The 164,784-nt window shown below is 61.6% G+C and carries 163 protein-coding genes and 1 pseudogene; 68 read left to right on the top strand and 96 right to left on the bottom strand.

Annotated elements, in window-relative coordinates:
• Positions 1–48 precede the first annotated feature (48 nt).
• Positions 49–651 (top strand): DDE-type integrase/transposase/recombinase, encoded by a 603-nt coding sequence (locus HMPREF2875_RS13105; protein WP_070523112.1) that lies wholly within the window; start codon positions 49–51, stop codon positions 649–651.
• A gap of 133 nt (positions 652–784) precedes the next feature.
• Here HMPREF2875_RS13105 and HMPREF2875_RS13100 read toward each other — a convergent pair whose 3' ends face one another.
• Positions 785–1,960, bottom strand: coding sequence for an acyl-CoA dehydrogenase family protein (locus HMPREF2875_RS13100; RefSeq protein ID WP_070673658.1), 1,176 nt, complete (start codon positions 1,958–1,960; stop codon positions 785–787).
• Between the two features lie 121 nt (positions 1,961–2,081).
• Here HMPREF2875_RS13100 and HMPREF2875_RS13095 point away from each other — a divergent pair, with 121 nt between their 5' ends.
• Positions 2,082–2,639 (top strand): TetR/AcrR family transcriptional regulator, encoded by a 558-nt coding sequence (locus HMPREF2875_RS13095; protein WP_039674030.1) that lies wholly within the window; start codon positions 2,082–2,084, stop codon positions 2,637–2,639.
• Here HMPREF2875_RS13095 and HMPREF2875_RS13090 read toward each other — a convergent pair.
• Together HMPREF2875_RS13090 and HMPREF2875_RS13085 are read right to left on the bottom strand one after the other, a co-directional pair.
• Positions 2,636–3,685: a hypothetical protein gene (locus tag HMPREF2875_RS13090; RefSeq protein WP_070673657.1), complete on the bottom strand. Its 1,050-nt coding sequence runs from the start codon at positions 3,683–3,685 to the stop codon at positions 2,636–2,638. The two genes, HMPREF2875_RS13095 and HMPREF2875_RS13090, sit on opposite strands and share 4 nt — an antisense overlap.
• The gene (locus HMPREF2875_RS13085; protein ID WP_070673656.1) at positions 3,678–4,172 is read right to left on the bottom strand and encodes an RNA polymerase sigma factor; all 495 of its coding nucleotides are present in this window, start codon (positions 4,170–4,172) and stop codon (positions 3,678–3,680) included. Before HMPREF2875_RS13085 ends, HMPREF2875_RS13090 begins: the two co-directional genes overlap by 8 nt.
• Before the next feature lie 95 nt (positions 4,173–4,267).
• Between HMPREF2875_RS13085 and HMPREF2875_RS13080 the strand changes: the two genes are divergently transcribed.
• On the top strand, positions 4,268–5,308 hold the full coding sequence (locus HMPREF2875_RS13080; RefSeq protein WP_070673655.1) for a ribonuclease HI: 1,041 nt from the start codon (positions 4,268–4,270) through the stop codon (positions 5,306–5,308).
• Between the two features lie 38 nt (positions 5,309–5,346).
• Positions 5,347–5,802, top strand: coding sequence for a hypothetical protein (locus tag HMPREF2875_RS13075; RefSeq protein WP_070673654.1), 456 nt, complete (start codon positions 5,347–5,349; stop codon positions 5,800–5,802).
• A 175-nt stretch (positions 5,803–5,977) separates the two neighbouring features.
• Here the strand turns inward: HMPREF2875_RS13075 and HMPREF2875_RS13070 are convergent, their stop codons facing one another.
• Complete coding sequence (locus HMPREF2875_RS13070) at positions 5,978–6,460, bottom strand: YdcF family protein (protein WP_070673674.1); 483 nt, start codon at positions 6,458–6,460, stop codon at positions 5,978–5,980.
• Positions 6,461–6,491: 31 nt separating this feature from the next.
• Between HMPREF2875_RS13070 and HMPREF2875_RS13065 the strand changes: the two genes are divergently transcribed.
• Entirely contained in the window at positions 6,492–7,385 is an 894-nt protein-coding gene (locus tag HMPREF2875_RS13065) for a ribokinase (RefSeq protein WP_070673653.1), read from the top strand.
• Here the strand turns inward: HMPREF2875_RS13065 and purE are convergent, their stop codons facing one another.
• Both purE and HMPREF2875_RS13055 read right to left on the bottom strand, forming a co-directional pair.
• The gene (purE, locus tag HMPREF2875_RS13060) at positions 7,386–7,886 is read right to left on the bottom strand and encodes a 5-(carboxyamino)imidazole ribonucleotide mutase (protein WP_070673652.1); all 501 of its coding nucleotides are present in this window, start codon (positions 7,884–7,886) and stop codon (positions 7,386–7,388) included. It lies immediately after the preceding gene.
• Between the two features lie 12 nt (positions 7,887–7,898).
• Positions 7,899–9,176: a 5-(carboxyamino)imidazole ribonucleotide synthase gene (locus tag HMPREF2875_RS13055; RefSeq protein ID WP_070673651.1), complete on the bottom strand. Its 1,278-nt coding sequence runs from the start codon at positions 9,174–9,176 to the stop codon at positions 7,899–7,901.
• Between HMPREF2875_RS13055 and budA the strand changes: the two genes are divergently transcribed.
• The gene (gene budA / locus HMPREF2875_RS13050) at positions 9,162–9,881 is read left to right on the top strand and encodes an acetolactate decarboxylase (RefSeq protein ID WP_070673650.1); all 720 of its coding nucleotides are present in this window, start codon (positions 9,162–9,164) and stop codon (positions 9,879–9,881) included. The two genes, HMPREF2875_RS13055 and budA, sit on opposite strands and share 15 nt — an antisense overlap.
• Here the strand turns inward: budA and HMPREF2875_RS13045 are convergent.
• Both HMPREF2875_RS13045 and HMPREF2875_RS13040 read right to left on the bottom strand, forming a co-directional pair.
• Complete coding sequence (locus HMPREF2875_RS13045; protein ID WP_070673649.1) at positions 9,878–10,321, bottom strand: hypothetical protein; 444 nt, start codon at positions 10,319–10,321, stop codon at positions 9,878–9,880. The genes budA and HMPREF2875_RS13045 overlap by 4 nt on opposite strands.
• 258 nt (positions 10,322–10,579) lie before the next feature.
• Positions 10,580–11,455, bottom strand: coding sequence for a biotin--[acetyl-CoA-carboxylase] ligase (locus HMPREF2875_RS13040; protein WP_070673648.1), 876 nt, complete (start codon positions 11,453–11,455; stop codon positions 10,580–10,582).
• A gap of 75 nt (positions 11,456–11,530) precedes the next feature.
• Between HMPREF2875_RS13040 and HMPREF2875_RS13035 the strand changes: the two genes are divergently transcribed.
• The 12 genes from HMPREF2875_RS13035 (at position 11,531) to HMPREF2875_RS12980 (ending at position 22,573) form a co-directional block, all read left to right on the top strand.
• Positions 11,531–12,520, top strand: a complete 990-nt coding sequence (locus HMPREF2875_RS13035; protein WP_070673647.1) for an ABC transporter ATP-binding protein — start codon at positions 11,531–11,533, stop codon at positions 12,518–12,520.
• 132 nt (positions 12,521–12,652) lie between these two features.
• Positions 12,653–13,939: an ABC transporter substrate-binding protein gene (locus tag HMPREF2875_RS13030; protein ID WP_070673646.1), complete on the top strand. Its 1,287-nt coding sequence runs from the start codon at positions 12,653–12,655 to the stop codon at positions 13,937–13,939.
• 212 nt (positions 13,940–14,151) lie between these two features.
• Positions 14,152–15,144 (top strand): carbohydrate ABC transporter permease, encoded by a 993-nt coding sequence (locus HMPREF2875_RS13025; protein WP_039673999.1) that lies wholly within the window; start codon positions 14,152–14,154, stop codon positions 15,142–15,144.
• Positions 15,141–15,962: a carbohydrate ABC transporter permease gene (locus HMPREF2875_RS13020; protein WP_039673997.1), complete on the top strand. Its 822-nt coding sequence runs from the start codon at positions 15,141–15,143 to the stop codon at positions 15,960–15,962. The genes HMPREF2875_RS13025 and HMPREF2875_RS13020 overlap by 4 nt, the downstream gene beginning before the upstream one ends.
• A complete protein-coding gene (locus HMPREF2875_RS13015; RefSeq protein WP_070673645.1) occupies positions 15,962–16,147 on the top strand; it encodes a hypothetical protein in 186 nt (61 codons plus the stop codon). Before HMPREF2875_RS13020 ends, HMPREF2875_RS13015 begins: the two co-directional genes overlap by 1 nt.
• The gene (treS, locus tag HMPREF2875_RS13010; RefSeq protein WP_070673644.1) at positions 16,144–17,646 is read left to right on the top strand and encodes a maltose alpha-D-glucosyltransferase; all 1,503 of its coding nucleotides are present in this window, start codon (positions 16,144–16,146) and stop codon (positions 17,644–17,646) included. The genes HMPREF2875_RS13015 and treS overlap by 4 nt, the downstream gene beginning before the upstream one ends.
• 161 nt (positions 17,647–17,807) lie before the next feature.
• Positions 17,808–18,059 (top strand): hypothetical protein, encoded by a 252-nt coding sequence (locus HMPREF2875_RS13005; protein WP_070673643.1) that lies wholly within the window; start codon positions 17,808–17,810, stop codon positions 18,057–18,059.
• A 229-nt stretch (positions 18,060–18,288) separates the two neighbouring features.
• A complete protein-coding gene (locus HMPREF2875_RS13000; protein WP_070673673.1) occupies positions 18,289–19,902 on the top strand; it encodes an acyl-CoA carboxylase subunit beta in 1,614 nt (537 codons plus the stop codon).
• 48 nt (positions 19,903–19,950) lie between these two features.
• Positions 19,951–21,282, top strand: coding sequence for a carboxyl transferase domain-containing protein (locus tag HMPREF2875_RS12995; protein WP_070673642.1), 1,332 nt, complete (start codon positions 19,951–19,953; stop codon positions 21,280–21,282).
• An 8-nt stretch (positions 21,283–21,290) separates the two neighbouring features.
• Complete coding sequence (locus tag HMPREF2875_RS12990; protein WP_039673984.1) at positions 21,291–21,485, top strand: acyl-CoA carboxylase subunit epsilon; 195 nt, start codon at positions 21,291–21,293, stop codon at positions 21,483–21,485.
• A 4-nt stretch (positions 21,486–21,489) separates the two neighbouring features.
• Positions 21,490–22,080, top strand: coding sequence for a Maf family protein (locus HMPREF2875_RS12985; RefSeq protein WP_070673641.1), 591 nt, complete (start codon positions 21,490–21,492; stop codon positions 22,078–22,080).
• 76 nt (positions 22,081–22,156) lie between these two features.
• Positions 22,157–22,573, top strand: coding sequence for a DUF3151 domain-containing protein (locus HMPREF2875_RS12980; RefSeq protein WP_070673640.1), 417 nt, complete (start codon positions 22,157–22,159; stop codon positions 22,571–22,573).
• Positions 22,574–22,875: 302 nt separating this feature from the next.
• Here HMPREF2875_RS12980 and HMPREF2875_RS12975 read toward each other — a convergent pair whose 3' ends face one another.
• Positions 22,876–24,309, bottom strand: a complete 1,434-nt coding sequence (locus HMPREF2875_RS12975; RefSeq protein WP_070673639.1) for a DUF4282 domain-containing protein — start codon at positions 24,307–24,309, stop codon at positions 22,876–22,878.
• A 193-nt stretch (positions 24,310–24,502) separates the two neighbouring features.
• Positions 24,503–25,561, bottom strand: a complete 1,059-nt coding sequence (locus HMPREF2875_RS12970) for a Cj0069 family protein (protein WP_070673638.1) — start codon at positions 25,559–25,561, stop codon at positions 24,503–24,505.
• A 281-nt stretch (positions 25,562–25,842) separates the two neighbouring features.
• Here HMPREF2875_RS12970 and HMPREF2875_RS12965 point away from each other — a divergent pair, with 281 nt between their 5' ends.
• The 4 genes from HMPREF2875_RS12965 to HMPREF2875_RS12950 all read left to right on the top strand — a co-directional run bounded on the left by HMPREF2875_RS12965 (position 25,843) and on the right by HMPREF2875_RS12950 (position 30,741).
• On the top strand, positions 25,843–26,703 hold the full coding sequence (locus HMPREF2875_RS12965; protein ID WP_070673637.1) for a sulfurtransferase: 861 nt from the start codon (positions 25,843–25,845) through the stop codon (positions 26,701–26,703).
• Positions 26,704–26,844: 141 nt separating this feature from the next.
• Positions 26,845–28,617 (top strand): ATP-binding protein, encoded by a 1,773-nt coding sequence (locus HMPREF2875_RS12960; protein WP_070673636.1) that lies wholly within the window; start codon positions 26,845–26,847, stop codon positions 28,615–28,617.
• A gap of 262 nt (positions 28,618–28,879) precedes the next feature.
• A complete protein-coding gene (locus HMPREF2875_RS12955) occupies positions 28,880–29,437 on the top strand; it encodes a GNAT family N-acetyltransferase (RefSeq protein WP_070673635.1) in 558 nt (185 codons plus the stop codon).
• An 80-nt stretch (positions 29,438–29,517) separates the two neighbouring features.
• Positions 29,518–30,741, top strand: a complete 1,224-nt coding sequence (locus HMPREF2875_RS12950) for an ATP-binding protein (RefSeq protein ID WP_070673634.1) — start codon at positions 29,518–29,520, stop codon at positions 30,739–30,741.
• Positions 30,742–30,803: 62 nt separating this feature from the next.
• On the opposite strand, the gene HMPREF2875_RS12945 is transcribed toward HMPREF2875_RS12950, so the two are convergent.
• The 4 genes from HMPREF2875_RS12945 to prpD form a co-directional block, all read right to left on the bottom strand.
• Positions 30,804–34,235 carry a pyruvate carboxylase gene (locus HMPREF2875_RS12945; RefSeq protein ID WP_070673633.1) on the bottom strand — a complete coding sequence of 1,144 codons (3,432 nt, stop codon included), beginning with the start codon at positions 34,233–34,235 and terminating at the stop codon, positions 30,804–30,806.
• Between the two features lie 178 nt (positions 34,236–34,413).
• Positions 34,414–35,562, bottom strand: a complete 1,149-nt coding sequence (locus HMPREF2875_RS12940; protein WP_070673632.1) for a bifunctional 2-methylcitrate synthase/citrate synthase — start codon at positions 35,560–35,562, stop codon at positions 34,414–34,416.
• A 28-nt stretch (positions 35,563–35,590) separates the two neighbouring features.
• On the bottom strand, positions 35,591–36,523 hold the full coding sequence (gene prpB, locus HMPREF2875_RS12935) for a methylisocitrate lyase (RefSeq protein WP_070673631.1): 933 nt from the start codon (positions 36,521–36,523) through the stop codon (positions 35,591–35,593).
• Positions 36,524–38,035: a 2-methylcitrate dehydratase PrpD gene (gene prpD, locus HMPREF2875_RS12930; RefSeq protein WP_070673630.1), complete on the bottom strand. Its 1,512-nt coding sequence runs from the start codon at positions 38,033–38,035 to the stop codon at positions 36,524–36,526. It lies immediately after the preceding gene.
• 169 nt (positions 38,036–38,204) lie between these two features.
• Here prpD and HMPREF2875_RS12925 point away from each other — a divergent pair, with 169 nt between their 5' ends.
• Both HMPREF2875_RS12925 and HMPREF2875_RS12920 read left to right on the top strand, forming a co-directional pair.
• Positions 38,205–39,512, top strand: a complete 1,308-nt coding sequence (locus HMPREF2875_RS12925; RefSeq protein WP_070673629.1) for a short-chain fatty acyl-CoA regulator family protein — start codon at positions 38,205–38,207, stop codon at positions 39,510–39,512.
• 119 nt (positions 39,513–39,631) lie between these two features.
• A complete protein-coding gene (locus HMPREF2875_RS12920) occupies positions 39,632–40,426 on the top strand; it encodes an Ltp family lipoprotein (protein WP_070673628.1) in 795 nt (264 codons plus the stop codon).
• An 18-nt stretch (positions 40,427–40,444) separates the two neighbouring features.
• Here HMPREF2875_RS12920 and HMPREF2875_RS12915 read toward each other — a convergent pair whose 3' ends face one another.
• From HMPREF2875_RS12915 to upp, 3 genes are all read right to left on the bottom strand, one after another.
• Positions 40,445–41,869: an NAD(P)H-quinone dehydrogenase gene (locus HMPREF2875_RS12915; RefSeq protein WP_070673627.1), complete on the bottom strand. Its 1,425-nt coding sequence runs from the start codon at positions 41,867–41,869 to the stop codon at positions 40,445–40,447.
• A 57-nt stretch (positions 41,870–41,926) separates the two neighbouring features.
• Complete coding sequence (locus HMPREF2875_RS12910; protein ID WP_070673626.1) at positions 41,927–43,108, bottom strand: M20 family metallopeptidase; 1,182 nt, start codon at positions 43,106–43,108, stop codon at positions 41,927–41,929.
• 119 nt (positions 43,109–43,227) lie between these two features.
• Positions 43,228–43,863, bottom strand: a complete 636-nt coding sequence (gene upp / locus HMPREF2875_RS12905) for a uracil phosphoribosyltransferase (RefSeq protein ID WP_070673625.1) — start codon at positions 43,861–43,863, stop codon at positions 43,228–43,230.
• A gap of 61 nt (positions 43,864–43,924) precedes the next feature.
• Here upp and HMPREF2875_RS12900 point away from each other — a divergent pair, with 61 nt between their 5' ends.
• From HMPREF2875_RS12900 to HMPREF2875_RS12890, 3 genes are read left to right on the top strand one after another with little or no spacing between them, the layout of a single operon-like run.
• Positions 43,925–44,209, top strand: coding sequence for a hypothetical protein (locus HMPREF2875_RS12900; RefSeq protein WP_070673624.1), 285 nt, complete (start codon positions 43,925–43,927; stop codon positions 44,207–44,209).
• Positions 44,209–45,078 carry a C40 family peptidase gene (locus tag HMPREF2875_RS12895; RefSeq protein ID WP_070673623.1) on the top strand — a complete coding sequence of 290 codons (870 nt, stop codon included), beginning with the start codon at positions 44,209–44,211 and terminating at the stop codon, positions 45,076–45,078. The genes HMPREF2875_RS12900 and HMPREF2875_RS12895 overlap by 1 nt, the downstream gene beginning before the upstream one ends.
• An 11-nt stretch (positions 45,079–45,089) precedes the next feature.
• The gene (locus tag HMPREF2875_RS12890; RefSeq protein WP_070673622.1) at positions 45,090–46,328 is read left to right on the top strand and encodes a hypothetical protein; all 1,239 of its coding nucleotides are present in this window, start codon (positions 45,090–45,092) and stop codon (positions 46,326–46,328) included.
• 22 nt (positions 46,329–46,350) lie between these two features.
• On the opposite strand, the gene HMPREF2875_RS12885 is transcribed toward HMPREF2875_RS12890, so the two are convergent.
• Positions 46,351–47,211, bottom strand: coding sequence for an amidohydrolase family protein (locus HMPREF2875_RS12885; RefSeq protein WP_210388202.1), 861 nt, complete (start codon positions 47,209–47,211; stop codon positions 46,351–46,353).
• A gap of 39 nt (positions 47,212–47,250) precedes the next feature.
• Here HMPREF2875_RS12885 and HMPREF2875_RS12880 point away from each other — a divergent pair, with 39 nt between their 5' ends.
• Entirely contained in the window at positions 47,251–48,477 is a 1,227-nt protein-coding gene (locus HMPREF2875_RS12880; RefSeq protein WP_070673620.1) for a D-alanyl-D-alanine carboxypeptidase family protein, read from the top strand.
• On the opposite strand, the gene HMPREF2875_RS12875 is transcribed toward HMPREF2875_RS12880, so the two are convergent.
• From HMPREF2875_RS12875 to HMPREF2875_RS12850, 6 genes are all read right to left on the bottom strand, one after another.
• The gene (locus tag HMPREF2875_RS12875) at positions 48,452–49,261 is read right to left on the bottom strand and encodes an RDD family protein (protein WP_070673619.1); all 810 of its coding nucleotides are present in this window, start codon (positions 49,259–49,261) and stop codon (positions 48,452–48,454) included. The genes HMPREF2875_RS12880 and HMPREF2875_RS12875 overlap by 26 nt on opposite strands.
• 4 nt (positions 49,262–49,265) lie before the next feature.
• Positions 49,266–50,348 carry a YhjD/YihY/BrkB family envelope integrity protein gene (locus HMPREF2875_RS12870; RefSeq protein WP_070673618.1) on the bottom strand — a complete coding sequence of 361 codons (1,083 nt, stop codon included), beginning with the start codon at positions 50,346–50,348 and terminating at the stop codon, positions 49,266–49,268.
• 52 nt (positions 50,349–50,400) lie between these two features.
• Complete coding sequence (gene trpS, locus HMPREF2875_RS12865; protein ID WP_070673617.1) at positions 50,401–51,435, bottom strand: tryptophan--tRNA ligase; 1,035 nt, start codon at positions 51,433–51,435, stop codon at positions 50,401–50,403.
• Positions 51,436–51,482: 47 nt separating this feature from the next.
• Entirely contained in the window at positions 51,483–51,674 is a 192-nt protein-coding gene (locus tag HMPREF2875_RS12860) for a hypothetical protein (protein ID WP_070673616.1), read from the bottom strand.
• A gap of 64 nt (positions 51,675–51,738) precedes the next feature.
• Positions 51,739–52,638 carry an exodeoxyribonuclease III gene (locus tag HMPREF2875_RS12855; protein ID WP_070673615.1) on the bottom strand — a complete coding sequence of 300 codons (900 nt, stop codon included), beginning with the start codon at positions 52,636–52,638 and terminating at the stop codon, positions 51,739–51,741.
• Positions 52,639–52,648: 10 nt separating this feature from the next.
• On the bottom strand, positions 52,649–53,890 hold the full coding sequence (locus HMPREF2875_RS12850) for an MFS transporter (RefSeq protein WP_070673672.1): 1,242 nt from the start codon (positions 53,888–53,890) through the stop codon (positions 52,649–52,651).
• Positions 53,891–54,072: 182 nt separating this feature from the next.
• Between HMPREF2875_RS12850 and HMPREF2875_RS12845 the strand changes: the two genes are divergently transcribed.
• The 4 genes from HMPREF2875_RS12845 to HMPREF2875_RS12830 all read left to right on the top strand — a co-directional run bounded on the left by HMPREF2875_RS12845 (position 54,073) and on the right by HMPREF2875_RS12830 (position 61,158).
• Complete coding sequence (locus HMPREF2875_RS12845) at positions 54,073–56,256, top strand: NADP-dependent isocitrate dehydrogenase (protein ID WP_070673614.1); 2,184 nt, start codon at positions 54,073–54,075, stop codon at positions 56,254–56,256.
• A 365-nt stretch (positions 56,257–56,621) separates the two neighbouring features.
• Complete coding sequence (locus HMPREF2875_RS12840) at positions 56,622–57,989, top strand: PepSY-associated TM helix domain-containing protein (RefSeq protein ID WP_070673613.1); 1,368 nt, start codon at positions 56,622–56,624, stop codon at positions 57,987–57,989.
• 29 nt (positions 57,990–58,018) lie between these two features.
• On the top strand, positions 58,019–60,046 hold the full coding sequence (locus tag HMPREF2875_RS12835; protein WP_070673612.1) for a M3 family metallopeptidase: 2,028 nt from the start codon (positions 58,019–58,021) through the stop codon (positions 60,044–60,046).
• A gap of 83 nt (positions 60,047–60,129) precedes the next feature.
• Entirely contained in the window at positions 60,130–61,158 is a 1,029-nt protein-coding gene (locus HMPREF2875_RS12830) for an HNH endonuclease signature motif containing protein (RefSeq protein WP_083311943.1), read from the top strand.
• Positions 61,159–61,330: 172 nt separating this feature from the next.
• Here HMPREF2875_RS12830 and ppc read toward each other — a convergent pair whose 3' ends face one another.
• From ppc to pdxS, 3 genes are all read right to left on the bottom strand, one after another.
• Complete coding sequence (gene ppc, locus HMPREF2875_RS12825; RefSeq protein ID WP_070673610.1) at positions 61,331–64,075, bottom strand: phosphoenolpyruvate carboxylase; 2,745 nt, start codon at positions 64,073–64,075, stop codon at positions 61,331–61,333.
• Between the two features lie 99 nt (positions 64,076–64,174).
• Positions 64,175–64,852 carry a pyridoxal 5'-phosphate synthase glutaminase subunit PdxT gene (gene pdxT / locus HMPREF2875_RS12820; protein WP_070673608.1) on the bottom strand — a complete coding sequence of 226 codons (678 nt, stop codon included), beginning with the start codon at positions 64,850–64,852 and terminating at the stop codon, positions 64,175–64,177.
• Positions 64,846–65,748: a pyridoxal 5'-phosphate synthase lyase subunit PdxS gene (gene pdxS / locus HMPREF2875_RS12815; protein WP_070673606.1), complete on the bottom strand. Its 903-nt coding sequence runs from the start codon at positions 65,746–65,748 to the stop codon at positions 64,846–64,848. Before pdxS ends, pdxT begins: the two co-directional genes overlap by 7 nt.
• An 81-nt stretch (positions 65,749–65,829) precedes the next feature.
• Here pdxS and HMPREF2875_RS12810 point away from each other — a divergent pair, with 81 nt between their 5' ends.
• Positions 65,830–67,131 carry a MocR-like pyridoxine biosynthesis transcription factor PdxR gene (locus HMPREF2875_RS12810; RefSeq protein ID WP_070673604.1) on the top strand — a complete coding sequence of 434 codons (1,302 nt, stop codon included), beginning with the start codon at positions 65,830–65,832 and terminating at the stop codon, positions 67,129–67,131.
• A gap of 3 nt (positions 67,132–67,134) precedes the next feature.
• Here the strand turns inward: HMPREF2875_RS12810 and HMPREF2875_RS12805 are convergent, their stop codons facing one another.
• From HMPREF2875_RS12805 to HMPREF2875_RS12795, 3 genes are read right to left on the bottom strand one after another with little or no spacing between them, the layout of a single operon-like run.
• Complete coding sequence (locus tag HMPREF2875_RS12805; protein ID WP_070673602.1) at positions 67,135–67,767, bottom strand: anti-sigma factor; 633 nt, start codon at positions 67,765–67,767, stop codon at positions 67,135–67,137.
• Entirely contained in the window at positions 67,767–68,372 is a 606-nt protein-coding gene (locus HMPREF2875_RS12800) for a sigma-70 family RNA polymerase sigma factor (RefSeq protein ID WP_070673600.1), read from the bottom strand. The genes HMPREF2875_RS12805 and HMPREF2875_RS12800 overlap by 1 nt, the downstream gene beginning before the upstream one ends.
• A 7-nt stretch (positions 68,373–68,379) precedes the next feature.
• Positions 68,380–68,565, bottom strand: a complete 186-nt coding sequence (locus HMPREF2875_RS12795; RefSeq protein WP_070673598.1) for a hypothetical protein — start codon at positions 68,563–68,565, stop codon at positions 68,380–68,382.
• Between the two features lie 178 nt (positions 68,566–68,743).
• Here HMPREF2875_RS12795 and HMPREF2875_RS12790 point away from each other — a divergent pair, with 178 nt between their 5' ends.
• Both HMPREF2875_RS12790 and HMPREF2875_RS12785 read left to right on the top strand, forming a co-directional pair.
• Positions 68,744–70,327 carry a redoxin domain-containing protein gene (locus tag HMPREF2875_RS12790; protein ID WP_070673597.1) on the top strand — a complete coding sequence of 528 codons (1,584 nt, stop codon included), beginning with the start codon at positions 68,744–68,746 and terminating at the stop codon, positions 70,325–70,327.
• A 10-nt stretch (positions 70,328–70,337) separates the two neighbouring features.
• Positions 70,338–70,940 (top strand): MBL fold metallo-hydrolase, encoded by a 603-nt coding sequence (locus tag HMPREF2875_RS12785; RefSeq protein ID WP_070673670.1) that lies wholly within the window; start codon positions 70,338–70,340, stop codon positions 70,938–70,940.
• 6 nt (positions 70,941–70,946) lie between these two features.
• Here HMPREF2875_RS12785 and HMPREF2875_RS13605 read toward each other — a convergent pair whose 3' ends face one another.
• The 3 genes from HMPREF2875_RS13605 to HMPREF2875_RS13600 all read right to left on the bottom strand — a co-directional run bounded on the left by HMPREF2875_RS13605 (position 70,947) and on the right by HMPREF2875_RS13600 (position 73,335).
• On the bottom strand, positions 70,947–71,201 hold the full coding sequence (locus tag HMPREF2875_RS13605; protein ID WP_141754639.1) for a hypothetical protein: 255 nt from the start codon (positions 71,199–71,201) through the stop codon (positions 70,947–70,949).
• Positions 71,202–71,606: 405 nt separating this feature from the next.
• Positions 71,607–72,239, bottom strand: coding sequence for a response regulator transcription factor (locus HMPREF2875_RS12775; protein WP_168165584.1), 633 nt, complete (start codon positions 72,237–72,239; stop codon positions 71,607–71,609).
• On the bottom strand, positions 72,229–73,335 hold the full coding sequence (locus HMPREF2875_RS13600; protein WP_141754638.1) for an ATP-binding protein: 1,107 nt from the start codon (positions 73,333–73,335) through the stop codon (positions 72,229–72,231). Before HMPREF2875_RS13600 ends, HMPREF2875_RS12775 begins: the two co-directional genes overlap by 11 nt.
• 209 nt (positions 73,336–73,544) lie before the next feature.
• On the opposite strand from HMPREF2875_RS13600, the gene HMPREF2875_RS12770 reads away from it, so the two are divergent.
• On the top strand, positions 73,545–74,864 hold the full coding sequence (locus HMPREF2875_RS12770) for an O-acetylhomoserine/O-acetylserine sulfhydrylase (RefSeq protein WP_070673590.1): 1,320 nt from the start codon (positions 73,545–73,547) through the stop codon (positions 74,862–74,864).
• Positions 74,812–76,011, top strand: coding sequence for a homoserine O-acetyltransferase MetX (locus HMPREF2875_RS12765; RefSeq protein ID WP_246817120.1), 1,200 nt, complete (start codon positions 74,812–74,814; stop codon positions 76,009–76,011). Before HMPREF2875_RS12770 ends, HMPREF2875_RS12765 begins: the two co-directional genes overlap by 53 nt.
• A 34-nt stretch (positions 76,012–76,045) precedes the next feature.
• Here HMPREF2875_RS12765 and HMPREF2875_RS12760 read toward each other — a convergent pair whose 3' ends face one another.
• Positions 76,046–76,405 carry a DUF3017 domain-containing protein gene (locus HMPREF2875_RS12760; RefSeq protein ID WP_070673588.1) on the bottom strand — a complete coding sequence of 120 codons (360 nt, stop codon included), beginning with the start codon at positions 76,403–76,405 and terminating at the stop codon, positions 76,046–76,048.
• Between the two features lie 19 nt (positions 76,406–76,424).
• Entirely contained in the window at positions 76,425–77,279 is an 855-nt protein-coding gene (locus tag HMPREF2875_RS12755) for a bifunctional methylenetetrahydrofolate dehydrogenase/methenyltetrahydrofolate cyclohydrolase (RefSeq protein ID WP_070673668.1), read from the bottom strand.
• A gap of 24 nt (positions 77,280–77,303) precedes the next feature.
• Between HMPREF2875_RS12755 and HMPREF2875_RS12750 the strand changes: the two genes are divergently transcribed.
• From HMPREF2875_RS12750 to HMPREF2875_RS12730, 5 genes are all read left to right on the top strand, one after another.
• Complete coding sequence (locus HMPREF2875_RS12750; protein WP_070673586.1) at positions 77,304–77,774, top strand: tRNA (cytidine(34)-2'-O)-methyltransferase; 471 nt, start codon at positions 77,304–77,306, stop codon at positions 77,772–77,774.
• A gap of 45 nt (positions 77,775–77,819) precedes the next feature.
• Positions 77,820–79,682, top strand: a complete 1,863-nt coding sequence (locus tag HMPREF2875_RS12745; RefSeq protein WP_070673584.1) for a pyruvate kinase — start codon at positions 77,820–77,822, stop codon at positions 79,680–79,682.
• 121 nt (positions 79,683–79,803) lie between these two features.
• On the top strand, positions 79,804–80,049 hold the full coding sequence (locus tag HMPREF2875_RS12740; protein WP_039673887.1) for a FeoA family protein: 246 nt from the start codon (positions 79,804–79,806) through the stop codon (positions 80,047–80,049).
• A 2-nt stretch (positions 80,050–80,051) separates the two neighbouring features.
• The gene (gene feoB / locus HMPREF2875_RS12735; protein WP_070673582.1) at positions 80,052–81,983 is read left to right on the top strand and encodes a ferrous iron transport protein B; all 1,932 of its coding nucleotides are present in this window, start codon (positions 80,052–80,054) and stop codon (positions 81,981–81,983) included.
• Positions 81,983–82,252 carry a FeoC-like transcriptional regulator gene (locus HMPREF2875_RS12730; RefSeq protein WP_070673580.1) on the top strand — a complete coding sequence of 90 codons (270 nt, stop codon included), beginning with the start codon at positions 81,983–81,985 and terminating at the stop codon, positions 82,250–82,252. The genes feoB and HMPREF2875_RS12730 overlap by 1 nt, the downstream gene beginning before the upstream one ends.
• Here the strand turns inward: HMPREF2875_RS12730 and HMPREF2875_RS12725 are convergent.
• Together HMPREF2875_RS12725 and HMPREF2875_RS12720 are read right to left on the bottom strand one after the other, a co-directional pair.
• On the bottom strand, positions 82,224–83,639 hold the full coding sequence (locus HMPREF2875_RS12725; protein WP_070673579.1) for a PH domain-containing protein: 1,416 nt from the start codon (positions 83,637–83,639) through the stop codon (positions 82,224–82,226). The two genes, HMPREF2875_RS12730 and HMPREF2875_RS12725, sit on opposite strands and share 29 nt — an antisense overlap.
• Positions 83,636–84,085: a PH domain-containing protein gene (locus tag HMPREF2875_RS12720; RefSeq protein ID WP_070673577.1), complete on the bottom strand. Its 450-nt coding sequence runs from the start codon at positions 84,083–84,085 to the stop codon at positions 83,636–83,638. The genes HMPREF2875_RS12725 and HMPREF2875_RS12720 overlap by 4 nt, the downstream gene beginning before the upstream one ends.
• A gap of 58 nt (positions 84,086–84,143) precedes the next feature.
• On the opposite strand from HMPREF2875_RS12720, the gene HMPREF2875_RS12715 reads away from it, so the two are divergent.
• Both HMPREF2875_RS12715 and HMPREF2875_RS12710 read left to right on the top strand, forming a co-directional pair.
• Positions 84,144–84,404, top strand: a complete 261-nt coding sequence (locus HMPREF2875_RS12715) for a helix-turn-helix transcriptional regulator (protein WP_070673576.1) — start codon at positions 84,144–84,146, stop codon at positions 84,402–84,404.
• Between the two features lie 7 nt (positions 84,405–84,411).
• Positions 84,412–84,882, top strand: coding sequence for a hypothetical protein (locus HMPREF2875_RS12710; RefSeq protein WP_070673574.1), 471 nt, complete (start codon positions 84,412–84,414; stop codon positions 84,880–84,882).
• Between the two features lie 5 nt (positions 84,883–84,887).
• On the opposite strand, the gene HMPREF2875_RS12705 is transcribed toward HMPREF2875_RS12710, so the two are convergent.
• Complete coding sequence (locus HMPREF2875_RS12705) at positions 84,888–88,025, bottom strand: error-prone DNA polymerase (protein ID WP_070673572.1); 3,138 nt, start codon at positions 88,023–88,025, stop codon at positions 84,888–84,890.
• A gap of 166 nt (positions 88,026–88,191) precedes the next feature.
• Here HMPREF2875_RS12705 and HMPREF2875_RS12700 point away from each other — a divergent pair, with 166 nt between their 5' ends.
• From HMPREF2875_RS12700 to HMPREF2875_RS12690, 3 genes are all read left to right on the top strand, one after another.
• Positions 88,192–89,088, top strand: a complete 897-nt coding sequence (locus tag HMPREF2875_RS12700) for a MetQ/NlpA family ABC transporter substrate-binding protein (protein ID WP_070673570.1) — start codon at positions 88,192–88,194, stop codon at positions 89,086–89,088.
• A gap of 110 nt (positions 89,089–89,198) precedes the next feature.
• Positions 89,199–90,242 (top strand): methionine ABC transporter ATP-binding protein, encoded by a 1,044-nt coding sequence (locus HMPREF2875_RS12695; RefSeq protein WP_070673568.1) that lies wholly within the window; start codon positions 89,199–89,201, stop codon positions 90,240–90,242.
• Positions 90,239–90,919, top strand: a complete 681-nt coding sequence (locus tag HMPREF2875_RS12690) for a methionine ABC transporter permease (RefSeq protein WP_070673566.1) — start codon at positions 90,239–90,241, stop codon at positions 90,917–90,919. Before HMPREF2875_RS12695 ends, HMPREF2875_RS12690 begins: the two co-directional genes overlap by 4 nt.
• Positions 90,920–90,937: 18 nt before the next feature.
• Here HMPREF2875_RS12690 and HMPREF2875_RS12685 read toward each other — a convergent pair whose 3' ends face one another.
• Positions 90,938–91,822, bottom strand: coding sequence for a sucrase ferredoxin (locus tag HMPREF2875_RS12685; protein ID WP_070673564.1), 885 nt, complete (start codon positions 91,820–91,822; stop codon positions 90,938–90,940).
• Between the two features lie 98 nt (positions 91,823–91,920).
• Here HMPREF2875_RS12685 and HMPREF2875_RS12680 point away from each other — a divergent pair, with 98 nt between their 5' ends.
• Positions 91,921–92,547, top strand: coding sequence for an AMIN-like domain-containing (lipo)protein (locus HMPREF2875_RS12680; RefSeq protein ID WP_070673562.1), 627 nt, complete (start codon positions 91,921–91,923; stop codon positions 92,545–92,547).
• Here HMPREF2875_RS12680 and HMPREF2875_RS12675 read toward each other — a convergent pair.
• Positions 92,544–94,076: a DNA polymerase Y family protein gene (locus HMPREF2875_RS12675; RefSeq protein WP_070673560.1), complete on the bottom strand. Its 1,533-nt coding sequence runs from the start codon at positions 94,074–94,076 to the stop codon at positions 92,544–92,546. The genes HMPREF2875_RS12680 and HMPREF2875_RS12675 overlap by 4 nt on opposite strands.
• Entirely contained in the window at positions 94,073–94,753 is a 681-nt protein-coding gene (locus HMPREF2875_RS12670) for a hypothetical protein (protein ID WP_070673558.1), read from the bottom strand. Before HMPREF2875_RS12670 ends, HMPREF2875_RS12675 begins: the two co-directional genes overlap by 4 nt.
• 59 nt (positions 94,754–94,812) lie before the next feature.
• Here HMPREF2875_RS12670 and HMPREF2875_RS12665 point away from each other — a divergent pair, with 59 nt between their 5' ends.
• A complete protein-coding gene (locus HMPREF2875_RS12665; RefSeq protein ID WP_070673556.1) occupies positions 94,813–95,214 on the top strand; it encodes a hypothetical protein in 402 nt (133 codons plus the stop codon).
• Between the two features lie 6 nt (positions 95,215–95,220).
• On the opposite strand, the gene HMPREF2875_RS12660 is transcribed toward HMPREF2875_RS12665, so the two are convergent.
• Positions 95,221–95,874: a response regulator gene (locus HMPREF2875_RS12660; RefSeq protein ID WP_070673554.1), complete on the bottom strand. Its 654-nt coding sequence runs from the start codon at positions 95,872–95,874 to the stop codon at positions 95,221–95,223.
• 2 nt (positions 95,875–95,876) lie between these two features.
• Positions 95,877–97,022, bottom strand: coding sequence for an ATP-binding protein (locus HMPREF2875_RS12655; protein WP_070673552.1), 1,146 nt, complete (start codon positions 97,020–97,022; stop codon positions 95,877–95,879).
• Between the two features lie 113 nt (positions 97,023–97,135).
• On the opposite strand from HMPREF2875_RS12655, the gene HMPREF2875_RS12650 reads away from it, so the two are divergent.
• The 4 genes from HMPREF2875_RS12650 (at position 97,136) to HMPREF2875_RS12635 (ending at position 101,314) form a co-directional block, all read left to right on the top strand.
• Entirely contained in the window at positions 97,136–98,188 is a 1,053-nt protein-coding gene (locus HMPREF2875_RS12650) for a PspC domain-containing protein (RefSeq protein ID WP_070673550.1), read from the top strand.
• 10 nt (positions 98,189–98,198) lie between these two features.
• On the top strand, positions 98,199–99,284 hold the full coding sequence (locus tag HMPREF2875_RS12645) for a threonine aldolase family protein (protein WP_070673548.1): 1,086 nt from the start codon (positions 98,199–98,201) through the stop codon (positions 99,282–99,284).
• A 33-nt stretch (positions 99,285–99,317) separates the two neighbouring features.
• A complete protein-coding gene (locus HMPREF2875_RS12640) occupies positions 99,318–100,397 on the top strand; it encodes an HNH endonuclease signature motif containing protein (RefSeq protein WP_070673546.1) in 1,080 nt (359 codons plus the stop codon).
• Positions 100,398–100,624: 227 nt separating this feature from the next.
• On the top strand, positions 100,625–101,314 hold the full coding sequence (locus tag HMPREF2875_RS12635; RefSeq protein WP_070673545.1) for a hypothetical protein: 690 nt from the start codon (positions 100,625–100,627) through the stop codon (positions 101,312–101,314).
• A gap of 103 nt (positions 101,315–101,417) precedes the next feature.
• Here the strand turns inward: HMPREF2875_RS12635 and guaA are convergent, their stop codons facing one another.
• Complete coding sequence (gene guaA / locus HMPREF2875_RS12630; RefSeq protein WP_210388201.1) at positions 101,418–102,980, bottom strand: glutamine-hydrolyzing GMP synthase; 1,563 nt, start codon at positions 102,978–102,980, stop codon at positions 101,418–101,420.
• A 66-nt stretch (positions 102,981–103,046) separates the two neighbouring features.
• Between guaA and HMPREF2875_RS12625 the strand changes: the two genes are divergently transcribed.
• Complete coding sequence (locus HMPREF2875_RS12625) at positions 103,047–103,955, top strand: EamA family transporter (RefSeq protein ID WP_070673541.1); 909 nt, start codon at positions 103,047–103,049, stop codon at positions 103,953–103,955.
• Here the strand turns inward: HMPREF2875_RS12625 and HMPREF2875_RS12620 are convergent.
• Complete coding sequence (locus HMPREF2875_RS12620) at positions 103,952–105,091, bottom strand: GuaB3 family IMP dehydrogenase-related protein (RefSeq protein WP_070673540.1); 1,140 nt, start codon at positions 105,089–105,091, stop codon at positions 103,952–103,954. The two genes, HMPREF2875_RS12625 and HMPREF2875_RS12620, sit on opposite strands and share 4 nt — an antisense overlap.
• A gap of 9 nt (positions 105,092–105,100) precedes the next feature.
• A complete protein-coding gene (guaB, locus tag HMPREF2875_RS12615; RefSeq protein WP_070673538.1) occupies positions 105,101–106,615 on the bottom strand; it encodes an IMP dehydrogenase in 1,515 nt (504 codons plus the stop codon).
• 136 nt (positions 106,616–106,751) lie between these two features.
• Here guaB and HMPREF2875_RS12610 point away from each other — a divergent pair, with 136 nt between their 5' ends.
• Complete coding sequence (locus HMPREF2875_RS12610) at positions 106,752–107,126, top strand: DUF5319 domain-containing protein (RefSeq protein WP_039673837.1); 375 nt, start codon at positions 106,752–106,754, stop codon at positions 107,124–107,126.
• A 94-nt stretch (positions 107,127–107,220) separates the two neighbouring features.
• Here HMPREF2875_RS12610 and HMPREF2875_RS12605 read toward each other — a convergent pair whose 3' ends face one another.
• Both HMPREF2875_RS12605 and HMPREF2875_RS12600 read right to left on the bottom strand, forming a co-directional pair.
• Positions 107,221–108,063 (bottom strand): hypothetical protein, encoded by an 843-nt coding sequence (locus HMPREF2875_RS12605; protein WP_070673536.1) that lies wholly within the window; start codon positions 108,061–108,063, stop codon positions 107,221–107,223.
• Positions 108,064–108,124: 61 nt separating this feature from the next.
• A complete protein-coding gene (locus tag HMPREF2875_RS12600) occupies positions 108,125–108,739 on the bottom strand; it encodes a sigma-70 family RNA polymerase sigma factor (RefSeq protein WP_070673534.1) in 615 nt (204 codons plus the stop codon).
• A 350-nt stretch (positions 108,740–109,089) separates the two neighbouring features.
• On the opposite strand from HMPREF2875_RS12600, the gene HMPREF2875_RS12595 reads away from it, so the two are divergent.
• Positions 109,090–109,389, top strand: a complete 300-nt coding sequence (locus HMPREF2875_RS12595; protein WP_039674337.1) for a WhiB family transcriptional regulator — start codon at positions 109,090–109,092, stop codon at positions 109,387–109,389.
• A 164-nt stretch (positions 109,390–109,553) separates the two neighbouring features.
• Here the strand turns inward: HMPREF2875_RS12595 and HMPREF2875_RS12590 are convergent, their stop codons facing one another.
• The 12 genes from HMPREF2875_RS12590 to glmS all read right to left on the bottom strand — a co-directional run bounded on the left by HMPREF2875_RS12590 (position 109,554) and on the right by glmS (position 122,691).
• Positions 109,554–111,869, bottom strand: a complete 2,316-nt coding sequence (locus HMPREF2875_RS12590) for an excinuclease ABC subunit UvrA (RefSeq protein WP_070673532.1) — start codon at positions 111,867–111,869, stop codon at positions 109,554–109,556.
• A gap of 89 nt (positions 111,870–111,958) precedes the next feature.
• The gene (gene groL, locus HMPREF2875_RS12585; protein WP_070673530.1) at positions 111,959–113,575 is read right to left on the bottom strand and encodes a chaperonin GroEL; all 1,617 of its coding nucleotides are present in this window, start codon (positions 113,573–113,575) and stop codon (positions 111,959–111,961) included.
• 12 nt (positions 113,576–113,587) lie between these two features.
• Entirely contained in the window at positions 113,588–113,887 is a 300-nt protein-coding gene (gene groES, locus HMPREF2875_RS12580) for a co-chaperone GroES (RefSeq protein WP_167595557.1), read from the bottom strand.
• 326 nt (positions 113,888–114,213) lie between these two features.
• Positions 114,214–114,642: a hypothetical protein gene (locus HMPREF2875_RS12575; RefSeq protein ID WP_070673529.1), complete on the bottom strand. Its 429-nt coding sequence runs from the start codon at positions 114,640–114,642 to the stop codon at positions 114,214–114,216.
• Between the two features lie 75 nt (positions 114,643–114,717).
• The gene (gene tsaD, locus HMPREF2875_RS12570) at positions 114,718–115,770 is read right to left on the bottom strand and encodes a tRNA (adenosine(37)-N6)-threonylcarbamoyltransferase complex transferase subunit TsaD (protein WP_070673528.1); all 1,053 of its coding nucleotides are present in this window, start codon (positions 115,768–115,770) and stop codon (positions 114,718–114,720) included.
• Positions 115,767–116,318, bottom strand: coding sequence for a GNAT family N-acetyltransferase (locus HMPREF2875_RS12565; RefSeq protein WP_070673527.1), 552 nt, complete (start codon positions 116,316–116,318; stop codon positions 115,767–115,769). Before HMPREF2875_RS12565 ends, tsaD begins: the two co-directional genes overlap by 4 nt.
• Complete coding sequence (tsaB, locus tag HMPREF2875_RS12560; RefSeq protein WP_070673526.1) at positions 116,315–116,989, bottom strand: tRNA (adenosine(37)-N6)-threonylcarbamoyltransferase complex dimerization subunit type 1 TsaB; 675 nt, start codon at positions 116,987–116,989, stop codon at positions 116,315–116,317. The genes HMPREF2875_RS12565 and tsaB overlap by 4 nt, the downstream gene beginning before the upstream one ends.
• The gene (locus HMPREF2875_RS12555; protein ID WP_070673525.1) at positions 116,989–117,510 is read right to left on the bottom strand and encodes a hypothetical protein; all 522 of its coding nucleotides are present in this window, start codon (positions 117,508–117,510) and stop codon (positions 116,989–116,991) included. Before HMPREF2875_RS12555 ends, tsaB begins: the two co-directional genes overlap by 1 nt.
• A gap of 96 nt (positions 117,511–117,606) precedes the next feature.
• Positions 117,607–119,199: an aspartate:alanine exchanger family transporter gene (locus HMPREF2875_RS12550; RefSeq protein WP_070673524.1), complete on the bottom strand. Its 1,593-nt coding sequence runs from the start codon at positions 119,197–119,199 to the stop codon at positions 117,607–117,609.
• Position 119,200: 1 nt separating this feature from the next.
• On the bottom strand, positions 119,201–119,665 hold the full coding sequence (gene tsaE / locus HMPREF2875_RS12545) for a tRNA (adenosine(37)-N6)-threonylcarbamoyltransferase complex ATPase subunit type 1 TsaE (protein WP_070673523.1): 465 nt from the start codon (positions 119,663–119,665) through the stop codon (positions 119,201–119,203).
• Positions 119,655–120,752: an alanine racemase gene (gene alr, locus HMPREF2875_RS12540; RefSeq protein ID WP_070673522.1), complete on the bottom strand. Its 1,098-nt coding sequence runs from the start codon at positions 120,750–120,752 to the stop codon at positions 119,655–119,657. The genes tsaE and alr overlap by 11 nt, the downstream gene beginning before the upstream one ends.
• Positions 120,753–120,819: 67 nt before the next feature.
• Positions 120,820–122,691: a glutamine--fructose-6-phosphate transaminase (isomerizing) gene (gene glmS / locus HMPREF2875_RS12535; protein ID WP_070673521.1), complete on the bottom strand. Its 1,872-nt coding sequence runs from the start codon at positions 122,689–122,691 to the stop codon at positions 120,820–120,822.
• 152 nt (positions 122,692–122,843) lie between these two features.
• Between glmS and HMPREF2875_RS12530 the strand changes: the two genes are divergently transcribed.
• Positions 122,844–123,674, top strand: a complete 831-nt coding sequence (locus tag HMPREF2875_RS12530; protein WP_070673520.1) for a dienelactone hydrolase family protein — start codon at positions 122,844–122,846, stop codon at positions 123,672–123,674.
• Positions 123,675–123,738: 64 nt separating this feature from the next.
• On the opposite strand, the gene HMPREF2875_RS12525 is transcribed toward HMPREF2875_RS12530, so the two are convergent.
• From HMPREF2875_RS12525 to glmM, 4 genes are all read right to left on the bottom strand, one after another.
• Positions 123,739–123,957: a hypothetical protein gene (locus HMPREF2875_RS12525; protein WP_070673519.1), complete on the bottom strand. Its 219-nt coding sequence runs from the start codon at positions 123,955–123,957 to the stop codon at positions 123,739–123,741.
• 355 nt (positions 123,958–124,312) lie between these two features.
• A complete protein-coding gene (locus tag HMPREF2875_RS12520; RefSeq protein ID WP_246817121.1) occupies positions 124,313–125,986 on the bottom strand; it encodes a zinc metalloprotease in 1,674 nt (557 codons plus the stop codon).
• Between the two features lie 8 nt (positions 125,987–125,994).
• Entirely contained in the window at positions 125,995–126,306 is a 312-nt protein-coding gene (locus HMPREF2875_RS12515; RefSeq protein WP_070673666.1) for a hypothetical protein, read from the bottom strand.
• Positions 126,307–126,448: 142 nt separating this feature from the next.
• Complete coding sequence (gene glmM / locus HMPREF2875_RS12510; protein ID WP_070673517.1) at positions 126,449–127,792, bottom strand: phosphoglucosamine mutase; 1,344 nt, start codon at positions 127,790–127,792, stop codon at positions 126,449–126,451.
• A 142-nt stretch (positions 127,793–127,934) separates the two neighbouring features.
• Between glmM and HMPREF2875_RS12505 the strand changes: the two genes are divergently transcribed.
• From HMPREF2875_RS12505 to HMPREF2875_RS12495, 3 genes are read left to right on the top strand one after another with little or no spacing between them, the layout of a single operon-like run.
• Entirely contained in the window at positions 127,935–128,483 is a 549-nt protein-coding gene (locus HMPREF2875_RS12505) for a hypothetical protein (protein WP_070673516.1), read from the top strand.
• Complete coding sequence (locus HMPREF2875_RS12500) at positions 128,480–129,034, top strand: hypothetical protein (protein ID WP_141754636.1); 555 nt, start codon at positions 128,480–128,482, stop codon at positions 129,032–129,034. The genes HMPREF2875_RS12505 and HMPREF2875_RS12500 overlap by 4 nt, the downstream gene beginning before the upstream one ends.
• Positions 129,031–129,711, top strand: a complete 681-nt coding sequence (locus HMPREF2875_RS12495) for a hypothetical protein (protein WP_070673514.1) — start codon at positions 129,031–129,033, stop codon at positions 129,709–129,711. Before HMPREF2875_RS12500 ends, HMPREF2875_RS12495 begins: the two co-directional genes overlap by 4 nt.
• Here HMPREF2875_RS12495 and HMPREF2875_RS12490 read toward each other — a convergent pair.
• The 8 genes from HMPREF2875_RS12490 to eccCa form a co-directional block, all read right to left on the bottom strand.
• The gene (locus tag HMPREF2875_RS12490; protein ID WP_141754635.1) at positions 129,708–130,376 is read right to left on the bottom strand and encodes a hypothetical protein; all 669 of its coding nucleotides are present in this window, start codon (positions 130,374–130,376) and stop codon (positions 129,708–129,710) included. The genes HMPREF2875_RS12495 and HMPREF2875_RS12490 overlap by 4 nt on opposite strands.
• Before the next feature lie 9 nt (positions 130,377–130,385).
• Positions 130,386–131,798, bottom strand: a complete 1,413-nt coding sequence (locus HMPREF2875_RS12485) for a hypothetical protein (RefSeq protein WP_141754634.1) — start codon at positions 131,796–131,798, stop codon at positions 130,386–130,388.
• A gap of 228 nt (positions 131,799–132,026) precedes the next feature.
• Positions 132,027–132,563: a 30S ribosomal protein S9 gene (gene rpsI, locus HMPREF2875_RS12480; protein WP_070673511.1), complete on the bottom strand. Its 537-nt coding sequence runs from the start codon at positions 132,561–132,563 to the stop codon at positions 132,027–132,029.
• Positions 132,563–133,006 carry a 50S ribosomal protein L13 gene (gene rplM / locus HMPREF2875_RS12475; RefSeq protein ID WP_070673665.1) on the bottom strand — a complete coding sequence of 148 codons (444 nt, stop codon included), beginning with the start codon at positions 133,004–133,006 and terminating at the stop codon, positions 132,563–132,565. Before rplM ends, rpsI begins: the two co-directional genes overlap by 1 nt.
• 426 nt (positions 133,007–133,432) lie before the next feature.
• Positions 133,433–133,720, bottom strand: coding sequence for a WXG100 family type VII secretion target (locus HMPREF2875_RS12470; RefSeq protein WP_039673789.1), 288 nt, complete (start codon positions 133,718–133,720; stop codon positions 133,433–133,435).
• Between the two features lie 54 nt (positions 133,721–133,774).
• A complete protein-coding gene (locus HMPREF2875_RS12465; RefSeq protein ID WP_039673786.1) occupies positions 133,775–134,092 on the bottom strand; it encodes a WXG100 family type VII secretion target in 318 nt (105 codons plus the stop codon).
• A 181-nt stretch (positions 134,093–134,273) separates the two neighbouring features.
• A complete protein-coding gene (locus HMPREF2875_RS12460; RefSeq protein ID WP_070673510.1) occupies positions 134,274–135,374 on the bottom strand; it encodes a type VII secretion-associated protein in 1,101 nt (366 codons plus the stop codon).
• Positions 135,364–139,083: a type VII secretion protein EccCa gene (gene eccCa, locus HMPREF2875_RS12455; protein ID WP_210388200.1), complete on the bottom strand. Its 3,720-nt coding sequence runs from the start codon at positions 139,081–139,083 to the stop codon at positions 135,364–135,366. Before eccCa ends, HMPREF2875_RS12460 begins: the two co-directional genes overlap by 11 nt.
• Positions 139,084–139,212: 129 nt before the next feature.
• Between eccCa and eccD the strand changes: the two genes are divergently transcribed.
• Together eccD and HMPREF2875_RS13380 are read left to right on the top strand one after the other, a co-directional pair.
• On the top strand, positions 139,213–140,520 hold the full coding sequence (gene eccD, locus HMPREF2875_RS12450) for a type VII secretion integral membrane protein EccD (protein WP_070673664.1): 1,308 nt from the start codon (positions 139,213–139,215) through the stop codon (positions 140,518–140,520).
• Positions 140,517–141,485, top strand: a pseudogene (locus HMPREF2875_RS13380) (S8 family serine peptidase); the annotation flags it as partial. The gene eccD and the pseudogene HMPREF2875_RS13380, both read left to right, overlap by 4 nt.
• Positions 141,486–141,642: 157 nt before the next feature.
• Here the strand turns inward: HMPREF2875_RS13380 and eccB are convergent.
• The 13 genes from eccB to secY form a co-directional block, all read right to left on the bottom strand.
• The gene (gene eccB / locus HMPREF2875_RS12440; RefSeq protein WP_070673507.1) at positions 141,643–142,929 is read right to left on the bottom strand and encodes a type VII secretion protein EccB; all 1,287 of its coding nucleotides are present in this window, start codon (positions 142,927–142,929) and stop codon (positions 141,643–141,645) included.
• Between the two features lie 55 nt (positions 142,930–142,984).
• The gene (truA, locus tag HMPREF2875_RS12435; RefSeq protein ID WP_039673774.1) at positions 142,985–143,842 is read right to left on the bottom strand and encodes a tRNA pseudouridine(38-40) synthase TruA; all 858 of its coding nucleotides are present in this window, start codon (positions 143,840–143,842) and stop codon (positions 142,985–142,987) included.
• 15 nt (positions 143,843–143,857) lie between these two features.
• The gene (locus tag HMPREF2875_RS12430; protein ID WP_039674330.1) at positions 143,858–144,691 is read right to left on the bottom strand and encodes a trimeric intracellular cation channel family protein; all 834 of its coding nucleotides are present in this window, start codon (positions 144,689–144,691) and stop codon (positions 143,858–143,860) included.
• Between the two features lie 101 nt (positions 144,692–144,792).
• The gene (rplQ, locus tag HMPREF2875_RS12425; RefSeq protein WP_070673506.1) at positions 144,793–145,314 is read right to left on the bottom strand and encodes a 50S ribosomal protein L17; all 522 of its coding nucleotides are present in this window, start codon (positions 145,312–145,314) and stop codon (positions 144,793–144,795) included.
• A 77-nt stretch (positions 145,315–145,391) separates the two neighbouring features.
• Positions 145,392–146,402: a DNA-directed RNA polymerase subunit alpha gene (locus HMPREF2875_RS12420; RefSeq protein ID WP_039673770.1), complete on the bottom strand. Its 1,011-nt coding sequence runs from the start codon at positions 146,400–146,402 to the stop codon at positions 145,392–145,394.
• Positions 146,403–146,471: 69 nt separating this feature from the next.
• Positions 146,472–147,077: a 30S ribosomal protein S4 gene (gene rpsD, locus HMPREF2875_RS12415; RefSeq protein WP_039673768.1), complete on the bottom strand. Its 606-nt coding sequence runs from the start codon at positions 147,075–147,077 to the stop codon at positions 146,472–146,474.
• Between the two features lie 21 nt (positions 147,078–147,098).
• The gene (gene rpsK, locus HMPREF2875_RS12410; RefSeq protein WP_039673766.1) at positions 147,099–147,503 is read right to left on the bottom strand and encodes a 30S ribosomal protein S11; all 405 of its coding nucleotides are present in this window, start codon (positions 147,501–147,503) and stop codon (positions 147,099–147,101) included.
• A gap of 3 nt (positions 147,504–147,506) precedes the next feature.
• Positions 147,507–147,875, bottom strand: a complete 369-nt coding sequence (rpsM, locus tag HMPREF2875_RS12405) for a 30S ribosomal protein S13 (RefSeq protein WP_039673764.1) — start codon at positions 147,873–147,875, stop codon at positions 147,507–147,509.
• Positions 147,876–148,061: 186 nt separating this feature from the next.
• Entirely contained in the window at positions 148,062–148,280 is a 219-nt protein-coding gene (gene infA / locus HMPREF2875_RS12400) for a translation initiation factor IF-1 (protein ID WP_003854422.1), read from the bottom strand.
• Positions 148,281–148,581: 301 nt separating this feature from the next.
• A complete protein-coding gene (locus HMPREF2875_RS12395) occupies positions 148,582–149,373 on the bottom strand; it encodes a L,D-transpeptidase (protein WP_070673505.1) in 792 nt (263 codons plus the stop codon).
• Between the two features lie 37 nt (positions 149,374–149,410).
• Complete coding sequence (gene map / locus HMPREF2875_RS12390) at positions 149,411–150,208, bottom strand: type I methionyl aminopeptidase (RefSeq protein WP_070673504.1); 798 nt, start codon at positions 150,206–150,208, stop codon at positions 149,411–149,413.
• Between the two features lie 11 nt (positions 150,209–150,219).
• On the bottom strand, positions 150,220–150,765 hold the full coding sequence (locus HMPREF2875_RS12385) for an adenylate kinase (protein WP_070673503.1): 546 nt from the start codon (positions 150,763–150,765) through the stop codon (positions 150,220–150,222).
• A complete protein-coding gene (gene secY / locus HMPREF2875_RS12380) occupies positions 150,765–152,090 on the bottom strand; it encodes a preprotein translocase subunit SecY (RefSeq protein ID WP_070673502.1) in 1,326 nt (441 codons plus the stop codon). Before secY ends, HMPREF2875_RS12385 begins: the two co-directional genes overlap by 1 nt.
• A 368-nt stretch (positions 152,091–152,458) precedes the next feature.
• Between secY and HMPREF2875_RS12375 the strand changes: the two genes are divergently transcribed.
• Both HMPREF2875_RS12375 and HMPREF2875_RS12370 read left to right on the top strand, forming a co-directional pair.
• On the top strand, positions 152,459–153,766 hold the full coding sequence (locus tag HMPREF2875_RS12375) for a class I SAM-dependent methyltransferase (RefSeq protein ID WP_070673501.1): 1,308 nt from the start codon (positions 152,459–152,461) through the stop codon (positions 153,764–153,766).
• A 13-nt stretch (positions 153,767–153,779) separates the two neighbouring features.
• Complete coding sequence (locus HMPREF2875_RS12370; protein WP_141754647.1) at positions 153,780–155,267, top strand: FAD-binding oxidoreductase; 1,488 nt, start codon at positions 153,780–153,782, stop codon at positions 155,265–155,267.
• Between the two features lie 80 nt (positions 155,268–155,347).
• Here HMPREF2875_RS12370 and HMPREF2875_RS12365 read toward each other — a convergent pair whose 3' ends face one another.
• The 7 genes from HMPREF2875_RS12365 to rpsH form a co-directional block, all read right to left on the bottom strand.
• The gene (locus HMPREF2875_RS12365) at positions 155,348–155,725 is read right to left on the bottom strand and encodes a hypothetical protein (protein ID WP_070673500.1); all 378 of its coding nucleotides are present in this window, start codon (positions 155,723–155,725) and stop codon (positions 155,348–155,350) included.
• Positions 155,726–156,263: 538 nt separating this feature from the next.
• A complete protein-coding gene (gene rplO / locus HMPREF2875_RS12360; RefSeq protein ID WP_039673748.1) occupies positions 156,264–156,710 on the bottom strand; it encodes a 50S ribosomal protein L15 in 447 nt (148 codons plus the stop codon).
• A 3-nt stretch (positions 156,711–156,713) separates the two neighbouring features.
• Positions 156,714–156,899 carry a 50S ribosomal protein L30 gene (gene rpmD, locus HMPREF2875_RS12355; RefSeq protein WP_039673747.1) on the bottom strand — a complete coding sequence of 62 codons (186 nt, stop codon included), beginning with the start codon at positions 156,897–156,899 and terminating at the stop codon, positions 156,714–156,716.
• A gap of 3 nt (positions 156,900–156,902) precedes the next feature.
• Positions 156,903–157,529, bottom strand: coding sequence for a 30S ribosomal protein S5 (gene rpsE, locus HMPREF2875_RS12350; protein ID WP_083311939.1), 627 nt, complete (start codon positions 157,527–157,529; stop codon positions 156,903–156,905).
• 40 nt (positions 157,530–157,569) lie between these two features.
• Positions 157,570–157,971, bottom strand: a complete 402-nt coding sequence (rplR, locus tag HMPREF2875_RS12345; protein WP_070673499.1) for a 50S ribosomal protein L18 — start codon at positions 157,969–157,971, stop codon at positions 157,570–157,572.
• 3 nt (positions 157,972–157,974) lie between these two features.
• Positions 157,975–158,511, bottom strand: coding sequence for a 50S ribosomal protein L6 (gene rplF, locus HMPREF2875_RS12340; RefSeq protein ID WP_049157327.1), 537 nt, complete (start codon positions 158,509–158,511; stop codon positions 157,975–157,977).
• Positions 158,512–158,525: 14 nt separating this feature from the next.
• Positions 158,526–158,909: a 30S ribosomal protein S8 gene (rpsH, locus tag HMPREF2875_RS12335; protein WP_070673498.1), complete on the bottom strand. Its 384-nt coding sequence runs from the start codon at positions 158,907–158,909 to the stop codon at positions 158,526–158,528.
• 308 nt (positions 158,910–159,217) lie between these two features.
• Between rpsH and HMPREF2875_RS12330 the strand changes: the two genes are divergently transcribed.
• Both HMPREF2875_RS12330 and fdhD read left to right on the top strand, forming a co-directional pair.
• The gene (locus tag HMPREF2875_RS12330) at positions 159,218–159,466 is read left to right on the top strand and encodes a DUF6457 domain-containing protein (protein ID WP_070673497.1); all 249 of its coding nucleotides are present in this window, start codon (positions 159,218–159,220) and stop codon (positions 159,464–159,466) included.
• Complete coding sequence (fdhD, locus tag HMPREF2875_RS12325; RefSeq protein WP_070673496.1) at positions 159,463–160,314, top strand: formate dehydrogenase accessory sulfurtransferase FdhD; 852 nt, start codon at positions 159,463–159,465, stop codon at positions 160,312–160,314. Before HMPREF2875_RS12330 ends, fdhD begins: the two co-directional genes overlap by 4 nt.
• Here the strand turns inward: fdhD and HMPREF2875_RS12320 are convergent.
• The 4 genes from HMPREF2875_RS12320 to rplN all read right to left on the bottom strand — a co-directional run bounded on the left by HMPREF2875_RS12320 (position 160,283) and on the right by rplN (position 162,465).
• Positions 160,283–161,068, bottom strand: coding sequence for a formate/nitrite transporter family protein (locus HMPREF2875_RS12320; protein ID WP_070673495.1), 786 nt, complete (start codon positions 161,066–161,068; stop codon positions 160,283–160,285). The genes fdhD and HMPREF2875_RS12320 overlap by 32 nt on opposite strands.
• A 156-nt stretch (positions 161,069–161,224) precedes the next feature.
• On the bottom strand, positions 161,225–161,776 hold the full coding sequence (gene rplE / locus HMPREF2875_RS12315) for a 50S ribosomal protein L5 (RefSeq protein WP_070673494.1): 552 nt from the start codon (positions 161,774–161,776) through the stop codon (positions 161,225–161,227).
• 1 nt (position 161,777) lies between these two features.
• Positions 161,778–162,092 (bottom strand): 50S ribosomal protein L24, encoded by a 315-nt coding sequence (gene rplX, locus HMPREF2875_RS12310; RefSeq protein WP_039673728.1) that lies wholly within the window; start codon positions 162,090–162,092, stop codon positions 161,778–161,780.
• A 4-nt stretch (positions 162,093–162,096) separates the two neighbouring features.
• Entirely contained in the window at positions 162,097–162,465 is a 369-nt protein-coding gene (gene rplN / locus HMPREF2875_RS12305) for a 50S ribosomal protein L14 (RefSeq protein ID WP_070673493.1), read from the bottom strand.
• A gap of 375 nt (positions 162,466–162,840) precedes the next feature.
• On the opposite strand from rplN, the gene HMPREF2875_RS12300 reads away from it, so the two are divergent.
• Positions 162,841–163,725, top strand: a complete 885-nt coding sequence (locus HMPREF2875_RS12300; RefSeq protein WP_070673661.1) for a carbohydrate kinase family protein — start codon at positions 162,841–162,843, stop codon at positions 163,723–163,725.
• Entirely contained in the window at positions 163,722–164,105 is a 384-nt protein-coding gene (locus tag HMPREF2875_RS12295) for a hypothetical protein (RefSeq protein ID WP_070673492.1), read from the top strand. The genes HMPREF2875_RS12300 and HMPREF2875_RS12295 overlap by 4 nt, the downstream gene beginning before the upstream one ends.
• The last annotated feature ends 679 nt before the right edge of the window (positions 164,106–164,784 follow it).

Here is a 164,784-nt window from a genome sequence, read left to right as displayed (position 1 = left end):
TCTCGGCTCTCCGCCCAACTTTGCAACAGCACCTATCATATATAGTACATGCCAGCTAAAGGCTTTCATCTTTACACAGCGTTGGATTTGTACTCGCGCAAGGTTGTGGGATGGACTGTCCAACACCGACAGGAAAAGACCATCGCTACACGCCTGATTGAACAAGTCATTGCTGACCAGGAGCTCAACGGTCACAGCGTTGAAGTCGTACACACCGACAACGGCAAAGTCATGACCTCACACATGATGAAGGACATGCTGGATGAACACGGCGTGCAGCTGTCATTAATTCGGCCGAATGTTTCGAATGACAACCCATTTGAAGAGTCATCACATCGCACAATCAAGCATCACCGCTATGCGTTAGAAACCTATGATGATATCCAGCATGCGCAGAAAGTCATCGGCAGGATTATCGACGAATACAATAACCGTGACCGCCACAGCGGGCTGAATGGATACACACCTAGTGAAGTGTATTCAGGCACGTGGCGTGACATCCTTGAACATCGCCGAGCAAAGGAAACCGTCTACTACGCGACGCACCCGCACCGCAGACCCAGACCCCGGAAATCCGTCTACAAGCCACCACCTAAAACGGTAGAAATCAACAACGGCAAACCCCTAGCGCCCGAGACATCGAGCGCGTAAAGTAACAATCACGTCAAACAGGGGGATGTTCACAACTCAAAGGCAGGCGCCGATCGAGGGCAAAGGGACCAAAGTAAGAGGACCAAACTAGAAGGACCACCAAGCGAGCCTTTCCACATCCCCGGCCGGCTGGTTACTTATAGGCCGAGAAGCCCGTAATCTTCTTGCCCATGATGAGGGACTGCACAGTGTCGGTGCCCTCGTAGGTGTGCATGGCCTCAATGTCCGCGAAGTGGCGAGCGATATCGTTTTCCAGCAGGATGCCGACTCCACCGAGCATGTCGCGGGCGTCAGCGGCGATGCGCCGCGCGGCACGCGTGTTGTGGAGTTTGGCCGCCGAGGCTTGCTCCGGGGCCAAGGTGCCAGCTTCCTCGCGCTGGGAGACCTCGCGGCAGGTGAGCATCATTTGGCTGAGATCCAAGACCATGTTGGCAAGGCGCTGCTGGATGATTTGGGCTTTGGCCAGTTCACGGCCGAATTGAACGCGTTCGAGCACATAGGAGCGGGCAATCTCGTAGCAAGCCACCGCAGAGCCGAGCGCCATCCAGGACACACCAATGCGTGTCGCGGTGAGCACGCGGGAAACGTCCTTGAAGCTGCGGCAGCCCGGAAGTTGGTTGGCGGCGGGGATGCGGCAATCGGTCAACGTGATGTGCGCCTGGTGGATAGCCCGCAGGGAGAGCTTGCCCTCAATCACGGTGGCGGAATAGCCGGGGGTTTCCTGCGGGACGATGAAACCGCTGACGTTACCGTCTTCCATACGGGCATAGATGATGGTGATGCCGCCGGAAGCACCATTGCCAATCCACTTCTTTTCGCCGTTAAGAACCCATTCGTCGCCATCGCGAACCGCGGTAGTTTCCAAAGCGATGGAGTCCGAGCCGTGGTCCGGTTCGGTCAACCCAAAAGCACCGAGCAGAGAACACGAGGCCATCTGCGGCAAGTACGAAGCCTTCTGTTCCGCCGAACCCAGCATCGCAATCGAGCGCATGGCCAATCCTGCCTGAACTGCGATGACCGTACCCATCGAAGCATCCGCACGCGTGATTTCCATGAGCGCCAAACCAGCACCGAGCGTGGACATCTGCTCGTGGCCTTCCACAGCCAGCCCGTCCGTCATCACATCCAAGGAACCCAAACGCTCCACCAAGTCCAGCGGGTACTCGGAAGCTTGCCAATGCTTGTTGATCACCGGGTCGGAGTATTCGCGAAACTGAGCGGCACGTTTCCAGCCAGCAGCATCGGCCTCAGAGAGGCCGTCGAAGACGCCGAGGAAGTCAGTGGTGCGCTCGAAGAGGTTGTGGGACATGGTTGCTTCTCCAGGTAATACGAATGACGATTAGCCATAATTGTGACGTGAATCTCGGCACCTGTCAAGCAGTTGCCCTGTACACTAACCACCATTAGCTAGAACAGGAGGACGCCCCACCGTGGCCAACCAGAAACGTCGCGACCAAATCGCCGCCGCCGCGCTCGACCTCTTCGACCAGCGCGGCTACCACGCCACGGGCATGGAGGACATCGCCAAGGCCGTCGGCATGCGCGCCTCCAGCCTCTACAATCACTTCTCCTCCAAGCAAGAACTCCTCGCCGAGGTCACCATTACCGCCATGGAGGACCTCCTCCGCGCTAACGCTGCCGGACTCGCGGGCTTGAAAGACCCACGCGAGAAGCTCGTCGCCACCATGAAAGCCCACGTCATCTACCACGCCACTCATGCCCGGCGGGTCCGCGTGGTCAACAACGAGCTCACCAACCTCGAAGAACCCCACAAGTCAGTCGTCCTGCAGCTACGCCGCGACTATGTCGCGCGCTGGATGGCCATCGTCAACGAAGGCGACTTCCGCGCCGAAAACTTGAAAATCGCCTGCTGGTCGCTCATCGACATGGGAATCGGTGTGGCCCAATGGTTTAGCCCCGACGGTGAATTCACCGCCGAGGCTTTAGGGGATATGTACGGCCAGTTCGCCTTGCGCCAACTTACTTAGGGAGCGCAGCCAATCGGCTGTTCCTCCTCACGGCCATCGGGGTACTGCACACGGACGCGGGAGTACACCTCAGCGTGGTAGCCACACGCCTCGCGCTTATCGACGACCACCTTGACCCTCTCCTCATTGAACTTACCCTCCGCACAGTTGGGGTCACAGTCATTCTCGATGGCCACGCCGTCCGCCTCCGCGGAATCGGCTCCCCAGTTTTTCCATTCCAGCTGGTTGACCAGGTAATTATTGTCAGCGCACGCCAGCGAAATGCGGTCCGGGCCCTCCAAGCCTGTGACGGAGACGCAGTCAAGAATGGCCGTGGCATCCACGGTGGTTTCCACGTCTGGGCCTACCAGCCCCACCACGCGCACCAGCTGGCCGCTGGCAGGGAGGACGGAGAAGGAGACCTTATCAGCATCGCGAATCACGGTGACTAGCTCGTCGTCGCCTTCGCCTTCGACGCTGCCCACATCGTTGCCGTCGGTATCCGCCAGAATGTCATAGGTGATCTTTTGCTGTTCACTGCTCAGTCCAGGCTGGAGCAGCAATTCCAGTGCGCCGAGAGCGCGGTTGGGGAAGGTATCCGCAAGCTTCTCCAGCTGCGCACGGTCGGTCGCGATGACGAGGTCCTCTGGATTCACCGAAGGCTGCGGGTCAAAGCCCGGGACCTCTCCCTGCGAGGAGACCTCCACGGCTCCACTCGCATCCACCGCATATTCGGTAATCGCGGTGGCATCGCCGAGGGTATCGACGCGCTTCATGTACTCCTTGGCGGTCACGCCTTTATCCACGGCATCAGGCTGCGCACCGGCAGCTTCGCCGGCCTGGGTCAAGATTTCCGAAGCCGAGGCCACCGGCTCCGAGTTATTAAGCAGTGGAAACGCACCGCCGACCAACGCGAGGACCGCCACACCGGCCGCAGCATAGGTCCACGTCGGGCGCCCCTTGGTAATGCGGGCGAGGGTGGCTTCGGAGTGCTTGAGGGAATCGTCGGAAAGCGCGGCGTCTGGAACGGGGTTTGCCTGACGTAGCTGGTCGAGAGAGTTAGGCATCGGTTTCTCCTGTGAGTTCGGATAGATGAGTACGGGCGCGGTGCAGACGCACGCGGACGTTGTTGCGGGAAATGCCCAGGACCTCGGCGATTTCCGGGTGGTCGAGCCCCTCCCAGGCATGGAGGGTCAGTATTTCCTGGTCGGCAGAGGGAAGACGCAGGAAAGCTTCGCTGATATCGAGGCTCAAGTCGACGGCATCGTAGCCGGCATAGGATTCCAGCTCATGATCGTCGAGGTTCTCCGTTTCCTTACGGGTGCGGTAGAACTCGCGCATGACATTGCGGGCGATGCCATACAACCAGGGCAGTGGCGTGCCACGCATCGAGTCGAAGCCGGCCCAGGCGCGCTCGAAGACGTCAGCAGCCAGCTCTTCGGCATGGCTTGGTGGGACACGGCGGCGCAGATATGCCAACACCGCCGGGTAATGCTCGCGGAAGAGACGGGAAAACTCCCGCTTCCGCGAACCAGGCAAAGTTAAGACAGACACTAAAAATCTCCAGATTACTGATGGGCTCACTAGGTATGTGGCAACTGATAGCCCAGCGTTACACAGAACTTCTCTAATGGTTTACTAGAAGGGCTATGGAACCACTCGAGCTCTCTGCCCTCACGGGAAATCAGTCGCGGACGTACGGCACCCGCAAGATCACCAAAGACATGGTCTCGGCCCCGGTGCACGTGGCGATCGCCCTGTGGGATGAGCGCTGGGATTCCGCGGAAGGCGGGACTATTGACGGCTGGGTCATCGCCGTCAACACCAAGAACACCCGCTTCGTACGCAAGGGCCACATCCGCGCAGGCGATATCGTCGAGGTGGCCGTCCGCGAGTTTGTGAAGGCCACGAAGAACGTGAAGGGCCGCAAGTGGATCGTCACGGGCCGCCGCCAAACCGCCCTGCGTGCAGCTCTGGAGGAGCGCGGCTATACCGTGACGGGAAGCTTTGCGGAGGAGAATAGGGCATCACGAAGCGCGAGCTCCGTGCGGCGCAAAGAGGCCGGTATAACCGCGCGCCGCGCCAAAAAAGAAGGCGAGGCTCCTCGCAAGAAACAGGCCGTGAAGGTAGAAACCCCCAAAGCGCACTGGTGGCCGAACTTCTCCACGGCCTCATCCTGGTCGAAGGGCACCACGGTACGCATCGCGACCGATGCCTCCTCGGATACCGTATTCAAAGGCTCGATGTGCTTCGTGGCAGGAAATGGCGACTACCGCCTGCGCACCCGCGAGACCTCCGCGAGTACCGATGAGTTGGAGCTCGAATCTCTTACCTTGGCGCTGAAATACCTGCTCAAGGTTGGCGCCACGAAAGCGATCATTGAGTCCGATTCCGTCGCCGCATTGGACGCGGTGCAGCAGATCCGGACGAAAGGTTCGAAGGCCGTGCGCTCGCGGGGTATATGGCGCGGTCTGTCGTCGGGGTCGCGTTCGCGCTTCCAGCAGGCCTGGAACGACATTGACGGCATCTGCGATGTCACGATTCGCCGCGTCATGGGCCATGCGGGGGACCCGCTCAACCGAGCTGCCGACCAGATTGCATACATGGGTCTGCGCGCCATTGCGCATCCGCGCAAGCAATCGCAGCCTACGCTCATGGAAGGAATCAGCAAGGCGCTGTCCAAGCTCTGATTCGGGGCTGCGACTACCTGTGGCCTAGGGTTATTCATATGACCAATCCCTTTGACTCAAACCCCTTCGAGGAGTCGGCCGAACCTTTCCGTGGCCGCGGGGCTAATCCTTTCGCGGAGCCCACACGGCAGAACTATGCCGAGCCTTCTGCGACCCCTTCTGTAGATCCTTTCGCCGAGCCTCAGCGTTCCAATGCCCCGGCCCCATTGCCGAGCTATGCCCCGGTTCATTCTCCCGAGCACGAACAGCAGTCAGCGGGCAGCAGGATTCACCGCTTCTCCATCTTCAAGGGCGTGCTGAGTCTGTTCTCGTTCTTGATAGGCTTTGCCGCCCTGACCAGTGGCGACGTACTATTCGGTGTCGGCTTTGGCCTGCCCGGAACGTGGTACTTCATCAAGGCGCTGGAACAGAAGACCAACCCAACTACCCCACAAAAGCGCCACTGGTTTGTCATCTGGTTCATTGCGATTCTGCTGGTAATCATCGGCACCTAGCCTTTTGCCCCCCAGCTCTGTCTGTGCCTCAGCTTTTTGAGCTTCTGCACAGATGGTCCCTGTAGTCCGGTCCCTTTACGCTGTAAAGGGACCACTTGGGGTCAGTTTAAAGGCCACACATGGTCCCTTTGCAGGCTAAAGAAACCAGAGTTGAGGGACCATCTACACGGAGCGGCTATCTGCGCAGAGCCGAATTAGCCCTCCAAGCAACCACCCGCCGCCACACGATGCGCAGCAGCGAATGGGGTGTGGCCACGACCTCGCGAAGATAATTCCAGGCGCGATCCTTTGTCGGGGTACGAACGCCATGCACGTGAACCCGAATCCCCAGATGCCATGCCCACATCCGCGTGCGCAGAACGTGAAAATCATTCGTCACGACGCGAAAATAGGTGTAGCCAGGACACAAGGCATGGGCACGCTCAAGGTTTTCATTCGTGCTGGTCGCTACCGGCTCTACGACGATTCGCCCCGAGTTCACTCCCCGCTCAATGAGGTAGCGCGCCATGGCGTCCGCTTCCCCGAAGCCGGAGACGATGACCGGTTCCTCCGGCATCACGCGGGCAGCCACCACCGCGCGGTCAAGGCGGCTGCGCAGCAGCGATCCCGGCTGGCCATCCACCACGCGCGCGCCCAACACTAGAACCGGAAACTGCATGCCATTTAGCTTAACGTGCATACTGGTCTGCATGAGCATGTGCGTAGTCGGGTCCATCAACGCTGACCTCGTGGTCCACACCGCACGGCATCCGAAGCCGGGCGAAACATTGTTGGGCCACGGCGGTGAGATTACTGCGGGTGGCAAAGGAGCTAACCAGGCGGTGGCGGCCGCACTGCTGGGCGCGCCGGTCACCTTTGTGGGCGCGGTGGGCAGCGACGCTTATGCGGCGCCCGCCATGCGCTACCTTGAGGCCAGCGGCGTGAACCTTGAACATGTTGCCCGCACCGACGAGGTCACGGGCCTCGCCGTCATCACTGTGGATGGGCAGGGCGAAAACACCATCATCGTGGTGCCGGGAGCCAATGCGCTTGTCGACGCCCCCTTCGTCACCGCCCACTCCTCCCCCATCACCGAATCGGAGCTGGTTCTCCTCCAGGGAGAAATTCCCGCTGATGGCTTTGCCAAGGCCGTCGAGCTCGCGACGAGCCGGGTGGTGATCAACTTGGCGCCCGTTGTGAAGGTGGACAGGGATGCACTGCTGAAGGCAGATCCGCTGCTGGCCAATGAACACGAGGCCGGTCTCATCTTGGAACAGCTGGGGTTGAGCGGTGAAGGCGCGCCAGCACAGTTGGCGCAGCGTTTAAGGGAGGCTGGCTTTGCCTCGGTGGTTCTCACGCTGGGCGCGAAGGGGGCGCTCGTCGCCGAGGGGACTTCCCTCGTGGCAGTCCCCTCCCCGCAGGTCACTGCGGTGGATACCACGGGCGCGGGCGATGCCTTCGCCGGCGCGCTGTGCGCGCGACTTCTGAAGGGCGATTCGCTGGTGGAGGCGGCGCGCTATGCTGCCCGGGTCGGGGCTTTCGCCGTGACCGGCGCGGGCGCGCAGGCCTCCTACCCCGACCGGGACACCGAGCTACCTAGCTAACTACTCCCCCAGAAGCTGGGAACGCAGGTTCGCGTCCTTCTTCTCCACCTCAGCGGCCATGTTTTCCTGGTACTCAGCCATCTTCTCCACCAACGCGGGATCACCGGCGGAAAGGATACGCACGGCAAGCAGGCCGGCGTTTTTCGCGCCGCCGATGGACACCGTAGCTACCGGCACTCCGCCCGGCATCTGCACGATGGAGAGTAGAGAATCAAGACCATCGAGATCCTTGAGTGCGCGCGGAATACCGATGACCGGAAGCGGCGTAGCCGCGGCCACCATTCCCGGCAGGTGTGCGGCACCACCAGCGCAGGCGATGATGGCCTTCAGCCCGCGTTCATGCGCGGACTTGGCATAGGCCAGCATCTTCTCCGGGGTGCGGTGAGCGCTGACCACACCGACCTCGAACGGCACACCGAATTCGGCGAGCACCTCGGCGGCCGGCTTGACGGTAGGCCAATCCGAATCAGACCCCATGATCAGGCCAACAAGCGGTTCCATGACATCTCTCCTTTAAGCGTTGGAATCCTCCGCCCACTGAGCGTGGACGAGGTAATGGGCAGCATCGGCGGCAATGCGGCGCGTGTCAGCGACATCCTCGCCGATGACATTAACGTGACCAATCTTGCGGCCGGTCTGGTGGTCCTTGCCGTAGAGGTGGACCTTGGCCTCTGGGTAGCGCTCCATGACTTCGCGGACGCGGTCGGGCATCGGCATGGCTGGATCCTTTTCTGCGCCGAGGACGTTGGCCATGACTGTCACCGGAGCCAGCGGCTCAGTGGAGCCCAGCGGCAGGTCCAGCACGGCCCGTAGGTGCTGCTCAAACTGCGAGGTCACGCAACCATCCTGGGTCCAGTGTCCGGTGTTGTGCGGGCGCATGGCCAGCTCGTTGACGGCAATATCCTCATGGATGTGCGGCCCCGGAGCGCCGGAGGCAGAAGCGATGATGGAACCGGCGTCTTGCTCGGCAGCGAAGGCAAAGAGCTCGACGGCCAACACACCGGTCACGCCGAGTTCAGTAGCTACCTTGATACCCACCTGCATGGCGTGCTCAGCAAGCTCAGGAGAGAGGTCCGGAGCGGGCGCGAAGGCCTCGGCGCAGATGCCATCGCGCTGCACGGACTCGGTGACCGGCCAGGCTTTGACCTCACCGGAGGGGCGGCGAGCCACAAGAACGGACAGCTCGCGAGTCAGATCAACTTTCTCTTCCGCCATGAGCGGAGTATCCGCGACGAGAAGCTCCTCTACTAGCGGTTCTAGCTCCTCCGCAGAGGGGAACCATACGCCGTGGCCGTCGTAACCGCCGCGGCGGGCTTTGAGGCACACGTGCCCGTCGACAAGCGCGGCGAACTCTCGCGCATCCTCCACCGACTCGATAGCGGCAAAGCGCGGCACCGGGGCGCCCAATTCAGAAAGCTTCTGACGCATGAGCAGCTTGTCCTGCGCGTAGAGGAGTGCGGAAGGCTGGGGCTGGACGTTGTAGGAGGCGTCGATAAGCGCGCGCACATGCTCCGTCGGTACATGCTCGTGTTCAAAGGTCACCGCGTCTGCGCCCTCTGCGGCCTTAACCAGAACGTCATAGTCGTGGTAATCACCAAGAACGACGTCGGGAATGACCTGCGCGGCGGACTTGCCCGGCTCGGATGCCAGGAGGCGCAGATGGATGTCGAGCTCAGCCGCGGCCGGCTGCATCATGCGCGCAAGCTGGCCATCTCCAAAAACAGTAACGGTTGGTTTGTGTTGTTCACTCACTCCTTCAATACTAGCCTTGGGGCCATGATTGTCCGGCATACCATCTTCCAAAACTCGCTCATGACCGCCCTGTTGGACGGTATTTACGACGGCGAAATGACCATTGGTGAGCTTTTGGGTAAGGGCAATTTCGGCATCGGCACCTTCGATGCGCTGGACGGGGAGATGATCATCCTCGACGGCATCTGCTACCAGCTGCGCGGTGATGGCACCGCAACCGTCGCCGACCTTGACCAGGGCACCCCTTTCGCCGTCGCCACCAATTTCGTACCCCGCATTAAGGTGGCCGCGCCCAAGGGTCTCAAGCGCGAGGAGCTGTCCTCCTTCATTGATGATCTGGAGCCCTCGGCCAATTACATGTATGCGGTTCGCATCACCGGCCGTTTCAGCTCCGTGGTGACCCGCACGGTGGTCAAGCAATCCAAGCCCTATCCGCCTCTGACCCAGGCGGTCGGCGGCGATAAGGAGCTCCGTTTTAGCGACGTCGATGGCATCATCGGCGGCTTCCGTACCCCGGTCTTTGAGAAGGGCATTTCGGTACCAGGCTGCCACGTTCACTTCATTGACGCTGAGCGTACGTCCGGCGGCCATGTGCTGGACTACACCGTGGATGAAGCCACGATTGAGCTGTGCCCGGGAACCGATTTGGAGCTGCGCCTGCCGCTGACCCACGAGTTCCGCTCAGCGAACCTGGCACCGGAAGATCTCGATTCCCAGCTACACACGACTGAGATTAAGAACTAGCCCCAGACCGGCTGTTCGTTGAGGATATCCTCAACGCGCTTGGCCTTGGGGATGGCCGGAAAGTACATCGGCCGCTCATAGCCATGCAGCGCGAGTGAAATGCCGCCGCGGCGTCGGCGAGCCCCGCGAATATCGCTTAGCGGAATCGAGTCGACGCGCTTGCCCTCGCGGGCGATGACGCGCAGGTTGGTCACGATGAAGCGCTTGCGGCGCGCTTTGATGAGAGGAACGATAAAGCGCCACACCGCCAGCAGCGCCCACAGGGCAACAAGGCCATTGCGAAGTGCCAAGTCAATGCCGTTGTAATCGCACCAGCCGATGGCAATCCAGCACACGCCGGTGACCACGACGAGCTCGAGAAACGGGAAGAGCAGCGTGCGAAACGGCGCTGTCATATCCGCGCGGGCCACTTCGCCGCGTCCCATCTCCATGAGGTTCATGGGGCACATGATACCCACCTGCTCACGCAACCCGACTAAGCGGCACTCAGTTCATGGTGGTGCAGAGAGCGCCTTCTAAACGGCATCTTCTAGACGGCATCAGTCAACGGGCATCTTTGCCTCTAAAAACGCCTTGCGGGGTCTCCATATGGCGTTTTCAGGGATGAAAACGCCCTTTGAGATATGCCTTTTAGCGGATGCCTGATAGAGAGGGGCGCGTGCTTAACGACGCTCCCCCTCCCGACAAAAGCTCAAAAGCTACTGTGCAGCGGGCCGCAGGTGGATGACATCGCCGGCGGAATAGTATTCGCCACCAACATTGATGCGGCCATCATCAGCCACGCCTTCAACAGTGCCGGTAACATCACCGGTCGGGGCTTCGAGGCGCACTTCTTGGCCAATCGAAGAGCAGACCTTGCGGTAATCTGCCATGAGCTGCGGATCCTGTTGTTCCCACTGGTTGATGCGGCAGCGCAGGTTCTTCAGCACGGTGATGGCGAGTTCGGTGCGGTCAGTATCCCGCCCCTCAAGCGCCAAAGAGGTCGCGGCCTCAATAGGCAGCTCTTCGCGAGTCAAGGTGACGTTGATGCCCATCCCCACGACGACGCGCGCGGACGGCGGGTTCGCCGCTTGGGTCTTCGGCGCTACCTCGGTCTTGTTGATTTCCGCCTTATTCACTTCCGCCTTGGAGACCTCAGCCTTAGCCACCTCTGCCTTAGAGACCTCCGTCTTCGGCGCGGACTTGAAAGCCTCGCCCACTGGGCCGGCCTCGGCGAGGATGCCGCACAGCTTCTTGCCGTCAATGTGGACATCATTGGGCCACTTGAGTACCGCTCCTTCGACGGAATCGGTCACAGCCAGGCCCGCGGCCAGCGGCAGGGTTCCTAAATGATCCAGCGAATCCGGGAGGATAAGCACGGAGAAAATAAGCTGCGAGCCGGCCGGGCTGACCCAGTGACGGCCCAAACGGCCCTTGCCGGCGAGTTGCTCATTGGCTAGCAGGACAGTGCCATCAGCCACCTTGTCTGCCTGCATGAGGTCGGTATTGGTCGAGCCAGTGGACTCGGTGTACTCAATGACGGCGAAGTCATCCGCCACGGCTTCACGGATACGGTCCAGATCAAGAGCAGTCATGGTGACCGATCCTACTCGCTGCTGTCGAGCACCTCACTGCAGCTGAGTGTCAGTAACGAGTGTTAGGGTTACTGCATGGCAAAGGTCACATTTGAGAACGTCGGCATCACCTATCCCCGTGCCGAGAACCCCACGGTCAAGGACCTCAATCTCGAGATTGCAGATGGCGAGTTCCTAGTCCTCGTCGGCCCCTCCGGTTGCGGTAAGTCCACCACCCTGCGCGCACTGGCTGGTTTGGAGCCGATCTCCAGCGGTCGCATTCTTATCGACGACACAGACGTCACCGGCCTCGAGCCGGGCGAGCGCGACATCGCGATGGTCTTCCAGAACTACGCGCTCTACCCACACCTCACTGTAGCAGAGAACATGGGCTTCGCCCTCAAGTTGGCCAAGCGCCCGAAGGCAGAAATCAAGGCCAAGGTGGAAGAAGCCGCCAAGACCTTGGGGCTGACCGACTATCTCAAGCGCAAGCCCAAAGACCTTTCCGGCGGTCAGCGCCAGCGCGTGGCCATGGGCCGTGCCATCGTGCGCGAGCCGAAGGCATTCCTCATGGATGAGCCGCTGTCCAACCTCGACGCCAAGCTGCGCGTGCAGACCCGCGCGGAGCTGGCAAGCCTCCAGCAGCGCCTAGGCACCACCACCATCTACGTCACCCATGACCAGGTGGAAGCTATGACGATGGGAGATCGCGTTGCCGTACTCAAGGATGGCGTGCTCCAGCAGGTAGCCCCTCCACGCGAGCTGTACGACGCACCGGCGAACGAGTTCGTCGCGGGTTTCATCGGTTCCCCGGCCATGAATATCTTCGACTACAACGGCGGCCGCATCGGCGTGCGCCCGGAGAAGATGTTCATCAACAAGGGCCCGCTGGGCTTCCAGGGTGTCGTGGACTTCGTGGAAGAGCTCGGCGCCGAGTCCTTCGTGTATGTCACCGTGGGCGAACAGCGCTTCGTAGCCCGGGCGCAGGGCGAGGCGCCCCAGCGCGGCGACGACGTCGTGCTGACCTTCAATCCCCGCGAGGCGCACCGCTTCGATCCGGAGACCGGTGAGCGCATTAACGACTAACGAGCGCACCCACGGCTAATAGGGGGTAGTTTCACCCCCGTTTCTAGTGAGATTAACGCCAAAACCACATGCACTGTGGACCTGATCCCTTATTTTGAAGTCACCAGAAGTTTTCCGAAAGGTGAATATTCCATGAAGAAGCCGTTTCTTCCCAGCTCCCTGTGTACGGTTCGTCGCGGTGTCATTGCCACCACAGCTGCACTCGCGCTGACCTTGGCCGGATGCTCGTCCAGCGATGATTCCTCCTCCGACGCTGGATCGGACGCCTCCACCAAGGACACTGACGGTCGCGGCCCCATCACCTTTGCCATGGGTAAGAACGATACCGACAAGATCACCCCCATCATCGAAGCGTGGAACGCCGAGCACCCGGACGAGAAGGTCGAGCTCAAGGAGCTCGCTGGCGAGGCCGACGCTCAGCGTGAGACCCTGGTGCAGTCCCTGCAGGCAGGCAACTCTGACTACGATGTCATGGCGCTCGACGTCGTCTGGACCGCTGACTTCGCTGCTAACCAGTGGCTGGCGCCGCTGACCGGTGACCTCGAGGTGGACACCTCCGACCTGCTGGAGCCCACCGTAGAGTCCGCCACCTACAACGGCACCCTCTACGCGCTGCCGCAGAACACCAACGGCCAGCTGCTCTTCCGCAACACCGACCTCGTCGATAAGGCTCCGGAAAAGTTCGAGGACATCGCTTCCGCATGTGAGGCCATTAAGGACGACACCTCCTGCCTGACCACGCAGCTCAAGCAGTACGAAGGCCTGACTGTGAACACCGCGGGCTTCATTGAGGGCTGGGGCGGCTCCGTCTTGGATGACCAGGGCAATGTCACCGTTGACTCGGACGAGGCCAAGGAGGGCCTGCAGGCGCTTGTCGACGCCTACGAGGACGGCACCATCTCCAAGGACTCCACCGCCGCAACGGAGGAGGAGACGAACCTCGCCTTCACCGAGGGCAAGACCGCCTTCGCCATTAACTGGCCGTACATGTACACCAACGCTGAGGACAAGGGCATCAAGTTCGAGGTTCAGCCGCTGGTGGGCAAGGACGGCGTCGGTGTGTCGACCTTGGGTGGCTACAACAACGGCATCAACATCAACTCGGAAAACAAGGCCACTGCCTTGGACTTCATCAAGTTCATCATCAACGAAGAGAACCAGAAGTCCTTCGCTGAGGCGTCCTTCCCGCCGGTCTTGGCTTCCATCTACGACGATGAGTCCCTAGTTGAGGAGTTCCCGTACCTCCCGGCTCTGAAGGAGTCCCTGGAGAACGCCGCACCGCGTCCGGTTTCCCCGTTCTACACCGCCATCTCCAAGGCCGTGCAGGATAACGCCTACGCAGCGCTGACCGCTGGCAAGTCCGTCGATGACGCTACGAAGGACATGAAGGCGGCCATCGAGGCAGCGTCGCAGGGTTAATCCTCCCCGCGAGTATGGGGCGCGAGTAAGTCCACTGAGACTTGCCCGCGCCCCCTTCGTTGATCTTGGCCAACCCGAGCTACAAAGCAGCGGGTACTGCGTGCATAACACCGATGTCCGGAGCACCCGCTATGATTTTCACAACTGTCCCCTAATATCCTGACAACTTTCACCCCCCTACAACTTTCACACTGTAGAAAGGCAGGCACCGCATGGCTGGTAGAACGCGTACTGCGGATTCGCGCAAGCAGTATCTGCAGGCAGCCGGCCTCATCGCGCCCGCGCTCATTGCGCTGGCCGTGGTGATTGGCTATCCCATCGTGCGAGCTGTCATGTTGTCCTTCCAAGGCAATAAGCGGCTCAACCCCACCACGGGTGTATTCGAGGAAGGCTCTTTTGCGGGCCTAGAGAACTACCTTTACTGGATTACCAACAGGTGCATGTCCGCTACGGGCCAGGCCGCCACGTGTCCCGATGGCGTTATTGCGACGGACTTTTGGCCGGCGGTGAAGATTACGCTTTTCTTCACCGTCGTGACCGTGGCTCTGGAAACCATCCTCGGCATGTTCATGGCGCTGGTCATGAACGGCGAGTATCGCGGCCGTGGCCTCGTTCGTGCTGCGGTGCTCATTCCGTGGGCTATTCCGACGGCGGTTACGGCAAAGCTGTGGCAGTTTATGTTCGCTCCGGATGGCATTATCAATTCGCTCATCGGTGAGCGCATCGCGTGGACCACGGACCCGTTTTATGCGCGCCTTGCGGTCATCATCGCAGACGTGTGGAAGACCGCACCATTTATGGCCCTGCTTATCTTGGCCGGTCTGCAGATGATTCCACGCGATGTGTACGACGCCGCCCGCGTCGACGGTGCCTCCCGTATCCAAACCTTCTTCACCATCACCCTGCCACTCGTGAAGCCGGCGCTCATGGTGGCTATTCTCTTCCGCACGCTCGATGCACTGCGCATGTACGACCTGCCGGTCATCATGATCTCGGCGTCCTCCAACTCGCCCACCGCCACGATTTCCCAGCTGGTGGTGGAAGATATGCGCCAAGGAAACTTCAACTCCGCCTCCGCATTGTCCACGCTGATCTTCCTGCTCATCTTTACCGTGGCCTTCATCCTCGTGCGCTTTTTGGGCGCGGACGTCGGCGGTGTGGCACGTGATAAACGCACTAAGAAGGACAAGGAGCCTGCAGCATGAAAAAGTTCGGCCACTACCTCGGCATCCTCTTCATCATGTTCTGGGGCCTAGCCCCCTTCTACTGGATGGTTGTCACAGCGCTTCGCGATAAAGCCCATACCTTTGACACCACCCCGTGGCCTACGCACGTGACTTTGGACAACTTCCGCGACGCTCTGGCCACGGATAAGGGCAACGACTTCCTCAATGCGTTGGGCAACTCCCTGATCATCTCCTTGGCCACGACCGCAGTGGCCGTACTCATCGGCGTGTTTACCGCTTATGCGCTGGCCCGCTATGACTTCCCTGGCAAGGGAATCGTCACGGGCATCATCCTGGCGGCCTCGATGTTCCCCGCCATCGCGCTCGTTACCCCGCTTTTCCAGCTCTTTGGCAACCTTGAGTGGATTGGCACCTACCGCGCGATGATCATTCCGAACATCTCCTTTGCGCTGCCGCTCACCGTCTACACCTTGCTGAGTTTCTTCCGCCAGCTGCCGTGGGAGTTGGAGGAAGCGGCGAGAGTCGATGGGGCGTCGCGAAGCCAGGCCTTCCGCCTCGTGCTCCTCCCCTTGGCCGCACCGGCACTGTTTACCACCGCCATCATCGCGTTCATCACGACGTGGAATGAGTTCATGTTGGCCAAGCAGCTGTCCACCACCGGTACCGAGCCGGTGACCGTGGCCATCGCGCGCTTCTCCGGCCCCTCGGCCTTCGAGTACCCCTACGCCGCCACGATGGCAGCCGGCGCGCTGGTGACGATTCCGCTCATCATCATGGTTCTCATTTTCCAGCACCGTATCGTTGCCGGCCTCACCGCCGGAGGTGTCAAGGCCTAATGCGGCGCGCACTGCTGTGGGATACTGCGCTAGGCTTCGTCGGTTTCTTCGCCGCCCTAGCGTTCCTGCAGGCGGTTCTTAATCTTTTTCAGCCCTCCCCCGCCCTCTGGCCAGGGCTCCTTGCCGGCGCGCTCATGCTGGCGGAGTACCTGCTCTGGCGGGCTAAACGGAAGGATCTTCAATGAGCTGGCACGATAATGCTATTTTCTACCAGGCCCTCGTGGGGTCCTTTAAAGACACTCGTGGGGAGGGCGTCGGCACGTTGCGCGGCGTCATTGAGAAGCTCGATTACCTCAAATGGCTAGGCGTCGATTGTCTCTGGCTCTCGCCGTTCTATGCCTCCCCATTGCGCGATGATGGCTATGACATCGCCGATTACTACGCCATCCACCCGGATTACGGCACGATGGAGGATTTCGACGAGCTCGTGGATGAGCTGCATGCGCGCGGCATGCGCCTCATGACGGACCTGGCTTTCAACCACACGTCCACCGACCACCCGTGGTTCCAGGCTTCCCGTACCGATCCGGAAGGCCCCTATGGCGACTACTACGTGTGGGGCGATGATCCGCTGCGCTACCCGGAGATCCGCATCATCTTTACCGATACGGAAACCTCGAACTGGGCATGGGACCCGGAGCGCAAGCAGTATTATTTCCACCGCTTTTATTCGCACCAGCCAGACCTGAACTACGACAACCCAAAGGTGCACGAGGAAATCTTTAAGATCCTCTCCTTCTGGCTGGACAAAGGCGTGGATGCTTTCCGGCTCGATGCGATTGCATATCTCTATGAACGCGATGGCCTCGGCGGCGAGTCCCTCCCGGAGACCGTGGACTTCGTGGAGAAGATCCGTACTTTCCTGGAAGAGAACTACCCAGAGGCTGTTATCCTCGCCGAGGCGAATCAGCCCCCAGAAGACACCATGGAGTTCTACGGCACGGGCAATCGCTTCCATATGGTGTTCAACTTCCCGGTCATGCCGCGGTTGTATCAGGCGCTCGCGCTGGGCGATGCCACGCCGGTCTACGACATCATGGCCGAGCTGCCCGAGCTTCCCCAGGGCTGCCAGTGGGGAACCTTCCTGCGCAACCATGATGAGCTGACGCTGGAGATGGTCGATGAGGACCAGCGCGCCCTCATGTACGAGCACTACCTGCCCGATGATCAGATGCGTGCCCACGTGGGCATCGCGCGACGCTTGGCACCCCTGTTGGGCAATGATTACCGCAGGATTGAGCTCTTCTACTCCCTGCTCATGACGCTGCCCGGTGCGCCTTTCCTGTATTACGGCGATGAGATTGGCATGAACGATGCCCCGGAGCTTCCGGACCGTGACGCCGTGCGTACTCCAATGCAGTGGGAACCTGGCGACGGCGCTGGTTTTACGTCCTCCTCCCGTCCACGCCGTCCGATTGTGGGCGGAGTAGGCGTGTCCGTGGCGGAACAGCTTGAGGATGAGGGCTCACTTCTCCACCGCCTGCGCGGACTCATCCAGCAGCGCAAGGCGCACCCAGAGTTGGGCACCGCACCTTTCGAGGCCGTGGAGACTGGTCACAAGGGCGTGCTGGGGTTCCAACGCGGGGGCTTGCTCTGCCTGCATAACTTCACCGACGAAGCAGTGGACCTGGGCCCCGTAGAGCTGGGCCCCTATGGCTATGCCTGGCTTCCGGTCGAGGTCTAAAACGAGAACTGTGCCCTACCTCACCCCGCACGTCAGGTTACCCAAAAGTTAACTCAGGGTGAACAAAATGCGGACTTTTCCCCTCTATAGCTATATAGTTGGTTCAACCCAATGATGTGGACAGTCACATCATCACTACAAGAGAATAGAGAGGTGGGAAAATGAATACCCTGAATGGATTCCTTTCCGCCATTACCAGTTCAGTCAAAAACGCCACCGGAATCAACCTTGACACTGTGCAGCCAGCACCCCTGGTGACGCACATCGCCGAGGACCTGCTCAAGCACGACCTCATCCCAGCCACCCGCACCGACATCGAAGAGTCTTATGCCGTCCTCACAGGCAACTTCCCCACGGAAGGCGACCTTGCCGAGGTGGAACTCTTCCTCCACAGCTTCGGCTGGCTTGCCTAGATCCCTACACCCAACCCCGCCCAGCCATAGGCGGGGTTTTCTTATGCGACCACCCTACGCAGCGTGCATTTCGCGCCCACTAGACTGTGAAGGCATGTCCCCAACACGCCAATCACGAGGATTTCCTCATATTTTTCACCATGGCTTACCTGCACAAACGTGAATTGTGAGGGAAATCACCCGCGTGCCGATATACATTCCTATCCAAAACCTCTCTACACTGCCGAACATGACTATTTCCTCACATTTGTCAGAGCTGGACTCCCTCAGCGCCGACACCACCGCAGGCAAGATTGCTGAATTGAAGAGGCGTCGTGAAGCAGCGGCCCAACCCATGGGCGAGAAAGCCCATGAGAAGGTCCATGCACAGGGCCGCCTCACCGCCCGCGAACGATTGGACTACCTCCTCGATGAAGGTTCCTTCGTGGAGACAGACATGCTCGCTGTGCACCGCACCACGGATTTCGCCATGGGTAAGAAGCGCCCGCTTACCGATGGCATTGTTACCGGCTGGGGGACCATCGACGGCCGCGAGGTCTGCATCTTCTCCCAAGACGGAACCGTCTTCGGCGGCGCGCTCGGCGAGGTCTATGGCGAGAAGATGATCAAGATCATGGAGCTGTCCATCACCACCGGCCGCCCGCTTATCGGCCTCTACGAGGGCGCCGGCGCTCGCATCCAGGATGGTGCCGTCTCTCTGGACTGGATTGCCAAGACCTTCTACCAAAACGTCATGGCCTCCGGCGTCGTCCCGCAGATCTCCGTCATCATGGGCGCTTGCGCCGGCGGCAATGCCTACTCCCCTGCCCTCACGGACTTCGTGGTCATGGTGGACAAGAAGTCCAAGATGTTCGTCACCGGCCCCGATGTCATCAAGACCGTCACTGGCGAGGAAGTCAGTCAGGAAGAACTCGGCGGCGCGGGCGTCCACATGCACAAGTCCGGCACCTCGCACTACACCGCGGCCAGCGATGAAGAAGCCTTGGACTGGGTCCACGATCTACTGACCTACCTGCCTTCCAATAACCGGCAGCTGACCCCGGCAGAACCCTACGAAGAGCTGGGCGAAGAAACCGTCGATGACCTCGTGCTGGATAGCATCATCCCGGATTCCCCCAACCAGCCTTACAACGTCAAGGAGGTCATCGAGGCTCTCACCGATGACGGCGATTTCCTGGAGATCCAGGCCGATCGCGCAGATAACGTGGTCACCGCCTTCGGCCGCATCGAGGGCCGCACTGTTGGTTTCGTTGCCAACCAGCCCCAGGTCTTCGCCGGCTGCCTCGACATCGATTCTTCCGAGAAGGCCGCGCGTTTCGTGCGTACCTGCGATGCCTTCAACATCCCCATCATCATGCTCGTCGACGTCCCCGGCTTCCTCCCCGGCGCCGACCAGGAACACGATGGCATCCTGCGCCGCGGCGCCAAGCTGCTCTACGCCTACGCCGAGGCCACCGTTCCCAAGATCACCGTCACCCTGCGCAAGGCCTACGGCGGCGCCTACTGCGTGATGGGTTCCAAGGGCCTTGGCGCTGACGTGAACCTGGCTTGGCCCACCGCCCAGATTGCGGTCATGGGGGCCGCTGGCGCCGTCGGCTTCATTTACCGCAAGGAAATCAAGGCGGCCCACGAGAAGGGCCTCGACGTCGCTGAGCTCACCAAGTCTTTCGAGCGCGAATACGAAGACCACATGCTCAATCCGTATAAGGCAGCGGAGCGTGGGCTTATCGACGCCGTCATTCTCCCCTCCGAAACCCGCAGTACCATCGCCAAGAATCTGCGCTTCTTCGCCGATAAGAATGTCCCGCGCCCATCCCGCAAGCATGGCAACATTCCGCTGTAAACAGCACGCCTTAAAGCGCACGGCTGCGCTGTATTACACTAGTGTTTCATGACTGACTTGAAGACGACCGCTGGCAAGATCGAGGACTTGGGCGCCAAGCTCACCGAGTCCCGCGCGCCGCAGGGAGAGGTTCCCGCTGCCCGCAGCGCCATCGAAGCGCTCTTTGACGCCGGCTCCTTCGTGGAGACTGACGCGCTGGCACGCCACCGCTCCACCGACTTCGGCCGCGAGCACAACCGCCCCTACACCGACGGTGTCATCACTGGTTTCGGCACCGTTGATGGGCGCAAGGTCTGCGCTTATGCTCAGGACGCCTCGCTTTTCGACGGCACCATGGGCGAGGTCTACGGCGAAAAGGTCACCAAACTCTACGACCTGGCCATTAAGACCGGCGTACCGATCGTCGCACTGGTCGCCGGTGATAAGCCGCGTGCCCAGGAAGGCATTATTTCTTCCGCCATGCAGGCGCGCATCCTCGCCCGCGCCACCACCGCGTCCGGCCTCATCCCGCAGGTCACCGCGGTCTACGCGGACTCGAAGGATGCCTCGCTTATCGCTGCACTCTCCGATGTCGTCATTGCTCCCGACGGTGATCTGCAGGCGGAGGGCGAGCATGAGGTGGACGTCGCCAAGCGCGTGCTCTCCTACCTGCCCTCCAACAACCGTGCTGCTGCTCCCCGCGCCGAGGCCACCATCGTCTCCGGTTCGGTCGAGGCCAACATCAGCGATGCTGACCGCGAGCTCGATAGCCTCGTGGCTGACGATGGCACCGTGGACCTTGCCGACGTGGTCACCGCTACTTGCGAGGATGTCTTCGAACTCACCCCTCAGGTGAGCGGCGTCTTCACCGGTTTCGGTCGCATTGAGGGCCGCACGGTGGGCATCATTGCCAACCGCGACACCCTCGATGCCGCAGCCGCCGCCAAGGCAGCACGTTTTATCCGCCTGTGTGATGCCTTTAATACTCCCCTCATCGAATTCGTCGATTCCCCGGCGCTCGAGGTGGAGAAGGCCGCCCTGGCCAAGCTCGTGCATGCCTACTCCGCCGCCAGCGTGGGCAAGATTAGCGTCATCGTGCGCCGCGCCCACGGCACCGGCTACATCGCATTCGGTTCCAAGGACCTTGGCGCCGACCTGTCCTATGCGTGGCCAACAGCAGAGATTTCCGTAGCCGACGGCCCCGCGCTGGCCGCTGAGCTGGAGCTGAGTGAAGACGACGCCGCCGACTACCTGACTCCCTACCAGGCAGCTGAGCGCGGCCTCGTCGATTCCGTTATTACCCCAGCAGTCACCCGCGGTTCCCTCATTGAGGGCCTGCGCCTGCTGGACCGCAAGATTGTCCCGACTTTGCCGAAGAAGCACGGCAATATCGTTTTGTAGAGGTATCCATGTCTGATTCCCTGTTTACCGTCCTGCGCGGCAACCCTACTGACGCCGAGGTCGCGGCACTGTCCACGGTGCTCACCCAGCTCGATTCTGAGGCGCGCGCCAAGGCCGCCGATACCCGCTCCGAGCGCAACCTGTGGGGCCAGCCGGGCGACGTGTTCAACCCGTCAGCCTTCCGCAACGTCCGCTACTACTAAACACATGCGCCTCGTCCTCGCCTCCCAGTCGCCGTCCCGCCTGTCCATCCTGCGCAGCGCCGGTGTGGAGCCCGTCATCGCCCCGGCCGACGTGGACGAGCGGGCCATCGAGGAGCGCCTTGCGGGTGCTGATCCCGTAGAGATCGTCTGCGCCCTCGCCACGGCCAAGGCGGAGGCCATCGCTCCCGACTATCCCGAGGACGTCGTGGTGGGCGGGGATTCCATGCTGCTTCTCGACGGCTCCCTCCAAGGCAAACCCCACACCCCCGAGGCCACCGTAGAGCGCTGGCACGCGCAGGCCGGGCGTACCGCGGAGCTCATCACCGGGCACTGCGTGCTGCGCGGCGACGAGCGCTTCGTCGAGGCCTCGCGCACGACGGTCCACTTTGCCCAGGCCACGGACACCGATATTGAGACCTATGCCCGCACCGGCGAGCCACTCGAATGCGCCGGCGCCTTTACCCTTGAAGCCCTCGGCGGCTGGTTCATCGACCGCATTGAGGGCGATCCCTCCTCCGTCATCGGCCTTTCGCTGCCAGTGCTGCGGCGCGCGCTGTATTCCTTCGGGCTTAACGTTTCTGACTTCTGGGTTTAGCCCCGGTTTCAGTCGAATCCTTCTAGTTTCGCCCCCCTGTGGTGGTCCTGGCGCCACAGGGCTACAGTGGGGCGGCATGGAAATGAAAGACATGCTCGCACCAAAACCCATCAAGCTGCCTGCCGATCCGGGTGCTGACAGCACTTCCGATCTCACCGCGGGAATTGTCGCCCACCCAAACTCTCCACTGCTGTGGGCACTGCTGGCGGAGCAGGAACTAGACAAGCACAAGGGCGCTGAGCCCACCGCTTTCATCACCGCCTACGCCTATGCGCGTACCGGCTACCACCGCAGCCTCGACCGCCTGCGCGGCAATGGTTGGAAGGGCTGGGGACCAGTCCCCTTCTCCCACGAGCCCAACCAAGGCGTGCTGCGTGCCATCGCTGCTCTTGGCCACGCCGCGAAGGCTATCGGCGAAGATGCAGAGTATGACCGCATCCGCCAGATGCTCTCCGATGCCGACCCCGAGTGCGTCGCAACCTTGCTGGACTAATTACCTTTCCCACCCAGCGGCGCTTTCACTCCCTCAGCACCGTTTCCCCCGCCCTACACATGGTTCTACTCAAACGGCTCGACTCAGAAAGTTTACTTGGGGGCAAGTAAACCTTCTAGAAGACCGCAGATGGTTTATTTGCCCCCAAGCTAACCATCTCACCTAAACCTTCTGACTGAAACCTTTTATGGCGACTGCGGTTCACCCTCGGCACGCACACTGTTAGCAAAAAATCCCCGCGGCCCTCACACATTCGAGGTCGCGGGGATTGCTGTTATCGGAGTCAGTACCGTGCGAAGGATTTACTCCTTGTCATCGTTTTCTGCCTTGGCTACAAGCTCACTGGTGTTCTGCGCGGTACGGATGTTGGCCGCGAAGAACTCCAAGACCAAGCGGATTTGAATGATGTAAAGGAGGAAGGCGATACCACCGACGATGACGGCTCCCAACAGCGCAGCGAAACCACTTCCAAAGCCGTTAGAGAATGAAATGAGAGCGCCGATTAGAGCGATTGCCCATAGGAAGGCACCAAAAGCCACGGCGAGAATGTAAATGACAGAAGCGAACTTCAGGGTGATGAAGTCCTTGAAGGAGAAATCAAACAGCGCGCTGAAGAAGCCAGAGCCCTTGCTAGAGGAACCGGCGGACTGATTGTTCTGCTGCGGTGCCGGGGCGGCGAATGGCGAGTTCTGGTCGCCGAAGCCCTGGTTCTGTGACTGCTCACCGAATCCATTGTTCTGTACGGCAAAGCCCTGGTTCTGGTCCTGCTGGCCAAAGCCAGAGTTCTGGTCACCAAAGCCTTGGTTCTGCGGCTGCTCACCGAATCCGTTGTTCTGCGCGTCACCAAAGCCGTTGTTCTGTGCGGCAAAGCCCTGCTGCTGGGAAAAGCCGCCGAAACCTGCGTTCTGGTTGGCTTGCTCGCCCTGTGCGGACTCAAACGACTGGGCTGCCTGGAAATCCTGAGAGGCTTGAGCACCGAAGCTCTCCGTCTGCTGCTGGCCGCCGAAGCCATAGCCCTGACCGGAGGCCGAAGAGCTGCCGAAGCTTGCGTTCTGAGCGCCAAAGCTCTGGTTGGACGAGCCATAGTCAGCGGAACGTGCAGAGTAGTCAGCGTTCGAGGAGTTGGCGGCACCTTCGGCATTGCTGGAGGAAGACTCCGCACCGAAGCCCTGGGAAGAGTCGTAGGAAGCGCCCTGAGCCGAACCATAAGACTCGGAAGCTGGTACAGCAGAACCGGAATCACCAAAAGACGCTCCTGCGTCGGAAGAAGCCGAGTCACGTGCTGCAGTCTCTGAGGCGAACGCAGAATCAGACGAGGCGGACACCGAAGAGGAGGAAGACGCAGAGAACGAGGAGTCAGAATCCGCAGATGCAGCGGAATCAGCAGGCTCATTGGTCTGTGCAGGCTCAGACGGAGTCTGGGAGTAATCGCCGTACCCAGCCTGTCCGCCCCAACCAAAGCCAGAGTTGGAGTTGGACTGAGCACCCGGGTAGCCCCAACCAGCAGCAGCATTGTCATTGCCGTAGCCACTGCCAAAGCCTTCACCGAAACCCTGCTGGGAATTGTCGGTGGCGGAACCGTTCTCTGCTGCGGCGGAGCCCTCAGCGGAATGCTCCGGCGCCGGATTGTTCGGGTTGAAATCAGAGCCAAAGCCGCTGCCGAAGCCGCCGCCAAAACCCTGGTTAGAAGGATCGTTGTTGTCGCCGTTTTCGCCGAACTGGTTGGGGTTAGTCATCGCTCGGTTGTCCTTTCACAGAGAAAATCGCAGAGCAGTACACAAACGTGTAATTTTTACTTCTCCGAAGGTACCTGAGATCCGGCTCACTGGCAGCGCTCATTGGGGAACGCGCCCCACAACGCTGAAAACCACTCTTGGCCCTAAAACAGGAAAATCCCCCGCCGAAGGCGAGGGATTCATGGATGAACGCTTAGGCGTGCTTGGCCTCAACGCGCTTGATGGCTTCAGCGGCCACCTTCTCCTGGATGCCCATGTCGAGCTCCGAGGTAAAGCCCACGCAGGAGCAGTTGATTTCACCAAGGACGTAGGTGTCCTCGCCGTTCTCGCCGTCTGCCAGCATGAAGTCCGCGGTCCAAATCAGCGGGATGTTGTCGCCACCGAGCTTCTCAGCGATGACTGGGCGGACCTCAGCGAACATGTCGACGAGCTCCTGCCACTCCTCCGGCTTCTGGTAGGTGTACTTAGCACCGGAGAACAGGGTGGCGGAGAAAGCGTCGCCGCCCTCAGCCGGCTTCTTGTGCACCACGAAGACTGGGTCCGGGCCAACGAGGAGGATGCGGATCTCGCCTTCAACGATGCGTGGCATGAAGCGCATATCCACGAGCATGCCGTTGTCACCGATGATGTACTGGTCGCAGAAGTCCATAAATTCGCCGAGTTCGCGCTCCTCGGTGTGGTTGTCCACAGCCTCGGTGCACTTGATCTTGGTGTCGAGCGGCAGTGCGGTGCCCGGCTCGACGGACTCAACCAGCTTCTCGTCGGCCAAGCGCACACGCCAAATGCCGGAGCCAGTGGAACCACGGTTCTGCTTGAGCACGCGCTCGCCGTAGGACAGGGAGGTCGGGAAGGTGTTGTGGAAGGACTCGACGTCGTAGTAGGCAGCGGTGTCGGACGGCACGAGATCGGTGTCGTTGAGCTTGACCAAGGCATCCTTGGCGCCGTAAGCCATCATCTCGTACGGGGTGGACATGCCCACCAGGCCGGCCTCAGACAGCTTGGTGAGCAGGTCGAAGTAACCCTTCTCACCGCCCGGAATGCTGCCCGGGTTGACGCGGGAAATGTAGGCATCGAAATTCTCAGAGACGTACTCGAAGAGCTGCTCAGACCACTCGGGGCGGTAGAAAACTACCTCTGCGTGCCAGCCAGCATCCTTGATGCTGTCGACGATGGGCATGGTGTCCTTGCGGTGGCCGTTGATCTGTTTGTCGGATCCGCCCTCGACCTCGAAGACGACGATTGCCTTATGCACAGCGATTCCCTTTCGTTGGGTATTTATGTGGGGGTCACCTCTTAAAATAACCCAGGTTTGCGTCGCGCGCTGAACAAGCATTTTTCACCAAAAGGCGTGCTCATCCGCCCCGCAAAGCCCCTGACCAGCACTCTTGTTATAACCAGTGCCTGTGCCGTGGAAAATACCACTAGATAAATGTATCCAACACCACAAAAGTTTCTCTTGAGTGACCACTTATGTGCGAAGCGCGCTAAGGTTGAGTCGACCGTCCCCCTCGCAACGAGAAAGGTAGGTGGACCGTGGCCGAGTTCGACCCGAATCCCCCTTTCCAGGAGTACGCGCACCCCGAGCGTCTCGTTTCCGCCCCGTGGCTATCCGCGCGTCTGGGCGTCAATGGCCTACGCGTCGTCGAAGTCGATGAGGATTCTCTCCTCTACGACATTGGCCACATCCCAACCGCCATCCGTATTAATTTCCAGACGGAACTGCTCGATAGCACCACGCGAGACATCATCGATGAAGAAGCTTTCGCCGAGCTTCTTCGCTCCAAGGGCATCGAGCGCGACGACACCGTCGTCCTGTACGGCGATAAGTCCAACTGGTGGGCCGCCTTCGCCCTGTGGGTCTTCGAACTATACGGCCACCCGGACGTCCGGCTACTGGACGGCGGACGTGACGCCTGGATGTCTGAAGAACGCGATACCTCTTTCATGGTGCCCGAGCCCACCACCTCCTCCTACCCCGAGGTCACCCGCGACGATTCCGCACGCGTCTTCGTTGACGAACTGCGCTCCTCAGAAGCCACGTTGGTAGATACCCGCAGCCCAGAGGAATTCTGCGGCGAAGCCACCCGCGAATCCGGCAATGGCGCATCACCCTACGGCACCACGATGACCTACGGCCACATCCCTGGTGCAGCAAACCTCGAATGGGACCGTGCGGTCTACCCCAACGGTTGCTTCCGCGCGCTCAGCGAGCTCAAGGTCAACTACGGCGAGCTCGAGCCAGCGACCGAGACCATCCTCTACTCCCACGTTGGCGCCCAGGCGGCCCACACGTGGTTTGTCCTTAAATACCTGCTTGGCTTCGACAACCCGCGCGTCTACGACGGTTCCTGGGCCGAGTGGGGCAACATGGTGCGTATGCCGGTTGAGCGCTAACAACACGCCGAAATGAACCCGCATCTTTACCGGTGCGGGTTTATTTTTTGACACGAAACCAAGATGTGACGGTATCCTCATGTTTTGGTGTGCAAGAATAGTACGCAGTCCTATCAGAAATCATGGAGGAGGGTTCCTGCCGTGGCAGTTGAAACCAAGAACATCACCAAGGTCCTCGTGGCCAACCGCGGTGAGATTGCGGTCCGCATTATCCGTGCGGCCCGCGACGCGGGCATTGCATCCGTAGCCGTCTACGCAGAGCCTGACGCCGATGCCCCATTCGTCACGCTTGCCGACGAAGCCTTTGCCCTCGGCGGCCAGAACTCCGCAGAGTCGTACCTCGACTTCACCAAGCTTCTCGACGCCGCCTCCAAGTCCGGCGCCGACGCCATCCACCCCGGCTATGGCTTCCTCTCTGAGAACGCCGACTTTGCCCAAGCGGTCATCGATGCCGGCCTGATCTGGATTGGCCCGTCGCCGAAATCCATTGCGGAGTTGGGTGACAAGGTCACCGCCCGCCACATCGCCGAGCGTGCCGATGCCCCTATGGCCCCGGGCACCAAGGATCCCGTTGCCAGCGCGGAGGAGGTCGAGGCCTTCGCTGATGAGCACGGCCTCCCCGTTGCCATCAAGGCCGCTTTCGGCGGCGGTGGCCGCGGCATGAAGGTGGCCCACACCCGCGAGGAGATCAAGGACCTCTACGAGTCCGCCACACGTGAAGCCGTCACCGCTTTCGGCCGCGGCGAGTGCTTTGTGGAGCGCTACCTGGATAAGGCCCGCCACGTTGAGGCACAGGTCTTGGCTGACCAGCACGGCAACGTCGTTGTTATGGGAACCCGCGACTGCTCCCTACAGCGCCGCTTCCAGAAGCTCGTCGAAGAAGCCCCTGCCCCCTTCCTCACCGATGAGCAACGCGCCTCCATCCACGAGTCAGCAAAGCGCATCTGCCGCGAGGCCGGCTACTACGGCGCGGGCACCGTGGAGTACCTCGTCGGTTCTGACGGTCTCATCTCCTTCCTTGAGGTCAATACGCGCCTCCAGGTAGAGCATCCCGTTACCGAGGAAACCACCGGCTTCGATCTGGTTCGCGAGCAGTTCCGCATCGCCGAAGGCCGCGAGCTTTCCGTTTCCGAGGACCCGGCACCGCACGGCCACGCCATCGAATTCCGCATTAACGGCGAAGACGCCGCCGCGGGCTTCATGCCGGCCCCCGGAACCATCGTCTCCTACTCCGAGCCTTCTGGCCCCGGTGTTCGTATGGACTCCGGTGTGCGTGAAGGTTCCGTCATTGGCGGCCAGTTCGATTCCATGCTGGCCAAGCTCATAGTCTGGGGCCCGGACCGCGCCACCGCCATTGAGCGTGCCCGCCGCGCCCTAGCCGAGTACCGTATCGAGGGCCTGCCCACGGTTATCCCCTTCCACCAGGCAATCCTTACCGATCCTGCCTTCACCGCCGAGGACGGCAACTTCACGGTCTACACCAAGTGGATCGAGGAAGAGTGGGTCAACGAGCTGCCTGAGTACACCGACACCGCCGACGTTCCCGAAGACGACGAACAGGATGCCTCCCAGAAGTTCGTCGTCGAGGTCGGCGGCCGCCGCATCGAGGTGGCACTGCCGGGTAACCTGCTCTTGGGTGGGGGCAACAAGCGCAAGAAGTCGAAGAAGCGTCGCGGGAAGGGCGCGGCGGCAAACGTGTCCGGCGACGCCGTAACCGCACCGATGCAAGGCAGCGTCATCAAGGTCGCCGTCGAAGAGGGCCAGGAAGTCGAGGAGGGTGAGGTCGTCGTGGTGCTCGAGGCCATGAAGATGGAGAACCCTGTCAAGGCCCACAAGTCCGGCACCGTGACTGAACTCAAGGTATCCACCGGCACGCAGATCAACAAGGGCGAGCCGATTCTGGAGATCAAGTAATTTGCCGATGTTTCCTTGCGGCCAGGGAGCACTGCAATAACCTTGCTTCAGTCGGCAACGTTACGTACTCTTTGTACGTGATACCCCGGTGGAGCGCTGCTCCGGGTTACTGACCCGCTGAGTACTACTTACCGGGGTGCTGATTTTTTCACTCCGGGGGGGATGCAGAAATGGCGCGTAAGGATAGCCAGTGGAATGTGCCACCACCACTCGAACCGCTCAGTGAGTTCCTAAATTCCGAGATCAAGTAGCCTCGGAAGGCATGAGCGTTAACGATTCCGAGTTCGGCGTACGGTTGGCCAAGGAGCACGACCGTACCTACCTCTCCCGTCTCCTCTTCCTCGCCGATGTCCTCGGTGACGAGGACGCCCATATCGGGGATTTCCACACACCTGACGTGGGAATGTACGTCGATGAATGGTCTCCCCATGTCGACGGCGGCGTCATCGCAGTCTCCAGCCACCGCGTGCCCGTAGGCGGTGCGTGGCTGCGCTATTACACCACCGAGGCTAAGGGTGCTGCCTACACAGGCAATCCCGACGCCGATCCTTTTGATGAATCCCAGTGGGCCACCGACCTGGATCCGGAGGAAATCCCCGAGCTCTTTCTTGCCGTGGAGTCCCGTTACAGGGGCCTAGGCGCTGGGCGACGCCTCCTGCGCAACACCTGCGACCTCGCCGAGGCGCAGGAGGCTCCTGCTGTATCGCTGTGGATTGAGCCGGAGAACACCAGCGCTCGCAAGCTGTATGAATCCGAAGGTTTCGTCGACATCGACGTCCCCGGCCGCTCGGATGCCCACGTGATGCTCAAGCGCTTCTAGTACCGCAAGCCGACAAAAGGTGTCGACTATACTCGACACTTCCTCGGCTTCTTCTAAAAGTGTCGACTATACTCGACACTATGGCTGACCTCATTCCTCGCCCAAACTATCTTGCAAAATTGCACGCGATCGAGGATCGCGACCTTGTCCGTATAGTCACGGGCGTACGTCGCTGCGGAAAGTCCGCACTGCTTTCCTTATATCGACAGGATCTCCTCAACTCGGGAGTGCCTGCTGAGGACATTCTCGTCATCAATTTTGAGGACGCGCGTAATGATCGGCTCCGTGAGCCGCATGCCTTTCACACTTTCGTCGAAGAAGCCCTAGACAAAGGGCTTCGCTATCTCCATGTCGACGAAGTACAAGAGCTCGAAGACTGGGCACGAATCATTAACTCGCTAAGACTCAATGATGAGCTCGAAATCACTCTCACTGGTTCGAATGCCTCAATGTTTGCTGGCGAATCCCTTACATATCTTGCCGGCCGCTACATAGAGCTTCGAATGCTCCCCTTGTCATTGAGCGAGTTCGCTGCCTTCGTCCATCGTGAAAAGTCACCGCCAACGATTCCGACTGCCGAAGACTTTTCGGCGTGGATGCGAATCGGTGGGTTCCCTGCAAGTGTGCTGGCAAACGATGTCGGAGTTGCCTCAGATTTCAATCGCGCACTTTTCGATTCAATTTTTACCCGAGACATCGCTCTTCGTGGCCAAATCCGTGATACATCAACGTTCCTACGGCTTGCTCAATTCATCTTCGATAATTCTGGTTCAGAACTATCCACCCGCCGAATCCGGGGAGTCCTTAAGGCAGATGGATACGCTAGCTCCTCTGAAACCATCGACCGCTACCTCGAGTTGATGGAGGACGCCCACCTGCTATACCGCTGTCGTAGCCGTGATACGAAGGGAAAACAATGGCTGCGAAGCAACGGTAAGTACTACTTCGTGGATCCAGGATTACGTAATGCCGTACTTGGTTCCCGTGATTTCAACCTAGGCCACGACCTTGAGAATATGGTGTTTCTCGAGCTTCTTCGCAGAGACTATGAGGTGTCCACGGGCTCAGTCCCAGACGGGGAAATAGATTTCATCGCAACTCGTGGGGATGACACCTTTTACGTGCAGGTGGCTTACGCCACCTCAGAACCATCTACTCTGGAACGCGAATTAGCCCCTTTCGCGCATACTCCTGCTGGCTCACGCTGCATACTCATCACACTAGACCGATTTCCACCGCCGACAGGCCACGTCCAGTGGGTCGATGGCCTTGCGTTCCTAGCCGGACAAGACCTCGCCCCTTAAATACAGAAAGTAAACCCTCCTGCTTAGATAAAACATCTAAGCAGGAGGGTTTGGCGGCTGTTCTAGCTGATAACGGCGATGAGGTCGCCGCCCTCAACCTTGGTGGCGGCGCCAATGGCGACGCGCTCGATGGTGCCATCCTTGGTGGCGGAGATGGAGGCTTCCATCTTCATGGCCTCGATGACGGCGATTTGGTCGCCGGCCTTGACCTCGTCGCCCGGCTTGGCGGTCGGGTTGACCACGCCAGCGAACGGTGCGGCCACGTGGCCATCGTTGGACGGGTCAGCCTTCTCCACGGTGGCAACGGTGGACTCGACGTTGTTGTCGCGTACCTTGAGCGGGCGGATCTGGCCGTTGACGTTGAGCACCACGTTGCGGATGCCCTTCTCGTCTGGCTCGCCCATCGCGTCAAGACGCAAGGTGATGGGCTTAAGATCCGCGCGGTCGGTGGAGCCCTCCGGGAAGTAGTGAACGATGTAGTCTTTTCCTTCTTCCAGACCGTAGAAGAAGACAGTATCCGTCAGCGCCTCGGTATTGCCAAAGGTGCGGCGGAACTCGTTGAACTCCTCGAACTGCTTCGGGAAAAGAAGGCGGTTAAGGGAAGCGCGGCGCTCGGTGGAATCATCCGAGGCTAGATGAGCCTTCTCTTCTTCCGGAACTGGCTTCACGGTGACGTCGCCAGGCGCGCGGCCCTCGAGGACCTTGTCGCGCAGCGGCGGCCAGCCACCCGGAGGCGTACCAAGCTCACCGCGCAGGAAGGCGATGACGGAATCCGGGATGTCGTACTTGGTGGGGTTGGCCTCAAAGTCAGCCGGATCCACACCGGCACCCACGAGGTGCAGGGCGAGATCACCGACCACTTTGGAAGACGGGGTCACCTTGGTCGGGCGGCCGAGCATCTCGTTCACCGCTGCGTAGGTGTCCTCGATGATCTCGAAGCGGTCCTCCAAGCCCAGCGCGGTAGCCTGCGCACGCAGGTTGGACAGCTGGCCGCCCGGAATCTCGTGGCGGTAGACGCGGCCGGTCGGTCCCGGAATACCCTTCTCGAACGGGTGGTAGAGCTGGCGCACGGCCTCCCAGTAGGGCTCCAAGTCGGAGACTGCCTTGAGGGAGATGCCAGTATCACGCGAGGAGTTGGAGAACGCCGCGATGATGGCGGACAGCGAAGGCTGGGAGGTGGTGCCCGCCAGCGGTGCGGAAGCACCGTCGACGATGTCGGCACCAGAAAGCGCTGCCGCGTAATAGGTAGCCAACTGGCCACCGGCAGTGTCGTGCGTGTGCACGTGAACCGGCAGGTCGAACTCCTTGCGCAGAGCCATAACCAGCTTGGATGCAGACTCCGGGCGCAGCAGGCCCGCCATGTCCTTGATGGCCAGGACGTGGGCGCCGGTGTTCACGATCTCCTCGGCCAGCTTGAGGTAGTAGTCCAGCGTGTAGAGCTTCTCATCCGGGGAGCACATGTCGCCGGAGTAGGCCATGGCAACCTCAGCCACGGTGGTGTTGGTCTCCAGGACGGCGTCGATTGCCGGGCGCATCTGGGTGACGTCGTTCAGCGCGTCGAAGATGCGGAAGACGTCCACGCCGGACTTGGCGGCCTCCTGCACGAAACCGGTGCACACATCGTTGGAGTACGGCGAGTAACCCACGGTGTTACGGCCGCGCAGCAGCATCTGGATGTTCTGGTTCGGCATAGCCTCACGCAGCAGGTCCAAGCGGACCCACGGGTCCTCCTTGAGGAAGCGCATGGCAACGTCGTAGGTGGCACCGCCCCATGCCTCCACGGAGTACAGCTCCGGGGTCATGCGGGCGACGGCCTCTGCGGCCGTGACCAACGCGGTGCCGCGCACGCGGGTAGCCAGCAGGGACTGGTGGGCGTCACGGAAGGTGGTATCGGTGACGGCCAAGGCGTCCTGCTTGCGGATTTTTTCTGCCCACTTCTTCGGGCCGAGCTCCAGCAGATCATCGCGGGAACCGCGCGGCAGCTCAGAGTTAAAGTCCAGATCCGGCAGCTTATCGAAGGGACGCAGGGTGGTCGGGCGCTCGCCGTTCGGCTTGTTAACGGTCACATCCGCGATGTAGTCGATGATGCGACCAGACTCGTCCACGGCCGGCGGGGCCTTGAGCAGATCCGGGTGCTCCGGAATGAAGCTGGTGTCCACGCGGGTGTTGACGAAGTCCGGCTCGCGCAGCAGTGCGCGCAGGAAGCCGATGTTGGTGGCCACGCCGGCCACGGTGAACTCGTTGAGCGCACGCTGGGCGCGGGATACCGCCTGCTCGAAGGTGGCACCACGGCAGGTCATCTTCACCAGCAGGGAGTCGAAGTTCGGGGAAATCTCCGCGCCGACGGCCGTTGCACCGTCGAGACGCACGCCCGCACCACCCGGCGAACGGTATTGGGTCAGCGTACCGGTATCCGGACGGAAACCGTTGGAAGGATCCTCAGTAGTGATACGGCACTGCAGGGCCGCGCCGTTGATGTGGATGTCTTCCTGCTTGAGACCCAGCTCGTCTAGGGAAAAGCCCGCGGCAATCTGCATCTGGGACTTCACGATGTCCACGCCCGTGACCTCTTCAGTTACGGTGTGCTCCACCTGCACGCGCGGGTTCATCTCGATGAAGACGTGATTGCCCTTTTCATCGACGAGGAACTCAACGGTACCGGCGCCTTCGTAGTTGATGTGCTCACAGAACTTCACGGCGTCCGCACAGATGCGGTCACGCAGCTCCGGGTCCAGCGTCGGGGCCGGGGCAATCTCCACGACCTTCTGGTGGCGACGCTGCACGGAGCAGTCACGCTCATACAGGTGCATGACGTTGCCCTGGGAGTCAGCCAGAATCTGCACCTCAATGTGCTGCGGGCGAATCACCGCGGTCTCGAGGTAGACGTTGCCATCACCGAAAGCGGCCTCCGCCTCGCGGGAAGCCTCCGCACACTTGGTCTTCAGCTCCGCCTCGTTCTCAATGAAGCGCATACCGCGGCCGCCACCGCCAGCAACTGCCTTTACGAAGACGGGGAACTCGAAGTCCTTGGAGTATTCCGCCAGCTTGTCGACGTCCGTCGAGGGCTTCGAGTCCTTCAGAGTCGGCAGACCCGCCTCCTCGGCCGCAGCCACAGCGGCAGCCTTGTCACCGGTCAGGTCCAGGGTCTCAGCGGTGGGGCCGATGAACTTAATGCCGTTGTCACGGCATGCGCGCGCCAGATCCGCACGCTCAGAGAGGAAGCCATAGCCTGGGTAAATGGCATCCGCACCGGACTTCTTAGCGGCGCGAATCACCTCATTGATGTCCAGGTAAGCCTTGACCGGCTGGCCTTCGGTACCAATGCGCACTGCCTCGTTAGCGAACGCGCGGTGGAAGGAGTTGCGGTCTTCCTTGGGGTAAATGGCGACCGTCTTGGCACCAACCTCGAAGGCCGCACGGAAAGCACGCACGGCAATTTCGCCGCGGTTTGCCACCAAGACCTTGGAGAAGGATTTGTGGGCGGTATCAGACACTGGGAGTAATCCTTTCAGATAAGCACGATACAGATCTCAGAGTAGTGCCCTTCGGGTTCACGTGAGGCGGAATTCGACATATAGGTCAACAGAAATCCGCAACCTGTACATAAACTGGGAAAATAGAAGCGAAAAGACCAGCGCACTGCATGAGCACGCTGGTCTAATTCTTCCTTCGCTAGATTTCCTTCGGCGGCACGGAGCGCTGCTCCTCGCCGTTGTAGGCAGACAGCGGGCGGATGAGGGAGTTGTTCTCGTTCTGCTCCACGATGTGTGCGGTCCAGCCGGTGATGCGGGCCATCACGAAGATCGGGGTGAAGAACTCGATGTCGAAGCCCAGGATGTGGTACGCAGGGCCAGCCGGGAAGTCCAGGTTCGGCTGGATCTTGATGGAGGTGTTCTCGTACATGGTCTTGGCCATGATTTCGTACATCTCCACCCACTGCTCCTGGCCGTGGTCCTTGGCCAGCTCGCGGAAGGCTGCCTCCATGGTCGGAACACGGGAGTCACCGTTCTTGTACACGCGGTGACCGAAGCCCATGACAAGCTCCTTGTTCTTGAGCTTGTTGAGCGTCCACTCCTCTACCTTGGCAGGGTCACCAATCTCGAGGAAGTTCTTCATCACGGCTTCGTTGGCACCTCCATGCAGCGGGCCCTTCAGAGCGCCGATGGCGGCGGTAACGGCGGAGTAGGTGTCCGACATCGTCGAGGTCACCACGCGGCCGGCGAAGGTGGAGGCGTTGAAGGAGTGCTCAGCGTAGAGGATGAGGGACTTATCGAAGGCCTCAATATCGGAGCGCGACAGTGCCGGGGAACCTTCCTCCTCACCAAAGACCATCCACAGGAAGTTTTCCGCAAAGCCCTTCTTGCGGGAAGGCTCGATGTAGCCCTCACCGCGACGGCGGCGGATATCGAGTGCGACGATGGTCGGCAGCTTCGCCATGAGCTCCAGCGCGGTGCGGCGGATGTGCTCAGAGTCCTTGGTGTACTCCTCCGGGTCCTGGGAACCAATGAAGGAGACTGCGGTGCGCAGAACGTCCATCGGGTGGCAGGACTTCGGCATGGAGGTGATGAGGTCGATGAGGTGGCGGTCCAGGTGGCGCAGTGCCTTCTCACGAGCGGAGAAACGCACGAGCTCACCTTGGTTCGGCAGCTCGCCGTTCCACAGCAGGTACGCCACTTCCTCGAACGAGCAGTAGCGGGCGAGCTCCTGGACCGGGTAGCCGCGGTAGGTCAGGGAGTTGGTCTCCGGGACAACCTTGGAAATGGCGGTCTCATCAACGACAACGCCGTACAGGCCCTTGCGGATCTCTGGGGTCTCAGACATGGTATTTCTCCTTTGCAGTTATGGGGTATTAATCAAAAGTGGGCTTGTAGGTGTCCTTCGAGTACGTGAACACGCTCTGGTCAAAGGCGTTGTACTCGTCGTAGCGCACCAGCTCATAAAGGCGGGAGCGGTGCTGCATACGATCGAGCCACTCCTCGGATTGCAGTCCGGTTTCCTGCATGTCGCGCAGGAACTCTTCGGTAGCGCCCATGGCCACGCGCAAGGTGGACACCGGCCAGATGACGGCGTTGTAGCCCAAGCCTTCGATGCGCTTAGCCGACAGCAGCTCGGTCTTGCCAAACTCCGTCATGTTGGCCAGCAGTGGGGTATCCACGGCGGCGCGGAACTTCTCAAAGTCCTCAGGCGAGTACAGGGCCTCGGTGAAGATGAGGTCCGCACCAGCGCCGGCGTAGGCCTTGGCGCGTTCGATAGCGTCATCAATGCCGTGGATACCGGCGGCATCCGTGCGGGCACAGATGATGAAGTTCTCATCGCGGCGCTCGTTGACGGCGGCGGTAATGCGACGAACCATGAGATCCGTCGGCACCACTTCCTTGCCATCGAGGTGGCCGCAGCGCTTCGGATTGACCTGGTCTTCTAGGTGGCAGCCGGCCAGGCCAGCGTCCTCCAGCGCGGCAACCGTGCGGGCGGCGGACATGGGTTCGCCGAAGCCAGTGTCGGCGTCGACAAGCACCGGCAAGTCCGTGGCACGAGCGATGTGCCCGGCGCGCTGCGCCACCTCGGTGAGAGTGGTCAGGCCGATATCCGGCAGGCCCAAGTCATTGGCCAACACCGCGCCGGAGACGTACACGCCGCCGAAGCCACCAAGGTCCTGGATAAGGCGCGCGGTGAGCGGGTTAAACGCTCCCGGCAGGGTGGTGATTCCCGGCGCGTTCAGCGCCTCGCGGAAATTCTTGCGCTTTTCTGCGTTGCTGATGGTGGAACCAAACAGACCAGCCATTTAGAACAGTCCCTTCGGGGTTTCTGGTGCGGTGGCGAGTGCTTCGTCGGTGAGGCGAACGTTGAGCTCGTTGAGGTCGGTGAGATTCTCCAGGTCCTGTACCGCGGCAAGGAAGCGCTCCTGCTCTTCCTCCGAGACCTTGCCGGCGGCGAGCTTCTTGAACTTGTTGATGTACTCCTCGCGGCCGAAGGGGCGGGCGCCGAGCGGGTGGGCGTCGGCCACTGCACGCTCATCCTCAATCACGGTGCCGTCCTTGAAGGTGATGACAGCCTTGCCGCCGAATGCCTTCTCCTCCAAGTCGTTGGAGTGGTAGCGGCGGGTCCACTCCGGGTCCTCGACGGTGGAAATCTTGTGCCACAAATCGATGGTGTCCTGGCGGTGCTTGCGCTCGTCCGAGTAGGAGGTCTCGTAATCCCACTCGCCATCCTGCAGGGCCACGGCGAAGATGTACATGATGGAGTGGTCCAGGGTCTCGCGGGAGGCGTTCGGATCCATCTTCTGCGGGTCATTGGCGCCGGTGCCGATGACGTAGTGCGTGTGGTGCGAAGTGTGGAGGACGATGGACTCGATGTCCTCGGTCTTCAGGCCCTTCTCAGCCAGGGTCTTCTTGAGGGCAAAGGCCATGTCGATAGGCGCCTGTGCCTGGTACTCCGCGGAGTGCTCCTTGGTGTAGGTGTCCAGGATGGCGCGCTTTTCTTCACCTTCAGCCGGCAGTGGGACGGTGTAGGTGCGCTCCGGGGAGTGGAGCATCCAGGCGATGAAGCCGTCTTCGCCTTCCCAAATCGGGGCCGGGGCACCTTCGCCGCGCATGGAGCGGTCTACTGCCTCGATGGCCATCTTGCCCGCGAAGGCTGGGGCGTAGGCCTTCCAGGAGGAAATCAGGCCCTTGCGGGACTGGCGGGTGGCGGTGGTGGTGTGCAGTGCCTGGCCGATGGCCTGGTAGATGGTGTCGACGTCGAGGTTCAGCATGGTGCCGATACCCGCGGCGACGGACGGACCAAGGTGTGCCACGTGGTCAATCTTCCACTCGTGCAGGCAGATACCCTTGACCAGGTTGACCTGGATTTCGTAGCCGGTGGCCAAGCCGCGGATGAGGTCCTTGCCGGCCAGGCCCTTGTGCTGAGCCACGGCGAGAATCGGCGGGATGTTATCGCCCGGGTGGGAGTAATCCGCAGCAAGGAAGGTGTCGTGGTAGTCCAGCTCGCGCACGGCAGTGCCGTTGGCCAGCGCTGCCCACTCGGCGGAGTAGGTACCGTCAACACCGAAGATGGTGGCGCCGCTTTCCGACGTCTCATGGGCCTGCGCAATCACTCGCGCCGAGGTCACAGGACGGCGCGTAGCAGAGGCTACAGCAACAGAGGCGTTGTCGATGATGCGGTTGATGATCATCTCGGTGGTCTCAGCCGGGACCTCGACCGGATCAGTGGCGACCTTGGCAATCTTGTGTGCGAGGTGCTCCTCGATGGGGAAATCCTCAGCGGACTTGTGGGTCCGTACTTCGTGGTTAATCAACGTGTTCTCCTCCTAGGCAATAACTGCGACTGCGATAGCCCTCACACTATTTATCCGAACGTGCGGCCCGCCACATGTGTAAACTGTGGAAATCTGTTGCAAGTCTTTGCGTTATTCGCGAACATTGTGGACATCCCAGTTCATGTAGCATTTTTGGAGGATTCGAGCGATGACGAAGCACTACGCGGGGGCGAGAATCCACGCGCTACGCAAGGAACGCGGGCTCACTCAAGCGGCCATGGCCAAGCAACTTGGCCTGTCCACGAGCTATCTCAATCAACTGGAAAACGATCAGCGCCCTCTCACCGTCACTGTTCTCATGCAGCTCACGCAGCGCTTCGACATTGACTCCACCTATTTCGCCGGCGACCGCGACTTGCGCGCCCTCGCCGAACTACGTCAGCTCTTCCCCGAAGCACCCGAGGCAACGCTTACCGACCTCAGCGGACGTTTCCCCGAACTGCTGCCCCGGCTTGTCGACGCCGCCGCGCACACCCCCGCGGAAACCGGCCCCTTCGAGGCAGTCCGTGACTTCTTCTACGACGCCCACAACTACGTTCATAGTCTCGACGTCGCCGCCGAGGAACTATCGGAACTCCTCGGCGACCGCGTCCTGCGCCGTGGCCGCCTCGCCTCCCTTCTGCAGGAGGAGTTCGGTGTCAGCACACGATTCTCCTCCCCGTCCCCACGCCGCCGCACATTCCGTAACCGCGAGCTACACCTGCGGGCGGGTCTTTCCGAAGCCCAGCTTGTCTTTGAAATGGCGCTCCAATACTGCTTGTTGGCCTACCCCGAGCATTGCGCCGAACTCGTTGCCGAGCTCCCCGGTGAGGAAGCCCAAGCCATCGGCACACTCGGCCTTGCCCAATACTTCGCCGCCGCCGTGACCATGCCCTATACCCAGTTCCTCGCCACCGCGGAAGAGACGCGCTACGACATTGATGTCATCGCCAACGCCTTCGGCACCGGTTTCGAGACCACCGCGCAGCGCTTATCGACGCTACAGCGCCCCGGCCACCGCGGTGTCCCCTTCTCCTTCATCCGCACCGACCGCGCGGGCAACATCTCCAAGCGCCAATCCTCCACCGCCTTCCACTTTGCCCGCAGCGGTGGATCCTGCCCCCTGTGGGTTGTGCACCGCGCTTTCGAAACCCCTAACCGCATCACACGCCAAGTGGCCTCCATGCCAGACGACCACACCTACCTCTGGATCGCGCGCTTCGTTCAAGGCCAAGCACAAGCGTGGGGTACCCCGCGCAAAGAATTCGTTGTGGGCCTCGGCTGCGATATCTCTCAAGCCGATCGCGTCGTCTATGCCGACGCCCTGAACCACTCCCCGTCCGAGGCCACTCCCATCGGCCCCGGCTGCGCCGCATGCCCACGCCCTGCCTGCCCGCAGCGCGCTTTCCCGCAGGCAGGCAGACCTGTCAGCCTCGACCTCAACGTCTCTCCCGATTCTGCCTACGCCACCTCCTAGTACGCCTTTTCGCCTAGGCTTTCGAATTTCCTGCGGCCATGTCCAGAGGGCTTGCCAAGATAGGACTCGTTCGGCACCGCACCGAGCCTCTGTCTCTCTAACGCAGGAGGTTTTCTCTCATGTCCAACCCTTATGCAGCTCCGCAGTTCCCTTCGGAACCAACTCCAGAGCAGCCAGCACCGACGCAGCCAGCGCCGAAGAAAAAGAAGAAGGGCGGCTGCCTCAAATGGGGTGCGGGTGCACTCGCAGTATTCGTACTTGGCAGCGCCGCTCTCAACGCAGGTTCTGATGGCGATTCCTCAAACACCGCCGCACCGGAACCACGCTCCAGCATCACGGCTACCGAATCGCTGGACGCTGAACTCAGCACCCCGACGGTTGATATCACTAACGCCGCAGCTGAACTGGACTCAACTTCGGGCAATGATGCCGGCGCTGGCAACAATGACGAAGCCGTGCCACAGGATTACACGAATGCGCTACGCGCAGCGAAGCGCTATCTGGATTTTTCAGCCTTTTCCGAAGCTAAGTTGTATAACCAGCTCACGAGCGACTACGGCTCGCAATTCTCCCCCGAGGCGGCACAGTACTCGATCGATCAGCTCGACGTGGACTGGAATGCTGAAGCTCTCGAGTCCGCAGAAAACTATCTCGACTTCGCCGCCTTTTCTAAAGCCAAGCTATATGACCAGCTCACCTCTGAGTATGGCGACAGCTTTACTCCAGAGCAGGCTCAGTACGCCGTTGACACAGTAAACGGTGACTGGATGGCCGAGGCCGTTGAAGCAGCGAACAGCTACCAAGAGATGATGCCGATGTCGGGCCCAGCACTGCTCGAGCAACTCACCAGCGAGTACGGCGAGAAGTTCACTATGGAAGAAGCCCAGCATGCGGTAAGCACACTGGGCTTCTAAACCGAGAAGTAGGAGGTTCTACTCTAGGTCGTCGTGGGCAACCAGGCGGCGAGCTGCCTCAGTGATAGTGCCGGACAGGGACGGATAAACCGCGAAGGAATCCGCCAGCTGGTTCACGGTGAGCTGGTTGGTCACGGCGACAGCGACGGGCAGGATGAGCTCGGAGGCAGTCGGAGCAACAATCACGCCGCCGATGACGCGGCCGGAGGTTGCACGGCAGAAGAGCTTGACAAAGCCATGCTGCAGAGAACGCATCTTGGCGCGCGGGTTGGTGTTCAGCGGCATCATGACGGTGCGGGCAGCCACCTCGCCGGCCTCAATCTCAGCCTGGGTAAAGCCCACAGCGGCAATCTCCGGGCGGGTAAACACGGCGGTGGCGACGGTCTTCAGACGCAGCGGGGACACGCCCTCACCCAGGGAGTGGTACATCGCGATACGGCCCTGCATTGCAGCAACGGAAGCCAGCGGGAAGAGGTCGGAGCAGTCACCAGCGGCGTAAATACCGGCAACGTTGGTGCGGGAGACGCGGTCCACCTCAATGTGGCCGGACTTCGTGGTGGCCACGCCGACGTGCTCAAGGCCTAGGTCCTTGGTATTCGGGATGGAACCGATGGACATAATGACGTGGGAGCCGTGGATCTCGCGGCCGTCCTGGGTCTTGACCACAACGTTGCCGTCTTCAGTACGGGAGACGGTCTCCACGCGGCAGTTCTTCTCCAGTTCCACGCCACGCTCGGCCAGGACGGTCTCGAGGACGTCGGCAGCATCGGCGTCATCGTGCGGCAGAATGCGGTCGCGGGACGCCACCATGGTCACGCGCACGCCCATCTCCGCGAAGGCAGAGACGAACTCCGCACCGGTCACACCAGAACCGACCACGATGAGGTGCTCTGGTTCCTCCTTGAGGTCGTAGACCTGCTGCCAGGTCAGGATGCGCTCGCCATCCGGCTGCGCGCCCGGCAGAATGCGTGGGGTGGCACCGGTGGCAACGAGGACTAAGTCCGCCTCAAGGGTTTCGGTGGTGCCATCCTTATGGGTGACATCGACCTTGTGGGCGGCACCCTTCACTCCGTGCTGGTCCTCGGAGAAGGCCGCACGGCCATCGATAACCGTGACACCAATCTTTTCCAAGCCCGCGCGCACGTCGCGGGACTGATTAGCCGCCAGCGCCTGCACACGGCCGTTGAGCGCCTGCAGGTTCAGCTTCAGGGAGCTGAGCTGGTTGTCAAGGCCCATGTCATCAGCGCGGCGGAAGTCGGTGCGGATGTTGGCACCTGCAATAAAGGACTTCGAGGGAACGCAGTCCAAAAGAACGGAGGAGCCACCAGGGCCCTGTTCCTCAACCAACGTAATATGTGCGCCGTACTTGGCGCCGGCAGTCGCGGCCTCGTAGCCAGCGGGGCCTCCACCAATGATTACGATGCGGGGGGCTTCCTGTGACAATGTCGCTCCTTAAATTAAATTCTGGGAAATCCGTGTCACAGTGTAATGCTTAAAGCCCTAATCCTCCACGTTGGCGAACTGTTCCGCCACCGACCCAAAGAGCTTGACACCCACGCCGATTGCCCGCTCATCTGGAGCCAAATCGCCCATGTGGAGATCGTGCTGCTCACCTTCGCCAGACCAGCAGCCCAGACGGGCCATGGAGCCGGGAACCTTTTCGAGGTACCAGGAGAAATCCTCACCGCCTGAGGACTGCGGCGCTTGGACCACGGCTTGTGGGTCGATGGCTTGGGCGGCACTGGCGAGGAGGGCGGTTGAGACGTCGTCGTTCAGCACCGGCGGAACCCCTCGGCGGTAGACCAACTCGTGCTCAACGCCCAACGGCGCCAGAACCTGCTCCACGAGCTCAGAGAACAGAGTCTGCATCTCACGCCAGATGCCAATGTCCGCTGTGCGCATCGTGCCAGACACAGTGCCGGTCTCCGGAATGGCATTCGGCGCATATCCTGAATTGACCTGGCCAAAGACCAGGACCGTACCGGTACGGGGGTCAACGCGGCGCGACAACAGTCCCGGCAAATCAGTCAGGAGTTTGCCCAACGCATAGACGACGTCCGCCGACAAATGTGGGCGCGAGGTGTGGCCACCAGGACCGGTCACGTTGATTTCAACCACATCGGTAGCCGAGGTGATAGCGCCCGCCCGAACGCCAATGCGTCCGACGCGAAGCTTAGGCTCAACATGGACGGCGAAAATCGAATTCACACCTTCGAGCGCGCCCCATTCAATGACATCAGTGGCACCGCCGACCCACACTTCCTCGGCGGGCTGGAAAATCACGCGGATGCCAAAGTCAAGGGGGTGCTCGCGATGGAAATCGGCCAGTGCACAGGCAGTGGCTAGCGCAATGGTGGTGTGGATGTCATGGCCGCACGCATGCATAACGCCGGGTACTTCAGAGGTGTACTCGAGCCCGGTGACCTCGGTGACCGGAAGGGCATCAAGATCCGCACGGAACGCCAAACGGCCAAGCTCCGTGTCAGGGCCGATGTCCACCATGAGTCCGGTCTCAGGGAAAAGCTGCGGCTCCAGGCCATACTCACGCAAGGTGTGGGCGAGGAAGCGAGTGGTTTCTATCTCATTATTGGAGGTTTCCGGGTGGCGGTGAATATGACGACGCCACGCGATGACCTCTGCGCGGTGGTTGGTGAACCACTCACTCACATAATCCGAGATCACTGCTTCCTCCTCCGTGGTTTTCTATGGGGAAGAGTCTACAACTAGACCATGCGGTTCAGTTAGTCGGGCAGGTCAGACAGTAGATATACTGAGTGGTCTGCGGTTTCCCAGGGCGCCTTTTAAAGATCGATATTGCGCGGACCGTACAGGCGGTCGCCAGCGTCGCCCAAACCTGGAACGATGTAGGCATCGTCGTTGAGCTCGGGGTCGATAGCCGCAGTCACGAGGCGAACCGGCAGGCCAGAGTTGGCGAGGGCATCAACGCCCGGCTGCGCGGAGACCATACAAATGGCGGTGATATCCGTGGCACCGCGATCTGCCAACAGCTTGAGGGAATGCAGTAGGGAGCCACCCGTGGCGAGCATAGGGTCGACAACGAAAACACTGCGACCGCTGAGATCCTCCGGCAAGGCTTCAAGGTACGGGACCGGCTGGTGCGTCGTCTCATCACGCGCCATGCCAATGAATCCCACCTGGGCATCAGGAATCATCGACAGAGCCGGGTCGACCATGCCCAGGCCAGCGCGAATGATGGGGACGACAATCGGCGGATCCTGCAGGCGCGTGCCGTCCGCAGTGGCGACAGGAGTCGCACAGTCGAAATGCTCAACGGGGAGGTCGCGGGCCGCCTCGTAAACGAGCATGGCGCCGAGGTCACGCAGTGCAGCGCGGAAAGCGGCGTTGTCGCTGCGGGCATCGCGCATAAGGGTGAGACGGGATGTGGCGAGGGGGTGGTCTACAACGTGGATATCCATGTCCACCACTCTATAAGAGTTGGGCGGGAACCGATTGGCAGGTTGGGCAGTCTAATAGGACATGACTGACTTCGATACCTTTGCCATTGATACCGAATACGCGCGCCGTTTGGCGTACGAGCTTGCTGAGGCCGCCCAGGGCTCCCCTACCCCTCCTCCTGAGCTGCCGAATGACCCTGTCTTGCAGGGGTTTACGAGTGCACTCGACGCTGCCTTAGAAAACCTATCTGCTCGCCTTACCCAGGTCAGAGCCGATGCCGCTGCGGTGGCGGAGTCTAGTTTCCGCATGGCGCGTGAGGCTGAGGATGCCGACAATGCGCTCGCCAGTGCGTGTGGGGGTCTGTGATGTTGGAATCAGCTATTGCCCAGATCGCCCGGATGCAGCCAGCACAACTGCCTAATGTGGGATTGCCCACCGTACCGGACCTCACTGCTGCGGGCCCCTTGGCGGAGATTGCGCATGGAGATCCGCAGGCGCTTTTCGACGTCTCCCGGCAGGCCACCGAGGACATCTCCACCGTGCATTCGGCACTGGGCTCTGCGCGGAGTTTGATTTCGGCAACAATTCGGGATCTCGTGGGGCTTGGATTCGAGCTGTTACAGCGCGGCCTTCCGCTCACCCTTGGATTACTTATCCCGAACCCAGCAGCGCAGGCCGCTGCACGTTCCGCACTGCAAGCTCTGGCCATGGAGTACATAGGCAAAGCCATGATGCGCATTAAACGCCTTGCTGGGGAACTACTCCAGGCAGCCGCTCCCCTAGTGCCGATCGGCCAGCGTGCCGTACGGCCCGCAGTCCGCGGCCGCCAGGACAGCACTGATGTCACCGTGGCGCGCCATGCGCTTAGGGAACCTGCAGTCGAAGGCGGTTCCGAGCAGGGACAGGCCGCAGCACAGGCAGCCCTATCGCAGGTGGGAACTCCTTATGGATGGGGAGGAACGGGCAACGGGAGCTTCGATTGTTCGGGGCTGACGCAGTGGGCGTGGCGGCAGGCCGGAGTAGAGCTGCCCCGAACCGCGGAAAGCCAAACAGTGGGCCGGCAAGTCAGCGCCGAAGAGCTACAGCCAGGTGACCTCGTGGTGTGGGACGGGCACGTCGCCATGTACTCCGGCGACGGACAAATCGTTGAAGCGGGAAGCCCGGTACAGACTGGGCCATTGCGCACCAACAACATGGGGATGGCTTTCAAAGGCTTCTGGAGGCCCACAGGGTAGACTGTTTCCCCATGAACACACGCGCGATTGTCCCCGTCCAGCTCTCTTTGTCTGAGGGCGATTTCTATACCCTATGGGCGCCGAAGTGGCGTCAGAATGGTTCCGAATGGCAGGCCTTCCTTGGCGATGATGAGTCTGTCTTGTTGTTCCACACCGAAGCCGACATGCTGTGCTTCCTCGAATCAGACAAGAAGCATGACCTGCTTGACCACCCCAAGTGGGAAGTCTTTAACTCCCAGGCTGCGGACCGAGTCGTGCCGGACAAGAAGCACGTCTATGACCTCGTCGGAATGCCGAAGTACCTGGCTGGCCGCCCCAGCCACGAGAACGTATCCTCGGTAGCTCGCTGTTTGGAGATTGCCCATGCTCTCGCTGAGGTCTCCGCCGCAGAGCACACGGTTATTTTCTTTGCCTCGCACTCTATCCTGCGCAACCCTGCGCGCGGAGCGGATCATTACGCCGGCGATGCAGGTATGAACGAGTGGTCTGGCGTGGGCAGCGTCGTTCTCGCGAACTGGCGCGAGGTTATTGAGGACCTCGACAAGGTAGTCAAGGTCGTGCCCTCCGCAGACTTTGCTGACGATGCCACGGCAAACGCGGCTACCCGCATCTCCGCGGCCACGGAAGCTGCTGCCGAGGCCCGCAAGAAGGCCGAAGAAGAGCGAAAGGCCGCCGCTGAGGCAGCTGACCCGTACGACAGCTCCCCGTGGGCTGCTGCCGGTATTGACCCGGTCAAGATCACCGCTAACCAGAAGTCGGTCTACACCTTGCGCACCTACCTGGATGGCAAGCCGGTCTTCTTGGGTAAGTGGGGCGAAATCTTCACCTTCCCTACCTCCAAGGTACTCACCCGCTGGATCATGGAAAACGATGACCACGACCTAGCGAAGGTCTCCACCTGGGAAGAAGTCGTTGCTGCAGCCAATGCGGGCGAGCTCGAGGTCACCGTTCACCCGGATAACCAGTACACCTTCAATGGCATCGTCCGTGACATTGAGAAGGGTCCCGAGTCTGTTGATAGCGACCAGATGGGCCGCTGCTATGAAATCTGCGCCGATGCCGCCGACTGGGCTGGCGATGATTCCATCAACTCCTACATGCTGCAGAACCCGCGCTTCCAGGACTACCTGGGCTACATGCTGGGTTCCACCGAGCATGCGGGTTATGTTCCGTCCAAGCCCTACACCGAGCACGCGGAATCCTGGAAGGGCTTGGAAGAGATGCTGACCAAGCGCTTCTCGCGCTTCTAATGAGCGCCTCGTTAATCAGCGCCTAGTCAGCGGCGGAGAGGTCTTCTTCGTCGTCTGCAACGTCAGCGTCTTCAGCAAACTCCGGGTCCGCGAGGTCTTCATATGCGGGCAGGATTTCCTCTTCGATGAGGCGCTGACGGTCCTCCTCACTAGCGAAGGAGTTCTCGATGGCCTTGATGGTCAGGTCGAAGAACTCCTCCAGGCCGTAACCAAAGGTCTCACTGAGCGCCACGAAGACATCGCTGAGCTTGTCGCCCGCGACGGTGCAGGTGAAGCCGAGCTGCTGCAAAAGCGGCAGGGGGTGGTCGGCGAGCTCCTCGGCCGGAAGCTCCTCAAGGGGCGCGAAAGTCAGAGCAATGCGGCGATCACGTACCCATGCCGACGCCTTACCCGGGCGAACACCATCAAGGTCAGCGCTGAAATCATCAATGAGATCCGTCGCGTGAACAAGGCGGGTGGCACCCGCACGCACGGCAGCCACCGCGTCGTCATAAGACGCAGCATCGAACTCCCACGGAATGAACTCCTCGCGCAGCGCCGGGGCCTTCGTGAAATCGCTTAGGACTACACCCGCCGCATGCTCGGAGGATTCTCCGTGCACAACCAATCGCGCATCGATCCCCGGCACCTCAAGACCTTGAGCGGCTGCCGCCAGGGCCTCATCGCGTGAGAAGGGGAACGAGTCGGCGGGGAGGCGGAGTTCGGCGTAGACCACGTGGTCGTCGACAAGCGCCTGCACCACGGAACGAGTGGCCGCGCGCAGCTCCTCCGGGGTGGAAGCATCCGCCGGCAGCTGTACGAACAGCGTGACCTTGGGCAGGGAGGCGAAAATTTCGGCTCCAGAGTCCTTGTTTTCGGGGCTAATCAAAGGTGCGTCATGCATGGGGTTCATCCTAGGACGGGGTCTAGGATTAAGCACGTTATGAAACATGTCTTCGCGCTTATCGCTACCCTCACGCTGCTCATCACCCCACCGGCGTACGCGGAGGAATCCGACGAGACATCATCGTCCCTGCCCACCCGTACCACAGCACCCGATACTGATTCCTGCCCGCACTCGCTCGTCCCGGCCGAACCGAGCACGACCTCTGAGGAGCTCGCCCCCGGCCAGGCCACGCCTACTCCCCTGCCGCCAGTGGACGGCGCCGCCTGCGGGGTCACGGCGCCGCGTGGTTTTAAGGTCAACAAAGACGTTGTGGCCTCAGCCTGGATGGTCAGTGACCTTGACTCGGGTGAGATCATCGCGATGAAGGACCCCAATGGGCGCTACCGCCCAGCCTCAATCATCAAAGCCCTGCTGGCGCTCGTGGTGATTGAGGAGCTCCCGTTAGACCAGCGCATTACCGCCACGATGGAAGACGCTTCTGTCGAAGGTTCCGCCGTTGGCATTGGGCCGGAGGGCACCTACACGGTGGAGCAACTGTTGCAGGGCCTGCTCATGGCCTCAGGCAACGATGCCGCCCATGCCCTCGCAACCGCGCTGGGTGGCGACGAGGACGCCCTCCGTAAGGTGAATGAGAAGGCTCGCGAGATTGGCACGCGCTCCACCGTCGCGGCGAGTTACTCGGGGCTCGATGCCGCGGGAATGTCGACGTCTGCCGCGGATATCTCGCTCATCTATCGCGAGGCTTTTGCCAATGACACCTTTGCGCGCATCGTCGACACCGAACACGTGGATTTTCCCGGCTGGGGCGAGATGCCCGGTTACGAACTCTGGAATGACAACGGGCTCTACCTCAATGATCCCGATGGCATCGGCGGCAAGACCGGCTATACCGAGGACGCACAGCACACCTTCGTCGGTGCCATTGATCGCGACGGGCGCCGCCTCCAGGCCGTCATCCTGGACACCACCGTCGATCACGGCTTTAGGGCGTGGGAGCAGGCGCAGATGCTTCTCGACGAATCCTACACCGTCACCCCCGGCCATGGCGTAGGCCAGCTGGAGGATTTCTCAGCGCAGGCGGCTGAGGAAACGACAGTCGTTCCGACACCCACTCCGCCTACCTCTACCGAGGCCCCAGCAACGACTCAGCCCCGCTCATCCTCATCGTTCGAGGACTCGCAGGGCTGGATCGGTTGGATGGTGGCGGGGCTCGTCGCCTTGCTCGTGGTGGTCGTGGCTACTTTTTCACTACTTCGGCGTTAGCCATGATGTCGTGCTGGCCGCGCAGCGCGTTCTTAGGGCCAATGGTGGTGACCACGTAAAGCGCGCCAACCAAAGCCACAAGTGGTCCAATGAGCGGCACGAGGGAGGCCACACGCCACCAGTTGCGCTTAATGCTCTGTTGCCAGGTGAGATTCTTGTGTGTTGTCACATCACGGACGGTATAACCAGCGATCAGCTTTGCGGGCGTGGCACCGAGGTAGACCTCGGAGACAAGGTAGTAGGCCACGGTAAACAGGCTGGACGCGCCCATCACGAGGGCGGCGTGCGCATTGGGATCAGAGAGGCCGAAGCTCACGACGGCTGAGACGACGACGGCTGCAATGATGTAATCGAGAATCGCCATAAGCACGCGGTTGCCGGGGGTAGCGCGCTGGGAGTCCTGAGACGGAGCCGGGCTGGGGTCGACAGAAACAGGCTGAGATTCGGGGCTAAAGCTCTCTGCGCTGGAAGCTTCTGTACTCGAAGCGTCTGTACTCGAAGCTTCAGTGCGCCAGCGCCCCGTTTCCGCGAACTCTTCCAGTTGGCGCCACGTTGGCTGGCGCCCGCTCTCAAGGCCCTGATCGTAGGTGGCGCGGGACGACGGCTCGCACAGAATGCGGGCGGCCACCGCTATCTCTTGGCGCTCGACATCCTCGGGGATGTAGCCGATGTCTTCTAGGTTGGCGTCGGCAGCCGCGAGCTGCACGCCAAGGTCGTTCGACGTCGCCTGCGGGTCCAGGGTGAAGTGGGTATACAGGTTCGGTGCAGGGGTTTCGGGAAGCACAAGCCTACTTTCGACGCAGCAGGGCCACAGCGCTGGCAGCAACCGCACCCAGGGCAGCACCTGCGCCCAGGGTTACGCCCGTGTTCGGGCCCTTCTTGATTTCGTTGCGTACGCGGATGACTGCCTGGGCTGGGACTGGCGGCTCGAGCAGCTCAAGGGATTCCTCGGTGGTGGCGGTCCAGGCAGATACGTAGAGCACGACGCGCCACACCAGGTACATGACAACCATGAGGACGATGACCGGTCCAAAGACTGCGCCCGCCGGGTTGCCAGTCGCCGAAGACATGATGACGGTGGACAGCTGCTTCAGGACCTCAAAGATCACAGCGCCGATAAGCGCACCGATAAGACCAGACTTGGTGGGCACCTTGGTGCGTGGCAGGAAGGCCACCATCCACCAGAAGACGAAGAAGTTCGCGATGAGGCCAATGACAATACCGGCCACAACAAGCACTGCATCCATGCCTGGGAAGGCATCAATACCTACCCATTCAAAGACCTTCTGGGTCAAACCAGAAGAACCAGCCGCGGTAACGCCGAATGCAATCACCAAGGCGACAAGCAGACCGATAAGACCCAGCAGGTCGCTGAGCTTCTTGGTCACAAAGTTGCCAGGAGCGTCAGTAGGATCCTGCATCCACATTGCAGAAATACCGATGCGCAGGTTGTTCATCCAGCCCAATCCGGACCACAGGGTGGTCAGACCACCGATGCCGTACATGGCACCGCGCTTATCAATGGCCGTCTTCAGCAGCTCAGTTATGGAATCACCGAGATCACCCGAAACAGAGTTGGCAATCTGTTCTTCCAGCTGCTGCATCAAGTCTGGGCGGTTGGCCAGCACCGTAGCCGCACCGGCGACAACGAGCATGAAAATCGGGAAGATAGCCAGAACCGAGAAGTAGGTGATACCCGCGGCAAACTGATTGCCGCCTTGGCTGCCGTAGCGGTCCAGCATCTTCATAATGTGGTCGATGAAGCCAGACTTCTCACGGGCCTTGTCTACCGCACCCGGTTCATCAGCGTGCGCGCGCTCGATACCGTATTCATCGGTCTTCTTCTCATCAGTGCGTGTCGTTGGTGCCACGGGCACACCCCTTTTATGTTGTCTATTAAACGTCCCTCACATGCTAACCAACTCAGGCGCGACGTGCGGGGAGGAAGCCCACTGCCTCGTAGACCTTGTCCACGAGCGGGGAAGCAATCTCCGTCGCGCGCGCAGCGCCCGCGGCCAAGATTCGCTCGAGTTCGCCGCGGTCCTCCATGAGCTCGTCGTAGCGAGCCTTGAGCGGAGTGGTAAACGCTTCAAGGGCTTCGGCCGTATCGACCTTGAGGTGGCCATAACCTTGGCCTGCGTACTTCTCCACGAGGGCATCGATGCTCTCGCCCGTCAGCGCCGACTGAATAGCCAGCAGGTTGGACACGCCCGGCTGCTTCTCGCGGTCAAAGGCCACCACACCAAGGTCATCGGTCACGGCGGACTTGATGCGCTTGGCGGAGGTCTTGGGGGCGTCGAGAAGATTGACAATGCCCTTCGGGTTCGCGCCCGACTTCGACATCTTGGAGGTCGGCTCCTGCAGGTCATAAATCTTGGCCGAGCCTTCCGGAATGAAAGGCTCCGGAACGCGGAAGACCTCGCCGTACTTGTTGTTGAAGCGCTCCGCCAGGTTGCGGGTGAGCTCGAGGTGCTGGCGCTGGTCCTCCCCCACCGGCACATAGTGCGGGGAGTAGAGCAGAATATCGGCGGCCATGAGCATGGGGTAGGTAAACAGGCCCACCGTGGTGCGGTCTTGGCCCTGCTTGGAGGACTTGTCCTTGAACTGGGTCATGCGGGAGGCTTCACCGAAACCGGTCAGGCATTGCAGAACCCAGGTCAGCTCCGCATGCGCGGGCACGTGGGACTGCACAAAGAGGGTAGATTTCGCCGGGTCAATGCCCAAGGCGATGAGCTGGGCGGCACCCGCGATAGTGCGGTGACGCAGTTCCTCCGGGTTCTGCTCCACCGTGATGGCGTGCAGGTCCGGGATAAAGTAAAAAGCCTCGTAGCTCTCCTGCAGGTCAATCCACTGCTTGAGAGCTCCGAGGTAGTTGCCCAAGTGGTAGGAATCCGCCGTGGGCTGGATTCCCGAGAGGACTCGGGATGCGGAGGACGATGCAGAAGTGGAGTCAGTCATGGTTGACTACTCTACTCTGCCGCCGCCTCCGCGCGGCGTTGTGGGCCTTAAATCTTGCGGGAGGTCGGGCTAATAACGTCCATCATGACCGCGAAACCGGCCACCATGAATGCACCACCGACGCCCTGGAGGACAATCGGTCCAAGGAAGGCGAAGGACGGGCCAACAATGGTCCACCACCAGATACCCAGGGCGAGCAGAATTGCGCCGAGGACAAAAAAGATGAGTGCGCGGGTCATGAGCATCTCCTGCGATATAGAAAGGACGTTAATTCGGACTTATCGTACCACTACTTGTATTCGGCTACTTATACTCGACGAGAAGCGGAGAGTGGTCAGACCAGCGCTGCTCCACCGTCGGTGCCTTCTCCACCCAGGTGCGCTGTGCGCGCTCCAGCATGGCCTTCGTGGCGGCCTGATAGTCAATGCGCCACCCGGCGTCGTTGTTGAAGGCCTGGCCGCGGTAGGTCCACCACGTGTAGGGCCCGTCCGCCTCCGGGTGCAGGCGCCTGGCGACGTCAAACCACTGCGGGTCCGCAGTCGCCTCCCACGTGGTCTTCGCGTCATAGTCCACCACGCCGAGCCAGTCCCCGAGCCCCTTCTTAGCCTGGGGTTCAGCATCTGGGAAGGAGCCAAAGACGCGGTCCATGAAGGCGCGCTCCTCCGGCAGGTGGCCGGACTTCTTCTCGTTGGCCTTGTTGTTCTTCAAGTCCTGGGCACGGTGGCAGATGTTCCAGTCGCCACCGATGACGGCCTCCGGGTAGGCCTCAGCCATGTCATCCAAAACCTCAGAGAACTCATCCAAGAAGAGGTACTTTTCATCCTGCTTCGGGGAATCCACATCACCGGAAGGCAGGTACAAAGAAGCCACGCGGACACCTTCCACGGTGGCGGCGATGAAACGGCCGGATTCGGCGAAGGAGCCGAAGCCCACGGAGACGTCGCCAAGCGCATGCTTCGATAGGATGCCCACGCCCGCACGACCCTTCGCGGCGGATTCGGCCTGAACCAGGTTCCATCCAGCCTCCAGGGCTGGGGCCAGGGCCTTCTGGGTCTGCTCGGGGTTGGCGCGCACCTCCTGCATAAGGACGACGTCGGCAGGCGTGGTCTCCAGCCACGCATTCATACCGGGGTTGTCGTCATTGCGCTGTTTGCAGGCCGCGCGGATGCCATTGACGTTGATTGAGGCGATGGTGAAACTCATGCCGGTCAGTCTAACGGTGTTCGATGATCTTTACGGAAGGGCCCAGGCGGCGCTTGTCCCACATGGTGACAAACCAGGTAAGAATGCCGGACACTGCCAGAGCAGCGCCCGCCAGCGCGGTGGAGTTATAGGAGTAGCCCGCGCCCACGACCACTCCAGCAATGGCAGCGCCGGCCGCATTCGCGATGTTGAGGGCAGACTGGTTCAACGCCGCCGCGAGGGTCTGCGCATCCCCCGCCACGTTAACCAGACGCAGCTGCAGCGACGGCACGAGGATGGAACCAAAGAAGGCCAAGACGCCGAAGACAATTGTGCCCGCCCACGCGTTGTGCGCCACGAAGTAGAAGGTCACGGACACACCAACCATGCAGATAAGCGCAAAAATGATGCCGAATTCCAGGTTGCGGTCCGCCAACCAACCGCCGGCGACGTTACCGGTGGTCATGCCGATGCCATACGCCATGAGCACAAGCCACGTGTGGCTCGGGTCCATGCCGGCGACCTCCGTCATGGTCCACGTGATGTAGGTATAGACAGCAAACATACCGCCGAAACCCACGGTGCCAAGGAATACGGTGAGCAGGACCTGGCTGTTTTTCAGCGCGCCAAGCTCAGTAAACATATCCGTTTGCGGCATACGCGTCATGTGCGGGAAGAGGAAAAAGAGCAGCACCATCGTCATCCCCGCGATGGCCACGACTAGGAAGTACGCCGCATGCCAGCCCAACTCTTGGCCCAACGCCTGGGCTGCTGGCACACCAATCACGGTGGCAACGGACAGGCCCATGCCGACCATCGACATGGCAAACCCCTGACGGCCCGGTGGAGCCATCGAAACCGCCGCCAGGTTAGCTACGGAGAAGTACGCGCCGTGCGGTAGACCGGCGATGAAACGAGCCGCGAGGAGGACTCCATAATTGGGCGCCACGGCCGTGAGCAGATTGCCTACGAGCAGAAAGCCAATGAGCAGGATAATCAGGCGGCGGCGCGGGAGCTTGCCCGTGAGTGCCGCGATGACCGGCGCGCCCACGACGACACCAAGCGCGTAGACGGAGATGACTACCGACGCCGTATCTTCCGTAATACCGAAATCATCCGCGATGAGCGGGAGCAAACCCATCGACGTAAATTCCGTCGTGCCGATGGCGAAGGCACCCAACGCCATGGCGATCATGACGATGGTGCGGCGCGACGCGGAAATTTCCGTCTGGCGCGGGACGGGACGGCGTTTGATGCGAGTGGCTGGCTTCATCGGGTTCACGTGGGCAGACCTTAATACTTCTCCTACGGGGCTCGTAAGCTCAGACGGACAGGTTGTGCCAAGTCAACACACCTCCCCCACAGGTGGTACGTGTCACACGGGGGCCGCCACGCGGCGATAACAAGACAGGTATCCTGTGAGGTTGAACAGTTTTCAACTAATCGAGGAGAACCATGGCTAAGATTATCTGGACCCGCACCGACGAGGCGCCGCTGCTGGCGACCTACTCTTTCAAGCCGGTTGTGGAGGCCTTCGCCTCCACCGCAGGTATTGAGGTAGAGACCCGCGACATTTCCCTGGCCGGCCGCATCCTGGCCCAGTTCCCGGAGCGCCTTGGTGATAAGAAGGTTTCCGATGCCCTCGCTGAGCTCGGCGATCTGGCCAAGACCCCGGAAGCTAACATCATCAAGCTGCCGAACATCTCCGCATCCCTCGTGCAGCTGAAGAAGGCCATTGCTGAGCTGCAGGCCGCCGGCTTCGACCTTCCGGAGTACGAAGAGGCACAGGAGAAGTACGACGCGGTTAAGGGTTCCGCTGTGAACCCGGTTCTGCGTGAGGGCAACTCCGACCGCCGCGCCCCGATTGCGGTCAAGAACTTCGCTAAGAAGAACCCGCACAAGATGGGCGCGTGGTCCGCTGATTCCAAGACCAACGTGGCCACCATGGACGCTAACGACTTCCGCCACAACGAGAAGTCCGTCATCATGCCGGAGGAGGATACCCTCTCCATCGTTCTGAAGACCGCCGAGGGCGAGCAGACTCTGCTGGAGAAGCTGCCGGTGCTCAAGGGCGAGGTTATCGACGGCACCTTCATGTCCGCCAAGGCACTCGATGAGTTCCTCAAGGCACAGGTTGCCCGCGCCAAGGAAGAGGGCGTTCTCTTCTCCGCTCACCTCAAGGCCACCATGATGAAGGTCTCTGACCCCATCATCTTCGGTCACGTCGTGCGCGCTTTCTTCGCTGACGTCTTTGAGAAGTACGGCGAGGAGCTCGAGGCCGCTGGCCTCAACGGCGAGAACGGCCTGGGCGCTATCTACGAGGGCCTGGACAAGCTGGAGAATGGCGCTGAGATCAAGGCTGCCTTCGACGCCGCGCTTGTCGACGGCCCTGACCTCGCCATGGTCAACTCCCACAAGGGTATTACCAACCTGCACGTTCCGTCTGACGTCATCATCGACGCCTCCATGCCGGCCATGATCCGCACCTCCGGCCACATGTGGAACAAGAACGACGAGGAGCAGGACACCCTCGCCGTCATCCCGGATTCCTCCTACGCCGGTGTCTACCAGGCCGTGATCGAGGACTGCAAGGCCAACGGCGCCTACGACCCGACCACCATGGGTACCGTCCCGAACGTCGGCCTCATGGCGCAGAAGGCTGAGGAGTACGGTTCCCACAACAAGACCTTCAAAATCCCGGCAGCCGGCACCGTTGAGGTTCGCAACTCCCAGGGCGAGGCTCTCATCTCCCACGACGTGGAAGCTGGCGACATCTGGCGCGCCTGCCAGACCAAGGACGCCCCGATCCAGGACTGGGTCAAGCTGGCCGTCAACCGTGCCCGCCTGTCCGGCATGAAGACCATCTTCTGGCTCGATCCGGAGCGCGGCCACGACGCCAACCTCATTGAGCTGGTCAAGAAGTACCTTGAGGATCACGACACCGAGGGCCTAGACATCTCCATCGAGGACCCGGTCACCGCGACCAAGATCTCCGTCGAGCGCATCCGCAAGGGTGAGGACACCATCTCCGTGACCGGCAACGTCCTGCGTGACTACAACACGGACCTCTTCCCCATCCTCGAGCTGGGCACCTCCGCCAAGATGCTGTCCGTAGTTCCGCTCATGGCTGGCGGCGGCCTGTTCGAGACCGGTGCCGGCGGCTCCGCCCCGAAGCACGTCCAGCAGGTCCAGGAGGAGAACCACCTGCGCTGGGATTCCCTCGGTGAGTTCCTGGCCCTGGCTGAGTCCTTCCGCCACGAGCACAACACCAACGGCAACGCCAAGGCAGGCGTCCTGGCCGCAGCACTGGACAAGGCCACCGAAACCCTGCTGGATGAGGGCAAGTCCCCGTCCCGCAAGGTCGGCGAAAACGACAACCGCGGCTCCCACTTCTTCCTGACCCTCAACTGGGCCAAGGAGCTGGCTGCACAGACTGACGACGCCGAGCTGGCTGAGGCCTTCAAGCCAGTTGCTGAGGCCCTCGAGGCCAAGGCTGGCGAGATTGAGCAGGCGCTTCTCGACGTCCAGGGTTCCCCCGTCGACCTCGGCGGCTACTACGCCCCGAACGAGGAGAAGCTCAACCAAACCATGCGCCCAGTCGCTGCCTTCAACGACATCATCGATGGCCTGAAGAAGTAATTCTGCGCTAGGCGCTTAACAAAAGACCGCTTCGTCTCCTCCCTGGAGTTCGAGGCGGTCTTTTCTTGCTTCATTAACCACAAACAGGCCTAAAACAGCACTCCGCGACGCCATTTTTACCCGTTGAGCTGCGAAGACTTTTTCTTGACTGTTTCTTGCTTCTCACGCCTTATCTCGCGGGGTTTCACCCTTTTGAGACCGAAGATCTCAGTTAGTTAAAAAGTTTTTCAATTTTCGGGAACCGAGAAACCATCGCCTCCGACTACTAGTGCAGTTGATATCAGCACCTGTCCATCGCCCCTCCTGAACGCCCCGCGAGCGTTCAGCAGGGGCCCTAATCGATAGACCCCGAAAGAGCACTACATATGAGTCGGACGGCTCTGCGATCCTTCATTCAACGCATCCACTTCTACGGCGGCATGTTCGTCGGCCCCTTCATCCTCATCGCGGCCCTGACCGGCTGTCTTTATGCCGTGGCGCCTTCCCTGGAGAAGGTGGTGTACCGCGACGTCATGACCGTTCCGGCGGTCGAGCACCCAGTGAGCTTGGAGGAACAAATCCAGGCCGCACAGAACGAGCACCCAGACATGCCGGTCACACAGGTGTGGCCAGCCACGACACCGACGGATTCCACACGCGTGCTTGTCTCCGATGACAGCATCGATGAGAGCCTCCAGCGCACCGTCTTCATCGACCCCGCCACCGCCAAGGTCATCGGGGACTACCCCACCTACTCCGGCCTAGGTGAGATGCCGCTGCGCCGCTGGATTTCCTCCCTGCACGAAAGCTTCCACCTGGGCAAGGTCGGCGAGCTTTACTCGGAGCTGGCCGCCTCGTGGTTGTGGGTCATGGCCTGCGGCGGTCTTTATATGTGGTGGATTCGCCGCCGCCCGAAGAACAAGGCAACCGCAAACGCCGCCCAGCAGCAGCCCAAGCGCTCCGCCCGCTGGAAAGCCACCCGCCTGCATTCCACCATCGGCGCCTGGATCTTCATCGGCCTGCTTGGCCTGTCTGCCACCGGCATCACCTGGTCGGGTCTGGCCGGCGACAACGTCGATTCCCTCGTCGAGCGCATGCATTGGAAGGCCACCCCCATCGAAACTGCCCTCCCCGGCACCACCGCTGAAACGCATGAGCACACCGGGCATGAAGGACATGAAGGGCATGGGGCCGGAGGGGCGTCGTCAAGCGCGAGCGTGGCAGCTGAGGCCGAGCGCGTCCTCGCCACCGGCCGCGCCGAAGGACTCACCGGACCGCTACGCCTATACCCGCCAGAGGACGCCCACTCCGCCTGGCAAGTCAGCGAACGCTGGGTGGAATGGCGCACCACCTCCGACGCGGTCTCCGTAGACGGCGCTACCGGAGAGGTCATCGACCGCCAGCCTTTCTCCAGCCTGCCGCTGTTTAGCAAGCTCAGCAGCTGGGGCATCTACCTCCACATGGGAATCATGTTCGGGCTGCCACTGCAGATCGCGCTGCTCGCCCTGGGCCTCGCCACCGCCGCCCTCGTGGTGCTGGGCTACTACATGTGGTACAAGCGCCGCCCCCGCTTCCTCCCGACGACTCACTTCTCATGGGCCACCACAGGGTTGGGCGCATTATTCGCCGCCACCGTCGGCGTCTTCCTGCCGCTTTTGGGAATTACGCTCGCGGCGTTTCTGGTTCTCGACGTCATCCTCATTCACCGCAGCCGCAAGCCACAACAGAAGAAACTAGTGAAAGCCATCACATAGAACACTCTGCATAGGTACGGTAGTTTCTTATGACTAACCCACTACTCACCCCGTCCACGCTGCCGTACCAGCTGCCGCCGTTTGCGGACATCAAGGTAGAGCACTACCTCCCCGCCTTCGACGAAGCACTTGCGCTTCACGACGCCGAAATCGCCTCCATCACCGACAATCCCGCCGATCCCACGTGGGAAAACACTGTGGAGGCGCTCGAGCGCTCCGGCCAGGACCTCGACCGCGTCATGGCGGTCTTCGGCAACCTCTCCGGCACGGATGTCACTGATGAGATGGAGGAGATCGCCGCCGACATCTACCCACGCCTATCCGCGCACTATGACGCGATGTACCAAAACGAGGTGCTCTACGCGCGGCTTAAGGAGGCCACGCCGCCTGCCGACGACCCCGAGGGCCAGCGCCTCCACGATCACCTCCTGCGTACCTTTGCCCGCAAAGGCGCCGACCTCGACGCGGCCGGCAAGGCCCGTCTCTCCGAAATCAACCAGCGCCTGTCTACGCTCTCCGAAGAATTCGGCCGCAATCTCATGGCGTCTACCCGCGAGCGCGCGGTTTCCTTCACCGAAGAGGAACTCGAGGGCCTACCCGCAGAGCGCATCGCTTCCGCAAAGGCCGATGCCGAAGCATTGGGCCGCGAGGGCTTCGTCATTCCGCTGGAGCTGCCGACCGTGCAGTCGGAGCTGAGCCGCTTGGCGCGGGAGGATGCGAGGGGGAGGCTGTATGGGGCGTCGGCAAGCAGGGGCTCCGAGAACAACATCCCGGGGCTCATCGAAGCCGTCCAACTGCGCGCCGAGCGCGCCGAGCTGCTGGGCTACGCCACGCATGCGGACTACGTCATCGCCGAAGAAACCGCCACGACTGCCGACGCCGCCCGCTCCATGCTCTTTGACCTCGCCCCCGCCGCCGCAGCCAACGCCGCCGGCGAGCAGAAACTCCTCGCCGAAGAAGCTGAACTCAACGGCCAAGGATTCTCCGCCGCGGACTGGCCTTACTGGGAATCCAAGGTCCGTGCCCGCGACTTCTCCCTCGACGAGGCCGAGCTGCGCAAATACTTCCCGCTAGACCAGGTCCTGGAGCAGGGCGTCTTCGCCGCCGCCGAGCGCCTCTACGGCATCACCGTTAACCCGCGCGATGACCTCGAAGGGTACGCAGAGGGGGTACGCGTCTGGGAAGTGATTGACGGCAATCACGAGGATAGCGGGATCGGTCTTCTCCTTACCGACTACTTCGGACGTCCCACCAAGCGCGGCGGCGCGTGGATGAGCGAGTTCGTGGGCCAGTCCCGCCTGCTGGAGCGCAAGCCGGTCATCGTCAACGTCATGGGAATTACTAAGCCCGCCGACGGCTCGCAGCCGCTGCTCAGCATGGACGAGGTCCGCACCGTCTTCCACGAATTTGGCCACGCCCTGCACGGCCTGCTTTCCGACGTCCGCTACCCCACCTTCGCCGGCACCAACGTCCCGCGCGACTGGGTAGAATTCCCCTCGCAGATCAACGAGAACTGGGCGCTCGATAGGTCTCTGGTCAAGGAGTACGCGCGCCACGTCGAGACCGGCGAGCCCATCCCGGACGAGCTCCTCGATGCCATCACCGTCGCCTCCGAATTCGGCCAAGGTTTCGCTACCTCGGAGTACTTGGGAGCATCCATCATCGACTTGGCCTGGCATTCGCTCAGCGCTGCCGACGCCGCCAAGCTGGAGGCCACCCCGGAAGCAGTCGCCGAATTCGAGGCCGAAGCCCTGCGCGCTGCTGGTTTGGATAACCCGCTCATCGCGCCGCGCTACCGCTCGACGTACTTTAATCACATCTTCGCCGGTGGCTACTCCGCGGGCTACTACTCTTATCTGTGGGCGGAGGCCCTCGATGCCGATGGCTTCGAGTGGTTCAAAGATCAGTCCGACCTGCGCGCCGCCGGTGAGAGGTTCCGCGAGGTCATCCTGTCCAAGGGGGCTTCCCGCGACTTCACGGAGGCCTACCGCGAATTCCGCGGCCGCGACAAGGACGTCGCCCCGCTACTTAAACGCCGCGGTCTCGCTGGTGCCTGAGTCAGGGCTAGTTATCCACAGTTTTCGCGGCCGGCGGTAGGCGGCCCTTGTCCGTCGGATGAGGCGCTTTTAGGCTGCGGGGTATGAGATTACAGACATTCTTCGCCGCACTCGGCCGGGCCATTGACCTGGTGGCCGAGTGCGCGGGCCTGTCTGAATCCGACCTCGTGTCCTTCGGCGCCACGCCTGCCGACGCCTCCCTCCTCCTCTCCCTCCACCACACCTACTTCGGGCACACGACCTCCACCCGGAAGCAGCGCACCGCTGCCGAATCCGCCCGCCGTCGTGGCCACGGATTGGTTACGTTGCAGCTCATCGAAAGTTTCGTCGCCAAAGTCCAGGACCACAATAAAGCCTGGGATTTGCGGGTAGAGCTGTGCCAGACCAGCGCGGAACTGGTGGAGAACGTCGCCCGCAAGCACCTGCGTGAGATGCGCAAGCCTCGCACCTATGCCGAGCGCGCCAAGCTTACTCAGCACGACAACGGCCTAGCCACGCTCACGGTGACGGCGGATTCGCTGGAGCTTAGTGACGTCTTCAAGGCCATCGATCAAGACCGCCCCGGCGCAAGCTTCCTGGAAAACCTCTCGGGCGGCGGTGTCAAGACTCAGGTGACTGCCATGGCGGTCCTGCAGCTCGATGACTATGCCGAGCTGCTCAAGGGCAACACGGAGAAGGACGGCGAAGAGTTCATTGTCCGGACCACCGATGGTGCGACGATGACCGGCTCGCAGCTGGTGGAACGCGCGATGCTGGATAAAGGCATCATCGTGGCGGTCAGCCGCGAGCATGGCCCGCTCGATGTTTTCCGCTTCCAGCGCTTCGCCACCGCCAAACAGCGCCTCGCCTTGGCTGCAGAGAATCCCTGCTGCGCCTGGGAGGGCTGCAAAGTACCCTTTGAAAAGTGCCAGATTCACCACATCAAGGCTTGGGCCCGCGGCGGGCCGACCAACATCCTCAATTTGGTGCCGCTGTGCCCGTACCATAACGGCGTCAACGACGATGACCCCGATGCCCCGCCCTCGCGCGGCCGCATGGATCGCATCGGCGGGCGAGTGGCATGGATTCCGCCTTACGACGCCTCCCCGGTCTTCACCAGCCCCTTCAACTAGCCACCGCCCCCACCTTGGCAGCGCATGATTGTCCCGAATCCCCGCAGGAAATCACCTCCTCGCGGGGCATTCGGCGTGCCAGTGTGGCCAGCCGCGGGATTTAGCCGGCGATTTAGCTAGCGTTTTAGCCGGCGATTGAGCTGGCGATTGAGCTGGCGTTTTAGCCTGCGCATTAGCCGGCGTTACGCAGCGCTGTGGCGAGGCCGTTCATCGTGACCTGGATGGTCTTGGACACGAGGAACTGGTCATCGCCTTGACGGTAGCGGCGCAGCAGCTCGAGCTGAACAGCGTTGAGCGGGAGCAAGTACGGGTAGCGGCGCTTGAGCGAGCGCGCCTGGCGCTGATTCTCGCTGACCAGATCCGCGTTGCCTGTGACCTTGAGGTAGACCTCGCGGGTTCGCTCAAACTCCTCCGAGATGAGAGCAAAGATGCGCTCGGCGGTGGTCTTATCATCAACCAGGTTGGCGTAGAGGCGCGCTAGCTGCATCTCCGCCTTAGCCATGACCTGGGCCATGTTGGAAAACACCGAGCGGAAGAATGGCCAGGTGCGATAGAGCTCACGCAACTCCTCCCAGCGCTCCTCCTCACCTGCCGTGACCTCGCCGCTCTTGACCTCGCTGCTCTTAACCTCTCCGCCGGGTGACGTGTCGTCACTACTTCCGGCGGTGCCAGCACCTTGGGCTACCCACGACGTCACTGCGCTTCCCACACCGAACCAGCCAGGAATGTTTGTGCGGGATTGCGACCACGACAGCACCCACGGAATCGCGCGCAGGTCCGAAATCGCGGTGGTCTGCTTGCGTGAGGTCGGGCGCGAACCCAGGTTAAGCTCGCCAATCTCGTGTAAAGGCGTGGACTGGGTGAAGTAGGCGATGAAGCCGGGGTCGTCGACAAGCTGGCGGTACGCCGCGCCGCTCAAGGACGCCAGCTCGCGCATGATCTCGTAGGCGCGCTCCGGGTCCGCAATCGGCTCAGTATCGAGCAACGACGCCTCCAGCGCACCAGAGACGAAAGCCTCTAAATGGCGGCGCGCAGTTTCCGGCGCACCGTACTTTGCGGAGATGACCTCTCCTTGCTCGGTAATACGCACCGAACCGGCCACCGCTCCCTTCGGCTGCGCCAAAATCGCATCATAGGTCGGGCCGCCACCGCGACCAACCGCCCCACCGCGGCCATGCGCGAGGCGCAGTCCAATACCGAAGCGTTGACACAGCTCCACTAAGTCAAGCTCGGCGTCATACAGTGCCCAGTTGGCCTGCAGGTAGCCGCCATCCTTGTTGGAATCGGAGTAGCCCAGCATGACCTCTTGGATGTCACCACGCGAGCGCAGATGCTCGCGATACACCGGCACCGCCCACAGCTTCTCCAGAATCCCGGCGCCGGCCTTCAAATCCTCGATGGTTTCAAACAGCGGCACCACGTCCACCTGTTTCAGCCCCACTTCCTTGAGCAGCACCATCGGCTCCAAAATATCGGAGACCGTGCCCGTCATGGAGATGATGCAGTGCGACACCGACTCCGGCCCCAGATCCCGCACCGCCCGCGCAGCCGCCCGGAAGATGCCAAGCTCCTTGGCGGTGTCCTCGCTGAATTCCGCATTGGGGAACAGCAGCGGGCGGTTGGTCTGCAGTTCTTTCACCAGCAGCTCAATCTTGTCCTCCTCGCTCAGCGCGCGATACTCCTCGACGATGCTCGCTTCCGCGAAAATCTCCGTGAGCACGTTCTCGAAGGACTCCGAATTCTGGCGCATATCCAGCGAATAGAGGTGAAAGCCAAAAGTCGTCACAGCGGAGCGCAAACGCGCCAAGCGGTCATCGGCGATGATGTCGTCATTGAACTGGCGCAGCGAACGGTCGATCACGTCCAAGTCACGCTTGAGTTCTTCCGGCGAGGCATACGCGCTTGCCGACGTCCCCCTCTTCTCACCCTTCACCTCCTGCAGCGTTGCCTTCACACGGTGCCGGATACCGTAAATGGCGCGGCGGTATGGTTCGTCGACGCGGGATTCTTCGGTGTTATGTGCGGCGTCGGCAAGCGCGCCCAGCTCCTTGGAGCTGGAGGAGTAGCGGTCGGAAAGGGAGAGCTCACGCTCCAACTCGGCTAGTTGCTCCTCGTAGTAGCGCAGAACCGTTTTTGCGGCCTTGCGGGTGGCGTAGGTGAGGGTGTGTTCAGTGACATAGGGGTTGCCGTCATGGTCGCCGCCGATCCAAGAGCCTGGGCGCACGACCGGGGAATCCGGCAGCTGCTGGCCAAAGGTCTCGCGCATGGCATGGCGGATGGCTCGGTTGAGGGCGGGGACCTGGTCGAGCAGGGATAGCTTGTAGTAGCGCAAGCCAACGTCCACCTCGTCCTCCAAGGTGGGGCGAGCGATGCGGATAAGCGCGGTCTGCCACAGTAGCGTCATGCGCAGGTACATCTCTTTTTCAATCGCCGCAATGTCGCCGCCGCGGTGCGATTCCTTGAGCAGGTCTTTGATGCGCGTCTGGGTGTCGAAGACGGTACGGCGGCGGGTTTCGGTGGGATGTGCGGTGAGCACAGGAGCGACGTGCGCGCCACGGATGATGGAGGCGGCGTCGGCAGGCGCGACGCCCTCGGCTTTGAGCTTGGCGAAGGTCTTGCGCAGTGATACAGGCGCATCAACAGACTCGTCTTCTAGGTCCTCTGCAAGGTTGGCAATGAGCGCGAAGTAGCTAAAGGCGCGGGCGACGAGGTTGACCTTGGTGATGTCGAGATCGCGGAAGATGGCTACGAGGTCTTCCGGCTTGGCATCGCCGTGGGCGACGTCGAAGGCCATGCGGCGGGTAGATTCGACGAGGTCGAAGACGTCCTCGCCCTCTTGTTGAGCGATGACCCTGCCCAGCACTCGGCCAAGAAGGCGGATATCTTCGCGGACTTGTTCTGGGGCGGGTGTGCTCACAGCGGGCCTTTCTGGACGTGATCTGTTCAGCGTTCAGACTTCAATGTAGCCCACATCACTATCGCGCGATAGTTAAACAGCTAAATTAGCTGCCTCCGCCTAGAGTGACGCCAACCACGCGGCATGGAGGCGGGAATCCTCGTTTTCTTCCGGGTGAAAGCTCAGCGCCGTAACGTTGCCCTGCCGCACGCCAACGATTGCGTCGCCACCCGCATCCAGTGAGGATTTCTGTCCATCCACGTCACGGTCCGTGCCTTCTCCCACGGGAGCCAAGAACGGCACGGTCGCGATGACCTCCACCCCTTCGCCCACGCGGGTAACGATGGGAGCCCGGATAAAGCTCGCCTCGATATCCAACACCTCATCCCCCGCCTCATTGCGGCCACCGACGGTGGGCATGACGACTGGGACGATGCGCTCCTCGGAGAAGCGCTGGTTGCCGAAGGCGTTGCGGCGAACGGAGACGTCGATAAGCGCGAGCGTCTGCTGGCCCGGCGCGGGGTTGTCGAGCTCGCGGGCACTGTAGATGAGTCCTGCGCATGTCGCGAGGACCGGCAGCCCATTTTCGACGGCGCGGCGCAGCGGCTCAGCGACGCCACAGGAGCGTGCCAGCTTGTCAATCGCGCTCGACTCGCCGCCGGGCAGAATGATGCCGTCGAGCCCGTCGAGGTCTTGGGGAAGACGTACCCGGCGCGTAGCCACGCCGAGACCTTCCAGCACAGCGATGTGCTCTTCCACGCCGCCCTGCAGCGCGAGGACCCCGACGGTGGTTACCATCCGCGTTCAGCCAGGCGATGCGGCGCGGGGACGTCGTTAACGTTGATGCCCACCATGGCCTCGCCCAGGCCGCGGGAAATCTTGGCCAGCTCGGCAGGCTGGTCGTAGAGGGTCGCCGCCTTGACGATGGCCTCCGCACGCTTGGCAGGCTCACCCGACTTGAAGATGCCGGAGCCGACGAAGACACCTTCGGCGCCCATCTGGCGGACGAGGGCGGCGTCGGCAGGCGTGGCCACGCCACCGGCAACGAACAGCACGACCGGCAGCTTGCCGGTCTCTGCAACCTCAGCGACCAGGTCGTACGGCGCCTGCAGTTCCTTGGCCGCCACGTAGAGCTCATCGCGGTCTAGGTTCTGGAGGCGCGCGATTTCGCCCTTGATGGTGCGCAGGTGCTTGACAGCCTCGGAGACGTCGCCAGTACCGGCCTCGCCCTTGGAACGGATCATCGCCGCACCCTCGGTGATGCGGCGCAGGGCCTCGCCCAGGTTCGTCGCACCGCACACGAACGGCACGTCAAAGCCCCACTTGTTGATGTGGTTGACGTAATCGGCCGGGCTGAGCACCTCGGACTCATCGATGAAGTCCACACCCAGCTCGCCCAGAATCTGCGCCTCGACGAAGTGGCCGATGCGGGCCTTCGCCATCACCGGGATGTCGACGGCATTGACGATGCCCTCAATGAGGTCCGGATCCGACATGCGGGCCACGCCACCTTGGGCACGGATATCAGCCGGCACGCGCTCGAGCGCCATGACGGCGGAAGCACCCGCGTCTTCAGCAATTCGTGCCTGCTCCGGGGTTACGACATCCATGATGACGCCGCCCTTGAGCATGTCAGCCAGTCCACGCTTGACGCGCGTGGTGGCGCGTCCCTGTTCATTCTTCTGTTCAGTCATAGGTCACATCATGGCCCCGAAAAGTGGTCCAAGACAAGAGCCATTTTCCGGGTGTTGGATTAGACCACTTATGATGGGGCCATGCCTCTCCGCCTCGACCCATCTGATACGCGCTCCCTGCCGGTGCAGATTGCCGAAGCCCTCCGCACCCAGGTTGCCACCGGAATTCTTTTACCCGGCGAGCAGGTTCCCTCCACGCGCGCGCTGGCGAGTCAGCTCGGCATTTCCCGAGGCAGCGTGGTCACCGCCTACGAACAGCTCACCGCCGAGGGCTATCTCACCGCGGAAGTTGGTTCGGGTACCGTCATCAATCCGCACTTGCCGCACGGGCGCGCTCCGCAGCCTGCTCCTGCGCCGCGGTCCACCCCCACCCCGCCGCGCGTGGAGTTGACTCCCGGTTTGCCCGATACGGCCGGAATCATCACCCCCGAATGGAGGGCGGCGTGGCGCAAGGCCGCCGTAGACCCATCCGGCGATCTCCCCCGCGAGGTGGCCACTCACCTTCGCCACATGCGTGGGCTGACGGTCGACCCCGCCTATGTTGTCATCACCGCCGGCGCCCGCGACGGGCTGTCGGTGCTGCTGCGCGCGCTGGGCGGCCAGCTTCGCGTGGGCGTGGAATCGCCGGGCTATCCCAGTTTGCGCCGCGTTCCCCAGGCTTTGGGCCACGTGCTTATCGACGTCCCCACCGACACCGAAGGCGTCACCGTCCCCACCGTTGACCTCGACGTTCTCATCGTCACGCCGTCCCATCAGCACCCTTACGGCGGTTCCCTGCCGGCTGCCCGGCGCGCGGAGCTCGTCGAGTGGGCGCGAGACAATAACGTGCTCATCATCGAGGATGACTTCGATTCCGAGTTGCGCTACGTCGGCCAACCGCTTCCAGCGCTGGCGGCGCTCGCCCCGGAGCACACGGTGTTGCTGGGTACTTTTTCCTCGGTGATTTCGCCGTCGATTGCGTGTGGCTACCTCGTGGTGCCGCCGGGCTTGCGCTCGGCGGTGGATCAGGTGCGGGAGGTCTTTGGCCAGCCGGTGGGAGCTATCCCCCAAGCAGCCTTGGCAAACTATCTGGCCAGCGGCGCGCTGCGGCGTCATACCGGCCGAATGCGCCGCGCCTACAAGCGCCGCCGCGACCTCGTCCGCGCCGCGCTGGAGGATACCCCCGCCACCCTCCTGCCCATCCATGGTGGGCTCCATGCGGTGTTGTTGTGTGAGGAGGGCGTCGTCAAGCGCGCGGCCGACTTGGGCCTCACCCTCACCCCACTGCGGGATTACTGGGGTGGTGCGGCCGCCGAGGAAGGTGTGGTGTTGGGTTTTGGGCACCTAAGCGACGTCGAGCTCGCCGCCGCCCTCGAGCTCGTCAAGCAGGCGCTTGCGAACTGAGGCCTAGCCGGCGCTGGCCAAGGTCACGGTGGCGAGGGTACGGCCCGTCGGCTGCGCGCTGCCGCCTACAGGTTCCTCGGTGACCATGACCTTGACCGCCGCGCCGTCGAAAGGCATCCACACCCCATCGTGCGGATCCTGGCCGATGACCCCCGCCGAGGCCATATCACCGTCAGCACTGACTGCCCACACCTGGGCGCCCATGCCGTCGGCGAGCTGCGGCTGGCCATCCACCATCGCGCCGGATTTCGCCATCGACGCCGAAGAAACGATATCCAACTGCGCTCCCGACGCATCGGCGTTGCCCTGCATGAGGTCGTCGGCCCCCATAATGGCGTGCATCGACTTTTCGCCGGGCGATTCGGCCTCTACCTGCGCACTGTCCGCTGCATCGGGTTGCCCCAACTGCAGCAGTTGCGGCGCAGCCACCACGCCCACCACAAGCACCGCCGCGGCAGCTGGCACCGCCACGAAGGCTCGCCAGCGGCGGCGTGGAAGCTCCACAACCTCAGCATCACCAGTGGCGTCGATGTTCTCAAAGACGGCATCTTTCATCCGCGCCGGCGGTTCGACCTCGGGGAGGGAATCGAGGAAGTCATCGAAAGTCTCATCAGAAAACTCATGCGTGTTGCTCATCATCCCTCCTTTCCGAGAATCGCTTTTAACTTCTTGACGCCGTCGCGCACGCGCGTCTTCGCTGTACCCAGCGGTACCCCCGTTGATTCTGCCAGTTCGGCATGCGTCAAGCCATCGAAGAACGCGAGGGCCACCGCGGTGGAATGCGGTTCCCCAATCTCGTCGACTGCTCGGCGCAGGAGGTGAGCCTCCACATTGTTCAGGGCTTCGTCTTCGATCGGCTCAGCAAAGGTGGCGTGCTCAAGCTTCGAGTCGCGGTCATCGCGTTGTACTGCAGCAACGTGGCTACGCAGCTTATCGACGGCCCTCCCATGCGCCAACCTGCCCACCCACGACCGCGCGTTTCCCCGCTGCGGGTCGAACTTCACCGCGGAGGTCCAGACTTCAACGAAGACGTCTTGGGCGACTTCCTCTGCCAAGGCGGGATTGCGAAGAACGCTCAGGCACACGCTGTAGACGGTGGGCGCGAGGGCGTCGTATAGCGCGCTGAAGGCATGCTTGTCTGCGGCAGCGGTCTGACCTAAAAGATGGTTCAGCCGTGCATGTTCATCAGGTGACATCGCAGGCACAGGTGTAGAGCTTACCTCCAGCAGCGGGGCGGGCATGGCAGTTTTACTTGCTCATTTCTTCGCTCTTCATCTCCTCAGTCATCATGGAATCCGACATCGTGGCGTCCGAGCTGGGGGCCATCATCTCGGAGCTGGGCATCATGTCCACCTCTTCCTTCGTGTCGTTGCAGGCAACCAGCCCACTGGCGGCAATGGCAAGTGCAGCGGCGGTAGTAACAAGCTTCTTCATTTCGGTGCTCCTTTTCAAGCGTTCGGGCCCAGCCTTTCCGGGCCCTGTAACTCACCATTCGGAGCCACCCGGGGTTGCGGATTGGACAGATTTAAAAAGAGTTTGTGGCAATCCGTTTATTGCTTGCGCTCCGAACTGGTTGCATACCCACACCGCACTCACAGCGAAGGAGTACAGCATGTTATCAACGCTCTTCATCGGGTTTTCCGGTGGTCTGATTACCGGCATCTCGCCCTGCACCCTGCCCGTCTTACCCTTGGTCCTCGCAGTCAGCGGCGGCTCACGGTGGCGGCCATGGCAAGTCGTGGGCGGGTTGGTGACGAGCTTTAGCCTCGTCACGCTGTTTGCCACAACATTGCTCAACGCGCTTGGCCTGCCCGCCGATATTGTGTGGAAAGTAGGAATCGCGCTGCTGGTTCTCGTGGGCCTAGGAATGGTGTTTCCCCGCGTACAGGACATCCTGGAGTGGCCTTTTCAGAAACTCCCGAAAGCCGGCAGCTTACAGGCCAAAGCCCGCGACAAGGGAGGCTTTGTCGTCGGGCTAGCTATGGGCGTTGTCTTCGTTCCCTGCGCGGGCCCCGTACTCGCCGCCATCTCCGTCGCGGGTGCCACTGGGACTGTCGACGCCCACATCCTCGTCCTCTGCCTCTCCTTCGCCCTCGGCGTGGCCATCCCGCTACTCGCGTTCGCCCTCGGCGGCAACGAAGTGGGCAAACGCGTCGATGCTTTCCGCTCCCACCAACGCGGGGTACGCATCACCGCGGGAATTGTGGTGATCGCCATGGCTGGCGCGATTTCACTCGGCGCACCGGCGTGGCTGCAACAGAAACTCCCCAGCATCAACGTCGACGCCGCCCCAGTTGAGCAAGCCGCCCTCACTACGGAAGGAACCCCTGTTCCCGAATTTGCGGGGTTAACCGGCTGGTTCAACACGGATGCCCCCATCGATCCGCGCACCTCCGGCAAAGTCACGCTCATCGATTTTTGGGCCTACGCCTGCATCAACTGCCAGCGCAACAACACACATCTCACCAAGCTGTATGCGCACTACAAGGACTACGGCTTCGACATTATCGGCATCCACGCACCGGAGTACGCCTTCGAGCACGAGGCCGACAACGTGCGCCGAGCGGCCCGCGAACAGGGCATTGAGTATCCGGTGGCCCAGGACAACGACTTCGCCACGTGGAAGAATTTTGGGAATCGGTACTGGCCGGCGCACTATGTCGTCGATAAGCACGGCATGCTGCGCCACTCCCACCATGGCGAAGGTGACTACGCCGAGACCGAGCGCCTCATTCGTGAGCTTCTCATCGAGCGCGACCCTTCCGTCGAGTTGCCCGCACCGATTGAGGCCGCCGCAGATGCTCACAGCGCGCCGCGCTCGCCGGAGACCTACCTCGGCACCGCTCGCGCGCAATTTTTCGCCCATGCCGATTATCGCAACGGAACCCACCAGTTCGCCCTGGGCAATCCTCTGCTGGAACAGTATTCGCTGGGTGGCACGTGGACGCTGGCTGACCAACCTATTACTGCCGGCCCCAACGCACGCCTGCGCCTCAACTACCACGCCGCATGGGTACAGCTGGTCACGTCCGGGCGCGGGACAATCCGCCTGCATCGCGCCGATGGTTCGGTTCGCACCTTCGACATCACCGAGGACGGCACGGTGGATCTCGTCCGCGACCCCGAAAACCACACCGAAACCATCGAGCTGGAAGTCAGCGAAGGGCTCTCGCTGTATTCCTTTACTTTTGGCTAGCGTGGGGCTCATGAAGATTTCGCTGCATGGACAATCCACAGTGGCCGTCGAGGCGCCCCAGGGACGCATCGTCATCGACCCCGGCCCCTTCTCCGACTTGAGCTGTCTCGAGGACGCCAAAGCGGTGCTGCTCACGCACGCGCATGGAGACCACCTCGACGTCGATGCCGTGCGCGCTAGCGACCTGCCGGTGTGGGGAACGCAGGAGGCTATCGACGCCCTCGGCTCCGGCACCGTCGTGCATGCGGGTGAGGCGTTTACGGTTCTGGGCCTTGAGATTCAGGCTCTGGGCGGCCTCCACGAGGAAATCCACCCGAACATCCCGCGCCCAGAAAACCTAGGTTATTTCTTTGGCGGTGTCCTCCACCCGGGTGATCAGTGGTGTGTCCCCGAGGGGCGCACGGTTGAGGTTCTGCTGCTCCCCATCGCGGGGCCGTGGGTGCGCGGGGCGGACGCCGCGGATTACGCCATACGCATCGGCGCGCGCCTTACGGTCCCCATCCATGACGCTGTGCTTTCCGACGTCGGCAAGCACATCACCGACGGCATGCTCCAGCGCGCCGGTGTGACCGGCTATCAGCGCCCCGCGCTCGGCGAGCCCATTCCGGTGTAGCCAAGTTTAGGCTCGCCGGCGGCTGGCAAGCCCGCCGAGAAGGGTACCGGCCAAAGTGCCTGGCAGGTAAATGGCGAACCAATAAAGAACAAAGGCCACCGCGTCCAATCCGGTCCCATCGCCTTTGTCAGCCAGCGAATAAATGACGAGCCCTACTACAACCACTGCCGAAACCGCGCAAGTTTCGACCAAAGAATGCGCCAAAGAAGGACGACGTATTGCACCCACCAAAGCCGCAATCACCACAAGGAAAAGCGGCACTAGGTATTCCCACCAAGAGCCACTCACGGATTCGGGAGCAAATACAATCCACAAGGCAATCCCTAGCCCTGCTAAGGCTCCAATCCAGGGGACTCGGAGCACAAACTCCTTTGAATTAGCCACAACGAACCATGTCAGCCCGAGTACAGCGCATAGTGGCAAAACTCCGAAAAGCAGACCTAGCATTGTCACCCTCCTTTGTAATTACTTACTCATTAACTGACATGCACAGTATCTGTGGCGCCATTAACTCCCTGCAAGAGTTTTCGTCCTTTCACCGACGAAAGTAGGCAATTCGGCAGAAGGTCTTGCTTACCTCAGCCGGAGGAAGAAAAATAGGAAAAGGCCCTAAATCAGAACAAGGGTCCCACCCACTGCCGCTTCGGGACCAAGAATCCCCAACCCTCAGCGCAAAAGACCAAGAGGGACACCCTGGAGACGGGCAATAAGTTTCGTTCTCGAGGTCACACCAAAGTGATCGAACAGCAAGCGTACCTTTTGTTTAATCGTTGATTCCGCGTAGTGGAGCTGTTGAGCAATTTCGGAGTTTGAGTGCCCCTCTACTAGCAGCCGTAGAACCCTCTGATCCTCTGGTTTTAATCGTCGAACCATTTTTTGAGTAGTTTGCACTCTCGGTGAGCCAACACTGTTCGCAAGAATCCGCTGTGCAACCTCGTTTTCGATGGTCTTCTTCCCCACAGCCGCATTGACAACGCTAGAAACGAAAGCTTCGGGGCCAGCCGTCTTGGGAACATATCCCATTGCCCCAAGTGAATAGCTCTCAAGCAGCGCTTCATCGGTGTCAAAGGAGGTCATTACGACGAACGGAGGCGCCTTCTCGCTCCCGTCTTGAGAGCACATCAATTCAAAGCCATCAGCCCCTGGAAGGCGAAAATCTGTAAGCACAACGTCGTAGGTTGACTCCCTCAGCTTTTCGGCGGCAGTCTCAGCATCATGGACTGTCTCTACATGTGAAATATCGGGGTGGTTCCAAAAAATCGACTGGAGAAGCGCAGCGAACTTCTTTTCATCTTCCACGATAAGCAGTGATATTCCCATACCCGATTTCACCGCTTTCTTCATGTTCAAGCCGGATCTCACTGACCCATTGATGTGCTTCCCTCTTCACTACCATTGTTCCGCCGTGCGCGCGTACAACCTTCTCGAGATTGTCTAAGCCAATTCCCATCCCACTGACACCCGCAGGGTGCCCCAATGATGAAAGCTCGTTAGAGACAGTTAAAGCATGGGTCGACCGATTCGATTCAAGCCTGAGTGAAACTACGGCTCCCTTTTCGGAATTCCTTATCACGTTAGAGCACAGCTCATCCATTGCTCTGAGAAGAACTGCTTTGTGCACTTCAGAAATTCCCGCGCTACTCTCCAACGACACTGACGGGGACAATCCACATGCTTGCATCTTGTCAGCCCATTCCATCGCCGCGCCTCGAACAGTGCGTCTACGGCCTTTCCCCGCTTGGCTTGCGACATGTGATAATGCCTCAGCAGCCCGTTGAACTTCCTGCATAACAAGATTTAACTGCCCCGAATCACCATGCTGAGCTGCCGCCAATTGCGCACCCAACGTGGCAATGCTTAATGGATTACCCACATTGTCATGCAAGTACTCCCGCAGTGATTCCTCTTGTTCACGCCGGACATCGGTGCTTCGTTTCACCGTTGCCTGCAAGCCAAATCCTAGTACCCATAAGAGCCCAGCAATTCCCATCACTGCTGTTGACGCCACAAAAGGGGACGTAAAAAATGGTTCTCCTGGATCTGTCCACGCAGGAACAAGAACAAACACCAGCGGAACATATCCAACGAGAAAGATTCCTACAAGCCCTGTTCGCACAAAACCGAGAACAGCTAAGCAACAAATGAACAATGCACTGACCGCGTTCAACGCGTATCCATTGAGCCCTTGAGCGTTAAGGATAAGAAACAGAGCAAAAACAATCGCTATGGAAGCACGTGGACGAATACTAGAGATAGCCACCCCCAAGCCCAGCAGCAACCAGAGAAGACTCATTGCACTCCACGCGGCAAGTGCCGCTCCGCAGGACACTATGACTGCCAAGCCGACCACGAACCTATGTATCAGCAACACTCCGCGATCAACAGTAGACACCATAAAGACGCTCCTCCGGTTTTCTAGATTTTATCGCCTACGTGCTTATCCGACCACGAAACTGGAAAAGATCTATCAACTCCGTTGGGGAGCTTCGAACACGATGAGACGATCATCAACCAACCGCTCGGTCTATTTTTATTCTTACGCCCGCCTGCGGTTTTTGACGAGGCACTTACAGTTATGAACCGCTTGGTCTACCGTTGCCACACATGAGCACCAAATACGATAATTCCGCAGTGGGCGAATGGTCTTTTGCCACCCGCGCCCTTCACGCCGGCCAGAACCTGGACGGCTCCACCAACGCACGCAACGTGGCGATTTACCAGACCACGTCTTATGTCTTCAACGACGCCGAACATGCCGCTAATCGCTTTAACCTCTCGGATGCAGGCCCGATTTATACCCGCCTGACCAACCCCACGCAGGATGCGTTGGAGGCCCGGTTGGCGTCGCTCGAAGGCGGCGTCGCCGCCGTGGCTTTCGCCTCCGGCCAGGCCGCCGAGACCGCGGCCATCCTGAACCTCGCCTCCGCCGGCGACCACATCATCACCTCCCCGCGCCTCTACGGCGGCACCTCCACGCTGTTTACCGTGACGTTGAAGCGCCTGGGCATCGGCGTCACCCTCGTCGAGAACCCCGACGACCCGGCCTCCTGGCAGGACGCCGTCCAGCCGAACACGAAGGCCTTGTACGGCGAGACCTTCGGCAATCCGGTCACCGATGTCCTCGACATCCCCGCCATCGCCGAGGTAGCGCACAAGAACCAGGTCCCGCTCATCGTGGACAACACCATCGCTACCGGCGCACTGGCCCGCCCGCTGGAGTTGGGCGCGGACATCGTCGTGGTTTCCACCACGAAGTTCTACACCGGCAACGGTTCCGCCATCGGCGGTGCCATCATCGACGGCGGCTCCTTCGACTGGACAGTCGAGCGCGACGGCGACCCCGTCTTCCCTTACTTCGTCACCCCGGACGAGGCTTACCACGGCCTCAAGTACGCTGACCTGGGCGCTCCCGCCTTCGCTATCAAGGCGCGCGCGGGCCTGCTGCGCGATACGGGTGCCGCCATTTCGCCCTTCAATGCGTGGCTGACGCTGAATGGTATTGAGACGTTGCAGTTGCGCGTCGATAAGCACAATGCCAACGCCCAGGCCGTGGCCGAGTACCTGGAGTCCCACGCCAAGGTCACGAAGGTCAACTACGCCGGCCTGGAATCCTCGCCGTACAAGGCCACCAAGGAGAAGCTGGGGTACGCCTACACCGGCTCCGTGCTCTCCTTCGACATCGACGGCGGCCGCGAGGAGGCATGGGCGTTCATCGATGCACTGAAGCTGCACTCCAACCTGGCCAACATCGGCGATACCCGCTCACTGGTCGTGCACCCGGCGACCACCACGCACTCCCAGTCCGACGAAGCCGCGCTCCAGGCCGCGGGTATTACGCAGGCCACGGTGCGCCTGTCGGTGGGCATCGAGGATGTCAACGACATCATCACCGACCTCGAGCGTGGGTTCGCGGCCATTGGTTAGCGCCATCCCGGAGCTCGCGCCCGAAGGCGAGCTCGCCCACGTCCCCATCGGCGACTTCACCACCGAAGCAGGCGCCATGCTTGCCGACGCCTCCCTGGCCTACCAACGCTGGGGTGCCTTCGCCGGCGACCCGGACGGGGTTAACAACGTCCTGCTCGTCGAGCACGCATTGACCGGAGACTCCAACGTGGCGGACTGGTGGTCCGACTTGGTGGGCCCCGGCAAGGCCCTGGACACCACGCGCTGGTGCGTCATCGCGACCAATGCGCTGGGCGGCTGCAACGGCTCCACCGGGCCGAGCAGCCTGCACCCGGATGGCCAGCCGTGGGGAGGGCGCTTCCCGGCGCTGTCCATTCGGGACTTGGTGGAGGCCGAGTACGCGTGCCTGCAGGAGCTCGGCATTTCCCGCGTCCATGCGGTCATCGGCGGCTCGATGGGAGGAGCGCGCACGCTGGAGTGGAGCCTCATGCACCCAGACAGTGTGTCCGCGGTGTGCGTGATTGCGGTATCGGCCCGGGCATCCGGCTGGCAGATTGGCATCCAATCGGCGCAGATTTCCGCCATCGAGCGCGACCCCTTCTGGCATGGTGGCAATTACTACCTCACGGACAAGACTCCTCGCGATGGTTTGGCGGCCGCGCGCCGCATCGCGCATCTGACCTATCGCGGCGAGCAGGAAATCGATGAGCGCTTTGGTGCCTCCGCGCAGCAGGGCGAAAACCCTTTGGGCCCGCACCGCCAGCTCAATCAGCGTTTTGCGGTGAACTCCTACCTGGATTACCAGGGAAGAAAGCTCACGGAACGGTTTGATGCTGGTTCCTATGTCACGCTGACGGAGGCGCTCAACCGCCATGACGTCGGCCGCGGGCGCGGCGGGCTCATCAAGGCCTTGGCCGCCTCCCAGGTGCCGACGATGGTCGTGGGCGTCGACACGGACATCCTTTATCCCTATCACCAGCAGGAGCACATCTCCCGCAACGTCAACCAGCTGCTGGCCATGGCCAAAATTGTCTCCCCCGTGGGCCACGATGCCTTCCTCACCGAAACCCGGCAGATGAACCGCATCCTGCGCAACTTCCTGTTGCTGTCAGCTCCGAATGGCCTTGATGTGGGACCGGCCTACGTGGGCGACGAGTATTTCATTTAAGAAGCCGTGTGGTTCTTTCCAGGAGCCAAACGCGTCACGATCCAAGCGCGTCGATGGAAAAAGCCATGAACACCATCGCCGCGCCGAGGATGCCGGTAAAACAGGCGTCGAAGCGCCGCGAGCGCACCGCGAGCACGCCAACGCGTGAGGAATCACAGGTCAGACGCACCACGGTGAGCCACAGGAGTGCCCCTCCCAGCAACATCGTGGCACGCCGCCAGTGCTCGGACACCGCGTAGATTCCCGATACCGCCACCGCAGCCACGAACAACCCGATGGCGACCCACTGCACCGCCGGGGGCAACGGCGAAGGCTTCAGGTGCGCGTCGTGTGGGTTCGACAACGACACCGGCGGCGCTTCTCGACGCCCCTCCCCTGGACCCTGCGTAGTCATAGACCTTGAGTGCTCAGTCTTACTGCGCAGCCAGCTTCTCAGCGCGCTCGACGATGTTGCTCACCAGGAACGCACGCGTCAGCGGGCCCACGCCACCCGGGTTCGGGGAGACGAAACCGGCCTTGTCCCACACGTCCTCGGCGACGTCGCCGGCGAGTTGTCCGTCGACGCGGGAGACGCCGACGTCGAGAACCGCGGCACCTTCCTTGACCATATCGGCGGTGAGCATGTGTGCCTTGCCGGCCGCAGCAATGATGACATCGGCCGCACGGGTCTCCGCGGCAAGATCCTTGGTGCCAGTGTGGCACAGCGTGACCGTGGAATTCTCGCTACGGCGGGTAAGCATCAGACCAATCGGGCGGCCCACGGTCACGCCGCGGCCGATGACGACCACCTTTGCACCGTTAAGCTCCACACCGAAGCGGCGCAGCAGGTGGATGCAGCCATTCGGCGTGCATGGCAGCGGGACGTCCTCGTTGAGTACCAGCTTGCCCAGGTTAATCGGGTGCAAACCATCGGCGTCCTTGGCCGGGTCGATGAGCTCGAGCACGCGGTTTTCATCCAAGTGCTTCGGCAATGGCAGTTGCACGATGTAGCCGGTGCAGGCATTGTCATGGTTGAGCTCTTCGATGACGCGCTCGAGTTCTTCCTGGGTAACGTCGCCAGGCAAGTCCTTGCGAATCGAATTAATACCGAGTTTCTCGCAATCGCGGTGCTTCATCTTCACATAGGAATGCGACCCTGGGTCATCGCCCACCAGGACCGTGGCCAGCCCCGGGGTAATCCCCTTCTCCTTAAGAGCGGCCACGCGCTGGGCCAAGTCCTCAAAAATCTCGTCGCGGTACAGGTTGCCATCTAGTTTGGTAGCGCTCATGCCCACCATCCTAGACTGATGCCTATGAGCCGCCTGCACATCGTCTTCGACAACCCCGTGATCCCCACCAATACCGGCAACGCCATCCGCACCGCCGCCGTCACGGGCGCAAGTCTGCACCTCATTGAGCCACTCGGCTTCAACTTCGAGGACAAGCACCTCAAGCGCGCAGGTTTGGACTACCATGACCTGGCGGACCTGACAATCCACAAAGATTTCGATGCTTGCATGGACGCTCTTCCCGGCGCGCGGGTCTTCGCCTTTACTACCCACACGGATAAGTGGTTTACCGACGTGGAATACCAGGAGGGCGATGTCCTCCTCTTCGGCACCGAGCCCACTGGCCTGCCGGACGAGCACGCCTTCCACCCGCGCGTCACCGAACGCGTGCGCATTCCCATGATGCCGGCGCGGCGCTCGATGAATCTGTCTAACGCGGCGTCGACAGCCGTGTATGAGGCTTGGCGCCAGCTCGGCTTCCGTGGCGCGGTCTAGGAAGTCGCGGCACAATGTGGGTGACAGCCACGACGAAGGAGCACCATGTCGAACTTGCGCCCACTTCTTGATTCCCTCACCCTGCGTGTTGAGAACGCCGCGAACGAGTACGCCGAGCAGATTGCTCAGGTCGCGCCCACGCACCGTCCCGGCGCGGTCAACCTGGTGCGCTACATGGCGCTGCGCTCCCAGGACGCGGTGGAGCTGCAAGAAGGCCTCAGTGCGTTGGGCGCGACAAGCTTGAGCCACCCGGAGCCGGCGGTGCTGGAGCGCCTCCATGCGGCGCGCAACGTGCTTGATGCTTTCGACGGTAAAGCCCCCACCTACCCGATGCAGGCCATCGCCTCGGCGTATGCCGATGCCGATGACATCCTCGACGCCAACACGCAGGCACTTCTCGGCCCCACACAGGACGGCACGCATGCCCGCATCATGGTGACCCTTCCTTCTGAGGCGGCGGAGGACTATGACCTCGTGTTGGACTTTGCCCGCGCCGGTATGGAGCTGGCCCGCATCAATTGCGCCCACGATGGCGAAGCTGCGTGGGAAAAGATGGTTGAGAACGTCCACCGCGCCGCCGAGGAGGTGGGGCGCGAGATTCTCATTTCCTGCGATATTGCAGGCCCCAAGGTGCGCACCGGTGCCATTGAGCCGGGGCCGCAGGTTGTCCGTGTGCGCGGCGAGCGCACCGCTGCGGGCGAGCCTCTGACCTACCCGACGCTGGTGCTTTCCGACGTCTCCCGGGCCGAGGAGGCCCAGGAGGTGGCGAGAAGGGCGTCGGCAAGCGCGGCGCGACCGGCCGTAGCACTCGAAGTAGACACCGAGTGGGTAGCTGCGCTGAAACCGGGCGATGAGGTGCGGTTTGCTGAGGCCCGCGGCCGTTCGCGAACCTTCTCCGTGGAGTCTGTCGAGGACGGAGTTGCCGTGCTGCGCGGCGAGCGCAATTGCTATCTGGCGGAAGGCACGGTCTTTAGCCATGAAGCGGCGACGACGCAGGTGCGCGGGGTTCCGGCCCTTGAGCAGAAGATTCGCCTGCATCGCGGAGACGAGCTGGTCTTGAGCACCTCGCAGGAGCCTGCGCGGATTGTGGAGGGCGAGGCGACGACGATTGGTTGTACTCTCCCGGAGGTAGTCACCGCGCTTGAGGTGGGGCACGCCGTAATTTTCGATGACGGCGCCATCTCCGGCCGCGTTACCGAGGTTCGGGACAACGGGGCCGAGCGCGAAGCTGTCATCACTATCGACCATGCCGGGCCCACCGGCACGAACCTGGCGGCGTATAAGGGCATCAATCTGCCCGATACCGATGTTCCGCTGCCCAGCCTTACTGAGGACGACGTTGCGGCGTTGCGTTTTGTGGCCACGCACTGCGACATCGCGGCTGTATCTTTTATCCGCACGCCAGGTGACGTGGCTTTTCTCTTCGATACCCTCGAGGAGATCGCTGCTGAGCAGGAGTCGGAGGAGCTGGCGCAGCGCGTGCGTGAGTTGGGAATTGTGCTCAAGATCGAAACGGTCCCGGCGTACCAGCAGCTGGGCGCCGTACTGTTGGAGGGCATGCGCCACGAGAAATTCGGCATCATGATTGCTCGCGGTGACCTCGCCGTGGAGCTGGGCTTTGAGCGCATGGTGCAGGTTCCGGGGCGCATCATGAAGCTCGCGGAGGCAGCGCACATCCCCGTCATCATGGCCACACAGGTGCTGGAGACCTTGGCGAAGACCGGCCTTCCCTCGCGTGCCGAAATCACCGATGCCGGCTATGCGCTGCGTGCGGAATGCGTCATGCTCAACAAGGGCCCGCACATTACGGAGGCCATCCGCATCTTGGACCGAATGTCGCGCAAGCTCGGCCGCTCGCGCTTGAAGAATCGCCAGATGCTGCGTCAGGTGACCAGCTGGACTAACTAGTTCAACACCACGCGCCGCGTGGTGAAGATCACCTAAGATTCTCACCCCAAAGACTAGACCTGCCTATCTTTGCTTAGGGTAACCTATATGGGAAAGCTAGATAGGAAGAGAGCCGACCGATATGTTGTCTGGGTGCCCACGGCAGACTGCCGACGCCATCCCCATGGGATGCACCGTAACCTTGGGTAGCGAATGTATTTCCTGCACGTGCGACGCTGCTTTGGCAGTACGTCTCGGTGAGCTGGGAATCCGTCCCGGCGCTACGTTGACCATGGGTCCGCGCGTAGCCGGCGGCGCACGTGTTGTGTCGGTGGGCAGCTGCCGCTATGCCATCGATAAGGCAACGCTCAAAGCTATCGAGGTCTAGCCATGGCCTCTTCCCCGAGCTGCCACGGCGATCCGGGCGGCGCGCTTGCCCCTGCCGGCGCGCCTATCCTCGCTCTCGTCGGCTCCCCTAACTCCGGAAAGTCCACGCTCTTTAATGCACTGACCGGCGCGAAGGCGCAAACCGGCAACTGGCCGGGCACCACGGTTGAGGTCAGCCGCGGCGCGTGGAAACTGGGCGATCGCACCGCCGATCTCATCGATTTCCCCGGCACCTATTCGCTCGATCCGCTCAGCCCGGATGAGGCACTGACCCGCGCTATGCTCATCGAGTGCGCGGAGGATGAGCGCCCCGACGCCGTCGTTGTGGTCGTCGACGCCACCGCCGTGGCCCGCGGTCTCAACGTGGCGCTCCAGCTAGCGGAACAGCCCTACCGCCTCATCATCGCGTTGACGAAGACGGATGTAGCGCTCAACCAGGGGCAGGTCGTCGACGCTTCTGCGTTGGCCGAGGCCACCTCGATCCCGGTGGTGGTTGTGGATGGGCGTAAGCGGGAGGGCGTCGAGAAGCTGCGCGAGGTCGTGCTCGAGTCTTTGGCGTCTGCGCCCATGCAGTTGCGCGAGGACACTGGCCTGGAGGGGCGCTTTGCGGAGCTGGATGCGGCGGCGAAGGCCTCAGTAAGCGAGGTCGAGCATGCCACACCCCTGTCCCACCGCCTCGATGCGGTGGCCCTCCACCCGGTGGTGGGGCCACTGCTGTTTCTGGCCGTGATGTGGCTGGTCTTCCAGATCACGACGACGGTGGCAGCTCCCCTCCAGGACGGCTTGGAGGCGATGGTGTCTGGCCCCTTGAGCGACTGGGCGCGGGCGGGGCTCGGGGCTATCGGTCTGGGTCACCCGCTCATTACGGGCTTGCTTGTCGACGGCCTCATTGGCGGCGTCGGCATGGTCCTCACCTTTGCCCCGCTCATGGCGCTGATGTTCTTGTGCTTGGCGGTGCTGGAAGATTCCGGTTATATGGCGCGTGCGGCGGTGGTGACCGACCGCCTCATGCGGGCCATCGGACTGCCGGGCAAGGCTTTTATCCCGATTGTCGTGGGCTTTGGCTGCAACGTGCCGGCGATTTCCGCCACCCGCGTGCTGGGCAGCCCACGGCACCGCATCATGACTGCGCTGCTCATCCCGTTTACGTCGTGTTCGGCGCGCTTGGTAGTCTTCGTCATGCTCTCGGCCACGTTCTTCCCGGAACATGCTGGCAGCGTGGTGTTTGTTATGTACCTTATCTCCATCGCGCTACTCGTGCTCGTGGGTTTGGCGCTGCGCAAGACTCTGTGGCGCGCAGTACCCGAGGAGGCGCTGGTTATTGACCTGCCAACGTATCAGCTGCCCACAGTGCGCCTAGCACTAAGCGTGATGTGGACGCGTTTGAAGGGCTTCCTGCAGACGGCCGGCGGCATCATCGTGACCACCGTGGTCGTGGTGTGGCTGCTCATGGCCATTCCGGTCGGCGCGGCCGCCCACGACACCACCTTGGGCGAGCCCCCGTCCCCGGAGGATTCCGCCTATGGCGCGGTTGCGCATGCCATCGCCCCGGCCTTTGCCCCGGCTGGTTTCGATTCCTGGTCCCTGGCCGGCCCGTTGGTGACGGGTTTCGTGGCCAAGGAGGCGTTGATTTCGACGTGGGCGCAAACCTACGCCGTCGACGACGTCACCGACGCCTCCGCCGAAGAGCAATCCCATAGCGCGCTCAGCGACCACGTGCGTGCAGATTTCGAGCAAGCTTCCGGCGGGCATACTCTGGCGGCAGTGTGGGCCTACATGCTTTTCCTGCTGGCCTACACTCCCTGCGTGGCCACGATTGCCGCGCAGCGCCGCGAGATTGGCTGGCGCTGGACGCTCTTTGGCTTCGGTGTTCAGCTGGCCACCGCATGGCTACTGGCAGTGGGCGCCTTCCAGATTCTGAAGGTGTTTATCTAATGCCCACCTCCCCCATCCAGGCCGTGCAGGAAGCCATCGAATCTGGCGTGCGCTCGCGGGCAGCCATCGCCACGGAGACGGGGCTGGAACCTGGCACGGTGGACCTCATCCTGGACCATCTCACCGCCAGCGGGGTGCTGGACATGGAGCCGCTGGGCTCGTGCCCAGCGGGCGGCTGCGGGTCCTGCTCGGCGGCGTCTGCATGCGCGGGCCCCAGCAGCTCCCGCGGTCCGGTGTTGCTTAAGCTTCGCCGCCCAGCGTGCCGTTAAGCGGGCCTTCCAGAACCGGAAGGCGGCGGGTGCGCAGGCGGGTGAGAAGCTCGGAGGCGTCGGCAGGCGTGAGGTCCTGACCCGCCATCCTGACTGGCCCCGCCACGAGGTCGAAGCGCACGGTACGCACGCCCGCAAGATGGCTCAGCGGCCCCACCTTGAGCGTGAGCTCCTGAATGTGCGGGGTGCCAATCACCATGACGCGGCGGTTGATGCGGCCTCGATGCACGATGGTGACAGGCTCAGGCGAATCCACCAGCGTTACCGACTGCTGCTTGCGGTCGATGGGGCTAACCCACCGCGCCCGGCGCGGCGAGGTATACGTGGGCTGCGTGTGGCCCTCGGGCCGGGCATAGTCCTCAATCTGAGCGCGATCCAGGTCCGAGATGAGCGCCAGCAAGTCCAGTGCCTGCTCACGGGTACCCACCGGAAGGATGCGTGTGGAGCCGGACTGTTTGCCGCCGCCCTTGGTGCCATAGCCGGCAACGGACACGTGCACCTCATACCAGCCGAGGCGCCGCCACAGGAAAGGCTGACTTACCCGCACGCCATGGATGCGGCTTATGCGGATGGTCTGGCGGCGACGGTCGGCGAGGCCGTAGGAGATGTTGAGGGCGTTGGAGGGGGCGTCGTGAAGCGCGGTGAACGTCCACGATGAGTCCACCAGGCTCCACACACGGCCCACAAAGCCCACGATGATGGGCAACAGTGCGGTCCACATGCCAGGGATGAAGAGCAAGCCGCCGATGATGAGCGCGGTAATCAGCGTCGGCAGACGCAGTGCTTCCGCAGCGATGGTGCGCAGGATAGGAATCTCCGGAATAAGAGCCGGTTCTGATTCCTCTTCCACTGCCTGTTCTGGCTGCTCAACCTGTCCACCGTTCGTGCGGCGCAGCAACTCAGCGCGCAACTCCTCCGCCTTCGCCTTGGGGAGGTACTCAATCTTGATTACAGAGGCGTTTCCGCCCGCGGTTTCCACCCTGACCGTGGCCAGCCCCAACAGGCGGGCGATGATGGATTCAACGACATCCACCGCCTGGATGCGCTCATAGCGCGCAGAGCGAAAAGACGTTGAAATCACGCCGTGGCGCAGCGCGACTTCATCATCGGTGAGTTTGTACCCCAACTTGCGCCACCACACTCCGGACACCAGCCAGATCACGGCACACACCAGCACAAAGCCGCCGATTGCCAGCAGAGTGCCGCGGCCCACCTCGCCCAGATGTCCGCCCTGCAGGTAGGACACAACGTCCTCGATCATCGAGGCGTTGATATTGAGAACAAAGATGGCGAGCAGCGCCAGAATCAGCGACCAAAAGCGCAGCAGGGGGGTGAGGCGGTGGACGCGGGTATAGCCGTCGGCGTCGATAAGCGCGCGATCCTTCACAGTCCACTCATCCTCTCGCGGGCCTTGATGGCGAGGCGTTCGCGCAGGGCATCGGCGTCCGCGGCAACCAGGCCGGGGATGGTGGCGTCGCTGCTGGGCGACGCCGTGTGCAGCTTCACCTTCTTCAGCCCCATCGCCCGCTCCACGGGGCCGGCCGTGACGTCGACAAACTGGATACGGCCATAAGGAACGACGGTGAAGGTGTGCCAGATTTTGCCGCGGGTGACGAGGAGTTCGTCGGCGGTTTCCTGCCAGCCTAAGTTCTTGACCTGTGCGGGGATGAGCCACAGTTCATAGAGCGCCCACACAACGAGCGCGCCGGCAACCCAATAGAGCCAGTCCCACCAGAAATACGCTGCCGCGGCAGCAAGGGCGGCGAGGATAATGTCCCAGCTTAAATTCGTAATGTAGCGGGCTTTCGTGAGTGACGGGGATACGGGATTCATGCCAACACCCTAACACGAAATCTTGACAAGTTGTTGGGTTTATACAACACTGTGATGTATGTCCCCCAAAAAGAAACCTACCCGCCCACTCTTTAACCGGGTCCGCGTGCTCCGCGTTGAACGGGACATGACGCGCGCACAGCTTGCCGACGCCATCGGGGTCAACCCCCAAACCATCGGCGCACTCGAGCGCGGCGACCACTCCCCCAGCTTGGACCTCGCCTTCAACATCTGCGAAGTCTTCAATCTGCCCGTGGAAGCCGTGTTCTCCCGGACCGAATTCACCCCCATGTCCTCCGAAATCTACCGAAAAGGTTAAGCCCCGCATGTCCACCCCTATCCCCACTTCCGTCACCACCCGCAAGCGCTACATCACCCTGACCGACCTGTCCACCGCCCTTATCATTGCGTCCATCCCCCTGCAGTTCTGGAGCCCTTTCACCTCGCTCATGGTGGCCTGCCTCGGCACGTTGCTGTGTGCACTGTTGACTGCACGTTTGCGCACCACCATCAACGCGGCAGACCTGCCCAGGACAGAACTTGATGAGTACGAGATGCAGCAGCACCTCGAAGCCCGCGACGACGGCCTCAAATTCTCCCTCGCTGCACTCGTTATCTTGCTGCCAGTCACAGGCCTTATCGCCTGGGGCGCGCGGACCATGCCCATGATGGACGGCGTGTTTGTATCCCAGCTCTACCTCAAGATCATCCTGCTGCTCATGGTATGGGTGCCCTTCTCCGTGGCGCGTTCCTTGGCGGGAAAGATGAACCGCGACGAGCTCATCTCGAAAGAATAAACCTCTTAGCGGAAATCCCGCGAGCCGCGCGAGAGGGCCTCGCCGAAGGCCAGCGGCTCAAGTTGGTCCGCGGCAACGGTGACCGCGCCGGAGGCGTTCTGCACGATGCCGCGCACGATGAGCGCAGGAGCCGTCCGAGCGGTGACCTTATCCCGAGCCCACAGGCCGGGCGAGACCATCACGTTCATCAGTCCGGTCTCATCCTCTAGGCCGAAGAAGACCACGCCGGCCGCGGTCTGGGGGCGCTGGCGGTGCGTGACCACCCCGGCGATACGCACGCGGGTACCGTCCTCCACGGCCGGCAGATCCGCCGCCGACAAGACACCGCGAGCACGCAGTGCCCCGCGGACCTGCTCCATGGGCTGCTGGTTGTGGGTCACGCCGGTGCTCGCCACATCCGCCGCCATAAGTTCGAAAGCACTCATTCCTGGCAAGGACGGCGCCTCGATGGCAGAAAGCCCTGGCAGCATCCCTACCTGCTCCGTCGCGGCAACACCTGCCTGCCACAGCGCTTGGCGACGATCCGCCCCAAAGACATCCAAGGCCCCCGCCACCGCGAGGGCCTCCACGTGATCGACGGTGAGATCGGCGCGGCGGGAGAGATCGGGGACGTCGGCAAACGGCGCGGCCGCCTCAATGCGGTCGGCAGCCTTATCCCCCAAGCCTTTGATGAGGTTGAGCCCTAGTCGGATGCGAACCTCGCCGTCCTTGCCCACCACAGCGCGGGCCTCGCGGCCTGAATCGTTGACGGTGGCCGGCAGCACCTCCACGCCGTGCCGTCGCGCATCCTGGATGAGGGACTGCGGCGAATAGAAACCCATCGGCTGCGCGCACAACAGACCCACGCAAAACTGCGCCGGGTAATAGCGCTTAAACCACGCCGAAAAATACACCAAGGAGGCAAAAGACTGCGAGTGCGACTCCGGGAAACCATAGGCGGCGAAGGCGACAATCTTGGCCCACAACTTGTCCGCGACCTCCCCGGTAATCCCGTTGGTTTCCTGCAATCCGTCATAGAAACGTTGCTTGAGTGCTGCCATCCTTTCGGGCGAACGCTTCGAGCCCATCGCGCGCCGCAAATCGTCCGCCTCCGCACCGCTGAAACCAGCGGCATCGACAGCAATCTGCATGAGTTGCTCCTGAAAGAGTGGGATGCCCAGCGTCTTGCCTAAGGACTTTTCCAACACCGGATGGTCATACTCCACCGCTTCTTTGCCATCCCGGCGGCGCAGGTAAGGATGCACCGACCCGCCCTGAATAGGTCCGGGGCGAATGAGCGCTACTTCCACGACGAGGTCGAAAAAGACCCGCGGCTTGAGTCTTGGCAGCGTATTGAGCTGCGCGCGCGATTCCACCTGGAACACCCCCACCGCATCCGCGCGGCACAGCATGTCATAGACTTCTGGGTCCGCCAGGTCCAGCTCCCACAGGTTGACTACCCTGCCGGTGGTCTCCTCCACCAAGTCCATCATGTGGTGCAGGGCCTCGAGCATGCCCAAACCCAGCATGTCGAACTTCACCAGCCCGGCTGCGGCGCAATCGTCCTTATCCCACTGCAGCACCGACCGGTTCTCCATGCGCGCCCATTCCACAGGTACGACATCCGCAATCGGCCGGTCACACAGCACCATGCCACCGGAGTGAATGCCCAGGTGGCGCGGCTGACCGAGGAACTGCTCAGCTAAGGATTCGACGTCGCTAGGCGCAGGCGCCACACCTTTCGACCACGCATCGGCCGAGCCTTGCGGATAGCCCAACGCCCGCGCAGCATCCCGCAGTGCACCTTTGCGGCGATACGTAATCACGTTAGCCACCTGCGCGGCACGCTCGCGGCCATGCTTGGCATAGACGTACTGAATGACCTCCTCACGGCGGCCTGATTCAATATCGATGTCGATATCCGGCGGGCCATCACGGTCCGGGGACAAGAAGCGCTCAAAGAGCAGGCCCGCGGAAATCGGCTCCGCGTTCGTAATCCCCAGCGCGAAACACACCGCGGAGTTTGCCGCCGAGCCGCGCCCCTGGCACAGGATGTTCTCCCGCCGGCAAAAATCCACGAAGTCGCACACGATAAGGAAGTAGCCCGGAAAACCGAGCTGCTCGATAACATCCAGCTCGTATCTCATCTGCTCCCATGCCCGAGCCCGAATCTCCTTAGGCCGCGAGGCATAGCGCGCCTCCGCGCGCTCGAAGGTGAGGTGTTCTAGCCAGGACATCTCAGTGTGCACCTCCGGCACGTCGAAATCCGGCAGGTTGGGGGCCAAGGCTTCCCAGGTGAAGCTGCACTCCTCCAGTACCCGGACGGTTTCCGCGATAAGTTCTGGGCGGTCCGGAAACAGTTGCGCCATCTGCTCCCCCGAGCGCAGCCAGGGCGAGCCCATGGGGTGGGTGTTAGGGGAGGCGTCGACAAGCGCGAGGCGCCGGGACAAGGCCTGTTTGGCTCCGGCCAGCCTGGCACGGTCCCGCGTTGCCGCAGCAGGGCGGGCCGTAGCGATAGCGCGCGGAACCGGGCAGGAATCCAGCAGCGCATGGTGGTCAGCGTCCTCCGGGAGTTGGGTACAGGCATACTCCAAAACCATGCTGTCTATTTTAATTCTTTCGAGCAGATAATCGAATTTCCCTGCCCATTCCCAGCCCACAAGGAAGAGGCAATGCTCCTGCAACTCCGCAGCGATGTCCGCCAACGGCGGATAAACCACCGCATCTTTCTCCCCCGCCTCCATGCGCGCGCGGGAGATGAGCCGCGACAAACGACGGTACCCCTCCGGAGTGCGCGCCAACACGGTCAGTGGTGCCGGTTCAAGACTAAGCTCCGCACCAAAAACAGCGGGCAGGCCAACCTTGGCGGCAGCCTCCGCAAACTTCATGAGCCCATAGAAGCCATCCTTATCTACCAGCGCCATTCCCTTTAAACCTAGTTCGACCGCCCGCGCCACAAGCTCCTCCGGCTCGGAGGCTCCCTGCAGGAAGCTATACGAACTCACCGCATGCAACTCCGCAAAGGGCACCGCGGAGCGCCCCACCTTCGGAGCGTCCGCGGAGTCCGGCAGATGATCCACCGATACCGGAATGGGCCCCGGCCGGCCAGATAAAATCCGCTCAACGCGGGACCACGGTAGCGCTACACCCCCGTTGAACCTCATAGCCCCACACCCTATAATCGAACAATAGTTCCCGTCAAGGTTTTGTTAGGCAACTAGTGGAATAGACAAAGCGGTTCAATCGTTGCTAGTTTTTCGAGCAGTGTAATCACCTGCGGTGCCCCACCACGTGCCGCACGACCAAGAAGAAGGGACACTAAGACCCATCATGAGCATCCGTCGCGTACTTGCTGCCACCTCGGCAGCCGTCATCGCCGCTACCGGCCTGGTCGCCTGCTCCTCCGACTCCTCGGACTCTGAAGCACAGGGCTCCGGCGAAGAAATCACCAAGGACTCCACCATCACCATCGGCACTACCGATGCCAACATGGAAGAGTGGGCTGTCTTCCAGGACCTGGCCAAGGAGGCCGGCTACGACGTGAAGCTGGAGAACTTCGCGGACTACAACACCCCGAACCAGGCTCTGGATCAGGGCCAGCTGACCGCCAACAAGTTCCAGCACCTGCAGTTCCTGGCCAAGTACAACCAGGGCAACGGCACCGACCTCGTTCCGCTCGCTTCCACCGAGATCTACCCGCTGGCCATCTACTGGAAGGACCACAAGGACCTTTCCGACATTGAGGGCCAGGAAGTGGCCATCCCGAATGACTCCACGAACCAGGGCCGCGCCATTGGCCTGCTGGCTCAGGAGGGCCTGGTCACCCTCAAGGAGGACAGCCCGCTGATTCCGACTCCGCTCGACATCGACGAGAAGAAGTCCAAGGTCACCGTCACCCCGGTGGATGCCGCACAGACCCCGGCCGCCTACGGCGAGGGCAAGCCGGCCGTCATCAACAACTCCTTCCTGGAGCGCGCGGGCATCGATCCGAAGTCCGCTGTGGCACAGGATGACCCGAACTCCACCGAGGCAGAACCCTACATCAACGTCTGGGCCGTACGTGCCGAGGATGCTGACAACGAGACCCTCCACGAGCTGGCCAAGCTGTGGAAGGATCCGAAGGTCACCGAGGCCGTCCTGAAATCTTCCGGCGACACTGCTGTGGCTGTGGACCGCCCACAGGAAGAGCTGCAAGAGATTCTGGACCGCCTCGAAGAGGAAGCCTAAGCTCTCGCCGCCCTGATACGCCATATGTGCCCCCGCGTTCACGCGTCAGTGCGTGGCCGGGGGATTTGGCCGTTACACATGATTCATATAACCCCACAAGGACACCTCACGTGATTGACCACACTGGCGCCCCTCGCGGCACCCGGATTGAGTTCCTCAACATCACCAAAGTCTTCAAGAATAAAAAGACCACTACGAAAGCACTCGACAATGTTTCCCTGACCGTCGAGTCCGGCGAGATCGTCGGCATCATCGGTTTCTCCGGTGCCGGCAAGTCCACGCTGGTGCGCATGATCAACGGCCTGGACACCCCGACGTCGGGTCAGCTGTTTCTCGACGGCACCGATGTCGTCGGCATGCCCGAAAAGCAGCTGCGCGGCATCCGCCGTAACATCGGCATGATTTTCCAGCAGTTCAACCTCATGTCCTCGCGCACCGCGGCGGGCAATATTGAGTACCCGCTGAAACTGCAGGGCGTCGAGAAGCAGGAGCGTAAGAAGCGCGTCCAGGAGCTTTTGGAGTTCGTCGGCCTGGCGGACAAGGGCGATAACTACCCGGAGCAGCTCTCCGGTGGCCAGAAACAGCGCGTGGGCATCGCCCGCGCTTTGGCTAACAACCCTTCCCTGCTGCTGGCGGATGAGGCCACTTCGGCCCTCGACCCGACTACCACGCACGAGGTCCTCGACCTACTGCGCAAGGTCAACCGCGACCTCGGCATCACCATCGTGGTCATTACCCACGAGATGGACGTCGTGCGGTCCATCGCCGACAAGGTCGCCGTTATGGAAAATGGCCGCGTCATTGAGGACGGCAGCGTCTACGAGGTCTTCTCCAATCCGCAGACCAGCGTGGCGGAGAAGTTCGTGGCTACCTCGCTGCGCAATACCCCGGACGTGGTCGAGGCCGATGACCTGCTTGCCCACGAGGGACGCCTGTTCACCATCAACCTAACCGAAAGTTCTGGCTTCTTCGGCGCCGCCGGCAAGCTTGCGGACGCGGGCGTGTCCATCGCCGTGGTCCACGGCGGTATTACGACGTTGCAGAAGCATTCCTTTGGCAAGATCACCGTGCGCCTCAACGGCCCGGATGCTGCTATCGAAGAGTTCTACGCGCACATGCAACGCACCACCGAGATTGAGGAGATTCAACGATGAACGTCACCTACCTCGCAGAAGCCAATTGGGACCGGCTGGGCGGCACGCTTGTCGACGCCATCAAAGACACCCTCATCATGGTCGCTACCACCATGGTGCTTGCAGGCATCATCGGCTTGGTTCTCGGCATTCTGCTCTACACCACCCGCCCGGGCGGAATCCTGCAGAACAAAGTCATCTACTTCATCATCAACATCCTGGTGAACTTCGTTCGCCCGATTCCGTTCATCATTTTGCTGGCCTTCGTCCAGCCGCTCACGGTGGCGGTCTTGGGAAGTTCTATCGGCCGCGAACCCGCCACGTTCGTCATGGTTATTGCGGCGACCTTCGCGGTGGCTCGCATCGTGGAGCAGAACCTCGTGGCGCTCGACCCGGGCGTGATTGAAGCGGCCCGTTCGATGGGTGCTTCGCCGTGGAAGATCATCACCACGGTCATCATTCCGGAAGCGCTGGGCCCGCTGGTGCTGGGCTACACCTTCCTGTTTATCGGCATCGTCGACATGTCCGCCATGGCCGGCTACGTCGGCGGCGGTGGCTTGGGTGACTTCGCCATTGTTTACGGCTACCGCGCCTTCGAGTGGGAAGTCACCGTGGTGGCTACCCTCATCATCATCGTGCTGGTCCAGGCAGCCCAGTTCTTTGGCAACTGGCTCTCGGCGAAGATTATGCGCCGCTAACCGCGCCGCGTCCGTCCCCTACGCGTCGCGTCGCAAGACGCGACGCGCGGCAAAGTAGGAAGAGGTCTTTGGCTCGTCTCCGCAGGAGGAGACGACGCCGGAGGCCTCTTTTTCTTCGAGCTCCACTACCCACGCGCGGCCATCGCGATGGCGCACGGTGACGCTATCCTCCGCGGCAGTTGCCTCCGCCGCGGGCTCATCCGCCGCGGCGACGTGGAGGTCGCCGTAGTGGAGGTTCTCGGAGGCGTCGAGAAGCTCGCGCGCCACGGCGAGTTCTGCCACCTGGTCCTTCGGCGTATTCAACCCCGAGCCGCGGTTGGCCGGGTAGAAATACTCACCGCGCAAAGCCTTGCCCACAAGCTCGCGGCCGGCCTCTACGTTGAGGCGGCCGAAAGAGTAGCCCCACGGCATGAGCAACACCGAAGGCGCGAAACGGTGGCCCTTGGTGTGCGAGGTCTCCCACACGGTCTCCTCGTATTCACAGGCGAGCGAGGCAGCCAGTGGACGCCCCTTCACCGCACAGCAGGCATCGCGCTTGGCGTGAGTACACACCAATACCAACGGCAAGCACGTGCCGCGCGGATTCTCCAAGTCAAGGTCCAGAATGTCCTCTGGGCCGTTGAGAATGTAGTCCTGCACAAGGCCCTCGCGGGCCCAGACCACGAAGCAGCGGAAATGCCCCGTATCGCGCTCGCGACCAGCGCGGCCTGGGCGGCGGATGAGCTGCAAGCCGGCTACGCCCTTGAGCTTGGCCTTAAGCTTCTCCGTAAGGCCGGGGCCGAAAGTGTGGCCGTCGAGCACATCCCGGGACCACGCCGCGGGCCACTCGAAGAGGACGTAGACGGATTCTTGCTTAGCGGTACCAGCCAGGGGTTCTACCTGGATATCGGAGCAGAAGGTCATGGCGCCAGTTTAACTGTCATCACTTCTTTCACAACAATGTGGTTACGATGTTCACTTCGGTTCCAGGAATTCCGCCTTGGGCAGCTACGCTCGAAGTTATGCCGAAACACACTCTCTCGCGCGCAGCCACCTCCGTGGCGGCACTCGTCGCCTCGAGTGCGCTCGTGCTACAGGGCTGCTCCGCGTCCTCCGACGACATCTCCGCGCCGACCGCTACCGTCGACGCCACCTTGTCCGGCGCGTCCACCTCGACTGCCCAGAACGCCACGGCGCCCGCCGGGCTGACCCCACTAGGCGATGCCAACCTGGAGATGAAAACCCTCCGCCCACCAGTGCCGTCCGAGCTGGTGGTCACGGATGTGCGCGTGGGCAAACACGACGGTTTTGACCGCGTCGTCTTCGAGTTCACCGGCAATGGCTCACCGGGCTGGTTTATTGACTACACCGACTCCCCCGCCCAGCAGGGCTCGGGCAACCCGATTTCTTATGAGGGAGCCACGGCGCTGAACGTCAGCATTGATGGCACGGCATATCCTTTCCAGCTCGATATGGAAGACCCGAACATCGGCACGGTCAAGGGCGCTGGCGGCATGGTGACCCAGGTGGTCAACGGCGGCACCTTTGAGGCCCGTTCGCAGTTCGTCATCGGCCTTGCCGGGCGCCACCCCTACTCCGTCCAGGTACTTAAGGCACCGACGCGTCTGGTTATCGATATCCAGAACTAGGTATACGTCGCCTCCACCGACCAGCGCCCGCCTGCCCACACGAGGAGCCAGGCGCGCTGGCCGTTGTCGTTTTCTCCCACGACTTGCAGGCGCGCGCAGCGCTGCGCCTCGTTCGGATCCCACCAGCCGGTATCCACTGGCCAGGGTCCGGCCCACCCGGTCACGCGGTAGCGGTGGCGCCCCCACCCTAGGCCCGCAGGTTCACCGGAGAGGAGGGCTTCGGCGGTGACGATGATGTCGGCTGCAGAGCCGTCGATAAGCCGGATGCGCGCGGCGGGGTGCGCCAGGCTTGCTGGCAGCGGCGTGGGGATGCGCCCGGGCCACGTGCCCTCCGGGGCAGGGTCGCGCTGCTCGCCGTAGGGAATCAGCTCGATACGCTCGGCTACCCCGCGGCCCGCCGCCGGGCGCGGCTGCAACACGCGGTCCACGCCGAGCTGCGACTGCACGCGCGCGATGACCCGCTTGGCCTGCTCCGTTGACTCACCCGCGCCCCACAGCACACTATCCCCAGGTGGGGCGACTTCCACCGGTTCCAGCACAAGCTTCTCGACGCCCCCACCCTCGCCCGCCCGCGCACTACTCAGCCACCCATCGAGCTGCCAGCGCACGCGGTCTGCCGTGGCGGCCTCGCTCAGCGCTTCCTGCGTGCGCCAGATGCGCTCGAGACGCGTGCCGCCCTCGAATTCGGCGATGACGCGCAGGCGCATGCAGATAAGGCCCGCGTGATCGAGCACCGCGTGTAGGCGTGCCGCCAGCTGGCGGGCGGCGAACGCCGCCGCGTCCACGCGCTCGAGTGGTTCCTCAAAGGCCTGCTCCACGCCTAGGTCGGGGCGAAGTAGTTCCGGCGCCACGCGCCGATCGGGCGCTGCCGAGGCCACCGCGTGACAACGCCGCCCTGCTTCCCCGAAGCGCGTGGTGACCTGGCGCAGCGGCAAGCCGGCGAGCTCTCCCAATGTGCGCACACCGAGGCGCTGCACGGTATGGACTACATCAGGCGGACAGCCCAACGCTACCTCCGCGGCGAGTACTCCCACTGGTTGATTCGCCAGGAACTCCCGCGACCCGCCTTTCGGAACCACCGCGCCGAGGTTGTCGTGGCGCGCGGCAATGAGCGCGGTAGCAATCTCGTCGGCAACGCCGACGGTGGCGTCGAGGTGGGCTCTCGAGGAGGCGTCGACAAGCATCTCCACTGCCCTATCCTCACTTCCGTGGAAACGCCCCGCAGCACCCGCATCCGCAATGACTAGGCCCGGGCGCAGGACCTCCACCGAGGACGCCACCGCATCAAGCCCCGCGGCAATCTCGGCGAAAACCGCACCATCGCGATCCGGGTTGGCCTCCTCCACTCGCACATCCGGCAGCACTGCTTGGGCTTGGCGCACGCGCATCCCGCGGCGCACTCCGGCCCGGCGCGCCGCCGCGTTGCACACCGCCACGTGGTGCTGGGAGGCAATCACACACGCTGCCCTATCAGCGTCCTGCAGCGCCTGGATAGGCCAATCCGGGAACCACAGGGCCGCGACTCTCATACCACCTCCAGGCGTGGGCGCTCAGCCCTCTCGCCGCAGGTGAGCACTCCTCGGCGTGGGCGTGCGCTTTTCGACGCCACCCGCACCTCAATGTCCACTCCCCTGATACGCCCGCTGCCACGGCCTACGCCGCGCACCGCCACGACGTCTGCGCCAATCTCCGTGACCGTACCCGGTAGCCGCGCGCCGACGGTCAGCAGTGCCGCTTGTCCGCCGCGCACCTTGGCCAGAACTGGCCGCGCCCGCGTGGGACTGAGCTCACCTAAGCCTTTGTGCACGACAAGATCCAGCCCCTCACACAGCACTCCGGTGACTGCCCACGGCTCGGCTCCCGGATCGGGCACAACGATGACCCGGGAGACATCTCCTTCCTCGGCCACCTGTGCGAGCGAGAGGTCTGGCCAACCTACGATGCCCACGTGTCCGCCCGCCGCGCTAACATGGCTCACGAGTTCCACCACCAAAGCCGCACACTCCGCACACACGGTGGCCTGCTTTCGGGGCAAACCACCGCCCGGAAGCAGCTCAGATAGCAATTCAGGCACGGTGAGGATGTCCACATCTGGCTGGATATCTGCCGCCACGTCTGGTGTTTCCAGACGCTGAATCTGGGCGCGTAAAGCCGCGATCTGGTCGGCCCGTGAGCCACCCGCGACACGAACACCTGTTTGATTCATAGCTCCTATTATGAACCTCTCGCCGGACACGCGCAATTGCACTGGTAGCGTTAGGCGCCATGAACCCCCTCCACGCGCACACCACCCCCATCCCCACTCCGCTGTGGGTACGCCTCGGCGCCTCGCTGCTGGCCGGTGCCGCCGTGGCGGTGGGCACGAGCCGTATCCACTTCGGCCTAGCGCTCGGGCTCAGTCTGGTTTTTATCCTTGCGGCCTGCACGCTGGTATTCTTGCACCCCTACCGCCAGCGTATGCGCGAGTTCGCCGAGGATCACAACGTCTCCCTGCTGCCCTCCGTGGCACAGCTGCTACCGCTCATGGTGCTGTGGCTCGCCATCATGATTGCCCCGCTTATCGCCCTTCCGGCCTGGGGCAGCGCCCTGGTGTGGGCACTAGTCTTCGTGGCCGCGTTCCTGCTGTTCCCACATGTGGACGGCTCCCGCAAACTCGCCTACGCCTAGCGCGACTTAAGCCAAATCGCGCGAGGTAGCCCAGCGGGTGAGCTGGTGGCGGTTGGACTGCTGGGTCTTGCGCAAAATGTTGGAGGCATGCGTCTCCACGGTCTTAACCGAAATAAACAACTGCTTGCCAATCTCGCGGTACGTATAGCCGCGCGCAAGCAGCCTTAAGACCTCCAGCTCACGCCTTGTGAGCGCATCCACAACTGGATCTTGGCCCTCCTCCGGCTCCGGGGCGGGCGCGCCGGAGGCAAAAGCATCGAGGACAAAACCTGCTAGGCGCGGCGAGAAATACGCATCCCCACTGTTGACCTGCGCTATCGCTTGGGCGAGGTCGGGGCCGGAAATATTCTTGGTGACATAGCCGCGCGCACCCGCCCGAATTAGCGCAATGACATCTTCTGCCGCATCCGACACGCTCAGCGCCAGAAACACCGGCCGCGATGGCTGGTGCGCCGTCGCGTTCATCACGGCGAGGCCGCCGCCGTCGGGCATGTGAACGTCGAGAAGCACCACGTCCGGTGAGGTACGCGCAATGCCCTCCAGCGCCTCCGACACAGTCCCCGCGTCCCCGACGATCTCGATCTCCTCCGACACCGCCAACTCAGTGCGCACGCCAGCGCGGAAGACGGAGTGATCATCAACCAGAAAGACCTTCACCATGTTCACAACGCTACCGTGAGCTCCACTTCCGTGCCTTCCCCCGGGGTCGAGGTAATTCTCACACGCCCACCAGCACCTTCTACGCGCGCGCGAATACTCTCACGAATGCCGTGCCTATCAGCGGGAATGTCCTCCACCTCGAAACCCACTCCACGGTCACGGACAAAAATGCTCAACTCGCCGGCCAACAGCTCCGCATACACATCCACCATGTCCACGCCCGCATGTTTGCCAGCATTCACCATGGCCTCGCGCGCTGCCTGGATAGCAAGCTTGGCGGACTCCGTCAGTTCCGCGTCCTCGCCCACCGTCACCGGGGAGACCCGCAGGTCGAAAAGGTCCTCCACCTCCCCACATGCCGCATCGAGAGCGCCGAAACAGGTGGTGGGGGCCGACGAGGGGGCGTCGAAAAGCCAGGCCCGCAGCTCACGTTCTTGGGCACGCGCCAAGCGCGTCACCTCGCGCGGGTCCTCCGCGCGCTTCTGGATGAGCGCCAGCGTCTGCAGCACCGAATCGTGCAGGCGGGCGGCAATCTCCGTGCGTTCCTCCGACACCGCCTTCGCCGCCTGCTCCTGCGACAGGGAACGCCACAGCTTGAGCACCAGCGGCACCACCAGCGCACCAAAACCCACCAGCGTCAGCGCCGTAGCCACAATCGCCGAACCGGATCCGCTCTCCCACGTCACCGCCGCCACCACAACGCCCACGATGACCAACGCGGCACCAGCCACGACGCTCACCATGCCCACCGGCGTATTCAAGCCGCGGTCGTAGGCTAGCCACGCCAGGACCGCACCGACACCCACAGCAGCCAACGGCACCAACGCGCTTGGCGACGCCCCCGATACCCCCAACACCCCAATTACCCCTCCCACCAGCGCTAAGAACACCAGCAGGAGGGAGAAGGGGCTGCGGGAGGAGGGGCCGTCGTCAAGCGCAGGCGTGGACATCCACAGCCCGGCGTACACCATCGCTCCCACCCCGCCCATCACCGTCAGCACGGTAAGCGCAATGCGGACGTAGAGCACCGGAATCTGCAGATGCTGCGCGAGCCCCGCAGCCACGCCGGCCACCACGCGACCAGACTGGGGGCGCGACATCAACGGATACGGTGCCGCGTTCTCTGCAGGCACATAGGGCGAAGTCATAGTAGTAATAGTCGCACGGTGACCCCCGCACGCACATCAGGGACAACCCTGAGGTGGAAAAATCAGGGCGATTACCGATACCGCCACAAGGCCCCGCGCGGCACGATAAAAGCATGACGAAGAACAATACACTCAACCAGATGTGGTCGACCCGACCTGTCCGTATTCCCAAAAAGCAAGGCGGCGACGCCCACATCGCCGGTGTCTGCGAAGGCATCGCGGTGCGCTACCAGATTGATCCGACGATCGTGCGCGTGGCCTTTGTGGTCGCCACACTTGCTTTCGGCGGTGGCATCGCCGCCTACCTCACCGCGTGGGCGCTGATGCCGCGCTATGGCTCGCCTTACTGCCCGCTCGATGCGGCCTTGGGCAAAGATGGCGCTAAGGAAGAGCAGGAGCTCGGCTGGATGCTGATTGTCGGCGTCCTTCTTACCTTAAGCTCTGGCCCGTTATTCTTGAGCGGACAATTCCTCACCGGTCTTCCCCCTGCCGTGCTGACCTTTGGGCTGATGGCGCTGGCGTGGTACGCCCTGCATAGCCGTGAGCCGCTGCCGCCCGGCGGGCTGTTGGCGGCCGAACAGCCGGTGCGCGAAGAGCCGGTTGACCTTAACGCCTATAGCCCGGCGGAGGGCTTCCCCTTCCCGCCTGGGCGTAGGACTCCGCCGTCGTGGGATCCTCTCGGCGTCGTGCCCGATGCCTGGGATCTGCCGGAGCCGGGCCCGCGGGAAGAGCCGAAAAAGAAGCGCGGTGCGCAGTGGGCTGAGGGAGCAATTGCTCTCGGTGCCGTGGGCGCCGCCCTGACGATTGCCTTCCTTGGGGTCTCCTTCGTCTCCGAGGCCGACGAATCCGGCTTCAGTGCCCGCTTTAACGTCGGTTCTCAGCACATCGCCCCCACCAGTGCGGACGAGCTCGAAGAGCACTATGACCTGGGTATCGGTACCTCAACGGTAGACTTCAGCCAGCTCCACGACCTGAAAGACAAACACGACGTCACCATCGATATCGGCATCGGCACCGTGGAGGTCATCCTCCCGAAGGACGTCCCGGTATCACTCACGTGTGACGGTGGCTTGGGGGAAAGCAACTGTACGGACCGCCATGACGATAATGCGCTGCTGGATATTCACATCGACGAGGGCATCGGCGAGCTCACCGTCACCGGCTAAACTTGCCCGCATGATTCACTTCGGCAACGACTACCACCGTTTAGCCCACCCCCGCGTTCTGGAAGCCATCGCGGAGGCGGACGGCGTGCATTCTGGCTATGGCGCCGATGAGCTGTGCGCCGCGGCGGCCGATACCCTGCGCGCCGCCTGCCAGGCGCCGGATGCCGAGGTGCACTTCATGGTCGGCGGCACCCAGGCCAACGCCACGATTATCGCCTACCATCTGCGCCCCTGGGAGGCTGTCATCTCGGCCGATAGCGGGCACATCGCCACGCACGAGACGGGCGCCATCGAACACTCCGGCCACAAGGTCATAACCCTGCCGAATCAGCTGGGGAAAATCACCGCCGCACAGGTCCGCGCGTGCGTGGAGGAGTACCGCGCTTCTGGGATTGAGGAGCATATGCCCGAACCCGCGCTGGTCTACATCACGCAGCCCACCGAATACGGCACCACCTACTCCCGCACGGAGCTCATGGACTTACGCAACGTCTGCAATGAGTACGAGTTGCGCCTGTTTGTCGACGGCGCCCGCCTCGGCTACGGCCTTTCTGCCGCGGACATCACCCTGCCGGATCTCGCCGCGCTTGTCGACGTCTTCACCATCGGCGGCACCAAATGCGGTGCCCTCTTCGGCGAGGCCATCGTCTTCCCCACAGGTGCACCGCGCTTCCGCCACGCCATGAAACAACACGGCGGCCTCCTAGCCAAGGGCTGGCTGCTCGGCGCGCAGTTCTCCGCCCTCTTCAGCACGCCTTCTCCTGCATCTGATCGTGCATGTGCTCATGCGCTCACTGAGGCTGAGGCTGCAGCTCCGGCAACGCTCTACGAGCAGATCTGCGCCCGCGCCAACGCCCAGGCCCAGCGCATCGCTAAAGCTTTCCACGCCGTCGGCATCGAGATGCTCTTTGACTCCCCCACCAACCAGCAGTTTGCGCTTCTTACCCGCGAGCAGGAAGACCAGCTCAAGAAAGACTTCGTGTGCGAATTCTTCGGCGAGCATGAGGATAAGCGCGTGGTGCGTTTCTGTACGGCGTGGTCGACGGAGGAGGGGGACGTCGACAAGCTATGTACTGCGATTTCTTCACTCAAGTAGCGCGATCGCACGACCTGGTTTAGGCTGTGGCCTATGCAACTGGGGGGTTACATTCAGGCACTAGCGCATGGGCTCGACGTGGTCGAGCAGTGCGCCGGTGTTACGCGCGCACAACTGGTTCAGATGGGCGCGCAGCCAGACTTCGCGGCGAAGCTTCTCAACCTGCACGAGGTGTACTTCGGCGACACCATGTTCCGCTCCCGGCAGCGCAAAGCGCGCCGCACGCGCCACGATGTGTTCACGCTCCTTGACATCGAGCGTTACTGTTCTCGGCTCAAGGCACGCAAGGCCTGGGAGCTGCGCCAGCTGCTGGCCGCTACCCCGCGGGAGAAGATCGCCATAGTGGCGAAGGCGAAGCTCAAGGAGTGGCGCCCGCCCAAGGACCCCGCCCCGGGCGTGCGCGTGACGCGCCGGGAAGGCCGCAATCACACGCTGAGCATCACGGATAGCTCGCTGAACATCTCGAAGCTGCTGGCCGTGCTCAAGACGACCGATAAGGACTTGCTCACCGCGGCACATACCGTGTTCCGCGGCGGGGGCGGCTCGGGTCAGAAGCTTCAATCCAACGTCATCGTGCGCCTCGATGAGATGGACCGCATCATTGACGGCGATGGTGAGGAGATTGAGCTGCAGCTGACCAACGGTGCCACGATGAGCGGTGCGGAGTTTGTGCGCGAAAAGCTTGCCGACGTCGGCCTCATCACCCTTATCCATCCCCACCACGGCCCCGTCAACCTCTACATGGCTAGCCGCTTTGCCAGCCCGAAGCAGCGTCTTGCGCTGTCGGCAGAGCATCCCACGTGTGCGTGGCCTGGTTGCAATGCGCCTGCTGAGGATTCGCAGATTCATCACCTCATCCGCTTCCAAGATGGTGGGCCGACCAACATGGCCAACATGGTGCCGCTGTGCGCGTATCACAATGCGGTCAACGACGATGACCCACGGCACCCAACTGGCCGCGGCCGCTTGGACCGCATCGACGGCCGCGTGCATTACCTGCCGCCGTGGGCGGGCCCGCCCGTTCCAATTCCCAGCCCCGCGCACCCGCCGCGCTCGTCCTCACCGCCCGGTGGTTCGGCTAGCACTGGCCCGCCCGATCCGCCGCCGGGTTAATCCTCGTTCCCCGCGCCGAATCACCGGCGCACCGCGCGTCCAAGCCTCCGACCAGCCGCCCACTGAGGAATAGTCCTCGGTGCGCGGCTACACGTGCGCGCCCACTCTAAAAGCCCCGTTCAGGGGGCTATTTTTTCACCTTCACCGAGCTAGAAGCAGTGCGTTTTGGGGGCGCTGGGGAATCATCCCCTTCCTCCTGAAAGCGGCCTGTTGCTAGCGTTCGGGTCATGAAATATTCCCTGATTCTTCCCTACATCCTCGGCTGCGCGGCACTCGCCGCCTGCTCCCCTGCCACCGAAACCACGACCACTGACCACAGCACGCCGAATGCTGCCGCTAACGCACCACTCGCTGCCGAAGCCTCCATTGGCGACGACTCTGTGCCCCGTACGTCAACGGGTGCCGCCGCCGTTGCCTTCAACCCCGGCGAAGCACATGCCGGCACGACAGACACCTGCGCCACCGAAAACGCTTACTTCCACACGCGCTATGGCCTCGGCGCTGAGGGAGCCACCGCTTTGCGCAGCGACGTCGTGCCCCGACTCTATTTCACCGTGACCGATGGCGGCTACAACCCCTGCGCACCTATCAGCTACTCCGTGCTGAGCGGTACCTACGGCAACCTCAACGGGCCAGGAGGGCTCGGTTCGTCGATTGCCCAAGGCCTCATCGTCTGGTCGGGTTCGACCCCATTGGCCAACACCGGCGTAACGGCAGCCAGCATCGAAAATGTGCAGGTGCTAAGCGACGACACCCTCCAAGCCACCTTCGGCCGCCGCGGCGGCACCACGGCAGAAGGCATCACGGAGCGCGCTACCGTTCAGCTCCAGATCCAAGGCGACCAGCTCGTGCCGATTAGCGGTGACATTGCGCTCTACAACGACATGATCAGCGGCCCGCCCACCATCATTCCCTAAACCGCCCAGCAACAACCGCAGGGCACAATGCACAGCGCGGCCGCGCCCTTGAGTCATTAGGGCACGGCCGCGCTACTGTGCGAAGGATTTTCATCCCACGCGTTTACTCCCACTCGATGGTTCCCGGCGGCTTCGACGTCACGTCGAGCACGACTCGGTTAACATCCTTGACCTCGTTGGTAATGCGGGTGGAGATCTTCTCCAACACGTCGTACGGCAGGCGGGTCCAGTCCGCAGTCATGGCGTCTTCGGAGGATACCGGGCGCAGGACGATCGGGTGTCCGTAGGTGCGGCCATCGCCTTGGACGCCGACCGAGCGGACGTCGGCAAGCAGCACCACCGGGCACTGCCAAATCTCGCCATCCAGGCCAGCGTTGGTCAGCTCAGTACGCGCGATGAGGTCTGCCTGGCGCAGGGTCTCCAGGCGCTCCTCGGTGACCTCACCAATAATGCGGATGCCCAGGCCCGGGCCCGGGAACGGCTGGCGTGCCACGATTTCTTCCGGCAGGCCCAGTTCGCGGCCAACCGCACGGACCTCGTCCTTGAAGAGCAGGCGCAGCGGCTCGACGAGCTCGAACTCGACGTCGTCAGGCAGGCCGCCCACGTTGTGGTGGGACTTAATGTTCGCGGTACCATCACCGCCGCCGGACTCCACCACGTCCGGGTAAAGCGTGCCCTGCACCAGGAACGCGGCATCCTGGCCGTCCAGGGCTTGGTCGACGACGCGCTCAAAGGAGCGGATGAACTCCGCACCGATGGCCTTACGCTTAGCCTCCGGCTCAGTCACACCAGCCAGCTTGGAAAGGAAAGCCTCGCGCTCATCAGCGGTAATGAGCTTCGCGCCAGTCGACGCCACGAAGTCCTTCTCCACCTGCTCACGCTCGCCCGCGCGCAGCAGGCCGTGGTCGACGAAGACACAGGTCAAACGGTCACCAATAGCGCGCTGCACCAAGGCCGCGGCCACGGCGGAGTCCACGCCACCAGACAGGGCGCAAATGGCATGGCCGTCCTCACCAATCTGCTCGCGCACATCCTCAATGAGGCGCTCCGCAATGTTCTCAGCAGTCCAGTTCTGCTCCAGACCAGCCACCTCAGTAAGGAAGCGCGTGAGCACCTCCTGGCCGTGCGGCGAGTGCAGGACCTCTGGGTGGTACTGCACACCAGCCATCTTCTTGGACAAGCACTCCATAGCAGCCACGGGCGCACCATCGGAAGAGGCAGTCACCTCGAAGCCCTCCGGGGCTTCAGAGACCGAATCGCCGTGGGACATCCATACCTTGTGGGTGTCCTCCAGGCCCTTATGCAGCACGCCGCCGGACACGGTCATGTCCGTGCGGCCATACTCGCGAGCACCAGTGGCGGCCACGGTGCCGCCGAGGACGCGAGTCATGGACTGGAAGCCGTAGCAGATACCAAAGACCGGGATGCCGAGCTCGAGCAGCTCCGGCTTGAGCTCAGGGGCGCCGTCGGCATACACCGAAGACGGCCCGCCGGAAAGAATCAGCGCAGCCGGGTTTTTGGCTTTAATGTCTTCTACCGACGCAGAGTTGGGGACAACCTCGGAGTAGATGTTGGCCTCACGCACGCGGCGGGCGATGAGCTGCGCGTACTGGGCGCCAAAGTCCACCACGAGGACAGGACGCGGGGTTGTATTTGGGGTAGTCACGGCCACCAGTTTAACGCAGTGCTCCTTTCGCAGTGAATGTCGAGGGAATGTAGGACAATAGTCCGCATGACCAACCCGCTCGCTATCCTGTGCGTCATTGGCTCGTGCATCTCGCTACAGCTCGGAGCGAGCCTGGCCATCCAGCTCTTTCCTCATGCGGGCACGTGGGGAACGGCGTCGATGCGTTTGCTGATGGCCTCGGCAATCCTGTTGCTCATCGCGCGCCCCAAGGTGCAAACGTGGAACCGGGAAAAGTGGATTTCGGCTGCGCTGTTTGGTGTGTCGTTGGGGTTGATGAATGGCTTCTTCTACGCGGGCATCGAGGTGGTTCCGCTAGGCCCCGCGGTGACCATTGAGTTCGTGGGCCCGTTGCTGTTGGCGGCGGTTTTGTCGCGGTCGCTTCGCGACGCCACCTGCGTCACCCTCGCCCTCATCGGTATGGCCCTACTGGGCGTGGACTCGTTGACCGGAGAGCCGCTGAGCCCGCGCGGCGTGGTGTTCTTGGTGTTGGCCGGCGCTTGTTGGGCTGCCTACATCCTGGCAAGTAAGAAGGCTGGAGCGCTCTTTAGCTGCCAAGATGGTCTAGCAGTGGCCCTCTTTATCGGCGGGCTGACGCTGCTGCCGCTGGGAGGACGCGGCGCGCTCGTTCTGGTCAGCGATCCGTGGTTGCTGTTCGTGGCGTTGGGAACGGGCGTGCTGGCATCACTTATCCCCTACTCACTCGAGTTCATCGCTCTCAAGCGTCTTGCTCCCAATGTCTTTTCCATTCTCATCGCCCTCGAGCCGGTGTTCGCCGCCTTCTTCGGCTGGCTGCTCCTCTCCCAGGGCGTGACCGCGCTCAAGCTCACGGCCATTGCCTTGGTGGTGTTGGCATCGGTTGTCCAAACGATGGTGCCGGCGCGCGGGCGCATCATTTTCCGCACAATTGCGCTGCGCCCACGCGCCCCGTGGCGCTTCCGCCGCCCGCAGAATTAACGGACGGCCAGGCCCACCTTCTGGAAGGACTTCAGGTCGGTGTAGCCGCACTTCGCCATCGCGCGCTTGAGCCCACCAACCAGGTTGAGCTCACCCAGCGGCTCGTTGGATGGGCCATGCACGACGACCTCGAGGGACGGCGATCCCGCGGGGACATCCTCGTCGTCGGCGCCGAGGAGGGTGCCAGCCACGCCAACCGGCTCGATGACGCCGCGCGGGAAACGCGGGTGGCCGGCCGTCGACGGCCAGTACCAGCCCTTACCGCCGGCCTCCGCCGCACGCGCGAGGACCGGCCCCAGCACGACGCCATCGGCGCCACAAGCAATGGCCTTGGCGATGTCCGCGGAGGTGTGGATGTCGCCGTCGGCAAGCACATGCACGTAGCGGCCCCCGGTTTCATCCAGGTAGTCGCGGCGAGCGGCCGCAACGTCCGCGATGGTGGTCGCCATCGGGATATCAATGCCGAGAGTCTCCGGGTTAGTGTTCACGCCGGAGCCGACGATGATGCCGGCTGCGCCCGCGCGCATGAGATGCAGGGCCGTGGTGTAATCCGCCACGCCGCCAGCAATCACCGGGGTATCCAGCGAACCGATGAATTCCTTGAGGTTGAGCGGCTCGCCGCCGGTCTGCACGTGCTCAGCCGAAATCAGGGTGCCATGGATAAACAGCAGCTCCGCGCCAGCCTTAATAACTACGGGCGCCAACTCGCGGGCACGCTGCGGGGACACGCGCACGGCCACGGTCACGCCGGAATCGCGCACCTGCGCGATGCGCTCGGCCAGCAACTCTTCATTGAGGGGCGCGGCATGCAGCTCCTGCAGCGTAGACAGGTCGCCGAAGTTCTCCGTCACGCGGGCAATCGCGCCCTCCAAGTCCTCGTGGCGGCCCCACAGGCCCTCTGCGTTGATGACACCAAGACCGCCCTGCTTGCCCATCTCAATGACGAACTCGGGGGTGGCAAGAGCATCGGTCGGCGCCGAGACGAACGGAACGTCGAAGGTGTAGGCGTCAATGTTCCAGGAGGTGTCCACGTCCTTGGAGGAACGCGTACGACGGGTAGGCACCAGGGACACCTGGCTGAGGTCATAGGTGCGGCGTGCCTCGCGGCCGACGCCAATTTCTACGTAATCGCGCATGATAAGTCCTTAACGGTAGTTCGGAGCTTCGACGATCTGCTGAAGGTGGTGCGGGTGAGACTCCTTAAGGCCCGCAGCGGTGATTTGGACAAACTGCTTGGTCTTCAGCTCGGCCAAGGTTGCGGAACCGGTGTAGCCCATGGAGGCACGCAGGCCGCCGACAATCTGGTGAACAATGGCATCAATGTCACCGCGGAACGGCACGCGGCCCTCCACGCCTTCTGGCACCAGCTTATCCTCGCTACGCACATCCGCCTGGAAGTAACGGTCCTTAGAGTAGGACCGCTTCTCACCCGTAAGCCCGCGACCCTGCATCGCGCCCATGGAGCCCATGCCACGGTAGCGCTTGTACTGCTTGCCCTGGACCACGACGATATCGCCCGGGGACTCGGTAGTGCCCGCCAGCATGGAGCCCAGCATGACGGCATCCGCACCGGCGGCCAGCGCCTTGGCAATATCACCGGAGTACTGCATACCGCCGTCCGCAATGACCGGCACACCCGCCGGACCAGCTTCGGCGGCGGCTTCCATAATGGCGGTAATCTGCGGCGCGCCCACGCCCGCGACCACGCGGGTAGTACAGATGGAGCCGGGGCCAATACCGACCTTGATGGCATCCGCGCCGGCCTCAATCATGTCGCGGGCAGCAGCACGGGTGGCCAGGTTGCCGCCGATGACGTCGACGCGGTCACCGAAGTCCTTCTGCACGCGGGAAACCATCTCAAGCACGCGGTTGTTGTGGGCATGGGCGGAGTCGACGACGAGGACGTCCACGTCGGCGTCGACAAGCTGGCCCGCGCGCTGGTAGGACTCCTCACCGGTACCGATACCCGCCGCCACGAGCAGGCGCCCAGAGCTGTCCTTGGAGGCATTCGGGAACTGCTCAGTCTTGACAAAGTCCTTAACGGTGATGAGGCCGACGAGCTTGTTGTCATCATCGACGATGGGCAGCTTCTCCACCTTATTAGCGGACAGCAGCGCCAGCGCCTCTTCCTTGCTGACACCTTCCTTGGCCACAACCAGCGGCATCGGCGTCATAATCTCGGAGACGGTGCGGGAGAAATCCGGCTCGAAGCGCATGTCACGGTTGGTGCAGATACCCACGAGGACGCCCTGCTTATCGACGACCGGCAGGCCCGAAATCCGGTACCGCGCGCACAGCGTATCGATTTCGTCGATAGTCATGTCCGGGGTGGCCGTCACAGGATTGGTGACCATGCCAGATTCGGAACGCTTCACAATCTCAACCTGTTGCGCCTGGTCCTCCGCGGACAGGTTGCGGTGCAGGACACCAATGCCACCCTGGCGGGCCATGCCGATGGCCATGCGGGCCTCGGTCACCGTATCCATCGCGGCGGAAGCCAGCGGCACGCCGAGGCGAATGTTGCGGGTGAACTGCGCCGAGGTATCCACCTCGGAGGGAACGACGTTGGATTCTGCCGGAAGCAGCAAAACGTCATCGAAGGTGAGGCCGTAGAGTGCAATCTTGTCGGGGTTGTCTCCGCCGGTGTGGACGTGGCTCATGAGGGTAAAGCTCTCCTAAACTGACCGAATAGTTGTATGCGGTGATCCTCACTGTAGTGCGTGTGCAGCCCATAGTGGTAGCCGTACCCGCGCAAGAGAATTGCTATGAGGGCGCCAAGTCAATAGGCTCGCAGACGTGAACTTTTTCGCCAACATGCCCCGCGATCCTTTCGCGGACGATCCGAACGACCCGGCTTCTTTCCTCGAGGAAGAGGACCACGTCGAACCGCTGTCCGAGGAGGACCGCCTCGGCGTCATTCATGATCTCGCCATGGTCCAGGAATTTGCGCGTGTCTTAAGCCCGCGCGGCATCGACGGCATTTTCTTCTTCTGCGAAGACTGCGAGGAAAACCACTTCTACGAGTGGCACATCTTGGCCGCCAATATGCAGGCCACCCTCCAGGGCCAGCTGGCGCCGGTCCATGAGCCAGGCGCGGAGCCGGACCCTGCTCGCTATGTGCCCTGGGATTATGCGGTGGGCTATCTCGACGGTATGGATTCGCGCTACTAGCGCGCGGTTGAAGCGCGGTCGAAATACCGCGCGTTGATACGGAAAGAACCTCTCCCCCCTGATGCTGCTCGGGGGAAGAGGTTCTTTTGTGGTTTTACTGCTGGAACTGCGCCGGCGGGAGGCCGTTGTCCCCCGGCGCATCTTCGGGTGCCGTATCTGGTGCCGGCTGCTGCGGGGCTTGCTCGCCACCGCCCGGTTCAACGGGCTCCGGGTAGTTCTGCGCCGGCGGGCTCAGCGGGTTGCCTGCTGAAACCGTGCTCGTGACCACAACAGTGGAGACCGCAGTCTGGGTCTGGGTTACGGTCACCGGCTCCTGCGGCGGCTGCTCCTCTTCCACCGGGGCGGGCTTCTCCACGGTCTGCGTTGCCGTCACCGTGGCGCGTGGCTGTGGCTTAGCCGGGCGCTCAGGCTGCTCTGCGCGTTCCTGCTTGGCTTGGTCCACCATCTTGCGGGCTTCTTCCAGCAGCTGACGGGTACCATCCATGTCACCTTGCGCCGAGCGCTTCTCCATCTCATCGAGCGTGCCGGCCAGCTCCACGACGGAGACATCCTGATTCTCCGCACCGAAGAGAGACTGGTTAACACCATAAAGCGGGGAACCTGGGCCAGCGTTAACAATCACCGCGCCAGAGCCGGCGATGAGCAGCGTTGCCGCGGCTGCGCCAATGAGACCGTGCATAAGCGGCTTGCTGCGACGGCGGCGGCGCGCAGAGGCCAGAGAGATTACGGCAGGTTCCTCGTCCGCGCCTTCGATGAGCGGAGCCGGAGGCATCTGCTTTTCGACGTCCCCACGCAGCTCCAACAGAAGCCCCGCTAGCTCATCATCGCCGTCGGTGGGGTCGATGCCTTCGGAGAGACTGGTGAGGAATGCATCATCGTCAACCAAGGGTTGCAGCTGCTCAGCGACGCCCAGCTGAGCCTGCTCCTTCTTTGCCATGATGTCCTCCCTTCCTTGATAGAGAATGATTTTAAATTGTCCGTGCCAAGTGCCGTATATCTCAGTCCGCGCTCGAATCGAGAGACTTTCGCAATTGCGCCAGCGCACGATGCTGTGCCACGCGGACTGCGCCAGGGGTTGATTCCACAATCTCAGCGGTTTCCTCTGCCGACAGTCCGACGAACACTCGCAAGATGATGATGTCCCGGGCCTTGTCACTTAACGTATCGAGCAACGCACGCACTCTGTTACTACCATCCATGACCAGCGCGGATTCTTCCGGAGTGGCGTCGTCAGCCGCGTCTTCGGGAACCTCGTCGGTGGGGTTGGTCTGGTCGCGGCTGAGCGCGCGGTGGGCGTCGGTGACTTTGTGGGATGCGATGCCGTACACATAAGCCATAAAGGGGCGGCCTTTGTCCTTGTACGTGCTAATCGACGTCGCCACGGCCAAACAGATCTCCTGCGCCACATCTTCCGCAGTGGGTTGGCGGTGGCCGCCGATGCGCGCGCGGCAATAGCGCAGGACCTGCGGGTGGATGATGCGCATGATGTCTTGCAGTGCGCGGCGGCTACCGTCGACAGCCAGCGGAACGAGGTCCGCCAATTCCTTTTCGCTGTCGCGCTTCGATGCCGTTGCCGCATCGCTCGCGCCTGTAGCTTTGGTAGCCACTGCCATCCTTGCTTGTTCTTCTTGCCGTATTATTTCGCTTTATTTCTTCGCGTTGTGCACGAATATCATGTCACACCCGTGAGCTGAATCCCGAAACGACGGGCATATTCCCCATTCTTAGCCCACCATAAAAAAGTTCATATACCGTTCACCTTGCGCATATACGCAGGTCAATCTGCACAAAACCGGACACCTTGTCAGGGTTATACCTGAATGTCAACAAGGTGTAACGTGTCGTTCACCCAAGGCAGTCACACTTCATTCTCGTCTCACCCCGGCACTCACGGAGTCATGTTTTCGGTGGCAGTCGTGTCCTCGTGTCCGGGCGCTCTATCTTCAACGAAGGAGAATCGAACGTGTCTCAGTCATTCCTGCTCCCCGGGCCGAATGCGGACTTTTGGGATTGGCAGCTCCAGGGCGCATGCCGTGGAGAAAACTCTGACGTGTTCTACCACCCGGACGGCGAGCGCGGTCGCGCCCGCGCTCAGCGCGAGAACCGCGCCAAGGCCATCTGCCACACTTGCCCGGTCATCGAGCTGTGCCGCGAGCATGCTCTGGCTTCCGGCGAGCCTTACGGCGTCTGGGGCGGAATGAGCGAATCTGAGCGCGTGGTGGCCCTGCGCTCGCGCCGCACCCACGCCACCGTGAGCGCCTAGCCTGCTGCGCCCAACCGAGTGCCCCTAGCCTGCGGCGCCTTTTCGCGCGAGCCTCGCAGTGTGCGCCTAGCCGTGTGTGCCAGTTCTTGCGCGCCTGTTCGTGTGTGCTTGGCTTCCTCGGAGCACCTGCTTCGAGTGAAGTTTCTTTAAGTAGCATCACGCGGCTACACCACCTGGGCCAGATAACGGGCGGTCACCGTGCCCGTCTCTAGGAATTCCCACGGCGAACACGCAGCGACAATCTCGCCGCCCGCGGACCCTGCGCCGGGCCCGAGGTCGATGATGTGATCCGCATGCGCCACAACGGCACGGTGGTGCTCGACGCAGATGAGGGTGAGGGAGGAGTCCACGAGGTCGTCGAAAAGCGCCAGCAGCGTATTGACGTCCTCGCGGTGCAGGCGTACCGTGGGCTCGTCGAGGACAATGATGTCGGCCGTAGCCTTGCGGTCACACAGGCGCACCGCCAGCTTCAAGCGCTGGCGCTCGCCGCCAGACAACGTGGAAAGCGGTTGGCCCAGCGTGAGGTACCCCAGCCCCACGGCCACGAGCTGCTCGCACACGCGCTTAGCCGCCGGAACCTTGGCCACCGTGCAGTACTCGACGGCCTCTACCGCAGGCAGGGCTAATACGTCGGCGATATTCTTGCCTGCCAGCTCGTAGTCCAGAACGTCGGCGGCAAAGCGGCGGCCCTCGCATACCTCGCAGGGCACGTCGGCGCTATCCATTGCGCCGAACTCGACAGTCACCACGCCGGCACCGGAGCAGGCCGGGCACGCGCCGTCAGAATTGAAAGAAAACATACCGGGCGTCGCACCCTCGTTGGCTTTGGCGAAGGCCTTGCGCAGCGCATCCATCGCACCGGTGTAGGTAGCCGGGTTGGAGCGCCGCGAGCCAGTCAGCGGAGACTGGTCGACGATAAGAACGCGATCGCTGTCCGGCACACAGTTCATCAGCGAGGACTTACCCGACCCCGCCACGCCGGTAATCACGGTGAGCACACCAAGCGGGATGTCCACGTCGATGTTCTTCAGGTTATTGCGGCTCGCCCCGCGGATCTCCAGCACCCCGGTGGGCGTGCGCACCTCCTCCTTGAGCTGGACCTTTCCACTCATGGTCGGCGCGTCGCCAACGGAAACAATCTCACCGCCTGCCGCACCTGCGCCTGGACCGAGTTGAACCACGCAATCCGCAATGGCCATCGTCTCCGGATTGTGCTCCACCACGAGCACCGTATTGCCCTTATCGCGCAGTTGCAGCAGCAGCTCGTTCATGCGCGTGACGTCGTGTGGATGCAGACCGGCGGTGGGCTCGTCGAAGACGTAGGTGACGTCTGTCAGCGCGGAACCGATGTGGCGCACCATGCGCGTGCGTTGCGCCTCGCCACCACTAAGGGTGCCGGTTGGGCGCGCCAGCGTGAGGTAGCCCAGGCCCAAGTCCAGGGCGGCCTCCAATCCTCGCAGTGGGGCTGCAGCAAGGGGTGAGGTGAGGGTGCGGAGCCAGGAGGAGGCGTCGGCAAGCTCCATGGCGCACACGTCCGCGATGGAGACGCCATTGATGTAGGACTCCCGCGCGTGCTGCGCAAGGCGCGTGCCCTGGCATTCCGGGCAGGCAACAAAGACCACTGCGCGTTCCACAAACGCACGCATGTGCTTCTGCAGGGACTCCACAGGTTTGCTTAGAACGTTGGTCTTAAGTCGCGTGACCAGGCCCATGTAGCTCATGTTGATGCCGCCGACCTTGACTTTGGTCTCGGTCTCATAGAGGTCGCGCTTTTGCTCCTCGGTGAAATCCTTGACGGGCACGTCGGCAGGGTAGAGCCCGGATTCGGCGTAGGCGCGCCACATCCACGAATCCACCTTCATGCCGGGGTAAATGATGGCACCGTCGTTGAGGGAGAGGGACTCATCGACGAGCTGGCGCTTATCGACGTCCCCCACTTCTCCCCTTCCCTCACACCTCGGGCACATGCCGCCGGTGCGCTCGAAGCGGCGGACCTCCTTCTCACCATTGACCTCGATGGCGCCCTGGCCGGAGGCGGAGGGCACGTTAAAGGAGTAGGCCGCGGGCCCGCCGGCGCGAGGTTCGGCGAGGCGGGAGAAGAGCACGCGGAGATGTCCGGTGATGTCGGTGGAGGTGCCGAAGGTGGAGCGCGCGGAGGCTGCCATGGGTTCTTGGCCTACGACGATGGCGGCGGTCAGCCCTTCGAGTTGGTCCACGTCGGGCCGCGGTGGCGCTTGCATGAAGCCTTGGACGAAGCCGGGGTAGGTTTCGTTGATGAGCCGCTGGGATTCGGTGGCGATGGTGTCGAAGACTAGGGAGGTCTTGCCAGAACCGGACACGCCGGTGAAGACAGTGAGTGCTCGTTTGGGGATGCGAGCGTTGACGTTCTTGAGGTTGTTTTCGCGAGCGCCAGTGACCGTGATGAATTCTTGTTCCACGGCTCCACAGTCTAGTAACGAGGGCGAAGCTTCCCATCCCATGGCGAAGGCCCGCCGTGCCCCACAGGTTGTGCGGGCGGCGGGCCTTCCTTGCGGCAATGTGGGAAGCTCCTGCTTCCCACGCACACGTTTTAGTGCGCGTGCGCGTGGCCGGACTGTGCCGGTTCTTCTTCGGCAGGCTTTTCCACAACGGAAGCCTCGGTGGTGAGAACCATGCGGGCCACGGAGGCGGCGTTCACGACGGCGGAGTGGGTTACCTTCACCGGGTCGATGATGCCCTGCTCCAGCAGGTTGCCGTACTCCAGGGTGGCGGCGTTGAAGCCCTCACCGTTGGGCAGCTCGGCAACGCGGGCCACCACGACGGAGCCATCCAGGCCGGCGTTCTCAGCAATCCAGTAGGCCGGGCGGGTCAGCGCGCGGGATACTGCCAGCACACCAATCTTGGCCTCGCCCTCGAAGCCCTCAGCGAAGGACTCGAGCTCCTTGGAGATCTGGACCAGTGCGGAACCGCCGCCGGCGATAACACCTTCCTCAACGGCCGCGCGGGCGGCGTTGATGGCGTCCTCGACGCGCAGCTTGCGCTCGTTGACCTCGGTCTCGGTAGCGGCGCCAACGCGGATGACGGCAACGCCACCGGACAGCTTGGCCAGACGCTCCTCGAGCTTTTCCTTATCCCAGGTGGAGTCGGTGCGCTCGATTTCGCGGCGCAGCTGCTCGCGGCGCTCCTCGACGGCCTCTGCCGTACCAGCACCGTCCACAATCACGGTGTCTTCCTTGGACACGGTGACGCGGCGGGCGGAACCGAGCACCTCAGGACCGACCTCCTTGAGGTTGATGCCCACCTCTGGGTCGACAACGGTAGCGCCGGTGACAACAGCCAGGTCATCCATGAAGCCCTTGCGGCGCTCGCCGAAGTACGGGGACTTCACGGCGGCGACCTTGAGGACCTTGCGGATGGAGTTCACCACGAGCGCCTGCAGCGGCTCGCCCTCGATGTCCTCAGCAATGATGAGAGTCGGGCGCGAGGACTCCGCAATCTTCTCCAGCAGCGGCAGGAAGTCCGGCAGGGAGGAGATCTTGTTGCGGACGAGGAGAATTGCGGCGTCGTCCAGCACGGCGTTGTAGGTCTCCTCCTCCGTTGCGAAGTACGGGGAGAGGTAGCCCTTGTCGAAGGAAATACCCTCGGTCACGTCCACAGCGGACTCGATGGTCTGGGACTCTTCGACGGTGACAACACCGTCCTTGCCCACCTTGTCCATCGCACCGGCGACCATCTCGCCGACCTCCGCATCGCGGGAGGAGACGGTGGCAACCTGAGAGATCTCCGCAGAGGAGTTCACCGGGGTGGCGCGCTTCTTGAGCTCCTCGACGACCTTTTCAGCGGCCGCCTCGATGCCCTTGTTGAGCTCCACCGGGTTAGCGCCGGCAGCAACGTTGCGCAGGCCCTCAAAGACGAGCGCCTGGGCCAGCAAAGTGGCGGTGGTGGTGCCGTCACCGGCGATGTCGTTGGTCTTAACAGCCACGGACTTCACCAGCTGGGCGCCGAGGTTCTCAAACGGGTCGTCGAGGTCAATGTCGCGGGCGATGGTGACGCCGTCGTTGGTGACGGTCGGGCCACCGAAGGCCTTGGACAGTACGACGTTGCGGCCGCGCGGGCCGAGGGTGACCTTGACGGCGTCGGCAAGCGTGTCTACACCGTGCTGGATGCCCTCGCGGGCCTCCTGGTCAAATGCAATCAGCTTTGGCATAGGGTTAATCGCCTACTTCTCGATGACAGCGAGCAGGTCGCGAGCGGACAGCAGGAGGTACTCCTGGCCGTCGTACTTCAGCTCGGTGCCGCCGTACTTGGAGAAGATGACGGTGTCGCCCTCGTTAACGCCAACCGGAACAACCTCGCCCTTGTCGTTGGTGCGGCCCGGGCCGACAGCCACGACGGTAGCCTCCTGCGGCTTCTCCTTTGCGGAGTCCGGGATGACGAGGCCGGATGCAGTGGTGGTCTCAGCTTCAACGATCTGGACGAGGACCTTGTCCTCCAGCGGCTTGATGTTTGCCATGATGATTTCCTCCAAAGTGTTCTCAATGCGCGCCCACGTGGACGCGCGTGTGCCGGTTGTGGGTAGCCCAGCACAGCCGTCGTCGCGGGTGAACAACTGTGGGTCAAAACAACCTGACTAGCACTCTACCCGCGCGACTGCTAGCCCTCAACGTTGTGGGGCGCTAACTCGTTCGCCCTGCGCGAACGGCAGCTCTCGCGCGCGCGAGAGTTATCACGATTCGCCTCACGACCTCGATAAATGCGAAATCAGAAACGCAAACGTGTGAAAACAAAAGAGACGCGCGGGCCCTGTGGGGGCCGTTGCGTCGTGGGAAGGGGCGTTAGCGCTGTTTAAACCTGCTTATCCGAGTTGATAACGGCGGCGCGCCACAGCTGGTACTCCTCCGGGTTGTCCTCGTGGTAGGTCTTCACGGCGCGGATGCCGTACTCGACGGCTTCCTTGACCTCGTCGATGTTCTTGTCATCGCCATCAGCGGCGACGAAAATAACCGGGCCACAGATGGAGCGGATCGGGTCCTGGAGGAAGGCAGAGTTGCCGGTATCAGCGGCGTTGCGGGCCAGGGACGCCACCGGGTTCGGGTCGGCGCCTTCGGCCTTGGCGTTCGGGTTAAACAGCGCAGCGTAGGTCTGGCCATCATCCTGGAAGGCAACAGAAACGCGGTCCTCGGTGGTACCGCCGAGGAACTGGTTGGCGTGCTCGAGTTCGAACTCGATGGTGCGGCGGGACAGGTCCGGGTTGACGAGGAAACCAGTGGTCATAACGACAGCTCCTTGATTGGCGGGTGAGAAAGAGTCGCCTGCCAGACTACCGGTGCGCTGGGCTTCCCGCATCCGCTAGCGCGCAGCGGCGACGAGCGGAATTTCCACCTCTAGTTGGGTATCGGTCCCGCAGTCCAGCCCGGAAGGCTCTGCGCCTTCATGGATGAGTTGGGCGGCGATAGCGGCAATCATGAGGCCGTTGTCGGTGCAGAGGGAAAAGCGCGGCACGCGCAGCTCAATACCGGCGGACTCGCAGCGCTTCGCCGCCAGCGCGCGCAGCCGGGAGTTGGCCGCCACGCCGCCACCGAGCAGCAGCACCTTGGCGCCGGTGTCCTGGCAGGCGCGCACCGCTTTGGCGGTGAGCACATCGGCCACCGCCTCTTGGAAGGATGCACACAGGTCCTCCACCTGGATTGTCGAGCCTTCGCGCTCGGCTTTTTCCACGTGGCGCGCCACCGCGGTCTTGAGGCCGGAAAAGGAGAAGTTGTGGCGGTTGGGCCCGCGCAGGTCCTCGGCCTTGGACAGGCCGCGCGGCAGGTCGATGGTGGGCTTGCCTTGGGCGGCGAGCTTATCGATGACCGGCCCTCCCGGATACCCCAAGCCCAGGAGGCGGGAGACTTTGTCGTAGGCTTCGCCGGCGGCGTCGTCAAGCGTGGTGCCCAGTTCCTTCATGGGCTTGCCCACGGCTTCGACTTCGAGGAGCTGCGTGTGGCCGCCGGAGACGAGCAGGGCCACCGAGTGCGGCAGCTCCTCGCCTTCGAGGTTGGCCACCGCGACGTGTCCGCCGAGGTGGTTGACGCCGTAGAAAGGCACGCCCCACGCGGAGGCGAAGGCCTTGGCTGCCGACGCCCCGACGAGGAGTGCACCGGCCAAGCCCGGTCCCACGGTGGCGGCCACCGCATCAGGCTTGTCGACGCCCGCCTCTTTCAGCGCCGCCGTCATCACCTGCGGCATGGCCTCAAGGTGGGCACGGGAGGCGATCTCCGGAACCACGCCGCCGAAGCGGGCGTGCTGCTCCATGGAGGAGGCAACGACGTTGGCGCGAATCTCCATGTGGCCGTCATCCGATAGCTCGATGATGCCCACTCCGGTTTCGTCGCAGGAGGACTCGATGCCGAGGATTATCATCTCTCACTCTTTCGTGGTCGGTACATGGTGTGGGCGTCCGCGCCGGAAGGCTGGTAGTAGTTGCGGCGCAGGCCGTTGATGACAAAATCATAGGCCTCGTAGAGGCGGATGGCGGGATCGTTACCCACGCGGACTTCGAGGAAGATAGGTGCGTCGTGGCTGTCAGCGAGTTCGACGATGGCATCCATCATCATCCGCGCGATGCCGCGGCGCTGCGCTTCAGGTGCAACGCCGATGGTGCGGATTTCATACTCGGGCCACGCGGCGGGGCCCATGCGGCCGACGCCGGCATAGCCTACAACCCCGTGGGCGACGTCGTGGTCGGCGTGGTTGTCATTATGGCCCACGCGGTTGACGTCGTGGTCTACGCGGTTGTCATTATGGCCAACGTGGTTGACGCTTGCGTCAACCACCCAGTAGGTGGTGTGCCCCGCGGCGATTTCCTGCTCGAAGGCGCGGGCAGGCCAGGGGCTTTCGCCGGGGAAGAGGACTTTTTCCAGCTCGGCGCAGCGGGGGACATCGCTAAGCGTAAGCGGTCGCAGTCTCATGATGCAGAAGGTTCAGTGCCGCCGATAAGCGCCGTTGAGCGAGGCGTGGCTTGCGGGACTTTCGCATCGGGGCGGCGCAGGTAGAGCGGTACGAGCGGGGCCGGTTCGGAATCGAGGTCGGCGCACGCGACGAGGCCCGCAGCGCGCGGGGTATCCCATTCGCGGGGAAGGCCGGCGAGGGCCTCGGGAAGGCGCGGGGCAATGGCCTCTGGGAAGATCAGGCGCGGGGAAAAGCCTGCAGGCACCGTGAGATCTTCCGGCCGGGTGACCTCCGGTCCGCTGATGCGGCGTCCCTCGGAGTAGGTGGCCCAATAAACCTCCTTGCGGCGGGCATCGATGGCCACGAGCCACTCCCCTTCGCGGCCCTGCGCGATGGCATCGAGCGTGCACACGCCATACACGGGCAGCCCTAACGCCACGCCCAGAGCGGAGGCCGTCGCCATGCCGACGCGCAAGCCGGTGAAGGGGCCCGGACCGGTGCCGACGACGATGGCGGAGAGGTCGGGGTAGGTCAGGGAGGCGTCGTTAAGCAGCTGCTCAATGGTGGGAATGAGCTGCTCGTTGTGTGCACGCGTTTCGCTGACAACGCGGTCGACGCTTTCCCCCGTGGTGGTATCGACGATGCCCGTGACGAGGTCAGTCGTGGCGGTGTCGAGTGCGAGAACCTTCATTAGCCCGCGAAGTGCCAGCGAGTGGAGTCGTCATCCTTCTCAGCGCGCAGGAACTGCATCGGCTGCTGCGGCTGCACCGGGTACACTGCGGCGATGTCCTGGCCCTGAGCCTTCGCCGCCTCAACCTGCGTGAGCACATCACGGCACAGGTCAACGTTGGAGCGCTGCAGCTTCTCCGCCGAGTACTCCTGCTCAGTCGACATGGTGACGAAGTAGTTCACGTCATCAGCCACCTTGCCGTCCTCGAAGTCGATGCCGGCCTCGGCCGCAGGAATATCAGAAAGCTGCTCCTCCGTGGTACCCGGGCACACGATGAGGCCCGCAACCTCCTCAGGGCCGTAAACATCCGGCACAATGAGCGCAGCGAAGTCGAGCTTCTTCGGGTACTTCTCCAGGGTTTCCGCCAGAGTCGAGGACGAGTCTTCCTCCGTGTGGGTCATCGACAGGGCGATGAGTGCTGCGAGGAAGACGGCGAAGCCGCCGATGACGACAGTGGTAATGAATTGGCCAAGCTTGTTCATAAAGATTAAATCGCTCCTAAAAAAGGGAGGTGCAGTACGTGCTCATCCTACGTGACTGCCCTCCCCCGTCCCTGCACGACCCAGCGCAGGAACTCCTTAGACGATGATCAATGCCAGCATCTGACACATAAGAATCTTGCCAATAATGGTGGTCGGATACACCGTGGCATAGCCGCGTTCCGCCAGCTGAGTACCGGTCTGCGAGTTCAGGTAGGCCATCACCGCAGGGTTGGTGGTCATGCCAGCAGCCACGCCCATGGACTCATCGAACTTGAGGCGCAGAACCAAGGTGCACACGATACCCAAGCCGATGGCAGCAACGAGGGACAGAACAAGGCCTACGCCCATGTACTTCAGCGACACCGGATCAGAGAGAGCATCACGGAACTGACCACCGGCAGAAGTACCCACGCCCGCCAGGAAGAGTGTGAGTCCCAGGGTAGAAATCGTCTGCTTCGCGTGGAATGGCATCTGCCAGTGGATGCGGCCGGTACGGCCCAGGGCACCAAGAATGAGGCCCACCACGATGGGGCCGCCACCGAAACCGAAGGACAGCGTCGTGCCGCCGGGCAGCGGAATCGGGATAGCACCGAAGAGCAGACCAATGAGCAGGCCGAGGGTAAAGGGGAGCAAGTCCACGTTGCCGAGCTTGGATTCGGAGTCACCGAGGAAGTTTCGGACGTCGTCCAGCCGGCCCGGAGCAGTGACCACACGGACACGGTCCGAGTAGTAGAGCACGGTGTTTTCATTCGGCACAATTTGGGTATCACCGCGGCGAATACGGGCAATGAGGAAGCCTTGGCTCAACGTATCCAATTCCCCAATCGTGCGGCCGGCTACGTTTGGATTCGACACCGTGAGACGGCGGTAAATCAGGCCGTCTTCCTCGTGGAGGTGCACCTCGATTTCTTCACCCAAGATGGCAATCGCGCGCTCCAACGATGGAATCGTGCCGTTAAGCAGAAGCTCCATACCCGCATACAGCTCCATGTCTGGATCTGCAAGGACGTGCTCGTTGGACTTGCGGAGGCAGCGGGTAGCAATGACAGCCTCACCCGTGTACTCCGCAATTTCGCCCACGGTCACGCCAGGATCCTTGGTCAGGCGCACGGCCTTCCACTTGAGGGGCTCAGAGAGCATGCCTTCTTCTTTGGCGTCTTTGACGTGGTTGACGCGGAAGACTTTAGCGCCAATCGCAGCCACCAGGATGGTGGCGATGATGCAGCCTGGGTACGCCAGGGAGTAACCAACGACTGGGGCACTGTTTCCGCCTAAGGTTTCCACCACGGCAGCCATACCGGGGGTAGAGCTCTGGGAGCCGGCCAGCATACCGACGGCCTGCGCTGGGTCAAGATCAAACAGGCGCACCGCGCCGGCAGTCAGTCCGGCGAGAACGAAGAAGAAAACGATAACGACCAGCGACATCTTCCAACCACGGCGCCGGAAATCTTCAAAGAAGCTGCGGCCGAAGTTTAGACCGATGACGTAGACGAAGATGGCGAGGCCAAACTGATACACGAATGGCGGAACCACAATGTCCGGGTTAGCAGCGGAAAGACCCAGGGCCACGAACATCGCCGCCGCTGCACCGAGCGAGATGCCAAAGAAGTTAATCTTGCCGATGGCCAAACCCACGGCCATGATCAAGAAGAGAGTCAACAGGGGTTGCTCGGCGAGAAACGTCAGCACACTAATTCACCCATTTCCACGAAAAAACACGGCTATCATCCTCTGCGTCACGATTGATCGAGACGAACAGATAGGAATCCGACAGACGCTCCATGAAGCCACCACCCCATTCGGCAACGACAACGGCGTCGTCGATATCGGTGTCCAAGTCTAAACCGTCTAACTCTCCTAATGGATCATCAGAGTGGTCAAGGAGGCGGTACGCATCGACGTGAACCAACGCCGGCCCGCCCACGAGTGAAGGGTGTTCCCGAGCAATGACAAATGTCGGCGAGGTCACCCTCCCCTTTACTTGCATACCACTGGCAATCCCCTGGGTAAACGCTGTTTTTCCAGCTCCCAGAGGCCCATCTAGAATGACCAAATCCCCGGCTTCCAGCGCTGCACCGAGATTTTCCCCGAGTGCGTAGGTCTCTTCAGCTGTAGCGGCGATATGAGTGCCCTCGTGGGGAAAATCACTTCGCATTGTTATCTCCTTCACGGTAAAAGCGCTCGGTGCGCCCGGTGGGGCGGCATACAATTTCATAGTTAATCGTCCCCGTCGCCTCCGCGAGCTCCGTTGCACTCATACCGCCCCTCCCGAAAATGACGGCACGATCCCCCGCTGTAACTCCGCGCTCATTGGCGCCGAGGTCCACGATGATCTGGTCCATACACACGCGCCCCACCTGCGGGTAAAGCTCGCCGCCGAGGCCTACCTTGAGCGCTCCCTGAAAGGCTCGCGGCAGACCATCGGCGTAGCCTACCGCCACGGTGGCGAGCTGGCGGTCGCTATCGGCGGTCCACGTCAGCCCGTAGCTTGTGGATTCTCCCTCCGAAATCGGCTTCACCGCCACCACGGAGCTTTCCCACGTCATTGCTGGTTTAAGTCCATGGTCGCGCCCAGCAACGGGTTCTAGGCCATACAAAGCCACGCCGACGCGCGCTTGGTCAAAACGTGCGGAAGGACGCGTAAGTACCGCCGGGGAGTTAGCCAGGTGGTTCACTGGGCATTCGAGGCCTACGCCACGGGCACAGGCCAGAGCTTCCCGGAATTCTGCCTCTTGGTGGTCATTGTGCGGATGCGCCGGCTCGTCTGCGCACGCAAAGTGGGACATGAGGCCGTGGACGGTGAGGGTGGGGACGTCGCGAAGCAGTGCGAACGTCTCTTCCCACTGCTGCTTGTCGACGCCCAATCGGTGCATCCCCGTCTCCACCAACACGAAGACCTCGGCGCGGCGCCCAGTGGCAATCAGCGCACGGGCGTGCTCGAGAGACGGGATACCGATCTGAATGCCCGCATCCAACGCCGGCGTGAGGTCCTCCTTCGGATCCCACAGCCACGCTGCGATGGGGGTCTTTGGGATAACGCCACGCAATGCCACCGCCTCCTCCAGCGTGGCTACGCCGAAGGAATCTGCACCTGCTGCTTCCATGACGGGAGCGACACGCTCGTTGCCGTGGCCATAGGCGTCCGCTTTCACCACGCACATGAGGCGGGCTGGGGCCGCCACGTCCTTCATGTAGGCGACATTATGGGCAATGGCATCGAGGTCGACGGTGGTTTTCAGCATGTCCCTTATTGTGCCACGAGCGGGCAGGAGCCTTAGACTCGCTGCCCGCTCGATGGGGAGTGTGGATTTATTCCACGGTGACGGACTTCGCTAGGTTACGCGGCTGGTCGACGTCGTAGCCCTTGGCGGTGGCCACACCGCAGGCAAAAATCTGCAGCGGGACGGTAGCGAGCAGGGGCTGCATGAGCGTCGGCGCCTGCGGGATACGAATGATGTGGTTGGCGTAGGCCTCGACGGCTTCGTCGCCTTCCTCCGCAATCACGATGGTGATGGCACCACGGGCGCGGATCTCCTGGATGTTGGAGACCACCTTGGAGTGCAGGGAATCACGACCGCGTGGGGACGGAACGATAACGAAGACCGGCTGGCCTTCCTCAATGAGGGCAATCGGGCCGTGCTTAAGCTCGCCGGCAGCAAAGCCCTCTGCGTGGAGGTACGCAATCTCCTTGAGCTTCAGCGCACCTTCAAGTGCCACCGGGAAGCCGACGTGGCGGCCCAGGAAAAGTACCGACTTCGCGTTCTCCATGGCGTTGGCCAGATCGTAGACCTGCCCCTCATTCTCGATGACCGCCTCGACCTTGTCCGGCATGGCGCGGAGCTCGTTGAGTACCGCGGTGACCTCGTCGGAGAACATGTTGCCGCGCAGGCGCGCCAGGTATAGGCCCAGCAGGTAGGTTGCGGTGATCTGTGCCAGGAAGGCCTTGGTGGACGCCACGGCGATCTCCGGGCCGGCGTGGGTATACAGTGCGGCATCGGACTCGCGCGGGATGGAGGAACCCTGGGTATTGCAGATGGCAATCACCTTGGCTCCCTGCTGGCGGGCATGGCGCACGGCCATAAGGGTATCCATGGTTTCGCCCGACTGCGACAGGGCCACAACGAGGGTCTTTTCGTTCACGATGGGGTCGCGGTAACGGAACTCGTGAGCAAGCTCGACCTCACACGGAATGCGGCACCAGTGCTCGATGGCGTAGCGCGCAACGTGACCGGCGTACGCGGCGGTACCGCAGGCAATGACGATGATCTTGTCGATGGACTTGAGCACCGACTCATCGATACGGACTTCGTCGAGTACCAGGTTGCCGTTCTCATCCAGACGGCCCAGCAGCGTATCGCGCACAGCAGCAGGCTGGTCGTGGATTTCCTTCTCCATGAAGGAGTTGTAGCCGCCCTTCTCAGCAGCTGCGGCGTCCCACTTGATTTCAAAAGGCTTGCCCTGTGCAGGCTTGCCGTCGTAGTCAGTGATTTCAATCTCGTCCGCGGTAATGGTCACGACCTGGTCATTGTCCATTTCCACGGCGGACTTGGTGTAGTCGATGAAGCCAGAAACATCCGACCCCAGGAAGTTCTCGCCCTCACCCAGGCCGATAACCAGCGGCGAGTCACGACGCGCTGCCACAATGCGGTCAGCCTGGTCAGAGTGAATGGCGAGGAGGGTAAACGCGCCTTCAAGGCGAGCACAGGTCAGCTGCATCGCCTTGGTGAGGTTCTCACCGGCCTCGTTGTGGAAGACGTCCCCCAATAAAGTGGCGGCGACCTCGGTATCAGTTTCGGACACGAAGTTGTGGCCCTTGGCCTCCAGCTCGTGCTTCAGCTCGGCGAAGTTCTCGATAATGCCGTTGTGTACGACGGCGAGCTTGCCGCCATCCACCACGTGCGGGTGGGCGTTGAGGTCCGTCGGTCCGCCGTGGGTGGCCCAACGGGTGTGTCCAATGCCCAGGACCGAGTCCTTGAGCGGGCGGGCTTCGATTTCGGCTTCGAGCGCCGCTACCTTACCGGCTTTCTTGCGCCAGCCGATGCCACCATCGGCGTACATGGCAACGCCCGCGGAGTCATACCCGCGGTATTCGAGTCGGCGCAGGCCTTCCAGCACGACGTCTTGGGCATAGTAGTCACGACCATCAGTGTTATGGCCTACATATCCAACAATTCCACACATGAAACTGGATTTTACAGCACGTATCACCATGTTGACGGTCTGGGAGGGGCAGTTTTCTGCCGCGGGCCTGACCTTTGCAGAATCGCTTTCTACTCCCCCTCCCTACGGCCTATTCCACCTGTGCGGGCAGTCTTTCCTCTATTCTGTAAAGCGTGTCTGCGAATTTGAAGAAGCATCTCGGTACGTTGTCCAAGCGCGGCCCGCACCGCGTCCTCGTTGGTGACCTGTCTTATGCAGGAATTGAGGGCAAGGTGTACACCCCGTCTGAAGGAAAAGGCCTGCCTGCTGTAGCCTTTGCCCACGATTGGACGAAGAGCATCAAGGATTACCACGCTACGTTGCGCCACCTTGCTAGCTGGGGCATCGTCGTTGTTGCTCCCGATACGGAAACCGGTGCTTTTGCCAAGCACCGCAACCTCGTTGCCGACGTCGAATCTGCCCTGCAGATTGCCACCGGCGTGAAACTGGGTGCGGGCAAGATTTCGGTGTCCGCCTCCAAGTTGGGCGTCGTCGGCCACGGTATGGGCGGCGGCGTGGCCGCACTCGCAGCCGTGGATAACCCCAAGGTCCGTGCAGTAGCGGCCCTCTACCCGGCTGACACGTCACCGTCCGCGGTCAAGGCCGCCCCCACTGTGAAGGCACGTGGTCTTATTATCGGCGCGGGCCAGGATGACATCTTCCGCGCAGGTAACCCCGCCAAGCTAGCAAATGCTTGGGGCGGACCGGTGGCCTACCGTGAGATTGCTAAGGGCACGCAGTCTGGTTTCAGCGAAGATAAGTTCTTCAAGCTCGCGCTTGGCTCCGGCTTTTTCCAGGGCTCTGCGGTGGAGACCGCCCGCGGTCTCGTCACCGGGTTCCTTCTTAGCGAGCTAGCGGGTGAGTCCAAGTACGACGCTTTCGCGGCTGCCGACGCTTCCGCTAAGGGCGTGGAAAGCTTTACCGGCGAGGCTTTGGCCAAGCGCGCCGGCTTCGAACGCGACTAAATGCGTTTCAACTAGAAGGCGCCGCAAGGCGCAACTCTTCCTTCAGCTAAAGCAGGACGGTCAGTTATCCGTCCTGCTTTAGTCTTTTTAGCTTAGGGACTTCAAGAAAGTACCAGGCAATAAGTGCAATGCCCGGCAGAATCAACTGAGCGGCCGCCCACAGCTTTATGTGCGCCATATCTCTGTCGTATTTAATCTCAATGCCAAGCACAACAAAAGCCACCAAGAGGTAAAGCATGGGAAGAACGCCCCACAGGACGTCATAAAGCCAAGGCACTGTCATGCGGCATTCTCCTCACCCTGGTTGATACGTGCAGTAGTCAGCCACCTCACAGTATCACCTGTGACTACGAGGAACCAGACTTGTTTCTCGCTGCTGCATCAGCTGCGCCTGAGCACCGATTGCACTTGACCACGCGGGCGGTTCTGGCCCTGTCCCTGGCTTTGTCCATGCATAACGCCTCTAGAAGCTGGACTTCGTCCCTGTCTTTCTGGGTGCGTTTGGGCTTGGGTAGCGCGCTGCGCAGACTTTTCTAGGTCTTCCTGTGCTTTGGCCATCACCTTTTCAAACTCCAATAACCGAGCTGCGGTGCGCTCACGGAACCCGCGGGCGAATTCATCAAAATCGTTATGCGGCATTACCACTGCCCTGCCTTTCGTGCGTGTACGGATGGAGGTTCTGAACTTGGTGCATCGTGAACATCATGCTGTTCAATGGGCGAAGCTGTATTTGGTTCTGGGTCCGGGGCGGCGGGCGCGGGAGCCTCAGCCGCCTGTACATGTGCGATTTTCTCCGGCGGCGGAGTCGGTTCCGGCACGGTATTGAGTTCCGGTGGTGGGGCGATCACGCCATCATCACTAGGAGGCGCCGGCTCGGGTTCGGGCGTAGGCGCCGGCTCAGGCTCTGGTGCGGGTTCCGGCTCAAACTCCGGTTCAGGCAAGTTCTCAAAGAAATCCTTTGCGGCATCAGCCAGAAGCCCCAGCCCCACCAGAGCAATGCCCACGCCAAGGATTCCCAAAACACCACTGCATGATTGTTCAGGAGTGCATTCCTCTTCATCGGCAGCCTCTTCCGAGTCTTCGCAGTCCTCGATGTCCTCTTCTACCGTGTCAACATCCTCTGACTGCTCGGGTTCTACTGGCTGTTCTGAAGGTATCAATTCCTCCGAAGGAACCTCCTCTACCGGAATTGGTGTTCCCGCATCTGCTGGCGTGGTAGTGCAGTCCTGCTCCTCCTCACTCTTTTCACTCTTGTCGCAGCCACAAGAGTGAGCGTCCTTCTCTTCCTGATCCTCCTGGCAACCACAAGGTTTCACGGTGTCCTCAGCTGAATCAGGCTCAGGCTCTCGTACTGGTTCTGGAATCTTCTCCTCTGGCTTCGGCGTGACTACGCTCTGTGGGGTGGTCTCCGGTGGGCACGGCTCGGACACCTGCTGGGGCTCTGTCTGTGGATCGGAGTCCTTTTCTGGGGCTGGCTGCTGTGGGGCTTCGGGCTTAGCAGGCGGCTGCGGTTTCGGAGTCGGTTCAGACTCCGAGGGTTCGCTTGGGGCAGGTGGGCTCGACGGAGCAGATGGCGCAGCAGGCTGAGCAGGCGCAGTCGGCGTGGCTGGCGCGGTTGGCTCACATGATTCAGGGGCTGGCTGCGGGCACTCCTGCTTTTCCTCCTCGCGGCCGCACTCGGGGTTTGGAGGTGTTTCGGGAAGCTCGCGCTCACACACCTCACTGCAGCGCCTTTCAAACTCGCAATAGCAGTTCTCTATAGCGGTGTCGCGGTCACGACAGGTCTGCGTGATCGTGTCATTTGTGTGTTCAATGAGGTCGCTGCCAATCGATGAAATCCCAGGCGCAATGAGTTTGCCCAACGGGTGACGCTGCAGCAGCATTGTCAGGATGTTGAGCAGCGGAATGACTGCAGAGATGAGCTCCACCAAAGCGGAGTCGGAGACATCGACAACATCCTCAATAGCATCCGAGCATTGCTGCGCGGACTCTACAAGGTCATCGGCCTCGCGGCGTTCCTCTTCAAAGTCATCCTGAACGCCGCGTAGATGCTCCATAATCGCACCCCCAGCCAACGACAGAACGGTTCCGAGGAGGAATTCCTTCAGCCCCCTACCACCGCCATCTGGGCGGCGGGCTCCCATTGCGGAGGCAGTGCTGGAAACAAGGTCCTCGGTGTTGATTCCATCGACCGAGCCGACCATATCCCCTAACAGCCCAATTGGTGTTCTGGGGCCGGCGTAACTGCCCATGCTCGCGGCCTGGAACTGAGACACTGCTTGTGAATAGTCCCCCAACAGGGACTTCGCCATTGTGGACACTAGTTCACCCCCGAGGTCTGCGCGCCTAGGTGGCCAGCCAGGCCACGATCTACATCGCCGAAGGCGTGCAGCTGTGCCCGGGCAGCATCAGCCGTCGCAGACATATTGTTCAAACGCCACGCGCCGCGCTCATGCAACCGGTTGAGGAGGGCTTGGATCTGAGCCCCGTGTCCGCCAAAGTCCCTGCCCGCAGACGCCTGCGGATAAACAGGTACATCACTCCGGTGGGCATCACTCTGCATGGCGGTTTGGCCAATAACGGTACTCAGAAGCTGCGTAGCTTCATCCTCATCAAAAAATACGTCGGGCATAAACGCGCCCTCCTTCTCGTCCACAACGAACAGTTTTTCCTGCCCTTATTGGACTGAGAAAGCCTCCCCTCGGTTCCCCCACCACCCACAAAACACAAAACCCCAGGCCGCATGGCCCGGGGTCGCAATTGAGTGAAGCGAACTAGACTGCGGAAACCACTGCAGCGAGCTTGCCCGCCACTTTGCGGGCCTGTTCCTCCTCAGCGGCTTCAACCATGACGCGGAAAAGTTCCTCGGTACCAGATGGTCGCAGTAGCACTCGGCCAGTATCGCCAAGCTCCGCCTCCGCAGCAGCGATGGCTTCCTTGACCTCGGGGGCGTCGAGAATCGCAGCTTTATTAGATACCGGAACGTTGATGAGAACCTGCGGCAGTACGGTCATGACCGAAGCCAACTCTTTGAGGGACTTTCCGGATTTGGCCATGCGCGCCATGATGGATAGGCCGGTCAGCGTTCCATCACCGGTGGTGCAATCATCCGGAAGCACAACGTGGCCGGACTGCTCGCCGCCCAAGGAGAAATCGCCGCGGTTGAGCTCTTCAAGCACGTAACGGTCACCCACAGCGGTCTCCTTGACCTTAATGCCCTGCTCCTGCATAGCGATCTTGAGACCGAGGTTGGACATCACGGTAGCGACCAACGTGTTAAAGCGGAGGTCATTCTCCTCCTTCATGCCCACCGCCAACAGGGCCATAATCTGGTCACCATCGACGACATTGCCCTCAGCATCCACAGCTAGGCAGCGGTCGGCATCACCGTCGTGCGCCAAGCCCAAGTCGGCGCCGTGCTCCACGACGGCCTCCTGTGCCTTATCGATGTGCGTCGAACCGCAGTCTTCGTTGATGTTGAAAGCATTCGGCTTGTTATGGATGGCAATAACCTCAGCACCTGCTGCGGCGTATGCTTCCGGCGCCACCTTGGAGGCTGCACCATTCGCGGTATCCACGACAACCTTGATGCCGCTCAAATCTGTGGTGACCACCTCAGCAAGGTGCTTGAGGTAGCGCTCGCGACCCTCCGGCGCTTCAGAGATAATGCGGCCAATCTTAGTCGCCGTGGGGCCGTCTTCCTTGAGATTGTCCATGGCAGCCTGGATGCGATCTTCGACCTCATCTGGCAGCTTCTTGCCACCGGCGGAGAAGAACTTAATGCCGTTGTCCGGCATCGGGTTGTGGGAAGCAGAAATCATCACGCCAAGATCTGCCCCAAAGTCATCGGTAAGGAACGCGATGGCCGGAGTAGGCAGTACACCGACACGAACGACATCGACGCCACGCGATGCCAAACCCGAGGCAATCGCCGCATCCAGCATCTCACCGGATACGCGAGGGTCACGGCCAATAATCGCGAGCGGGCGGCGCTCATAGGATTCACGGTCTGAAGTAAACACTTCCGCCGCAGCCTGGCCCAGGCGCAGTGCGAGAATCGGGGTGAGCTTCTTGTTCGCGAGGCCGCGAACTCCATCGGTTCCAAAAAGTCGAGTCATAGCTCTTAATTATGCCCTCTAAACCCCACTTACCGCAGGTTGGGGCTCTACACTCGTTCAGAGGCTGAAGCACATTGCCGTGCACTGGGGAAACTCCCCGATTGACGCGCGCGGCGTGCCAACTTCTGCTTGAATATTGGACATGGCGGACGCAAAAGGCGTGATGAGCCGCACAGGCTCAAAGGGATTTCGAGCCCTCAAGACACTGACAGACGGTGTAATCACCAAGTTCAACATGGCGGCACTCGCTGTCGCAGCTGTCTTTCTTGTGCTTGGCAATACCGAACCAGCAAAAACTGAGGATCCTACGACCATCACTCCAGGTGAGACGGTAGAAGTAACGCCGGCCCAGGTGGTCTTCGATAAGCCGCGCATAGAGGACGGCCAAGTCCATGTCACCGCCACTGTACTCAATACTCAGGACGCAGCATTTTCGGACTTCCAGAAGATGTTTACGCTGACCAGGAATGGTGAGCCCCTACCAATTGACCAGTTTTCCGTGTCACCATCCCTACACAATGGGCCGGTAACGGTAGCCAACCCCGGGGTCCCCTTTGCTCTTGACATCATCGTGGATGACGTTCCCGGGACGGTGCTCACCCTCAACGACCTGACGGTACGCAAATCTAGGTTGGACATGTCCTACCGCTGGTTTGACCCCACACCCGTAGCAGAGATGGAGTTAGCATGACGCATCGCAAGTCTTCCGCTCGGCCCCTGCTCAACCGTAGAAAAGTACCGATGGTCGCCGTGGCCGCAGCGATCACCTCACTTGGCATTTTCATTAGTGACCAGATGCCGAAGCCACGTGATGTTGAGTTCGCCCACTTTGAATACACGGACGAAATCCCTGGGCACACGCGTATCAGCCAGGTAGAAGCCCATACCCGCCCACTGGCTGCTGCGGAATACGCAGAATTTACCGGCACGCTACCCGAAGGCGAAGAGCTCAACGAGCTATATGAAGTTGCCATTGACTTCACGCTGGAACGCACGCACACATACCCCTTGATTCCCAAGCTGGAAGACTCCCAAGGGCGTGTTTTCCGCACGTCTTCCCCACAATGTGACACTGAAGTGACCTCTTTACCCATGACGTGCACCAGTATCTTTGTACTTCCCAAAGACTCACTGGGGCCTGCCACTCTGGAGCTAGAGGTAGAAAACGTCCTCGGTGATTTCCACCAGCAGCCAGTGCCTATGGGCAAGGAGCTTCACACCGCCGTGGAGGTTAAAGCATGACGCAACAGGTCACAGCATCAAAAAAGCACTCAAAAGCCTGGTGGTGGGCAGCAACAATCCCAGCACTCGCTGTGATGGTGGCGGCTTCCTCCTCGGTCATGGTGCACGGCTATCGCCCACTGTCAGTGCATTCGATTGCTCAAGCAGGCAAGCAGGAGCCGGTTGAGTTCAGTTTTGATTACCAAGTGGATAAAGACACCGTTCAGCGCTCCGCAACAGTCGAACTCACCAGCCTTGAAAAAGCTGAGCCTGCGGAATTCGGCACTGCGTATGCGGAGAAAAACCTTATGGATCCGCCTCAGCTTCCAACAGACTTAGAGCTTTACAAAGCCACCGTGGCATGGCACGCAGATCCGGAAAACCCACTCGAAGGATGCGAGGTGGGACTTCGGAATGCCGAAGGAATCGAGCAACCTGTCCGCCTCGTGGTTTCCCCACAAGATGCGCCGGTCGATTTTCCCGCTGCTTTTCCCAACTTGTGCGAACCAGAAGGCGCAGAAGGTCCGATGGCGATCAATCCGTTTGAATTAGATGCCAACATTCTCCCCGAGCCCAGCAAGCGCCCAGAGAAATGGGAAATGACGTATTACTTCGTCACTACCGTCGGGTTCGCTCCCACAGAGTTATTCATCACCTGGGGTGCCCCGCACGAAGTTCGTTTGGGCACGGGCTCTTAGAAGCCTTCTCCGCTCACAACCGCCTCGATGTCCTGTGCGCCTGGGTCTGTCTTGTTCCAAGGCCAGGACACCAAAATCTTTTCTTGCGGGTAGTAAACAAAGATGTCACCGCCACCAAATCCGTCTTTGCCCCATTCATTGACAAGGACCTCTGGCTGCGTGCCATTCGCTTCACGAACAGTCCGGGTTGATGTTTGGAACGTCTCATCGTGGAAGTCGGGCAGGGCGCGGTAAATTTTCTCTGCTTCCTCCCCCATGACGACGCTCCGCGAGCTATGGAACGTCATGAGTCCTTGTTCATCCTGTTCCTTGGTAAGCCACGGTTTGCAGGAATAGCCATGTGCACCTTCGAGCAAAGCATTCGTTGACATAAGCGCGGTTTCAGTACATAACGCAACCTTCTCAATAAAGGTCTCTGGTAGTACGTCTGCGGTCTCAGGGCGCAGGTTCACAATGTGGTCTTCGCGCAGGTCTGGGCGTGCCAGCTCATCACCAGATTCATGTCGTTCGATCTGTTCCACGGTGATTCCACCAACGACCAGAACCGCTGCAATTACCACAGTGAGGATATTGAGTTTCCGTGAGCTCATCTGCCCGGAAGAATCAGTAGTAGCCTCCGCGCGGTCCACCTCGGCGGATTGAGAGTTATCCGTAGTCTGCGTCACCTGTTCCACCTACTTCTCTCCTGCCGGAGCCGCCGCTGCGGCTGATTCGGTTTCTGCTTCCGGCGCTTCATCTACATCACCATCGGCTTCTTCATCCAGTTCTTCCTCTGTGGCATATTCCGCGTTGAGGAAGCGATCCAGCGCGGCCACAACGAGAGGTAGCGCCACGATGAAATAGACTGCGCGAGCCACAACCAGAACATAGGGCTCCAGACCAATCGTGATGATCCCCAAGGCCATTGGCTTAATGATGGCGCGCAGGGCATAAATCACGCCCAACTCTGCGGCTGATGCCAGAACAAAGACGAAGCAGAATGTCAGCATCGGGACTACTCCTGCAACGGTCAGCGTCTTGAAGTTGCGCCACGCACTGCGGAAGGGTCCCACCACTGGCTGCGCAGCGTTGTCGAGCATGTCACGAGTCGTGCGGAATGCTGCTTCAGAGTAGCGGCGGCCGTACTCGGCCCACATCTTTTGCTCGGCATGCGGGGAGAGCCTGCCTCTTTCAGCGGGGCCTTCAATGGGGGCATCAGCCACCGTCTGCTCTGGAGGAACCGTGTCCTCCGAAGGGGACTTCTTGTCTTCTTCCCTAGTCAGACTCGTGTTATACACCACCGCACCTAAGGTCAACCAGGCGAAAGGAACGACGATGAAATTGCCCATCTGCGCCGCGTTGCTCCACAACCATCCGATCGGAGCGCCAATGATTCCTGTGTGCTCAACTATCCAATCTTTGGCGCTCACAATTGCATCCCATACTGGGCCAATGCCTTGGCGGGTGAGGATCCACGTACGGACCTTGTCTAGATTGCTGCTGATGCTGAGCGACGCCGTGGCCATCCACAGAATCTCAAGGTAGGCCGCGGCAGTAGCCATGCCGAAAGCGCGCTCTCCTAGTTTGAGCGCACCAATGAGCTTGCGCAGAACAAGGATGGAAAGGATAAAGCCAGCAAAAAGCCATCCAGTACTAATGAGGGAGCGCCCGAAGTCATAATCCACAAAGCTAGTGGCCACCTCAATGGTGATGCTGTCGTACACAAACGTGCGCCCGTCATCACGCAGCAATCCATGGGAAGAATACACGGTGAGGAACGGAATGAGCAGGCCGCCGACGGTCAGAAGCGTGGTCTTATCCAGCTTGGTAAAGCGGGTCTCGCCGCCGAAAAACTCCATGGACGGCTGCATGATCCAGAAACAGATGATGACACCTGTCATCACAGACAGCGGCGCAAAGGGGAAGATCAGGGTAGCCGCTAGGGGCGAAACTGAAGAAACAACAACTGCCAGCCACAGCACCGCACCGCGTGCTGCCAGCGATAAGGCAATCACGGTAACCAGCTGCGGCAGATAGCGCCACAGCAGCTTCGCGGCATCGACAGGAACTGCCAGCGCATCCCTTACGCTTTCCACAATCACATTCACGCCGCTTAGTATAAGTAGAATCACACAGCTGCGCTGCACGAACGGGAAACTTACCGGGTTACTCCCCATGGGAGTAAGACCAAGACAGGCAGCGTGTTAATAGCGTGAGATTGGCAAGCCTCTCCCGAAGCACCTATAGAAAGCCGAGAGCAAGCTCTATTAAAACGGCGAAAGCCGCCGCCTCCAATAAAGGAAGCAGCGGCTTTCGGACAATGCAGTAAGCGAAGATTAACGCTTGGAGTACTGCGGGGCACGACGTGCCTTGTGCAGACCAGCCTTCTTGCGCTCCACGGCACGAGCGTCACGGGTGAGCAGACCAGCCTTCTTGAGGGCCGGGCGGTCAGCCGGGTTGTAGACGTTCAGTGCGCGGGCAATAGCCAGGCGCAGGGCGCCGGCCTGACCGGTCGGGCCACCACCGTGGACGGTGACCTTGATGTCGAACTGGCCATCACGCTCAAGGATGGTCAGCGGCTGCAGGATGTCCTGCTGGTGCAGCTTGTTCGGGAAGTACTCGTCAAAGGCACGGCCATTGACGGAGATGTTGCCGGAACCAGCAACGAGGCGAACACGAGCGATGGCGCGCTTACGGCGACCAACGGTCTGGATCGGGCCCTCGTGGATAGCCGGGGCAGCAGTCTCAACCTCAGCCTCGGTATCGGTTGCCAGGGAATCACCAATGGTGTTGGTGAACTCTTCGGTAGCGGCGGTTGCTGCAGCGATGTCGGCAGCGTCGGCTACATTGTTGTCGATGTTCTGCTCGGTCATTACTGTGCCACCTGCTTAAACTCAAAGGTTTCCGGCTTCTGGCCGGCGTACGGGTGCTCCTCGCCCACGAAAACGTGCAGCTTCTTGATGGAGGCGTTGGAAAGCTTGTTGTGCGGCATCATGCCCTTCACAGCTTCTTCGATAACGCGGACCGGGTTGGTGTCCAGGGACTGACCAAGGGTCATGGACTTCAGGCCGCCCGGGTAACCGGAGTGACGGTAGCGCATCTCGCGCTCGCGCTTGTTGGAGGAAATGTGGATCTTGTCCGCATTCAGGATGATGATGTGGTCGCCGCAATCAACGTTCGGTGCGTACTGAGGCTTGTGCTTACCGCGCAGCATGTCAGCCACGGTGGAAGCGAGCTTGCCCAGAACCACGTCGGTAGCGTCGATGACGTACCACTTGCGGGTGATGTCACCGCTCTTCGGGTGGAAAGTAGACAAAATGACTCCTTGAAAGTCTGTCTCGGAACTGCCGGCCATCGCTATGAATGCCCATACGCGGATACATACAGCGGCCGGTGGAGACCTGCAGCCCGCGCGCACCCCCTCAACGAAGGTGCGGACACATAGGTGTTTCACCTTAGTACGCAGCAGGTTAAAAACCCAAAACGCCGATATCGCCCCCCGCCAACGTTTCCCCGCCCTGTGAATGGACATGGGGGAATCAGAGGGAAGAAACGTTGACGAGAAGCGATACCGGCGCCTTTCGCACAGCAAGCAGTAGTTCCCACGCACGAGTTGATGGCGGTGCGTCCAGCTTCTCCTCATCCCCTTCTTCCGCGCCATTCACCGCTCATAATTGTGAATGGGTAATGAAGAAGGGTGCTTAGGATCCAGCCTGCTGCGAAAGACGTAGATTCGGTCCGCTTAGCCCCAGCTAGCGGCGGCGCGGCGGTTGACGTCACTCATGTTGTCATTGCCCTGAGAGACAGTCTGCGAGATAGTAGCGAGCACGGTGTTGAGTTCTGCGGCCGCTTTGTCCCACTTAGCCTGCGCAGCGTTGTAGGCGGTAGCACTTTCGCCTTCCCAGGTGGAAACCATGGGCTGCAGGGTGGACTTAAGGTCACCGAGAAGGCCATTGATGCGGCCGGAGGTGGAGTTGATGTCAGCGGCGGCACCGGCAATGGCGCCAAACTGGTACTTGATTCCAGACATGAAATATTCCTTGCGTGTAGTTCAGTGAATTAATGGTGGTTATTCGGTGCGTCGCTAGAGGGCCAAGCCCGCGCCGCCGACGTTGTCGAAGGACTGGGCGTTATCAGCCTCAACAGAATCAAAGTTGCGAGCGTTGTCGCGGATGTTTTCGCTGATAGAGGTCAAGGCCTCACGCAGTTGCTGCGCGGAGGTGTTGTAGCGCTGCATCAGGTTGTCGAAGGACACCTGTGCGCGGCCGGACCAGCTGGCACGGACCGAGTCCACTACGCCCTGCAGGCGGGTGAGCTCTCCTTGAACTTCATCATTGGTGGAGTCAACGCGGCCGGCGGTAGCCACCATGACGTCGGCTTCAGTGCGGAAAGTTTGAGTCATAGTATTTGTCCCTTTCTGTATCCCTTCGTGGGGCCAATCCCTTCAGTACAAGGGCTTTTAGTTGGTGAATCTGTCCCCCGAGAAGCACCCTGTTGTCCTTCTCATCTTTATTGGACTGAAGCTGCGCTCCATCGGTTCCCAGCCCTTCCAAACTTTTTATTTTTTCTTCAAGTCGGCTGTGCTATTCCTTCTTGACCAGCGATTCTGCCGCCATCCGGCAGGCAGCTTTCTGTACTACGTTGGGCTCAAACTTGGTGTGACATCCCACCGACATCTGATGGCCTTTGTCTTCCCACATCATCCACGTGACCCGTGAGCCATCGCCGGGATCCTCGGTATAGGACAGACGGCCAGATTCCTCGGCTGGGTCGTGCAGCGCCGGATCGGACTCAATCTGCTGAGTGATTTCGTCAAAGAGAACCTCCACCGGCACGTTGAAGAGCGGATCCGCTGCCAGAAGGATGCGCAGGTTCGGGTCCTCCCCTGCGGCAGTGACGAGGCCATCCTCCACACTGGTGCGGAAGCCCTGGGGCAAGACTAGGGACATACCTTCGACCTCGATTGCCTGCTGCCCTGGGCGCAACTGCTGGCTGCCGGACTCTTCTGTCGAAGAATCCTGGGTATCAGCGGTGGCTGTCACTGGGGCTTCCACCGCGGAACCGGGTGATGGCGACGCGCCGGCAGAGGCGGTGGCGGTGGAGTCGTCGTGAGCCGAGCTTGCTGCAAGGGCTGCATCCTTGCGTCCCACCGCCCACCACGAGACCCCAGCCACCAATAGCACCATTACGGCTATGGCGATATAGAAGGGGTCGATATCAAGCGGGAACCGCGGGGCCGCAGCGCGGTGTGAACGCCGCAGCCGGCTGTGGCTAGGTCTGCCCGGGGCGAGGCCCTCATCAGTGACGGCATCATCGCTGTCTGGCAGTGCGCTTCTTCTCACCGGGGGCGGCGGCGCGGGTACGGCTGGCGGTTCAGGTTCCTCAACGCTGGCTCCTGCGGCACGCAGCTGGCGGCGCAGAATAGCCACGGCTTCCGAACTGATTTCAGTTCCGGATGGATCGTCGATGACATCAACGGTGACGTCCGGCCAGTCCGCTCCGCAAATCTTTTCCACCTGGTCAAGGACAGTGTCCAGGGCCCATCCCTCTACAATGCCGGTTCCGGGGAGGTCATAGCGGTAGACGGTCTCGGGGCCTTCATAGATGGTCGCAGCATCAAGAACCGTCACCGTCAAGGTCGTCGTGGGGGCGCTGGTGCTGCGCAGCGCGTGGCTAGTAGTCATGATTATCTCCTGAATGAGTCGTGTCTGAATCAGTTGTGGGGTCAGCTGGGCTAGATTCGTGCGGCACATACACCTGGGCCAGGCCTTGTGCCGCGCCGCGGACGACCCATTGGCCACGTCCTGGTGGCAGGGCGGTGGGTTTGATGCCGAAGATGGCGCCTTCGTCACGGTCGGCGTCGAGAAGCAGCAGCGCCGGCTGCAGATCACGCACGGCAGAGAGGAACTGTCCGAACAGTGCGCGGCCAATGCCGCCGGACTTACGTGCCAGGACCAGGTGTAATCCCACGTCCCGGGCATGCGGGAGAAGTTCCAGCAGGGGCGCGAGTGCAATCTCGCTGACCAGGTCCAGGTCATCGATGACGAGGAAGATCTCAGGGCCATCCCACCAGCTGCGCGCAGCAAGTTGCGCGGGAGTAACCTCCGGGCCGGGCAGGCGCTGTTCCAGAGTGCGGACGGTATCGATGATGGTCTGGGTTGCCGCGCTTGCCGACGCCCCGTACGCCGCCACCATCTCCTCCTCCAGCGTCCCCAAATGTGCGCGGCGCTCGTCGATGACCACCAGGCGCGCCGCTTCTCTGCCCATCCGGCTAATACCCGCCAGGATGACGCTGAGGAATTGGGATTTTCCGGCGCCCTGCGAGCCGATGCACACAAGGTGGTGCTGCGTCGCCGGATCCCACGTGAGAACCTCGAGGTCGGGACCACCAATTCCCCATGCGATGCCCCGAGGTGTCACCCCGTCGGCAGGCTGGGGCAGATCCGTGAGAAGCGCTGGCAACATCTTGAGTGCTGGCACGGCTTCTGCATCCGCATGGACTCCGCAGATGTGGGCGATGTCTTGCGCGGAAGTCGACGCGAAAAGGAGGTTCTCCCCCGCCACCGTGATACCGCGCCCAGGTGCGGCCGGAAGCTTCTGCTGCGCTTTGCGGTCAATCAGGGAATCCATAGCCTCGCCCAAACGCAACTCAAGGCGCGCCGAGATGAGGTCACGAATAGACGGTCGCAAGCTGGTCCAGCGCGCAGCAGCAATAAGCACGTGGATGCGAGCGGAGGCGCCATCGGCCACCAACTGGGTAATAGGCTCAGACAAGTCCTCAAAATCTGCGCCTGAGGTACCGATGTGGTGCCAGCCATCGACGATGAGGAAGGTGTGGCGTTCTTCCGGCCGGCGGACAAGGCCGGCCACTTCGTCAACGATGCGCCGTACCTTTTCAGGCTCGTCGCGGCCGGCAACTCCCGCCACGTGTGGCAGGCGTTCTAAGACGCTGAGCTGTCCGCCACCGAGATCGATGACGTAGAAGCGAATCTCCGTTGGCGAATGATTCAGTGCCAGGCCTGCGACGATGCTGCGCAAGGCCATAGACTTTCCTGACTGTGGTCCGCCGCACAGCGCTAGGTGTCCACCGCTCGTGGTGAAGTCCACGGTGAGTGGGTCCTGACGCTGGTGGTAGGGGCGATCGATGAGTCCGACCTCCGCGCGCAGCCCGGCGCGCGTGTCGCTGGCCAAAGCCGCCACGGCAGACAGTTCCACCAGCGGTGGCAGCGGCGGCAGCCAGATACGCCGTGCTGCGTGGCCGCGCTGGGCTGCTTCATCGCGGGCGGCGCCCACCACGGTGGCCAACAGCGTGGTAGAGGAATCCACGAGCATCGTGTATTCCGATTCTTCCTCCACTGCCTGCCAGCCAGTAAACAGTTCGACGCGCGACACTGCGCGGCTACTCCCTTCGCGCACCACCCGGCGCGTGACCGGACCTGAAACATAGGAGGCCTGGAAACGGGTTGGCGCATCCGCATCGGTCTTGAGGTAGCCCGCGCCGGGTTGGGCTGGCAGGTGGTAGGCATCAGTTACGCCAAGGACTTGGCGGGATTCGCCAGCGGAGAAGGTCTTCAAACCGATGCGATACGACAAGTGGGAATCAAGACCGCGCAGGCGGCCTTCTTCCAAGCGCTGGGATGCCAAGAGCAAGTGCACATGGAGCGAGCGGCCAAGCCTGCCTACCGCAACAAAAAGTTCAGCGAAATCTGGGTGCTGGCCCAACAGTTCGGAGAACTCATCGACCACAATGACCAACGCAGGAAGTGGGCCGTGTTCGCTCACCGCGTCGTCGGAGGCGTTGAACTCGCCGACGTTGGCAAAGTTGCCGGCCTTGCGCAGCAACTCCTGGCGGCGGTTCATCTCACCAGAGATGGCGTCATACATGCGCTCCACCAGGGTGGATTCCTCTTCCAGGTTGGTGATGACCGCGGAGGTATGCGGCAATTCATCACAGCCAAGGAAGGTCGCGCCACCTTTGAAGTCCACGAGGACGAGGTTGAGCTCATCCGGGCTATGCGTGGCGGCAAGAGCGACGACGAGTGTTCTTAAAAGTTCCGACTTTCCACTGCCGGTTGCGCCGATGCACAGCCCGTGCGGCCCCATGCCTCCCTGGGCGGATTCTTTCAGGTCCAAGAACACGGCCTGGCCGGAGTCGTCTACTCCAATGGGCACGCGCAAGCGCTCAGAGGGGGTTCGCCCATGCCACATTCCGGAGGCAACGAGCTCGTCGACGTCCCGATAGCCCACGAGTGTAGGCAGGTCGGCATCGCGCCCATGCCGCGGGGTCGAGCCGGCGTCGCTGCCGAGAGGCCGATGGTAGGGCGCTAGTTGGCGCGCCCACAACAGCGCGCTGGCGGCATCGATATGCTCGCAGCGCCCTAGGTTCTCCTCGCCCGCGGCGGTCACCACGGAGAGCGCGTCTTCGGTGTGCAGGTAAATGCCTTCTTCCTCGGCTCTTCGGCCCAAATATGAATGCGGTGTGACACCCACGGCGAGGGTGACCGTGGGGTGGTTGAGGGGGACGTCGGCAAGCGCGGCGGGTCCTTCCGTGGGGTCGTCCTCGACGACGCGAATGCAAAAGTGCGCCTGCTCCGGTTCGCGGGTATGCGGCAGCCACTTGAGCCAGTCCCACTCGTTGCCGTCATACTCAATCCCCACGGTCTCTGGGCCGTGGAGCACCGCGAGGTGCAGCAGCATCGCTCGCGCTACCCCCGCGGCATCGTCCCCGGCCAGACCCACGATAGGAAAGGCCTGCAGCTGGATGACCACGGGCATATCCGCCAGCGTTCCTACCGCCCGCACGGTCTGTCGCACGCTCACCGCACAGACCGGATCGAGGTCCTCTGCCGCACCTGAATCCGGCACAGTGATGGGCGTACACAGCGCCATCGGGCCCGTTCCTACCCGCACCTCCAGCGCATCGGGTGCATCAGGTCCTCGTTCCCACAGGCGCGGGCTCGTGATGAGCGCGGCCGCCTGGCGCGGCGTGGGATTGCGGTGTTCCTCGTGAGCGCGCTGCGCTTCCCCACGTTCCACGGCCTGTTCCCGCAACGCCTTAAGGTGGCGCAGGTAGGTGCGCCGCGTTTCATCCGGATCCTGGCTACCACTTGATGGATTGAACATCATGGCCATGCTGGCGAGCATCATGAGCGGGAACATCAGACTCATGGGACTAATCCGGCGCCCGTCGCCTGCACCCAGCACCATGAGCGCCACCATGCCCAGCATCGCCGCAATCATGACCAGCGGCATCATCAGGCGCACGAGCGGCACCGGCTGGGCGCGCACAGCCTCAGGCACAGCCTCGGCTTCGATAGTGCCCTGCGGTAGTGGCGGCGCTGGCTCCCGATAAGCTGACGGCCCCGAATCAACGACGCGTGTAGGTACGCGCATGTAAAAGTCCTTCCCCCCGAAGTACTCCACCGCCTCCTTCAGCGGTGGACAGCGTGCCACTAGTAAGCCACAATGAACGGCAATGGGCAAGGGGTAGCCCAGAAAAATTTCTCGGGGGAGGTACTTTCCATGACCCGCGCACTCGCGCATTCCATTCACGTCACCGTCCGCATCCATGCAGGCCAAGCACGCAAAGAGGCAGATATATCCCTGCCCTTATCCGCGAGCGTCGGGGAGATGCTGGGAGAGTTGCTCGTGCTTGTCGACGTCTCCCCCGCCCCCATCCTCTGGCGCGCTACGACCGCTTCGGGCAAGGCCGTATCGATGACCGCACCGCTTGACCGCACTCCGCTCGAGGATGGATCGGTACTGGTTCTCAGCCCGGACGAGTCACCACCCGCCCCGATTGTCCGGGATGCGGCGGAAGCGCTCGCTGCCGATGCACCATCAACCACTCTGGAGGGTCTCGCGGGCGTGTGGGGCTGCGCCGGGCTCATCGCCATCGGAGGGCTCCTCACGGCTGCCTTGTCCCCAGCAGTGGGATGCGCCGCCGCAGCAGTTCTTGCTGTCGTGCTGGCGGTGTGGACGCGGCGCGGTTCGCTGTTGGCCGCAGCACATATCGCTGCTGGACTGGCCGGCTGGTTCGGCGTAGGCGGCTCCGACGCGAGTTCGGCGGCGCTTGCCGGTTCAGCTGCAGCACTGGCCATCATGGCGCTCCTTTCCCACCTCCTGCGCGTAGGCGGGCTACGGGCGCGAGCGATAGCCGCGACGTGGTGCGTGCTCGCGCTCATCGGACTGCTGGGCGCCGCCCCGCTCCTCGCCGCAATCCTGGGTCTTCTCGCTGGTGCACCCCTGCTCACCACGCGACTAGCGGGTCTGCGCGTGCCACAGCTGCCCACCGCCGGTCAAGATTTGAGCATTTCAGACGACGTCCCTACCGATAACGCTGACAAAGCCCGGCGCGCCGGGCAGGCTTATGAAGGAATCGCTGTGGGCTGCGCGCTGGCCGGTATTCCCGCAGTGCTCTTCATCGCGCTGAGCGCCCATGACGCGGAGATAGTCAGGGCTTCTCAAGCCTTATGCCTGAGTATCGCAGGCGGGGTCATCGTCCATGCAGCACGGCATGCCCGGACCGTGGCTGCCTGGGCGCTGGGCCTTTTAGGTGTGGCCGCTGCCTGCGGCGCGGTTGCGGTGGCGGTGCGGGAGTGGCAGCTAGAGTCCTCGCCGACGGCGACAACGTGGGTACTCAGCGTTGTTGCCGGGCTCGTCATTGTGGCGATGCTCTCAGCTCCGATGTGGGCAGGCGCCCTTGCCCACGTGGAACCGACCACCATCGTGTGGTTCGAGCGAGCTGAGGCCCTTGCATTGGCTGCCTGCTTACCCCTGGCGGCACACTTAGCAGGGCTCTTCGAGTTCATCCGGGGACTGGGCTCATGACAGCGAGCAGACACATCGGGGTGATGGCGCTGAGTGTCGGGCTGCTTTGTGCTGGATCAACAGTGGATAGTTCGCAGGCTGCTGCACGTGAGCCAGATACCGCCTGCGCGGAAGCCACTCGTGCGGCACAGGGACCGCAGCCCTCGGCGCAGTATGCGGAGTACCGCTCGCGCCTGCATTCCTTTGCCACGGGGGCCGGGGTAAAAGTCGCAGTTATTGATACCGGCGTGGCCGCCCACCCGCAGCTGCGGGTGACACCTGGCACGGACTTCGTGACTCCGGAGGAACCCGACCCCATGCGTGACTGCGACCTGCACGGCACTGTCGTTGCCGGCGTCATTGCCGGCCGCGATCTCGGAGTGGCCCCAGAGGCGGAAATCTACTCTATCCGGCAGACCAGCACGCACTATCGGACCCCACCGCCCGCCGATGCGGAAGGCGCAGACTCTCCGAGCGAAGATGCTGAGCAATCGGGTTCCGGAACGCTGGCTAGCCTGGCGGCAGCGATTGAGGATGCCGTCGATGCCGGGGCCCACGTCATCAACGTATCCGTCGTCTCCTGCGTGCCATCAGATGCTGCGGCACGGGTCGATCGTTCTGGCTTGGATGCCGCCCTGCAGCGCGCGGAGGAGGCCGGGGCGGTGGTGGTGGCGGCGTCGGGAAACGCGACCTCCGGCGGCTGTGACAAGGGCGACGTCGTGTTTCCCGCCGTGGCAGATACGGTTCTCTCCGTCGGCGCTCTGGCCACGCCGCACGAGCTCGCCGACTATTCCATCGGTGCACCTTTGAGCGCTGAGGGCGACGTCCCCCTTGCTCTCGAACCTGGTGGTGGGTGGGCCACTGCCAAGGGCGACACACTGTTCCAGGGCACCTCCTTCGCCGCTCCCCTGGTCAGTGGGACGGTCGCCCTACTCACGCAGCGTTACCCCGATGATTCTCCGGCCCAGCTGCGCGAGCGCATCATCGGCTCGGCAGAGCCAGGCAACGGGGTGGTCGATCCGCTTGCAGCGCTGACCTACCGTCCGCTGGAAAGCGAGAACGCGTACCGCGACATCAGCGTGGTACCGCACGCCCCACCGGCCTCGGCCAGTTGGCCGCGAGTTCGTAGGTTGCTGGCGCTTCTTACTTTCCTTCTCCTGGTGGCAGCAGTGAGTGCTCGTGTTGTAAGGCCTCAGCGCGGCTCAGTGCGGAGCCTTCCGGCAACAAGCGCAGAATTTCCCATGGCACCTGTTCCGGCTCATCAAGCCCCAGGGAATTAAGCTCGGCAGCGCCGGCCAGCTCGTGCCGCCTACCGGTGGATGAGACCACGTGATAGCCGTGCCCGCTATCCACGCCTACCCCTGCCTGCAGGCCAGCAAAGCGTTGTGCTGCCGATTCACCAGGCAGGGCCACCGTAGCGGTAACCGGCTGAGCACTACCTGCGCCATGGTGGTGGGTCGCGCACAACCAACCCTGCTCGGGCGAGAGGAACTCGACGCGGGTGGTGGGAAGGTGGAAGGTTGGTGGGACGTCGCTGAGCGCAGCAACGTCTTGGGCCTGCGCGGGGAGTCGCTGCGCGCCGACGCCCACGAGCATCTCTGCCTGCGTCGGGGTAATGGCGAAAACGCCCTGCTCCGTGCGGGCCCAAAGCTGCTCGCCCGTATCGAGGATTTCCGGCGGCACGGCCGGAAAACTCAGCGGCTCCAGCTCAGCGAAGGCATTAAGCAGCTCCGTGGGGACGCTCCACACTGCTGTTTCTGCAGTCATTCCCAAAGCACGGCGCAGCACACGGCCTTGCGTGCTCGTGGCCTCCGGCAGGACAACGCGGCCCTGTCCGGTGAGCAACCACTGGGTTCCATCAGATTCCGCCACTGCGGCCTGTTCCTCATCGAAACCCCGCACACCATGATGGGCCACAACTGTCACGGTGCCAACGCGGTTGCTGGACTGCCAGTTCTCCCCCTCCGTGGACTCTTCCAGGCACGCCGCCCAGCCCGGTTCCTCTCCTGTTCCGGCCGCCAGAAGGTTCGGTGCATCCACAATCCCCAATGGTGTGCCCAGGCTGACCTGCTCCAGGAAGCTCTCCCCAGCAGCGCTGGGTTCCACCGGTTCGTTGGCGATGAGCCGGGCGGAAGCCAGGTTGGCCACCGGGTGGTAGGTTCCGTTGACCAGAGCTAGAAGCTGTCCTTCGGACGAGCGCACCACGGGTGCATCACCGGGCTGCGGGTCCGGCTGCATCCACGCGATGAGACCCGAGCCCAGACTCAAGAAGGCCACCGCAGCTATTCCGCCGAGCAGCGCGCGCCTGCGCCGCTTTAGCGGATCATGAATCATACGAATATCCCCGAACACCAGCCCGTGCTCGAGTCGACGCAACAAGAATTTGTGGCCCGATACCTGGGCCTTGGTAGTCGGCAACGCGCGTGCCATGAGAATCCTCCCCCGAATCTGAGCGCCACCCTCCCACGGCGCAGTGGGTTCTAGATTAACCCAACTCGGTATCCTCCGCAGCGCGACGACCACGGGTCATCGCCGCCCGCGCGGCCAACTGGTCCGCATCGGGGTAATCCACGCCCACCAGGCTCAAACCTTGAGCATCAGCAAGCGGGATCTCTGAGGACCGGCTTTCTTCCCGCAGCATATGGGCGGCGAAGTCAACTCCGCGCGAGCCCTCCCCCACCCGCAAACAGCAGCCCACCAACGAGCGCACCATGGACCAGCAAAAGGCATCCGCGGTTACGTGCGCCTCGTAGAGCTGCGGCTCCGCGGGCGTCGACACGTCCTTCCACTCAAAGGCAAGGAGCTCGCGAATGGTCGTGGCGTGCGGCTTCGCCTTGCAGAAAGCCACGAAGTCATTGAGCCCCACCAGCTGATCGGCCGCGGCCTGCATTAGCTCCAGGTCCACTGGCTTGAACCACGTCGCGGTATCGCGTGCGCGAGTCGGAAGTGCACCGCGCGGATGGGTGGTGATGCGGTAGACGTAGCGGCGGCGTAAGGCAGAAAAGCGCGCGTCGAAATCTGCGGGAACTTCGGTGCAGGCGTGGACGCGGACGTCGGCAGGCAGCAACTTGGCCAAGCGCTTCACCAGCTTGGTGGGATCGCCGTCAATGCTGCGCTGTCCCAGCGCCGCCCGTGTGGTATCTAAGTGCGCCACCTGACCGCTGGCATGCACTCCGGCATCGGTGCGCCCAGCCACGGTGAGCTCCACTGGGTGGCGCAGCACCATGCTCAGCTTCTCCTCAACGGTCTGCTGAACAGTGCGCAGGCCGCCCTTCTGCTTGGCCCACCCGTGGAAGTCGGTGCCGTCGTAGGCCAAGTCTAGGCGAAGGCGAACGTTAGTCATGGATGCTGATTCTACCTAGTCGTTGGCATTCCACTCGCGATTGAGTTCCCAATCCTGGGCCGCGTGCTGGCGCTTCGCGCTCTTGCTCACGCCCAGCTTGCTCAAAGCGGCATAGCCAGCCCGCTTGGGGTGCTTTAGATTCTTCTTGGCCTGGCCGGCTTTGCGCTTGGCCTTGCGGGCGCCATCCCGAACAATGCGGGCAGACAAGCGCAGGCGCGGGTCCATGGGTTGTTCGGCTCCCCGGTATTCAAACACCGGCAGCGACCATCCAAAGTAGATCGCAGCCACGCGCAGCGCCAGCGCTAGGCATACCGTCACGACGCCAGCGACCTCATCGCTGAGCCCCAGCTCCATCAATCCCGCATAAGAAAAGGCTGCAAGAACAGAAATGGAGGCGTACAGCTCGGCGGACAAGACCAGCGGGATACGGTCGGACAACAAGTCACGCAAAATACCGCCAAAGACACCGGTCAGCACCGCAGCCACGGCAGCGATAACCAACCCATGGCCATGTTCCAAGGCCTTCTGAGCACCAAGGACACTGAATACCGCAAGGCCCAGGGCGTCGAGAAGCAAGAATACATGCCGGAAATAGTGCATTAGGAAGGACATATAAACCGTGGCGACGGCGGCGGCCACCACGGCCAAGAGGAAGCGCGGTTCCGCCACCCACGTCAACGGGTAGGCGCCCAGCACCATGTCGCGGATCGTGCCGCCGCCCAATGCGGTGACTGCGCCCAACATGATGACGCCAAACAGATCCATCTTTTGCCGGCCAGCGGACAGCGCAGCGGTCATCGCCTCGGAGACGATGCCGATTACGTACAGCACAGTAAACAGCGGGGTCATAGAGTATACGTTCTGGTCGGGGTTATATAGCCCAGAAAGCATAACAAAAGGCCGCAGCCCCACCTAAGGTGGTACTGCGGCCTAGTTAAGGCGAGAGAAGTTTACTTCTCCTCGGACTCCTCAGCAGCGGTCTCCTCGACCTCTGCCTCGGTTGCCTCTGCCTTTGCTTCCTCAGCGGATTCAGCCTCAGCCTCTTCGGCCTTAGCTTCCTCAGCCTGCTTGGAAGCAGCTGCGCGGGTAGCGCGGTTAGCCTCGGAGGTCACGGTCTCCTCGAGAACGAGGGAGATCTGGGACATCGGGGCGTTGTCACCGGTGCGGTTCTCCAGCTTGATGGTGCGGGTGTAGCCACCCTCACGGTTCTCAAACTTCGGTGCCAGCTCGTCAAAGAGGTAGGCAACAACATCCTTGTGCGGGATGAGCTTGAGAACAGCGCGGCGGTCAGCAACGGTGCCGGACTTAGCCTTGGTGATGATCTTCTCGATGTACGGACGAAGAACCTTCGCCTTGGCATCGGTGGTCTTGATTGCGCCGTGCTCGATCAGGCTAGCTGCCAAGTTGCTCAGCAGGTGAGCCTGCTGCTTAGCGGAGCCTCCGAGACGGGCACCCTTCTTAGGGGTTGGCATTGTGTACTCCTCGTGTGCGGATAAATTGAGCGCGCAACGAGCGCTTCACAAGCGCCGTTACGATTCAGCGGAATTCTTTACTCGGAATCCTCAGAAGCCGGGTCCTTGAAGTCACCGGTTTCTGCGTCGTAACCTTCGAGCTGGGTCGGGTCGAAGTCCTCAGGGGTGTCCTTGAGAGCCAGGCCCAGGTTAGCCAGCTTGATCTTTACCTCGTTAATCGACTTCTGACCGAAGTTACGGATATCCAGCAGGTCCGATTCGGTGCACTCGGCGAGCTCACCAACGGTGTGGATCTCCTGACGCTTCAGGCAGTTGTAGGAGCGGACGGAGAAGTTCAGGTCCTCGATCGGCATGCTGTAGGCAGCGATGTACTCCGTCTCCTGCGGGGACGGGCCAATTTCAATGCCCTCAGCGGCGGTGTTCAGCTCGCGAGCCAGGCCGAAGAGCTCGACCAGGGTGCCGCCGGCGGAAGCCAGGGCGTCGCGGGCAGAAATCGAGTTCTTGGTCTCGACGTCGATGATCAGCTTGTCAAAGTCGGTACGCTGCTCAACACGAGTAGCTTCGACCTTGTAAGAGACCTTGAGTACCGGGGAGTAGATCTGGTCGACCGGGATACGGCCGATTTCCCCAGAGGTAGCGGCAGCCGGGACGTAGCCGCGGCCGCGCTCGACGACGAGTTCCATGTCCAGCTTGGCGGACTCGTTCAGGGATGCAATGTGCAGATCCGAGTTGTGGATCTCCACGCCAGCCGGCGGCTGGATGTCACCTGCAGTCACCTCACCCGGGCCCTCCTTGCTCAGGTACATGACCACCGGCTCATCGGAGTCGGAGGACAGGACCAGACCCTTGATGTTCAGGATGATCTCGGAAACGTCTTCCTTCACACCGTTGATAGTGGTGAACTCGTGGAGCACACCATCAATCTTGATGGAGGTTACTGCTGCGCCCGGGATGGAGGACAGCAGCGTGCGACGAAGCGAGTTACCGAGGGTGTAGCCGAAGCCCGGCTCGAGCGGCTCGATGACGAACTTGGAACGAGACGAGTCGATGAATTCCTCGGTGAGCTGAGGACGCTGGGAAATAAGCATGGAATTTCTCCTTGTCGGCGCCCGCTATATGACGCCGGTAGAAGGGGTAAAGAATCAGATATCGAAAGTTTACTTCGAGTAAAGCTCGACGATGAGCTGCTCCTGCAGCGGGATGTCGATCTGAGCGCGCTCGGGCAGCTGGTGCACGAGGATGCGCAGGGTGTCCGGGACGACCTGCAGCCACGCCGGAACGTTGGCGTCAATCAGGCGATCCTGGGCCTCTTCGAACCATTCCATCTTCTGGGAACGCTCGCGGACATCGATGATGTCGTACTGAGTGACCTGGAAGGAAGGAACGTTGATCTTCTTGCCGTTCACGGTGAAGTGACCGTGGGAGACAAGCTGGCGAGCCTGGCGGCGGGTGTTAGCCAGACCAGCACGGTAGATCACGTTGTCAAGACGGGACTCGAGCAGGACAACGAGGTTGTCACCGGTCTTGCCCGGGAGGCGGTTAGCCTCAGCGTAGTAGCGACGGAACTGACGCTCGAGCACACCGTAGGTGTACTTTGCCTTCTGCTTCTCCTGGAGCTGCAGCAGGTACTCAGATTCCTTGATGCGGTTGCGACCAGCCTGTCCCGGAGGGTACGGGCGGCGCTCAAATGCCATATCGCCGCCGACCAGGTCGACGCGCAGACGGCGGGATACGCGGGTAGCGGGGCCAGTATAACGAGCCATTGTTTTACCTCTTCCTTTCCCTTAAACCTTGCGGCGCTTGGTCGGACGGCAGCCGTTGTGCGGCTGAGGGGTGGCATCCGTAATCGAGTTAACCTCGAGGCCTGCTGCCTGCAGGGAACGGATGGCGGTCTCGCGGCCGGAGCCCGGACCCTTGACGAATACGTCAACCTTCTTCATACCGTGGTCCATTGCCTTGCGGGCAGCGTTCTCAGCGGCCATCTGGGCTGCGAACGGGGTGGACTTACGGGAACCCTTGAAGCCAACGTGGCCAGAGGATGCCCAAGAGATGACAGCTCCATGCGGGTCCGTGATGGACACGATGGTGTTGTTGAAGGTGGACTTAATGTAGGCGTGGCCAGCGGCCACGTTCTTCTTTACGACGCGACGACCACCACGGCGCGCGCCGGAACGAGTCTTCGGTGGCATGTTTTACTTCTTCTTTCCTGCGATCGTCTTCTTCGGACCCTTGCGCGTACGAGCGTTGGTCTTGGTGCGCTGACCACGTACGGGCAGGCCACGGCGGTGGCGGATGCCCTGGTAGCAGCCGATTTCAATCTTGCGACGGATGTCAGCCTGAACCTGGCGGCGGAGGTCACCCTCTACCTTCCAGGTAGCTTCAATAACGTCACGCAGCGCCGACAGCTGGTCATCATCCAGGTTGTCGGTGCGCAGGTCGGGAGAAATGCCGGTCTTTTCCAGCAGTTCCTTGGCACGGGAAGGTCCGATGCCGTAGATGTAGGTGAGAGCAACCTCCATGCGCTTGTTGCGCGGGAGGTCAACACCAGCTAGACGTGCCATGTGGCTAGTCCTTTCGGGTTGTTACGATGGTTTTCTCCTCATCCGTCCCCCACCACGCATGCGCTTCGCCCCGGGCCGAGCCGGGGATTCAGTGGGCATGCTTAGCAGTGCAGGCTCAGGCCATCGCAGCCTGAGGTAGAAAGGGGCGCATCAAGTGCGTCCCGTGGATAAGGAGGCTTACTGTCTTTACTTGTAGCGGTAGACGATGCGTCCGCGGGTCAGGTCGTAAGGAGACAGCTCTACAACAACGCGGTCCTCCGGGAGGATGCGGATGTAATGCTGACGCATCTTGCCAGAGATGTGTGCAAGAACCTTGTGTCCGTTGTCGAGCTCGACGCGGAACATTGCGTTAGGCAGGGGTTCGACGATGCGACCCTCAACCTCGATTGCGCCTTCCTTAGCCATAACCTCTACTTTTCTGGTGAACGTTGAAAGTACGCCGCGCTTGGCGACGTCCCCATCTTCACCTGCATGTTTGATGTCTACTGCCTGGTGTTTCTGCACGCACTTCAACGTTGTGAAGCACCACGTGCAGACACCAGCTCTCAAGCATACGCTGCGATAACGCTATTTCCAAATGTCGCTAGCGCAGAGCACAGCAGATAGGCCCCAAGACACGCCGAAAGCCCGCCACCCCAGTGAGGTGACGGGCGTGAGAGGGGGTAGAGCCTCTCTCAGGCGTTGTCAAGGGGAGCCTACACAACGCTTAGTAAATGAAGACCTTGGAACCGACCGGCACATCGTTCCAGAAGCGCACCGCGTCCTGGTGGGTCAGGCGAACGCAGCCATTGGACTGGTACGCCGGGGACCCTTCGTGGAAGGCGTGGCCATTGTTGGTGAAGTACATGGCGTACGGCATCGGAGCGTCGCCGAACTCCCAGGAGATCTCGTCCTTGATCTTGCGGTTGATGTAGAAAGTACCGGCCGGGGTCTCCTCGCCCGGCTTACCGGTGGAGACACCCTGAGCAACGTAAGTGACGTTGCCATTGCCGTCCTGCAGCCAGGAACGGTGACCACCGCGGTCGACGCAAATGCGGGCATCGGCCGGGCACGGGCCGGTATCGAAACGCTGTGCCTTGCGCTCAGCCTCAGCCTTGCGTGCAGCTTCCTCGGCTGCGGCCTTTTCACGTGCCACCTGCTCAGCGTGAGCGCGCTCTTCGGCTTCGCGTGCAGCGCGGATCTCCGCGTTCTTCTGATCAATAAGGCCCGGGAAGATCAGCTCGATGGCACCGTCGATGACGGGACGGAGAGCATCGGCTGCCTGCGGGTTAGAAGCTCGAAGGGACTCGAGAATATCGTTGCGGGACGTCCATGCGCTTTCACGCGTTTGGCCCAGGAAGCTATCGACCTGAGACTGAACGTCGGAGGACAAAGTATCGAAGGACGGGGCGGTCTGCGCGTTGGCTGCAGGTGCGGTCAGAAGAGAGACGGACACGAGGCCCGCTGCGGCTGCTCGGCGTAGGGAACGAGCACCAGAGTGGGAACGAAGTTTAGACATGGCAAGAAGTATAAACCTTTCCGCCATAAATTCCTACCTATGCGTAGCGCTGGGTCAGGATTCGGGGACCATTCTCCGTGGCCGCCACGGTGTGCTCCCAGTGAGCCGCGAGGGAGCCGTCGGTGGTGACGACCGTCCAGTCGTCGCCAAGCACGGCGTTATCTTCCGTGCCTAGGGTAAGCATCGGTTCGATGGCCAGAACCGATCCGTCTTGAATGATAGGGCCGCGGCCGGCTTGGCCTTCATTGGCCAGGTAGGGCTCCTCGTGCATTTCACGCCCGATTCCATGGCCGCCGTAGCCGTCGACGATGTAGAGTTCGATGCCAAATTTATCCTCGGCAGCGTAGGTGGCTTGCTCGAGGGCAGCAGAGACATCGGTGAGGCGGTTGCCCGGAACCATGGCCTTGAGGCCCTCGTGGAGGACCCATTCGGTGGCATCAGACAGCGCCTGGGCCTCAGCGCTGAGCTTTCCGACGCCAAACGTCCACGCGCTATCCCCTACCCAGCCATCGAGGGTGGCGCCGCAATCGATGGAGATGAGGTCACCGTCGCTAAGGACGATATCGCTACTGGGAATGCCGTGGACAATGACCTCGTTGACGGACGCACAGATAGAACCTGGAAAGCCGCCGTAGCCCTTGAAGGTGGGCACGGCACCGGCATCACGAATGGTTTGCTCAGCTACCTCGTCGAGCTCCAGCGTACTCACACCAACAGCGGCGGCAGCGCGCACTGCCTGCAGGGCGCGGCCAACAATTTCGCCGGCTGCTTGCATAGCGTCAAGCTCGCCCGGGGTGCGGGCAGGTATGGTCCTCGTGCGTCGTCGAAAAGCCATAGCGAAGGGAGTTACTTGCCCATCGCCGTAAGCGCGCGCTCGTTGATCTCCTCAACGGACCCCTCAGCCTGGATCGGGATGATGGCCTCACCATAGTGCTCGATGAGCGGGAAGGTCTCGTCGCGGTAGACACCGAGGCGGGTACGGATGGTCTCCTCAGTATCGTCAGCGCGGCCGCGGGCCAGCATGCGCTCAACGACGACATCCTCGGACACCTCGAAGTTGAGAACGCCATCGAGCTTCAAGCCCTTATCGGCCAGCAGTTTCTGCAGGATGTCTGCCTGCTCCACGGTGCGCGGGAAACCATCCAGAAGGAAGCCATTCTTCGCGTCATCCTCGTTGAGACGGTCCTCCACCATGCGAGCGGTGACATCCGTCGGCACCAGCTTGCCGGCGTCGATGTAGGACTTAGCCTCAACACCGAGCGGAGTTCCTTCACCAATGTTGGCGCGGAAGAGGTCACCGGTGGAGATGTGCGGGACGCCGAGCTTCTCGCTGAGGAGAGCAGCTTGGGTGCCCTTGCCGGCACCGGGAGGGCCAAGGAGTACGTAACGCATTACTTAAGCAGTCCTTCGTAGTTGGATTGTAGGAGCTGGGACTCGATCTGCTTGACCGTGGTCAGAGCAACCGAGACCATAATGAGGATGGCGGTACCGCCGAAGGCGGAGGTGCCGCTGGCGCCCGCGCGGCCGATGCCCAAGTCCAGAAGAACATTCGGCAGGACGGCAATGAGTGCCAGGTAGATCGAGCCGACGAACAGCAGGCGGTTCATGACGAAGCCCAAGTATTCGGCGGTCGGTCGGCCCGGGCGGATACCCGGGATGAATCCACCATACTTCTTCATGTTGTCCGCCTGTTCAGCCGGGTCATACTGAACGGAGACATAGAAGTAGGAGAAGAAGATGGTCAGTACGAAGTACAGAACGATGTACTGCCAGGAGCTCGGCGCCTGCAGGTGAGCAATGACGTTGCGCTGCCACCAGTTATCGGACACGCCCGGGGAGCCGGAGTTCACGATCTGCGTGATAAGCACCGGCATGTAGATAAGGGAGGACGCGAAGATGACCGGGATAACACCGGCCTGGTTAACCTTGAGCGGCAGGTAGGTGGAGGAACCACCGTACTGGCGGCGGCCCACCATACGCTTGGCGTACTGCACCGGGATGCGGCGCTGGCCCTGCTCGATGAAGGTAATACCGACAACCAGGATGATGAGGCCAGCAACGACCATGGCGAAGACCAGGCCGCCGTTGTTCTGCATAATGCTCACGCCGTCAGTTGGCAGGCGAGTAGCGATACCGGCGAAAATCATCAAGGACATACCGTTACCAATGCCCTTTTCGGTAATGAGCTCACCCATCCACATCACGAGGACAGCACCTGCCGTCATGGTGATGACGAGGACGATAAGGGTGAACAGGTTGCGGTCCTCCGCCAGGACGCGCACGCCTTGACCCAGCAGCTGCTCGCGGTCCGCCAGAGCCACGATGCCGGCCGACTGCAGAAGCGCCAGCGCCAGGGTGAGGTAACGCGTGTACTGCGTCATCTTGGCCTGGCCCGACTGGCCTTCCTTCTTCAACTGCTCGAAGTGCGGAATGACCACGGTCAGCAGCTGCACGATGATGGACGCCGTAATGTACGGCATGATGCCGATGGCGAAGATAGACAGCTGCAGCAGCGCACCACCGGAGAACAGGTTAATCACCGAGTAGAGGTTGCCGGATTCTTCCGTCAGTTCGCGAAGACGACCAGCGATGGTGGCGTAATCGACGCCCGGGGACGGGATCTGCGCGCCAACGCGGTAAAGGATGATCAAAACGATCGTGAAGATGATCTTCTTACGCAGGTCGGCGTCTTTAAAAGCCTGCAAAATGGCGGACACTACTAAATCCTCCTGGCCTACCGCGCTTAAAATGCGGGCCGAAACTGCCGCGCACGGAGGTGGAACTCATCTGTTCCTACTGCATGAGAGCCCTTTCAGGCACGTCATAGGAACGGTTGAACACTTTTGACCCCATTACCCTACCAGCCGCGCGCTATTTCGCCACATCTACCCCTCGGCCAACTGAAAATAGTTTTGTCCCTAGCGGTATTTCTCATTCCGTCCTACCATGGCCTGTGTTGCTCCTTAGCAATGTCGCTACACGGCGACCTACACCTCTTCGACCTCTCCCGCGACGCCCGGGGCGCCTCGGAGTACGGCCGTATACACATCTGCCTGACGATGAAGCGAAAGAAGTATGTAGTTTTATGAGTACGCGATTTACTCCCATGAGCGTGGCGGAGATCATTGATGCATTCGTCCCGCAGCCCAATCCTTTCCGTTGGGAAGCCTTCGACGGTTCCGTCACCGGCCCTGCCGACGCTCCATTCACCGTCACGATCAACAGTCTCCAAGGCTTGGCCTATATCGCCACGCGCCCGGGTGATGTCGGGTTCGCCCGCGCCTATGTCACCGACGGCATCACGGTTGAAGGTGAACACCCAGCGCACCCTTATGGCATCTTCGACGCACTCCACGTCATGTATGACAAATTCACCAAGCCGGACGCCAAGACCCTGGCGCGCGTCGTGCGTTCGCTGGCGTCCATGGGTGCGTTCCAGATTCAGCCGGTTCCCGAGGTCGAGCGCGCCTCGTGGCTGCGCCGCAAAGTGCACGAAGGCCTGTCGAAGCACTCCAAGGAGCGGGATGCCGAAGTCATTTCCGATCACTATGACGTGGGCAATGATTTCTACGAGCTCTTCCTCGGTGACTCAATGACCTACACCTGCGCCTACTATCCCTCCCCCGACGCCACCCTGGATGAAGCTCAGGAAAACAAGTACCGCCTCATCTTTGACAAGCTGCGTCTCAAGGAAGGCGACCACCACCTTGACGTCGGCTGCGGCTGGGGCGGCATGGTGCGCTACGCCGCCAAGCGCGGAGTGAAGTCCCTAGGCGTGACATTGTCCAAGGAACAGGCCGATTGGGGCCAGGCCAAGATCAAGGAAGAGGGCCTTGAAGACCTCGCCGAGATCCGCTTCATGGATTACCGCGACGTCACCGAGGAGGGCTTCGACGCCATCTCCGCCATCGGTCTGCTCGAGCACATCGGCGTGAAGAACTACCCCGATTTCTTCCGCTTCCTTAACGGCAAGCTGAAACCCGGCGGCCTCATGCTCAACCACTGCATCACCTACCCGGATAACCACAAGACGCCGAAAGGCGGATTCATCGACCGCTACATCTTCCCCGACGGCGAGCTGTCCGGCTCCGGCACCATCACCAAGTGCATGCAAGACGCTGGATTCGAAGTCGTGCATACCGAGTCCCTGCGCTTTGACTACATGCGCACGCTCCACGATTGGTGCGAGAACCTCAAGGAAACGTGGGAGGAAGCCTGCTCCCTGGTGGGCCTTCCCACCGCGCGTCTGTGGGCCATCTACATGGCCGGCTCCGAGTGGGGCTTCGAGCACAACATCATCAATCTCTACCACTTCCTGGGCGTCAAGCTGGGCGACGCCGGCTCCCGCGCTGGTGTTCCTGAACGCCGCTGGTGGGAAGATTCGCGTTTCTAGGAGGAGAATTATGATGTCGCGTCTCATTAACCGAATCAGCCATCACCGCAGTGTCGATGCCGTAGAGATCCCGCCGGTGGGCTGGCGGGCGCATAGGGAGGGCGTCGATAAGCTCCTGCGTAGCTTCCGCGCCGTGCCGAAGGATAAGCGCGTCCGCCTTTCCAAGAAAACCTCGAATCTCTTCCGCGGCCGCAGCGGCGAGCAGATGGGGCTCGATGTCTCCGGCCTAACCGGTGTCATTGAGGTAGACCCCATCGCGCAGACCGCCGAGGTTCAGGGTATGTGTACCTACGAAGACCTAGTCGACGCCACCTTGCCGCATGGGCTCATGCCTTTTGTGGTGCCGCAGCTGAAAACCATCACGCTCGGCGGCGCCGTAACGGGTATGGGCGTGGAATCCACAAGCTTCCGCGATGGCCTGCCGCATGAATCGGTGGTGGAGATGGATATCCTCACCGGTACCGGGGAGATTGTCACGTGCTCGCGCGACAAGAACGTCGATCTGTTCCGCCTCTTCCCCAACTCATATGGCTCCCTGGGATACGCAGTGCGCCTGAAGATTGAGCTGCGAGAGGTGAAACCCTACGTGGAGCTGCGGGAGGTGCGCTTCAACAACCTTGAAGCACTGTCCCGCACGCTCGACGACGTCTCCCGGACCCACTCCTACGAAGGCCACACGGTCGACGGGCTCGATGGAGTGGTTTTCTCCCCGAAAGAGGCATACCTGGTCATGGCCCGCTTCACAGATGAGGAGGGGCCCACCTCGGACTACACTCGAGACAAAATTTTCTACCGCAGCCTCCAGCACGCCCGCGGCGTCCGCCACGACCGACTAACAATCCGCGATTACATCTGGCGCTGGGACACCGATTGGTTCTGGTGCTCCCGCGCATTCGGCGCGCAGAACCCGCGAGTGCGTAAAGTCTGGCCGCGTGAGCTACGGCGCAGTTCCTTCTACTGGAAGATCGTGCGCTTGGACCGCAAGTACGAGCTCGAGTACAACTTTATTAAGAAGCCCAAGGGCCTGCCCCGCGGCGAGCGGGTAGTGCAAGACATCGAGGTCACTCCGGAAAATCTGCCGGAGTTTCTGCGTTGGTTCTTTCAGGCCTCCGATATCCAACCGGTGTGGCTGTGCCCGATCCGCCTGCGCGACGGGGTTGAAAGTCTCATCGGCACCGGTGATATCGCGGCTGATTCCCCCGATCCCTGGCCGCTCTACCCGCTATTGCCAGGCCAGACTTGGGTCAACGTTGGTTTCTGGTCAGGGGTGGAGGGCAACCACGTCGACCCGACTGCTCCCGGCAATGGCGCCTTCAACCGCATTATTGAGGCCAAGGTCAGCGAACTTGGCGGCCACAAGTCCCTTTACTCGGAAGCGTTTTACTCCCCCGAACAGTTTGCGTCACTCTACGGTGGCGAACTGCCCACACGCATCAAGGCGGTGGCCGACCCAGACAACCGCTTCCCGAGCCTCTACGAGAAGACGGTCAACAACGCCTAAGCTTGACGTCTCAACCAAACAGGCCCCCATCACCAGGAGCTCATCCCTGGCCATGGGGGTCTTGCTACATTCAGGAGGGGTTACGCGACTGCGTCCACGCGCACGAAGCCGTTATCCGCTAGGGACTTCATCATGCGGTCAACAGCAGCCTGGTCGGTATCCGGGTTGTAGGACTCAAGGAAAATGATGTGGGCAGTCGTAGTGCCCTCAAAGCGAATAGTCATGAATTCGTGGCCCAGCTCCTCGGTGACGAGGAACAGTTCGCGCTCCACAGCCTTCTGAGGGCTCAGCTCTTCACCCGGCTGCGCAGCAGGTGCGTTCTCACCGGTGGTGGCATTCGCCACGTGGGCGGTCGGGGCCTGGGAATGAACACCATTGCTATCGAGCGGTGCGGCGAGGCCGAACAACGACATAACGGTGGCTATAAAACCCGCGACGAGCTGGTTTACGAAGGTCATGAGCTTCTCCTTAAACTGCCATACAGTAATCCTGAGACAGAAATATATCACCTCATGACTTTCTAAGCTAGCCGGGCACTAGCAGGAAACTGGCGAAACACCAGCAGCACACCAGCGGGTCAAGCGCACCGGCGGGACACAAGTAGGGCGCTAGCGGGACCCAAGTAGGGCGCTGGCAGAGCCGGAGCGGAGCATTGGAACCTTCTAAGAAATGCCTTTTGCGGCACCAGTTCAGCAAATCCCCAGGTCACCGAATAAGAATTCGGCCATAAGGTACCCCTCAAAAGGCATTAGTACCTTTTGCAGCCCGCCCACGACGAAACCCCAGGTCAACACATAACAACCGGACCATAAGGTGCCCCTCAAAAAGCACTAGTACCATTTAGCGCCCAGAGAGAAGCCGCGCCCTCGTTGCCTTCCAGCACACCACGCCCCCGGCGGCCATGCGTGAGCGAAAACGCCGCAACCCTCCCGCAGGACACCGAGATGGTGGCCCATGGGAGGGTGCAGTTAGATTCTCCGCGAATCGAGAAAAGATTTACTTGGTGGTGGCGGTGCCGCCAGCAGCCTCAATCTTCTCAACAGCAGACTTGGAGAACTTGTCAGCGGTGACATTCAGCTTAACGTTGATGTCGCCGTTGCCCAGAACCTTGACCGGCTGGTTAGCGCGAACGAGGCCAGCAGCTGCAATGTCAGCAACGGTGATGTCGCCACCCTGTGCAAACTTCTCAGCCAAGTCAGCAACGTTCACTACCTGGTACTCAACGTGGTTCGGGTTCTTGAAGCCCTTGAGCTTCGGCAGACGCATGTGCAGCGGCATCTGGCCACCCTCGAAAGCAGCAGAAACCTGCTTACGAGCACCGGTGCCCTTGGTACCGCGACCAGCGGTCTTACCCTTGGATGCCTCACCGCGGCCGACGCGGGTCTTGGGCTTGTTGGAGCCTGCGGCCGGGCGCAGGTCGTGGAGCTTGATGATATCAGCCATGGTTTACTCCCCTGCCACTTCTTCGACGGTGACCAGGTGACGCACCTTGTGAACCATGCCGCGGATGATCGGGGTGTCCTGCTTGACAACAGAGTGTCCGATGCGCTTGAGACCAAGAGCCTCAATGTTGGCGCGGTGGTTCGGCTTGGTGCCCACAAGGCCCTTTACCTGAGTAATCTTCAGAGCCATTGCTTATGCCTCCTGACCTGCGCGCTTGCGCAGCATCTGGGCTGGCGTGACCTCTTCGAGGGACTTGCCACGACGTGCGGCAACTTCCTCGGGGCGAACCAGCTGCTTGAGGCCGTCCACGGTAGCGCGGACGACGTTGAGAGCGTTGTCGGAGCCCAGGGACTTCGACAGGATGTCCTGCACGCCAGCGCACTCAAGCACCGGACGAGCAGCACCACCGGCGATAACACCAGTACCCGGAGCGGCCGGCTTCATCATGACGATGCCAGCTGCGTCGCGACCCTGAACCGGGTGGGTAATGGTGCCAGCAATCATCGGGACGCGGAAGAAGTTCTTGCGAGCCTCTTCTGCACCCTTCTGGATTGCGGCCGGGACTTCCTTGGCCTTGCCGTAGCCGACGCCAACCATGCCCTGGCCGTCGCCAACGACGACGAGAGCGGTGAAGGACATGTTGCGGCCACCCTTAACGGTCTTGGAGACGCGGTTGATGGTCACAACGCGCTCGATGTACTTATCGCGCTCGTTGTCCTGCTGGTTGCGGCGGTCGTTACGACGGCCGTTGTTGCGACCCTTGCGGTCGTTGTTGTTCTCGGCGGAGCGTCCGCCGTCACGCTGTTCACGGTCCGACATTAGGCGTTCCTTCCGTTGATGTTTCCGTGTGCCTTAATCATTAGAACTGCAGACCACCTTCGCGAGCGGCGTCGGCCAGCGCAGCAACGCGGCCGTGGTACTTGTAGCCTGCACGGTCAAAGACGACCTGCTCGATGCCAGCGGCCTTGGCGCGCTCAGCGATGAGCTCGCCTACCTTGGCAGCCTTGGCCTTCTTGTCACCCTCGAGTGCGCGCACGTCGGCTTCCATGGAGGAAGCAGCGACCAGGGTGTGGCCGGCCAGGTCGTCGATGACCTGGACGTGCATGTGGCGGGAGGAGCGGTGAATGACCAGACGCGGTGCCTCAGGGGTGCCGCGGAGGGTCTTACGGATGCGGAAGTGGCGGCGCGCGCGTGCTTCACGACGACGCGAGGAAATGTCCTTGCCAACCGGGGTGCGCTTTGCGTTTTCAGTGTTAGCCATTGCTTACTTACCCGTCTTTCCGACCTTGCGGCGGACCTGCTCGCCGTCGTAGCGAATACCCTTGCCCTTGTAAGGATCGTCCTTACGCAGGCGGCGGATGTACGCGGCGACCTGTCCAACCAGTTGCTTGTCAATACCAGATACGGAGAGCTTGGTTGCGCCGTCCACAGCGAAGGTGATGCCCTCCGGAGCCTCAATGAGGATCGGGTGGGAGTAGCCCAGAGAGAACTCCAGGTCCTTGCCCTTCTGCTGGACACGGTAACCGACACCGAAGATTTCCATCTTCTTGGTGTAGCCCTCGGTCACGCCAACAACGGCGTTGTTGACCAGGGAGCGAGACAGACCGTGCAGAGCGCGGTTCTTGCGGTCGTCATCCGGACGGGAGACCTTGATCTCATCGTCCTCGACAGCTGCGGTGATCGGCTCCGGCAGCTCAACCTCGAGGGTGCCCTTGGAACCCTTCACGTTGACAACCTGGCCGTTGATGGTGATCTCGACGCCCTTCGGGACGGCGATAGGTGCTAGACCGATACGAGACATGTGTCAATCCTCCCTTACCAGACGTAGGCGAGAACTTCTCCGCCTACACCCTTCTCCTGAGCCTGACGGTCAGTAAGCAGACCCTGGGACGTGGAAATGATGGCCACGCCCAGGCCGCCCAGAACCTGCGGCAGTTCGGTGGACTTTGCGTACACACGCAGACCCGGCTTAGACACGCGACGCAGACCCGAGAGGGAACGCTCACGGTTGTTGTACTTAAGCTCGAGGGACAGCTCGCGGCCCTCGACGGAGTAGTCAGCGATGTAGCCTTCCTGCTTCAAGATCTCGGCGATGTTCACCTTGAGCTTGGAGGTCGGCATCGACACGGAGTCGTGGTGCGCATTAGATGCGTTGCGCACGCGCGACAGCATGTCGGCAATAGGATCAGTCATAGTCATATGAGTGACCTGTAACCTTTCTCGTTGCGGTTCCCGTAACTCACCAAAGCGTTCTCCGTGTGATTTCGGGCTACTCACGCTCCCCACGGTCAATACCGTGAGGCGCTCGCCACCCTTTGATACAGACAACGGTCCGCTATCTACGGCGAGGGGCCTACAACAAAGTAGATGTGTTCAATTCTTCCGGCTTGGCACATTTCCGCTGTTCGCGCACCATTTCTCAGTGCGGGATGAGGAAAAATGCAAGTCCGTCGGCTTACTCTACCCGTTGACATGCTGTTTTCCAAAACGCGTTAGCATTGTTGGTTATGAGTGAAGAACAAGACCCCATCCGTACGGCACACCAGTGGCTTGAGGAGGCTGCAGTGCTTGTCGACGTCTCCCCGGCCGACGCCACCGCCCTCATCAAGGAGTTGCTTGGCCTCACCAAAGACGTGGCCCATACTCAATCCCGCCCCGCTGCCCCGCTGACGGCGTATTTGGTTGGTTTGGCCTCGAAGGATGTCGACGAAGCTCGCGCGCACATCGCCACCTTGAAGGAGGCCCTCAACCGATGAGTGGGCGCATCAACGCCACCTTTGCGGTGACCAAGGTGCGCCTCGATGAGAAGGGCCAAGTCATCCAGGTCGATACCCGCGGCGATACCGTCGCCGGCGAAGAGCCCCTGGAGATTCGCGTCGGCGGCCAGACGCTCACGACGACGATGCGCACGCCCGGCCACGACGTCGAACTGGCCCACGGTTTCCTCCACTCCGAGGGCCACATTGAAAAGGTCACTGACGTCCACGAGGCCCGCTACTGTGCCGGCGCCTCCGTGGATGGGCGCAATCCTTATAACCTTCTCGACGTGGAACTCACCAACCCCCATGCGCTTACCCTCGCGGATCTGCGCCTCACCACGACGACCTCTGCCTGCGGCGTGTGCGGCACCTCCTCCATCGAGGCGCTCATGAAGCAATCGCGTTACGAGATTCCGCAGGTGCCGGTGGATCCGAGGGTCGTCGCTCAGCTTCCCGACGCCCTCAAACGGGAGCAGAAGCAGTTCCGCAAGACCGGGGGCATCCACGCCGCGGGCGCGTTTACCCTCGACGGCGAACCTATCGTCGTCCGCGAGGACGTAGGCCGCCACAACGCCGCCGACAAGGTCATTGGCCACCTGCTCATGGAGGACATGCTCCCCGCCAGCGACCTCATCCTGGTCATGAGCTCGCGCGCCAGCTTCGAGCTCGTCAACAAGGCCGCCATGGCCGGCTTCGGCATGCTCGTCGCGGTCTCCGCCGCCTCATCTCTGGCAGTTGAAACTGCACGAGAGACCGGAATGGCGCTGGTGGGCTTTGCCCGCGGCGACCGCTTTAACCTGTATTCAGGCGAGCTTAGTCGCGGTACGCTTCCGGGCCAGAGTTAAGCCAGGCGTACACGCCACCAATAAGGAAGCCGCCGCCGATAAGGTTGCCGACCCACACGATGGACCAGTTGAGCAGCACCGCACCGAGGGTAAAGCCCTCCGGCAGCGGGCTAGCGCAGAAGAAGGTCAGCAGCATGAGACAGAAGTTCGCAATCACGTGCTCCAGGCCCAGGCCCACGAAGCAGGCAATGATCGGCACAATGACGAAGAACTTGGACACAATGTCCTTCGCAAAGACCGCGCCCACAATCGCCATGTTGACCACGAAGTTAGCCAGGATGGCCTCCACGAACATCCCGCCCGGGCCCTTGGTCAGCTTGCCCATCGACAGCGTGGCAATGAGGTGATTCGGGTCAATACCGCCCAGCTTCGCTGACATTCCCATGGCAGCGGCAAAGAGCACGACGCCCACCAAGTTAAACAGCGTGGTAACGACCAAGAGCCACATACCCTTGCCCCAGCTCACATGCTTGTTCACGGCTCCATAGACCATGTACATCATGTTGCCGGTGGCCAGGTCCGCGCCCAGAATGACGATGGCAAACAGGCCCAAACCAAACAGGCAGGCAAAGACCAGAGAGCCCATGCCTTCCATATGCTTCTCGACGCCCATTCCCAGCACCGCCGCAAACGCCGTACCGATGGCCAGGTACACGCCTGCCAGGGTAGAGCGGACAGCAAAGCGGGAGAAGGACTGATCTAGGAGCGTGACTTTCTTGGTCACGGCCGCCGCAGCAGCATCATTCAAGGACATCGATTACCTCGCACGAAAGGGATTTCAGAGACCTTTGTATCGTACTCCCCTGCACCGCGTTAGACCTAGCTGGACCTTCACCTATCCATAAGCCTTTGGACGCAAAAATCCCCCGGCCTCCTTCACGGAGTGCCGGGGGATTGCCTCAAGCGCTATTTACTTGAACGGGAAGCCGAGCTCGCGCAGGAGCTTGCGGCCCTCCTCGTCGTTGGTAGCGGAGGTTACGACGGTGATGTCCATACCGCGCGGGCGGTCCACCTTGTCGATGTCGATCTCGTAGAACATGGTCTGCTCGGTAAGACCGAAGGTGTAGTTGCCGTGGCCGTCGAACTGCTGGTCGGAGAGACCGCGGAAGTCGCGAATACGCGGCAGCGCGATGGTCAGCAGGCGGTCCAGGAACTCCCACATGCGGTCGCCGCGCAGGGTAACGCGTGCGCCGATGGGCATGCCCTCACGGAGCTTGAAGTTAGCGATGGACTTCTTAGCGCGACGTACCTGCGGCTTCTGGCCGGTAATCGCGGTGAGGTCCTCGATGGCGCCGTTGATCAGCTTGGAGTCGCGGGCAGCGTCGCCCACACCCATGTTAACAACGACCTTGGTGACGCCCGGAATCTGCATCACGTTGTCGTACTTGAACTCTTCGTTGAGAGCCTTCTTGATTTCCTCGCGGTAGCGGGTCTTCAGACGCGGAGTGTAGTTCTCGCTCATTTTAGATGTCCTTCCCGTTGCTACGTGCGATGCGGACCTTCTTGCCGTTTTCATCGAAACGGTAGCCCACGCGGGTCGGGTTGCCCTCGGAGTCCAGGATCGCAACGTTGGACACGTGGATCGGAGCTTCCTGGGTTACGATTCCGCCGGACTCGGCGCCACGCTCGGTAGCGGAGTTAGCAACGTGCTTCTTAACGCGGTTAACGCCCTCAACGAGGACCTTCTCACGCTTCGGGTATGCCTCGATGACCTTGCCCTTCGCACCCTTGTCCGGGCCCGAAATAACAATCACCATATCGCCCTTATGAATCTTCATAAGACTAGATCACCTCCGGTGCGAGAGAAACGATCTTCATGAACTTCTTGTCACGAAGCTCGCGAGCAACCGGGCCGAAGATGCGGGTACCGCGCGGCTCGTTGTCACCCTTGAGAATAACTGCGGCATTTTCATCGAAAGCGATGTAGGAGCCGTCCGGGCGACGGGTCTCCTTCTTGGCGCGGACGACGACAGCCTTGACGACATCGCCTTCCTTTACGTTGCCACCCGGGGTGGCTTCCTTGACAGTGGCGACAACAACGTCACCAATGCCAGCGAAACGTCGAACGGAGCCACCGAGAACGCGGATGACGAGGATCTCTCGTGCACCGGAGTTGTCGGCGACGCGCAGACGCGATTCTTGCTGAATCACTATGGGTCTCCTGACCTGGATTAACGTGCGTCAAGATTTCCGTCCTTGACACACCTGGTCTACTTACTTACGTGGCATAGGTTGTGCGACGAACACGCTGTTCACAGCGGTCGAAGGGTCTCGGTGCGGCGATTCGGAAACGCATCGCACTGCACCGACCGGCCATATGCAACCCGTACATTCAACCATGCCCTACCCCATTTCCCCAAATCACGCGTGTGCGCCACGCGCTTCCCCTCATGCCGATCCCCACCAACCCAGCAAACCGGTCCCCCTCCGACCTTCACACCAATCCCCCACCTCCCGCCGCGCCGAGCGGGCGGAGAGAGGTAAAAATGCGGACGGTAGTTCATATCCCCCGATACTATGGCCTCCATGGACATTATGGTGTGTGGCGAAGGACTCGTTGACCTCGTTCCGCGCGGCCGCGGCCGGCTGGCGGACTTAACCCCGGCGCTGGGCGGCGGCCCCTTCAACGTGGCAGTGGCGGCTGGGCGTTTGGGCGCTCACGTGGGATTTCACTCGCGCATGTCCACGGACGCGTATGGCTGCGCGTTGGTGGACCGCCTGGCAGAGGAAGGCGTGGACACCTCGCTGGTGCAGCGCGGGCCTGAGCCCACCACGCTGGCGGTGTGCAACATTGCGGACGACGGCTCGGCCACCTACTCCTTCTACACGGAGGGCACGGCGGACCGTTTCGTGGAGCCAGTGCTTGCCGACGTCCCCTGGGCCTGCTTCGGCACCGTCTCCCTAGCCCTCGAGCCGGGCGCCTCGCGCTATGCCGCGTTACTCAAGGACTTGGCGGCCCAGGGCACCATGGTGGCGTTGGATCCGAATATCCGTCCCTTCTTCGCCACGACATCGCACCGCGAGTTTCTACTGTCGTTGCTGCCCCATGTCACGCTGCTGAAGCTTAGTGAGGAGGAGGTCGATTTCCTTGGGGCTGAGGCATTGGAGCACGTTCCCGTGGTCGTGACGACCCGCGGTGGGGAGGGGCTGAGCGTGCGCACGGCGTCGGTTGCGGTTACGGTCCCGCCCGTTGCGGTGGAGGTGGCCGATACAATCGGCGCAGGTGACACCGTTATGGCGTCTCTTCTTACTTTGCTCGCTGAGCGAAAGCTTAGCGCCTCAGAGCTTACTGCCCTCACCGCTAAGGAGTGGGAGGACATCTTGCACTTCGCGGCCACGGCGGCAGCGATTACGGTCTCGCGCACTGGCGCACAGCCGCCTTCCCGGGCCCAGGTGGAGGAACGGCTATGACCTATTCCCTGCGCGCAGCCATCCTGCATGGCGTGCTTCTTCTCTTGTCCACGGTGTCTTTCGTTCTGCCCGTCGTCGCAGGCACGCGAGCGCTGCTGAGCATTCCAATAGCCGCAGGAGCCGCAGTGATTCTGGCGGTGCTTATGCTGGTGGATTCCTCCCGCCATGCCTTCTCCCCCACCCAACGCCCCACCCGTGGGCTACGAGTGCTGTCCGTACTGGCGGCCGTGGCACTCATCGCGGGCTGGGTGCTGTGGATGATGATTTACAACACCTTCGACAAACCGTTGGGCACCGAGTACCGCGTGGGCACCTTCCTGCTGGGGATGAGTACGGTGCTCAATGCGTTCTGCATCGCCATCGCGTGCATCAAGCGCTAATACTGGCCCGACGCCCGTTAACTCTTAAGCATCCTTGAGGCGCTTTAGTAACTCGGAACGGTGCTCAGAGATATCTTCGAAATGACGAACTACGTACTCACTAGCCCGCAGCAATAGGCGTTTCGCTTGTTCTTCGGAAAGCGACCCTGAGTTGGCTCATTTTAGTGCGGAAGTCAGGGTCCGGTGATGGCGTGGACGAGGTTTTGTACTTCGGCTGGTAGTGGCGTGGCCGCGTGGATCGTTTTGTCTTCGACTCTGAGTTCAAAACTGCGATACTTTTTGAAAGTTCGCACGAGTCGTTTAATGCTTAGTCCGGTTGCTGATTCCATCATTCGACTTACTGCGAGTGCCGCCATGACGATATTGAGGTTCGCATTAATCTGGTCCGCGGTTCGGGCATAAATTGGTCGCGCCTTGAGATCGGATTTCGACATCCGATTGCCCGCGTGTTCGCTCGTGACTGCCTGGACAGCAGTAGCCCCAGAAGCAGTCGTCGCAGTACGGTTATACGGGCTCACAAAAGCTCACTACCGTCCACCCCACACCCCACCCCCTTAGCGCGGGAAAATACCCAACCCCAACACCAAACCAGCAGGTCTACGCGTCAAGAGTTAAGTCGGTCACACCACAGTGAGCCAAGTCAGGTTACAACACCTTCGACAAACCGTTGGGCACCGAG

Source organism: Corynebacterium sp. HMSC078H07 (assembly GCF_001812805.1).
Taxonomy (GTDB): domain Bacteria; phylum Actinomycetota; class Actinomycetes; order Mycobacteriales; family Mycobacteriaceae; genus Corynebacterium.
The sequence above is the reverse complement of the archived record's forward strand: the minus strand, read 5'-3'. Positions and strand labels throughout refer to the sequence as shown.

Coding starts and splice junctions, on each gene's coding strand:
- upp (WP_070673625.1), bottom strand. CDS start 43,863: ATGGATATCCACGTTGTAGACCACCCCCTCGCCACATCCCGTCTCACC.
- rplR (WP_070673499.1), bottom strand. CDS start 157,971: ATGGCTAACACTGAAAACGCAAAGCGCACCCCGGTTGGCAAGGACATT.
- HMPREF2875_RS12685 (WP_070673564.1), bottom strand. CDS start 91,822: ATGACCTTCTGCTCCGATATCCAGGTAGAACCCCTGGCTGGTACCGCT.
- HMPREF2875_RS12690 (WP_070673566.1), top strand. CDS start 90,239: ATGAACGTCACCTACCTCGCAGAAGCCAATTGGGACCGGCTGGGCGGC.
- HMPREF2875_RS12765 (WP_246817120.1), top strand. CDS start 74,812: ATGTCAACGACATCATCACCGACCTCGAGCGTGGGTTCGCGGCCATTG.
- HMPREF2875_RS13020 (WP_039673997.1), top strand. CDS start 15,141: ATGAAAAAGTTCGGCCACTACCTCGGCATCCTCTTCATCATGTTCTGG.
- HMPREF2875_RS12430 (WP_039674330.1), bottom strand. CDS start 144,691: ATGACCCCGCTGTTTACTGTGCTGTACGTAATCGGCATCGTCTCCGAG.
- HMPREF2875_RS12795 (WP_070673598.1), bottom strand. CDS start 68,565: ATGAAGAAGCTTGTTACTACCGCCGCTGCACTTGCCATTGCCGCCAGT.
- HMPREF2875_RS12670 (WP_070673558.1), bottom strand. CDS start 94,753: ATGAATCAAACAGGTGTTCGTGTCGCGGGTGGCTCACGGGCCGACCAG.
- HMPREF2875_RS12505 (WP_070673516.1), top strand. CDS start 127,935: ATGGCGGACGCAAAAGGCGTGATGAGCCGCACAGGCTCAAAGGGATTT.
- HMPREF2875_RS12730 (WP_070673580.1), top strand. CDS start 81,983: ATGCCCACCTCCCCCATCCAGGCCGTGCAGGAAGCCATCGAATCTGGC.
- prpB (WP_070673631.1), bottom strand. CDS start 36,523: ATGGCTGGTCTGTTTGGTTCCACCATCAGCAACGCAGAAAAGCGCAAG.
- fdhD (WP_070673496.1), top strand. CDS start 159,463: ATGAGTGGGCGCATCAACGCCACCTTTGCGGTGACCAAGGTGCGCCTC.
- HMPREF2875_RS12655 (WP_070673552.1), bottom strand. CDS start 97,022: ATGACTTCGCCCTATGTGCCTGCAGAGAACGCGGCACCGTATCCGTTG.
- rpsD (WP_039673768.1), bottom strand. CDS start 147,077: ATGGCTCGTTATACTGGCCCCGCTACCCGCGTATCCCGCCGTCTGCGC.
- HMPREF2875_RS12895 (WP_070673623.1), top strand. CDS start 44,209: ATGTTGGAATCAGCTATTGCCCAGATCGCCCGGATGCAGCCAGCACAA.
- HMPREF2875_RS12675 (WP_070673560.1), bottom strand. CDS start 94,076: ATGAGAGTCGCGGCCCTGTGGTTCCCGGATTGGCCTATCCAGGCGCTG.
- HMPREF2875_RS13100 (WP_070673658.1), bottom strand. CDS start 1,960: ATGTCCCACAACCTCTTCGAGCGCACCACTGACTTCCTCGGCGTCTTC.
- guaB (WP_070673538.1), bottom strand. CDS start 106,615: ATGAGCCACGTCCACACCGGCGGAGACAACCCCGACAAGATTGCACTC.
- tsaD (WP_070673528.1), bottom strand. CDS start 115,770: ATGATAATCCTCGGCATCGAGTCCTCCTGCGACGAAACCGGAGTGGGC.
- HMPREF2875_RS12465 (WP_039673786.1), bottom strand. CDS start 134,092: ATGACTCAAACTTTCCGCACTGAAGCCGACGTCATGGTGGCTACCGCC.
- HMPREF2875_RS12460 (WP_070673510.1), bottom strand. CDS start 135,374: ATGACTACTAGCCACGCGCTGCGCAGCACCAGCGCCCCCACGACGACC.
- rpsI (WP_070673511.1), bottom strand. CDS start 132,563: ATGACCGAGCAGAACATCGACAACAATGTAGCCGACGCTGCCGACATC.
- HMPREF2875_RS12990 (WP_039673984.1), top strand. CDS start 21,291: ATGTCTGATTCCCTGTTTACCGTCCTGCGCGGCAACCCTACTGACGCC.
- HMPREF2875_RS12710 (WP_070673574.1), top strand. CDS start 84,412: ATGTCCACCCCTATCCCCACTTCCGTCACCACCCGCAAGCGCTACATC.
- HMPREF2875_RS12565 (WP_070673527.1), bottom strand. CDS start 116,318: ATGAGACTGCGACCGCTTACGCTTAGCGATGTCCCCCGCTGCGCCGAG.
- HMPREF2875_RS12845 (WP_070673614.1), top strand. CDS start 54,073: ATGGCTAAGATTATCTGGACCCGCACCGACGAGGCGCCGCTGCTGGCG.
- HMPREF2875_RS13080 (WP_070673655.1), top strand. CDS start 4,268: ATGGAACCACTCGAGCTCTCTGCCCTCACGGGAAATCAGTCGCGGACG.
- HMPREF2875_RS12320 (WP_070673495.1), bottom strand. CDS start 161,068: ATGTCCTTGAATGATGCTGCTGCGGCGGCCGTGACCAAGAAAGTCACG.
- HMPREF2875_RS12855 (WP_070673615.1), bottom strand. CDS start 52,638: ATGAGTTTCACCATCGCCTCAATCAACGTCAATGGCATCCGCGCGGCC.
- glmS (WP_070673521.1), bottom strand. CDS start 122,691: ATGTGTGGAATTGTTGGATATGTAGGCCATAACACTGATGGTCGTGAC.
- HMPREF2875_RS13055 (WP_070673651.1), bottom strand. CDS start 9,176: ATGCCGGACAATCATGGCCCCAAGGCTAGTATTGAAGGAGTGAGTGAA.
- HMPREF2875_RS12575 (WP_070673529.1), bottom strand. CDS start 114,642: ATGACCACTGGTTTCCTCGTCAACCCGGACCTGTCCCGCCGCACCATC.
- map (WP_070673504.1), bottom strand. CDS start 150,208: ATGGCTTTTCGACGACGCACGAGGACCATACCTGCCCGCACCCCGGGC.
- HMPREF2875_RS12555 (WP_070673525.1), bottom strand. CDS start 117,510: ATGAACAAGCTTGGCCAATTCATTACCACTGTCGTCATCGGCGGCTTC.
- eccB (WP_070673507.1), bottom strand. CDS start 142,929: ATGGCACGCGCGTTGCCGACTACCAAGGCCCAGGTATCGGGCCACAAA.
- HMPREF2875_RS12750 (WP_070673586.1), top strand. CDS start 77,304: ATGAGCCGCCTGCACATCGTCTTCGACAACCCCGTGATCCCCACCAAT.
- HMPREF2875_RS12680 (WP_070673562.1), top strand. CDS start 91,921: ATGCCGAAACACACTCTCTCGCGCGCAGCCACCTCCGTGGCGGCACTC.
- HMPREF2875_RS12635 (WP_070673545.1), top strand. CDS start 100,625: ATGAAATATTCCCTGATTCTTCCCTACATCCTCGGCTGCGCGGCACTC.
- HMPREF2875_RS12385 (WP_070673503.1), bottom strand. CDS start 150,765: ATGCGTTACGTACTCCTTGGCCCTCCCGGTGCCGGCAAGGGCACCCAA.
- HMPREF2875_RS12330 (WP_070673497.1), top strand. CDS start 159,218: ATGAGTGAAGAACAAGACCCCATCCGTACGGCACACCAGTGGCTTGAG.
- HMPREF2875_RS12840 (WP_070673613.1), top strand. CDS start 56,622: ATGAGTCGGACGGCTCTGCGATCCTTCATTCAACGCATCCACTTCTAC.
- HMPREF2875_RS12640 (WP_070673546.1), top strand. CDS start 99,318: ATGCAACTGGGGGGTTACATTCAGGCACTAGCGCATGGGCTCGACGTG.
- rpsK (WP_039673766.1), bottom strand. CDS start 147,503: ATGCCACCGAAGACTCGTTCCGGCGCGCGCCGTGGTGGTCGTCGCGTC.
- rplQ (WP_070673506.1), bottom strand. CDS start 145,314: ATGCCAACCCCTAAGAAGGGTGCCCGTCTCGGAGGCTCCGCTAAGCAG.
- rpmD (WP_039673747.1), bottom strand. CDS start 156,899: ATGGCTCTGAAGATTACTCAGGTAAAGGGCCTTGTGGGCACCAAGCCG.
- rpsM (WP_039673764.1), bottom strand. CDS start 147,875: ATGGCACGTCTAGCTGGTGTTGACCTCCCGCGCAACAAGCGCATGGAG.
- HMPREF2875_RS12790 (WP_070673597.1), top strand. CDS start 68,744: ATGTTATCAACGCTCTTCATCGGGTTTTCCGGTGGTCTGATTACCGGC.
- HMPREF2875_RS12625 (WP_070673541.1), top strand. CDS start 103,047: ATGACCAACCCGCTCGCTATCCTGTGCGTCATTGGCTCGTGCATCTCG.
- HMPREF2875_RS12880 (WP_070673620.1), top strand. CDS start 47,251: ATGAAACATGTCTTCGCGCTTATCGCTACCCTCACGCTGCTCATCACC.
- HMPREF2875_RS13025 (WP_039673999.1), top strand. CDS start 14,152: ATGGCTGGTAGAACGCGTACTGCGGATTCGCGCAAGCAGTATCTGCAG.
- rplE (WP_070673494.1), bottom strand. CDS start 161,776: ATGAGCGAGAACTACACTCCGCGTCTGAAGACCCGCTACCGCGAGGAA.
- HMPREF2875_RS12860 (WP_070673616.1), bottom strand. CDS start 51,674: ATGACCCGCGCACTCATCTTTTTTGTCCTCGGCGCAATTCTGCTCGCC.
- HMPREF2875_RS12950 (WP_070673634.1), top strand. CDS start 29,518: ATGGCTGACCTCATTCCTCGCCCAAACTATCTTGCAAAATTGCACGCG.
- HMPREF2875_RS12600 (WP_070673534.1), bottom strand. CDS start 108,739: ATGGCAGTGGCTACCAAAGCTACAGGCGCGAGCGATGCGGCAACGGCA.
- truA (WP_039673774.1), bottom strand. CDS start 143,842: ATGACTAACGTTCGCCTTCGCCTAGACTTGGCCTACGACGGCACCGAC.
- eccCa (WP_210388200.1), bottom strand. CDS start 139,083: ATGCGCGTACCTACACGCGTCGTTGATTCGGGGCCGTCAGCTTATCGG.
- HMPREF2875_RS12660 (WP_070673554.1), bottom strand. CDS start 95,874: ATGGTGAAGGTCTTTCTGGTTGATGATCACTCCGTCTTCCGCGCTGGC.
- HMPREF2875_RS12760 (WP_070673588.1), bottom strand. CDS start 76,405: ATGACTACGCAGGGTCCAGGGGAGGGGCGTCGAGAAGCGCCGCCGGTG.
- HMPREF2875_RS12620 (WP_070673540.1), bottom strand. CDS start 105,091: ATGCGCGATTACGTAGAAATTGGCGTCGGCCGCGAGGCACGCCGCACC.
- HMPREF2875_RS12365 (WP_070673500.1), bottom strand. CDS start 155,725: ATGACCTTCGTAAACCAGCTCGTCGCGGGTTTTATAGCCACCGTTATG.
- HMPREF2875_RS12605 (WP_070673536.1), bottom strand. CDS start 108,063: ATGGCAAAGAAGGAGCAGGCTCAGCTGGGCGTCGCTGAGCAGCTGCAA.
- HMPREF2875_RS12900 (WP_070673624.1), top strand. CDS start 43,925: ATGACTGACTTCGATACCTTTGCCATTGATACCGAATACGCGCGCCGT.
- pdxT (WP_070673608.1), bottom strand. CDS start 64,852: ATGGTAACCACCGTCGGGGTCCTCGCGCTGCAGGGCGGCGTGGAAGAG.
- tsaB (WP_070673526.1), bottom strand. CDS start 116,989: ATGAAGGTTCTCGCACTCGACACCGCCACGACTGACCTCGTCACGGGC.
- HMPREF2875_RS12375 (WP_070673501.1), top strand. CDS start 152,459: ATGAGTACGCGATTTACTCCCATGAGCGTGGCGGAGATCATTGATGCA.
- rpsH (WP_070673498.1), bottom strand. CDS start 158,909: ATGACTATGACTGATCCTATTGCCGACATGCTGTCGCGCGTGCGCAAC.
- HMPREF2875_RS12985 (WP_070673641.1), top strand. CDS start 21,490: ATGCGCCTCGTCCTCGCCTCCCAGTCGCCGTCCCGCCTGTCCATCCTG.
- feoB (WP_070673582.1), top strand. CDS start 80,052: ATGGCCTCTTCCCCGAGCTGCCACGGCGATCCGGGCGGCGCGCTTGCC.
- HMPREF2875_RS12715 (WP_070673576.1), top strand. CDS start 84,144: ATGTCCCCCAAAAAGAAACCTACCCGCCCACTCTTTAACCGGGTCCGC.
- HMPREF2875_RS12975 (WP_070673639.1), bottom strand. CDS start 24,309: ATGACTAACCCCAACCAGTTCGGCGAAAACGGCGACAACAACGATCCT.
- alr (WP_070673522.1), bottom strand. CDS start 120,752: ATGCTGAAAACCACCGTCGACCTCGATGCCATTGCCCATAATGTCGCC.
- HMPREF2875_RS12925 (WP_070673629.1), top strand. CDS start 38,205: ATGACGAAGCACTACGCGGGGGCGAGAATCCACGCGCTACGCAAGGAA.
- HMPREF2875_RS12805 (WP_070673602.1), bottom strand. CDS start 67,767: ATGAGCAACACGCATGAGTTTTCTGATGAGACTTTCGATGACTTCCTC.
- infA (WP_003854422.1), bottom strand. CDS start 148,280: ATGGCTAAGGAAGGCGCAATCGAGGTTGAGGGTCGCATCGTCGAACCC.
- treS (WP_070673644.1), top strand. CDS start 16,144: ATGAGCTGGCACGATAATGCTATTTTCTACCAGGCCCTCGTGGGGTCC.
- HMPREF2875_RS12420 (WP_039673770.1), bottom strand. CDS start 146,402: ATGCTTATTTCCCAGCGTCCTCAGCTCACCGAGGAATTCATCGACTCG.
- rplO (WP_039673748.1), bottom strand. CDS start 156,710: ATGGCTGATATCATCAAGCTCCACGACCTGCGCCCGGCCGCAGGCTCC.
- HMPREF2875_RS13105 (WP_070523112.1), top strand. CDS start 49: ATGCCAGCTAAAGGCTTTCATCTTTACACAGCGTTGGATTTGTACTCG.
- HMPREF2875_RS12890 (WP_070673622.1), top strand. CDS start 45,090: ATGAACACACGCGCGATTGTCCCCGTCCAGCTCTCTTTGTCTGAGGGC.
- HMPREF2875_RS12830 (WP_083311943.1), top strand. CDS start 60,130: ATGAGATTACAGACATTCTTCGCCGCACTCGGCCGGGCCATTGACCTG.
- HMPREF2875_RS13015 (WP_070673645.1), top strand. CDS start 15,962: ATGCGGCGCGCACTGCTGTGGGATACTGCGCTAGGCTTCGTCGGTTTC.
- tsaE (WP_070673523.1), bottom strand. CDS start 119,665: ATGCGAAGTGATTTTCCCCACGAGGGCACTCATATCGCCGCTACAGCT.
- HMPREF2875_RS12995 (WP_070673642.1), top strand. CDS start 19,951: ATGACTGACTTGAAGACGACCGCTGGCAAGATCGAGGACTTGGGCGCC.
- HMPREF2875_RS12720 (WP_070673577.1), bottom strand. CDS start 84,085: ATGAATCCCGTATCCCCGTCACTCACGAAAGCCCGCTACATTACGAAT.
- HMPREF2875_RS12590 (WP_070673532.1), bottom strand. CDS start 111,869: ATGGGATGGGAAGCTTCGCCCTCGTTACTAGACTGTGGAGCCGTGGAA.
- HMPREF2875_RS13030 (WP_070673646.1), top strand. CDS start 12,653: ATGAAGAAGCCGTTTCTTCCCAGCTCCCTGTGTACGGTTCGTCGCGGT.
- HMPREF2875_RS13065 (WP_070673653.1), top strand. CDS start 6,492: ATGAGCATGTGCGTAGTCGGGTCCATCAACGCTGACCTCGTGGTCCAC.
- HMPREF2875_RS12470 (WP_039673789.1), bottom strand. CDS start 133,720: ATGTCTGGAATCAAGTACCAGTTTGGCGCCATTGCCGGTGCCGCCGCT.
- glmM (WP_070673517.1), bottom strand. CDS start 127,792: ATGACTCGACTTTTTGGAACCGATGGAGTTCGCGGCCTCGCGAACAAG.
- HMPREF2875_RS12515 (WP_070673666.1), bottom strand. CDS start 126,306: ATGCCCGACGTATTTTTTGATGAGGATGAAGCTACGCAGCTTCTGAGT.
- rpsE (WP_083311939.1), bottom strand. CDS start 157,529: ATGTCGGACCGTGAACAGCGTGACGGCGGACGCTCCGCCGAGAACAAC.
- HMPREF2875_RS12520 (WP_246817121.1), bottom strand. CDS start 125,986: ATGGCGAAGTCCCTGTTGGGGGACTATTCACAAGCAGTGTCTCAGTTC.
- HMPREF2875_RS13035 (WP_070673647.1), top strand. CDS start 11,531: ATGGCAAAGGTCACATTTGAGAACGTCGGCATCACCTATCCCCGTGCC.
- budA (WP_070673650.1), top strand. CDS start 9,162: ATGATTGTCCGGCATACCATCTTCCAAAACTCGCTCATGACCGCCCTG.
- groL (WP_070673530.1), bottom strand. CDS start 113,575: ATGCCAAAGCTGATTGCATTTGACCAGGAGGCCCGCGAGGGCATCCAG.
- HMPREF2875_RS12755 (WP_070673668.1), bottom strand. CDS start 77,279: ATGAGCGCTACCAAACTAGATGGCAACCTGTACCGCGACGAGATTTTT.
- HMPREF2875_RS12525 (WP_070673519.1), bottom strand. CDS start 123,957: ATGACAGTGCCTTGGCTTTATGACGTCCTGTGGGGCGTTCTTCCCATG.
- HMPREF2875_RS12850 (WP_070673672.1), bottom strand. CDS start 53,890: ATGAAGCCAGCCACTCGCATCAAACGCCGTCCCGTCCCGCGCCAGACG.
- HMPREF2875_RS12810 (WP_070673604.1), top strand. CDS start 65,830: ATGCCTCTCCGCCTCGACCCATCTGATACGCGCTCCCTGCCGGTGCAG.
- HMPREF2875_RS12300 (WP_070673661.1), top strand. CDS start 162,841: ATGGACATTATGGTGTGTGGCGAAGGACTCGTTGACCTCGTTCCGCGC.
- HMPREF2875_RS12700 (WP_070673570.1), top strand. CDS start 88,192: ATGAGCATCCGTCGCGTACTTGCTGCCACCTCGGCAGCCGTCATCGCC.
- HMPREF2875_RS12770 (WP_070673590.1), top strand. CDS start 73,545: ATGAGCACCAAATACGATAATTCCGCAGTGGGCGAATGGTCTTTTGCC.
- HMPREF2875_RS13005 (WP_070673643.1), top strand. CDS start 17,808: ATGAATACCCTGAATGGATTCCTTTCCGCCATTACCAGTTCAGTCAAA.
- HMPREF2875_RS13075 (WP_070673654.1), top strand. CDS start 5,347: ATGACCAATCCCTTTGACTCAAACCCCTTCGAGGAGTCGGCCGAACCT.
- HMPREF2875_RS13600 (WP_141754638.1), bottom strand. CDS start 73,335: ATGGTGTCTACTGTTGATCGCGGAGTGTTGCTGATACATAGGTTCGTG.
- HMPREF2875_RS13045 (WP_070673649.1), bottom strand. CDS start 10,321: ATGAACCTCATGGAGATGGGACGCGGCGAAGTGGCCCGCGCGGATATG.
- HMPREF2875_RS13070 (WP_070673674.1), bottom strand. CDS start 6,460: ATGCAGTTTCCGGTTCTAGTGTTGGGCGCGCGCGTGGTGGATGGCCAG.
- purE (WP_070673652.1), bottom strand. CDS start 7,886: ATGGAACCGCTTGTTGGCCTGATCATGGGGTCTGATTCGGATTGGCCT.
- HMPREF2875_RS12940 (WP_070673632.1), bottom strand. CDS start 35,562: ATGTCTGAGACCCCAGAGATCCGCAAGGGCCTGTACGGCGTTGTCGTT.
- HMPREF2875_RS12740 (WP_039673887.1), top strand. CDS start 79,804: ATGTTGTCTGGGTGCCCACGGCAGACTGCCGACGCCATCCCCATGGGA.
- HMPREF2875_RS12785 (WP_070673670.1), top strand. CDS start 70,338: ATGAAGATTTCGCTGCATGGACAATCCACAGTGGCCGTCGAGGCGCCC.
- HMPREF2875_RS12800 (WP_070673600.1), bottom strand. CDS start 68,372: ATGCCCGCCCCGCTGCTGGAGGTAAGCTCTACACCTGTGCCTGCGATG.
- HMPREF2875_RS12980 (WP_070673640.1), top strand. CDS start 22,157: ATGGAAATGAAAGACATGCTCGCACCAAAACCCATCAAGCTGCCTGCC.
- HMPREF2875_RS12645 (WP_070673548.1), top strand. CDS start 98,199: ATGATTCACTTCGGCAACGACTACCACCGTTTAGCCCACCCCCGCGTT.
- HMPREF2875_RS12885 (WP_210388202.1), bottom strand. CDS start 47,211: ATGCATGACGCACCTTTGATTAGCCCCGAAAACAAGGACTCTGGAGCC.
- HMPREF2875_RS12500 (WP_141754636.1), top strand. CDS start 128,480: ATGACGCATCGCAAGTCTTCCGCTCGGCCCCTGCTCAACCGTAGAAAA.
- HMPREF2875_RS13000 (WP_070673673.1), top strand. CDS start 18,289: ATGACTATTTCCTCACATTTGTCAGAGCTGGACTCCCTCAGCGCCGAC.
- HMPREF2875_RS12665 (WP_070673556.1), top strand. CDS start 94,813: ATGAACCCCCTCCACGCGCACACCACCCCCATCCCCACTCCGCTGTGG.
- HMPREF2875_RS13040 (WP_070673648.1), bottom strand. CDS start 11,455: ATGACTGCTCTTGATCTGGACCGTATCCGTGAAGCCGTGGCGGATGAC.
- eccD (WP_070673664.1), top strand. CDS start 139,213: ATGACCCGCGCACTCGCGCATTCCATTCACGTCACCGTCCGCATCCAT.
- rplF (WP_049157327.1), bottom strand. CDS start 158,511: ATGTCTCGTATCGGTCTAGCACCTATCGCCGTCCCGAAGGGCGTCGAG.
- HMPREF2875_RS12955 (WP_070673635.1), top strand. CDS start 28,880: ATGAGCGTTAACGATTCCGAGTTCGGCGTACGGTTGGCCAAGGAGCAC.
- trpS (WP_070673617.1), bottom strand. CDS start 51,435: ATGACTGACTCCACTTCTGCATCGTCCTCCGCATCCCGAGTCCTCTCG.
- HMPREF2875_RS12705 (WP_070673572.1), bottom strand. CDS start 88,025: ATGAGGTTCAACGGGGGTGTAGCGCTACCGTGGTCCCGCGTTGAGCGG.
- HMPREF2875_RS12295 (WP_070673492.1), top strand. CDS start 163,722: ATGACCTATTCCCTGCGCGCAGCCATCCTGCATGGCGTGCTTCTTCTC.
- pdxS (WP_070673606.1), bottom strand. CDS start 65,748: ATGACTGAACAGAAGAATGAACAGGGACGCGCCACCACGCGCGTCAAG.
- HMPREF2875_RS12835 (WP_070673612.1), top strand. CDS start 58,019: ATGACTAACCCACTACTCACCCCGTCCACGCTGCCGTACCAGCTGCCG.
- rplX (WP_039673728.1), bottom strand. CDS start 162,092: ATGAAGATTCATAAGGGCGATATGGTGATTGTTATTTCGGGCCCGGAC.
- HMPREF2875_RS12650 (WP_070673550.1), top strand. CDS start 97,136: ATGACGAAGAACAATACACTCAACCAGATGTGGTCGACCCGACCTGTC.
- HMPREF2875_RS12370 (WP_141754647.1), top strand. CDS start 153,780: ATGTCGCGTCTCATTAACCGAATCAGCCATCACCGCAGTGTCGATGCC.
- HMPREF2875_RS13090 (WP_070673657.1), bottom strand. CDS start 3,685: ATGCCTAACTCTCTCGACCAGCTACGTCAGGCAAACCCCGTTCCAGAC.
- HMPREF2875_RS12495 (WP_070673514.1), top strand. CDS start 129,031: ATGACGCAACAGGTCACAGCATCAAAAAAGCACTCAAAAGCCTGGTGG.
- HMPREF2875_RS12395 (WP_070673505.1), bottom strand. CDS start 149,373: ATGTCTAAACTTCGTTCCCACTCTGGTGCTCGTTCCCTACGCCGAGCA.
- HMPREF2875_RS12920 (WP_070673628.1), top strand. CDS start 39,632: ATGTCCAACCCTTATGCAGCTCCGCAGTTCCCTTCGGAACCAACTCCA.
- HMPREF2875_RS12745 (WP_070673584.1), top strand. CDS start 77,820: ATGTCGAACTTGCGCCCACTTCTTGATTCCCTCACCCTGCGTGTTGAG.